This window comes from Sphaerobacter thermophilus DSM 20745, from assembly GCF_000024985.1.
Lineage (GTDB): Bacteria > Chloroflexota > Chloroflexia > Thermomicrobiales > Thermomicrobiaceae > Sphaerobacter > Sphaerobacter thermophilus.
The window spans coordinates 54,539-285,224 of the sequence record NC_013523.1 but is presented as its reverse complement, the minus strand read 5'-3'; the positions used below and the strand labels follow the sequence as shown (position 1 = coordinate 285,224).

General features: G+C 68.8%; 195 protein-coding genes and 2 pseudogenes (1 of these 197 only partly in view). 98 read left to right on the top strand and 99 right to left on the bottom strand.

What is annotated here, in order from left to right; translation table 11 throughout:
* Positions 1-3,095, bottom strand: the 5' portion of a protein-coding gene (gene smc / locus STHE_RS01250; protein ID WP_012870740.1) for a chromosome segregation protein SMC. 457 nt of this gene lie to the left of the window's left edge; only the first 3,095 of its 3,552 coding nucleotides appear in the window; the start codon lies at positions 3,093-3,095; the stop codon falls past the left edge of the window.
* A gap of 165 nt (positions 3,096-3,260) precedes the next feature.
* Between smc and STHE_RS01245 the strand changes: the two genes are divergently transcribed.
* The 3 genes from STHE_RS01245 to STHE_RS01235 all read left to right on the top strand — a co-directional run bounded on the left by STHE_RS01245 (position 3,261) and on the right by STHE_RS01235 (position 6,556).
* Positions 3,261-4,049 carry a sugar phosphate isomerase/epimerase family protein gene (locus tag STHE_RS01245; protein WP_012870739.1) on the top strand — a complete coding sequence of 263 codons (789 nt, stop codon included), beginning with the start codon at positions 3,261-3,263 and terminating at the stop codon, positions 4,047-4,049.
* 184 nt (positions 4,050-4,233) lie between these two features.
* A complete protein-coding gene (locus STHE_RS01240; RefSeq protein ID WP_012870738.1) occupies positions 4,234-5,103 on the top strand; it encodes an aromatic ring-opening dioxygenase subunit LigB in 870 nt (289 codons plus the stop codon).
* Between the two features lie 202 nt (positions 5,104-5,305).
* Complete coding sequence (locus STHE_RS01235) at positions 5,306-6,556, top strand: polysaccharide deacetylase family protein (RefSeq protein ID WP_169308168.1); 1,251 nt, start codon at positions 5,306-5,308, stop codon at positions 6,554-6,556.
* A gap of 33 nt (positions 6,557-6,589) precedes the next feature.
* Here STHE_RS01235 and STHE_RS01230 read toward each other — a convergent pair whose 3' ends face one another.
* The gene (locus tag STHE_RS01230) at positions 6,590-6,865 is read right to left on the bottom strand and encodes a hypothetical protein (protein WP_012870736.1); all 276 of its coding nucleotides are present in this window, start codon (positions 6,863-6,865) and stop codon (positions 6,590-6,592) included.
* Positions 6,866-7,242: 377 nt separating this feature from the next.
* Here STHE_RS01230 and aroF point away from each other — a divergent pair, with 377 nt between their 5' ends.
* Positions 7,243-8,271 (top strand): 3-deoxy-7-phosphoheptulonate synthase, encoded by a 1,029-nt coding sequence (aroF, locus tag STHE_RS01225; RefSeq protein WP_012870735.1) that lies wholly within the window; start codon positions 7,243-7,245, stop codon positions 8,269-8,271.
* Positions 8,272-8,462: 191 nt separating this feature from the next.
* On the opposite strand, the gene STHE_RS01220 is transcribed toward aroF, so the two are convergent.
* Complete coding sequence (locus tag STHE_RS01220; RefSeq protein ID WP_012870734.1) at positions 8,463-9,128, bottom strand: DUF3267 domain-containing protein; 666 nt, start codon at positions 9,126-9,128, stop codon at positions 8,463-8,465.
* Between the two features lie 8 nt (positions 9,129-9,136).
* Positions 9,137-10,090 carry a phosphotransferase family protein gene (locus STHE_RS01215; protein ID WP_012870733.1) on the bottom strand — a complete coding sequence of 318 codons (954 nt, stop codon included), beginning with the start codon at positions 10,088-10,090 and terminating at the stop codon, positions 9,137-9,139.
* Positions 10,091-10,258: 168 nt separating this feature from the next.
* Here STHE_RS01215 and STHE_RS01210 point away from each other — a divergent pair, with 168 nt between their 5' ends.
* The 9 genes from STHE_RS01210 (at position 10,259) to STHE_RS01170 (ending at position 18,236) form a co-directional block, all read left to right on the top strand.
* Positions 10,259-11,449, top strand: coding sequence for a glycosyltransferase (locus STHE_RS01210; RefSeq protein ID WP_012870732.1), 1,191 nt, complete (start codon positions 10,259-10,261; stop codon positions 11,447-11,449).
* 113 nt (positions 11,450-11,562) lie between these two features.
* Positions 11,563-12,933: a GAF domain-containing sensor histidine kinase gene (locus tag STHE_RS17660; protein WP_012870731.1), complete on the top strand. Its 1,371-nt coding sequence runs from the start codon at positions 11,563-11,565 to the stop codon at positions 12,931-12,933.
* Entirely contained in the window at positions 12,905-13,576 is a 672-nt protein-coding gene (locus tag STHE_RS01200) for a response regulator (RefSeq protein ID WP_012870730.1), read from the top strand. The genes STHE_RS17660 and STHE_RS01200 overlap by 29 nt, the downstream gene beginning before the upstream one ends.
* A 165-nt stretch (positions 13,577-13,741) precedes the next feature.
* Positions 13,742-14,401, top strand: a complete 660-nt coding sequence (locus tag STHE_RS01195) for an SCO family protein (RefSeq protein WP_041398692.1) — start codon at positions 13,742-13,744, stop codon at positions 14,399-14,401.
* A gap of 4 nt (positions 14,402-14,405) precedes the next feature.
* Complete coding sequence (locus tag STHE_RS01190; RefSeq protein ID WP_012870728.1) at positions 14,406-15,017, top strand: SCO family protein; 612 nt, start codon at positions 14,406-14,408, stop codon at positions 15,015-15,017.
* Between the two features lie 11 nt (positions 15,018-15,028).
* On the top strand, positions 15,029-15,610 hold the full coding sequence (locus STHE_RS17655) for a copper chaperone PCu(A)C (RefSeq protein ID WP_169308167.1): 582 nt from the start codon (positions 15,029-15,031) through the stop codon (positions 15,608-15,610).
* The gene (locus STHE_RS01180; RefSeq protein ID WP_012870726.1) at positions 15,607-16,068 is read left to right on the top strand and encodes a FixH family protein; all 462 of its coding nucleotides are present in this window, start codon (positions 15,607-15,609) and stop codon (positions 16,066-16,068) included. The genes STHE_RS17655 and STHE_RS01180 overlap by 4 nt, the downstream gene beginning before the upstream one ends.
* Positions 16,069-16,198: 130 nt before the next feature.
* Positions 16,199-17,656: a 4Fe-4S binding protein gene (locus STHE_RS01175; protein ID WP_012870725.1), complete on the top strand. Its 1,458-nt coding sequence runs from the start codon at positions 16,199-16,201 to the stop codon at positions 17,654-17,656.
* Between the two features lie 37 nt (positions 17,657-17,693).
* Positions 17,694-18,236, top strand: a complete 543-nt coding sequence (locus STHE_RS01170) for a FixH family protein (RefSeq protein ID WP_012870724.1) — start codon at positions 17,694-17,696, stop codon at positions 18,234-18,236.
* Positions 18,237-18,401: 165 nt separating this feature from the next.
* On the opposite strand, the gene STHE_RS01165 is transcribed toward STHE_RS01170, so the two are convergent.
* Positions 18,402-19,823: an Rv1352/Rv1906c domain-containing protein gene (locus STHE_RS01165; RefSeq protein WP_012870723.1), complete on the bottom strand. Its 1,422-nt coding sequence runs from the start codon at positions 19,821-19,823 to the stop codon at positions 18,402-18,404.
* 324 nt (positions 19,824-20,147) lie between these two features.
* On the opposite strand from STHE_RS01165, the gene STHE_RS01160 reads away from it, so the two are divergent.
* From STHE_RS01160 to STHE_RS01130, 7 genes are all read left to right on the top strand, one after another.
* Positions 20,148-21,077, top strand: coding sequence for an IclR family transcriptional regulator (locus STHE_RS01160; RefSeq protein WP_012870722.1), 930 nt, complete (start codon positions 20,148-20,150; stop codon positions 21,075-21,077).
* Positions 21,078-21,141: 64 nt separating this feature from the next.
* Positions 21,142-23,535, top strand: a complete 2,394-nt coding sequence (locus STHE_RS01155) for a xanthine dehydrogenase family protein molybdopterin-binding subunit (protein WP_012870721.1) — start codon at positions 21,142-21,144, stop codon at positions 23,533-23,535.
* On the top strand, positions 23,522-24,325 hold the full coding sequence (locus tag STHE_RS01150) for an N-acyl homoserine lactonase family protein (protein ID WP_012870720.1): 804 nt from the start codon (positions 23,522-23,524) through the stop codon (positions 24,323-24,325). The genes STHE_RS01155 and STHE_RS01150 overlap by 14 nt, the downstream gene beginning before the upstream one ends.
* A gap of 117 nt (positions 24,326-24,442) precedes the next feature.
* Positions 24,443-25,309, top strand: a complete 867-nt coding sequence (locus STHE_RS01145; RefSeq protein ID WP_012870719.1) for an FAD binding domain-containing protein — start codon at positions 24,443-24,445, stop codon at positions 25,307-25,309.
* Entirely contained in the window at positions 25,310-25,819 is a 510-nt protein-coding gene (locus tag STHE_RS01140) for a (2Fe-2S)-binding protein (RefSeq protein WP_012870718.1), read from the top strand. It abuts the gene before it with no gap.
* 89 nt (positions 25,820-25,908) lie between these two features.
* A complete protein-coding gene (locus tag STHE_RS01135) occupies positions 25,909-26,883 on the top strand; it encodes a thiamine pyrophosphate-dependent dehydrogenase E1 component subunit alpha (protein ID WP_012870717.1) in 975 nt (324 codons plus the stop codon).
* Positions 26,884-26,900: 17 nt separating this feature from the next.
* Entirely contained in the window at positions 26,901-27,881 is a 981-nt protein-coding gene (locus tag STHE_RS01130; RefSeq protein ID WP_012870716.1) for an alpha-ketoacid dehydrogenase subunit beta, read from the top strand.
* A 249-nt stretch (positions 27,882-28,130) separates the two neighbouring features.
* Here the strand turns inward: STHE_RS01130 and STHE_RS01125 are convergent, their stop codons facing one another.
* Both STHE_RS01125 and STHE_RS01120 read right to left on the bottom strand, forming a co-directional pair.
* A complete protein-coding gene (locus STHE_RS01125) occupies positions 28,131-30,041 on the bottom strand; it encodes an ATP-dependent nuclease (protein ID WP_012870715.1) in 1,911 nt (636 codons plus the stop codon).
* A gap of 176 nt (positions 30,042-30,217) precedes the next feature.
* Positions 30,218-33,505 carry a DNA polymerase III subunit alpha gene (locus STHE_RS01120; RefSeq protein ID WP_012870714.1) on the bottom strand — a complete coding sequence of 1,096 codons (3,288 nt, stop codon included), beginning with the start codon at positions 33,503-33,505 and terminating at the stop codon, positions 30,218-30,220.
* 68 nt (positions 33,506-33,573) lie between these two features.
* Between STHE_RS01120 and STHE_RS01115 the strand changes: the two genes are divergently transcribed.
* Positions 33,574-34,092, top strand: coding sequence for a GNAT family N-acetyltransferase (locus tag STHE_RS01115; RefSeq protein WP_012870713.1), 519 nt, complete (start codon positions 33,574-33,576; stop codon positions 34,090-34,092).
* Between the two features lie 533 nt (positions 34,093-34,625).
* Here the strand turns inward: STHE_RS01115 and STHE_RS01110 are convergent.
* The 14 genes from STHE_RS01110 to lysW form a co-directional block, all read right to left on the bottom strand.
* Positions 34,626-35,015, bottom strand: a complete 390-nt coding sequence (locus STHE_RS01110; RefSeq protein WP_012870712.1) for a HEPN domain-containing protein — start codon at positions 35,013-35,015, stop codon at positions 34,626-34,628.
* 11 nt (positions 35,016-35,026) lie between these two features.
* Positions 35,027-35,344, bottom strand: coding sequence for a hypothetical protein (locus STHE_RS01105; protein ID WP_012870711.1), 318 nt, complete (start codon positions 35,342-35,344; stop codon positions 35,027-35,029).
* A 208-nt stretch (positions 35,345-35,552) separates the two neighbouring features.
* Positions 35,553-35,882, bottom strand: coding sequence for a pyrimidine dimer DNA glycosylase/endonuclease V (locus tag STHE_RS01100; RefSeq protein ID WP_012870710.1), 330 nt, complete (start codon positions 35,880-35,882; stop codon positions 35,553-35,555).
* 110 nt (positions 35,883-35,992) lie between these two features.
* Positions 35,993-36,511 carry a DUF1648 domain-containing protein gene (locus STHE_RS01095; RefSeq protein WP_012870709.1) on the bottom strand — a complete coding sequence of 173 codons (519 nt, stop codon included), beginning with the start codon at positions 36,509-36,511 and terminating at the stop codon, positions 35,993-35,995.
* Positions 36,512-36,650: 139 nt separating this feature from the next.
* Positions 36,651-37,451, bottom strand: a complete 801-nt coding sequence (locus tag STHE_RS01090) for a DUF429 domain-containing protein (RefSeq protein ID WP_012870708.1) — start codon at positions 37,449-37,451, stop codon at positions 36,651-36,653.
* Between the two features lie 312 nt (positions 37,452-37,763).
* Positions 37,764-38,369, bottom strand: a complete 606-nt coding sequence (locus tag STHE_RS01085) for a DUF1326 domain-containing protein (protein WP_012870707.1) — start codon at positions 38,367-38,369, stop codon at positions 37,764-37,766.
* Positions 38,370-38,672: 303 nt separating this feature from the next.
* Positions 38,673-39,845 (bottom strand): aspartate aminotransferase family protein, encoded by a 1,173-nt coding sequence (locus tag STHE_RS01080; protein ID WP_012870706.1) that lies wholly within the window; start codon positions 39,843-39,845, stop codon positions 38,673-38,675.
* The gene (locus STHE_RS01075) at positions 39,842-40,678 is read right to left on the bottom strand and encodes a [LysW]-aminoadipate kinase (protein WP_012870705.1); all 837 of its coding nucleotides are present in this window, start codon (positions 40,676-40,678) and stop codon (positions 39,842-39,844) included. The genes STHE_RS01080 and STHE_RS01075 overlap by 4 nt, the downstream gene beginning before the upstream one ends.
* Before the next feature lie 113 nt (positions 40,679-40,791).
* Positions 40,792-41,418: a class I SAM-dependent methyltransferase gene (locus STHE_RS01070; protein WP_012870704.1), complete on the bottom strand. Its 627-nt coding sequence runs from the start codon at positions 41,416-41,418 to the stop codon at positions 40,792-40,794.
* Positions 41,419-41,508: 90 nt separating this feature from the next.
* Complete coding sequence (gene argC / locus STHE_RS01065; protein ID WP_012870703.1) at positions 41,509-42,558, bottom strand: N-acetyl-gamma-glutamyl-phosphate reductase; 1,050 nt, start codon at positions 42,556-42,558, stop codon at positions 41,509-41,511.
* Between the two features lie 120 nt (positions 42,559-42,678).
* The gene (gene lysX / locus STHE_RS01060) at positions 42,679-43,575 is read right to left on the bottom strand and encodes a lysine biosynthesis protein LysX (protein WP_012870702.1); all 897 of its coding nucleotides are present in this window, start codon (positions 43,573-43,575) and stop codon (positions 42,679-42,681) included.
* Positions 43,572-44,675, bottom strand: coding sequence for a [LysW]-lysine hydrolase (locus STHE_RS01055; RefSeq protein ID WP_012870701.1), 1,104 nt, complete (start codon positions 44,673-44,675; stop codon positions 43,572-43,574). The genes lysX and STHE_RS01055 overlap by 4 nt, the downstream gene beginning before the upstream one ends.
* A 78-nt stretch (positions 44,676-44,753) precedes the next feature.
* A complete protein-coding gene (locus STHE_RS01050; RefSeq protein ID WP_012870700.1) occupies positions 44,754-45,578 on the bottom strand; it encodes an ATP-grasp domain-containing protein in 825 nt (274 codons plus the stop codon).
* Positions 45,579-45,584: 6 nt separating this feature from the next.
* Positions 45,585-45,746, bottom strand: coding sequence for a lysine biosynthesis protein LysW (gene lysW, locus STHE_RS01045; RefSeq protein ID WP_012870699.1), 162 nt, complete (start codon positions 45,744-45,746; stop codon positions 45,585-45,587).
* A gap of 532 nt (positions 45,747-46,278) precedes the next feature.
* Between lysW and STHE_RS01040 the strand changes: the two genes are divergently transcribed.
* Positions 46,279-47,076 carry an SRPBCC family protein gene (locus tag STHE_RS01040; protein WP_012870698.1) on the top strand — a complete coding sequence of 266 codons (798 nt, stop codon included), beginning with the start codon at positions 46,279-46,281 and terminating at the stop codon, positions 47,074-47,076.
* A 94-nt stretch (positions 47,077-47,170) separates the two neighbouring features.
* Entirely contained in the window at positions 47,171-48,337 is a 1,167-nt protein-coding gene (locus STHE_RS01035) for a zinc-dependent alcohol dehydrogenase (protein WP_012870697.1), read from the top strand.
* On the opposite strand, the gene STHE_RS01030 is transcribed toward STHE_RS01035, so the two are convergent.
* Positions 48,334-48,837 carry an inorganic diphosphatase gene (locus STHE_RS01030; protein ID WP_012870696.1) on the bottom strand — a complete coding sequence of 168 codons (504 nt, stop codon included), beginning with the start codon at positions 48,835-48,837 and terminating at the stop codon, positions 48,334-48,336. The genes STHE_RS01035 and STHE_RS01030 overlap by 4 nt on opposite strands.
* A gap of 360 nt (positions 48,838-49,197) precedes the next feature.
* Here STHE_RS01030 and STHE_RS01025 point away from each other — a divergent pair, with 360 nt between their 5' ends.
* The 5 genes from STHE_RS01025 to STHE_RS01005 all read left to right on the top strand — a co-directional run bounded on the left by STHE_RS01025 (position 49,198) and on the right by STHE_RS01005 (position 56,836).
* Positions 49,198-50,604, top strand: a complete 1,407-nt coding sequence (locus tag STHE_RS01025; protein ID WP_012870695.1) for an aminomethyltransferase family protein — start codon at positions 49,198-49,200, stop codon at positions 50,602-50,604.
* A gap of 48 nt (positions 50,605-50,652) precedes the next feature.
* Positions 50,653-52,002, top strand: a complete 1,350-nt coding sequence (locus STHE_RS01020; RefSeq protein WP_012870694.1) for an ABC transporter substrate-binding protein — start codon at positions 50,653-50,655, stop codon at positions 52,000-52,002.
* A gap of 461 nt (positions 52,003-52,463) precedes the next feature.
* Positions 52,464-53,720 (top strand): argininosuccinate synthase, encoded by a 1,257-nt coding sequence (argG, locus tag STHE_RS01015; RefSeq protein ID WP_052295240.1) that lies wholly within the window; start codon positions 52,464-52,466, stop codon positions 53,718-53,720.
* 156 nt (positions 53,721-53,876) lie between these two features.
* Positions 53,877-55,247, top strand: a complete 1,371-nt coding sequence (argH, locus tag STHE_RS01010; RefSeq protein ID WP_012870692.1) for an argininosuccinate lyase — start codon at positions 53,877-53,879, stop codon at positions 55,245-55,247.
* Positions 55,248-55,744: 497 nt separating this feature from the next.
* Positions 55,745-56,836, top strand: coding sequence for a peptidoglycan DD-metalloendopeptidase family protein (locus STHE_RS01005; RefSeq protein WP_012870691.1), 1,092 nt, complete (start codon positions 55,745-55,747; stop codon positions 56,834-56,836).
* 397 nt (positions 56,837-57,233) lie between these two features.
* On the opposite strand, the gene STHE_RS17650 is transcribed toward STHE_RS01005, so the two are convergent.
* The 6 genes from STHE_RS17650 to STHE_RS00975 form a co-directional block, all read right to left on the bottom strand.
* The gene (locus STHE_RS17650; RefSeq protein WP_012870690.1) at positions 57,234-57,647 is read right to left on the bottom strand and encodes a cupredoxin domain-containing protein; all 414 of its coding nucleotides are present in this window, start codon (positions 57,645-57,647) and stop codon (positions 57,234-57,236) included.
* A 137-nt stretch (positions 57,648-57,784) separates the two neighbouring features.
* A complete protein-coding gene (locus STHE_RS00995; protein ID WP_012870689.1) occupies positions 57,785-58,753 on the bottom strand; it encodes a sialidase family protein in 969 nt (322 codons plus the stop codon).
* A gap of 187 nt (positions 58,754-58,940) precedes the next feature.
* Positions 58,941-59,738 (bottom strand): SDR family oxidoreductase, encoded by a 798-nt coding sequence (locus STHE_RS00990; RefSeq protein WP_012870688.1) that lies wholly within the window; start codon positions 59,736-59,738, stop codon positions 58,941-58,943.
* Positions 59,739-59,897: 159 nt separating this feature from the next.
* Entirely contained in the window at positions 59,898-60,569 is a 672-nt protein-coding gene (locus STHE_RS00985) for a response regulator transcription factor (protein ID WP_012870687.1), read from the bottom strand.
* The gene (locus STHE_RS00980; RefSeq protein ID WP_012870686.1) at positions 60,559-61,821 is read right to left on the bottom strand and encodes a GAF domain-containing sensor histidine kinase; all 1,263 of its coding nucleotides are present in this window, start codon (positions 61,819-61,821) and stop codon (positions 60,559-60,561) included. The genes STHE_RS00985 and STHE_RS00980 overlap by 11 nt, the downstream gene beginning before the upstream one ends.
* Positions 61,818-64,160 carry a sensor histidine kinase gene (locus STHE_RS00975; RefSeq protein ID WP_012870685.1) on the bottom strand — a complete coding sequence of 781 codons (2,343 nt, stop codon included), beginning with the start codon at positions 64,158-64,160 and terminating at the stop codon, positions 61,818-61,820. Before STHE_RS00975 ends, STHE_RS00980 begins: the two co-directional genes overlap by 4 nt.
* A 236-nt stretch (positions 64,161-64,396) precedes the next feature.
* On the opposite strand from STHE_RS00975, the gene STHE_RS00970 reads away from it, so the two are divergent.
* From STHE_RS00970 to STHE_RS00945, 6 genes are all read left to right on the top strand, one after another.
* Complete coding sequence (locus tag STHE_RS00970) at positions 64,397-65,203, top strand: MBL fold metallo-hydrolase (RefSeq protein WP_012870684.1); 807 nt, start codon at positions 64,397-64,399, stop codon at positions 65,201-65,203.
* Between the two features lie 70 nt (positions 65,204-65,273).
* Positions 65,274-66,227 carry an MBL fold metallo-hydrolase gene (locus STHE_RS00965; RefSeq protein ID WP_012870683.1) on the top strand — a complete coding sequence of 318 codons (954 nt, stop codon included), beginning with the start codon at positions 65,274-65,276 and terminating at the stop codon, positions 66,225-66,227.
* Positions 66,228-66,390: 163 nt separating this feature from the next.
* A complete protein-coding gene (locus tag STHE_RS17645) occupies positions 66,391-67,179 on the top strand; it encodes a PIN domain-containing protein (RefSeq protein WP_012870682.1) in 789 nt (262 codons plus the stop codon).
* 104 nt (positions 67,180-67,283) lie between these two features.
* Positions 67,284-67,895, top strand: coding sequence for an antibiotic biosynthesis monooxygenase family protein (locus STHE_RS00955; RefSeq protein ID WP_012870681.1), 612 nt, complete (start codon positions 67,284-67,286; stop codon positions 67,893-67,895).
* A gap of 134 nt (positions 67,896-68,029) precedes the next feature.
* Complete coding sequence (locus STHE_RS00950; RefSeq protein ID WP_012870680.1) at positions 68,030-68,875, top strand: M55 family metallopeptidase; 846 nt, start codon at positions 68,030-68,032, stop codon at positions 68,873-68,875.
* 320 nt (positions 68,876-69,195) lie between these two features.
* Positions 69,196-69,828, top strand: a complete 633-nt coding sequence (locus STHE_RS00945) for a hypothetical protein (RefSeq protein ID WP_012870679.1) — start codon at positions 69,196-69,198, stop codon at positions 69,826-69,828.
* Positions 69,829-69,832: 4 nt separating this feature from the next.
* Here the strand turns inward: STHE_RS00945 and STHE_RS00940 are convergent, their stop codons facing one another.
* The 9 genes from STHE_RS00940 to STHE_RS00900 form a co-directional block, all read right to left on the bottom strand.
* Positions 69,833-70,684, bottom strand: coding sequence for an oxygenase MpaB family protein (locus STHE_RS00940; RefSeq protein ID WP_012870678.1), 852 nt, complete (start codon positions 70,682-70,684; stop codon positions 69,833-69,835).
* Positions 70,685-70,696: 12 nt separating this feature from the next.
* On the bottom strand, positions 70,697-71,863 hold the full coding sequence (gene solA / locus STHE_RS00935; protein WP_012870677.1) for an N-methyl-L-tryptophan oxidase: 1,167 nt from the start codon (positions 71,861-71,863) through the stop codon (positions 70,697-70,699).
* Positions 71,864-72,065: 202 nt separating this feature from the next.
* Positions 72,066-73,340, bottom strand: a complete 1,275-nt coding sequence (locus tag STHE_RS00930) for an NAD(P)/FAD-dependent oxidoreductase (protein ID WP_012870676.1) — start codon at positions 73,338-73,340, stop codon at positions 72,066-72,068.
* A gap of 145 nt (positions 73,341-73,485) precedes the next feature.
* A complete protein-coding gene (locus tag STHE_RS00925) occupies positions 73,486-75,744 on the bottom strand; it encodes an MMPL family transporter (RefSeq protein WP_012870675.1) in 2,259 nt (752 codons plus the stop codon).
* 218 nt (positions 75,745-75,962) lie between these two features.
* Positions 75,963-77,204: a Zn-dependent hydrolase gene (locus STHE_RS00920; RefSeq protein ID WP_012870674.1), complete on the bottom strand. Its 1,242-nt coding sequence runs from the start codon at positions 77,202-77,204 to the stop codon at positions 75,963-75,965.
* A 129-nt stretch (positions 77,205-77,333) separates the two neighbouring features.
* Entirely contained in the window at positions 77,334-78,164 is an 831-nt protein-coding gene (locus tag STHE_RS00915) for an ABC transporter permease (RefSeq protein WP_012870673.1), read from the bottom strand.
* Entirely contained in the window at positions 78,157-79,092 is a 936-nt protein-coding gene (locus STHE_RS00910; protein WP_012870672.1) for an ABC transporter ATP-binding protein, read from the bottom strand. Before STHE_RS00910 ends, STHE_RS00915 begins: the two co-directional genes overlap by 8 nt.
* 75 nt (positions 79,093-79,167) lie before the next feature.
* Complete coding sequence (locus tag STHE_RS00905) at positions 79,168-79,590, bottom strand: DUF6220 domain-containing protein (protein ID WP_012870671.1); 423 nt, start codon at positions 79,588-79,590, stop codon at positions 79,168-79,170.
* A 45-nt stretch (positions 79,591-79,635) separates the two neighbouring features.
* Positions 79,636-79,899, bottom strand: coding sequence for an SHOCT domain-containing protein (locus STHE_RS00900; protein ID WP_012870670.1), 264 nt, complete (start codon positions 79,897-79,899; stop codon positions 79,636-79,638).
* Positions 79,900-80,209: 310 nt separating this feature from the next.
* Between STHE_RS00900 and STHE_RS00895 the strand changes: the two genes are divergently transcribed.
* From STHE_RS00895 to STHE_RS00885, 3 genes are read left to right on the top strand one after another with little or no spacing between them, the layout of a single operon-like run.
* Positions 80,210-80,905, top strand: coding sequence for a response regulator transcription factor (locus STHE_RS00895; RefSeq protein WP_012870669.1), 696 nt, complete (start codon positions 80,210-80,212; stop codon positions 80,903-80,905).
* The gene (locus STHE_RS17640; protein ID WP_012870668.1) at positions 80,902-82,335 is read left to right on the top strand and encodes a sensor histidine kinase; all 1,434 of its coding nucleotides are present in this window, start codon (positions 80,902-80,904) and stop codon (positions 82,333-82,335) included. Before STHE_RS00895 ends, STHE_RS17640 begins: the two co-directional genes overlap by 4 nt.
* Before the next feature lie 53 nt (positions 82,336-82,388).
* On the top strand, positions 82,389-82,721 hold the full coding sequence (locus STHE_RS00885) for a hypothetical protein (RefSeq protein WP_041398682.1): 333 nt from the start codon (positions 82,389-82,391) through the stop codon (positions 82,719-82,721).
* 140 nt (positions 82,722-82,861) lie between these two features.
* Here STHE_RS00885 and STHE_RS00880 read toward each other — a convergent pair whose 3' ends face one another.
* Positions 82,862-84,838, bottom strand: a complete 1,977-nt coding sequence (locus tag STHE_RS00880) for an AAA family ATPase (RefSeq protein ID WP_012870666.1) — start codon at positions 84,836-84,838, stop codon at positions 82,862-82,864.
* Between the two features lie 92 nt (positions 84,839-84,930).
* On the opposite strand from STHE_RS00880, the gene STHE_RS00875 reads away from it, so the two are divergent.
* Positions 84,931-85,686, top strand: coding sequence for an alpha/beta fold hydrolase (locus STHE_RS00875; protein ID WP_012870665.1), 756 nt, complete (start codon positions 84,931-84,933; stop codon positions 85,684-85,686).
* 10 nt (positions 85,687-85,696) lie between these two features.
* Here STHE_RS00875 and STHE_RS00870 read toward each other — a convergent pair whose 3' ends face one another.
* Entirely contained in the window at positions 85,697-86,161 is a 465-nt protein-coding gene (locus STHE_RS00870; RefSeq protein WP_012870664.1) for a DoxX family protein, read from the bottom strand.
* A 260-nt stretch (positions 86,162-86,421) separates the two neighbouring features.
* Here STHE_RS00870 and STHE_RS00865 point away from each other — a divergent pair, with 260 nt between their 5' ends.
* Both STHE_RS00865 and STHE_RS00860 read left to right on the top strand, forming a co-directional pair.
* Positions 86,422-87,405 carry a daunorubicin resistance protein DrrA family ABC transporter ATP-binding protein gene (locus STHE_RS00865; protein ID WP_012870663.1) on the top strand — a complete coding sequence of 328 codons (984 nt, stop codon included), beginning with the start codon at positions 86,422-86,424 and terminating at the stop codon, positions 87,403-87,405.
* Positions 87,405-88,175: an ABC transporter permease gene (locus tag STHE_RS00860; RefSeq protein ID WP_012870662.1), complete on the top strand. Its 771-nt coding sequence runs from the start codon at positions 87,405-87,407 to the stop codon at positions 88,173-88,175. Before STHE_RS00865 ends, STHE_RS00860 begins: the two co-directional genes overlap by 1 nt.
* A gap of 117 nt (positions 88,176-88,292) precedes the next feature.
* On the opposite strand, the gene STHE_RS00855 is transcribed toward STHE_RS00860, so the two are convergent.
* From STHE_RS00855 to STHE_RS00845, 3 genes are all read right to left on the bottom strand, one after another.
* Positions 88,293-88,961: a hypothetical protein gene (locus STHE_RS00855; RefSeq protein ID WP_012870661.1), complete on the bottom strand. Its 669-nt coding sequence runs from the start codon at positions 88,959-88,961 to the stop codon at positions 88,293-88,295.
* 58 nt (positions 88,962-89,019) lie between these two features.
* On the bottom strand, positions 89,020-89,202 hold the full coding sequence (locus STHE_RS00850; protein WP_012870660.1) for a hypothetical protein: 183 nt from the start codon (positions 89,200-89,202) through the stop codon (positions 89,020-89,022).
* A gap of 75 nt (positions 89,203-89,277) precedes the next feature.
* Positions 89,278-89,535, bottom strand: a complete 258-nt coding sequence (locus STHE_RS00845; protein ID WP_012870659.1) for a hypothetical protein — start codon at positions 89,533-89,535, stop codon at positions 89,278-89,280.
* 177 nt (positions 89,536-89,712) lie between these two features.
* On the opposite strand from STHE_RS00845, the gene STHE_RS00840 reads away from it, so the two are divergent.
* Both STHE_RS00840 and STHE_RS00835 read left to right on the top strand, forming a co-directional pair.
* Positions 89,713-90,195 (top strand): J domain-containing protein, encoded by a 483-nt coding sequence (locus tag STHE_RS00840; RefSeq protein WP_012870658.1) that lies wholly within the window; start codon positions 89,713-89,715, stop codon positions 90,193-90,195.
* Between the two features lie 300 nt (positions 90,196-90,495).
* Positions 90,496-91,725 (top strand): NAD(P)/FAD-dependent oxidoreductase, encoded by a 1,230-nt coding sequence (locus tag STHE_RS00835; protein ID WP_012870657.1) that lies wholly within the window; start codon positions 90,496-90,498, stop codon positions 91,723-91,725.
* 482 nt (positions 91,726-92,207) lie between these two features.
* Here STHE_RS00835 and mnmE read toward each other — a convergent pair whose 3' ends face one another.
* The 7 genes from mnmE to rpmH all read right to left on the bottom strand — a co-directional run bounded on the left by mnmE (position 92,208) and on the right by rpmH (position 97,327).
* On the bottom strand, positions 92,208-93,608 hold the full coding sequence (mnmE, locus tag STHE_RS00830; RefSeq protein WP_012870656.1) for a tRNA uridine-5-carboxymethylaminomethyl(34) synthesis GTPase MnmE: 1,401 nt from the start codon (positions 93,606-93,608) through the stop codon (positions 92,208-92,210).
* 37 nt (positions 93,609-93,645) lie between these two features.
* Positions 93,646-94,542, bottom strand: coding sequence for a PfkB family carbohydrate kinase (locus STHE_RS00825; RefSeq protein ID WP_012870655.1), 897 nt, complete (start codon positions 94,540-94,542; stop codon positions 93,646-93,648).
* A 136-nt stretch (positions 94,543-94,678) separates the two neighbouring features.
* On the bottom strand, positions 94,679-95,428 hold the full coding sequence (gene jag / locus STHE_RS00820) for an RNA-binding cell elongation regulator Jag/EloR (protein WP_012870654.1): 750 nt from the start codon (positions 95,426-95,428) through the stop codon (positions 94,679-94,681).
* A 57-nt stretch (positions 95,429-95,485) separates the two neighbouring features.
* Positions 95,486-96,484, bottom strand: a complete 999-nt coding sequence (locus tag STHE_RS00815; protein ID WP_012870653.1) for a YidC/Oxa1 family membrane protein insertase — start codon at positions 96,482-96,484, stop codon at positions 95,486-95,488.
* A gap of 71 nt (positions 96,485-96,555) precedes the next feature.
* Complete coding sequence (gene yidD, locus STHE_RS00810) at positions 96,556-96,765, bottom strand: membrane protein insertion efficiency factor YidD (protein ID WP_012870652.1); 210 nt, start codon at positions 96,763-96,765, stop codon at positions 96,556-96,558.
* Positions 96,762-97,151: a ribonuclease P protein component gene (rnpA, locus tag STHE_RS17635; RefSeq protein WP_012870651.1), complete on the bottom strand. Its 390-nt coding sequence runs from the start codon at positions 97,149-97,151 to the stop codon at positions 96,762-96,764. The genes yidD and rnpA overlap by 4 nt, the downstream gene beginning before the upstream one ends.
* 11 nt (positions 97,152-97,162) lie before the next feature.
* Positions 97,163-97,327 carry a 50S ribosomal protein L34 gene (gene rpmH / locus STHE_RS00800; protein ID WP_012870650.1) on the bottom strand — a complete coding sequence of 55 codons (165 nt, stop codon included), beginning with the start codon at positions 97,325-97,327 and terminating at the stop codon, positions 97,163-97,165.
* 177 nt (positions 97,328-97,504) lie between these two features.
* Here rpmH and STHE_RS00795 point away from each other — a divergent pair, with 177 nt between their 5' ends.
* Positions 97,505-99,622, top strand: coding sequence for a S8 family peptidase (locus tag STHE_RS00795; protein ID WP_012870649.1), 2,118 nt, complete (start codon positions 97,505-97,507; stop codon positions 99,620-99,622).
* A gap of 517 nt (positions 99,623-100,139) precedes the next feature.
* A complete protein-coding gene (locus tag STHE_RS00790; RefSeq protein WP_012870648.1) occupies positions 100,140-101,423 on the top strand; it encodes an MFS transporter in 1,284 nt (427 codons plus the stop codon).
* 418 nt (positions 101,424-101,841) lie between these two features.
* Here the strand turns inward: STHE_RS00790 and STHE_RS00785 are convergent.
* A pseudogene (locus STHE_RS00785) lies at positions 101,842-102,762 on the bottom strand (transposase).
* Between the two features lie 289 nt (positions 102,763-103,051).
* On the opposite strand from STHE_RS00785, the gene STHE_RS00780 reads away from it, so the two are divergent.
* Complete coding sequence (locus tag STHE_RS00780; RefSeq protein WP_012870646.1) at positions 103,052-107,398, top strand: bifunctional RecB family nuclease/DEAD/DEAH box helicase; 4,347 nt, start codon at positions 103,052-103,054, stop codon at positions 107,396-107,398.
* Positions 107,399-107,594: 196 nt separating this feature from the next.
* On the opposite strand, the gene STHE_RS00775 is transcribed toward STHE_RS00780, so the two are convergent.
* The gene (locus tag STHE_RS00775; RefSeq protein ID WP_012870645.1) at positions 107,595-108,767 is read right to left on the bottom strand and encodes an NAD(P)/FAD-dependent oxidoreductase; all 1,173 of its coding nucleotides are present in this window, start codon (positions 108,765-108,767) and stop codon (positions 107,595-107,597) included.
* Between the two features lie 219 nt (positions 108,768-108,986).
* Positions 108,987-110,108: an aromatic ring-hydroxylating oxygenase subunit alpha gene (locus tag STHE_RS00770; RefSeq protein ID WP_012870644.1), complete on the bottom strand. Its 1,122-nt coding sequence runs from the start codon at positions 110,106-110,108 to the stop codon at positions 108,987-108,989.
* A gap of 333 nt (positions 110,109-110,441) precedes the next feature.
* Between STHE_RS00770 and STHE_RS00765 the strand changes: the two genes are divergently transcribed.
* From STHE_RS00765 to STHE_RS00745, 5 genes are all read left to right on the top strand, one after another.
* Entirely contained in the window at positions 110,442-111,920 is a 1,479-nt protein-coding gene (locus tag STHE_RS00765) for a GAF domain-containing sensor histidine kinase (RefSeq protein ID WP_012870643.1), read from the top strand.
* Positions 111,901-112,551, top strand: coding sequence for a response regulator (locus STHE_RS00760; RefSeq protein ID WP_012870642.1), 651 nt, complete (start codon positions 111,901-111,903; stop codon positions 112,549-112,551). Before STHE_RS00765 ends, STHE_RS00760 begins: the two co-directional genes overlap by 20 nt.
* A gap of 610 nt (positions 112,552-113,161) precedes the next feature.
* Complete coding sequence (locus tag STHE_RS00755) at positions 113,162-113,776, top strand: DoxX family membrane protein (protein WP_012870641.1); 615 nt, start codon at positions 113,162-113,164, stop codon at positions 113,774-113,776.
* A 61-nt stretch (positions 113,777-113,837) separates the two neighbouring features.
* Positions 113,838-114,941, top strand: a complete 1,104-nt coding sequence (gene nirK / locus STHE_RS00750) for a copper-containing nitrite reductase (protein ID WP_012870640.1) — start codon at positions 113,838-113,840, stop codon at positions 114,939-114,941.
* Between the two features lie 121 nt (positions 114,942-115,062).
* Positions 115,063-116,106 carry a multicopper oxidase family protein gene (locus tag STHE_RS00745; RefSeq protein WP_012870639.1) on the top strand — a complete coding sequence of 348 codons (1,044 nt, stop codon included), beginning with the start codon at positions 115,063-115,065 and terminating at the stop codon, positions 116,104-116,106.
* A gap of 550 nt (positions 116,107-116,656) precedes the next feature.
* On the opposite strand, the gene STHE_RS00740 is transcribed toward STHE_RS00745, so the two are convergent.
* Genes STHE_RS00740 through STHE_RS00730 form a run of 3 tightly spaced genes read right to left on the bottom strand, consistent with a single transcriptional unit; the run spans position 116,657 to position 119,741 of the window.
* On the bottom strand, positions 116,657-117,226 hold the full coding sequence (locus STHE_RS00740) for a flavin reductase family protein (RefSeq protein WP_012870638.1): 570 nt from the start codon (positions 117,224-117,226) through the stop codon (positions 116,657-116,659).
* A 40-nt stretch (positions 117,227-117,266) separates the two neighbouring features.
* Entirely contained in the window at positions 117,267-118,436 is a 1,170-nt protein-coding gene (locus STHE_RS00735; protein WP_012870637.1) for a glycosyltransferase, read from the bottom strand.
* 12 nt (positions 118,437-118,448) lie between these two features.
* Positions 118,449-119,741, bottom strand: coding sequence for a glycosyltransferase family 4 protein (locus STHE_RS00730; protein WP_012870636.1), 1,293 nt, complete (start codon positions 119,739-119,741; stop codon positions 118,449-118,451).
* Between the two features lie 57 nt (positions 119,742-119,798).
* On the opposite strand from STHE_RS00730, the gene trxA reads away from it, so the two are divergent.
* On the top strand, positions 119,799-120,125 hold the full coding sequence (trxA, locus tag STHE_RS00725) for a thioredoxin (RefSeq protein ID WP_012870635.1): 327 nt from the start codon (positions 119,799-119,801) through the stop codon (positions 120,123-120,125).
* Positions 120,126-120,215: 90 nt separating this feature from the next.
* On the opposite strand, the gene STHE_RS00720 is transcribed toward trxA, so the two are convergent.
* The 6 genes from STHE_RS00720 to STHE_RS19500 form a co-directional block, all read right to left on the bottom strand.
* On the bottom strand, positions 120,216-120,965 hold the full coding sequence (locus STHE_RS00720; RefSeq protein WP_012870634.1) for a metallophosphoesterase family protein: 750 nt from the start codon (positions 120,963-120,965) through the stop codon (positions 120,216-120,218).
* Between the two features lie 166 nt (positions 120,966-121,131).
* Positions 121,132-121,860 (bottom strand): type 1 glutamine amidotransferase, encoded by a 729-nt coding sequence (locus STHE_RS00715; protein ID WP_012870633.1) that lies wholly within the window; start codon positions 121,858-121,860, stop codon positions 121,132-121,134.
* 143 nt (positions 121,861-122,003) lie between these two features.
* The gene (locus tag STHE_RS00710) at positions 122,004-123,389 is read right to left on the bottom strand and encodes a MurT ligase domain-containing protein (RefSeq protein WP_012870632.1); all 1,386 of its coding nucleotides are present in this window, start codon (positions 123,387-123,389) and stop codon (positions 122,004-122,006) included.
* Between the two features lie 28 nt (positions 123,390-123,417).
* Complete coding sequence (gene mreC, locus STHE_RS00705) at positions 123,418-124,236, bottom strand: rod shape-determining protein MreC (RefSeq protein ID WP_012870631.1); 819 nt, start codon at positions 124,234-124,236, stop codon at positions 123,418-123,420.
* Between the two features lie 88 nt (positions 124,237-124,324).
* Positions 124,325-125,386, bottom strand: a complete 1,062-nt coding sequence (locus tag STHE_RS00700) for a rod shape-determining protein (RefSeq protein ID WP_012870630.1) — start codon at positions 125,384-125,386, stop codon at positions 124,325-124,327.
* A 165-nt stretch (positions 125,387-125,551) separates the two neighbouring features.
* Positions 125,552-126,454: a M23 family metallopeptidase gene (locus STHE_RS19500; RefSeq protein ID WP_012870629.1), complete on the bottom strand. Its 903-nt coding sequence runs from the start codon at positions 126,452-126,454 to the stop codon at positions 125,552-125,554.
* A 643-nt stretch (positions 126,455-127,097) separates the two neighbouring features.
* Here STHE_RS19500 and STHE_RS00690 point away from each other — a divergent pair.
* From STHE_RS00690 to STHE_RS00680, 3 genes are all read left to right on the top strand, one after another.
* Positions 127,098-128,309 carry a metal-dependent hydrolase family protein gene (locus STHE_RS00690; RefSeq protein WP_012870628.1) on the top strand — a complete coding sequence of 404 codons (1,212 nt, stop codon included), beginning with the start codon at positions 127,098-127,100 and terminating at the stop codon, positions 128,307-128,309.
* A 336-nt stretch (positions 128,310-128,645) separates the two neighbouring features.
* Positions 128,646-129,608, top strand: a complete 963-nt coding sequence (locus STHE_RS00685; protein WP_012870627.1) for a diacylglycerol/lipid kinase family protein — start codon at positions 128,646-128,648, stop codon at positions 129,606-129,608.
* Between the two features lie 113 nt (positions 129,609-129,721).
* Positions 129,722-130,858, top strand: coding sequence for a class II aldolase/adducin family protein (locus tag STHE_RS00680; RefSeq protein WP_012870626.1), 1,137 nt, complete (start codon positions 129,722-129,724; stop codon positions 130,856-130,858).
* A gap of 143 nt (positions 130,859-131,001) precedes the next feature.
* On the opposite strand, the gene STHE_RS00675 is transcribed toward STHE_RS00680, so the two are convergent.
* Together STHE_RS00675 and STHE_RS00670 are read right to left on the bottom strand one after the other, a co-directional pair.
* Positions 131,002-132,396 (bottom strand): S8 family peptidase, encoded by a 1,395-nt coding sequence (locus STHE_RS00675; protein ID WP_012870625.1) that lies wholly within the window; start codon positions 132,394-132,396, stop codon positions 131,002-131,004.
* 706 nt (positions 132,397-133,102) lie between these two features.
* The gene (locus STHE_RS00670) at positions 133,103-134,329 is read right to left on the bottom strand and encodes a zinc-dependent alcohol dehydrogenase (protein WP_012870624.1); all 1,227 of its coding nucleotides are present in this window, start codon (positions 134,327-134,329) and stop codon (positions 133,103-133,105) included.
* 232 nt (positions 134,330-134,561) lie between these two features.
* Between STHE_RS00670 and STHE_RS00665 the strand changes: the two genes are divergently transcribed.
* The 10 genes from STHE_RS00665 to STHE_RS00620 all read left to right on the top strand — a co-directional run bounded on the left by STHE_RS00665 (position 134,562) and on the right by STHE_RS00620 (position 148,126).
* Complete coding sequence (locus STHE_RS00665; protein WP_012870623.1) at positions 134,562-136,127, top strand: hypothetical protein; 1,566 nt, start codon at positions 134,562-134,564, stop codon at positions 136,125-136,127.
* Between the two features lie 122 nt (positions 136,128-136,249).
* Complete coding sequence (locus STHE_RS18935) at positions 136,250-138,052, top strand: hypothetical protein (protein WP_012870622.1); 1,803 nt, start codon at positions 136,250-136,252, stop codon at positions 138,050-138,052.
* Positions 138,053-138,184: 132 nt separating this feature from the next.
* Positions 138,185-138,937 (top strand): sortase, encoded by a 753-nt coding sequence (locus STHE_RS00655; protein WP_012870621.1) that lies wholly within the window; start codon positions 138,185-138,187, stop codon positions 138,935-138,937.
* 279 nt (positions 138,938-139,216) lie between these two features.
* Positions 139,217-139,540 (top strand): hypothetical protein, encoded by a 324-nt coding sequence (locus STHE_RS00650; RefSeq protein ID WP_148219856.1) that lies wholly within the window; start codon positions 139,217-139,219, stop codon positions 139,538-139,540.
* A 94-nt stretch (positions 139,541-139,634) separates the two neighbouring features.
* Positions 139,635-141,692, top strand: coding sequence for a thioredoxin domain-containing protein (locus tag STHE_RS00645; protein ID WP_012870618.1), 2,058 nt, complete (start codon positions 139,635-139,637; stop codon positions 141,690-141,692).
* Between the two features lie 507 nt (positions 141,693-142,199).
* Entirely contained in the window at positions 142,200-143,411 is a 1,212-nt protein-coding gene (locus STHE_RS00640) for a M20 family metallopeptidase (RefSeq protein ID WP_012870617.1), read from the top strand.
* A 321-nt stretch (positions 143,412-143,732) separates the two neighbouring features.
* The gene (locus tag STHE_RS00635; RefSeq protein ID WP_012870616.1) at positions 143,733-144,938 is read left to right on the top strand and encodes an EAL and HDOD domain-containing protein; all 1,206 of its coding nucleotides are present in this window, start codon (positions 143,733-143,735) and stop codon (positions 144,936-144,938) included.
* A gap of 145 nt (positions 144,939-145,083) precedes the next feature.
* Complete coding sequence (locus STHE_RS00630) at positions 145,084-146,055, top strand: DedA family protein (protein ID WP_041398673.1); 972 nt, start codon at positions 145,084-145,086, stop codon at positions 146,053-146,055.
* 154 nt (positions 146,056-146,209) lie between these two features.
* The gene (locus STHE_RS00625; protein WP_012870614.1) at positions 146,210-146,827 is read left to right on the top strand and encodes a thioredoxin family protein; all 618 of its coding nucleotides are present in this window, start codon (positions 146,210-146,212) and stop codon (positions 146,825-146,827) included.
* A gap of 276 nt (positions 146,828-147,103) precedes the next feature.
* On the top strand, positions 147,104-148,126 hold the full coding sequence (locus tag STHE_RS00620; RefSeq protein ID WP_012870613.1) for a D-cysteine desulfhydrase family protein: 1,023 nt from the start codon (positions 147,104-147,106) through the stop codon (positions 148,124-148,126).
* 157 nt (positions 148,127-148,283) lie between these two features.
* Here the strand turns inward: STHE_RS00620 and STHE_RS00615 are convergent, their stop codons facing one another.
* Complete coding sequence (locus STHE_RS00615) at positions 148,284-148,541, bottom strand: DUF433 domain-containing protein (RefSeq protein WP_148219855.1); 258 nt, start codon at positions 148,539-148,541, stop codon at positions 148,284-148,286.
* 434 nt (positions 148,542-148,975) lie between these two features.
* Here STHE_RS00615 and STHE_RS00610 point away from each other — a divergent pair, with 434 nt between their 5' ends.
* Positions 148,976-150,223 (top strand): MFS transporter, encoded by a 1,248-nt coding sequence (locus STHE_RS00610; RefSeq protein WP_012870611.1) that lies wholly within the window; start codon positions 148,976-148,978, stop codon positions 150,221-150,223.
* 244 nt (positions 150,224-150,467) lie between these two features.
* Here STHE_RS00610 and STHE_RS00605 read toward each other — a convergent pair whose 3' ends face one another.
* Entirely contained in the window at positions 150,468-151,271 is an 804-nt protein-coding gene (locus STHE_RS00605; protein ID WP_012870610.1) for a type 1 glutamine amidotransferase family protein, read from the bottom strand.
* Positions 151,272-151,378: 107 nt separating this feature from the next.
* Here STHE_RS00605 and STHE_RS00600 point away from each other — a divergent pair, with 107 nt between their 5' ends.
* The 6 genes from STHE_RS00600 to STHE_RS00575 all read left to right on the top strand — a co-directional run bounded on the left by STHE_RS00600 (position 151,379) and on the right by STHE_RS00575 (position 157,252).
* Positions 151,379-151,888: a DNA-3-methyladenine glycosylase I gene (locus STHE_RS00600; protein WP_012870609.1), complete on the top strand. Its 510-nt coding sequence runs from the start codon at positions 151,379-151,381 to the stop codon at positions 151,886-151,888.
* A 155-nt stretch (positions 151,889-152,043) separates the two neighbouring features.
* Positions 152,044-152,475 (top strand): TadE/TadG family type IV pilus assembly protein, encoded by a 432-nt coding sequence (locus STHE_RS17620; RefSeq protein WP_012870608.1) that lies wholly within the window; start codon positions 152,044-152,046, stop codon positions 152,473-152,475.
* Positions 152,476-152,477: 2 nt separating this feature from the next.
* Positions 152,478-152,924: a TadE/TadG family type IV pilus assembly protein gene (locus STHE_RS00590; protein WP_083775988.1), complete on the top strand. Its 447-nt coding sequence runs from the start codon at positions 152,478-152,480 to the stop codon at positions 152,922-152,924.
* A 15-nt stretch (positions 152,925-152,939) separates the two neighbouring features.
* Positions 152,940-154,736, top strand: a complete 1,797-nt coding sequence (locus STHE_RS00585; protein ID WP_012870606.1) for a pilus assembly protein TadG-related protein — start codon at positions 152,940-152,942, stop codon at positions 154,734-154,736.
* A 128-nt stretch (positions 154,737-154,864) separates the two neighbouring features.
* Positions 154,865-155,896, top strand: a complete 1,032-nt coding sequence (locus STHE_RS00580; protein WP_012870605.1) for a serine/threonine-protein kinase — start codon at positions 154,865-154,867, stop codon at positions 155,894-155,896.
* A gap of 432 nt (positions 155,897-156,328) precedes the next feature.
* Complete coding sequence (locus STHE_RS00575) at positions 156,329-157,252, top strand: IS982 family transposase (RefSeq protein WP_012870543.1); 924 nt, start codon at positions 156,329-156,331, stop codon at positions 157,250-157,252.
* 212 nt (positions 157,253-157,464) lie between these two features.
* Here the strand turns inward: STHE_RS00575 and STHE_RS00570 are convergent, their stop codons facing one another.
* Positions 157,465-158,343, bottom strand: coding sequence for a Rieske (2Fe-2S) protein (locus STHE_RS00570; RefSeq protein WP_012870604.1), 879 nt, complete (start codon positions 158,341-158,343; stop codon positions 157,465-157,467).
* A 338-nt stretch (positions 158,344-158,681) separates the two neighbouring features.
* On the opposite strand from STHE_RS00570, the gene STHE_RS00565 reads away from it, so the two are divergent.
* On the top strand, positions 158,682-159,737 hold the full coding sequence (locus STHE_RS00565) for a dienelactone hydrolase family protein (RefSeq protein WP_012870603.1): 1,056 nt from the start codon (positions 158,682-158,684) through the stop codon (positions 159,735-159,737).
* 76 nt (positions 159,738-159,813) lie between these two features.
* On the opposite strand, the gene STHE_RS00560 is transcribed toward STHE_RS00565, so the two are convergent.
* The 6 genes from STHE_RS00560 to STHE_RS00535 form a co-directional block, all read right to left on the bottom strand.
* On the bottom strand, positions 159,814-160,560 hold the full coding sequence (locus STHE_RS00560; RefSeq protein WP_012870602.1) for a cytochrome c biogenesis CcdA family protein: 747 nt from the start codon (positions 160,558-160,560) through the stop codon (positions 159,814-159,816).
* A gap of 55 nt (positions 160,561-160,615) precedes the next feature.
* Positions 160,616-160,858, bottom strand: coding sequence for a Zn-ribbon domain-containing OB-fold protein (locus STHE_RS00555; RefSeq protein ID WP_012870601.1), 243 nt, complete (start codon positions 160,856-160,858; stop codon positions 160,616-160,618).
* Complete coding sequence (locus STHE_RS00550) at positions 160,858-162,018, bottom strand: thiolase domain-containing protein (RefSeq protein WP_012870600.1); 1,161 nt, start codon at positions 162,016-162,018, stop codon at positions 160,858-160,860. Before STHE_RS00550 ends, STHE_RS00555 begins: the two co-directional genes overlap by 1 nt.
* A 129-nt stretch (positions 162,019-162,147) precedes the next feature.
* Positions 162,148-162,702: a DinB family protein gene (locus STHE_RS00545; protein ID WP_012870599.1), complete on the bottom strand. Its 555-nt coding sequence runs from the start codon at positions 162,700-162,702 to the stop codon at positions 162,148-162,150.
* 56 nt (positions 162,703-162,758) lie between these two features.
* A complete protein-coding gene (locus tag STHE_RS00540; RefSeq protein WP_012870598.1) occupies positions 162,759-163,250 on the bottom strand; it encodes a DinB family protein in 492 nt (163 codons plus the stop codon).
* Between the two features lie 112 nt (positions 163,251-163,362).
* Complete coding sequence (locus STHE_RS00535; RefSeq protein WP_012870597.1) at positions 163,363-164,037, bottom strand: dienelactone hydrolase family protein; 675 nt, start codon at positions 164,035-164,037, stop codon at positions 163,363-163,365.
* 210 nt (positions 164,038-164,247) lie between these two features.
* Here STHE_RS00535 and STHE_RS00530 point away from each other — a divergent pair, with 210 nt between their 5' ends.
* Positions 164,248-165,228, top strand: coding sequence for an amidohydrolase family protein (locus tag STHE_RS00530; protein ID WP_012870596.1), 981 nt, complete (start codon positions 164,248-164,250; stop codon positions 165,226-165,228).
* Between the two features lie 26 nt (positions 165,229-165,254).
* Here STHE_RS00530 and STHE_RS00525 read toward each other — a convergent pair whose 3' ends face one another.
* Positions 165,255-165,752 carry a MarR family winged helix-turn-helix transcriptional regulator gene (locus STHE_RS00525; protein ID WP_012870595.1) on the bottom strand — a complete coding sequence of 166 codons (498 nt, stop codon included), beginning with the start codon at positions 165,750-165,752 and terminating at the stop codon, positions 165,255-165,257.
* Positions 165,753-165,966: 214 nt separating this feature from the next.
* Between STHE_RS00525 and STHE_RS00520 the strand changes: the two genes are divergently transcribed.
* The gene (locus STHE_RS00520) at positions 165,967-166,710 is read left to right on the top strand and encodes a DUF998 domain-containing protein (protein WP_012870594.1); all 744 of its coding nucleotides are present in this window, start codon (positions 165,967-165,969) and stop codon (positions 166,708-166,710) included.
* On the top strand, positions 166,707-167,186 hold the full coding sequence (locus STHE_RS00515) for an SRPBCC family protein (RefSeq protein WP_012870593.1): 480 nt from the start codon (positions 166,707-166,709) through the stop codon (positions 167,184-167,186). Before STHE_RS00520 ends, STHE_RS00515 begins: the two co-directional genes overlap by 4 nt.
* Positions 167,187-167,198: 12 nt before the next feature.
* Here the strand turns inward: STHE_RS00515 and STHE_RS00510 are convergent, their stop codons facing one another.
* The 4 genes from STHE_RS00510 to STHE_RS00495 all read right to left on the bottom strand — a co-directional run bounded on the left by STHE_RS00510 (position 167,199) and on the right by STHE_RS00495 (position 173,582).
* On the bottom strand, positions 167,199-168,203 hold the full coding sequence (locus STHE_RS00510) for a WD40/YVTN/BNR-like repeat-containing protein (protein ID WP_012870592.1): 1,005 nt from the start codon (positions 168,201-168,203) through the stop codon (positions 167,199-167,201).
* Positions 168,204-168,684: 481 nt separating this feature from the next.
* On the bottom strand, positions 168,685-171,873 hold the full coding sequence (locus STHE_RS00505; RefSeq protein WP_012870591.1) for an AAA family ATPase: 3,189 nt from the start codon (positions 171,871-171,873) through the stop codon (positions 168,685-168,687).
* Complete coding sequence (locus STHE_RS00500) at positions 171,870-173,093, bottom strand: metallophosphoesterase family protein (protein ID WP_012870590.1); 1,224 nt, start codon at positions 173,091-173,093, stop codon at positions 171,870-171,872. The genes STHE_RS00505 and STHE_RS00500 overlap by 4 nt, the downstream gene beginning before the upstream one ends.
* A gap of 162 nt (positions 173,094-173,255) precedes the next feature.
* Positions 173,256-173,582 carry a hypothetical protein gene (locus STHE_RS00495; protein ID WP_012870589.1) on the bottom strand — a complete coding sequence of 109 codons (327 nt, stop codon included), beginning with the start codon at positions 173,580-173,582 and terminating at the stop codon, positions 173,256-173,258.
* 189 nt (positions 173,583-173,771) lie between these two features.
* Here STHE_RS00495 and STHE_RS00490 point away from each other — a divergent pair, with 189 nt between their 5' ends.
* Complete coding sequence (locus STHE_RS00490) at positions 173,772-174,695, top strand: LLM class flavin-dependent oxidoreductase (protein WP_012870588.1); 924 nt, start codon at positions 173,772-173,774, stop codon at positions 174,693-174,695.
* Positions 174,696-174,762: 67 nt separating this feature from the next.
* Here the strand turns inward: STHE_RS00490 and STHE_RS00485 are convergent, their stop codons facing one another.
* Positions 174,763-176,910 carry a molybdopterin-containing oxidoreductase family protein gene (locus STHE_RS00485; protein WP_012870587.1) on the bottom strand — a complete coding sequence of 716 codons (2,148 nt, stop codon included), beginning with the start codon at positions 176,908-176,910 and terminating at the stop codon, positions 174,763-174,765.
* A gap of 224 nt (positions 176,911-177,134) precedes the next feature.
* On the opposite strand from STHE_RS00485, the gene STHE_RS00480 reads away from it, so the two are divergent.
* The 3 genes from STHE_RS00480 (at position 177,135) to STHE_RS00470 (ending at position 180,194) form a co-directional block, all read left to right on the top strand.
* Positions 177,135-177,344 (top strand): helix-turn-helix domain-containing protein, encoded by a 210-nt coding sequence (locus STHE_RS00480; RefSeq protein WP_012870586.1) that lies wholly within the window; start codon positions 177,135-177,137, stop codon positions 177,342-177,344.
* Between the two features lie 293 nt (positions 177,345-177,637).
* Positions 177,638-178,531, top strand: coding sequence for a DoxX family membrane protein (locus STHE_RS00475; protein ID WP_012870585.1), 894 nt, complete (start codon positions 177,638-177,640; stop codon positions 178,529-178,531).
* 250 nt (positions 178,532-178,781) lie between these two features.
* A complete protein-coding gene (locus tag STHE_RS00470) occupies positions 178,782-180,194 on the top strand; it encodes a M28 family peptidase (RefSeq protein WP_012870584.1) in 1,413 nt (470 codons plus the stop codon).
* Positions 180,195-180,352: 158 nt separating this feature from the next.
* On the opposite strand, the gene STHE_RS00465 is transcribed toward STHE_RS00470, so the two are convergent.
* The 9 genes from STHE_RS00465 to STHE_RS00425 all read right to left on the bottom strand — a co-directional run bounded on the left by STHE_RS00465 (position 180,353) and on the right by STHE_RS00425 (position 193,421).
* Positions 180,353-182,644, bottom strand: a complete 2,292-nt coding sequence (locus tag STHE_RS00465) for a zf-HC2 domain-containing protein (protein WP_012870583.1) — start codon at positions 182,642-182,644, stop codon at positions 180,353-180,355.
* Positions 182,645-183,220 (bottom strand): RNA polymerase sigma factor, encoded by a 576-nt coding sequence (locus STHE_RS00460; protein WP_012870582.1) that lies wholly within the window; start codon positions 183,218-183,220, stop codon positions 182,645-182,647.
* Positions 183,221-183,646: 426 nt separating this feature from the next.
* A complete protein-coding gene (gene lon / locus STHE_RS00455; protein ID WP_012870581.1) occupies positions 183,647-186,094 on the bottom strand; it encodes an endopeptidase La in 2,448 nt (815 codons plus the stop codon).
* 392 nt (positions 186,095-186,486) lie between these two features.
* Positions 186,487-187,707, bottom strand: coding sequence for an MFS transporter (locus STHE_RS00450; RefSeq protein ID WP_012870580.1), 1,221 nt, complete (start codon positions 187,705-187,707; stop codon positions 186,487-186,489).
* A gap of 49 nt (positions 187,708-187,756) precedes the next feature.
* Positions 187,757-188,248, bottom strand: coding sequence for an acyl-CoA thioesterase (locus STHE_RS00445; RefSeq protein WP_012870579.1), 492 nt, complete (start codon positions 188,246-188,248; stop codon positions 187,757-187,759).
* 741 nt (positions 188,249-188,989) lie between these two features.
* Positions 188,990-190,234, bottom strand: a complete 1,245-nt coding sequence (locus STHE_RS00440; RefSeq protein WP_012870578.1) for an MFS transporter — start codon at positions 190,232-190,234, stop codon at positions 188,990-188,992.
* A gap of 177 nt (positions 190,235-190,411) precedes the next feature.
* On the bottom strand, positions 190,412-190,810 hold the full coding sequence (locus STHE_RS00435) for a TraR/DksA family transcriptional regulator (protein WP_012870577.1): 399 nt from the start codon (positions 190,808-190,810) through the stop codon (positions 190,412-190,414).
* Between the two features lie 188 nt (positions 190,811-190,998).
* Entirely contained in the window at positions 190,999-192,372 is a 1,374-nt protein-coding gene (locus STHE_RS00430) for a dipeptidase (RefSeq protein WP_012870576.1), read from the bottom strand.
* A gap of 143 nt (positions 192,373-192,515) precedes the next feature.
* Positions 192,516-193,421: a dihydrodipicolinate synthase family protein gene (locus STHE_RS00425; protein WP_012870575.1), complete on the bottom strand. Its 906-nt coding sequence runs from the start codon at positions 193,419-193,421 to the stop codon at positions 192,516-192,518.
* Between the two features lie 167 nt (positions 193,422-193,588).
* On the opposite strand from STHE_RS00425, the gene STHE_RS00420 reads away from it, so the two are divergent.
* Both STHE_RS00420 and STHE_RS18930 read left to right on the top strand, forming a co-directional pair.
* On the top strand, positions 193,589-194,110 hold the full coding sequence (locus STHE_RS00420; RefSeq protein ID WP_012870574.1) for a hypothetical protein: 522 nt from the start codon (positions 193,589-193,591) through the stop codon (positions 194,108-194,110).
* Between the two features lie 518 nt (positions 194,111-194,628).
* A complete protein-coding gene (locus tag STHE_RS18930; RefSeq protein ID WP_012870573.1) occupies positions 194,629-194,802 on the top strand; it encodes a hypothetical protein in 174 nt (57 codons plus the stop codon).
* A 127-nt stretch (positions 194,803-194,929) separates the two neighbouring features.
* Here STHE_RS18930 and STHE_RS00415 read toward each other — a convergent pair whose 3' ends face one another.
* The gene (locus STHE_RS00415; RefSeq protein ID WP_012870572.1) at positions 194,930-195,376 is read right to left on the bottom strand and encodes a CoA-binding protein; all 447 of its coding nucleotides are present in this window, start codon (positions 195,374-195,376) and stop codon (positions 194,930-194,932) included.
* A 266-nt stretch (positions 195,377-195,642) separates the two neighbouring features.
* Here STHE_RS00415 and STHE_RS00410 point away from each other — a divergent pair, with 266 nt between their 5' ends.
* The 4 genes from STHE_RS00410 to STHE_RS00395 all read left to right on the top strand — a co-directional run bounded on the left by STHE_RS00410 (position 195,643) and on the right by STHE_RS00395 (position 201,983).
* Positions 195,643-197,667: a DNA gyrase/topoisomerase IV subunit B gene (locus STHE_RS00410; RefSeq protein WP_012870571.1), complete on the top strand. Its 2,025-nt coding sequence runs from the start codon at positions 195,643-195,645 to the stop codon at positions 197,665-197,667.
* A gap of 317 nt (positions 197,668-197,984) precedes the next feature.
* The gene (gene tnpA / locus STHE_RS00405) at positions 197,985-198,419 is read left to right on the top strand and encodes an IS200/IS605 family transposase (RefSeq protein ID WP_012870570.1); all 435 of its coding nucleotides are present in this window, start codon (positions 197,985-197,987) and stop codon (positions 198,417-198,419) included.
* A gap of 221 nt (positions 198,420-198,640) precedes the next feature.
* A complete protein-coding gene (locus STHE_RS00400) occupies positions 198,641-201,082 on the top strand; it encodes a DNA gyrase/topoisomerase IV subunit A (RefSeq protein WP_012870569.1) in 2,442 nt (813 codons plus the stop codon).
* 76 nt (positions 201,083-201,158) lie between these two features.
* The gene (locus STHE_RS00395) at positions 201,159-201,983 is read left to right on the top strand and encodes a ZIP family metal transporter (RefSeq protein ID WP_012870568.1); all 825 of its coding nucleotides are present in this window, start codon (positions 201,159-201,161) and stop codon (positions 201,981-201,983) included.
* 363 nt (positions 201,984-202,346) lie between these two features.
* Here the strand turns inward: STHE_RS00395 and STHE_RS00390 are convergent, their stop codons facing one another.
* On the bottom strand, positions 202,347-203,162 hold the full coding sequence (locus STHE_RS00390) for a histidinol-phosphatase HisJ family protein (RefSeq protein WP_169308165.1): 816 nt from the start codon (positions 203,160-203,162) through the stop codon (positions 202,347-202,349).
* A 343-nt stretch (positions 203,163-203,505) separates the two neighbouring features.
* On the opposite strand from STHE_RS00390, the gene STHE_RS00385 reads away from it, so the two are divergent.
* Positions 203,506-205,095: an MFS transporter gene (locus STHE_RS00385; RefSeq protein ID WP_012870566.1), complete on the top strand. Its 1,590-nt coding sequence runs from the start codon at positions 203,506-203,508 to the stop codon at positions 205,093-205,095.
* A 248-nt stretch (positions 205,096-205,343) separates the two neighbouring features.
* Positions 205,344-205,691: a YrdB family protein gene (locus STHE_RS00380; RefSeq protein ID WP_012870565.1), complete on the top strand. Its 348-nt coding sequence runs from the start codon at positions 205,344-205,346 to the stop codon at positions 205,689-205,691.
* Positions 205,692-205,707: 16 nt separating this feature from the next.
* Here the strand turns inward: STHE_RS00380 and STHE_RS00375 are convergent, their stop codons facing one another.
* Together STHE_RS00375 and STHE_RS18925 are read right to left on the bottom strand one after the other, a co-directional pair.
* Positions 205,708-205,983: a hypothetical protein gene (locus tag STHE_RS00375; protein WP_041398663.1), complete on the bottom strand. Its 276-nt coding sequence runs from the start codon at positions 205,981-205,983 to the stop codon at positions 205,708-205,710.
* On the bottom strand, positions 205,970-206,128 hold the full coding sequence (locus STHE_RS18925; protein ID WP_169308164.1) for a hypothetical protein: 159 nt from the start codon (positions 206,126-206,128) through the stop codon (positions 205,970-205,972). Before STHE_RS18925 ends, STHE_RS00375 begins: the two co-directional genes overlap by 14 nt.
* Before the next feature lie 986 nt (positions 206,129-207,114).
* Between STHE_RS18925 and STHE_RS00365 the strand changes: the two genes are divergently transcribed.
* Both STHE_RS00365 and STHE_RS00360 read left to right on the top strand, forming a co-directional pair.
* Positions 207,115-207,600: an SRPBCC family protein gene (locus tag STHE_RS00365; protein WP_012870563.1), complete on the top strand. Its 486-nt coding sequence runs from the start codon at positions 207,115-207,117 to the stop codon at positions 207,598-207,600.
* Positions 207,601-207,626: 26 nt separating this feature from the next.
* On the top strand, positions 207,627-209,144 hold the full coding sequence (locus STHE_RS00360) for a S41 family peptidase (protein WP_012870562.1): 1,518 nt from the start codon (positions 207,627-207,629) through the stop codon (positions 209,142-209,144).
* Between the two features lie 26 nt (positions 209,145-209,170).
* On the opposite strand, the gene STHE_RS00355 is transcribed toward STHE_RS00360, so the two are convergent.
* The 3 genes from STHE_RS00355 to STHE_RS00345 form a co-directional block, all read right to left on the bottom strand.
* Complete coding sequence (locus STHE_RS00355; RefSeq protein WP_012870561.1) at positions 209,171-209,566, bottom strand: RidA family protein; 396 nt, start codon at positions 209,564-209,566, stop codon at positions 209,171-209,173.
* A gap of 226 nt (positions 209,567-209,792) precedes the next feature.
* On the bottom strand, positions 209,793-212,717 hold the full coding sequence (locus STHE_RS00350) for an AAA family ATPase (protein ID WP_052295238.1): 2,925 nt from the start codon (positions 212,715-212,717) through the stop codon (positions 209,793-209,795).
* A 278-nt stretch (positions 212,718-212,995) separates the two neighbouring features.
* Positions 212,996-217,201 carry an Ig-like domain repeat protein gene (locus tag STHE_RS00345; RefSeq protein ID WP_012870559.1) on the bottom strand — a complete coding sequence of 1,402 codons (4,206 nt, stop codon included), beginning with the start codon at positions 217,199-217,201 and terminating at the stop codon, positions 212,996-212,998.
* A gap of 205 nt (positions 217,202-217,406) precedes the next feature.
* On the opposite strand from STHE_RS00345, the gene STHE_RS00340 reads away from it, so the two are divergent.
* Positions 217,407-218,255, top strand: a complete 849-nt coding sequence (locus STHE_RS00340; RefSeq protein WP_012870558.1) for a fumarate hydratase — start codon at positions 217,407-217,409, stop codon at positions 218,253-218,255.
* A gap of 224 nt (positions 218,256-218,479) precedes the next feature.
* On the top strand, positions 218,480-219,070 hold the full coding sequence (locus tag STHE_RS00335) for a nitroreductase family protein (protein ID WP_012870557.1): 591 nt from the start codon (positions 218,480-218,482) through the stop codon (positions 219,068-219,070).
* Between the two features lie 117 nt (positions 219,071-219,187).
* Here the strand turns inward: STHE_RS00335 and STHE_RS00330 are convergent, their stop codons facing one another.
* Both STHE_RS00330 and STHE_RS00325 read right to left on the bottom strand, forming a co-directional pair.
* Positions 219,188-220,036: a sulfite exporter TauE/SafE family protein gene (locus STHE_RS00330; RefSeq protein ID WP_012870556.1), complete on the bottom strand. Its 849-nt coding sequence runs from the start codon at positions 220,034-220,036 to the stop codon at positions 219,188-219,190.
* A 2-nt stretch (positions 220,037-220,038) separates the two neighbouring features.
* Positions 220,039-220,464, bottom strand: coding sequence for a DUF1634 domain-containing protein (locus STHE_RS00325; RefSeq protein WP_041398657.1), 426 nt, complete (start codon positions 220,462-220,464; stop codon positions 220,039-220,041).
* A gap of 226 nt (positions 220,465-220,690) precedes the next feature.
* Here STHE_RS00325 and STHE_RS00320 point away from each other — a divergent pair, with 226 nt between their 5' ends.
* From STHE_RS00320 to STHE_RS00310, 3 genes and pseudogenes are all read left to right on the top strand, one after another.
* Entirely contained in the window at positions 220,691-220,948 is a 258-nt protein-coding gene (locus STHE_RS00320; protein WP_012870553.1) for a GlsB/YeaQ/YmgE family stress response membrane protein, read from the top strand.
* 241 nt (positions 220,949-221,189) lie between these two features.
* Positions 221,190-222,112 (top strand): annotated as a pseudogene (locus STHE_RS00315) (transposase).
* A gap of 589 nt (positions 222,113-222,701) precedes the next feature.
* Entirely contained in the window at positions 222,702-223,841 is a 1,140-nt protein-coding gene (locus tag STHE_RS00310) for a universal stress protein (RefSeq protein ID WP_012870551.1), read from the top strand.
* Between the two features lie 94 nt (positions 223,842-223,935).
* Here the strand turns inward: STHE_RS00310 and STHE_RS00305 are convergent, their stop codons facing one another.
* The 3 genes from STHE_RS00305 to STHE_RS00295 all read right to left on the bottom strand — a co-directional run bounded on the left by STHE_RS00305 (position 223,936) and on the right by STHE_RS00295 (position 225,345).
* A complete protein-coding gene (locus STHE_RS00305; protein ID WP_012870550.1) occupies positions 223,936-224,385 on the bottom strand; it encodes a hypothetical protein in 450 nt (149 codons plus the stop codon).
* Positions 224,386-224,476: 91 nt separating this feature from the next.
* The gene (locus STHE_RS00300) at positions 224,477-224,833 is read right to left on the bottom strand and encodes a DUF488 domain-containing protein (protein WP_012870549.1); all 357 of its coding nucleotides are present in this window, start codon (positions 224,831-224,833) and stop codon (positions 224,477-224,479) included.
* Positions 224,830-225,345: a CpXC domain-containing protein gene (locus STHE_RS00295; RefSeq protein WP_012870548.1), complete on the bottom strand. Its 516-nt coding sequence runs from the start codon at positions 225,343-225,345 to the stop codon at positions 224,830-224,832. The genes STHE_RS00300 and STHE_RS00295 overlap by 4 nt, the downstream gene beginning before the upstream one ends.
* Before the next feature lie 591 nt (positions 225,346-225,936).
* Between STHE_RS00295 and STHE_RS00290 the strand changes: the two genes are divergently transcribed.
* From STHE_RS00290 to STHE_RS00275, 4 genes are read left to right on the top strand one after another with little or no spacing between them, the layout of a single operon-like run.
* Positions 225,937-227,643 carry an ABC transporter substrate-binding protein gene (locus STHE_RS00290; protein WP_012870547.1) on the top strand — a complete coding sequence of 569 codons (1,707 nt, stop codon included), beginning with the start codon at positions 225,937-225,939 and terminating at the stop codon, positions 227,641-227,643.
* A 15-nt stretch (positions 227,644-227,658) separates the two neighbouring features.
* Positions 227,659-228,576 carry an ABC transporter permease gene (locus STHE_RS00285; RefSeq protein WP_012870546.1) on the top strand — a complete coding sequence of 306 codons (918 nt, stop codon included), beginning with the start codon at positions 227,659-227,661 and terminating at the stop codon, positions 228,574-228,576.
* Complete coding sequence (locus tag STHE_RS00280; protein ID WP_012870545.1) at positions 228,573-229,451, top strand: ABC transporter permease; 879 nt, start codon at positions 228,573-228,575, stop codon at positions 229,449-229,451. The genes STHE_RS00285 and STHE_RS00280 overlap by 4 nt, the downstream gene beginning before the upstream one ends.
* Before the next feature lie 26 nt (positions 229,452-229,477).
* On the top strand, positions 229,478-230,665 hold the full coding sequence (locus STHE_RS00275; protein WP_012870544.1) for a M24 family metallopeptidase: 1,188 nt from the start codon (positions 229,478-229,480) through the stop codon (positions 230,663-230,665).
* Positions 230,666-230,686 lie beyond the last annotated feature (21 nt).

The window sequence follows — 230,686 nt, the reverse complement described above, 5'->3', positions numbered from 1 at the left end:
TCCTCGGCCATCGAGCGGGAAAGCTCGGCCAGGAGCGCCCGCAAGGCCTCACCCGCGGCGTGCACGTCATCGAGCTGGCCGCGGAGGAAGGTGTAGCGCTCCGCCTCGCGCTCGTACTGCTCGATCGCATCCTCGCCGACCAGCCCGATGCGGCGCAGGCGCTCCCGCAGCCGGTCCACCTCTCGCTGGAGGGTGTCCGGGTCGGTGTCGTCGAGGTCGACGGCGTCGAGGGCGGCGTCGATGTCCACCTCCTCGCCCAGGTCATGGGCGGCGCGCTCGCGGAGGAGATTGACCTCGTCCCGACGGCGCTCCAACTCCAGTGTCGCGCGGTCCCGCTCTCGCTCGGCGTCGCGTACCCGCTGCTCGGCGCCGGCGACCGCCTCGCGGGCGGCACGCTCGGCCGCGGCAGCGTCCTCCCGCGCGGCGCGCGCGGGGCCGAGCTGCTCCTCGGCTGCGGCCAGGAGCGCCGCGATCCGCTCCCGCTCGGCAGTGAGGGATTCGACCTCGGCGTCGAGCGCGGCGATCGCGGTCGCGATCTCGCCGGCGCGGCGCTCGGCCTCGGCGATGGCAGCGGCCACCCGCTGCTGCTCGGACTCCAGCCGCTGCTGCTGCGCGATCAGCCCGCGGCGGCGCTCCACCAGGCCGGCCAGGGCCGAGCGTTCGTCTTGCAACCGGGCATCGGGGCCTGCCGTCTCCGCCTCACGCAGGGCGGCCAGGAGCCGCTCCCGCTCCGCGGCCGCCGCCTGCCGGCGCGCCGCGGCCTCCTGCCCGGCGCGCTCGGCCTCCTGCCGGTCCGCATCCAGCCGCGCCAGCCGCTCGGCGACGCCGGCATGGCGCTGCTCCTCTTCGGTCGCGGCGCGCGCTTCGTCGTCCCGGAGTCGCTGCTGGCGCGCGAGAGCCGCCTCCGCCGCGCGGCCGGCCTCGCGGGCGGCGGCGATGTCGTGGTCCAGCGCGTCGCGCTCGGCGCGGAGCCGGTCCACCTCGGCGGCACGCGCCTCCACCTCCGCTCGAGCGGCGTCCAGCTCGCGCTCCAGCTTGCGGCACTCCACCGGGAGGTCGCGCAGCTCCCGCTCGCGGGCAAGGGTGCCGCTCTCCTTGACCCGTGCGCCGCCGGTCACCGCGCCGCTGCTGCGGGTGATCTCCCCGCCGAGGGTCACCACGCTCCAGCCCGGCGGCAGCGCGCGGAGGATGGCGCGGGTTGCGGTCAGGTCGTCGGTGACCACGACCCGGCCGAGCAGCCCGGTCACGACCTGCTCGACGCGCGGGTCGTAGTCGATCAGGTCGACGGCGAGGCCGCGGACGCCGGGGTGGTCGAGCTGCGGCGCGCGAACCGAGCTGCCGCGGACGGTGTCCAGCGGCTGGAAGGTGGCGCGCCCGGCCTGGGTGCGCTTGAGATGCTCGATGGCCCGCTCCGCGTCGCGCCAGCGCTCCACTACGATATCCTGCAGGTGGCCGCCAAGTGCGGCTTCCATAGCCGCTTCCAGTTCCGGCGGGACGATGAGGAGGGAGGCCAGGGTGCCGATGATGCCCTGGAGGTGCCCGGCGCGAGCGGCGTCGAGCACGGCGCGCGTCCCGGCGTAGAGGCCCGCCCCGCTGTCCCGCAGCCGGGTGAGCGCCTCGAGCCGGGTGGTGCGCTCGACCAGGCGCCGCTCGACGGCTTTCATGGCACGCTCCGCCTCGTCGCGCGCGGCGGCGGCCGCACTCAGGGCTGCCTCCAGGCGCTCGCGCTCGGCAGCCAGCTCCGCCAATCGCTCCCGGGCCTCGTCGCGAGCCTTGGTGGCTGCCGCGGCCTGCGCCTCCAACTCGGCGAGGCGCGCCGCGCGGGCGCGCTGCTCGCGCTCGAGCCGCTCCCTTGTGGCGAGCAGGTCGCGCTCCTGCTGATCGAGCAGATCCCGGCGCGACGCAGCCGCGAGAGCGGCCCGCTCGGCTTCGGTAATGGCCTGCTCTGCCTGCCGCAGCGCGGCGGCTAGCCGCTCGCGCTCGGCGCGCGCGGCCGCGTCCGCCTCGGCGAGCCGGGCGATGGCGGCTTCCCGCTCGGCGATCTCTGCGTCGATTTCCTGGAGCGCGTCGCTCGCCTCCTGGGCCTCCTGCGCGGCGGCTTCGGCTTCACCGCGGAGGCGCGCCGCCTCCTGCTCCAGGTCATCGCGTCGCCGTACCTGCGCGGCGCGGCGCTCGGCGGCGAGCGCGCGGCGGTGCTCGATCTCCCGCTCCTCGGCACGCAGGCGGGCGGTCTCGGCAGCCAGACGCTCGACCTCAGCGCGCTGTGCCGCCCCCCGCTGCTCAATGTCAGCCAGGGCAGTCTGCGCCGCTGCGTGGGCCGCCACGGCGGCCTCGACCGCCTGGGCGGCGGCAGCCTCCGCCGCTTCGGCGGCCTGGAGACGCTGTCGCGCGCCCTGCCACTGGTGGGCGTAGAGCCGCAGCAGCGCGGCCTTGAGCCGTTCGCGCACCTCACCCGACTCCCGCGCCTGCCGCGCGGCGCGCTCCAGGCTGCGCAGACGCGGCTCGATCTCGGCCAGCAGATCCTCCAGCCGGGTGCTGTTGGCCTCCGTCTCGGCGAGATGGCGCTGAGCCTCGGCCTGCTTCAACCGCAGCCCGGTGATGCCGGCCGCGTGCTCGAACAACCCGCGCCGCTCCTCCGGCCGCTGGCTCAGAACGGCGTCGACCAGCCCCTGGCCGATGACGGTGTACGCCTGCCCGAGCGAGGCGGTCACCTGGAGCACGTCCTTCAGACGGACGCGCGCGCCGTTGATGAAGTACTGGTTCTCACCGCTCCGGTAGGCGCGGCGGGTGATGGTGATCTCGCTGAACGGGAGGGGGAGATCCCCCGACTCGTTGTCGAGGGTGAGGCTGACCTCGGCCATGCCGAGCGGCGCCCGGGCCGCGCTCCCGGCGAAGATAACATCCTCGGTGCGGCGTCCCCGCAGGCTGGCATAGCTCTGCTCGCCCAGCGCCCAGCGCACCGCCTCAGCGATGTTCGACTTGCCGGAGCCGTTGGGGCCGATGATCGCCGTGATGCCCGGATCGAAGACGAACGTCGTCGGCGTGGCAAAGCTCTTGAAGCCATGCAGTTCGAGGCGCTTCAGCCGCGTCGGCATGCCTGTCCCGTCGTCGCGTCGGTATGTCGTGGATGGAGCCGGGGTTCCGGTGCCGCGCGGCCGAGTCGTCGGCCACCGTCGAAGCCGCGAGGCACGGGGCCGAATGCTACCATCTGTCCGGACACCCGGCAACTGCGCGGGGCGGGACAACTGTGAGGGACGGGCATGCTGATCGGCGCGTCCACCGGGACGCTCTACCCACACCAGCACACCGAGGAAGCCGTCGAGACGCTGGCGCGCCTGGGGTTTCCCACCATCGAGGTGGTGCTGCAGACCGCGGGCGAGTACGAGCCCGGGTTCGTCCGTGATCTGGCGGCTCGGGTCCGAGCGGGTGGGACGGCCGTTGCCTCGGTGCATACTTTCACCGCCCTGCACCCACTGTTCGATCCCTACCCGCGACGGCGCGAGGAGGGACGCCGCGCGCTCCTGCGCGCCATCGACGCGGCCGTCACGCTCGGCGCACGCGTCCTCATCTGGCATGGCCCCACCCGCCGCGAACTCCCCGAGGGCATCACGTCCGAGCGGCTGCGCGCGGTCCTCGCGGACCTGGGCGAGGAGGCCGCCGGGACCGGTGTCACGCTGTCGCTGGAGAACGTGAGCTGGTGCCTGGTGCGGGACGCTTCGAGCGTCCGGGTGGTGCGCGGCTGGGGAGTGCCGGTCGGGTTCACCTTCGACCCGTTCCAGGCCGCCGAGGCGGGGGTCGATGGAGGAGAGCTGATCGACGCCATGCGCGGCGCGCTGGTCAACGTCCACCTGAGCGACCACGCACCCGGCGGGCGCCGACACCTGCCGGTCGGGGAAGGGACTATCGACTGGCAGGCCCTGTTCGCCCGGCTCCGCGCCATCGGCTACACCGGGCCGCTGATCCTCGAAGGGAACTGCGAGGGGGATCTCAGCCGCCTGATTCGCAGCCGCCAGGTCGTAGCCGAGCTTCTGGAGAATTACCTCAGATAACCTGGGGGACGGCCCTCACCCCCGGTGCTCGCGTAATAGGTCCCCTCTCCCAACGTTGGGAAAGGGGCCGGGGGCGAGGGCCGCTCCTGGAAAGGCCGTTGACGCCTGCGGGTGACACACCAATACTGGCGGTGCTGCGATAGCTGGAGCCACAGCACACGACTACTTGAAGGAGGGCACGTCTATGGCCGGGTTGGTCTTCGCTGCGGTGCTGCCGCACGGGTTCCCGATCATCCCCGATCTGAGCGACGACGCCGAGGGCGCGCTCGCCACGCGCGCGGCGATGGAGGAGGCGGGGCGCCGCTGCGCCGCTGCACAACCCGATGTCATCGTGGTCGCCACTCCCCACGGCACAAGGGTGGACGGCGCGATCTGCCTGGCGTCGGTCGCCCGTGGCGCCGGGACGCTACGCTGGGAGGGGCGGCAGATCGAGATGAACATCCCGGTCGACGGCCCGATGACCGACCTCATCGCCGAGCGCGCCCGTGCGCGTGACATCCCGATCGCGATGGCGGGCTTCGCCGGCAACCGCCGGTACCAGAGCTGCATCCCCCTCGACTGGGGCACCATCACTCCACTCTGGTTCCTGGGCCACGGTCGCAACATGGTCGGACACGGCGACGTCCTGGCGCCCGCGCCGGAGGACATCGGCCCCCCGGCCGTGATCGCCACGCCGTCGCGCCTGCTGCCGCGGGAGACGATGATCGATTTCGGCGTAGCCATCGCCGAAGCCGCCGCGCAGAGCGGCCGACGGGTGGCGTTCGTCGCGTCGTGTGACTGGGCCCACACCCACAAGGAGAGCGGGCCGTACGGCTTCCACCCGGACGCGGCCGAGGTTGACGCCAAGGTGGTCGCCGCGCTGAAGGACAACGACCCCGGCCGGTTGATCTCGCTGACCGAGGAAGAGGTACAGAACGCCGCCATTGACGGCCTGTGGCAGACGCTGATGCTGGCCGGTGCCATGGCCCATACCCCGATGCGCGGCGAGGTCCTCTCCTATGAAGCACCGTCGTACTACAGCATGATCGTCGCGACGTTCACCCCGGAGTCGTAGCATGCTCGCCGGGATGACCGGCACCCCCTCATTCACATCCGGGGGAAGAGCACCGGCAGCGGTCGCCGCCCACATCGCGGTGGCGGCCGCTGTCCACTTCGTAAGTGTGCGCCACAGAGGGAAAGACAAACCCAGTGGCATAGGACTAGCTTAATTATTCGCCAAGAGGATGATACGCGGGAAGCATGATTGGGGTGAGGAAATGAGTCTGCACAGGGCGGTACCCCGGCGAGTCAGTTGCGCCAGCCTGGTCACGGCGCTGATCCTGGCGCTCGTGGCCATGGGACTCCCGGCACAGCAGGCACTTGCCGCCCCCAGCGACGTGCAGACGATCTATCGGTTCCCAACTGATGAGCCAGTGATCGCTCTCACCTTCGATTGTGGCTCCGATATCGGCTACACGGTGCAGATCCTCGACACCGCCAAGGAGAAGGACGTGCGCCTCACGTTCGGGATGACCGGCGCCTGGGCACAGGCCAACCCGGATCTGGTCCGGCGCATGGTTGACGAGGGCCACCAGCTCATCAACCACTCCTGGGACCACCCCGAATTCACCGTCATCGGTTCAGCCCAGCGCGCCGATCAGCTCCGGCGGACTGAGGATGTGGTGCGATCCCTGACCGGCTACGAGATGCGGCCCTACTTCCGCCCGCCCTACGGTTCCATGAACGACAGCGTGCTCGCGGATCTGGCAGCCAACGGCTACACCTACAACATCATGTGGTCGGTCGATACCCGCGGCTGGCAGGGCCGCTCGATCGAGGCGATCACCCATGAAACCCTCGCCGGTGCCGCTCCTGGGGCGATCGTGCTGATGCACGTCGGCGCCACCTCACTGGACGGCCTGGCGCTGGGCGGGATCATCGACCAGCTCCGTGCGCGGGGCTACCGCTTCGCCACCATCGAGGAGTTCGTCACCGGGCGCATCGGCCCGACCGTCCGCTACTTCCCCGAGACCGGCCACTGGGTCGGCCACGGGTTCCTCTCCTACTGGCAGCGATTCGGTGGGCTAAGGATCTTCGGCTACCCGATCAGCGAGGAGTTCGTCGAGAACGGCGTGACCGTCCAGTACTTCGAGCGGGCCCGCTTTGAGTGGCATCCCGGCGCCGCGCCGGAGCGCTACGATGTGCTGCTCGGGCACCTCGGCCGCGAGGTGGCAGCCGGACGCGCAGGAGAAGCCCCGTTCCAGCCGGTCCAGGGCGGGGACGACGCCAACTGCACCTTCTATCCCCAGACCGGTCACCGCCTCTGCTTCGGATTCCGCGACTACTGGAGGGTCAACGGTGGCCTAGCGATCTTCGGCTACCCGATCAGCGAGGAGTTCGTGGAGAACGGGGTCACCGTCCAATACTTCGAGCGACAACGCTTCGAGTACCATCCTGAAGCCCCGCCCTCCTGGCGGGTCATGGGCGGACTGCTTGGCCGTCAGGTGCTGACGATGCAGCCGCGCTAGGAGTCACGGGGGTGGCTCTTCCCGGGCCGCCCCTCACTCCGCCTGGGTGCGGCGCACAGCGAATCCGATGGCCCCGCCGGCGACGAGACCAACCGCGATAGCGACGAGGACGAGAGCAGCCTTCCCAAGCGCGGTTTCCGGCGCGCCGTCCCCCATCACGCCACTGAGCACAAGGGACGCGGACGCGGCGCAGAGTGCCGTGGCCACAAACAGCCACACCAGGGGCTGCGGATATCCGGCCCGACCTGTCTCGTTGCGGGCTGCCTGGCCCGTCTCCTCCGGCTGATTCGATCGGAGATCGTGACCCATGGCTCACCAACCTTCCGAGCCAATACTTTGCGTCTCTGCAACCATCCTACGCCATGGCTCTCCGACCTGCTACTGGCCGTTCGGCCAGGAGCATGTGAATTTCTACACCAATGCTTGACAGAGGCAGAGAGATAGGCTACGATGGCCACACTATGGATACGCGGACTGACTGCGACCAACACCGATACGAGTACCAGGACTGGTACTACTTTTACTTTACCCCTCCGGCGTTGCTGGTGGGGCAATCGGTGTTGATCCGGTAGCCGCGTAACCACCAAGCAACGTCGGAGGGGAGCAGAGGTAATCACCTCTGCTTTTTTGTTTGTCGGAATCCGGGCGCGGATGGCGGTGAGCTCGGGCGGAAGGGAACGCGGGCGATGATCGTACGGATGCAGCAGGGCGCTGATACGGAAGCGGCCAGATCGGTTGCAGAACACTTGCGGTCGAGGGGCTTCGAGGTCCACCTGATCGCCTCGAGCGGCGCGCCGGTCATCGGTGTCAACGGCCGGCAGATCCCGGAAGACCTCGGCCCGACCCTCTGCAGCCTGCCGGGCGTCGCGGATGTTCTCGATTCGCCCCGCCCCTACCGGCTGGCGGCGCGCGAGGCGCGCCCGTCCGGGACCGTCGTGCAGGTCGGGAACGTCCGCATCGGCGGGCCGGAGCCGGTCATCATCGCCGGGCCGTGTACCGTCGAGAGCCGCGAGCAGATGCTGCGGGCCGCGGAGGCGGTTCGGGCAGCGGGTGCGGTGATGCTCCGCGGCGGCGCGTTCAAGCCCCGCACGTCCCCCTACAGCTTCCAGGGGCTCGGCGAGGAGGGCCTGCGCCTGCTCGCTGAGGCCGGTGCCGCCACCGGCATGCCGGTCGTCAGCGAGGTGATGGAGCCGGATCAGGTCGAGCTCGTCGCCGAGTACGCCGATGTCCTCCAGATCGGCAGCCGCAACATGGCGAACTTTCCGCTCCTCAAGCGCGTCGCCCGCGTCAATCGCCCCGTCCTCCTCAAGCGCGGCTTCGCCGCCACCATCGAGGAGTGGCTGCTCTCGGCCGAGTACATCCTGGCCGGCGGCAACGACCGCGTCATCCTCTGCGAACGCGGTATCCGCAGCTTCGACCCCTCCACCCGCTTCACCCTTGACCTGAACGCGGTCCCGCTCATCCGCCAGCTCAGCCACCTGCCGATCATCGTCGACCCCAGCCACGGCACCGGGCGCCGTGACCTGGTGGCCTCGATGGCCCTGGCTGGCATCGCCGCGGGAGCCCATGGCCTGATCATCGAAGCCGTACCCGATCCTGACGACGCCCTGTGTGACGGTCCGCAGTCGATCACGCCCGACACACTGGCCTCCATCGCCGCCCGGGCCCGGGCCATCCACTCGGCCCTCACGCCGGAGCTGGCCGTCACTGCCTGACCACGCCTACCAGGTCTACTCCTCCTCGTGTCCCGTTCGAGCGCCGCCCCCACGGCGCTCGAACGTTTCCGGGACCGTCGAGCGGGCCGGCTCCAAAGATGCCCGGGGCCCCGGGTGCGTAGTCCGAGGTTTTGGCTGGACTTCTTGGCTTTGGGATGCCAGATATAGCCGGCGCTGGGCTGGACCGCGGCTCAGGCTTCAGCGCCGACCTGAGACGGCGCTTCCTCGGGCACCAGTGCGGCAAACCCGTCCGCGAGGTCGTAGAGGCGCGCATTGGGCGGGACGTCGCGCAGGCGCCAGGTCATCCAGAGGTCCCCGATCGCCCCCGCGGCGTTCACGACCACGACGAACAGAATCAACTCGGTATGCTCCGGCCACACGGCTACGGCGGCGATCCCCGCGAACGAGATGACGATGAGCGGAGCCAAAGCGACCGCGGCATAGCCCGAACGCCCGACCGATTCGCGAAAGGTCGTGTAGGCGAACCCGGCACCGACCCCGAAGCTCGGGCGTGCACCAAGGAGGAGCGCCACGATGCCGTGCACGGCTTCGTGCACCAACGGCACTCCTACTACCACCAGGAGCAGTCCCACCACGAAGGACGGGAGGGTGAAGACGATCGTGTACTCGGATCGCCTGCTGACCATTGCGGCGATCCACGAGAAGAAGATGAACCACACCGGCAGTGAAAGGCAGCCGAGCACGTTCGCGCGGACCAGCGGTACTTGTTCCCACACCGCCAGCCGGTAGCCCGGCACCACCGGCGGCTCGCGGCGTGGCGGGTCTCCGATGGAGAACCAGATGGGCGGAATTGGGGAGCGCTCTTTGCGGTCGGGGCTCGATCCTTCGCTCGTCATGCCACCACTCACGTTCGCCACGGTACCTGGCCACCACCAGCCATCGCCCGCTGCATCGCTGCCAGAGCGTCCGGCGCGGATGGATCCCCCGCTTCGACCGCGTCCAGGGCACGGTCCAGGAGCAGGGCGACCGTCGAGAACGGCAGATTCATCAGATAGCGCGGCGACTCCTGGAGGTAGAACCCGAGCAGCGCCTGCATGAACAACTCAGCCGTGTCCACCGGCAGACCCAGCCCGCCAAGGTCGACCGCCAGCGTAGCGACGTCTTCGGACGCGTCGGCCACCCGCGCCGCGCTCCATCCGACAATGCCGCTGACCTCGTCATCGACGAGCAGCACATTCGCCAGCCGGAAATCGCCATGGCACAGGCACACTGATACTTCCACCGGGCGGCGGAGGTCAAGCCACGCGAGCGCCGCTGAGAACGGCGAGCGCGCACCAGCAGGGAGGGCCGCGATGCGCTCCTCCCATCGCTCCCAGCGAGCCTGGACCTGGTCGTCCACCACGTCCTCCGGCAACGCCTCGGGGGCGGCCAGCCACGGGGCTACCTGCGTCCACTGCAGGGCATGGATCTCCGCCAGCGCCCGCGCCACGGTGAAGGCGAGCGCACTCACCTCCCAACGCATCCCCGCGGCCCGCAGCACCTCGTCAGCCGGGCGGCCTGGCAGGTGCTCCATGATGAGGACCGGTGAGTCGGGATCACCCTCGACCAGACGCGGCACGGACACGTTCGTCTCGGCCAGCGCTGCGAGGATCCGTCGCTCTGCCCCGGCCTCGTCCGGCTTGGCGGCGAACCACGCTGCCTGCTGTTCCCCGCCCGCCAGCCAGGTCACTTCGACCGCCAGCAGCGACCCGGACCCACCCTCGGCCTGCGGCTCAACGGCGCGCGCCTCGACCTGCACCGCGTCCGGATGCCGACGCCGCACCGCCTCCACCACTGCGGCCACGACCTGCTCCGACACGTGCGCCTCCTCTCCGCCGCTCGCGCGGCTGCCACCGAGGATACACCCACGGCGCGACATCGATCCCCGTGGAGCCCGACCGGGCGGCGGATGTGACCTGCTATCATCCCTGCCGGGTCGCGCCCGGGGCTAGGGCCGGGCGGCAACGAACCTCGGAGCGTGCCGAGCATGCGCATCCTCTTCCTGACACCATACCTGCCCGACCCGCCCGACTTCGGCGGCGCGGCGCGGATGTTCCACCTGATCCAGGAGGTAGCCGCGCGCCACGAGGTGGTGGTCCTCAGCCTCGCCGGCCCCGGCGAGACGCCGCCCGGTTGTCTCCCGGCGCGGATCGTGCCGGTGCCGGTGCCGCTGACCGCTCGCCAGCCGCCGGGCGGGCGCAAACGCCTGGGGCAGGTCCGCTCGCTCCTCTCCCGCCGCTCGTTCCAGCACGCCCTCTACCATCATCCGGCGATGCAGCGCACCCTCGATCGGCTGACGCGCGATGAGCGGTTCGACCTGATCCAGATCGAGTTCTCGCAGATGGGCGGCTACCGGGTGCCGCCTGGTGTGCCGGTCGTGCTCGACGTCCATAACGTGGAGTACGACGTGCTGCGGCAGGCCGCCGTGCAGGGATCCCTGCCACGCCGGATCTTCAATCAGATCGAGTACCGCAAGTTCCGCCGCGAAGAGGTCGCTGCCTGGCAACGCGCCACGGCCTGCGTCGCCACGTCGGCCGCCGATGCCGCCGTGGTGCGGGCCGCCACCGGCCGTGAGGTGGCAGTCGTCCCCAACGGTGTCGACCTCGACCGCTTCCCTCGCTTCCCGCTCGACCAGGCCGACCCGACCGCGCTCGTCTTCGTCGGCGCAATGCGCTACCGGCCGAACGCCGACGCAGCCCGCTGGTTCGTCGAGCACGTCTTCCCGCGCGTCCGCGCTGCGCTGCCGACCGCGACCTTCACCATCGTCGGCGCCGACCCGCCGCCCGACGTCCTGGCGCTCGGCACTGTGCCCGGCGTCTACGTCACCGGCACGGTTCCCGACGTCCGTCCCTGGGTCGAACGCGCCGGGACGGTCGTCGTCCCGCTGCGGGCCGGGGGCGGGACCCGGCTGAAGATCCTGGAAGCCTTCGCCATGGGCCGCCCGGTCGTCTCCACCCGCCTCGGCGCCGCCGGGATCGACGCCAAGGACGGCGAGCACCTCCTGCTGGCCGACACACCGGACGCCATCGCCGCCGCCATCACCCGCCTCGCGGCCGACGCGACCCTCCGGCAGGCCCTGGCCGACCGTGCCTACGCCCTCGTGCGCGAGCGCTACCAGTGGCGCGCCATCGCGGCCGAACTGGATGCGGTGTACGCCCGCCTCTGCACGAAAGGGTGAACGCTGACATCCTACGCGGCAAGAGCTGGCCAACATGCCGCCCGCCGACGGCGTTGGAGGACATTTCCTATAATGAAGAGCGGTGGCAGCGAGCGACGGAGCAGGGAAGCGACATGGCACGCAGCAACACGGGTGAGCGACAGGGCGGAGCGGCAACAGCCCGCGGCGACGGGCCGGTGCCGCTGGAGCCCACACCGCCGTTCGCCCGCAGGCTGCGGCTGCTGAAGTGGATCACCGTCGTCGTCCCTGGCGTCTTCATCTTCGTCTTGGAAAGCACGCGGCACCAGGTGGTCGAGCCGTTCCTGCGGGAGCACGGCGCGACCGGACGGTTGCCGGCAATCCCGCTCGACATCGGAAACCTGATTGTCGGATTGCTGGCCTTCGGGCTCGCGTTCGGCTTCAGCCACCTCGTCTTCGGGGTGATCGAGCACATGCAACGCCGGCTGCTGCGCCGCAACGCGGAGCTGGCGGCGCTCAACGCCGTGGCTGCGTCCGCCGGGGCGTCGCTCCGGGTCGGGGACATCGTCGCCCAGGCGGAGGAGACTCTCCAGCGGCTCTTCCCGGCAGATTCCGTCCGCATCGACCTGACGGAGCCGGTCGTCGCCGGCACTGGGGATGTGCCGGATGACGGGACGAGCCTGGCAGCGGGGGAGATGCGCGTGCCGCTCCAGGCCCGCGGCCACCGCCACGGGACGCTGCGGCTGACGCGCTCCCGGGGCGAGTTCTCCAGGGCAGATCAGCGCCTGCTGCGGGCCATCGGCGACACGCTGGGGATGGCGATCGAGAACGCGCGCCTCCACCAGCAGGTGCACGAGGCGGCAGTCGTCGAGGAGCGCGGCCGGATCGCGCGGGAGATGCACGACGGCGTGGCGCAGATGCTCGCCTACGTCCTGGTCAAGCTGGGCACGGTCGATGGCCTGCTCGCCGCGGGTGCGGCGGACACCGCCCGCGCGGAGATCGAGACGATGCGCCAGGCGGCCGAGAGCGCCTACACCGATGTGCGGGAGCAGATCCTGGGGCTGCGGCTGGTAACCGACGGCGCGCCCGGCCTGGCGGCCTGGCTGCGCACGTACCTCGACGACTTCGCCGAGCAGACCGACCTGGATGTCACGCTCGAGATCGACGACCTGCCGCCCGGGGCGCTGCCTCGCGCCTCCGAGTTGCAGGTCATTCGTATCGCGCAGGAGGCGCTGAGCAACGTGCGCAAGCACGCCGACGCGCGCAGCGTCCGCGTTCGCTGCACCGTCGAGGAGGGAGACCTGATCCTCACCGTGGCCGACGACGGGCGGGGCTTCGATCCGTCATCGGCCAACCGTCAGGGCCACCACTTCGGCCTGCTCACCATGCGGGAGCGTGCGGAGAGCCTGGGTGGCACGCTCCAGATCGAAAGCCAGCCCGGGAGCGGGACGCGGATCACACTCCGCGCGCCGCTCCCGACGACAGGGGTGTCTCATCGTGTCGCAGATCTCGCTGCTGCTGGTTGACGACCATGCCCTTTTCCGTGAGGGGCTGGCCAGCTTGCTTTCGTACCAGCCGGACTTCACCGTCGTCGGCGAGGCGGCGAGCGGCGAGGAGGCCGTCGAGCGCGCGCGGGAACTGGTGCCCGACGTCGTGCTGATGGATATCGACCTCCCCGGCATCGACGGCATCGAGGCAACGCGCCGGATCAAGCGCCAGTTGCCCGAGGTGCGCGTTGTGATGCTCACCGTCTACGACGACCACGAACGGCTCTTCCAGTCGATCAAGGCCGGGGCCCAGGGGTACCTGATCAAGAACATCCGCTCCGCTGAGCTCCTGGATCAGCTCCGCGGGCTGGCGCGCGGGGAAGCGGCGATCAGCCGCCGCATGGCCGCGCGCATCCTGGAGGAGTTCGCCCGCCTGGAGCGCCAGGCGGAGATCCTCGAGCCGGACGGCGGGCTCTCCCCGCGCGAGGTCGAGGTGCTGGAGCTGGTCGCGCTGCGGCTGTCGAACAAGGAGATCGCCGCGCGCCTCTCGATCAGCGAGCACACGGTCAAGAACCACCTGAAGAACATCCTCGCCAAGCTGCAGCTCTCCAGCCGTCGCCAGGCAGCGGCCTACGCTGTGGCACACGGTCTGATCCCCCCGCCGAAGGCCAGAGATGAGTAGGATTCGACTCGTGCAGCACCCGTATGACCCTCTTTTGACCCTTCTGGCCCGCAAGGGGCTATCGGTTCCCCGCTGCGCGCGCCGTACAGTTATGGGTAGCGGGCCGGCGGGCGAGTGGCCCTGCGCGCGGGGACGCAGTGGCTCGCGCGGGGTCGCGGTAGGTTGATGAAGCGGACGACCATTCTCTACGGATCTATCCTGGCGGTGACGGTGGTGATCGTCGCCCTGGCGTCGTTGCGCCCGATCCGCGTGCTCCCGCGTATCGCGCCGGCGCCGGGTTTCGCCCTGACCGATCAGGACGGCAACCGGCTCACCAGCGATGACCTGCGCGGGTCGATCGTCCTCTTCGACTTCACCTACCTGTCGTGCCAGGAGCCGTGCAACCGCACCACCGCCACCATGCGCGAGGTCCAGGAACAGCTCGCTGCCGAACCGGAGGATGACCCACCGGTCCGCCTCGTGACCATCTCCTTCGACCCGGAGCGCGATTCGGTCGAGGCGCTCAAGGCAGCCGCTGAAGCTGCGGGTGCCGATCCGACTCGCTGGACCTTCGCCACGGGCGACCCGGACCTGATGAAGTTGATCGTCGGGCGCGGGTTCAATGTGTTCTACGAGCAGAAACCCGATGGCTCCTTCCGCTTCGACCCGACGCTGGTGCTTGTCGACGGCTGGGGCGTGGTGCGCGCCGAGTACCGGGTCGGCCCGCCGCGCGCAGAGCACATCGTGAACGATATTCGCATCGTCGCCAACGAGGCCCGCAAGAGTCGCGGCCCGGCCCGCCTGGCCTACGAGGCGACCCATCTATTCGTCTGCCGGACGAGGTGATGCCGTGAGACGCTGGATCATCCTGACCGTTGCCGCGCTGGTGCTGGTGGGAGGTGCCACGGCCGGCGCGTTCGCGGCCGGCTGGCTCCCCTTCGGTGGGGGCAGCCTGCACGGATCGGCGATCGACCCGCCGCTGCCGATCGTCGACGCGCCCCTGATCGGCGCCGATGGGAGCGAGGTGCGGCTCGCCGACTTCCGCGGCAAGGTCGTGGTCCTCTACTTCGGCTACACCTACTGCCCCGATGTCTGCCCGACCACGCTCGCCAACGTGGCCCGCGCTCTGAAGGAACTCGGCAAGCGCGCCGAGGACGTGCAGGTCGTGATGATCACGGTCGATCCCGACCGCGACACGCCGGAGATCACCCAGGAGTACGTCAGCCGCTTCGACCCATCCTTCGTCGGGCTCGGCGGGGACGTCGAGCGCATCCGCGAGGTGGCGACCGGCATGGGCGTCTACTTCGAGAAGCAGGAGCGCGGCAGCGCGGGCGGCTATCTGGTGGACCACACCGCCACGGTGCTCGTCCTCGACCGCAACGGCGACCTCCGCCTGATGCTCCCGTACGGCTTGACCGGGGAGCAAATTGCGAACGATTTGCGTTGGGCGCTGAAGCAATGATGTTGAGCCAGGTGACGACTGAGAAGGAGTGGATGGTGACGCACGGGAAGGGCTGGTGGCCACGAGCGCGACGGGCTCCCGGCCTGGTCTTGCTGATCGTACTGGCCCTGGTGGCGTTGACAGCCTGCGGAGGGTCCGAAGAGGCCGAGGCCGGCGGGCTCCGGCTGGACGAGCCCTGGGCGCGGCCCGGCCTGGCATCTCCTGGCCAGTCAACGATGTCCCACGATGAGACGGACGAGGCTACCGACGACAACAGCGCCCACGGGGGTCATGGCGGCGGCACCAGCGCGATCTTCCTGACGATCAGCAACCCCGGCAACGAGGACGACCGCCTGGTGGCGGCGACCACCGACGTAGCCGAGGTGGTGGAGATCCACCGCAGCACTATCGACGCGAGCGGCGTCATGCGGATGGGGCCGATCGACGGGGTGACCATCCCCGCGGGCGGCAAAGCGGAGCTGAAGCCCGGCGCGGAGCACATCATGCTGATCGGTCTCACACGTGACCTGGAGGTGGGGGATCGTTTCTCGGCCACGCTGCAGTTCGAACGCGCCGGAGAGATGACGATCGAGGTGGAGGTACGAGAGCCATGAGGCAGTTCAGCCGCGGGCTGGTCCTGCTCGCGGTTGTGGCGGTCCTGACGGTCGGCGTGGCCTGCGGGCGCAGCGCCTCGTCAGAGGCGCCCTCGAACTACCAGGTAACGCTCGCAGTCGAACCGTCACCCGCCGCCGTGGGCCCGGCGACCGTGACCGTGACGATCCGTGATCAGGACAACGCGCCGGTGACGGGCGCCACGGTGGAGGTCGAGGGGAACATGAGCCACGCCGGAATGAAGCCCGTCTTCGCCGACGCGCACCACCAGGGTGACGGCCAGTACGTGACCGAGGGGTTCGAGTTCACCATGGGCGGCGATTGGATCCTCACCGCCCGCGTGACGCTCGCCGACGGCACCTCCTTCGAGCACAGCGAGGATCTCCCCGGCGTCCACGGGGATGACAAGCACAACGGGGACCACGGCGACCACGACGACCACGAGGACGCGGGGCATTGAGTCATGCGTCATGCGTCACGCGTCCCCCTCACCCCCGGCCCCGCTCGAACGGAGCCCACCAAGGGAGAGGGGAGAACTACGGAACAGGGAACACGTATCACGCAACACGCATGACGCCTAAGGATCTCCGATGGCTACGCTGACACGAACCGCAGCACGACCCCGCTTCGATCTGCTCCGGGTGCCGGTGCTGGGGCGCTTCCTGCGCTGGCGGCACGCTCGAACGGCCGTGCAGGTGCCGATGCTCCTGCTCAGCCTGGCGATCCTGTACGACGGCTTTTTCGGCCCCACGCTGGCGCCGAAGAACCTGGCGGGGGTCCTGCCCTGGGTCCACTGGCGGGGATTCGTCGTCCTCGCCCTGCTGGTCGCGGGCAACCTCTTCTGCTTTGCCTGCCCCTTCATGCTCCCGCGCCGGCTGGCGAAGCGGCTGCTCCCCGCGAGCCGCGCCTGGCCGAGCTGGTTGCCCGGCAAGTGGCTCGCGGTCGGCGTCCTCGTCGTCTTCTTCTGGGCCTATGAGGCGTTCTCGCTCTGGAGCAGCCCGCTCCTGACCGCCTGGGTCGCGCTGACCTACTTCGTCGCCGCCTTCGTGATCGACGGGTTCTTCAAAGGCGCCGCCTTCTGCAAGCACGTCTGCCCGATCGGGCAGTTCCACTTCGTCAACGCCATGGCCTCACCGCTCGAGGTGAGCGTCCGTGACCCGAATACCTGCGCCACCTGCACCACCAAGGACTGCATCAGCGGTCGCACCGGACCGGATGGGCGGATCACGCAGAATGGCTGTGAGCTCTGGCTGTTCCAGCAGCGCAAGGTCGGGAACATCGACTGCACCTTCTGCCTCGACTGCGTGCAGGCCTGCCCATACGACAACGTCGGCGTCCTCCGCCGCCACCCGAGCCGCGAGTTCCGGCTCGACGTGCAGCGCTCCGGCGTCGGCCGACCCGCGCAGCGGACCGACCTCGCCGCGCTGGTGCTGGTGCTGGTCTTCGGCGCCTTCCTCAACGCCTTCGGCATGGTCGAGCCGGTCTACCGCCTCGAGGCGTGGATGGCGGGCCTGTTCGGGCTCACGTCCCGCCCGGCACTCCTCGCCCTGATGTTCGGGCTCTTCCTCGGCATCGTGCCGCTGCTCCTCCTGGCCGGAGCAGCGCTCGCGACGCGCCGGCTCACCGGGGATCGCGGCTCGCTCGTCGGGACGGCCGTGCGCTTCAGCTACGCGCTGGTCCCGCTCGGCTTCGGCATGTGGCTGGCCCACTACGGCTTCCACTTCCTCGTCGGCGCGCTGACGATTGTCCCGGTGACGCAGAGCTTCATGGCTGACATGGGCCTGCCGATCCTCGGCACGCCCCGCTGGGACCTGGCGGCGCTGGTGCCCGTCGAGTGGACCGACCCGATCGAGGCGGCCTTCCTCATCGGTGGACTGCTCGGTTCCCTTTGGGCCGTGCGCCGCGTGGCCGGCGACCACTACCGCGGCCGCCGCCAGACCCGCGCAGCCGCACTCCCGTGGGTGGTCCTCTGCTTCCTCCTCTCCGCGCTCGGGCTGTGGCTGATGTCGCTCCCGATGGAGATGCGCGGTACCATGCTGGCCGGCTGATAGCGGCGAGACGAGCGGCGAGGAAGGGATCTCCTGCATGATCAACCGGCGACTGGTGGCACTGGCGCTGCTGGCGTGCCTTGCAGCGCTCCTCCCGATGTCCACGCTGGCGAACGGGGGCCAGGTCCGCATCGACCGGCAACGGGTCGGCCCCTATGACCTGACCGTGACCTCGAGCCCATCGCCACTGCGGGTCGGGCTGGTGGACATCAGCGTGCTCCTCCAGCGGCCGGAGACCGACGAGTTCGTGCTCGATGCGCGCCTCCTGGTCACGGCGGAACCGCTCGACGGCGGCGAAACCATCGAACAACCGGCGACGCAAGATCAGGCGACCGAACCGAACTACTACGCCGCCGAGTTCGAGATCCCCAGCGAGGGCACCTGGCGCTTCACCGTGCTCGTCGACGGGCCCGACGGGCAGGGGCAGGCCAGCTTCGAGGCGGACGTCGCGGGAGAGAGCATCTTCCAGCGGGCCGGCTGGGTCATCTGGGTCATCGCTGGCATCCTCGGCGCCGTCGTCCTCTGGTGGCTCTTCGCAGCTCGCGGTGATGACGAGGACGAGGACGAGGTCCTTGGCTAGTGCAGAGAACGTCATACGTCATGCGTCATACGTCACCCATAAACCCATAATGAAATGAGTAGTGCTCCCCTCTCCCCTGGTGGGCTCCGTCCGAGAGGGATCGGGGATGAGGGGGACGCATGACGCATCACGCATGACGGAACACGGAACACGCAACACGCATCTCTAGTCCCCGATCCTCGTCCATATCCCGCAGCGGGAGGCGCTGAAGCCGACATCGGTCGGTGCGATTCGCACGATCTGCGGAGCGTTGCTGAACTCGTTGGCGATAATGTCGTCGAACTCGCCACTGAAGCCTCGCAGCCGCTCCCAGTAGCAGAACCCTGTCGAGTCGCTGTTCCGCCAGAGGCCGGGCGCGATGTCCCGTCCAACCCGGTACATCCCATCACCGAACGGCGCTGTCGGGCTGCTCGTGAGCGGCGTATCGTCCGGCACCCAGCGGCCGCAGCGCCGTGAGACGAAGCCGGCATCCGTCGGGGCGATCGTGACGATCTGACGCGCATCGGAGAATCCGTTGGCGATGATGTCGTTGAGCTCGCCGGTGAAGCCGCTGAGGCGCTCCCAGTAGCAGAACTGAGACGAGTCGGTGTTGCGGTAGGTGCCGGGCGCGATGTCGATGCCGACCCGATAGGTGCCATCCGGGAAACTCAACGGGCCGGGGTCGGGTTGCTCCGACGGCTCGTGGCCGGGCGGCGGGCCCGGGTCCGGGTCGGGCGCGCCGATCTGCCCGTAGCGCCAGCGGTAGTAGTGCTGCCCGACGTTGCCCGCCTCGACCTTCCAGCCCTCAGGGTTTTCCGGCGTGTAGGTCAGGACCCGCCGCTCGAATACCTGCGCCAGCACCAGCTTCGGCACCCCGCCGACGCGAACCGTCGTCCAGTACGCCTCGGTTAGCGGGTAGCCCGTGATGTAGAAGGGGTTCTCCGCCAGCTGGTCATGCACGTACTGACCATCGCGGTAGACCAGCCCCGCGCTGTGCATGAACTCCCAGAAGACAGAGGCAACCGTGTGCCCGGTCGGCGCCCCGACGGCGACCGCACGGACGTTGAACCGCGCCAGTGCCGGGTCGACTCCGACATTACCCGCGCGATCCACCGTCGCGGTGATCCGCCACCCGTCCGGCATCGGCGCGGCGGCCATCAGCGGGTTGAACGTGGCATAGGTCGGGCCAGTCGGGTCGTCCGGGTCACCCGCGACGTTCACCTCAGCCGGGACGAGCGTGCGGAACTCCCGGTCCCCGACCTGCATCTCTCCGGTGATCAGCTCCCGCGCCAGCAGCCCGTTAGTGACGTACCAGAGCGCGCTTGGGTCCGCCGCGGGGTCGTAGATCTCCATGCGCGACTTGTCGAAGTACTGTACCTGCCGCTTTCCGCCCGGCGCCTGGGCGTATTCCTCGTACAAGACCGGGCTGAACGGCTCCGGCCCCCACATCCAGGTGCGGCTCACCCGGAGCGTCGCTACCGGCAAGTCGGTGCGCTCCCAGGTGCGCCGAAAGGCGTCATGGCCGATCGGCTCGGCCGCCGCCGGCATCACCGGTAGCAGCGCGACGGCCAGGACGAGCACGATGATCCGCGTGACTGAGCGCATCATCCTCCTCTCCTCCGTGCCCCTAGAGCGACAGATAAGCGATTATCGCCTAATGGCAATGATGCCGTCCAGCGCGCAGGAACTCGTCTCGAACCATCGTAGGCGCCCACAGGGAAGGCAGTGGGGCCCGCAGCGGATGGTTGCCCACGGTTGTGTTCCCTGACCTCGCGCGGCAGCCCGACTCCGACCGGCTTGACTTGAGGCCCGACACCGTATACGCTTTCGCGCACCTCGCTACGACTTTTTCCGGATATTTGAAAATCCATGTCGTTTATCTTGACTCACTCTCTCCCCCTCACTACGCTGGAGCGCGAAAGGATCAGCGCCATGGACAACGTGAACGTCAGCGGCGTACCTGCGAATCAGCGGCAGGATGGGATACTCGTTACCCTCCAGCGGGGACTGCGCCTGTTGGAAGCCGTCGCCGAGGGCAACGGTGAGGCGACCGCCAAGTCCCTCAGCTATCGCCTCGGGATCAAGCTGGGCACCTGCTACCACCTGCTCCGGACGATGGAGTCGGAGAACTACATCGTGCGGCTCCCGGGTGGCCGGTTCGGTCTCGGGAGCCGCGTGGCGTTCCTGCAGGACAGCCTGCGGAGCATGCTGGCGCCGTCCCCCGAGCTGTTGAACATCCTGGCACGACTGCGGGAGGAGGTGGACGAGACCACCTACCTCACCGGCTGGTACGGTGACGACATCGTCCTCCAGCGCTACCTGGAAGGCTCGCGCGCGCTCCACGTCCGGAGCCTGGAGATCGGCTACCGGGGCTATGCTCACGCGCGCGCCTCCGGGAAAGCGATCCTGGCCTTCCTACCCGAGAGCCAGGTGCGCGACTACTTCGCCTGGCGCGGGCTGCCCCGGCGAACAGCGGCGACCATCACCACGCTCGATACCCTGCTTGACCACCTGCGCATGACAGCCCGGCGCGGCTGGGCGGTCGATCACGAGGAGTTCTCCGAAGGGGTCGTCTGCATCGCGTCGCCGTTCTTCGACCGAAGCGCATTCCCCGTCGGCTCGTACACCGTTGCGATCCCGGCGGTGCGTTATGCCGAGTCGGGCAAGGCTCTCGTGCGGGCGGTGGTCGGTGCCGCCCGTGAGGCATCACGCCTCCTGGGATGCCCCGAGTCGCACCCGCCGCCCTCGCCGTTGTTCGCTGCCGAGGCGGACACAGCCTCGGCGCCGCGCGATGGATCGCGGGCGGGCAGCGGGCGACGGAGTGCGACTGCGGCTGTTCCGAGACGCAATCGTCGATCGTGACCCGCCGTGATGACCGTGCGTGCGAGGTCGTCACGTTGCTGACCGACCGATTGGAGGCGGACGCATGGTAACCACCACCAAGTGGCTCGGTGCGAGCGTCAAGCGGAAGGAGGACCCGAAGTTCCTGACGGGCCACGCCCGCTACACCGACGATCTCGAGCCGGCCGGCACACTGCACCTCGCCATGGCACGGAGTCCGTACGCCCACGCACGGATCCGGCGCATCGACACCCGCGCGGCGCGCGACCTCCCCGGCGTCGCCGCGGTCTTCACCGGGGAGGATCTACGCCAGGTGTGGGGACCGCTCGCGCGGACCATCGACATCCTGACCAAGGTCCCAACGCTCTACGCTGTCGCCGTCGACAAGGTGCGCTACGTGGGTGAGCCGGTAGCGGTGGTGGCGGCGGTGGATCGCTACGTGGCCGAGGACGCGGTCGATCTGATCGAGGTGGAATACGAGGAACTCCCGCCCGTCGTCACGATCGAGGACGCGCTCGCCCCAACGGCGCTGCTGTATGAGGACTGGGACAACAACATCCAGTTGGACTGGTCCAACAGCATCGGCAACGTGGAACGCGCGTTCGCCGAGGCGACGCACGTCTTCGAGGAGACCATCACCCACAGCCGCTACACCGGAACCCCGATGGAGACGCGGAGTTGCCTGGCCGACTACAACCCGGCGACCGGGATGCTTCACGTCACCTGCTCGACCCAGGCGCCGCATCAGGTGCGCACGCTCCTGGCCCAGACGCTCCAGATGCCGGAGCAGAACATCCGGGTCATCGCGCCCGACGTCGGCGGGGGATACGGAACGAAGTTGCAGGCCGATGTGGAGGTCATCCCCTGCGCCGTCTCCCTTTTGCTCGGCCGGCCGGTGAAGTGGACCGAGGACCGGACCGAGAACCTTCTGACCGGGGTGCAGTCGCGCGACTACACCTGCACCATGAGGGTCGCGCTGGACGCCGACTACCGCATCCTGGGTCTGGATGTCAGCCTGACCGGGAACATCGGCGTCGACGGCACGTGCCACGCCGCGGGCACGCCCTCGCTGCTGGTCGCCGGTGCCTACTTCCCCGGCCCCTACAAGGTGCCCGCGTACCGGGTGCAGACCATCGGGGTAGTCACCAACAAGGCTCCCTACGGCGCCTACCGAGGGTACGGCAAAGATGTCGCCAACTACCCGATGGAGCGCATGATGCAGATCATGGCGCAGCGGCTTGGCATCGCGCCCGATGAGCTTCGCCGCCGCAACTTCATCCGTAAGGAAGAGTTCCCCTACCAGCAGATCTCCGGCCCCCTGTACGACAGCGGCGACTACGACCGGCTCATGGACATGGCCCTGGAGATGATCGACGCGCCGGCGCTGCGGCAGCGGCAGGCGGAGTTGCGCGCCGAAGGGAAGTACCTGGGCATCGGCATCGCGGCCATGCTCGAGCCCTCAGGCGCGGCGGTCTTCAACGGCATCTTCAACGGCTACCAGCCGGCGACGGTGCGGATGACGCCAGAAGGCGGCATCCAGGTGCTTACCAGTCATCAGAACATCGGCCAGGGCGTCGAGACGACGCTGGCACAGGTCGCGGCCGACGTGCTCGGCGTCTCGGTCGATGATGTTCGCCTGGTCTTCGGGGATACCGACGCCACCCCGTACGGGCTCGGCCCATGGTCGTCACGGGGTGCGACGTTCGTCGTCTCGGCCGTGCACGAGGCCGCGGGGGTCCTCCGCGACAAGCTACGCAAGATCGCCGGTCACCTGCTCGAAGTGGACCCCGAAGACGTGGAGCTCGTCGGCGGTCGGGCCCAGGTCAAGGGGAGCCCGGACCGCGCCATCGCGCTCAAGGACATTGGCAACCGGGTTCACCTCTGGCCCGGCCCCTACGGCACCCTGCCCGAGGGAGTCGATGCCAACCTCGAGGGCACTTACACCTGGACGAGCAGCGTGGTGCGCTGGGTGCCCGACGAGCACGGCACGTTCAACCTGTACACGACCCATCCGACCGGAGTCTTCATCGCGGTGGTCTCCGTGGATGTAGACACCGGCTTCGTCCAGGTCGATCGCTTCGTCGTCGCGCACGATGCCGGCACCATCATCAACCCCATGATCGCGGAGGGGCAGGTCGTCGGCGGCGTGGCTCAGGGCATCGGTGGCGCGCTGCTCGAGGAGTTGCGCTACGACGCGAACGGCCAACTCCTCAACACCGACTTCAGCAGCTACCTCTGCCCCACGGCGATGGAGATCCCGGACATCGAAGTAGCCCACATCGAGAACCCATCCCCCTTCACGCCACTCGGCACGAAGGGCATGGGCGAGGGCGGCACGATCCCGTCGCCCGCGGCGGTGGCGAACGCGGTGGAGGACGCCCTGGCGCCGTTCGGCGTCCGCGTGGGCGACCTGCCGCTCACACCGGAGCGCGTGTACGGGTGGATCCAGGAAGCGCGGGCGCGCGATGGCGGCAACTAACTGGACTATCTACCCCTTGCTGCTCGGCGAGGCGGACGTCTCGCGGATCCTCGACGCCTTCTGGTCGCTGAGCCGGGAGAAGGACGTCGTGACCGTGCCGATCCTCGCCTGGCTGCTCATCCCCGACGGCGAGGCGCGACCGATTCTGGTCGATACCGGCTTCAGCGACGCCGAGCGGGCCATGTCGATTCAGCGGCTTGGCCCGCACCGCAGCCGGCCCGAGTGGACCCTGGAGGCCCAACTGGCCCTCCACGGCCTCACTGTGGCGGACATCGAGACGGTCATCCTGACCCACCTGCACTACGACCACGCTGGTGGCTGCGTGGCACTGCCACAGGCGCGCTTCGTCGTGCAGCGGAGCGAACTGCAGGCAGCGGCCGCCACCATCGTTTCCCGGCAGCTCGACTTCGGAGGCGGGGCTGTCTTCTACGACCGCCGGGATGTCGCATTGCTGGTCGACACGTTCTGGCCGCGCGTTGACCTCCTGGAGGGAGACGCCGAGGTCGCGCCCGGTGTGCGCTGCGTGCTCTTTGCGAATACCCACACCCCGGGGAGTCAGGCCGTCTACGTCCAGACCGCCGGTGGGACGGCGGTCATCCTGGGCGATATCGCTCGCAATGTGGAGTTGAACATCAACCAGGGGATTCCGCCCGGGCTGTACTACGACCTCGAAGCGACGCGGCGTGCCATGGCCCGCATCCGCGCGGACGCCGACTTCCCGCTCCCCACCCACGACTACGACATCTTCCACCGCTGGGCAGATGGGCTGCCGGCCCGGGCAGGGAGGTGACGATGGTGGTTCGAGGCATCAAACGCGTGGCGCTCCAGATCTGCGATCTCGACGAGGCGATGGCTCAGCTCGCGCAACTCCTGGAGACGACGTGCCAGCGGTAAGGAGGAGAGCACCATGAAGCCCGCTCCATTCGCCTACGCGGTTGCCTCGAGCGTCGACGAGGCGATCCACACGCTGCAGCAGTATGGGCCGGACGCGCGACCGCTCGCGGGCGGGCAAAGCCTGATACCAGCCATGAACATGCGCCTGGCTCGCCCGGCCTATCTCGTCGATATCAACCGCGTTGCTGAATTGCGCTATATCCGCGAGACGCCGGACGGGCTCGCCATCGGGGCACTCACGCGGCACCGCCAGGTCGAGCGCTCAGAGGTGGTGCAGCGCGCGAACCCGCTCTTGCAGGAGGCCGCACGGCAGATCGGACACTTCCAGATCAGGACGCGGGGCACCATCGGCGGGAGCCTCGCCCACAACGACCCCAACGCGGAGTATGTGGTCGTCGCCCGCCTGCTGGAGGCCGAGATCGTCGCCACCGGCCCAGGCGGCCAGCGGGTGATCCCGGCCCGCGACTTCTTCGTTGGGTACCTGGCCACGACCCTCGCGCCCGATGAGCTGATCACGGAGGTTCGCATCCCCAGGCTCAACGGGAAGGGCGCTGCCTTCGTCAAGCTGGCGCGGCGCCACGGGGACTTCGCGATGATCTCCGCGGCGGCCACCATGGAGCTCAACCCGGATGGAACGATCAAGGACGCACGGGTGGCCCTCGGCAACGTCGGCGGAGGCATCCCGTACCTGGCCGCGATCGACATGACCGGCCAGAGCCCGACGCCCGACCTGCTGGCCGACATTGCCCTCGGCATCGCCTCCAACGTCCAGCCAGACCCAGACGGCACCGTGGACGTGAGCTACAAGAAGCACCTGGCCGGCGTCGTGGCTCGGCGGGCCATGGAGACGGCTCTGGCACGTGCGAAGGGAGAGATCTAGGTGAGCGCGGAAGTGACGACCCGGCAACGGATCTCGGTCACGGTCAACGGCGTCACGCACGAGCGCGATGTCGACGTGCGGCGGCTGCTCGCCGACTTCCTTCGATATGACCTGGGCCTGACGGGTACGCACGTCGGCTGCGAGCAGGGCGTCTGCGGCGCCTGCACCGTTCTACTGGACGGCGAGGCCGTGCGCTCCTGCATCACCATGGCAGTCCAGGCAGACGGCTGCTCCATTACCACGATCGAGGGGCTGGCTCCGGGGCCGGGCGAGCTCCACCCGATCCAGCAGGCGTTCTGGGAGCACCACGGCCTGCAATGCGGCTTCTGCACCCCCGGGTTCGTGATCTCCGCATACGCCTTCTTGCAGGACAATCCCCGGCCCAGTCGCGACGAGATTCGGGAGGCGCTGTCCGGCAATCTCTGCCGCTGCACCGGCTACAAGAACATCGTCGACGCGGTTGAGGCGGTCGCGGAGGCAATGGCTGCCACCGCCCGCACCGGCGACTGACGATCAGCTCCCGAGCCACGTCTGCGGCCGCCGCACCCCGGTTGCCGGGAGATGGCCGCCGGACGTGTCGGAGGAGTAGGAGAGCAGGGATGTCAAGCGAGACGCGAGCAGAGCGACTGCTGGACTTCTACCGCCGCATGCTCCAGCTACGGCGGTTCGAGGAGCGCTCCATCGAGCTGTATCAGCAGGGACTGATGGGCGGCTCGCTGCACGTCGGCATTGGCCAGGAAGCGGTGGCCGTCGGAGTCTGCGCCGCGCTCCGTCCCGACGACTACATGACGAACACCTACCGGGGGCGCCCCCAGTTCCTGGCCAAGGGTGCCGACCCGGGCAGGACGATGGCCGAGCTGCTGGGCCGGCGCGATGGCTACTGCCGAGGCAAGGGGGGGCCGATGCACGTCACCGCCGTGGAGCTGGGGTGCCTCGGCGCGAACGCTATCGTGGGCGCGGGCGTGCCGATCGCTGTCGGCGCCGCGCTCTCGGCCAAGATGCAGGGGAGCGATCGCGTCGCGGTCACATTCTTCGGGGAGGGAGCGACGAACCAGGGTGCCTGGCATGAGGCGATGAACCTGGCCGCCGTCTGGCAAGCACCGGTCGTGCTGGTGCTCGAGAACAACCAGTACGCCGAGATGACCCCCATCCGGCGCACGGTGCGGATCGAGCGTCTGGCGGATCGGGCAACGGCCTACGGCATCCCCGCGGTGATCGTCGATGGGATGGACGTCGAGGCGGTCCATGCGGCGGCGGTGGTAGCCGTCGCGCGTGCCCGGAGCGGCGGCGGCCCAACCCTGATCGAGGCCCAGACCTATCGCTTCAAGGGTCACATGATCGGCGACTCCGAGGTCTACCGGACCCGTGAGGAGGTGACGGAGTGGATGGCGCGCGACCCGCTCCGGCTGAGTCGGCAGAAGCTCATCGAGCTGGGCGTCGCTGAGGACGCGCTGGATCGCGCCGAGCGCGAGGTCGAGCGCTGGATCGAAGAGGCGGTGGCGTTCGCCCTGGCAAGCCCCGAGCCGACGGTTGAGTCGGCGTTCGAGGATGTGTGGGTGTCACCGAGCAGCTAAGGGGCGGGCAGGAGATCATGCGTGAGATCACCTATGCAGACGCGCTGAACGAGGCGCTCCGGGAGGAGATGGAGCGGGATCCGCGGATCGTCCTGCTCGGCGAGGATATCGGTGAGTACGGTGGGGTCTTCAAGGTGACCCGCGGACTCCTGGACACGTTCGGCCCCGATCGGGTGCGGGACACGCCTATCTCCGAGACCGGCTTCATCGGCGCGGCGATCGGCATGGCGATGACCGGGATGCGACCGGTCGTCGAGGTGATGTGGGTCGATTTCACCCTGGTCGCCATGGATCAGATCCTCAACCAGGCAGCGAAGCTGCGCTACATGTCGGGCGGGCAAGCCCGGGTCCCCCTCGTGATCCGCACGCAGCAGGGGGGTGGACGCGGCAACGGTGCCCAGCACTCGCAATCGCTCGAGGTGCTGTTCGCCCACATCCCCGGGCTGAAGGTCGTCCTCCCCGCTACCCCGCGAGACGCGAAGGGGCTGCTCAAGTTCGCCCTGCGCCAGGACGACCCGACCGTCTTCCTGGAGCACAAGATGCTCTACTTCACGCGCGGCGAGGTTCCGGATGAGGAGTATGTGATTCCCTTCGGCCAGGCCGAGGTCGTTGTACCCGGGTCCGACATCACCATCGTGTCCTGGTCGCGCTCGCTGCTGCGGGCGGTCGAGGCGGCTCAGGCGCTGCGCGACGACGGCATCGCGGCGGAGGTCATCGACCTGCGCACCCTGGTCCCGCTCGACATGGAGACGATCTACCGCTCGGTCCGCAAGACCAACCGGCTGGTGGTGGTCCACGAGGCGCACCGGAGCTTCGGGCCGGGCGCGGAGATCGCGGCGCGGGTCCAGGAGGAGCTCTTTACCGAACTCGACGCACCAGTCACCCGCATCGCCACGCCGGATATTCCGATCCCCTACAGCCGCGCGGTCGAGGCGGCGATCCTTCCGTCAACGCAGACCATCATCGAAGCGGTGCGCAGTACCCTCGCCCGCGTTTGAGCCCTGACGAAGAGAGCGCACCGCCTGCCGGTACCGGTTGAGTGTCTGGCGCCCTCAGCCGGTACCGGCCCCCTCCAACACCAGACCTCCCTTACCGGAAGTCGTGCGAGACGGGAGCGAGCCGGCGGTCGGGCTTGCGCTCGGGGAAGATGGGGCCGGCCTCGTGGACAGATGGCGACAGCGCCGGAGCGAAGGCCCGGCGCGCCGCGCTGTGGCGTCGCCGTAGTTGGCACGCCGCTGGTCTCTGCTTTACATCAGCGTCTCATTGATTCGCTGAAAGAGTTGCTCGAACCTATCCAGAGTTGCGGGCCGTAGTTTGGAACACAACTTGTCACGGTTGCGCAAGAGATAGTCCGCCGGAAGGCGATGATCAAAGTCACGGCCAAGGGCCTGCTCTACACGCTTCACGATCCGGTCACCCGGTGGAAGATCCTTAAGGGTGATCGTCGTCGCAAAGGCACCGTTGACGAGTTCCAAGTAGTCTTCGGGATCAAAGAGATCCTCGATGTCAGCGTACTTAGATCCGGTCACCGATCCAATGGTGATGAGTCGCTGGTCCTCGAGAAGGCCCCGCTGGGCCATTTCGAGCAGGCGTTGCATCCCTTGGGCACCCGAATCGGCTACGACAGTAACATCGAGATGTGGACCGACGAGAGCCACAAACGCTGGGATATTGGTTGCACCACCAGCGGGAAGAATTCGCCAGCGCTCATCCAGCCCCGCACGCCCCTGTGAGCGTAGATGCTCGCTAATAAGCGTCAAGTACGTGAAGTCCGACGTTCCCTCTACCACAAGGTTGTCCGGCCCAACGAATAGGCTCTGCGCGATGTCGTAACCGATAGCTGCCTGAAGAGGGAAGAGACTGTCGCGGTCTAAGCCTAAGACATCCGCCGATACAACAGCGCCCCTATCCGCCCCCTTGTCCTCCACGATACGAACTCGTTCAAGCCGCCCCATCTGGACCATGAATGGTGAGTGCGTGGTATAGAGCACTTGAACCTTTGGCGCCAAGCGCTCCTCGATGAAGCGGAGGAAGTCGTGCTGAGCGCGTCCGTGGAGGCCGAGCGCTGGTTCATCCAGGAGCACGATCACTTTCTCATCACTATGTTCAAACTCACTGAACGCGGCAAAGAAGGAGAAGAACCACTGAAATCCAGACGAACGTTGCCCGAAGTTATTGGTATAGCCGTAACGCCGATCGTGAACGCGAACATCGAGGTAGCGAGCAACGACAGGGGATCCTTTCGGTCCGTGTCTTACCACCTTATCGAGATCCAGGTTCACACTCAACTCTCGATTTTGTTTCCAGTACTGAAAGACTTGTCTAGTTAGGTGGTTGGAAACGGCCTCCAACTCGGCCTTGCGAATCTCGTAGTTGTCGTCGCGAAGCGCGTTCAAGTCAGTACCCGCTAGCTTCAGCAGTGCGCGCGCCGTCTGCTTGGAGCTTGAGTTTGGGTGGCCATTGTCGGACTTGGCAAGGTCGGCGAGATCGATGCGCCCTTCGAGAATACTGTACTCGCTGAAGTAGAAAAACAAAGGCATCCGGTGACGCAGAAGGTCTGCCACTGCGTCGTGCACTGTTCGGCCGGATCCTGGTACCTTGGAGATCTCCTCCTTGATGCGACGGAGATCGGATTTCTCCTCCTCAGACAGGTCGTCCACATTACTCAGCTGCGCGAGCTTGGTTAGCAAGGCGTCGAAGTCGTGACAACTCCTCAAGCGTTTGCGCGTGGCACTGCCAACGTTGAGCCGGTTCAGCGTGTTTGTTACGATTGCCTGCTCATTTGCGTGGCACTTAGCCACGACTGCACCGCTATAGGTCTTGGAGACCTCAAAGGTAGACCCAGAGAGGACTTCAGGGCCGAAGCGGTCTTCAACAGCACGCAAGTCATCTTGTTCTAGTTCGAATGAAGCAGTAATAGGCACCACCGCGTCGACGACACCTCGCTTGCGATCATCAGCCCAAATCCAGCGAGGGTAGTGCTCGCTTTGATCGAACGCGGCCGGATAAGCGGGATTCAGCATGTACAATGCCTCAAGAAGTGCACTCTTGCCTGATTCATTCTTACCGACGAGGCACGTAATGTCAGGCTGAACTTCTACAGTAGTGGAATCAATGATGTTACGGAAATACTGAACACGGAAGCTCGTAAGGCGCATTTGCGGGTCCTCCCAGCGACCGTTCGTGCTAGTTGAGCATTCTCGATCACAAGACATGCTACCAGATATCGCGATGGGATGTCGGGAGACAGTCTGCGTGCTTCGGGCGAAGTATTTAGAGGCCACAGGCAGATGGAGGAATCTGTGATCGTTATCGTAGCAGACTCTCACCTCCCTTACCGGAAGTCGTGCGAGACGGGAGCGAGCCGGCGGTCGGGCTTGCGCTCGGGGAAGATGGGGCCGGCCTCGTGGACAGATGGCGACGGCGCCGGAGCGAAGGCCCGGCGCGCCGCGTCGAGCGTGTGCAGGCGGTGGGCGACGAGGTTGATCGTCCCGTCGCGCCGCTGCAGACGCCCCTCGACCACCAGGAACGGCTCGCCCCGCACCAGCAGCCGCTGCTCCTCGTAGAGCGCCGGGTAGATGATGACGTTCACCAGACCTCGCTCGTCCTCCAGCAACAGGAAGGTGATCCCCTTGGCCGTCCCCGGGCGCTGGCGGCAGACGACCAACCCCGCGACCCGCACCTCGGTCCCGTCGGGAATCTCCGCCAGATCGACTGTGGAGACGATCGCCTCCGGCAGGTGCGGGCGGAGGAGTCCAAGCGGGTGGTAGCGGGGCGAGAGGCCCAGCGTGTCGTAGTCCGCCGCCATCTGCTCCCAGGCGCTCATCGGCCGCAGTTCCACCATGTCCTGCTCCACCGGCAGCGCCAGCGGGAGCTGCTTCCCGGCAGCCCCGTTCTTCCCGAATCCTCGCGCCGGGATGAACAGGCCGAGTTGCCAGAGCGCCTCCCGGCGCCCCAAGCCGAAGCCATCGAACGCGCCGACCACGATCAGATTCTCGACCGCCTCCCGCGCCAGCGGCACTCGGCGGACGAAGTCGGCCAGCGAGCGGTAGGGGCCGTTTGCCTCCCGTTCCCGCTCGATCAGCAGCGCGGCATCCTCGCCGATCCCCTGGACATAGCCGAAGCCGATGCGCACGGCGTTCCCCTCGACGGTGCAGCGCGCGCCGCTCTGGTTCACGTCGGGCGGGAGGATACGCACGCCGTGCCGCTTGGCGTCGTTGACGATCACGTGGGGCGGGTAGAACCCCATCGGCTGGTTATTGAACAGCGCACAGGTGAACTCGGTCGGGTAGTAGCACCGCAGCCAGGCCGACTGGTAGGCGAGCACGGCGAACGCCGCCGAGTGGCTCTTGGGGAAACCATACTCGGCGAAGCCCAGCAACTTGCGGAACACCTCCTTGGCGACCTCCAGGCGCACCCCCCGCGCCAGCGCCCCATCCCGGAACTGGCGCCAGAAGTGGAGCATCGCCTCGCGCGAGCGCTTGCGGCTCATGGCCCGGCGCAGTGCCTCGGCCTGCCCGGCGGTGAACCCGGCCAGCACCATCGCCACCTCCAGCACCTGCTCCTGGTAGAGGATCACCCCTAGCGTCTCCTCCAGCACCGGCTCCAGCGACGGGTGGTCGTAGCGGATCGGTGCCCGGGGGTTGCGCATCCGCCGCTGGCGGTTCTGCACGTAGGGATTGACCGCCTTGCCGACGATCGGGCCGGGACGGACGATCGCCACCTGGACGATCAGGTCCTCCAGCGAGCGCGGCTGGGTGCGCGGCAGCATCTGGATCTGCGCCCGGCTCTCGATCTGGAACACGCCGATGGTGTCCCCGGCGCAGATCATGTCGTAGACCGCCGGGTCGGCGAAGTCGATCCGCGAGAGATCCACCGGCGGCTTGCCCGAGCGGACGATCAACTCCAGGCACTCCTCGACCAGCGAGAGCATCCCCAGCGCCAGGAAGTCGATCTTGATGAAGCGGGCGTCGTCGCAGGAGTCCTTGTCCCACTGGCAGAGGTAGCGCCCCGGCATGGCGGCCGGCTGGATCGGCACCAGCTCCACCAGCGGCGAAGAGGAAACGATCATCCCGCCGACGTGCTGGGTGACGTGGCGGGGGAAGCCGGCCAGCTCCTCAGCCAGCTCCACCAGATAGCGCAGCGGTGGCGCGTCCCGCCGCGCGGCGAACTCCGGGATACGCGCCAGCTCCTCCCCCAGATCCTTCGCCGAGCGCGCCTCGCTCAGCTTGGCGATCTTGTCGATGTCGGGCTGGGGAAGGCCGAGCGCCTTGCCGATGTCGCGCACCGCGCTGCGCAGCTTGTACGTGGAGAACGCGCAGACGAGCGCGGCATGCTCCGGGCCGTACACCTCGTAGACCCGCTCGATCAGCCGCTCGCGGATGTCGCGCGGGAAGTCGAGGTCGATGTCCGGCACCGAGCGCAGATCCTCGTTGAGGAAGCGACCGAGGAAGAGCCCGTGCGCCAGCGGGTCGACGTGCGACAGGCCGATCAGGTAGCAGACGATCGAGCTGACCGACGAACCGCGCCCTCGCCCGGGCGGCAGGTTCCCGCCCGCACGCGGCGTGTCCGTCCCACGCACCTCGGCCGCCACCTCCTGCGCCAGCAGCAACAGGTCGCGGTAGAGCAGGAAGAAGCCGGCCAGCCGGTGCCGGGCGATCAGCCGTAACTCCTCCGCCAGCCGTGCCTCAGCCGCCGCGCGCCGCTCCGGCTCCGGGTAGCGCTCGGCCAGCGCCTCCCGGCAGATCCGCGCCAGCAGGTCGTCGGGCGTCTCCCCCGGCGCCGTCGGGTAGTCGGGGAAGCGATAGGCGAGATCCCGCGTCAGATCGAACCCGGCGCAGCGCTCGGCGATCTCCAGCGTCGCCTCCAGCGCCGCCGGGTAGCGGTCGAAGAGTACGGCGACCTCCTCGGCGGCACGCAGGTAGAACTCCGCGTTGGCCCGCCGCGCCCGGTGCGCCCCGTCGAGCGTCGTCCGCTCGCGGATCGCCACCAGCACATCCTGCAGGCGGTGCCGCTCCGGCCGGTGGTAGTGGACATTCCCCGTCGCGGCGTAGCGCAGGCCCAGGCGTTCCGCTAGCTCCACCAGCAGCCGGACACGCCGGGTATCGCCGTAGACCAGGTTCTGCTGCAGCTCAACGACGACATTCTCCGCCCCGAACCACTCCACGTACCGCCGCAGCAGCCCCTCCGCCCCGGCCAGATCTCCGGCATCCACCAGCCGCGCCAGCGCCCCCTGCCGGCAGCCGGTGAGCAGGATCAACCCCTCGGCGTGCCGGGGCAGCAGGTCGGGATCGAGCCGGGGCACGCGGTCCTCCCCTGCATGGTGCGCGGCCGTGATCAGGCGACAGAGGTTCCCGTAACCGGTCACCGACTCCGCCAGCAGCGTCAGGTGCGAGCCGTCGGCCAGGGTCAGCTCGGCGCCGGTGATCGGCTGGATGTCCGCCGCACGCGCCAACTGGGCGAACTCCATCGCGCCGTGGAGGCCATCGTGGTCGGTGATAGCCAGCGCCCGATAGCCAAGCTCCGAGGCACGCGCAATGATCTCCTCCGGCAACGAGGCGCCGTCGAGGAACGAGTACGCGGTGTGGAGGTGCAACTCCACATAGCGATGTTCACGTCCCATGGCATCCTTCCCAGAGGGCGATCAAGACGTTCCAACAGTCGAGCAGTCGAGAAGAGAGGGTGGGGGCGATGACAACGATCCGGGCCGAGACACCGGCCGACGCCGAGGCGATCTCCGAGGTCAACCGGCTCGCGTTCGGCCGCGAGAACGAGGCGCGGCTGGTCGAGGCGATCCGCGACACACCGGGGTTCATCCCGGGGCTCTCACTCGTCGCCGAGCGCGACGGCCGTGTCGTCGGCCACATCCTCTTCAGCCGGATCGCGATCCGCACCGACAAGGGGCAGGAGGTTCCGGCACTGGCCCTCGCGCCGGTCGCCGTGCTACCGGAGTACCAGGGTCAGGGAATCGGCTCCACACTGATCCGCGCCGGGCTCGACCGTGCCCGCGCCCTCGGCCACCGGATCGTGGTCGTAGTCGGCCACCCCGACTACTACCCCCGCTTCGGCTTCACCTCAGCCCGGGCGCAAGGGCTGGAAGCCCCCTTCCCGGTCTCCGACCCCGCCTTCATGGCCCTCGCCCTCACGCCCGGCGCGCTCGATGGCGTTCACGGGCTCGTGGTCTATCCGGAGGCGTTTGAGGGGGTGTGATACCGGCGCAGCCATGGTGGTACGTGGGCGGCACGGCCCCGAAATGATGCCGTTTGGCGAACTCGATGAGGCTACGGCGGTGATCCGTGCCCGGGAGACCCCCGGGCGCACGACCAAGAGCCCGGTAGAGCGGGCTGAGAACGTTGGTGAAGAGTATTGGTGTGGTGAGGAAGCGCATCGTCTTCGGCACGTGCCCGGGGCTAAAGCCACCGGGCTGATACAGAAAAGCCCACTAAAGGGGCTGGAACGATATTCGTCCCTAGTCCCTTTAGTGGACTTCTCCTTGTTAGCCCGGCGGCTTTAGCCCCGGGCCCCGACCACGGCGCGGGATCCTCGCACCACCCATCCCGCGTCCCGACGATTGCGCGGAACCAACGCTGGCGCGGGATGATTCCGCGCCATACCAAAGCGGCGGCCGGAGCCGCCGCACTCCAAAGCCGGCTTCAGCCGGCTTCCCTTGTTAGTCCGGGGGTTTACCCCCGGGCACGCATCACCGCCGTCGCCCCAATCAACGCATCACACTCCAGAGCTGATTAGGGGATAAGCCCTAACTCCCTGCGGATATGCTGTGCAATCCCGTCCACATCGTTGCGGAGGACGTCAATAACATCATCACGTGTGAGACGAAAGCCAGGCTCGTATCGCGCCTTATATGCGTAGTCAAGCAGCAGGGTGTATGAGGATGCGATAGGACGCAGTTCAGCCGTCAGGTTGACCAAGCGGGACCGATCCTGATGACTCTTTGGCTCGTAGTCCAGCCGCTCCCAGAGGAATGCGTTCACGTAGTGAACGGCAGCGTAGAAACCGACTACGACCGACCACTCGGTTGGCGAAGGCTGGATGTTAGTGATCTGAGCTAGTTGCCAGGCAATATCGCGGTTACGGTCGGCGGTGGCGAGATGCTGAACAGTCCGCTTCTTCACCGCCACCGCACCTAGTGCAAAGGAACTGACTCCGCGTCTTGCGGAATGATGGTTTCCAAATCCATTGCCTCATAGAGTCTCGGATTGATGAGGTGAAGCCGGATGGCTGCCTCAGGGAACTGCTCGTACAGGTGTGACACAGTGCCGTAGAGGTGTCGCTCGATCGAGCGGTCGATCGGCTCCGTCAGCAGCCATAGTTCGACCCAACCGCAATGCTGGCGAACCCAGAACTGCTGTACCGCTGGCTCATCCTGTATTAAGGCAGCAAACGCGCGGCCAATGCGTTGCACGGGGATTTCATTGTCAAGTCCCACGCTGGTCTGCCTCATCCTAGTGCGTCCTGCCTTTGCTTCTCACAGGATCGTTGCAAGATCAGAGCCAGCCGTAGCCGCTCGTCACGCTGCGCATCCAAGTCATCATCTATGCTTCATCAGTCTAGCAGCACAGGCACGTACTGAGAATATCGGATACACCACTGGTATCGATAGCCGATAACAGGTTGCGGAGCCTGTCCTCACAGCCCCTCGCTGGCACCCGCTACACCCCACACCCGCACCCCTTCTCGCGGAGGAGGCGGCGCTGTTCCTCGGGAGTGTCGACGTACTCGGTCTGGACAGCGGCGCCGGTAGCGAGAGCGGCGGGGAGGGGGCTGCGGTGTTGGTAGCCGCGACGCTGCATCTCGGCAACAAGTTGGTCGTGCCGCAGGAAGAGGGCTTTGAGCTTGCCACGCCAGCGGCGCGTCTCCGGGTGGTTGGCGAATCCCGGCTTCCCCTCCGTCAGGACCGACCAGAGTGCGTGCAACTCACGGTGCTCGCCGAGGAGATGCTGGCGACAGAGGCACTCGGGCGGGAGATCCCAGATGCGCATGGGTGCGTCCTATCGAACCGCCGTCAGCGGACTGTTGTGGCGAAGACCGCGCGATGGGCTGCTGCGTGCCCGCGCGCCCCGGGCCGGCGCCGAGCGTTCAGCCGCCGGACTTACGCCTTCCGCGCCGAGACCCAGAAGTAGATACCGAGCGTGCCGAACAAGACGATGAGCATGACCGGCAGAAAAACGACGCCGATGCCCGTCGACTCCCCCTGCGCCGTCCGGACGATGCTCCACTCGAGGAATGCGAAGAGCCAGACCAGCTCCGCCTTCAGCCAGGTCATCAGCGTGCGCGCCAATCGGTACTGCCGCGGCGCGTTCTCCTCGGTGATCACCCGGGGATAGTTGAAGATGTGCGGGAACCGATTCAGGATCGTTAGCCCGGCATAGAGCGCCATCATCACGAGCGGCGGGAAGAGGACAGACGTCTTAGACCCCCAGGAGTCCGGCTCCCCGGTCACGCCAAAGTGCGTCGGAACCCGGTCGGGCAGGTCGGGCCAGGCATACAGCAGGATGGCAACGGTGACGATGATGCCGATCAGGGCCAGCAACTCCCCCACGATCTCGAACGACGATCGCGGCAGGTCGAGCACCGGTCGCTGTTCTCGCTTCGAGGACGTCGCAGTCATACCGCTCCTTGTGGTAGGTGCTTCGTGTTGCGTGTTCCGTGTTGCGTGCTCCGTAGAGCGCAGGCTGTACCGCCAGCTTCCCTCAACGCTGGAATCATTATATAGAGTCCAATACGGAACACGAAGCACGCAACACGCTTTACACATACACCCGGCCTTCGCGCACGTACCGGCCATCGCGCGGCCCGGGAAACGCCGGGTCGGTGATGGCCCGGAAGGCCGCGACTGCGGCGAGCAGGCTGTCGAGCGCGTCACCGCCAGCGTCGTCGAGCGCAGCGCGCCGGACCTTGTCTGGCACGGCAACCCGCTCCACACACGCGAGCGCCTCCAGGATCCGGGCCCGGCCGGCGCGGCGCGCCTCACCCCGTCCTTTGTAGGGAGCATAGCGGCCGTCCCGTTTGAGCGTCGACGCCGGACAGACCTCCAGCAGCCAGGCACGCCCCGGCAACGCAGGCTGCATCGGGACGACGCAGGCGACCCCGGCGGCCACCAGCGGGGCCAGCAGGTCGCGGATGCCGGTGTAGGTCTGCCGGTAGATCCGGAGATTGTACGGAGAGAACGGGGTTGCCGCCTCGATGTCGGTCAACCGGCGCAACTCTCGCCCACCGGCCGCGGCGACACAGGCGCGGCGGAAGGTATCGGCGTCGGGGTACCGCCGGGCGAACCCGCGCGCGAACGACTCCCAGCCTCCCTCGGGGACCAGCGCTGCCGGTAGCCCGAAGGGAAAATCGAGCCCGACGGCTGCGTTGGGTTCTGCCGTGATGAGCCGTCGTAGCGCCGCCAGCGCCGGTTCCCGCGCAGCCTCTCCGCCCGGCAGGTCCGCCGCCCGGTAGCACGCCTCGATCCGAAGGGTACCGTCCACGATTGCGCCGCGCGCGATCCAGATCCGCTGCCCGGCGTCCCTCGCCCCGCTGAAGTCGACCCCGTAAACGCGACGCACCGTCCCATCCCAGCCAGGAGCACACCCGCGCGGCCGAATCGGCCGTCGAAGCGCGAGCAGCCTCTACCTATACGAACACCAAATCAGAACACATTTTCTACTCTGACTGCCTGTCACGCTTCTCCACGGCCGAACCGGCCGACGCGAGCCTCCGACCCACCGCGACCAGGGCGATCGACCAGCCGTGCGGCACTCAGGATCGAGCCCCTGCCCGAGCTGGCAGGGACTAGCCGCATCTGAAGAGATTGTGCCTGACCAGCGCACCGCTCCAGGACACACTGCTGCCCGGGTTCGGGAACCCGGGCAGCGCGGTTACGCTTTGAAGTGGAAGTAGCCCTGGATGGCGTTGTGCCCCCGCAGATTCACGTCCGGCAGGCCGTAATCGCGCGACGACTCGCGTCGGTAGTGCTCGGCCTTGGCGACGAACGCGGGGGAACCGGGGATCGTGGAGAAGATGCTCTCGTTCAGAGTCGTCACCTCGCCGGTGGGGCCGCGGTACGGCTCCATCGTCGCTTCGGCCATCGAGCCGATGGTCAGCGTGCCTTTCCCGCCCTCCACCGTGAAGGTGATCGGCGCCCGCTGCCACAGGATCTCGCCATAGAGCCCGGCCACATCCGCCAGCGGCCCGCCAAGCTCGCCCGACCACGCCCGCATGAGCACCTCTGCCTGCTCCGGCGTAGCGGCGTCGTCGATGAAGAACACGCCGTGGATGTTGCCCTCCAGGATGTTACCGGGGATGTGATCAATCTCGGCCACCGTCAGCCCCGAGACGTCCACGCCCTCGATCGTGCCCCGGTCGATGTGGTAGGCCTGCATCGAGTCGCAGGTCCCGTTGTCCGGGTCCTCGCCGATCCAGCATGGGCAGAGGACGTTGCAGTCACAGACTTCGAGCAGCCGGCCTTCAAGCTCGTACGCCATGGCTCGCCCTCCCGTTGACACGACAGTTTGCCGCGGTCCTCACTGGTCGACGACATCGCGTCCCGGCGAATGCCTGGCGCGAGCCGTGATCGGGACTTGGGGATACGATTTCGGCGCTTTTCCGCATTTTTCGCGCCATGATTGCGCTCTTTCGGCCAGGAACATTCGGGAGATGTACTCACTCTGATGACCGATGATCAAGGGTCATCGATGTCTCCCTGGGCTGACCACGCGGTGAGACGAGCCAAAGCAAACACCCGCTCTCGCAATGAGAGCGGGTGCGCGGTTTCGTGTCGAGGGAATCTACCCCAGCGCCTCGGCGAACACCGCTACCGCCGTGTCCACCTGCTCGCGGGTCAGGAGCAGCGGCGGGAGGAAGCGAACGGTGAGGCTCCCGGCCATGAGGGCCAGCACGCCGCGCTCCTGCATGGCGCGCACGACCGGCGTCGCCCGGCCCTTCAGCTCCACGCCGATCATCAACCCCTGGCCGCGCACCTCGCGGACCTTGGGGTGCGCCAGGGCCCGGAGTTGCTCGATGAAGTAGGCCCCGACCTCGGCGCTGTGCGCCAGCCAGCCCTCGGACTCCAGCGCCTCGAGCGTCGCCAGCCCCGCGGCGGCGGCCAGCGGGTTACCGCCGAAGGTGGTGCCGTGCACCCCGCCTTCCAGCGCCCCGGCAACCTCAGCCGTCATCAGCGTGGCCCCGATCGGCACGCCGTTGGCGAGCCCCTTGGAGAGGGCCATCAGGTCGGGCGTCACTCCAGCGTGCTGGCAGGCGAACCAGGTGCCGGTGCGGAAGCCGGTCTGGATCTCGTCGAAGATCACAAGCGCGCCGGCCGCGTGGGCGATCTCCCGGGCGCGGGCCAGATAACCAGGCGGCGCCGGGTGGATGCCGCCCTCACCCTGGATCGGCTCCAGCACCACGGCGGCCGTGGTCTCGTCAACCGCCTCAGCCAGCGCCTCGGCGTCGCCGTAGGTGACGTGAGTCGCTTCGGCGAGCGCCCCGGCGAAGGGATCGCGGTACTTCTTGTCGGCCGTGGCCGCCAGCGCGCCGAGGGTCCGACCGTGGTAACCACGCTTGGCGGCAACCACCTTGGTGCGGCCGGTGGCGACATAGGCGAACTTCAGCGCCGCCTCGATCGCCTCGGTGCCGGAGTTGGAGAGGAAGGCGTGGGTCAGCCCGGCCGGGGCGATGCTGAGCAACTTCTGGAGGAACGCGGAGCGCACGTCATTGGAGAACGACTGGTGGCAACTGACCAGTGTGGCGGCCTGCCGCTGGATCGCCTCGGTGACCTTCGGGTGGGCATGGCCGAGGATGTTGACGCCGTAGTTGCTCACCAGATCGAGGTACCGAGTGCCGTCGGCATCCCAGAGGTAGACCCCCTCGCCGCGCACCAGCGCAATGTCGCGCTTCGCGTACAGCGGCGGCTGGAGGTCCTTGTCTTTTCGGACGATGTCGATGTTCAGCGCCTGACTCATGCCTCGGCTCCAATCGGCGCGCTCGCCATCACGACGGTCCCCTCGCCCGCCAGGGCGCGCCGCACCGGCTGCGGAACCCGCGCGTCGGCGAAGATGACCCGTCCGATCCCGGCGGCAACGGCGTCCACACCCGCCTGCACCTTCTTCTTCATGCGCCCCCCGGCCGCTTCCATGGCGGCCTCGACGCTGGCCGGATCGCTCACGTCTATCTGCCGCACCAGCGAGTCCGGGTCGTTGAGGTCGCGAAGCAGCCCGGCGGTGTTGGAGAGGATCACCAGTGCGTCGGCACCGAGCGCGAGGCCCAGCCGCAGGGTCAGCTTGTCTCCGTCGACGTTGATCGCCTCCCCGGCATCGGACAGCGCAGGCGGCGTCAGCACCGGGAGGTAGCCGTTGTCGAGCAGCAGGTCGATCAGCCGGGTGTCGATCCGGGTGATGCTGCCGGCGTAGTCTCCGCGCAGCACTTTCGGCTTGCCGTCCTCGATGGCACGCAGGGTGTCCTTGCGCGGGCCGCGGGCGATGCCCCCGTCGAGCGCGCTCAGGCCGACCGCGTTGACGCCGCGCGCCTGCAACCCCTCCACCAACCGCTTGTTGACCAGTCCGGCATAGACCGCCAGCATCAGGTCCATCGTCTCGGCATCGGTGAAACGGCTGACCTGCCCGGTCTTGGAGTAGACGAGGCGCGGCTCACGCCCCATGGCGCGTGTCCACTCGTCCATCGTTGCGTTCGCGCCGTGGACGAACACGACTCGCTCGGTCTTCGAAAGTTCCGCCAGGTCGTCGAGCGTCGGCCCGGGATCGATCCCCGCGCTCCCACCCAGCTTGACGATCAGCATCGGTCCCTCCGTTGTCGTACGTCATGCGTCACGCGTTATGCGTCATGCTCCCCTCTCCCTGGTAGGAGAGGGCCGGGGGTGAGGGGGACGCATCACGCATGACGTATGACGCATCACCCCTCCTTCACCAGATGCAGCGTGTAGCCGAGCCGGGTGCGCCACTCCTGCCAGGGCCGGAACCCGGCGACCGCCGCCAACGCCCGCACGTGATCGGCACGCTGGTAGTGCGGATCGGGGAAGCCCTCGCTCACCGAGAGGATGCCACCGGGCTTCAGCGCGGCGTGCAGGTCGCGCAGCACCGCGAGTTGATCCGGTGTCTCGCCGAGCACGGCGACCAGGAGCGCCCGGTCGAAGCTCTCCGGCTCCAGCGCGCCGTCCCCCAGCGCGGCCTGCACGGTGCGGATGTTGGTCACCCCCTCGGCGGCCGCCCGCTGCTCCAGCTTAGCGAGCATCTCGGGCTGGATGTCGAGCGCCACGACCTCGCCGTTGGGTGCGACCCGCCGCGCCGCCGGGATCGTCAGGCGGCCCGTGCCGGCACCGGCGTCGAGCACGCGCATTCCCGGTCGCAGGTCAAGCCGGTCGAGGATGACATCGGCCCGCGCGTGCTCAAACTGCGGCAGGCTGAGCACCCACGACAGCCGTGCCGAGAATGGCGCGGGCGCCTCCCGCTGCCGCCGCCACCAGACCACCGCGGCTGCCACCGCCCCGATCGCACCGATAATGGTGAGGAAACGTCGCATCTGGGGTCTTCCCCCTCACCCCTTCCCCTCTCCCACCAGGGGAGAGGGAAGGGGCGCCGAATACGCAATACGCAGTACGCGACACGCATCCTAGATCGGATGCAACCCCGGGAACTCCAGCCCGGCCGTCTCGTCGAAGCCGCAGCGGATGTTCATCGCCTGCACCGCCTGCCCGGCCGCGCCCTTCATCAGGTTGTCGATCGCAGCCATGACGACCAGCCGCTTGCCGTCCGCATCCAGCTCCCAGCCGATGTCGCAGTAGTTCGTGCCGGAGAGGATCTTCGGCTCCGGGTAGCGGTGGATGCCGCTCGCTTCCTTCACCAGGCGGATGAACGGCTCCTGGCCGTACATGCCCCGGTAGATCTTCCACAGATCCTTGTCCGCCAGCGGCTCCTTGAGGAAGACGTGGGAGGTCGCCAGGATGCCGCGCACCGCCTCGACACTGGTCACGGTGAAGTGTACGTTCGGCGCCACTCCGTCGACGGCCAGCTCCTGAAGGATCTCGGCGCTGTGCCGGTGCCCGGTCGGCTTGAAGGAGCGGATGATCCCGGCGCGCTCCGGGTGGTGGCTGGAGAGGGTCACCTCGGCCCCCGCGCCGGAGGACCCGGTCTTGGCTTCGATCACGACCGGCATGGACGGATCGACCACCCCGGCCCGGAACAGCGGCGCCAGCCCCAGGATGGCCGCCGTCGCGGTGCAGCCCGGCCCGGCGATGTAGCGGGCGGTGCGGATCTCCTCCCGGTGCAGCTCCGGCATGCCGTAGACCGTGTCAGGGATCATCTCCGGGAACGGGTGGCTCCAGCCGTACCAGCGCTCGTAGGCGGCTGGATCGCGCAACCGGAAGTCGGCGCTCAGGTCAACTACGATCGAGCCGCGCTCCAGCAGGTCCTTCACCTGGGGTGCGGTCGCCCCGTGCGGCAGCGCGGAGAAGAGGACGTCGACCCGCTCCAGCTTCTCCGGCGGGATGAACTTCAGTTGCGTCCGCTTGCGCAGGTTCGGGTGCACGGTGTGGACGAACTTCCCGGCCCGGGAGCGCGAGGTGACCTGCGTCACCTCCACCTCCGGGTGCCCCAGCAGCAGCCGGAGCAGCTCCCCACCGGCGTAACCCGACCCACCAAGGATGGCGACTGAGAGAGTCATGGGTGTCCTTTCTGGGTCATGCGTCATGCGTCATGCGTCCCCCTCACCCCCCGGCCCCTCTCCCCTGGTGGGAGAGGGGCCGGGGGGTGAGGGGGACGCATGACGCATGACGCAACACTCTCACGCCCCCGGCATCACGTACGCCGCCTCGTAGGCGGCTCGCTCGGCACGGGCGATGACATAGTCGACGATCGCCCCGGCGATGTCCTTCTCCGTCGTCCGCATCAATCCCTTGAACTCGGCACCGGTGTTGACCTCGATCACCTGCAGCCCGGTGGGTGTTTCCACCAGATCAATCCCGGCGATCTCGGTGCCGATCGCCCGCGCGGCGCGGAAGGAGATGTCGGCGATCTCCGGCGTGATCGGGCAGGGCAGCGACACGGCGCCGCGCGCCACGTTCGTCACCCAGTGCTCGGCCGCGCGGTAGGACGCCGCCACGATCTCATCGCCGACGACGAAGATCCGGAGGTCCCGTCCCGGCTTTTCGACGTACTCCTGGATGTAAAAGACGCCGTGCTGGTAGTGGCCGAGCACCCGCTTGTGTTCCAGCAGCGTCCGCGCTGCCTGCGGCGAGTTCACCTTCGCCAGCAGCCGCCCCCAGGAGCCGATCACCGGCTTGATCACAGCCGGGTAGCCGATCTGCTCCAACCCGGCCAGTGCCGAGTCGATGTCGAAGGCGACGACGGTGCGTAGCGTCGGCACCCCGGCCGCCGCGAGCGCCAGCGTCGTCGCGACTTTGTCGTCCGCCAAGTTCGAGGCCCGGCTGGAGTTGACCGTCGGGATACCGAGGGCGTCGAAAATCTGCATCGCGACCGCCGCCCGGCCGTGGGCCATGCCGCGGTCGAGCACGATGTCGAGCTCCACCCCGCAAGGGCTACCGGGAGAGGTCAGATCGAGCACCAGCTTCCGGTCGTGCAACCGGACCGGCTCGATGCCACGTTTGGCGAATGCCGCTAGCAGCAGTTTCTCTTCCTCCCGCACGTGGGAGAACAGCATCCCAATCCGCGGCCGGTTCACCGCTCACCTCCCCAGCGGCCGCTGTGAATCTGCGCCGCCACTCGCTCGATCGCCGTCGTCAGAATCGCCGTCGCTCGCTCCAAATCCGCCAGCGGCACATGCTCCTCTGGCGTGTGGTCGAGCCGCGAATCGCCCGGACCGTATGCCACGATCGGGCAGCCCCAGGCCGGGCCAACCAGGTTCATGTCGGACGTGCCCGTCTTCAACTTGAGGCGTGGGGTGCCGCCGTGCGCCCGCACCGCGGCGAGGAAGGCCGCGACGATCGGCTGGCGCTTGTCGGTCTGAAAAGCCGGCGCATTGACAGTAGCCGTCACCTCCCCCTCGCTGGCCAGCGAGGTCGCGACTGCGATCGCCTCCTCGGGCGAGAGGGCGGGAGGCAGCCGCAGGCCGATCCGCGCCACGGCCTCCCCGTAGAGCCCGTCGGAGGAGGAGTTCAGCGCGTTGAGCTTGGGTTCGACCCGGTGGAACGCGTGGTCGATCCCGACGCTCCACTCGGCGCACCAGGTCCGCAGCCGGTACCAGAAGTCCGCCGCCAGTTCGGCTGCCGTGGCCTCCGGCCCGGCCGAGTGCGACATCGGCACGGTAACCCGGTACTCGAGCGCGACCGAGCCCCGGTAGCCCAGCACGACGCCGTCCCAGCCACTCGGCTCGCCGATGACGACCGCGTCCGGCGCCTCGCGGGTCGCGATCAGGTGGCGTGCCCCACGGGAGGACATGACCTCCTCCTCGACCGCGCCGACGACGGTGAGCCGCACCCCCGGCGGCAGCTTCGCCCGCGCCCCGGCGACGACGAAGGTCGCCAACGGCCCCTTGGCATCGACCGCCCCCCGGCCGTAGAGCACGCCGTCGACGACCTGCACCGGCACCTCGCCGGGCACGGTGTCGATGTGGCCCAGAAGCATGATCTCCCGCGGTCCCTCTCCGCGGGTGCCGACCGCGTTGCCGGCGCCGTCCGGTTCGGCCTGGTAGCCGAGCGCTGCCATCTGCTGGCACAGCCACTCGACCGCGGGAGCCTCGGCGCCGGAGGGACTAGGGATGCTTACCAGCCCGCGCAGCAGGTCGGCGGTTGTCATACTCATCGGGCTGATCGACTCCAGCACCGGAACTCCCTCTCCTCCCTTGCCCGCCCCGTCTCGCCTCCTCTCCTAACACGTAGAAGAGGGGATGGGGGTGAGGGCCTATCCCAACACGAAATCAGCGATCATTCCTGCCACGTCGACGCCCCGCCCGCTCAGCGAGCGGAAATCGACCAGGTTGGCCACGCCAACCACCACCGGCCCGTCGCCGGTCTCGACGACCTCCACCGCGTAGGTGCCGGTGCCGAGCCGCTCGATGATCCGTTCGGCCAGGGCCGTCAGCGGGGCCGGATCCCCGGTGTACGCCTCATACGTCGCGTCACGACCGGGCCGCCAGCCGCCGTGGGTCCGCTGCTCGATCCCCGCGAGCGACCGACCGGCGACGACCAGCCGGACCGACTGCCCGGCCCGGGCCGGGATGAACTGCTGCACCAGCACCGCGCGCTCGCCGCCGAGCATGATCCGGTGCTCGACGATCGCCTCGGCCGCATCCTGGTCCTCGACCAGCGCCACCGGGAAACCGGGATCCACCGTCAGCGACTTGAGAACGACCGGATAGCCGATCTCCGCGATAGCGGCGAAGATCGCCTCCTCGCCGAAGCAGACGCGAGTCTCCGGCACCGGGATGTCCGCCAGGATCAGGTGGCGCAGCAGCGCCATGCGGTCGGCCAGGAGCCGGGCGGTGGCTGCCCGGTTCACCACCGGGGTGCCGCCGGACGCCAGCAGCGCCGCCAGCACCGCCCGTTCGGCCGTGGCTTCGCCGCGGTCGAGCGCCGCGACAAAGTCGCCCGCGCTCGGCGCAGCGGGAGACAGGGCCAACTTGGCGGGCTGCACCAGCACCGCCTCGTGCCCCCGGGCCGCGAACGCCTCGATCAGCAGGCGTTCCTCAACACGTAGCCGGTCGGCAAGCAGGGCAACCCGCGCCACGACCGGCTACTCTCCCCAGTCTTCTTCTTCGGCCGGAGCCAGCCCCAGCGTCAGCGGCGAGGTCTCCAGCACCTCCAGCTCGACGCCGCAGTCAGGGCACTGCACGATCTCGCCCTGCTCCACGTTCTCCAGCCCCAATCCGGCACCGCATTCCGGGCACTCACCCATCGGACGATCCTCCCTCGATCACGCTCTCCCCGGTCCACTCCGTGGGGCGCGCCAGCCGGGGACACCAGCGCACCCACCCTCTCCGATCCGGCTCCGCCTGCGCCCGGTGCACCGGACGCGCTGCTCGGAACAACAAAAACGGCGGTGACCGTTGCCGCTCACCGCCGCTGGCGCTTCACCGGATTGTGTGCCTGACTTATTGGCACCCTCCGCCGACGCCGAGACACGCGGGAGCATGGCAGCACCTAGGGGCGGGGATGCCGGCAGGGCCAAAAACGACGGAAGCGCCGAACCGGCGCACTGCCACGCAGTCCGCCGCGATCGCTTTCTTCTGTCGGGCCCAAACGCTCTCCACCGTGCCTGTCTCCCACGAACAGACGTCAGCGGGAGACATCCTACCACCTCTTGCGGAAAAAGGGAAGAGCAAGCCCGCTCCGCTCCCGGCACGTCACCTGCTGATGCCCATCCCACACCCCGCCGACGGCATCCGACGGGGCCGGCACGCGAAGCGCCGCGGGAGGGAGCGCGAACCATGACCGAACAGCAACAGCCGGCAGGCAATGGGCGCCAGACACCCGGGTCCGAGATGGGCGTCCCATCGTGGCTGCCGCCGGTCATCGTCGGGGTGCTCGCACTCGGAATCCTGCGGCGGCGCACGCTGCGGCGACTCCTGGCGACCGGGGCGGCCGCGGCCGTCGCCTACCGGGTCGCCGACCAGAGCGGGCTCGTGACCCGGCTCCGGTTCGGGCGTGGCCCAACCCCGCTCACCGTCACGCGGTCGGTCACCATCGCGCGACCACGGCAGGAGGTCTACGCCTTCTGGCGCGACTTCACCAACCTCCCCCGCTTCATGCACGACCTCGAGTCGGTGGAGGTGACCGGGGAGCGGACGAGCCGCTGGGTCGCGCGCGGGCCACGCGGGAGCCAGCGCGCCTGGGACGTGGAGGTGACCGAGGATCGGCCGGGCGAGGTCATCGCCTGGCAGTCGGTCGAAGGCGCACCCGTCTGGTCCCGCGGCACCGTGCGCTTCCACGACGCGCCAGGGGGAAACGGCACGGAAGTCCACCTCACCCTGGCGACGCTGTCGGCCGGCACGTTCGGGCTCCTCAGCGGACCTCCGCCTGCCCAGCAGGTGCAGGAAGACCTGCGCCGTGCTAAGCAGCTCATCGAGACGGGCAATATCACCACCACCGAGGGCCAGCCCACCGGCCCCGGTGGCGGCACGCAGCAGGTGGAACGCATCGCCAGCATCCTGCGCCGCATCGCCGCAGCCGTCGAACGAGCACGTGACCGCCGCTCACCCGGCGAGACGACGACGGCAACGCCCTGAGCACGCGCCCGGGAGCACCGGCATCGCCCCGGCCGCCGCGCTCGCCTCACACCAGGAGCCGGCACGGCGCCGGCGCTCCGGAAAGGACCGGCCCATGAAAGCAGTCTGCTGGTACGGCACGCACGACGTGCGCGTGGAGACGGTGCCCGACCCGGCGATCCTCAACCCGCAGGACGCCATCATCCGGGTGTCGGCCACCGCGATCTGCGGCTCCGACCTGCACCTGTACGATGGCTACATCCCGGACATGGAGGCCGGCGACATCCTCGGCCACGAGTTCATGGGCGAGGTGGTCGAGGTCGGGCGCGAGGTCAAGACCCTCAAGCCCGGCGACCGCGTGGTCGTCCCCTTCACCATCTCCTGCGGCCGGTGCGACTACTGCCAGCGCGGCCTCTGGTCGCTGTGCGACAACTCGAACCCAAACGCCTGGATGGCTGAGGCACTCTACGGCTTTTCCGGCGGCGGGTACTACGGCTACTCGCACCTCTTCGGCGGCTACGCGGGCGGGCAGGCCGAGTACGTCCGCGTGCCGTTCGCCGACGCCGGCCCGATTACCGTGCCGGACGGGCTGAGCGACGAGCAGGTCCTCTTCCTGTCCGACGTCTTCCCCACCGGGTACATGGCCGCCGAACAGGCGGAGATCAAGCCGGGCGACGTGGTCGCGATCTGGGGCTGTGGCCCGGTCGGGCAGTTCGCCATTCGCAGCGCCTACCTGCTCGGCGCCGACGAGGTCATCGCCATCGACCGCATCCCGGAGCGCCTGCGCATGGCCGAAGCTGGGGGAGCACGGAGACTCAACTACGAAGACACCGACGTCGTCGAGGCCCTAAAGGAGTTGACCGGCGGCCGCGGCCCCGACGCCTGCATCGACGCCGTCGGCATGGAGGCGCACGGCGTCGGCCCGGCGGCCTGGTTCGACCGGGCCGAACAGGCGGTTCGCCTAGAGACGGACCGGCCGACCGCCTTGCGCCAGGTGATCCAAGCGTGCCGGAAGGGCGGGACCGTCTCGGTGCCCGGAGTCTACGGCGGGTTCATCGACAAGTTCCCGATGGGAGCGATCTTCAGCAAGGGACTGACCCTGCGCGCCGGCCAGACCCACGTCCAGGCGTACCTCCGCCCCCTCCTCGAGCGCATCGCGAACGGCGACATCGACCCGAGCTTCATCGTCACCCATCGCCTGTCGCTGGAGGAGGCGCCGGAGGCCTACCGCACCTTCCAGCAGAAGGAGGACGGCTGCATCAAGGTGGTGCTGAGCGCCTAGCTCCGGATGCTGGATCGATAGGTGCGCTGGGCCGCCTCGATCACGCCCCACGCCTCCTCCACCGGATGCCAGCCCAGCACCTCGGTGTGCTTCGGCTCCAGCAGCTTGTAGGTCGCGAAGAAGGTCTCAATCTCGCGCAGCCAGTGGGGATCCAGGTCTTCCAGCGTGCGCGTGCTCGCGAATCGCGGGTCGACCGCCGGCACGGCGAGCACCTTGAAGTCGCTCCCCTTCTCGTCCTCCATGTCGAGGCCGCCGATCGGCCGGGCCTCAACCAGGCACCCCGGGAAGGTCGGCTCGTAGGTCACGACCAGAATATCCAGGTGGTCGCCGTCGGGAGCGAGCGTGTCCGGGATGAACCCGTAGTCGGTCGGGTAATGGACCGAGGTGTAGAGCACCCGGTCCAGGCGGATTCGCCCGGCCTTCTCATCGAACTCATACTTATTCCGGCTGCCCGCCGGAATCTCGATGAGCGCGTCCACCGTTCGGCTCACAGGCTCCATGTGCCGAGCACTCCTTTCGCACCGGCCAGAACCATCCATGCGCGGCCGGGCTCAGCCTGCCCCGCCGACCCGGCAATCCTACCCCGCGCAGGACTGCCGCGTGGCGCGGTCCGAAGTGGTCCGTGAGAAGATCCCGCTCACCGTCATCCACACCCGTGGCCGGTGGTGTGATGGTTCCGGTGTCGTGGCACGTGCCCGCGCAACTAACTCGTCAAACGCCGGTAACTCCCGGGGCCCATGCCGACCGCTTCATCCGATTCGCCGCCGCCTTCGGCATCAGAAACAGGCACCGTTGACGACTCTAACCGCCATTGCTAGCCCACATTAGACGGCAACGCACAACTCACGGAGGTGATCACAATGGTCGAACAGGCGCGAACGAGCCTGCAGCAGTTGATTGACTCTGTGCCCAACATCGTTGACCACCTCTACAACCAGAAGATGACGCTGCTCGGGACCTTCCCCGACCTCCCGCCCGAATTCACCAACTGGCGTGACGAGCAGCACTCGTGGCGCCACTCGGTTGCCCTGTTCGACCAGTCCTATCACATGACCAACCTCTACCTGAGCGGGCCGGACATCATCCCGCTCCTCGAGCGCGTAGGCGTCAACACGGTCAAGAACTTCACGGCGGGCCGTGCCAAGCAACTGGTCGCGTGCAGCCCCGAAGGCTATGTCATTGGTGACGGTATCCTCTTCTACCTCACGGACGGGCGCGTCAAACTGGTATCGCGGCCGGGGATCAACAACTGGCTGCACTTCCATGCCGAGACGGGCGGCTTCGACGTGACGGTCGAGAACGATGTCTGGTCGGTCGCCGACCCCACCCGACCGCGGACGGTCTACCGCTACGAGGTGCAAGGCCCCAATGCACCCGCGCTGCTCGAAGAGCTGAACGGCGGGCCCTTGCCGCCGGTCAAGTACTTCCGGATCGGCGAGATGACGATCGCCGGTCGGCGCGTGTACTTCCTCCGCCACGGCATGGCAGGCACCCCGGGAGCTGAGCTGTTCGGGCCGTGGGAGGATGGCCCGGCGGTGAAGGCTGCCATCATCGAGGCTGGACAGCGGCACGGGCTCCGTCAGGTCGGATCGAAGGCCTACATCACCAGCGGCATCGAGGGGGTGGGCTGGATCCCGTCTCCGGTGCCCGCCGTCTACACGAGTCCTGAGCTACGCGCCTATCGTGAGTGGCTGCCAGCGACGACCGAAGAGGCGACGGGGTCACTGGGCGGCAGCTTCTACTCCTCGAACATCGAAGACTACTACTTCACGCCGTGGGACCTCGGCTACGGGCATCTGATCGCCTTCGACCACGACTTCATCGGCCGCGAAGCGCTGGAGGCACGCGTCAACGACAAGCACCGCGTCAAGGTGACGCTGGTCTGGAACGGTGAGGATGTGACGCGGGCGATCGGGACGATGTTCCAGCGACCCGCCGGGGAGCGGGCAAAGTTCATCGACTGGCCCATCCCCCGCTACGCCCTCTGGCAGTACGACGCGGTGTGCAACGACCGGGGCGACGTCATCGGTGTGTCCACCACCTGCGGCTACATCTCCAACGCGACGGCGATCCTGTCCCTCGCCGCTGTCGATCCGGAGTACAGCCAGCCCGGCACCCAGGTGACGCTCCTCTGGGGTGAGCCGCGTGGCGGTTCCGAAAAGCCGACGGTCGAGCGGCACACCCAGACTGAGATCCGCGCCACGGTCGCCCCGGTTCCCTACGCCGACCTTGCCCGGGACTACCTCGGGTCGGAGCGTGGGCACTAGGGGTCGGTGAGTTCGCGCCGCGAGCCAGGCGCGAGTAAGGAGCCACGCATGGAGCGATTGATACGCCGGAGGGACTTCCTCCGTCTCACTGGCGGTGCGTTGGGCCTGTCAGCGCTGCTCACAGCATGTGGTGGAGAAGATTCGACCCCAACTCCGGCCGACAGCGGGAGCCCCTCACCGCCCCCCGCCGCATCCGGCGGCACTTCCGACGGGAGTGCCGCCAGCCCGATCACCAGCCCGACAACGGCCGGCGCGGCCACCCCCGCCTCGAGCGCCAGCGGCGAGCCGATCCGCATCGGCGTGCTGCTGACGCTGTCCGGCCCACAGGGCGTCAACGGCGAGGGCAACCTGCGGGGATTGACCCTGGCTCTCGATCAGGCCGGCATGCAGTTCGGTGGGCGGCCCGTCGAGTTGATCATCGAGGACTCGGCCGGGCAACCGGAGCAGGCGATCACCAAGACCCGGCAACTCATCGAGCGGGATCGGGTGCACCTTATCGCCGGGATCACGCTGAGCAACGAGGCTGCCGCCGTTCGCGACATCCTGGTTCAGGCCGAAATGCCGACCATCGTCACCAACGCCGGACTGCAAGCGTTGACCCGCGACCCGGCGATGCGGAGCCCCTACCTCTTCCGGGTTTCCTTCGCCAATGGTCAGTACGACGCCCCAGCGGCCGATTACGCCTATGAAACGCTGGGCTACCGGCGCATGGTCCTGCACGCGGCCGACTACGCCGCAGGGCACGAGGAGATGGCGGCCTTCCGCAGCCGGTTCGAACAGGCCGGCGGCGAGATCGTCGACGAAGTGGTCGCCCCGATCGGGACGCAAGACTTCGGGCCCTACCTGCAGCGGATCGAGCAGGCGGCGGCGGAGGCGGATGCCGTCTTCGCCTTCCACGGTACGAGCACTGACGCCATCCGCTTCCTCGTGCAGTACCAGGAGTTCGGGCTCAAGGACTCCATCCCGCTCATCCCCTCCGGTGCCGACGTGGACCAGTCAATCCTCCCCGAGATCGGCGATGCCGCGCTGGGGTTGGTGAGCGGGACGCTCTACACGGCGTACAACGACACGCCCGAGAGCCAGGAATTCGTCGAGGCGTTCACGGCCAGACACGAAGGGATACTCCCGGGGCTGGTCGACTACGCCGGCTACATCGGTGGGCGTGTCATCGCCGAAGCCCTCACGGCTATCGACGGGGAGGTCGAAAACAAAGAAGCGCTGCTCGAGGCGTTGAAGGCGGTGGAGTTCACCGGTCCGGCCGGGAACTTCCGCTTCCACCCGGAGTCCCAGGGGCCGGTCACCACCATCCTCCTCTGCCGCGTCGAGCAGTTGGATGATGGGACCTACGCGAACATCGTGGTCGATCGCATCCCGGACTTCGACGACCTGTCGTTCTAAGGCCGCTCGGGGAACCATGGGATCCGGTGGCTGGATAGCGGCGCATCACGCCAGCGCGCCACCGGGTCCCACCCCACCCGCCGCCGCGTCTTGACGGCTCCCCACCGGACTGCTAGACTCGGCCCTACCGCATAATACCCGTGTGGCACTCTGGCCGCCGGGATCTGCGAGAGGCGATCGATATGGCACAGCACCGTTCGCTCTGGAGGACCAGGACCCGCTGAGTTTCGTCAGCGTCGGTCGCGCCTGCTCGGGCGCATACTGGTCTGGAGCGTTATACGGTGCGTGGCATCGCCATCTTGTTCTCCCCACTCTCGATATCCCTTCCATCCCGGCATCCCTCGCCGTGGTGCTTCCCCGCGTCGCGTGCACGGCGCGACCGGCATAGGTGCATGCCGTTCGCCACGACCACGCATCCATGTCGAATGCCGAGACGCGTTTAGCACGAAGGGAACACCACGATGACGACGACCAACGCCTTGCTGGAAACCGCACTGGCCAAGATCGAGAGCACTCCCGTACCCACGGTGAAAAAGATCGCTGTCGCCTACTCCGGCGGGCTCGATTCCACCCTCTGCATCGTCCTGGCCCGCGAGAAATACGGCGCCGAGGTGGTGCCCATCACCGTCGATGTCGGCCAGGGCGAGGGCGAGATCGCTGAGAGCTTCGCCAAAGCGGACGTGCTCGGCATTACCCCCTTGCTGATCGACGCCCGCGCCGAGTTCGCTGAGGAGTGGCTCACCCGCGCCATCCGCGCCAACTCCGACTACGAGGGCTACCCCGTCTCCACCTCGATGACCCGCCAGCTCATCGCCGCCAAAGTCGCGGAGAAGGCCCTGGAGCTGGGGTGCGACGCGGTCATGGAGGGCTCAACCGGCCGCGGCAACGACCAGTACCGCATGCACAACGTCTTCAAACTCTTCGCCCCGCAGCTCACCGTCCTGGTGCCGGTGCGCGACTTCGACCTGACACGCACCGAGGAGATGGCCCTCTGCGAGCACTACGGAGTGCCGGTCACCGAGATCATCGCCGGGGGCGACGACAAGACCCTCTGGTGCCGCTCGATCGCCAGCGGTGGGATCGGGCTCGATACCACGCTGCCGGACGACATCTGGATGTGGTACGTCCCGCCCCACAAGGCGCCCAACTCGCCGACCACGATCACCCTCACCTTCGAGAACGGCCTGCCCGTCGCGCTCGACGGCACCTCGATGCCGCTGCCGGACCTCATCGCGGCGCTGAACGAGATCGGCGGGGCCAACGGCATTGGGAAGATCGACATCTTCGAAGACGGCATCATGGATCTGAAGTCCCGCGAGATCTATGAAGCGCCGGGTGCGAAGATCATCCTGGCCGTCCACCGCGACATCGAGAGCGCCGTGCTGACCAAGCAGGAGCTCCAGTTCAAGAAGCTAGTCGAACAGACCTGGGCCTCGATGGTCTACCACGGCGAGTGGTTCCACCCGCTGCGCAGCGCGTTGGACGCCTTCATCGCCGAGACGCAGCACGTCGTGCGCGGCACCTGGACGGTCTCGCTCTACAAGGGCACCATCGAGATCGTCAAGCGGGACACCCCGGCCTCCCTGTTCCGCCCGGAGATCCGCTCGATCGCCAGCAGCGGGTTCAACCAGCAACTCTGCGGTCCGGCCGCGCTGATCCGCGGCCTGCCGTTCGAAGTGCTGGCCCTGCGCCAGCAGACGCTCGCGGCGGAGGGGTAGAAACGCCGAGGGCCCCTCACCCCCCGGCCCCCTCTCCCACAAGGGGCGAGGGGGAGACCAAGAGCTACGCACCGCGTACCCGTTCCCCCTCTCCCCTTTGTGGGAGAGGGGGTTAGGGGGTGAGGGGTTCTCACCCGCACCACGAAAGGACACCGCATGGCCACCAAGCTCTGGGACAAGGGGTACGACCTCAATCCCGAGATCGAGGCGTTCGAGGTCGGGGATGATGTCGTCTACGACAACCGGCTGATCCTGGCCGACGTCCTCGGGTCGATCGCTCACGCGGCCGGGCTGACGAAGGTCGGCCTGCTGACCCGCGACGAGTTCGCCGCGCTCCGCTCCGCGCTGGCCGCCATCGCAGAGGAAGCGGCCGCCGGGACATTTCGGGTCGAGCCGGGTGACGAGGATGTCCACACCAAGATCGAGCACGCGCTGACCGCCCGCACCGGAGAGCCGGGCAAGAAGATCCACACCGCCCGCTCTCGCAACGATCAGGTGATCGTGGATCTCCGGCTCTTCCTGAAGCAGGAGGCCCCGCGCGTCGAGCGGGCGATCCTCGACTGTGCCGACGCGCTTCTTTCCCTGGCCGAGCGCCACCGGCTGACGCCCATGCCCGGGTACACCCACATGCAGCGCGCCATGCTCTCATCGGTCGGGGTCTGGGCCGGGGCCTACCTTGAAGCGCTGCTCGACGACCTCACGCTCCTCGACGCGGCGCTCGACCTGAACGATCAGTGCCCCCTCGGCTCGGCCGCGAGCTACGGCGTACCGTTCCCGATCGACCGGCGCTACGTGTCAGACCTCCTCGGCTTCCGCGCCCCACAGCGCAACGTACTCTACGCCCAGAACGCACGCGGCAAGTTCGAAGCGGCGGTCGTGCAGGCGCTCAGCCAGGTCATGCTCGACCTCTCCAAACTGGCACAGGACATCCTGCTCTTCACCACCGCCGAGTTCGGCTTCTTTACCATCGGCGCGGAGTTCACCACCGGCAGCAGCATCATGCCGCAGAAGAAGAATCTGGGCGCGATGGAGATGCTGCGCGCTAAGGGGAGCGTCATGCTCGCCTACCAGCAGCAGATCATGACCGTGCTCGCCGGGCTCCCCTCCGGCTACAACATGGACTATCAGGAAACCAAGCGCCCCTTCATCGACGCGCTCGACCTCACTGCCCGCGCCGCCCGCGTCGCCGCGCTCACCGTGCGCAACCTGGAGCCGAACGAGCAGGCCCTGCTGGCTGCCTGCACCCCCGACCTGTTCGCCACTGACGCCGCCTACGAGCTCGTGGCCGAGGGTGTCCCCTTCCGCGACGCCTATCGCCGGGTCGGCACCGCCCTCGAGACCGTCCCGCCGATGGATCCCCATGAGCAGCTTGCGAAGCGCACCCATCTGGGCACGGCCGGCGACCTCGGGCTGGAGGAGAGCGCCCGCCAGATCGCCGCCCGCCGGGAGCGCGCTGCAGCCCGTGCTGCCGCATTCGAGGCAATGGCCGAGCGCCTCCTGGCCGGACCTATCCCCGGTCTCGACTGATCTCTGCCTCTAAGTCCATGCCCCGGCCGGAGAGCGGCGAGACCGGCACAGTCGCTCTCCGGCAATCCACCTCTTCGGCACATTCCTGAACGTTCAGCAGCCGATCGCGTGAGGAGGTTGACTCGGAGGCGACGCATTGTTATGCTCTGGCCACGGATTACACTCGTTGCCACTGGCCGGGGTATGCGTGGGGACAGCGCCCGGCCGAGAACGTGGCGACGGGGAAACCGGGGAAAGGGAAGGGATTGATCATGCCTCGCCGCCTCGATGAGAGGCCGGGCGCTCATGCGTCCGAGTCCGTTCAAAGCAGACCTCTTGCTCCGCAACCACAACCGCGCTTCGGTTGGCGTCCCGACTGGGAGACGCCTCAGGCACACACGACACCGCACACGACGCACACCGCACCGCACACTCGCGTCGCGGTAGCGCCGCTCGACGACGACCCGCTTGAGCGGTGGCTGCGCGAACCCGAGTACTGGGTACCGCCGGCGCCGAGCATGGCTGATCTGGCAGCCTACCGTCGGGGTCGCCGCGCGCAGTCGGCACTGGTGGCCGCCGCGGTCGCCGCGGTGGCGACCGCCGGTGTCGTCGGTGGTGCGTCAGCCGCCACCGCTCGTACAACCTCCGAAAACACCGACCAGTTCCCGATCATCAACGCCGCCACGGTCAGCCAGGCCGCGACCAGTGAGCACACCGGCGAGTTCACCGGCGTGGGTGGTCCGGGTGCCGGGCTCACGCATGTCGTGGAGCCGGGGGATACGCTCTTCAAGATCGCCCAGCGCTACGGCGTGCCCCTCCACGAGGTCATCGCGGCCAACGACTTCCCCAACCCCGACCTCATCTACCCGGGGCAGCACGTCAACATCCCCGGTGAGGACGCCGAGGGCGGGGTCGGCGGTGGCCTGACCGTCGAGGTGAAACCCGGCGACACGGTGTTCCTCCTCGCCCAGCGCTACGGCGTGTCGATGGAGAGCATCATCGCCGCGAACAAGCTGGCCAATCCGCACCTGATCTATCCGGGCGACGTGCTGACCATCCCCGGCGCGAGCGCGCCGGCCGAGGAGCCCGCACACGAGGCCGCGCCAGCCCAGGAGCCCGCACAGGAGGCCGCGCCGGCCCAGGAGGCCCCGGCGCCGCAACCCGCGCAGGCCGAGCCGGAGCCGGCCCCCGCGGCGCAGCAGTCGAGCACCGGGTTCATCTGGCCTGCTCGTGGCACCATCACCCAGCGGTTCGGCCCGAGCCGACTCTGGCTGGAGCCGGCCTACCAGGGCTATGCCCACTTCCACCAGGGACTCGACATCGCCAACGTTGCCGGCACGCCCATCGCCGCCGCCGCCAGCGGCACCGTGACCTTCGCCGGCTGGCACGGCTCCGGTTACGGCTTCATGGTGCAGATCGACCACGGCAACGGGCTGTCGACCCTGTACGCCCACATGGCGTCGCAGCCGTGGGTCAGCGTCGGGCAGTGGGTCGAGCAGGGCCAGCACATCGGCCCGATCGGGAGCACCGGCGCCTCGACCGGCCCGCACCTCCACTTCGCCGTCCAGCGGAACGGCGTCTGGGAGAACCCGGAACACTACCTCCCGTAGCAAGCACAGCGGAGCGCCGGCCTTGGGCCGGCGCTCCTGCTCATCCGGACTCCCCCCTCAGTAGCTCCGCAACTCCCGCGGGCGAGCCACCACGGCCCCGCTCATGAATACAGGTCGACACGCTGGCATGTCATCCTGAGCCATCCTGCGCGCTCAGGATGACACGAAAACGAACACAGCGGTGACACGAAAAAACGCAGCCTGACACGACAACACGCGCAGGATACAACGCAAACAAGCGATCACCCGCATTCGGTATCAGCGCCTGCGTGCGCCCCGGCTCACGACGCCCCACGCTGCAGGTGTCCCCGTACCGAGTACGCCTCACGCAGGCACAGAAAACCGGGTGGGCACGCGCCCACCCGGTGGTTGATCGAGGTCGCGTTGCGATCCGGGACTAGCCCGTGACCTTCAGCGTGCCCTCCATGCCGGACTCGCGGTGGCCGGCGACGGTGCACCAGATCTCGTACTCGCCCGGCTCGTTGATCGTCACGGTGAACGTGGCCGACTCGCCCGGGCCGACCAGTTCCGAGGTCTGCGGGTTGCCCGGGATCTCGATGTGCATGTCGTGGTCGACGGTGCCGTCGTTGACCAGGTTGAACGTGATCTCACCGGTCTGGGCCTCGATGGTAGCAGGCTCGAACTTGAACTCGGTCATGTTGACCGTGATCGCCCCGGCCGGCGCGCCGTCGCCGCCGCCGTTGCCCCCGTTGTCGTCTCCACCTCCACATGCCGCCAGAGCGAGCATCAGCAGCGCCGCTGCTGCCACCAGCACCGTCACTCTAGCGATGCCGCGGGACCATACCTTCACAAGAGCCTCCCTTCTCTGACCCGACCTCTACCGGGCCAGAATCATACCTCTCGCCAGGTTGGGTTCCGGGCCCTATGCCCGGATAACTATAACCTGAACTCGCTCCAATTGCAGCCTCAATGCCACAAATTCGGGGATTACGCCCCAGCTTCGCCCCACGTCCGGCCGCCGTCGCTGCTCCAGTAGAAGTAACCCTCCTGATCGACCACGGCCACCTGCTCCGGCCCGTCGGCGCTGACGGCAACCGCCATCACCACCCCTTCGGGCGTCAGCGGCAGCCGTTCCCAGGTTCCGTCCGCCGAGCGGACCCAGACGCCATCGTCGGTGCCGGCATAGAGCACGCCCGGAGTGGTGATGCTCGCCGCGAGCGACATGATCATCGCGCCGGGGCCGGGGACAATCTCCCACGTCTTGCCACCGTCGCGGCTCTCGGCGACCACGTCGTCGACGGCCGCGTAGACATGCAGCGGGTCGTCCGGCGCGACCGCCAGCGGCAACATCCCCGCCACGTCGCCCGGCGGCAGCGGGATTTGTTCCCAGGTCAGCCCGCCATCCGCGCTGGTGAACAGCGCGAACACCCCGACGGCGAAGGTGTAGAGCCGGAGCGGGTCCGACGGGGCGACGGCGAAGCCGTGCAGGTCGTAGTCGAGCAGGTTCGTGGCCGGCTGCTCCCAGGTGGCACCTCCGTCGCGGCTGAAGACGAACAGACCGTGGCCCGCCAGATAGCGATGCCGTGGGTCGCTCACGGGGATACCGAGTTGCATCACGTCGACATCGCGCACCACCGTATCCTGCCACGTCTTGCCACCATCCCGGCTCATCTTCATCCCCTGATGGTGGCCGAAGTACAGGGTTTGCGAGTCGGTCGGATCGAACGCCAGAGAGTGGAAGTCGAGCGTATCGAACCGGTAGAGCGCGACACTGTCGCCGCGACCAGCGAACCACCACGCCGCTCCGGCGATCACTAAGAGCAGAACCGCTGCCACCGCGCTCCAGCGGAGCCAGCGCTGCCCCTGCGTGTTCGCGCGGCGTCCCGCCGCCTGACGCCGCGCCGCACGCGCCACGGTCCCCGTTGCCTGGCCAGTGCGTCCTTCTCGCTTGGACATCCGGGTATCCGACTCCCTCCTCCCAGCAGGCCGACACCGCCCGGCGGCGCTGGCCCGCAGACCGGCGCGAATCATAGCATCCCGCCCGCATCAACACCCCGCCCAAACGGGTGGGGTCGGGACAGGGGGTGCTGTCTCCAGTTTGCCACACCTCAGGGGTGCCGGCATCATGCCGGCTGTTGCGCGGCTACGGCCCGCCGCCCGTGGAGTTGAGGACCTGGCCGGTAACCCAGCGGGCATCGTCGGTCGCCAGCCAGGCGATCAGGCGGGCGGCGTCGTCCGGCTGACCCCAGCGTCCCATCGGCTCCCGGGCCAGCACGGCGGCGTACGTCTCCGGATCGGCGTAACCGGTGTCGGTCGCGCCGGGATTCACGGTGTTGACGGTGATGCCCCGCGGGGCGAGGTGCGCCGCCAGGCTTTGGGTGAGCTGATGGAGCGCACCCTTCGAGGCGATGTAGGCCAGCTCGCCGGGCATCGGGCCAAGGTGCTGCCCGGAGGTCATCAGGATGACGCGGCCTCCCGGCCGGGAATCGTCGTGCCGGGCGGCCCATGCCTGCACTAGCAACAGCGTCGCACGCACGTTGACCTGGAAGTGCTGATCGATCTGCTCGGCGGTCAGATCCTCCAGCCCGCCCATGCGGCTGTAGGCATGGTTGGCGACCAGGATGTCGACGTGGCCGAGGGCGTCGAACGCAGCCGCGACGACGCGCTCTGGAGCTGCGGGATCGGTGAAGTCCGCCGAGACGTGCTCGATGCGCCGCCCGGTCCCGCGCAGGTCGCTGAGGACCGCATCAATCCCGCCGGGGTCGGCACCCCAGGGACTCGCGGCGTCGTACGGAACCCAGGACTGGACACAGAGGTCGGCGCCGAGCTGGGCCAGGCGCATCGCGATGGCGTAGCCGATCCCGGCCCTGCGGCTGACGCCGGTAACAAGGGCCACGCGCCCGGCCAGGGGATTCGGCCGCCCGATCGCCAGTGGCTCCATGGGCAGCTCCTCTCATTAACCCGAAGAGCACGGGCGTCCGAGTCCGACCCCCGCGACCGGAGGAACGCCGGGATCGTGCCGGCTTGTGTTCTCTGGTTGTGCGGGGAACGACGGGGCCGGGCAAGGACGCCCGCGCTCCTGCGGGCAGGGCAGCGGCGGTCAGGAATTCTCCGTCGGCTTGGGGACCAGCCCCTGGGAAATGGCGAACAGCACCGCCTGCGTCCGGTCGCGTACGCCGATCTTCTGGAAGAGCGCCGAGAGGTTGTTCTTGACCGTGCTCTCGGCGAGCTGGAGTTGTTCGGCGATCTGCCGGTTGTTGTAGCCGTTGGCGAGCAGGCGAAGCAGCGTCAACTCCCGCTGCGTGAGCTGCTGGCGAGTGTTCGTCGGGGTCTTGGTGAGCAGTCGCTGGTACTCCCGCATCAGCGCCGGGGCCAGGGCAGGGTCGATGGTCGATCCGCCGCTGGCGGCCACGTGGATCGCCTCGATGACCTCCTCCGACCGGCTGTTCTTGAGCAGGTAGCTCTTCGCACCGGCCCGGATCGCGTGGATGGCATACTCGTCGTCCTGGTACATCGTCAGGACCACGACCGCCGTCCGCGGATAGTGCTTGACGATGAACTCAGTCGCCCGTATCCCATCCATCCGCGGCATGTTGATATCCATCAACACCACGTCGGGATCGAGATTGGCGACCAGCTCGATAGCCTGCTGCCCATCGGCCGCCTCCCCGACGATCTCCACGGACGGCACCGTCTCGAGTAACTGGCGGAGCCCCTCACGGAAGAGATCGTGGTCGTCGGCCACCACGACGCGAACCCGCTCACCGCTCACTGAGACCCTCCTCCTGGCGCTCTGCCCACTGACGCAGAGGGATGACCGCTTGGACTCGCGTCCCCCGACCGGACGACGAGACAATCTCCAAGGAGCCGCCCATATCTTCCGCCAGCTCACGCATCTGCTCTAAGCCGAAGTGCCCCTCGGACGGCTCCGGCCCGCGCTCCATGCCCACACCGTCGTCAGCCACCAACACGTGCAGGTCGTCCGCTTGCCGCTGTACCTCGACGCGCACGCTTGCCGCGTTGGCATGCTTCCGGATGTTCTGCAGCGCCTCACGCACGATCCCCACCACCGCGCGCTCGACCTCCGGCGCCAGCCGCACGCCGCTCAACTCGTCCAGAGCGAGCGCGACTTCGGGCTGCGACGTCTCCGTCGCCACCATGCGCGACGCCAGTTCACGGAGCTGGCCGGTGAGGCCACGGGCCGGCGGACGCGGCCGGCGCAGGTCGCCGATCGTCTCGCGCAGCGCGGCAATCGAGCGGTTGATCTGCTCGGTGATCTGCAGCGCCTCGTCCTGCGCCCGCGCCGGATCCTGGGGGATGATGCGCGCCATCATCTCCAGCTTGAGCCGGAGGTAGGCGAGATCCTGAACGATCCCATCGTGCAGCTCGCGGCCGATCCGGCGGCGCTCCTGCTCGACCGCCTCCTGGGTCTCAGCCGCCTGGTCCAGATCAGCCACGCGCTGGCGGAGCACGATGGTCTGCATACACTGGGCCGTAATTGCCGCGATCGCGGCGAGAACTACCACATCCTCCGGGGCGTAGGGGAAGATGTCGCCGTCCCGACGCTCGACCGCCAGTGCCCCGATCAACTCCTCGCCGATCAGCATCGGCACGACAAGGCAGGAACTGAAGCCGGGCGGGACGAACGGCCGCGCGAACTCGGCCGCCGAATGCCCCAGCCGATGGGCCGCGATCCAGCGCTGGTGGACGAGCGCCCCGAGCTCATCGCCCGACAGCGGCGACACCTCGGCCTGGCTGGCCCGCCACTGGCGCACCAATACGAGTGTGCCCCGCGCGTCCCGCTGGTAGATCCAGGCCGCGATGGTGCCGGGGACGCGCGCCAGCATCGTGGATGCCTGCTCGAACAGCTCGGGGATCGTCGAAGCCTCGAGCAACCGCGCCTGCAACTCGAACGGGTAGACCAGCCCGGCTCCGGCGGACGGCCGTAGCGGTGCGACGGTGGCGCGCACGGCCGGCGCCTGAGCAGTGGTGCTAGTGGGATGAACCGGTTGCTTGAGAGTCACGCACTACTCCGTTGCGGTAGAACGATCTGGATCGTCGAGCCCCCACCGTTGCGGCTGGCGAGCCGGACCTGCCCCCCAGCCAGCGCCGCGCGCTCCTGCAGCGTGAGCAGGTTCACCCGCGCATCCGACGGCTGCTGATTGCCGACCGCCGCGCCGATCAGCACCGGCTCGGCCAGGTCCGTCGGCTCCATCGCCTGCCCGTCGTCGGCGATGGTGATGACCACCTTGCCCTCGCGCTCCCGGATGCGCACCACCACCCGGCTCACGCCGGGACGCTGCCGCACATGCTCCAGCGCCTCCTGGACCATCCGGTAGACAATCGTCTCCTGCTCGCTCTCCAGCCGGTCGGCCATCTCGATGTCCAGGGTGGCGCGGATCCCGGTCTCCTGCTCGATCTGCGAGAAGTACTCCTGGATGGCGGGACCAAGCCCCAAGATGTCAAGCGTCGACGGGCGAATCTGGAAGATCAGCCGGCGCAGCCGGTCGATGTTCTCCGCCAGGTTCTCCCGCACGCCCAGCAGCTCCTCGCGCGTCTCCTCGGGTGGCATCTCCGTCACGCGCCGACTGGTGAGATCGATGCGGTAGAGACAGCTCGCCAGGCCCTGGAGCGTGTCGTTGTGGATGTCGTCGACGAGCATCTTGCGCTCCTGCTCCTGGCGACTCAGCATTTGGTCAAGCAGGTAGCCGCGCAGCTCCCCACGCTGCTGGACCATCATATAGAGCCGCGCGTTCTCGATGGCCACCGCCGTCTGCATCCCAACCGTCACCAACAGGTTCACATCGTGGTGCGTATAGGCACCCCGCGCGTCGCTCTGGGCCGAGAGGACGCCGATCGCTCGCTGTCCCACCCGGAGCGGCACGGCGATCATCGACTGGCCGGTGGACACATCCGGCAGCGGCGGGAACCAGACGGTCCGATCCTTCGGGTGGCGAGCGTTCACCACCACCCGCCGCTGCTCCTTGACGACCCAGCTCAGCGGGTCGTGGCCGAGCGGCACGGTCACCGTCTCCGGCGCCAGTTGCTGGTCCACCGCATAGCGGTACTCCAGCGAGGCACCGTCGGGCAGCAACAAGCCGAGGCAGAACCGCTGGGCGTCGATGACCGAGCTGACGTGGTGGTGGAGCTGGCGGAACAGCCCGTCGAGGTCGCTGAGTGTGGCCAGATCGAGCCCGATCTCGTTCAACAGCGCCAGGCTCTCCGAGGTCCGCTTGACATCCTCGTAGAGCAGCGCGTTCTCCAGCACCACGGACGCCTGCTCGGCGGTGTTGCGGACGATGATCAGCTCCTGCTCGGTCACGCGGTGGTCGGGCCGGGTGTAGTCGAGCATGAGTGCGCCGAGCACGCGGTCTTCGCGCCCACGCAGCGGCACCAGAATCGCCGAGCGGATGCCGAGCGCCCGGCTCGTCTCCGCCGGGAGCACCGGGCTCCGCTGCGCATCCTCGATCACCACCGGGTCCGGACCTGCCAGTGCCTCGGTCAGGCTGGGGAGGCGTGCTGCAGAGAACAGCGCCGCCTTGAGCGCGTCCATCAGATGCGACTCCAGCCCGCTGACCGCAACCGGGGTGAACTCCCGCTTGGGCTCCTGCCAGAGCAGGCCGTAGCACCGGTCGCACCCGGTGATCCCCCGGATCGACTCCACCATGCTCTGCAGCGTCTCGGCCGCGGTGGAGAGGTACTGGATGGACTGCTGGAACTCGTAGCTGGCCTCCAGCACGGCGAGCCGCTCGCGGTCCTCCCCGGCCGGGGAGCCGGCAACGGCGCTGGCGATCAGGCCCGCGAGCACGGTCCCGGCCGCGCGGTCATCGACGCTGAACGGTACGTCCTCGACGCGCCCGAGGTCGAGCCGGCCTACCAGCCGGCCCCGGTGGTGGAGCGGCAGCACCAGCAGGTGGATGATGCGCAGCTCCGCCATCTCGTTGAACTCCGCCGACGTCATCAGCGGCGGCTTGCCACCGCGGAGATCGAATGCGGCCAGCGAGCCAGGCCAGAGCGCGCGAAAGGGCTCGGTAACCACCGAGAACGACCCCAGCAGCCCGGCCACCCGGTGGGGCGCGACCCCGTGGACCCCGGAGACGACCAGCCCCTCCCCGTCCAGGTTGGTCAACCGCACCAGCGCCAGATCGGCCTCCAGTGCCACCACCGACTGCTCGGCCAGCGCGGCCATCAGGTCCGGCAGTGGCAGGTCGGCCTTCATCTTGGCCGACACCTCTTGCAGCGCCGCGAGGAAGGTTGTCACCCGCGCGTCGTCAGCAGCCGACCGCGCGGGTGTGGAGCCACCGCGAAGCCGTCGTACCAGGCTGGGGATGAAACCGGAACGCAGCACGCTATCCTTACTCATGGTAAGCTGTCTGCTCCCTCCGGGGTGCCGGCGTCACGACATCCTGTCGCCGTGACCGCTCGGGGGCGCCTGTACGGTAGGAGCGTAATGTCCCACCTCGGATGATAGCGGACGGCGCTTTCGATGGCTCGCGAGGAGTACGCCCATTAGTACCGTCTTTTCCGGCCGTTCATCCAGGTGCCTGTGATGTTCGTACAGGAGCGCGCCGGTCGATCGCACAGCGGGAGTCGGGATTCATGCACGACGAGTGGGAGCAGCAGTCCTTCGGAACCGTGGAGTTGACATTCCTCGGGACGGGAACCTCCAACGGCATCCCGATCATCGGCTGCTCCTGTCCGGTCTGCACGTCGGACGACCCCCGCGATCGGCGCAGCCGTACTTCCGCCGTCGTGCGCTTCCACGGCTATCACGTCCTGATCGACACGGCGACGGAGCTACGGCTGCAGGCCCTAGCCGTCGGGTTGCGGCGGGTCGATGCGGTCCTCTTCACCCACGCCCACGCCGACCACGTCGGCGGCTTCGACGACCTGCGCCGCTTCAATGAGCTCGCCCAGCGCCACCTGCCGGTCTACGCGCACGTCGACACCGCCGCCACCCTGCGCGAGCGCTTCGCCTATGCCTTCGTCGACCAGTTCCCGTTCTACGGGGGGAAGCCCGACCTGACGCTCCACGAGTTTACCGGAGGATTCTCCCTGTTCGGGCATCGTATCCAGCCGATTCCGGTCTGGCACGGCCGCTGGCTGGTACACGGCTTCCGCTTCGGCCCGCTCGTCTACGTCACCGACGCGAAGACCATCCCCCCGGCCTCGCTCGAGATAATGCGCGGCGCCGACATCCTGGTCATCAACGCGCTGCGCCATCGGCCACACCCGACCCATCTGAGCATCGACGAGGCACTGGCGGTCATCGAGGAGGTGGCGCCGCGCCGCGCCTACCTGGTCCACATGACGCACGACGTGTCGCACGCCGCCACCAGCGCGCTCCTCCCGCCGCACGTCGAGCTGGCGTACGACGGGCTGACCGTCCGAACCGGGGACGAATGAGCGCCCGACACCCGTCTGCTACCATAGGCCGCAGCGATCCGGTGTGGCGTTCAGTGACCGGGAGGAATCGATGTCCGACGCGACGGTACAGCAGCTTGGCCCCGGGCTCTGGGTCATCGACCACCACTTCCTCGGCGTCCCGGGAGTCATTGCTTCCTACCTGCTGGCCGGTGACGACGGCCTGACGCTGATCGAGACGGGCGCGACGAGCACCCTCGAGACGCTGCTGGCCGGTATCCGAGCCGCCGGCTTCACCCCGGACCAGATCACCCAGATCGCCGTCACACACATCCACCTGGACCACGCCGGAGCATCCGGCGTGCTGCTGCGGCAGATCCCGCACGCGCAACTCCTGGTGCACCCCAACGGGGCACAGCACATGATCGACCCCTCGCGGCTGCTCGCCAGCGCCGCCCGCCTCTACGGCGACGACATGGACCGCCTCTGGGGCGAGGTGATCCCGGTCCCGGCCGACCGCGTGCGGGTGCTGCAGGACGGCGAGACGTTCCGCGCCGGTGGGCGGGAGCTGACGGCGCTCGACACGCCCGGCCACGCCAACCACCACTTCGCCTACTACGACGCAGCCAATGGCGACGTCTTCACCGGCGACGTCGGCGGTGTCCGGCTCGACCGCGCGCCCTACGTCCGGCCCCCAACGGTGCCGCCGGAGTTCGACCCCGCCGCCTGGCGCGCCAGCATCGCCCGGCTGCGAGCCCTGCGCCCGCGCCGCCTGCTGCCAACCCACTTCGGGGCCTACGACGATCCCGACTGGCACCTCGACGATCTGCTCTACCGGCTCGGCGAGTGGGTCGGCTGGGCCGAGGCGCGCCTGACGGACGGCGCGGACCAGGAGGCCGCCCTGGCTGAACTGCGCGAGCGCGGCGACGCCGAGATCATGGCACTCGACGGCGGGGCCGACCTGCTGAAGCCGTACGAAATCGCCACCGCCTACGCTGTCTCGCTCGCCGGCCTTGCCCGCTACGTCCGAAAGCGCCGCGAAGCGCAGGCGCAGTCCCAGGCGTAGGCGCCTGTTCGCTCCGGTCACTACGATTGCCCTGCCTGCCCACCGCGCCGTCACGCTCAGCCGGGTCGGCACTGGCCGGTGGCGTCTGTGGCGTATACTGTCCGTACCATCAGCAGGCGGCGACGATCAGCCCGGTGGACCGACCCGGTGGGGAGGACGTGACATGAGCCGACCGCGAGGCAGCGACGGACAAGCCACACCGCCGTCCCGCTCATTCGACCCGCGGCCGCACCTGCGGCGCATCCGCGTGCGCGGCCAGGAGGCGGAATATCTCGACGTGAAGTGGCGGCTCGCATGGCTGCGCACCGAGCATCCAGATGCCCGGATCACCACCGAGCATGTCACGCTGAGCGATTCGCTGGCGGTCTTCCGCGCGCTGGTCGAGATCCCGGGCGGTGGCGCCGCCACCGGCTACGGCAGCGAGACGCGCGACGACTGGGAGGACTTCATCGAGAAGGCCGAAACCAAGGCCATCGGCCGCGCGCTGGCCGCGCTGGGCTACGGCACCCAGTTCGCCCTCGACTTCGACCTGGAGGAGGACTCGACCGGTAGCCCGCAGCCGCTGGCCGACGCCCCGGTCGAGCACCAACCCCCGGCCACGCCCACCGAGCCGTCGCGCCGCCCGCGGCCACGTCTCGTGCCGCCACCCGAGACCGTCCAACCCCAGCCGGAGGCAACGCGCACGACCGAGCCGCCCGCACCGGCACCAGCACCCGCGCCCGAACCGGAGCCGGCCTCGGAACCCGCCCGCACCCGCGAGCCTTCCCCGGAGCCGGGACGACCTGACCGCAACTGGACGAGCTTCTGGACGGAAGTTCGCCGCCTTGGGTACAAGAACAAGGCGGAGCTGGAGCAGTTCCTGGGGCGCAGCATCGACACCGCCAGCACCCCGCCCGACGAAATCTGGGCCGAGCTCATGGCCCACCGCCGCCGGCGGGGCCTGGAGGAGTGATGCGTGATGCGTCCTTCTCCTCTCCCCTGGTGGGAGAGTGGGACGGGGGTGAGGGGGACGGATGACGCATGACGGATGACGTATGACGTCCCCGGAGGTCGCCGATGTACGCCCGCATGATGCAGGCACTGATCAAGCCGGATATGCTCGACACCGCCGCCGCGATCAGCCGGGACGGCGTGCTCCCCGCGGCGCACCAGCAGCCGGGCTTCAAGGGCCTGATCGTGCTGACCGACCCCGCGACAGCCAAGATGGTCACCATCACCCTCTGGACCACGGAAGCGATGATGCGCGCGGGCGAGGCGAGCGACTACCTGGAACAGCAGCTCGCCCGCATGGCATCGGCGCTGGCCGCGCCGCCGACGCAAGAGGCGCTCGCAGTCCGCGCCCTGGAGGCCGCGCATCCCAACGCGATGCAGGCGCGCCTGCTCTCGTACCAGGTCAACCCGCTGCTCCTCGACGACTTCGTGGGGACCTTCCGCGACGAAGTTCTTCCCGCCGCGCGCCGCGAGCGCGGCTTCGGCACCGGCCTGCTGCTGATCAACCCCACCGCTGCCCGCGCCATCTCCCTCACACTCTGGGACAGCGAGGCCGACCTCGAGGGTGGCCAGATCAGCGGCGACCTCCGTGCCCGCCTCTCGCACCTCTCCCGCCTCCTCATCAACCCCCCGGTGCGCGAGACCTTCCACGTGGATGTACTTGAGATCCTGCCGTGAGATGTGATACGTCACCCGTCATGCGTCATACGTCATTCTCCCTTCTCCCCTGGTGAGCTCCGTCCGAGAGGGGCCGGGTGAGGGGACGATTGACGCACGACGAGTGACGTCTGACGTTTGACGAAGGAGGACCAATGCGAGTTCTGATCTCGGCCGATATGGAGGGGACCGCCGGAGTGGCGATCTGGGAACAAGTCACGCCGCCCGACCTGGCGCGCCGTCCGGCGCCGGCCGAGTACGAGTGGGCGCGCACGCTCATGGTCAACGAGGTGAACGCCGCGATTCAGGGTGCCCGCGCCGCCGGGGCAACCGAGGTGATCGTCAACGACTCCCACGACGGCATGCGCAACCTGCGGCCCGGCGACCTCAGCCCCGACGCCTGGCTCATCTCCGGCAACCGCAAGCCGTTCGGCATGATGTGCGGCATCGACCAGGGGATCGACGCGGTGATGTTCACCGGCTACCACGCACGCGCCGGGACCCCGAACGGCGTCCTGGCCCATACCTGGACACTCTGGGTGCGCGACGTGCGCTTCGGCGACACCCCGGTCGGAGAGTACGGGTTGAACGCCGCGGTGGCCGGGCACTTCGGTGTGCCGGTCGTCATGGTCGCGGGCGACGAGATGGCGGTCCGGCAGACTCAGGAACTCCTGGGCGACGAGGTGGTCGGCGTGATCGTCAAGTACGGCGTTGGGACCACGTCGGCCCGGCACATGCACCCATCCCGCGCCTGTCAGGCCATCGCCGAGGGCGCAGCCGAGGGACTGCGCCGCAAGGACCGCATCCGCCCCTACACGCCGAACTATCCGCTGCCGGTGACGATCACGCTTGACAACGCCGAGGCGGTCGACCTGGCGCTGCTTGTCCCCGGCACCGAACGCGTGGGCGACACCTCGCTCCAGTACATCGCCGAAGACGGCGTGGACTTGATCCGGCGCTGGCAACTCATCATCGCTGCCGCCTCCGGCGCCGCGCGCTAGGCGCGCAACCGGAGCGGAGCATCTCCCTGAATCGGCGTCCATTGCCATCGTGTACTGGGAGCACGGCCCGGTCGCCTCGGGCCGTGCTCCCATGCACGCCGTAACCGCAATAGCCGATCACAGGCACAACTGTCTTGCTTCGGGATCTTGTGGCTCCGCACGCCCGGTATGCTATCGTGCACGCTGGGACCCCGGCTGGAGCGAACGTCGGCCCCGCCGCACGGCGCGCCCGCCGTGCCGGTCAGGTTTGTCGTGCGACCGGAGAAGGAGAGGATGTGACGCGCGACCAGTGCCAGCGTGCGTGAACAACGTTTCTGGTCTTGCTCCTTGCGACCGACCTGCTGTTCATCGGCCTGCACAGCCTCCACGTCTTCACTCGTTTCCTGCCCGATATGTACTTCAACATCGCCTACGACCGCGGCGCGGCCGAGCCCTTCCAGGTTGCCAAGGAATACTGGATCGCGCTGCTGATGATCTGGCTGGCCTGGTCGCGCTTCTCGGTGTCATACCTCTCCTGGGCGGTCGTCTTCGGGTACATCGCATTCGATGACCTGATTATGGTGCACGAGAAGCTGGGGGAGCGTATCGCCCACGAGCGCGGTTTCACCGCAATGTTCGGCCTACGCGACATCGACTTCGGCGAGATGACGGTCTACGCCCTGGCGGCGGCGGTCCTGCTCCCACTGCTCGCGCTCGCCTATGCCCGGGGCAATGCCGCCTTCCGAAGGATGAGCCGCCACCTCGTCGGGTTCCTGGTGCTGTTCGCCTTCTTCGGCGGCGTGGTCGATATGGTGCATATCCTGATCACACATCCCACGGTCAACGAGATCGTCGGCATGGTGGAGGATGGCGGGGAGATGCTGACCATAACCGCCACTGCGGGCTACGTGCTCCGGGAGGTTCTCCTGGTGAAGGTCGAGCCGGCCGCGGCCGACGTACAGCCCCAGCCCTGATCGCTCAGCCGGTAACCGGGCGAGAAGCTCCCACAGGCCGCGCCTGCCGGGCGACGGTCCAGAGGCGAAGCTGGGCCGGGACCAGTGGCAGGGCGTGACGGGTTCCCCAGCCCAGGAGGCGCAGCGCCCGCTCGTCCCGCTCCGTCCAGCGCAACCCGTATCCATCACGGATCGCGGGTGGCAACGTCCCGATGGTCACCAGCCGGGTCACCATTCCACCCGGGCGCAGTGGGAGCGGCGCGTCGGGCCAAAGGATCTGCTTGCTGAGGCGGCGCGCGGTGTCCGTTACGTAGATCGTGCCGCTAGCGAGCATCTCCTGCAGGTAAGCGTCGACCTCGGCGCGGCTGCGGGGGAAGTAGCCCTCCGGCGCCCCGAGCACCGACTCCATCACATGCGCCCCGAAGCAGTAGATGTCCTCTTCCTCCGGGGTCAGCGGCGCGACGAAGCGCCGGTAGGTCAGGAGGAACGAGTCGAGCAGGGTGGCGTGGACCCAGCGGAGCAGTTCGGGATCGTGCGCCGAGTAGGGCGTCCCCGCCGGGAAAGCCGGGGTACCCTCGCGGAGCGTGCCCTGGACTCGATCGTGGGTCGCGTTGATGCGGCGCGCCGCGCGCGGCGCGTCCGGGGTCTCAAAGGTCAGGGCCAGCATGGCATCGAGCGTCCGCCGCAGCCGGTGCAAGCCACCGTAGCGCTCGCGGTGGAAGCGACTGTGGTCGTCGACCCCGGCAGCGACCAACGGATGAGCTAGCTGCATCAGGATCGCGCGTCCCCAGCCGAGCAGCAGCACTCGCTCGGCGTTGACACGCCGCACGACGCGGGCTGCATCGTCGAGCGAGACGGAGGCCGTGTGCGCGGTCATCGCGTGTCCGTTCTAGGCCGACGGGGCTGGTCGTTCGGCGTTGGCGAAGCGGTCGAGCCGGAACAGGCCGATGTCGTGGCGCGTCGTCCCCTCGCGCGACAGGTCGGCCAGGATCTCCCCAACAACGCTGCAGAACTTGTACCCGTGGCCGGAGAAGCCGGCCGCGACGGTGACCTGCGGGTAGTCGGGGTGGTGATCGATGATGAAGTGCTCGTCCGGGCTGTTGGTGAACATGCAGGCCTTGAGGGCCGTGGTCGGCCCGGCGGCGTCGGGGAAGTAGCGCTCCGCGGCGCTGCGCAGCACTTCCTCGTCACGCGGGGTGAATGCCTCGCGGTCCATGGTGTTGGGATCGACCACCTCTCCGAGGTGGTGATAGAGGCCGAATTTGAACCCCGGGATGCCGTAGACGGGGAAGCCGTAGAAGTGCCCCTCCGGAACCTCCATGTTGAAGACCGGGAAGCGCTCCGGGGTGAAGAGTTCCGGCCGGCGCGGCTGCATCCAGATCAGAACCTGCCGCTCGGGCACGGCCAGCCCCTGCAGCTCCTTGACGAGCCGGCTGGCCCAGGCACCGGCCGTGAGCACCAGCCGTTCGGCCTCGTACGTTCCGCGCGCGGTGCGGACCCGCACCGCGCCGCCCGGCAGAGCCTCCCACGCCGTTACCGGTTCCCGGCCATGCACCTCGGCGCCGTGCGCCGCCGCGGCCATCACGTGCGCCACGATGCACTGCTCGGAGCGAAGGAAGCCGCCCTCCGGCTGGAACACGGCCTGGATGTCGTCCGGGAGGCAATAACCGGGGAAGCGCCGGTGGAGTTCGGCAGCGGAGAGGACCTCGTGCGGCAGGTCGTGCTCGGCACAGGAGCGGAGCGCCCCCGGCACGACCGTGCCGTCCTCGGGACCGGCGTCGATCGAGCCGGTAATGATGAGCAGCGGTTCCCCGGCGCGGGTTTCCAGCTCACGCCACAGCTCATAGGCGCGCCGGAGGAGTGGCACGTAGGACGGGTGCTCGAAGTAGGCGAGGCGAATGATGCGGGTGACCCCGTGGGAGGAGCCCATCGCGTGGGGAATGTCGAACTGCTCCAACCCCAGCACCCGGTCACCGCGCCGGGCGAGGTGATAGAGCGCGGCACTGCCCATGCCGCCCAGCCCCACGACGATCGAGTCGTACCGCTGCGCTGCCATCACTCGCCTCCCTCACGCGTGTTACCAGACCGACGCCGTGGTCCGGACCTGGGGCCATAGCCGGCAGGCTGTATACGGGAAATCCACGAAAGGGACTGGAACGCGAACGTATCTCCAGCCCCTTTCGTGGCTGTTCATCAGCCCGGCGGCTCTCACCCCGGGCGCGGCTCCGCCCGGCAGTGTCTCCGCAGGCTATCCCGTCCTACGACAGGCGGCCGGCCAGCCGCCCGGTGAACGACTGGTCGAACCGGACCGGGTTGAACGGCGTCAGGTCCACCGGCGACTTGCCGGTCGTCATGTACTCCGCAATCGTTACCGCGGTCGACGGCCCGAGCGAGATGCCCATCATGGCGTGGCCGCTGGCAACGAACAGGTTGTCGTACTGCGGCACCGACCCCAACGCCAGCAACCCGTCCGGCATCATCGGGCGCATGCCGACCCACGAGGTCTGCGCCGTGCCCTGGTCCCAGCCGGAGATGTAGCGGTTGGCGCCGCGCCGCAGCGCATCGACGCGCGGCGTGTCGAGGATGGTGTTGAGGCCGGACAGCTCCATCGTCCCGGCGATGCGGAGCGCGCCTTTGTACGGACTCACCGCGACTCGCACATCGACCAGGTAGAGCGGGTGCTGCAGACTCACCTTGGAGTTCTGCACCGTCACGTTGTAGCCCTTGCCGGCCGTCATCGGGATGCGCACCCCCGCCTTCGCCGCCACCCGGCCGGTCCAGGCGCCCGCCGCGATCAGGACCTGATCCGCCTCAAACGAGCCGACGCGCGTCTCGACCGCGGTGATCTGCCGCCCACGCCGCCGGAAGCCGGTCACCTCAACGCCGGGGCGCAGCTCCACCCCGTTCGCCTGGAGCCAGGCCACGGCACCGCGCATCAGCGACTCCGGCCGGATGTGCCGGTCTTCCTTGACCCAGACGGCGGCCTCGAGCGGGCCGGAGATGCCGGGCTCGAACTCGCGCAACTCCTTGGGCGAGAGGATGGTCGGCGAGTCGTAGCCGTAGTCGCGCATGGCCTCGACATCGTCCACGATGTGCTTGACGCTCTCCTGCTTCAGGCAGACGAAGAGCATGCCGGCCTTGTGCATCTCGAAGTCCATGTGCTCCGAGAGCTTATCGAAGAGCTCGAAGGTGTGCCGGCCGAGTTCGGCGGTGGCGTGCAGGCCCGCCTCGTAGTCGCGGGGGTTGCAGTGGCGCCAGAACTCGAACAGCCAGGGAGCCAGGCGCGGCACAGCGCTGGGGCGGATATACAGCGGGCTATCGCGGCTCAGCATCCAACGGAGTGAGGTCCCGACCAGGCCAGGCGCCGGTACCGGACCAGAAAGCGAGGGCGTGATCCAGCCCGCGTTACCGGTCGAGCACGCCGCTCCGAAGTCACCCTGGTCCAGAAGGGTGACCGAAACCCCGCGCCGCGCCAACTCGTAGGCGCTGAGCAGGCCGATCACCCCACCCCCAACGATGACTGCCTTGCTCACGATACGTTACTCCCCTCTGCGGCTCTTTCCGGCGCAGGACAACACCCGCCGGACGTGTCCCTCAGCGCCCGGCAGGGCCAGCGCCACACTGATCAGGAAATGTATCAGACCTCGGGGGATTGTGGCGTGGGTGTCCCAGACCACGTTAGCGCGCTGCCTGCTCCAACGGCTCGGGCGCCGCCTCGCCGACCCCAAGGCGGTCCTGCAGGCGCCGGAGCCAGGACGGAGCCCACCAGTTGATCGACCCCATGACCCGCATCGTGGCCGGGACCAGCAGCGCTCGCACGATCGTCGCGTCGATGAAGATGGCCAGCGCCATGCCCACGCCCAGCGACTGCAGGATCAGCAGCCGGTCGACCACCGCCGCCCCGAAGACGGTGATCATGACGATCGCCGCACTGGTGATCACCCGGCCGGTGCGCTCCAGCCCGACGGCCACAGCCCGCGTGTTGTTGCGGTCTTTCTCATACTCTTCCTGCATCCGCGACAGCATCAGAACCTCGTAGTCCATCGACAGCCCAAACAGGATGCAGAACATCATGACCGGCACCATCGGGACGATGTAGCCGGTCGGTTCGAAGCCGAGCAGGCCGCTGAGATGCCCGTCCTGGAAGACCCAGACGAGCGCGCCGAACGAAGCGGTGATCGAGAGCGCGGCCATCACGATCGCCTTGAACGGCAGGAAGAGCGAGCCGAGCAGCAGGCAGAGCACCACATAGGTAGCGACCGCGATGAACCCGAGCGCGTAGGGGATGCGCTCGACGATGCTGTCCACCATATCGGCATTGACCGCACTGGCCCCGCCGACCAGCATCTCCAGGCCGCCGGTCTCGGACGCACCGAAGTCGCGCAGGCGGTACACCAGATCCTTGGCCTCCTGGCTCTCGGGTGCGGCCGCCGCGTCGACGCGCAGGCGGGCACCCGTGGGGTTCAGGAGCCCATACGCCCGCCCCGCGACCGCCGGATCGCTCGACTGGAGCACGGCGGCCAACTCCTCCGGACCGGACGCGGTGCCATTGGGCGTCAGATCGAAGATGCTCTCCACCGACTCCACGCCGGGGAGCGCGGCCACGCGCTCGACCGTCTGGGCCAGAGCCGCGATGTTTTCCGGATCGGTCATCTGCCCCGAACCGGGGTAGAGCAGCACCTCGATCGGCGACACCTCCGGGAAAGCGAACTCGGTACGGAGCGTGTCGTAGGCCACGCGCGTCTCGTCATCAGGCGGGAGTGTGTCCATTCCGGGCGTGCCGAAGTTGACGTTGAGGAAGGGCACCCCGGCCAGGATCAGCACCGCGAGCACCGGCACCAGGACCATGAACGGCCGGCGCATCACCATCCCGGCCAGTCGGCCCCATAGGCCCTCAGCCTGCCCGTGGTCAGCCGCCATCCCCCGCACCGCCAGCCGATCGATCCGCGGGCCGAGCAAGCTCAACAACGCCGGGAGGAAGGTCAGCGCATAGAAGACCGCGAGGGCGACGACCAACGAGCCGCCGATGCCGAGGGAGCGCAGCGCGTACATGGGGAAGATCGTGAGAGCGATGAGCCCGACCGCGACGATCATGCCCGAGAAGAAGACCGCCTTCCCGGCCGAGGCAAGCGTGATCGCCAACGCATCCGGCGTATCCCGACGGCTCAACTCCTCCCGGAAACGGCTGACGATGAAGAGCGAGTAGTCGATGCTGACCGCCAGCCCGAGGATGGTGGCGATGTTGAGCACGTAGACGCTCGTTTCGGTCAGGTGCGCCATCACGGAGATCGCGCCGAGCGCCGCCGGGATCGACAAGATGCCTACTAGCAGAGGCAGCCCGGCGGCGACCAGTGAGCCGAAGACGAGCACGAGCACGACCAGCGTGATCGGCAGCGAGACGATCTCCTGCCGCCGCAGATCATTCTGGGCCTGCGTCGTGAACGACTGATAAGCCGCGTCCCACCCGCCCCAGATGTGATCGAGCGTCGGGGTCTGCACCAGGCGGCGGTACTCCTCGAGGTCCTCGCCCGCGTTCCCCTGGCGCGTGCTGCTGTTGATCAGCACGTAGGTCTTGCGACCGTCCGCGGAGATGAACTGCTCTGACCCGGTATTGGCGTAGCCGACGATGCTGATGATCTCGGGGCGATCAGCCAGCGGCGCGATTGCCTGCTGCACCTCGGCCTGGAAGGCCGGATCGGTCGCCTGGAGGGTGTCCGACGAGAAGATGATCCAGAAGACGGAACCCCCTTCACCGAAGTGGTCTCCGAGGTTCCGCGCGACGACCGATGACTCCGCAGCGGGATCCTCCCAGCCCTCGGCCGAGAGACGGTCGAGGCCGCTGGGGATCAGCGGCACCATCAACAGGAGCAGAACCAGCGAGAGGAGCATGACCGCCACACGGTGCCGCGCCACAAAGTATCCCCAGCGGAGGAACATCCCGACCACTCACTCCCTACGGAGGCAATACCGTTGTCAGCACTGTGCGCCCGCGGAACGTCACTCGCTGCCCCGTGCCACCTGGGGCGAAGCGGGGGGCGGGCTGGCCTCCCCGCTGAGCGCCGGGCAACCGTTGCACGTGCGACGCCACCAACGGGCGGCTCAGCGCGCGGCGGCGGTTCTCCTGGATTTCAATTCCGTCAGCGCCGCGCCCTCTTTCAGTATGCCAACCGGTGGAGCGCCGCGGCGAGAACCTGGATACCCGCGGCGGCGTGCTCAGGTGCGGTGTACTCGGCCGGTGTGTGGCTGCGGCCATCCTTGCTCTGCACGAAGATCATCGCCACCTTGGCGATCTCGGCCATGCGCTGGGTGTCGTGCACCGCCCCGCTCGGCATCGTCATCGTCGGGATACCCTGCTCCGCTGCCACTTCCTCCAGCAGACGCACGAGGTCAGGATCCGCCGGGCAGGGCGGCAGGTCGGCCGTGATCTCCCATGACACATTCAGTCCCCGCCGCTCGGCCACCTCGCGGAGCAGTGCCTCGTGGGCCGCGTAGAGCCGATCACGCTGCGCAGGGTCGGCGTGGCGCGCGTCGATGGTGAAGGTGACGCGCTCGGGCACGATGGCCGGGAAGTTCGGCTCGACCAGCATACGGCCGACGGTGGTGACGGCGGGCCGGCCCATCTGCAGCGCGGTGCCGATGACACCCGAGATCATCTCGGCCGCCCCCGCCATCGGGTCGCGCCGCAGGTCCATCGGCATCGCCCCGGCATGGTCGGAGCGGCCGTCAACCCGGACCACGTAGTGCCGGATGCTCGGCAGGCCGTTCACGATCGCCACCGGCAGACCCGCCTGCTCCAGGATCGGCCCCTGCTCGACGTGCAGCTCGATCCAGGTCTCGATGTCGTTCCGTCGCGCCTCAGGGATGCGGGCCGGGTCGAGCCCCACCGCGCGCATCGCCTCCGCCATCGTCTCGCCGCCGTAGCCGCGCATGTTTTCCGCATCCTCAGGCGTGCTCCGGCCGGTGATGGCCCGCGAACCCCAGAACGCGGCCGACGGGAAGCGGCTCGACTCCTCCTCACAGAGCGAGACGACCTCAATCGTGCGCCGCGGGCGCCCGTAGCGCTCGCGCACCGCCCGCACGGCCAGGATGCCGGCGATGACACCCAGTGCGCCGTCGTAGCGCCCGCCGGGGTTCTGCGAGTCGATGTGAGAGCCGGTCGCGATCGACGGTCCGCCTTCGGTCCCCTCCAACCGCCCCCAGACGTTGCCGACCGCGTCGCGGCGCACCTCCATCCCGGCCTCCTCGCACCAGCGGGCGACGAGGTCCTGTGCCGCCACCCACTCCGGCGAGTAGACCAGTCGGCGCACACCGGTCCCGTCACCACCGTGCTGGGCCAGCTCCAGCACGTACCGCTCGACCTCCGCCGGATCGATCCAGAGCCGCTCCTGCGTCGCCATCGCCGCACCTCCCCCAGGGATGTCCCGGTCCGACTGCCGCAACAACACGCCACCATGATAACGCCAGAACAGCACCGCGCCCCGGTCCGATCTGGACCGGGGCGCGGTACAGCGACGCGGGGACTTATGTCATGTCACGTCGCGGCGGTACAGGAGCAACGCCGAGATACCACCGAAGAGCACGATGTATCCGGCAATGACCACCAGTGCCTGCCAGGGATCGACAAACGGACCGCTGAACGCACCTGGGCCGCCCGCATCGGAGCTCTGCCCGGTGAGCGGCGCCACCAGGGAATAGGCGTTGGTGCGCAGGAACGCCAGCGACAGATCGTGCAGAAGCGCGATGCTGTTGCCGAAGCCGCTGACCAGCCCCTCCACGACCAGGCCGTACATGATGCCGAGCCCGAGAGCCAGCGCCGTGCCGCGCGACAGGACGGCCAGCAGCACGCCAAGCAGGGTCCAGAGCGCCAGAATCAGCCAGCCGGCACCCATGCCGCGCAGGATCTCCCCGGCCGACGGCCAGGAAATCGCCGCGCCCTCCCAGAGGGCCACCCCGACGCTGAAGAGCGCGCCCGCCGCGTAGACAGCGACGGTGGCGACGACCAGGGCGATCGCCAGCGCACCCAGCTTGGCCAGCAGCCAGCGTATCCGCCCCGGCCGCTGCATCAGGGTCGTCTTCAGCGTGGCCCACCCGTACTCACTGCCGAACACCAGCACACCCAGAATCAGCCCGAGGATGCCGATATAGAACGGAAAGCCCGAGGCCAGCGTCGCGACGAAGCCCTCCGGGAGCAGCGCCGAGAGTTCGGTGCGGAACCCTGGAGCGCCCGAGTCACTCACGTAGGCGTAGTACGGCAGCACGTAGGCGAAGAAGAGCGTCAGCAGCACGGCGATCGCCAGCAAGATCCAGTTCGCCGCGCGGCGCCGCAGCAGCAACAGTTCGGCCGATAGACTACCCACGGTAGGTATCCCCCTCCACATCGCCCGCTTGCTCCGCCTGGACGAGGTCAAAGTAGACCTCTTCCAGCGAGGTGCGGGCCGGGGTCAGTTCGGTGACTTCCACGTCGGCGCTGACGAGCTGGCGGTTGAGCTCCCCAGCCCGCTGCAAGTCCATCGTCAGGACCAGCTTCCCGTCGTCAGCGATCAGACGCTCGACGTAGGGGAGCGACTCCACCATCCGGCGCGCCCGATCGATCGGCGTCGCCCGCAGGTGCAGTTCCGGCTGACCGCGCAGCTCGTCGAGCGTGCCCTCGGCCACCAACCGGCCGCGCCGGATGATCCCGATCCGGTCACAGATCTGCTCGACCTCGGTCATCAGGTGGCTGGACAGGAACACGGTGCGCTCCCCCTGCGTCAACTGGCGCACGAAGTCGCGCATCTCGGCGATCCCTTCGGGGTCGAGGCCGCTGGTCGGCTCGTCCAGGATCAGCAGCTCCGGGTCCTTGAGCAGGGCGGCCGCCAGGCCGAGCCGCTGCTTCATCCCCATCGAGTAGGTGCCGAATGGATCGCCCGCACGGTCGGCCAGGCCCACCTGCTCCAGAACCGCATCGAGCCGCTTCTCCGGCACCCCGGCGTGGCGAGCCATGACCCGCAGGTTGTCCCGTCCGCTCAGAAACGGATAGAACCCCGGGGCCTCGATCATCGCGCCGACGCGCGCCAGCGAGTCAGGCGAGCCGGGGGGCTTGCCCAGCACGCGAGCCTGCCCGGCGCTCGGCCGGATGAGGCCGACCAGCATCCGCATCGTGGTCGTCTTTCCGGCGCCGTTCGGGCCGACGAAGCCGTAGACCTCCCCGCGCCGCACACGCAGCGTCACCCCGTCGACTGCCAGGATGTGCTCGCTGTAGCGCTTGGTCAGGCCATCGGTCTCGATTGCAAAGTCCATCGTCATGGCCGTCCAGTTCTCCTTCCGTGCCCCCGCCGTGACGATCACGGCGAGGGGCCCGAGTCGATGATTAGCTCGGCATCAGGCGCCGTGCTCCGACCCTGCCGACGTGGTCGTGAGCACGGGTGTGCGCCGCCGTGCCGCAATCGCGGCTCCGGAGGCGCGTCCGGTCGCAGCCGCGACTCCGACCAGTGCAGTAGCGTTAAGCACATGGAAGGCCGCGATGTAGGGCAGGCCCACGCGCAGGCTCGGTAGTGCCATCTGCACGATGTAGAGCCCAAGCAAGAGCATCGTCAGGCCAATCCCACGCCGGCCGATGCGACCCGCGAGCGCGAGGATCGGCAGCACCAGGATCGGTAGGCCCAGGAGGTTCCCCCACGCGCGGTGCAAGTCGTAGCTCACTGCACCGAAGGACCCACCGCCTGCGAGGTAGATCTGGAGCAGGATGCCTACCACGGTGAACCACGCGACGATCTGGTGCGCTCGCGCGAGTGCCATCTGCATCGTTGATCCCCCTTCTCCTAGAGCGGTCAGCGCCGCCACCACGACTTACTGAAGCTGCTCCAACCGCTCTCGGTACTCCTCGGCCGACAGTTCACCGCGGGCGAACCGCTCCGCCAGGATCCCACGCGCCCGGTCGTTGGCCGTCGGCTCCGCCGGCCGCGTGCGACGCACGATCAGCCAGACCACCGTCGCCGCCAGGGCAACCCAGAACAGCAGCATGAGCGGACCAAAGATCCACCACGGCCCGCCCGGGCCCCAGCCGCCGCCCACCGAAGCCAGCACCGGCACCGCGAGTACGATCTCGTTCATTACGTCCCTCCAAGTCGTCCATCCGCGCCGCGGATCGCGCCGGCGTCCGCCACGCCTATCCATTGGGCCGTGGCAACGTCGCTCCCCACGAAGCCGGGTTCTTGCGCCGTCAGGGCGTGCGTCGCTGCCCATCCCCGATGTTAGGGTGGCGAGGTCAACACCCCGTTCACGCAACCCTCAACAAACGCTCAACGGTCGGTTACGACATCCTCCAGACCGGGCTGCTGCCCTGGTGTGATGCGGATCGGATTGGCGATACTTAGCACCGAGCAGCCGTGATCCGGTGTGCGTTGCTGGATGGGGTTCGTCGATGGAGCGACCGACAACCGTGCTGATCGTGGACGACGAGGAGGACATCGTCGCCCTGATGCGCGACTTCCTGGAGGCCGAGGGCTATGCGGTCCTGGCGGCCTACGACGGCCCGACCGCGCTTCGCACGCTGGAGCACGAGCCGGTTGACTGTGTCCTGCTCGACGTGATGATGCCGGGCCCGTCCGGCTATGACGTGCTGCGGCGCATCCGCGAGAACCGGGATGTGCCGGTCCTCTTCCTCACCGCCCGACAGGAGGACCATGACAAGATCCGCGGTCTGGGACTCGGCGCCGACGATTTCATCGTCAAGTCCGCTACACCCGGCGAAGTCGTCGCCCGCATCAAGGCAGTCCTCCGCCGCTACCGGCGCGGCGAGCCAGCACCCCGCGCCGTCCTCGACTTCGGCCGGCTCGTGATCGACGTGCAGGCGCACGAGGTCCGCGTCGATGGCAAGCCGGTGCAACTGACAGCGCGCGAGTTCGAGTTGCTCCAGCTCTTCGCCGAGCACCCACGCCAGGTCTTCACCCGCGAGCAGCTCTTCCAGCGGCTCTGGGGCGAGTTCGGCGACCGGCATACCGTCACCGTGCACATCGGGCGACTGCGGGAGAAGATCGAGGAAGACCCGGCCAACCCGCGCTACATCGTGACGGTCTGGGGCGTTGGCTATCGCTTCGACGGGGAGGCCCGCCCATGAGCGCGTCCAAACGCCGCCCGATCCTGCCGCTCCGGCGCTGGCTGGCGCTGGCGCTCGCCACCACCTTCTTCGTTCCGGTCGTGATCACCGGCATCGTCGTCTACCACGTGCTGGGCGGCCCGCTGGAACCCCTGTCGACCGCGACGGAGCAGATCGGCCGGGGCACGACGCGCTGGCACGACCCTGCCTGGCAGGACGCGACCCGGTCGGACCTGGCGGCTATGGGGATCGACTTCGTCCTGGTCGAGGACGGCCGCGAGGTCTACCGCAGTACTCCCGACCCCCTTGCCGGAGACGGCGGGCAGGTCCGGGAGCGCTGGGTGGAGCGCGTGGCCTACCCCGGCACGCCCAGACGGGTGGCATACATCTACTCAGACTCCGGGGTGGGCTGGAACGGCCAGGACGGCGGACCACCCGAGGCCCGCTTCCTGGCCGTGCCAATCGTCGGGTTGATCAGCCTGCTGCTGACGCTTGCCGGGATCGGCTGGTTCCTCGGGCGCACCGTCGTCCGCCCGCTGGCCGCCACCAGCCAGGCGGCCCGGCAGGTCGCGGCCGGTGACCTCGACGTTCGGCTCCCGTCCTCGCGCGTCCGCGAAGTGGCCGAGGTCAACGCCGCCTTTGAGTCGATGAGCGCCGAGTTGCGCGCCTCGCTCCGACAGCAGGCGGAGTTCGAGCACGAGCGCCGACTCTTCATCGGCGCAGTCGTACACGACCTGCGAACCCCCCTCTTCGCCCTCCGCGGCTACCTGGAGGGGCTGGAAAAAGGGCTCGACGACACGCCGGAGAAGCGCGCACGCTACATCGCCGTCGCCCAGGAGAAGGCCGCCACGCTCGAGCGCCTGATCGGGGATCTCTTCGACTTCACCCGGCTGGAATACCTGGAACAGACCCCGAACCCGGAGCCGCTCGACCTCGGCGCGCTCCTGGACCGGCTGGTGGAAGGATTCCGACCGCAGGCCGACACCAAGGGGGTGCAGCTCACGCTGACCATCCCGCCCGAGCCCTGCTGGGTCCAGGGCGACACCCACCTCCTGACCCGCGCCCTGAGCAACCTGCTGGACAACGCGCTGCGCTACACCCCGAGTGGCGGCCAGGTGCGCGTGGCCTGCCGTACCGAGCCGAGCGGGGTGATCTTCACCATCGCCGACACCGGGCCGGGCATCCCGGCTCACGACCTGCCGAACCTCTTCGCCCCGCTCTACCGCGGCGAGACATCGCGCAACCGGCGCACCGGCGGCGCCGGGCTCGGCCTCACCATCGCCCGCCGCATCCTGCTGGCACACGGTGGGGACCTCTCGGCCGGCAACGGTCAGGCCGGCGGCGCCGTCTTCACCGGCCGCCTCCCGCACCCTACGCGCGACCCGCGCCAACCCACCGCGCCCGTCACCCTCGCCACCTCACCCGGCGACAGCGCGGCCACGGACGGGTAGTGCGTGGTCCGTGCCTGGGTGGGTGGTGTCTGACCGCCCGACGGGCCCCGCGCGTGCGGGAGTATCGGCGTCGGCAGCAGGTCGAGGCCGTCTCCCAGGACGGCACGACTCGCGGCTGGAATCTCGAGGCGAGCACGCGGACCGCGCGCAACCGACTCAACCGCCTGCCGCTGGCGCTGTTCCTGGCCCTGTGGTGGAGCCATCTGCGCGGGCAGCAGGTAGTGCGACGGGGGGAGCGGCGGCGCCTCGACCGCACCGACCGGCGGGATTGCAGCCTGGTGCGCCTGGGCCGACGCTGGATGACCTGGCTGCTGGACCACCAGCGGCTGCCGCCCCTCCCCTTTCGGTACCACCACCAGCAGTGGACCTGTCGCTGGCGCTACTGAAACTGTCCGGGAGAGAAGGGGTAAACCCCCGGGCACGCACCACCGCCGTTGACCCATCGTCTCCATCCGACTCCGTGAGCCCTGGCCCGAAACCAGCGGCGTGGACTGGACCAATTCGCCCGATTACATCACGCCTGCACCTATCCATACAGACACGCGCTGATGGCGGTGGGGATGCTGGCGAGGCCGGTGATGGCGGCGTAGCGGCCGTCGCCGAGCGCGGCCAGCTCGCGGCAGGCGGTGGCGGATTGCTCGGAGCGGCCGGTTGAGATCACGTGGAGGGTCGGGAAGGCGGCGGCGTAGGCGTCCGGCGGCGGTCCGGCCGTGCGGAGACCGTCGCTGAAGAGGAGGCCGACGCGCTCCTGTGTGCTGGCGCGGGACAGTTCGTCCAGGCCGACGCGCAGGCCGAGCGCCAGGTTGGTAAGCCCACGCCCGGGAAGGGACAGTACCCGGTCGATCAGGTGGTCGAGGTCGACCGGCTCGTCCAGCCGTTTGAGTACTGCCGCGTCGCGCCAGAAGGCGATGACGGCGAAGGGGTCCGGATCGACCCGAACGGCGACGGCGGCCAACGCCAGCGCGGCCTCGTAGATGGCGGCGCCTTGCATCGAGCCGGAGACGTCGAGCATCAGTGCGTAGGCACGCTTTCGCGGTCGGCGCTCGATCACCACCAGGTCCTCGTCGGTCACCTCCGGCTGTTCGAGCACCCGCTCCAGCGAGCGGTCGAGATCCAGCTCGGCCGCCTCGCCCCGGTAGGGAGTGCTGGTGAGGCGTCCGGGGCCGGGGTGTTGGTCCAGGTCGCGCTGGGCCATGCGCACGAGCACGTCGCGGGCGATGCGGTCGACCAGTGCGCGGTGGTCGGCGTGACCGGCGAGGTGGTGGACCTCGCCCAGGATCTCGCGCGGCAGCGGCGGGCCGTCGGCGAGGGAGGTCTCGAGCGCGGTCCGCACCCCGGGCAAGCGGCGGAGCGCGCGGGTGACGTGCGGGTGGCGCTCGGCGAAAGCGCGAACGGCCCGCTGGCTGGCGGATCGCCGGGCTGCGGCGTCCAGGGCCTCGTCGCCGAGGTAGACGCGCCCGCTGCCGGTGGTGTTGACGTGGCTCGGGGCGACGGGGTGGTCCGGCGGCCGGCTGGTGGCTCGGCCGGTGCCGCTGCCGCGCCCGGCACCCGGGCGGATGGAAGACTCGTGGTCTGCGGGGCGGCGGCCGGGCCCGCCTGGGTCGGGATATCGGGGCGCCTCCGGCTGGCCGTCCAGGACCGCAAGCACGATCTCTTCGACGATGCTGTCGGCACTCCGACGGGACGACTCGCGCACCGCGACCTTGATCGCCAGCGCGGTGCGCGCGGCGGCGACGAGGAGCTGGCGGGAGGTGACATCGTCCGGCGCGGGGCTGATCCGCACGCCGCGGAGCCCGGCGAGCTGCCCCGCCACCAGCACGAAGTCGATCGCGCCGCGGACCGACGCCCCCATGCGCAGATCGGGGTGCCGGCGCGTGCGCTGGACGACCTCGACCGCGACATCGACCAGCCAGCCGCCGGGTGTGCCGGTGCGGCGGGCGACGATCTCCCGCTCCTCCTCGGCCGATTGGTAGTCAAGGTGGACCCGGCAGAGGCGGTCGGCCACCGCGCCCGACAGGCGGTTCGTCCCGATGTTGTCGAAGGGGTTCATGGCGGCGACGAGGCGGAACGCGGGCGCGGCGCGCACGACGCCCAGGCGGGGGATGCTCAACTCGCGCTCGGCCATGGCAGTCAGCAGCGTGTTGAGCGTGTCCTCCGGCACCCGGTTGAACTCCTCGATGTAGAAGATGCCGCCGTCGCGCATAGCGAGGGGTAGGGGGCCGTAGATGAAGCCCTCCGGGGTGTAGCCCTCCTGGAGCACGCGGACCGGGCTGTGGTGGCCCAGGATCTTGGCCGGAGTGAGGTCGGCATGTCCCTCGACGAAGTAGAAGGGGACCTCCGCGGCCGCGCAGATGGCGCGTAGCAGGGTCGACTTGGTCGTGCCGGGCGGGCCTTCGAGGAGGACATCGCGCCCTGTCCCGAGGGCGGCGAGGATCAACTGCGCCTCTGTCCGGCGCCCGACCAGGTCGCGCTCGATGGTAGCGTAGATGCGGCGGATGTCCATGTTGCTCCTTGCCCTACCCGGACCGCAACGCGCGTGCCGGGCATGCCGATGGCGGGGTGGGTGATAGGATGCGGCCGGGAAGGAGCAGGGCGATGCCGTACGTGGATCTCGACGGGCTGCGGATGTACTACGCCGAGCACGGGCGGCCCGACGGCCCGCCGCTCGTGCTGCTGCACGCCTTCATGGCGACCGGTGAACAGTGGCGCCGGCAGATCGACACCTTCGGCGCGCGCTACCGGCTGATCGTGCCGGATCTCCGCGGGCACGGGCGCACCGGCAACCCCGGCGGTCTGGCGGCGATGAACCACCGGCAGTTTGCCCGGGATGTAGTCGGGCTCTGCGGCGCGCTGGGGATCGACCGAGCGGCCTTCGCTGGGATCAGCACCGGGGCGATGTTGCTGCTCAGCCTGGCACTCGATGCGCCGGACCTCCCCCAGGCCCTCGTCCTCGCGGGCGGCACTCTCCGCTACGACGACGAGCTACGCCGCTGGTGGCGCACGATGACGCCCGAATCGGTCACCCCCTCGATCGAGCGTGCCCGTGCAATGCACACCGCGATGGGACCCGAGCACTGGCGCCTGGTGGCCGAAGCCTGGATCGCGCTGAGTGACCATGCGCACGAGGAGGACTTCCCGGAGCCGTCGGAGATCAGCGAAATCCGGGTGCCGACGCTGATCGTGCATGGCGACCGGGACCGGTACTTCCCCGTGGCGATCCCCGTCGAACTCTACAGGCTGCTGCCCGACGCGGAGCTGTGCATCCTCCCGAACACCGGGCACTTCCCGCAGGCCGACCGTCCGGCGTGGTTCAGCGACATCGTGCTCGACTTCCTCGCGCGGCGGGGCTGAGGCGACCGGCTCACTGTCCCCTGCGGGCGATGGTCAGGCGCCAACCCCGGGCCGCCTTCCGTTCCTGCCGTTGCTCAAACAGCAGCTCGTCGAGGGAGCCGGAGCCGCCGCCCATCAGCGCCAGGCTGAGGAACCCAGCCAGGAGCGCCAGGTCGTACTCGTAGCCCGGCACCAGCCCCTTGGTCCACTTCATCCTGAAGACGATGAAGAGGAACTGCCCGGCGAAGAGGAGGGCGATCGGGCGTGTGAAGAGCCCGGCGAGGAGGGCGAGCCCGCCGAAGAACTCCAGGCCGCTGACGAAGCGGGCAACCCGCTCCGGCGCGGGGACGCCCATCGATTCCAACGCTCCAGGGAGCTGATCCTTCGGTTGTTCGAACACCTTCTGGTGCCCGTGGGCCACCATGATGATCCCGAGGATGATCCGCAGCGGGATCGGCGCCAGGGTTGCCGACCGCTGGACGAGAGACGGACTCATGAGCGCACCCCTTCCAGTTTCGACGCAGGCCGCTGCGGCCCTTCTGCAATCCGGTGGCCACCACCGGCCGCGCCGGTCTTGGGCTATTCCGGAAAAATCTGAATTAATAACTTGACAACGGCACAAAATGCCGCTACGCTGGGCAGCGGATGGGCAGCTTGTGGTAGAATTCGTCTTTTCCGGCGTGGAAGGACCGTGGCGCGCGAGCCGATTGCGTGGTGGTGATCCGCGGCAGGGCCGGAAGATGAAGGGACGATACCGTGGACGCAATCGTGGCGGAGCACCTGAGCAAGACCTATCCCAAGGGCGTCCGCGCGGTCGAGGATGTCTCGTTCCGGGTGGAACCAGGGGAGATCTTCGGTCTGCTCGGGCCGAACGGCGCGGGCAAGACGACGACGGTGCGCATGCTGGCCACCCTGACCAAGCCGGATGGCGGCACCGGCAGCGTGGCCGGGCACGACATCCTGCGAGACCCGGCGGGGGTCCGTCGGGCGCTCGGATATATGGCGCAGGCCTCGGGCGTCGACAAGCACGCCACCGGGCGGGAGAACCTCACGCTCCAGGCCCAACTGCACCGCGTCCCACGCAGTGAGATCCGCAAACGGGTCGACCACGTTCTGGAGTGGGTGGGACTGGCCGACGCAGCCGACCGGATGGTCCGGACCTACTCTGGCGGGATGAAGCGCCGGCTCGACATCGCGCTCGGGCTGGTGCATGAGCCGGAGGTGCTCTTCCTCGACGAGCCGACCACGGGACTCGACCCCGAGACGCGCGCGGCGCTGTGGGAAGACCTGCTCCGGCTGAAGCACGAGCGCCGCCTGGCGGTGCTTTTGACCACCCACTACCTGGACGAAGCTGACCGCCTGTGCGACCGGCTCGCGATCGTCGACCGCGGACGGGTGGTCGCCGAGGGGACCCCGGCTGAACTGAAGGCCGCGATCCGCGGCGACCGCGTGACGCTGGAAGTGGAGCAGCGGACTGCGGAGGCGGCCGCGGTCTTGGCGCCGCTCGACGGTGTGCTCGACGTCGTGCCCAATGGCCGGGAGGTGGTTGCTCGCGTGCTGCACGGGGCCACGGCCATCCCGCAGTTGGTCACGGTGCTGGAGCGGGCAGGGATCACCGTCCAGTCGGTGGCGCTGCACCGCCCCTCATTGGACGACGTGTATCTCCACCATACCGGTCACCGGATGATCTCGGACAACCTGGCCCCGGAGATGGTCGGGCAGGGGGAGGAGCGGCGCTGATGGGCTTCGTGATGGACACACTGTACCTGTTGAAGCGGCACACGCTCGCGACGGTGCGCATCCCGATCTGGGTCTTCATGTCGCTGGTGTCGCCGCTGATCTGGCTGGTGCTCTACGGACAGCTCTTCCGGCGGATCGTCGAGCTGCCGGGCTTCGGGAGCGGCTCCTACATCCAGTTCCTGACGCCCGGAGTCGTCGTCATGCTGGCGTTGTTTAGCGCGGCCTGGGGCGGAATGGGGACGCTCCAGGACCTGACCGACGGCGTGATGGACCGGATGCTCGTGACCCCGGTGAGCCGCGCGGCGTTGATCGCCTCGCGCGTGCTCCACACCGCGCTGACGGTGGCGGTGCAGGCGGCCATCATCCTGGTGGTCGGGCTGGTGATGGGCGCGCGGGTGCCGGGCGGCATCCTCGGCGCCGTCTCGGTGCTCGGGGTGTCAGCCCTACTGGCGGCCGGGATCTCGGCATTGTCGAACGGGCTGGCCCTGATCACCCGGCGTGAGGAAACGCTGATCGCGGTAGTGAACTTCTTCGCCACCCCGCTCGTCTTCCTGTCGTCCGCCTTCATCGCCACGGCGCTGATGCCGGGCTGGATCCGCGCCATCGCCCGGGCCAACCCGGTCAACTGGGCGGTGCAGGGCGCGCGCAACGCCATGGAGGCCGCAGACTGGGGCGCGGTGGCGAGCTACGGCCTGCTGCTGACCGCCTTCACGATCGCCTGCGTGCTCTTTGCGACCCAGGCGTTCCGGCTGTACCGCCGGGCGATGTGAGGAGTTTCGCGTGTTTCGTGTTTCGTGTTGCGTATTGAGCAGTCTGTAACCCGTACTGTGTGTGGCGGGCCCGCACTACGTACCACGGAACACGCAACACGGAACACGCAATACGTACTATCCGTCCCGCAGGACGTTGTTGACGCGCTCTAAGGCGACTTCGAGGCGCGTGCGCTCGCGGACGACGACGCGCTGGACCTCCAGATCCCAACCCGGCGCGCGGCGCACGGCGGCCAGGAGCGCGAGGTAGCCGGTGAGGGTATGGATCGCCTCGGCCAGCACTTCGGCCGAGAGGCGGTCGTCCGGGAGTGTTTCGGGGAGGAAGCCCACCGATCGGTCGGTGGCGCTGGCACGGAGCAGCTTTGCTTGCCGGCAGAGCGCGGCGAGTCGCCCCGGGCGTGGCCAGCGCCGGCGGTCGGTGACGGGGGCGGCCAGGGCCTCGGCGGCGATGCGGCGGAACTCCCGTGCCAGGCGGAGACGTCGCTCCGGCGCGGTCTGCGCGCGCTCGATATCGAGCAGCGCCTGCCACTCGGCGGGCCGGCTGTGCCGGCGTGTCTCACGGTCCAACGACGGAAGCGCTTCCGCCTGCCCCGCCGCGCGGGCGATGGTGATAGTGCCGACGGCTGCGACCAGGGTGAGGGTCAGGGGGACGATCGGGGCCAGATCGAGAAGGGCGGCAATCCCCGCGGCCAGGAGCGCGACGGCAGCAAACAGACCCGCGCCGAGCGCGGGCACCGCACGAGGGCGCGCCGGGGAATGGATGCGCGGCTTGGGTCGGTTCTGCATCGTCGTCTCGCCTCCCGGCCTGGCTCTTATTGTAGCAGCCGGCGGAGTGGCCGACGGCTTATCGCTCGTCGTCCGTCCCCGCGGCAAATGGGCCGGCCGGGCGCGCGTCGGTGACGCGGAGGAGCTCCTCCGCGGCGCGGACGGCGCGGCGGCGCTCCCACCAGGTCCAGGGCGCAGGGCGGCCGGTGAGCCGCCACCAGAGGTCGGCGAGCCGTGTCGTCCAGGGCACCCGTGCGCGCATGAGCAACCCTCCGTCGTCCCCATACCACCTGCGGATCGCGGCGGCATGCCCGCGGGTCGCTGCGGCGGACTCGGCTCAGAAGGATGGCTCCAGCGACTCGGCCACGACGGCACGCCATGTCTCTGGACGCCCGCCGTGCTGGGCGCGCAGGAGCCGTACGCACTCTGTGACGACCTCGTCGGCCGTGGCGGCCTGGCAGAGCATGACCGTCTCGCTCCCTGTAGTTCCCCGCGAGTCCCTGACCAGTGCCCAGATCGAGCCCTGAGTTCCCGGGAACTCCTGGATGACGAGATCGGTTCCATCGCCCTGAGGGTGGCGGAACCGCTCACGCATGATGTCATCTCCGATCTGAGGATGGGCCGGGTGGACTGCGTCGTGAGCCGGCGCAGCCGGCACCCTCATCCTTGCAGAACGAGTGCCACGCCCGGGAGCGTGGGAACGGTGTCCGCGATACAATCTGACAACAGCGCTCCGGTGGTGGGGTGCACGCCGTGAGGAGACCGCGCAGGCATGGCCGGACCCAGGGTGCGGTTCGACCCCGACATCAACTACTATCAGGTGCTCAACGTCCCGTACACGGCGACGCGGGCGGAGATCACTCGTGCCTATCGCACCCTGATGCGTTCGGCACATCCCGACCGGGCCCGCACCGAGATGGAGCGGAAGAAGGCGGAGGAGCGGGCCAAACTCCTCAACGCCGCCTACGCTGTCCTCGGCAAGCCGGAGGTGCGCCGCGAGTACGACGCCGCCATCCGCCAGCGCGCGGTCTCCGACGCGCTGATGCAGCGCTACACCGGCAACATGCCGGGCCGTCCCTCCCCCTTCATGACCCGGGAGCCGGTGTCGCCGCAGGCGCGGCGTGCCCAGCAGCGGGCCAGCCGCTCGGCGCTGCTGCACTTCCTGCTGATTACGGTCCTCTTCCTGGCCGCCATCGTCGTCGTGGTGCTGCTGGTGAGCCTCCTGCCCCAGGCGGTGCAGGCGCTGGTGGGGTGAGCGATCGCGGCCTGGCGATCCCGACCCCGTGGGAAGACGCATCGCGACTGACGCCGTTGCGGTCACTGGACAAGCGTCGCGAGGATGGCGCGGGCGGGGTCACAGGCGCCCACGCATCAGATGCAGCGCGATGCGCGGCGGCATCGCACGTGCCTGTGGATCTGGCCATGTCGCGGTACGATCAGCGGCGCGACATGCGCCGTGGGCAGCGCGGCGATTCCCGAATATGCGATCATGGGGTGACTGGGTGCGGCGTGCCCGAGTGGTGTGCCTGATCTGGTGAAGGAGAGGGATGCGACCGTGGATGGGGAGGAGAGAGGGGCGATTCCCAGCGAGGCAGAGGTAGTGGTCATCGGGGCCGGAGTGACCGGCTGCTCGGTCGCCTACCAGCTCGCCATGCGCGGCAAGCAGGTCGTGGTGCTCGACAAGCGCGGCATCTGCTCCGGCGCCTCGGGCCGCAACGGCGGGTTGACCGGCGCCGGGTCGTCGTTGCACTCGGCGGCGGGCCGTGCCGTCTACGCCCTGACCCGCGAGAACCTGCGAATGCTGCAGGAAGACCTGGCGCGGGAGCTGGACGACGACTTCTCCCTGCGCCTGCCTGGCACGCTCGATATCGCCACCACCGAGGAGCAGTACAAGCACCTGGAGGAGAGTGTCCGGCGTCAGCAGGAGCACGGGATCGACGTGGAACTGCTGGACCCCCAAGAGGTGCGGGAGCTGGTCCCGGTGGTGTCGGATAACATCCTCGGCGCGAAGCTCGCGCGCGGGCACGGACATCTCTGGCCGTTCCAGCTCGTCCACGCGCTGGCCCGTGGCGCGCGCCACTACGGGGCGCGCTTCGTCACGCACACGCCGGTCACGCGCATCCTGACAAGCGGCGGTGCGGTCGCTGGGGTGGAGACGACCGCCGGGACGATCACGACCGGGACCGTGGTCGTGGCCGCCAACGCCTGGACGCCCCAACTCCTGCCCGACCTGCCACAGGGGGCGCTGGTGCCGGCGCGGGGGCAGATCCTCGTGACGCAGCCGGTGCCGCCGGTCCTGCCGCATCCGTTCGGGACCAACTTCGATAAGGAGTACGGGCGGCAGACGCCGACGGGGCAGATCCTCTGCGGCGGCTTCCGCCGGCTGGACGAGAACGAGGGGCTGGGGCTCTACGCCGAGCAGACGACACCGCCGGTGCTCGGGGGGATCGCCCGGTGCCTGACGTCCCTCTTCCCGAGACTTGGCCCGCTGCGGGTGGTGCGCGCCTGGGCCGGGATCATGGGCTTCACCGCCGACGGCCTGCCCCTCATCGGCCCCTACGGGGACACGAAAGGACTGTATGTGGCCGCAGGCTTCAACGGCGGCGGGTTCTCCTGGGCCGTGGCGACCGGGAAGGCCCTGGCGCAGTTGATCGTCCAGGGGATCAGCGCCTTCGACCTCACGCCGTTCGACCCGAACCGCTTCGCCCGCGCCGGGGTGTCGTGGGAGAACCCCTTCACCGCCGGGGAGCGCAACAACCCGCGCGGGGTGATCTCCGGGGCGTGAGCAAGGCGGCTGGTTGTTATGTGAGGCACGCGCCCGGGGGTGAACCCCCGGGCTGACAAGGCGAAGCCCGCTAAAGCGGGCTGGGGGGATTGGGCTCAGACCCCGGTGATATGGTGTCCGCCGGTTGGTTCGGGCCCGGGGATAAATCCCCGGGCTGAATAGGGAAAGCCCACTAAAGGGGCTCCTCTGACCCGCGCCTCGACTGACGCGATCCGGCCTCCCACCGGACACCGTGTCCCTAGTCCCTTCAGTGGACTTCGCCGTGTCAGCCCGGGGATTTATCCCCGGGCACATGCCGGGCACCGGGTACTCCACGCCAGAGTGGCGGCCTTCATCGATCCCCGCCGGCTTCAGCCGGCTTTCATTGTGAGCCCGGGAGTTCACTCCCGGGCTCATGCCACGGCGCGGGATCCTTCGCGCCACCTGCCTTGGGTACTGCCGACATGCTACGCGGCTCCCGGCTACCGCGATCCAGGTCGGTGCTACTTCCCGATACAGAAGCGGGCGAAGATCTCGTCGAGGATGGTCTCGCTGACCTGCTCGCCGGTGATCTCGCCGACGGCGAGGAGAGCGTCGCGCACGTCCACCGCAACCAGGTCCAGCGGGATCTCAGCGTCCAGCGCGGCGCGGGCCTGCCGGATGCTCTCCAGGGCGCGGGTGAGGGCTTGCTGCTGGCGCAGCGTCACCAGCGCCGGCGCGGCCCCTTCGGCGGCTCTGGCGATGAGCGCCTCGGCCAGAGTTGCTTCGAGCTGGGCGATCCCCTCGCCGGTGCGGGTTGAGACCTCCACCACCGGAGCGCCGGGGAGGAGGGCGCGGATCTCGTCGTGGTCGTGGCGATCCGGCAGGTCGCGTTTGTTGAGGACGAGGACCAGCCGGTCGTGGCCGTCGGAGGCGACGCGGCGCTGCAGCAGCTCGGCCACGCGGAAGTCGTCGGGAGTGGGTGGCATGCTGCCGTCGAGGACGAAGATAGCCAACCCGGCGGTGTCCAGCGCGCGGCGCGAGCGGTCTATCCCCATGCGCTCGATGATGTCCTCGGTGTCGGCGATCCCGGCGGTGTCGATCAGCGTGGCGGGGATGCCCTGAAGGTTGATCGACTCCGCGATCACGTCGCGGGTCGTCCCGGCGATATCGGTCACGATCGCGCGCTCGGCGCGGAGCAACGTGTTCAGGAGGCTCGACTTGCCGACGTTGGGGCGGCCGACGATCGCGATCTGTACCCCCTCGCGGTAGAGGAGGCCGAGCCGGGCACCGGCGACGACCTCGTCGAGCGCCGCCTCGGCTCGGGCGAGAGTCCCGGTGAGGTCGAGCGGCGGGACTTCGTCCTCCGGGAAGTCGGCCGAGGCGTCGAGGTAGGCGAGGGCCTCGATCAGCGCCTCGCGGGCCGGGCCGAGCCGCCCCACCATGCGGCCGCGCAGTTCGCCAACGGCCAGGTCCAGCGAGTCGGGGGTCCGGGCGGAGACGACCGCCATGACCGCCTCGGCCTGGGCCAGGTCGATCCGGCCGTTGAGGAAGGCGCGCAGCGTGAACTCGCCGGGCTCGGCCTGGCGAGCGCCGGCCGCCAGCGTCAGTCGCAGTACTTCGCGGACGACTAGCGGGCCGCCGTGGCAGGAAATCTCGACCACGTCCTCGCGGGTGTAGCTCCGCGGTGCCGCCATGCGGGCCAGGAGCACCTCGTCGACCACGCGTTCGTCGCGGGGATCGACAACGTAGCCGTAGTAGAGGCGGTGGGATTCGAGCTGGGCGACGTCGACCGGGCGCAGGCTCCGACCGCGACGGAAGATGCGGCTGGCGATCTGGTCGGCGTCGGGGCCGCTGATGCGGACGATCCCGATACCCCCCTCACCGAGGGGGGTGGCGATGGCGCTGATGGTGTCGGCGTACATTGTGATGGCGGTTCCTCGGTGATGGTATGGGTGGTCCTCAACGGCGACGTGGCCGGGCGGGGCGCCGCTCGGCTCGGGCCAAGAACTCCTGTACCGCCTCGCGGGTCGGTACGGCATCCGGGCCGTGGCCCTGCACGCGTAACGCCGCCGCGGCCGCTGCCATACGGGCTGCGACGGTGGTCGGCTCGTGCTCGGCGCGCAGGAGGAAGAGGGTGGCCGCGAAGACATCCCCGGCGCCGATGTCCTCGACCGTCGGCACCGGATAGGCAGGCACGTCGATCACCCGGCCGCGGTCGACCACCTGGGCACCCTCCGCGCCGCGGGTGACGACGGCGATCCCCCGCGCGCCAACCGTGTTCAGCGCATCGCGCGCCAGGGTGTGCTCCTCGGAGTTGACAACGATCGCGTCGAGGCGACCAAGGATCTCATCGGGCAGGCGCAGCGGCTGGAGCGACACCCGGTGCTGTCGGCTGGTCTGCCACTGGCGCATCCAGCCCTGGGGCGTCGCGCCGAAGTAATCGGGACTGAGCCGGCCAGCCTGGCGGGCGTCGATCTCCTGGGCGACCGGGGCCAGGTGGATGACACCGGCCGAGCGCCAGGCGGGCGGCAAGCCGGTGAGGTCGATCGGACCGGCCCAGGAGTGGACCGTCTGCTGGCGGCGACCGGCGACGATGACGTTGGTGAAGACGGTCGGTGCGGCGGCCGCCTGGACGATAATGTCGATCTCCGCGGCGAAGCGGGCGAGGGCTTCGGTGATCTCGGGACCGTGCTGGGTGAAGTTGCCCCGGGTCAGGATGGCCGCGCGCAGCCCGAAGCGTGCCGCGGTCAGCGCCGCGTAGAGGGCGGTGCCTCCCAGGCTGACGGAGCCGTTCGGGTTCCGGTCGACGGTCACGTGACCTATGGCGAGGTAGTCGGGCGTCTGCTGGGCGGCCATGCGTCCATCCATCTGTCAGGCGTCAGGAGCGCCGTGAGTGTGCCGGATCGTGTCTCTCTTGCCACGCAGCGACGCGAGCGTGGGAGCCGGCACGGGACCGGTGCTCCCGCTACGGCGCTGCTGCGTGGCGGGGATCCTATTTCGGGTAGACCGTGACGCGCCGGAGAGCCCCCTCGCCGCTGCTGGAGGTGGTCACCTCCGGGTCGTCGCGCAGGGCCACATGGACCACGCGACGCTCGTTGGCGGGCATCGGCTCGAGCGAGATCGGCCGTCCGTTGCGGGCGACCTGCCGGGCCACCCGCCGGGCCAGGTTGATGAGGGACTCCTCGCGTCGGGACCGGTAGCCCTCGATGTCCAGAATGACGCGTGTCCAGGTGTCGAGGCGCTTATTGACCAGGACGTTGATCAGGTACTGAAGCTGCGCCAGGTTCTCGCCCCGCCGGCCGATCAACATTCCCAGGTCGCGGCCGTGGACATCGATGAAGACCGTGGGAGGCTCGTCCGGGCCGATCGGGATTAGCGAGGGGTTGTCGACCGCCATCACGGTGCACTGGAAACCCATGGCGCTCAGGAGTCCGTGCACGATGGACTTGACCACCTGCTCCGTCTCGGCGTCGACACGCGGAGCGCTGGCAGGCTCCGGGTAGGGACGGCTCACTGGGCGGACACCAGGGCTGGGGCGCGTCGTCGCCCCACCCCCCTTGCCCCGGCCGCGCGACGGGGCGCCGTCTTTCGCAGTCACGCGGACGAGGGCCTCCCCATCCTCCTCGTCCGACGAGTCCATCAAGATCTCGATGTGAACCTGGTCGCGCGTGCGGCCCAACTGTTCCAGGGCCAGTCGTACAGCTTCATCGACCGAGCGGGCCTGGATTTCAACGCTCCGCATCCGGATTCGGTCCATGCTCTGCCCGACACCTTTCTCCTCCTGGGTCCCGGTCCGGGGTCAATCACCTTCCGCCGATCGGTCGCGCTTCGACGGACGGGACTTGCGAGGCACCAGATCGGGACGCGGGGTCCGGGGCGGGCGCGCCGCTGCCCCGGCGCGCTGCTTCGTCGTCCGCGCGCTCCCGGCAGCCGTCGGTGTGGAGACAGGCTCCTCTTCGTTCTGCACGGGGCGCACCGCGCCGGCACGCTTGGCGGACTCCGCCATCTGCTCTTGAAGGCGCCCATTCAGGCGGGCGAACCAGCTATTCTTGGCCTGCTCCCGGGCCGCGGCCCGCTTGGCCGGGTCCTGGTAGCCCAGGCGGCGGTGCTCCGGCAGCTCAGGCAGGAACGGCAGCCAGTCGCGCATCGACCCCCAGCCGGTGATGAACCACTGCTGGATGACGCTGTAGAGCGCCGATACCGTCCAGTAAAGGACTAGCCCCGAGGGGAACTTCACGCCGAAGGCGACCACCATCAGCGGCATGAACGTCATCATGGTGTTCATCATCCGCTGCTGCGGGTCGGTGATCTTCCCCTGACCGGCGGGGCGCGTCATCTTGGTCTGCACCAACTGGAAGAGCCCAGCCATGACCGGCAGGATATAATGCGGGTCGGTGCTCGCGAGACTCGGCAGCCACATGAAGCCTTCGCCCCAGGTGCCGGTCCCGGCCTGGGACAAGCTGCGGATGGCCTCGTAGAGACCGAACAAGATCGGCAGCTGCAGGAGCATTGGCAGACAGCCTGCGGCAGGGTTGATGCCGTGCTCCTGGTAGAGCTTCATGGTCTCCTGCGAGAGCCGCTGGCGGTCCTTGCCGTACTTCTTTTGCAGCTCCTTGAGCTTGGGCTGGATCTCTTGCATCGCGGAGGTGGAGCGCACCGCCTTGACCGTCAAGGGCAGGAGCAGCGTCTTGATGAGAATGGTAAAGATAATCACCGAGAGTCCCGCGCTCCCGGTGTAGTCCGCGATGTAGCCCAGGCCGAGTTCGATCAGGCCGACGAACTCTCTCCAGAGTGGCAAGTGAGAATCCTCCTAAAGAGACCGAAGCTCACGCGCAGAGTCGCGAACGGGCAGGCTCACCGGCGATCAACTCACTCGACCGGATCGTAGCCGCCGCGTGAGAATGGGTTGCAGCGCAGGATCCGCCAAGCCGTCATCCATCCACCCTTGATGATACCGTACTTGTCGATGGCCTGGTACCCGTACTCGGAGCAGGATGGATAGAAGCGGCAGCTAGCGGGGAGCCCCGGTGAGATGACGCGCTGGTAGAAACGGATGCTCCAAAGCGCGAGTTTCTTCATTCGGGTGTGCCTCGGGTGCCAGATGCCGGCGGTGCGGGTGCTGCCGTCTGCAGCTTAGCCCGCGCCGTCAGAGTAGCGATCGCATCGAATACCTGATGATACGTCACGTCCGGGGACGCCACGGCGCCGCGGGCAATGAACACTATATCGTACCCCTGGCGCAGGCGAGGGTGCAAGTGCCGAACCGCCTCGCGCATCCAGCGTTTGACGCGGTTGCGCGCCGTGGCCTTGCCGATCCTCCGACCAACGGCGAAGCCGTACCGGTTGTGCTCGAGGTCATTGGGCAGGACCGCCATGACCACCAGCGGCGTGGCCCAGGAGCGGCCCTGCTTGCGTACGCGCTCAAACTCGAACGGTCGACGGAGGCGTAGCGCCCGCGCGATCATGATCCGTCGAATCAGCGCTGGGTCGGCTTCTTCTCGTCCGCCACCGTCAGCTTCCAGCGCCCCTTCTGCCGCCGTGCCGCCAGCACCGCCCGGCCTCCGCGCGTTCGCATCCGGCGGAGGAAGCCATGCTTGCGCTTGCGGGGGATGCGCCGTGGCTGGTACGTCCTCTTCGGCACCCTCGCTACCTTTCAGCTGATGGCCAGGTCGTTGACACGCTGACAACAAAATGACCTTGCGTGCCACGCGCTGCGCGCGGCCGCAACGGCCGCGGCCATTATACGTTTCAGTTGCAGGAGGTGTCAATTCGGACCGCCCGCGCCGCAGCGGCGGTCCGCCGGGAGGGGGGAACCGGATTGGCTGGGGGACATCGCACGGCGCTCGGCTCGGCCGCGGAACGCGGCCGGCGGGCACAACAGCCGCGCAGCGCACGCGCGCTCGTCCTCGCGCTGGTGCTCTGGCTGGCCCTGGGCGCGCTCCCCGGGCTGGCGCCGTTGCCAGCCGCCGCGGACGAGGCGTCTCCCGGCGCGGTCCTGGTCTCCCTCACGCCGGAGTTCGGTGCGGTCCCGGAGGGTATCACTGAGCTGCTCGGGGCGCCCGCAGCGGTGGTCCCGCTCGGTCCGGCGGGACTGTACCGGGTTGACTTGCCTCTAGGGATCGACCCGGACGCGGCGGCGGCCCAGCTCGCCACCGCACCGGGCGTGCGCTACGCCGAGCCGGACCGTCCGATTGCTGCCCCGCTGTCACCGGCCGCGCTCCTTGAGAATGGGGACACCCCGGGTGACTGGGGTCTGTGGCGCGTCGGCGCTCCCGACGCGTGGCGGGTAACCGACGGTGCGCCGGTCATCGTGGCCGTCCTCGACACCGGGGTCAGCCCCGATCATCCCGATCTCGCCGGCCGCGTCCTCCCAGGCTGGAACTTCGTCGATGGGAACGCCGACGCGCGTGACGACGCCGGGCACGGCACCTTCGTGGCCGGGATCATCGCCGGACGAGCGGGCGGCGGTGCGCCGGGCGTAGCGCCCGGTGCCCAGATCTTGCCGGTCAAGATCCTCAACCGCGACGCGGTCGGTTCCACTGCGAACTTCGTCGCCGGCATCGTCTACGCCGTCGATCACGGAGCGCAGGTCATCAATATCAGCGCCAACGGCATCATGGACTCCCGCGCGCTCTTCGACGCGCTGCGCTACGCGGAGGAGCGCGGGGTCGTCGTCGTGGCCTCGGTCGGCAACGAGCCGAATGGCCGCTGGAACTACCCGGCGGCGGTGCCGACGGTGCTCGCGGTGGGCGCCAGCACACCGGAGGACCAGGTCGCGTCCTTCTCCGCCTACGGTGCGTTCGTCGACCTTGTTGCACCGGGCGTCGACGTGACCAGCACCTGGTGGAGCCCTGAGGGTGGCAATGGCTACCTGACGGCTGGGGGCACGTCGGCGTCGGCGCCCTTCGTCTCCGGCGCGGCCGCGCTGCTGCTGGCCGTGCGTCCCGACCTCTCCCCAGCCGCTGTGCGCCAGATCCTCCTGGAGTCGGCGCAGGCAACCGGCCCGGACGGCATCGACGCGTTCAGCGGCTACGGTCGGCTGGATGTAGGGCTGGCGGTCCGGATGGCGATGTCAACCGCGTACGCGGCGCAGGGCCAGGTTTCGGTCGTGGATGACACGGACGGGCCGCGGCTGCGCTTCACCGCTGATGGCTTCGCGCCGGGCGAGCCGGCCACGGTCTGGCTCACCCCTCAGGACGGGCCGCGCCGGGTCTGGCGCGACCTCGCCGCCGATGCGGGCGGCGTCCTCACGGTCGATCTTGGACCTCGCCACCGGTTGCCGGAGGGCCCCTGGACGGTCACGGCCGCCGGTGAGTTCGGGACGCGGGTCAGCGCGACCTACATCCTTACCCTGGAGCCGATCCACCCGGCCTTCGTTCCCATCCCCGCTTTCGATCCCCAGCCGGATCGGGTCAACTTCCCGGAGACGGGCCACTCGCTGGCGTATGGCTTCAAGCGCTACTGGGAGGAGCGCGGCGGGTTGGCCGCCTTCGGGTTCCCGATCTCCGAGGAGTTCGCCGAGCGCGACCCGGTGACCGGGGTCGTGCACACGGTGCAGTACTTCGAGCGGGCGCGGTTTGAATACCATCCCGAGCTTGCCGGGACGCCCTTCGAGGTGTCGCTGGGCCGGGTCGGCGTGGAGGTCGCGCCGCAGGCATTCCCGACCGCCCCGGCCGAGGCTGCGTCCGACACGCGGCGCTACTTCCCTGAGACAGAGCACACTCTGAGCGGGCCGTTCCTGGAGCGCTGGGAGGCCGGCGGCGGGCTCGCCATGTTCGGCTTCCCGATCAGCGAGCCGTTCGAAGCGGGTGGCCGACTGGTGCAGTACTTCGAGCGCGCACGCTTCGAAATATCCCCACTGGGCGAATCTGGCGCTGATGTCCAGCTCGGCCGCCTCGGCGTCGACCTCGCGCGGAAGCTCGGCTATCTGCGCTGAGAAGCGAGGTGTCTCCTTATGAAGCTTGATGAAGCTTGACGAATTACCGTGCTACACCGGAGCTGCCCAGATGCCCGGTTGCCGTCATCCTGAGCGAAGCGAAGGATCTCCCCGGTGCGGGGCCGGTCTGACGCGAGATCTTTCGCTGCGCTCGGGATGACACGAGGGGGAGCAGGTTGCTGGCGGGTAGACCAAGCTAATTCGTCAACGTTCATTAGGAGCACGCACGGCGCATATCGGCTGACGGTGGCGGCGATTCGGGAGGAACATAGGGTGGCGCGCGTCCCGCACCCTGCGCAGGGATCGGCGTTTGTGGCTGCCGATTGGGGATGTCTCGGGGTTCACCCAGGCCGATACGAGCCTCTCTCCGCTTATTGGCAGCGTGACCGGTGCATCCTTCGATGCACGCTCTCCGTCAGGTCCGAGTTGTCTTCTTGCTTGTTCGGCGGCACAGGGGCGGTTATACTCCTCACCAAGCGTTGCCACGACACGCGGGGAGACCGCGCAGGGAGGGATCATGGGCCGGGCCGGCCACAGCTTCGGGCTCCTGCGTCGTAATCGGGACTTCGCCGCACTCTGGGGGGCCGAGCTGTTCTCGACGCTAGGCGACCGCGTGCACCGCGTGGCCCTCGCGGCGCTCGTCTACCGCCTGACGGGTTCCCTTACCGAGACCGGAATCGCCTTCGTCGCCACCGCACTGCCCGACCTCCTCTTCGGGCTGGCCGCCGGCAGCTTCGTCGACCGCTGGGACCGGCGCCGGGCGATGATCGTCAGCAACCTGCTGCGGGTCCCGGCGGTGGTGCTGATCCCCGTCGTGGCGCACATCCACCTCTGGCTGGTCTACCTCATTCTCTTCTGGGTGAACACGCTGGCGCTTGTGTTCCGTCCGGCCAAGACCGCCCTGTTGCCCTCGATCGTCAAGTCCGACGAACTGCACGCGGCCAACTCGCTCAACGGGATCATGGAGAACACCGCCGACGTGCTCGGCTATCCGCTGGGCGGCATCCTGGTCAGCACGGCGAGTGTCTGGTTCGGGTCGGAGCAAGGTCTGGCCGCTGCCTTCATCTTCGATGGGCTGATGTTCGTCGTGTCGGCGCTGTGCATCGCGTCAATCCGCCCCCGCGGGGCGCCGCCGGAGCGTGACGCGGTGACCAGCTCGATCTGGCACGACATGCGGGAGGGGGTCGCCTTCACCTGGCGGCAGCCGCTGGTGCGGGCCAACACGGCGGTCATGCTGCTCGGCCCGCTGACCCTTGGGGCGACCTTCCCGCTGCTGGTCGGCTACGCCTGGGAGGTGCTGGGCGGCGGTGAGTGGGAGTACTCGATGCTCGGGACCGGCATCAGCGTCGGCTCGATCCTGGCCGGGTTCTGGCTGACCAGCCTCTCGTCGGTGCGGACGGGGCTCTCCGTCGTCGTCGGCCTGGTGGTGATGGGGCTCGGGGTGATGGGCACGGCGATGGTGTCCCACCTGTGGCTAGCCGTCGCGCTCATGGCGATCAGCGGGATGGGGAGTATGATGGTGCTGGTGCCGAGCGTCACGCTGGTCCAGCGGCACACCCCGGATCGCCTGCTGGGCCGGGTCTTCGCCGTCCGCTCGACCCTGATCTTTGCGGCGATGATCATCACCAACGCTGTCGGTGGCGTCGCCGGTGAGCGGTTCGGGGTCCGGGAGTCGCTTTTCTTCTGTGGCTCCGCGCTCGTCGCCCTCGTGCTACTGGCCTCCGTGTTCCCCTCAGTGCGCGCCAGCGATACGCCTCCCATGCTGGCGGACGAACCCCAGGTCGCGATGGACGAGGCTTGACGCGCGAGGTGGTCCACCGGTTCCCATGGGGAGATCGGGGTCCGGATGCCCATTGTCGCGACAGGTGGTGTGACGGGTTCCCTCGCCATGGTGCGTGCCGGGGGCGAGTGCCGTGACCATCTTCGCGCCGTGCTCAGGGCCCGGGGGTGACCCCCGTGCTCACAAGGAAAAGCCGGCTAAAGCCGGCTGGGGCGGAGCAGTGCTTTCACCCAGGTGATGGGGTGCCCGCCGCCCAGTTCGTGCCCCGGGGGAAATCCCCGGGCTGACACGGCGAAGCCCACTGAAGGGGCTGGGGTCACGGCTCTCGGCAGGATGCCGGAACGGATACACCGGCATGTCGGCATCATAGCCCCTTCAGTGGGCTTACCCCTATTCAGCCCGCCGGCTTTAACGCTTGGTGTGAGTTGTGGCGCGGCGCCTAGCACGCGAGCAGGTCCGGCACCGCCAGCAGCGGCCGTCCCCGCTGCCGATTCAGCCAGCAGCAGAGATTGTGCAGCGCCACCCGGGCCGCCAGCCGCGCCTAGAAGCCCGCCAGGGTGTGCAGCCGCTCCCGCTCGAGGCCGAAGGTGTGCCGCAGCCGCCCGATGACCGTCTCCACGATCTGGCGATGGCGGGCCACCCAGCGGCGGACCGCCTTGGGCCAGCGCCGCCGACTGCCTCGCTGCGGAGTGGCCACCAGCGTCACCCCGTAGGTGGCCGCCAGGTGCGCCTCGTAGCCCTCACCGCCAAAGCCACTGTCGGCCAGCTCGATCCCGACCGGGCTGCCGACACTGGGCAGGCGGGGATCGGGGTGCGCGCGGGCAGCGATCAGGGTCTCGGCCAGGGGGCGCTCGTTGGTGCTGGCCGGGGCCACGCCCCAGCCGGTGATCGCCCCCTCCAGGCTGACCGCGGTCAGCACGCGGAAGCCGGCGAACCAGCCCAGGCGCAAGCTGAAGCCGATATTGGCCTCGCCCGCCAACCAGCCCCGCCCGCGGCGCTTGGCATTGCGCACCGGGGCCGGCGCCACATCGAGCACATCCACCGCCACTGGCCCCCGGCCAAGTTGGTCTGCCAGGTAGAGGGCGAACTGGGCCAGGGCGGCCTGATGCCGCCGCAGCAGGCGGTGGTCTTGGCTGCGATGCGGCAGGGTCGGGAAGGAGGGGCGCAGGTGCCGCTCGGCGTAGCGAGAGCAGTCCTGCTCACTGGAGAACGTCATCCACTGCCCGAAGATGGCCAGGGTCAGCACCTCGCTGCGGCTCAGGGCCGGCGCGGGGCCGGGCCGCGTCTCGGGCTCCAGCTCGGTCTGGCAGCAGGTGTCGACCAGGACGGGGACTGGGGTCAGGAAGGTGTCCACCGTCATCGGGAGCTCCGCTCGTGGCAGCGACGGAAGAACACGCTGGTATGGCGGTGGACACCTTCGCTGTCAAGGGATACGACATGCCCCCGACTAACTCACGCCAAGCGTTTTAGCCCCGGGCACATACTGCCGTGTCGGTCCCTCGCAGCACCTACGCCGGAGCACGGGCGGGCAACACCATCACACCCGGCCCTACCGGTGCTGTCGGTCACTTTGCTACCATTATGTAACCCACATCCCCGCAGGCATCGTCCTCGTGGCATCATGTCGGGTGGGTGAAGGGACGCGGATTGTGGCGAGTCAGGACAGGCCGGCCGCGGCGCCCGCGCCGGCCGCACCGCCGGGACCGGACGGCCGGCGGCTCATCGCGCCAACCGACCTGGCGCAGTTCATCCGGCTGGACCAGTGCCAGCGCTACCTGCGGCTCCGGCTGCACGAGCGCGTGGTCGGGTCCCGATTCATGCGCGACTACGACGTTATCCCCCAGTCGCTCCCGCCATTGCTCACCCGCTCCGGCCGCGCGTTCGAGCAGCGCGTTGAGGCGGCTATCGAGGCGACGACCCGCACGGTCCGGTTCGCCGCGCCGGAGGGAGCCAGCGACCGCGCGCCGGACAACGCGGCAGTGCTCGACATCATCCGTGATCTGCCGCCGGGCGAGGCCGTGGTGCTGTTCCAACCCCGACTGGCTGCCACCATCGGTGACTGGCACCTGCGCGGCGATGCCGACATCCTGCGACTCGCACGTGACGACGGCGGCAACCTCACCGCACTGATCGCCGACATCAAGAGTTCCACCGCCGCGCGGCTGGAGCACCGGTTACAGGTGGCCTGCTATGGCGAGATGCTGGGGGCGATCCTGGCCGAGGCCGGCATCGCCTGCGAGCGTTGTGACCTCGCAGTCCTCTACCGTGGCTCTCCCCACACCGAACGGGAGATGCGCGCCGAGGAGGCGGAGGAGCGTGCCCGCCAGCGCGAGGCGGCGCGGGACATCTTCGGCATCGACGACGCCTTCCTCGACATCATCCCAGACCCCGAGAGCTTCCGCGAAGCGGTCCATGACCTGGTGACCGGGCCGGAATCGCTGGCCCGGCGGGTCGCCGAAGCCGACTTCGCGGCGCTCCCGTTTCACTTGACCTACCGCTGCGATGGCTGCCTCTACAACGAGTTCTGCATGAAGTGGAGTGCGGAGCAGGACGACCTGTCGCTCCTGCCCCACCTGACGCCGTTCGACAAGACGGCCCTGCGCCGGGCCGGCATCGACCGCGTGCGCGATCTGGCGCTGCTCAAGCAGCCGGCGAACGGGGTCAACGGCGATCTCGTCCCGGGCGCGGGGAAGGAGGATCTGATCCGCCAGCTCGCAACCACCTGGCCGGTCGGGCCGCGGCTGGACGAGCTGGTCCACCGAGCGCGCCGCTATCGCCACTGGAAGGGCGAGCACATGCCGGCGCCCTCCGCCATCCCGAGCAAGGGCTACGGCTCGCTGCCCTACCGCGATGCCCAGCACAACCCGAACCTGGTCTGCGTCTACATCGACGCCCAGCACGACTACCTGCACGACCGCATCTACCTGCTCGGCGCGCGGGTCGTGGCGCACGAGGGCGGCGTCCCGGTTAGGACGAAGAACATCGTCCACCTCAGCGACGGACCGCCCGACAGCCCGGCCAAGGAGGAAGCGGTTTTCCTCCGCTGGATCCGCGACACCGTGCGCGCTATCGTGTCGCTTGCCGCACCGGACGAGACGGGCAGGCGCGAGGCACCGATCCATCTGATCTTCTACGACCGGCACGAGCAGCGGCTGCTCCTCGAAGGACTGGCGCGCCACTTCGAGGCGATCCTCGGGGCGACCCCGCTCTACGACTTCGTGACGCAGCTCGCCGCCTTCGACTCGCCCCTCGTCACCTTCCTGGACCAGGAGATCCGCGAGCTGAAGAACTACCCGATGGTGTGCCAGTCGCTCCACGCGGTTGCCGCCTACCTGAATTTCGATTGGAACAAGCCCGAGCCGTACCGGGAGATCTTCCGCGCCCGGCTGTTTGATTTCTGGGGCAAGCTGGACCGGGACGACGTCGACCCCGAGGCGCGAAGGCGCTGGTATTTCCGGCGCGCCCGCTTCGGCAGCGACATCCCGCTGGAATACGCATACGCCGCCTGGGGCGAGCTGCCCGAGCCGCCGGAGAAGGGCCGGGACGACTACGCACCGTACCGCGGCGTCACCCGGGATCTCCTGCTCGGATTCCAGGCCCGGCGCCTGGAGGCGATGGAGCACATCGCCGCCGACTTCCCCGGCAACAAGCAGACGACCAAGACCAGCTTCCACCTCCCCGACCTGGCGACGTTCGAGGAGAAAGCCCGCACGCTGGGCCAGGCGATGGAGGAGTTCGTCATCATCGAGCGGCACGTCCAGCTCGGTTCCTGGAAGGCAGCGCGGCTCGCCCCGCCCGAGCGGCGGGTCCTGGCCGGCGAGACGCTGCTGGTGCGCTACCGCGCCGATGACCAGTCGCCCGAGGTCCGCCACACGATGCGCGAGATCGAGCGGCGGCTGAAGCTCCGGCAGGAGTACGAGGAGGAGTACCGTCGCAAGAATCCGGACGCCACGCGGGTCAAGCTGACGAAAGAACAGCTCGAGGCGTGCAAGGTGGAGGAGCTGATCGACCGGCTGCCGGTGAGGCTCCGCGTCGAAATGGAGGGGGTCGACGGCGACCTCGATGAGGTCCTTGCGCTCTCGACGCTCAAGCCGGACGACAGCGTCATCGTCTGCCCGCGCTGGACGGTCGACTCGCGCCTGCCGGAGAATGAGCAGACGCCCTTCACGCCGACGCCGAAGCAGATGCTGTACCGAATGCGGGCCAGGATCCAGCGCATCACGGTCGAGCGCGACGACCAAGGCCGGGCTACGCAGGCATCCATCGACGTGGAGCTCGCCAATGCCTATGGCGGTAACTGGTCACGTGGGTTCGTCTTCCCCTCCTACCCCGAGCCGCTGCGGGACGGCGAGGTCTATACGCTCGACCCCGACCCGAACAACTGGAACGGGTACTACGCCCTGAAGGTCTCCGAGGGGCTGGCGCGCGGCGAACCGAACACGCTCTACGAGCGGCTGGTGGATCTCGACGGGGTGACGGTGGACTGGCCGGCGGCCGCGGCCGAGGGCCAGCGCCGCTTCCTGGCCGGGCTTGATGCTTTCCACGAAGCGGGGCACCTCCACCCCTTCGAGGAGAGCAAGCGCGCCTACATCGGCGACCACGGCGCCGACCCGGTGCTGCTGGTCCAGGGTCCACCGGGCACCGGCAAGAGCTACACCACCGGGTTTGCCGTGCTCGCCCGGCTGCAGGGCGCGCTCGCTGCCGGCCGCGACTGCCGCGTGCTGGTTTCCTGCAAGACCCACGCGGCGACCAGGGTCGCGCTGCAGCAGATCGCCGCGGCGCAGCGCCGCCTTGACCTCCTGGCCGGACGCGACCGAAACCTCTTCATGCGCTACTTCGACCCGCGCCTGCTGACGGTGCCGCTCTTCCAGATCCGGCTCCGTGAAGATGTCCCTGGGGCGATCCGTCTTGACGCCGAGAGAGGGAGTTGGGACCGACTGGCGGGTGAGCGCTGGTGCGTTGCGGCCGCGACACCCGGGGCAGTCTACCGTTTGGTGAGCAAGCGATGGGGCAGCCAGAGCCTCTTCGGCCACGACCTCTTCACCTGCCTGGTGCTCGACGAGGCCTCGCAGATGAGCCTGCCCGAGGCGGCCATGGCCGCGCTACCGCTCGCGCCGGACGGCCAGCTCATCGTCGTCGGCGACCACCGTCAGCTCCCGCCGATCGTGCACCACTCCTGGGATACCGAGCCGCGCCGAACCTTCCAGGAATTCCGCACCTATCAGTCGCTCTTCCTGGCGCTGCGTGAACTCAACCCGCCGATGATCAAGTTCAGCCAGAGCTTCCGGCTCCACGCCGACATGGCCGCGTTCCTCCGCCGTGAAGTCTACGAGCAGGACGGTATCCCCTACTTCTCGGAGAAACGCGACGTGCTGGAGCCGCGCCCGCACCCGGACCCGTTCGTCGCCGCGGTCCTGTCGCCCGAGCACCCGATGGTCGTGGTGGTCCACGACGAGGACACCAGCCAGGTGCGCAATCCGTTCGAGCAGGAACTCATCACCCCGATCCTGCAGGCTCTGGCCGACCCGGCGGTCTACAACCTGGACCCGGAGCGTGGGCTGGGTGTCGTCGTCCCGCACCGCGCCCAGCGCGCGGCGCTGCAGGACGCCCTCCCGGCGCTGAGCCGCATCGACCCCGACACCGGCGCGATCGCCCTCAGCGCCATCGACACCGTGGAGCGCTTCCAGGGCGGGGAGCGGACGGCCATCGTCGTCTCCGCCACCGAGAGCGACCGCGACTACCTCCTGACCGCTGGAGAGTTCCTGCTAGACCCGCGCCGCCTCACCGTCGCGCTGAGCCGGGCACAGCGCAAGATCATCCTCGTGGCCTCCCGCTCGGTCTTCGACCTCTTCAGCGCCGACGAGACGATCTTCGCCAACGCGCTTCTCTGGAAGCACCTCCTGCGCCGCACCTGCACCGTGAAGCTCTGGTCCGGCGAGCGCGCCGGGCACCGGGTGGAAGTGTGGGGTAACGCGAAGACGGCACCCGCTCCCTAGCTCCTTCTCTCAACTGCCGGGGAGGGGGAAGCGATCGCGTATTCCGTATTGCGCAAGTCAGCCCTTTCAGGAGCGAGAGAAGAGGCCATCGCACGACACGGAACACGGAACACGCAATACGCAACACCCAGTACGCGCCTGATCTCCCCCTCCCAACCCTGGGGAGGAGACCGGGGGTGGGGGCCGTCCGCCCCGTCTACTCCTCGGGGAACGGCAAGGCAATGGTGTCGCGGGACTTGCGCTCGCCTGTGAAGCGTGCGAGGCGGATCTCCTCGTCGGGCAGGCCCGCGGCGGTCCCCTCGTCGATGAACTCGGCCATGACCATGCCCAATGCGGGACCCCACATCATCCCGTGGCCGCCCGCCGCCAGGACGAAGAAGCCCTGGCGCGGCTCGTCGATGATCGGCAGGTGGTCCGGCGTGTAGTCGATCGAGGCGGCCCAGGCGCGAGAGATCGGTTTCCCGGCCAGCGACGGCCAGATCGCCTCCCACACCGGACGCGCTCGCTCGTGGTACTCCCAGTCGTAGGTGATCTGATAGCGCCCGCTCCGGTCGGCCCGCTCCTCCGGGTTGCTCATGCCGAGCAGCGCTCCCTGCTCCTCCGGCCGCACGTAGATCCCCTCGGACAGGGCGAACGAGAGGGGGAAACGCCCTGCCGGCTGCTGGTCGACCTCGGCGAAGGTGATGATCTGGTGGCGCGCCGCCGAGACGGGCACCTGCACGTCGAGCATCGCCCCGAGGTCACGCACGCCGCGCGGCCCGGCGGCATTCAGCACCCGCCCCGTCTCCAGCACGCCGCGCGTCGTGTGAACCCGGTAGCCGCTCCCGGCCGGCTCGATCTGCTCCACGGTGCATTCTTCGAACAGGTCGATCGCCTCCTCCCGGTGCACCGCGTAGGTGATGTTCCGCGCCACGATGGGTGGGTGCACGTAGCCGTCATTCGGCGTGTAGACCGCACCGCGGAAGCGGTCCCAGTCGACCATCGGGAAGCGGCGCTTGCCCTCGTCCGGATCGACCCACTCGTTCTCAACCCCACAGCGGCGCCGCAGTTCGAGCAGGTCGCGGAACGCCTTTTCTTCCTCCTCGGTCGAGGCCAGGATGTAGTAGCCGGTTTCGAAAAAGCCGCTCCCCAGCCCCAGCTCCTGGCCCAGCCGCTGGTACAACTCCAGCGACCAGTGGCCGAGCTTCACCGCCGTCTCCGAGCCGCCCTGCGCCCGGATCATCCCGGCCGACCGGCTGGTGGCACCAAACCCCGCCCAGTACCGCTCGCAGACCGCGATCCGGCCGAAGCCGCGCTTTGCCAGGTGGTACGCGGTCCACAGACCGAGATTCCCGCCCCCGACGATCACGATCTCGTAGGTCGTTGCCATCACTCACTCCCCGTCATACCAACCATGTCACCCTGCACCGTCGGCACCCAATACCTGTCATCCTCAGCCGAGCCGTTACCAACGTCCGAGCTTTGTCATCCTGAGCGAAGTGACGGATCTCGCGCGGGAGTGGCCACCCCACCCCCGAGATCCTTCGACTCGGACGGAGCCGCCGGACCCGGCTCCGCTCAGGGGGACAACGAACGCATGACCTTGACACTATCCCTCCAGGCATTCGAGCACGAAGTCGTTGAAGGCGCGGATGTGCGCCTCCAGCGGCACGTACAGCCCACCCGCCCGGTAGGCCCGCGAGGCCATGTTCTGCTGGCACAGCTCGCACATCTCCCAGTCCTGGCGGTTCACCAGATCGAAGAAGGCCACCGCATCCATCGGATCGAAGCCTGGCTCCGCCATCACCGCCGGGTCGAACAGCCAGTCGCACACCACCCGCGTCTGCGTCGGCCCCAACGGCTCCAACCGGTGGACCACCACATGGTCCGGCGTCAGGTTGACGAACACATTGGGCAGCAGCACGAAGCCGTAGTAGGTGCCCAGGTCCTGCTCGGCCAGCCCCGGCAGCGGTGGACGGGTCGTCTGCCCGCTCAGCGTCAGGGCCACTACCCCCTCAGCAAAGCGCGCCCCCACTCCCTGCTGGTAGGCCAGCCCCGCCTTGAAGCTGGGCACCGCCCGGCTTAGCTCCGGATGGGTCACCGCGCAGTGGTAGCACTCCATGAAGTTCTCCACCACCAGCTTCCAGTTGCAGGCCAGCTCATAGGTGATGGAGTGGCCCACCGCCAGCGTCGCCAGCCGGTAGCGCCCCACCGTGTCCAACTCCCCGAAGCGGCGCAGGATGGCCGGCTCAAGCTGCTCCGCCAGCGGCGGCGGGTCCTCCGCCAGGGACAGCCAAAGCAGCCCACCCCACTGATCGCAGGCTACCGGCAGCAGCCCGTGGGCATCCCGGTCGAAGGCATCGACATCGCGCAGGTTGGGCGCGCCCAGCAGGCGGCCATCCAGCCCGTAGCTCCAGGCGTGGTAGCGGCACTGGATGGCGCCGGCGACATGCCCGCAGGGCTCGGTGCAGAGCCGCGCCCCGCGGTGGCGGCAGACGTTGAGGAAGGCGCGCACCACCCCGTCGCGCCCCCGGACCACCAGCACGCTCTCGCCGGCCAGGTCGACCGTCAGGTAGTCGCCCGGTTGGGGGATGGCATCGGCGCGCCCAACGCAGACCCACAGGCGGCCGAAGAGGCGCTCCTGCTCCTGGCGGTAGATGTCGGGATCGTGGTAGTACCGGCCGGGCAACGTGGTCGCGAAGGGCGTCGCGGTCGAAGTGTCAGTCACCATCCGCCGCTCCTTTACCGAGCCGGCCCGCCCCGGTCAGGTCCCGCGGTGATCCATCGCTCACCGAGGCATGCCGCCGGTGGCGGCACGGTATCTGTTCCAATCGGATGCCTCGCATCCTAGCAGCGCACCCCACGCCGGTCAACGACTTCAGGAGCGCGGGCGTCTCGCTTGTCCTCCGCGCGTAACCCCCCTCTCCCAAAGTTGGGAAATGGGTCGGGGATGAGGACCGCTCTCACCGAGCGAGGCTCAACCCGACGCCCACGCTCCTCGCCTTTGGAATCGACGCGGCCTGCGGAAAATCCCTGGTAGAATCGTGGCAGGAGGGTCGCAGCGATGAACGGCGTATCCCGGCAGACGTGGTTGAGCATCAGCGGCACCCCGGAGTTGCGCCGCCTCAAGTGGGTTGCGATCCTGGCGCCGGTCGTCTTCCTCGCCGCGCTGGAGGCGATGCGGCACATCATCTACCCCAGCCTGTTCCACTCCTGGCCGGGCTACCTCCTGCTCGCCGGGATCGTCCTGATCGGTACCCTCTTCTTCGCCGAGGCAATCTTCAAGGTTATCGGCCGCATGCAGGCGAGCCTCGCCGAGCAGAACCAGGAGCTCCTGGCGCTGCACGAGGCCGGGCTCGCCATCACCAGCCAGCTCGACCTCCAAACCGTCCTGCAGAAGGTGGTCGACGAGGCGCGGGAACTCGTCGGTGCCCGCTACGGCGCCCTTACGCTCCTGAGCGAGGAGGGCTGGCCTGAGGCGTTCCTCACCTCCGGCCTCACTCCGGAGGAGCGCGAGCGCATCGGCCCGGAGCCGGTCGGCCACGGCATGCTCGGGGTCGTCATGAGCGACGGCGTCGTGCTCCGCATCCCGGACGTGACCAAGGATCCTCGCTCGTTCGGCTTCCCGCCACATCACCCGGTAATGCGCTCACTGCTGGCGGTACCGATCCGCTCGCACGGCCGCATTCTGGGCAGCCTCTACCTGACGGAAAAGGAGGGTGCGTCGGAGTTCGATGCCGCTGACCAGGCGCGGCTGGAGCGCTTCGCCACGCAGACGGCCCTGGCCATCGAGAACGCCCGCCTGCACCAGCGGGTGCAGGCGCTGGCCATCGCCGAGGAGCGTGAGCGGATCGCCCGTGAGATGCACGACAGCCTTGCCCAGGTGCTCGGCTACGTCAACACGAAGGCTCAGGCGGCCCAGGAACTCCTGCGCAACGGCCAGCAGGAGCGGGCGTCGGAGCAAATCGGCCAGCTCGCCCAGGCCGCACGCGACGCCTACGCCGACGTGCGCGAGAACATCCTCGGCCTGCGCACCTCTCTTGAGCGGGAGCGCGAGTTTCTCGAGACGCTGCAGGACTACCTCCAGCGCTGGCAAGACCAGAGCGGCATCCCCGTCGACTTCCGCACCACTCCGGCCGGCATCACCGACCTCAGGCTCTCGCCGCTCGCGGAGCTCCAACTACTGCGCATCATCCAGGAGGCTCTGGCCAATGTGCGTAAGCACTCCGGGGCCAGCCGCGCCACCGTCCACATTCACCGCTCCGCCGGCTGGATCGGAGCGACGGTCGAAGACAACGGTTCCGGTTTCGACCCGTCAACCATCGGCCGCAGCGCTTTCCCGCGCTTCGGCCTGGCCACCATGCGCGAGCGGGCACAGGCGGTCGGCGGAACCCTGGAGATTCGGTCGGCACCGGGGGAAGGAACGCGCGTCGCGGTGCGGTTGCCCGTGGGAGCGGCATTCGTCCCTGCTGATGTCCGGCCCGTCGAGTCCGTGAGCACGGCAGCGAGCAAGGGAGAGGTGGATGAGAGTCATAATCGCTGACGACCACGCCCTGTTCCGCGACGGCTTGCGCAGCCTGCTGGAGGCGCGCGGCGTCGAGGTCGTGGCCGAGGCGCGCAACGGCCGGGAGGCGGTCGAGCTGGCCCGGCAGCTCCGCCCGGACATCGTGCTCATGGACCTGACGATGCCGGTGATGGGCGGACTGGAAGCAACCCGGCTCATCAGCGCCGAGTTGCCCGACGTCAACGTCGTGGTTCTCACCGCCTCCGAAGATGACGCCGACCTGTTCGAAGCGGTCAAATCAGGGGCCGAGGGCTTCCTCCCCAAGAACCTGGAAGCCGAACAATTCTTCGACCTGCTTCAGGGCGTCACCGAGGGTCAACCGGCCCTCACTCCCGGACTGGCGCGCAAGGTGCTCAACGAGTTCGCCCGCCCAGCCGCCCCACGCCCGGAGCGAACCGCCGAGGAACTGACCGAGCGCGAGCGCGAGGTGCTGGAGCTCCTGGTGCAGGGCGTGACCTCGAACAAGGACCTCGCCGACCGCCTCTTCGTCAGCGAGAACACGGTCAAGTACCACCTCCGCAACATCCTCAACAAGCTCCACCTCCAGAACCGCGCCCAGGTCATCGCCTACGCCCTCCGCCACGGCCTCGTCGAGCCGCCGGAGGAGTAGGGGATGCAAGCTCCCGCCTGGTGGCCTTCGGCAGGTTGATCCAGTTAGGACGTACCGCGCTTGACGGGTACCAGCGGCCGGCCAGGGGGTGAGAGGCCCCGCCGCGGTGGCACGTGTCCGGGGGTTCACCCCCGGGCTGACAAGGAAAGCCGGCTGGGGAACAGCGCTCACCCCTCGGTAGTATGGTATCCACCATTCAGGTATGTGCCCGGGGACAAAAATCCCCGGGCACCCACCAGGCTGCGAGGATCTTCCCACCACTCGGTCGGCACACTGCCCTCAGCCGGCTCTAGCCGGCTTTCGTTGTCAACCCGGCGGCTTAGCCCCCGGCGAATCCCGCCACCCCAGCCTACGGATAGCTCCCCTCTCCCAAGGTTGGGAGATGGGCCAGGGGTGAGGGCCGTTCCCACGAGACGCCCACGCTCCGGACCCTTGCCTGACCTACCCCAATGGGTGGGCCCATCCCGCTTTCTCACCCACCAGGGTGGGGAAAAACCCACCCCTTCCGGTCACCCGTGAACTACCCCCCAGGTCGTGGGGCGATAGCCCCTCCCCGCCTAGCCTTGATGCCAGAAGGGCCGATACAGCGGCCCGGAGAGGCGCAAGGACAATGGCACGGCACGAGGCCACAATCCAGCTCCCCGAGACGGTCGTTGAGGACCCGGCCCTGGCGCGGACGCTGTTCAACGACGTCCGCCTCGGTTGGGTCTGGCTGGCCGTCCGCCTCTACGTGGGCTGGCAGGCCCTCGAGGCCGGCTGGGCCAAGCTCCAGAGCCCCGAGTGGATGAGCGGCGGCACCGCCCTGCGCGCCCATTGGGAGCGGGTGGTGGAGGCCAACCCGGCGCCCGGTTCCGGCTCCAACTGGTACCGGCACGTGCTCGGGTATCTGCTCGACACCGGCGGCTACACCTGGGCGGCCAAGGTGATCGCCATCGGCGAGACGTTCGTTGCGATCGCGCTGCTGCTCGGCCTGATGACCGGCGTGGCCGCCACGCTCTACTGCCTGGCCAGCATCAACGTGCTGATTGTCGGCGCCGGGCCGGTCGACCCGTTGCTGCCGGCGCTCGCCGTCGTCCTGGTTCTGGCCTGGAAGACGGCCGGCTGGATCGGGCTCGACCGCTGGCTGCTCCCGGTCCTGGGCACACCCTGGCGCCCCGGCCTGATCCGCCGGCGGGCGCGGGGCAGGGCGAGCGACCGGGAACCGGTTGGAGAGATTCCCCGCTGAGGTCGGCGGGACACACGAAGACATGACGTACACACCGGGACGTGACAGGAAGAAGGGTACGATGGCACGGATACATCTCAGCAAGCGAACACTGCGGATCGCCATCGCAGCGCTGAGCGTGGTGGTGCTGCTACTCGGCGCGGCCGCTTACGGGTTGCCCGGCATCTCGCAGCCGGCCGCCGACAGCCACGCCGGCCACGCGGCTGCTGCCGCCTCGGCGGTCGAGCCCGCCCCGGCGGACCTGGTGCGGATGCCCCAGCCGGAGGTTGCACCGCCGGTGGGCGACCGCGGGCCGCAACTGGTCAAGGTCGAGCTCGAAGCCAAGGAGATCGTGGCCGAGATCGACGATGGCGTCGCCTACAAGTTCTGGACCTTCAACGGCACCGTCCCCGGGCCGATGATCCGGGTGCGGGAGGGCGATACGGTTGAGCTGACGCTGAAGAACTCACTCGACTCGACGGCGCCGCACAACATCGACCTGCACGCGGTGACCGGCCCGGGCGGTGGGGCCGCGGCGACGACCGTCTCGCCCGGTAAGCAGGCCACCATCCAGTTCCTGGCGATGCACCCCGGCGTCTACGTCTACCACTGCGCGACGCCGCCGGTCGCCATGCACATCGCCAACGGCATGTACGGCCTGATCGTCGTGGAGCCCGAGGGCGGGCTGCCGCAGGTGGATCGCGAGTTCTACGTGATGCAGGGCGACTTCTACCTGAGCGGCGAGCGCGGCGAGAAGGGCCTGCACGGCTTCGACATGGAGCAGATGCTGGCCGAGAACCCCGACTACGTGGTCTTCAACGGCTCGGTCGGCGCGCTCACGGGCGACAACGCCCTCAAGGCCAAGACCGGCGAGACGGTGCGGATCTTCTTCGGGGTCGGCGGCCCGAACCTCACCTCGAGCTTCCACGTGATCGGTGAGGTCTTCGACCGGGTGGCGCCGGAGGGCGCGGCCGAGTGGGTCAGCCACGTCCAGACGACGATGGTGCCGGCCGGCGGTGCGACCATCGTGGAGTTCCAGGTCGAGGTGCCGGGCAACTACACGCTGGTGGATCACAGCCTGGGCCGGCTGGCCAAGGGCGCGGCCGGCGTCCTCCAGGTCGAAGGCCCGGACAACCCCGAGGTCTACACGGTCATCGAGCACGGTGATCAGAGCGGCGGCCACTAGCGCCGCCCACGGTGAAAGCGGGAGGGTGACCGCCCGGTCACCCTCCCGCAACCGCGCCCGGACGACTCGCCAACGGGCGCGGGACGGCAAACCCGGTAACGGGGAGTGGGAAGGAGAACCCATGATCGACCTGACGAATCGATTCTCGCGGCGGGGCTTCGTCGGCGCGCTGGGCGCGCTGGGGCTCGGCGCGACCGGCCTGACTCTGGCGAGCTGCAGCGAGGCCGAGACGTCCGCAGCGCGAGCCGCCGACGACCACATGGAGCACACCAGCAGCCCCGCCGCGACCCCCACGAAGGACTACGCGGAGATGGACAGCATGCACGAGGCAGGGGTCAAGGCGTTCCCAGCCGAGACCGAGGGCCTCGGCGGCCAACCGCTCTCCTATGAGCTGGACGGCGATGTCAAGGTCTTCCGGCTGACCTGCCAGAAAGTGCAGTGGGAGACCGAGCCCGGGCGAGTCGTCGAAGCCTGGGCCTACAACGGCGTGGTGCCGGGGCCGGAGATCCGGGTGACCGAAGGCGACAAGGTCCGCATCCACGTCACCAACGAACTGGACGAGAGCACGGCGGTCCACTGGCACGGCCTGATGGTCCCGAACAGCATGGACGGTGTGCCCTTCATCACCCAGCCGCCGATCCGGCCCGGTGAGACCTTCACGTACGAGTTCGTCGCGAAGCCCGCCGGATCGCACATGTACCACTCGCACCACAACGCGGCCGAGCAGGTGACGATGGGGTTGCTCGGTGCCTTCATCGTCGAGCCGAAGGACCCGTCTACCCGCCCGGCCTATGACGTCGAGTACACCCTGATCCTCAACGACGGCCCGCTCGGCTTCACCATCAACGGCAAGAGCTTCCCGGCCACCAAGCCGCTGGTAGCCAAGCGTGGTCAGAAGGTGCTCATCCGCTATATGAACGAGGGGCTGATGGCCCACCCGATGCACCTGCACGGGATGCCGCAACTCGTCGTCGCCAAGGACGGCTATCCCCAACCGCAGCCGTGGTACTGCGACACGATCAACGTGGCGCCGGGCGAGCGCTGGGACGTGATCGTGGACGCCACCGAGCCGGGCGTCTGGGCCTTCCACTGCCACATCCTGTCGCACGCCGAGTCCAACCACGGCATGTTCGGCATGGTGACCGCGCTCATCGTCGAGGAGTAGGCGGGGCGGGTGGTCCACGGGGCCCACCGCGTTAGCCGGTGCCCGGGACGAGCGCCGCCGCGCCGATAAGGAGGAAAGCCCACTGAAGGGGCTGTGGCGCCGACATGCAGACGTTCCCGGTTCGGCCTCCCGCCGGGGCGCTGCATCCGCAGCCCCTTCAGTGGGCTTCGCTTCCTCGCCCGACGGCTGATGACCGTGGAGGTGCTAACCTCATTCACCTGTCAACAGCCCGCTCGCTCATGGGTGTCCTCCTGAGCGAAGCGAAGGATCTCACGCGGGTGGTCGCTCCCGCGCGGGATCCTTCGCGTCCGTCGACCAGATCGGAGATTGGTAGCGAGAAGGTTCCCGCGTCATGGCACGTGCCTGGGGGTAAGCTCCCAGGCACGTGCCGGTTCCGAGCATCCTTCCGCCAGGGTGTGGCCCCTGCCGTGTCCCAGCCGGCTGAAGCCTGCTTCGCTCATCAGCCCGGGGCTTTCAGCCCCGGGCACCAACCACCGCACAGAGATCCAATCAGCACATCCCAAGCTATTTAGGAGAGGAGAGGGCGAGCCTACTCCTCTTCCTCTCCCAGGCGCGCGGTGTAGGTCTTGCCCAGCCCGGCGTACTGGTCAGCGGCGATGTGGTGGAGCAGCGGGGAGTCGGCGTCGATCAGCCAGCGGTCGGAGAAGAGCTCGTCGAGGGCTGAGACCGCGAGCACCTCGCCGACGAAGAGATCGTGGTCGGCGAGGGACAGGCGTTCGACCAGCCCGCACTCAATGTGGGCCACGCACTCCTCGACGAGCGGTGCTTCGACCTCGGCCGCGTCCGTGGGCGTCAGGCCCGCCGTGAGGAACTTGTCGCCATCGCGACCGGATTCGATACCGCAGCGGTGGACGGCGTTCAGCAGGTCGATCGTCGGAACGTTGAGGGCGAACGCCTCGCTGCGGCTGATGAACTCATGGGTGAGCCGGCCCGGGTGGATGGCAACGCCGATCCGGGGCGGGTCGAATCCCAGCGGCAGCAGCCAGCCGGCGGTCATGACGTTGTGCTGGGCACGGTAGAGCGAGGTGACCAGCACCAGCGGACCCGGTTCCAGGATACGTGCCGCCAGCCGCGGCTCCACCGCGCGCTTCTCTGCCACCGTCTCACCCTCCCTCCCCACACGGCTGTCCGGAGTACCGCTAGCGCGGTACGCGCTCGATGCCCTCCGTGTCCGGCACCCGTTCCCAGACCTGGCCGTCGCGCCCGACCGGCAGCAGCGACCGGTAGAGCCGGTAGTATCGCTCGGCGATCGCCCGCTGCGTGAAGTGATCCAGCACGCGCTGGCGCGCGCGCCGCGCCAGCGCCAGGCGCTTCTCCTCGTTGCTCAGGAGGTCGTCGAGGGCCGCCGCCAGCGCCGCCGCGTCACCCTCCGGCACGACCACCCCGGCGTCGCCGATCGTGCCCGGGATCTCGCCGGAGTCGGAGCCGACCACCGGCACCTGGCACGCCATCGCCTCGATGATGACGCGGCCGAACTGCTCCTTCCAGTTCCGCCGCGTGCGGGACGGGATCACCAGCACGTCGAGTTCGGCCAGCGCCTGGGGCATGTCGGCCGCCGGGACGGCGCCGCGGAACAGCACGCGGTCGCGCACGCCCAGCGCCCCCGCCTGCATCTCCAGGCGCGTCCGTTCCGTGCCGCTGCCGATGATGTGGAGTTGCGCGCGGTTGCGCAGCCGGGCGAAGGCGTCGATCAGCACGTCGACGCCCTTCTCCGGCACCAGCCGGCCGGCGTACCCGATCCGCGGCAGGTCGCGCGGGCGCGGATCGGATCGTGGTTGGAAGAGATCGGGGTCGACACCGAACTGCGGGATGACCTCGAGCCGTCCGCGATAGCCCTTGCGCCGCAATACCTCCGCAGCGTCGTTGATTCCCGCCACCGCCGCAGCGGCCATGCGGTAGTTGGCCAGCTCGAACAGGCGGAAGGGTGGCGGATAGCGGCGATAGAGGTTCTGCCAGGTGAAGAAGACCACGCGCGCGCCGACCATGCGGCCCAGCACCGACGCGTGGAAGGTCACCGTGTTGTACGGCTCCTCGTCGATGTGGAAGATGTCGGGGCGGAAGTCGCGCACGATCCGGCCGAGCCGTGGATAGAAATGAATATGGTGACGGCCGTTGAAGACCATCGGCAGCTCGACGAGGCGGTAGCCCTCGGTGTAGCGGCGCTCCAGGCGCAGCACCCCGACCCGCTCCTCGAGCCAGTACGGCGGCACGACCGCCATGAGTTCCACGCCGGGAAGCCGGGCCAGCTCTTCCAGCTTCTTCTGGTAGACGCCGGTCACCAGCGCCTTCGATAGCATGAGGATCTTCACCGTGGCCACCCTCTAGGCGGGAGCCGGCGTCGCGCTCGCCAGCACCGATCGGTAGACGGCTCGGGTCTGCTCAGCCGTCCGCTGCCATGAGAACGTCTCAGCCTGCTCCAGGGCGCGCCGCGCGAGGCTGCGGCGCAGGCGCTCGTCACGCATAACCGACACCATCGCCGCCGCCAGTCGCTCCGGCGTCGGGTCGACCAGCAGCCCGCCCTGGCCGACAACCTCGGGCAGGCTGGAGCGATTCGCCGCGATCACCGGCGTGCCGCAGGCCATTGCCTCCAGCGGCGACAGGCCAAACCCCTCGTAGAGGGAGGGGAAGACGTAGAGATCGGCAAGGTTGTAGAGCGCGACCTTCTCCTCGTCCGTAATCGAGCCGGTCAGGACGACCCGCTCCTCAACGCCGAGCCGGCGGATCACCGGCTCCAGCGGCGGGTAGAGCCGCTGGTTCCCGGAGTGCGCCCGCCCGGCGATGACGAGGCGTGTCTCCGGCGGCAGGTCGGGCAGAGCCTGGGCAAAGGCTTCGATCAACACGGGGACGTTCTTTCGCGCGTCGAGCCCACCCACATTGAAGATCACCGGCCCCGGCAGCCCGTAGCGGGCGCGCAACGCGGACGCCGTCTCCGGGTCGTCGCTCGGGCGAATCGCCGGATCAACCGCGAGCGGGATGACGTGGATCCGCTCTGACGGAATCCCGAGCCAGGCGGTGATGTCGCGCCGCGAGCAGTCGGAGTCGGTGATGATGGCATCGGCACGTCGCGCGACGGCACTGACCAGCCGGAGATACAGGCGCATCAGACGCCCCCCGCCGTACTCAGGGAAGATGAACGGGATGACATCGTGCACGGTGATCACAAGCGGGAGCCGGGTGAATCGCGGACCGGCGAAGTAGGGAACGTGCAGCAGCCTTGCTCCAGCCTGCCGCGCGCCGCGCAGCAACCCGCGCTGCTCCCACCAGAGTTTTTCGGCCTTGTCATGCCGCACCCAGGGCGGAATCGGCACGCGGATCGTGTCGGTCGTTCCCGCAGCGCCCCCACCGAGCTGCGGGTCGACCGGCATCGGCAGGTCCGGCCGGACCAACACCGTAGTCGGCTCGTCCGCAGTCGCGGCGAGCGCCTGCCACAAGTGCAAGGAATATTGACCACTTCCTGTGGTAGGCTGTTGGAGAAACCGGCCGTCGAGGGCCACCCGGCAGTGCGCGACGTCCATGTCGGGTCGGATTATACCAGAGCCCTCCCCGGCCGAAAGCGCCCGCGGAGCCGGGCAACTGGCCGCGCTGGTGGTGGAATAGATGGCCGTCCACCGCACGTTCTCATACCTAGACCCACGAGCTGGTGGGCACCCTGTGACGGAGGAGTTTCGCGCATGTCTAAGCCCGTAACGGTCAGCGATGCCACGTTCGATCAGGAAGTGCTCAAGTCCGATGTGCCTGTCCTGGTCGACTTCTGGGCCGTCTGGTGCGGACCGTGCCGCATGGTCGCACCGATCCTCGATGAAATCGCCGAAGAGAAGGCCGGCTCGCTGAAGGTCGCCAAGGTCAACGTCGATGAGAACGCACGCGTGGCCGCCCAGTTGGGCATCACCAGCATCCCGACGCTGATCCTGTACAAGGACGGCCAGCCGGTCGAGCGGATCATCGGCGCCCACCCGAAGCAGCGCCTGCTGCAGCAAATCGAAAAGCACCTGAGCTAGCCGGACCCCCGGCAAACCAGCGGGACCACCGGCGGTGGGCCGCCCAGCCCGCCGCCCCGGTTTCGCCTGCCCGTGCTCCTGATCCAGCAGCTAGCGGTTGGCCGGGCGAGCCGTGCGCAGGATCGCGGCGACGCCCTCAGCGTTCGGCACACCGCTGCGCAGTGTCGCCTCGATCGCCGCATCCACGTCGTACGCCACCCGGCGGAACTCGACCGACCAGCCGTCGGGTCCGCTGGTGAAGACAGCGTAGCCCGCGCGCTGGTCCCCATCGAACGGCAGGCCGACGGTGCCGACCGCCGCGATGAGCCGCCCGTCGAGGCGCCGCTGGTACTGCACATGGATGTGCCCGTAGCCGACGGCAGCAGTCCCGGCAGCGTCGAGCACCCGCGCCACCGCCTCCTCCGGCGCGTCCGGCGACAGCACGTCGTGGCTGCTCCAGGGTGTCGCGTGGACCACGGTAAGAGCTTCGCCGCGCTCGTCGGGCACCGTCAACGAGAGCGGGAGGCCGGCCAGGTACTCGACCTGCTCGGCCGTGAGGCGTTCGACCACCCAGCGGTCGATCTCGATCTGGGCCGGACCGTGCCGCTGGGCCTCTGTCGCGCCCGCCGGCCGGGCGCCGTCGGTCGCGACCTCGACGATGAACTCGTCGGTGTTGCCGCGCACCGCGCGGTAGCCGCGCTCACGGATGCGCTCCACGCACTCGGCTGGGAACGGACCGCCGAAGGCGAAGTCGCCGGCCATGATGACCTCATCGAACGGCCCGGTCGCGTCGATATCGGCCAGCACGGCGTCGAGCGCGTACAGGTTGCCGTGAGTATCCGAGATCACCGCCACCCGCATGGTGTACCTCCGTGTTGCGTATTGCGTCATGCGTCATACGTCACTCGTCATGCGTCGATCTTCCCCCTCACCCCCAGCCCCTCTCGGACGGAGCCCACCAGGGGAGAGGGGAGATATACGCAATACGGGTGACGGGTGACGCATGACGTATGACGTATGATGCCGCTCATCGCGTCCCGACCGCGCGCTGCACAGCTGCCGCACGAGCCGCGGCCTCGATGGTGTCGTCGAGCGGGGACAGGGTGACCTCCCCGTAGCGGCGGCGCAGTGCGGCGGCGATCAGGAAGTCGGCGATCGCCGGGTTCTTCGGCAGGAGCGCGCCGTGCAGGTAGCAGCCGATGGCGTTCCGGTAGCGGCAGCCTTCGGTGCCGTCCTCCCCGTTGTTCCCCCGGCCGACGCGCACGCGGCCCAGTGGCCGAGCCCCCGGACCGAGATAGGTCCGGCCGCTGTGGTTCTCGAAGCCCACCACCTCGCCGAACTCGTCGCTGTCGACCACGATGTTGCCGATGAAGCGCTCGTTCCCGGCGATGGTCCAGGCGTCGAACAGGCCGATCCCCGGCAACTCCGGCCCGTCATGCGGCCGGTAGAAACGACCGAGGAGCTGGTACCCGCCGCAGACGGCCAGGAGCGGCACGCCGGCCTCGACCTCGGCCCGCAGCACCTCACCCTTCGGCCCGCTGATGTCGGCGGCGACGGCAACCTGCTCCCGGTCTTGCCCGCCGCCCCAGAAGAAGAGGTCGTAGCGGCCGGCCTCCAGCGGCTCGCCCACGCCGAGCGTGACTACCTCGGCCTCAATACCCCGCCAGCGGCAGCGCTGCGCCAGCGCCAGCACATTGCCGCGGTCGCCGTAGATGTTCATGGTGCTGCCGTAGAGCCAGCAGATGGTGAGCTTCATATCTGCTCCGTAGGACGTAGTGTGTATCGCGTCTTGCGTGTTGCGTATTCCGTGTTCCGTGTTGCGTTTGAAACCCGCTGCTGTTGCCTACGTCTCGCGCCTTACGCAAGACGCATCACGGAGCACGGAACACACAACACGCCTCACTCCTCCCAGAACGCCTGCACCACGCCACGTGCCGCAAGGAGCTCGCGCAGGCGCAGCATGGCGGTGTAGGTCGGCAGGATGAAGCCGGTGCCGTCGGCCGGGAGGTCGTCCACGAAGGTGTCGAGCGCGTCCGGCAGGTCGCCCAGCGGCACCAGCCGCTCCTCGGGGATCCCGGCGTACTTGAGGCGCAGCGCCATGTCGTCCCCGCGGATACCTCCGGTGTAGAGCGGCACGGGCACGTCCAGCAGCCGCTCGGCGTCGACATCCCACAGCCAGGAGACGTCGCGCCCGTCGGCGTCCAGGTCGTTGATCAGGATCAGCGTCGGGGCCGCGCCGCCCATCTCCAGCATGCGCAGTACCTCGTTGAAGCCGACCGGGTTCTTGACCAGCACGATCACCAGCTTCCGGCCGCGGTAGGTGACCCGCTCGATCCGCCCGAAGGCGGAGCGGAAGCGCTCCAGCCCCTCGGTGACCGCCTCGGGACGAACGCCGAGGGTGAGCGCGGCGGCTGCGGCGGCCAGGGCGTTGTACGCGTTGTACAGCCCGGGCACCCCGGCGCGGACCGCGATCGGACCGTCCGCGGTGTGGAGCGTGAGCGTGAGCCCCTCCAGCCCGCAGAGCTGCACGTCGCGCGCCGCGACGTCGAGCGCGGGACGCTGGTACCCGCAAGCCGTGCAGGTGTAGTCGCCCAGGTGCGAGAGGAAGAGCCGCTCGTAGCGGAGTGGCGCGCCGCAGCGGCGGCAAACGGCGGCGTCGGCCGCGTGCGGCAGGTCTTCGAGCTGGTAGCGGCCGTCGGTCATGCCAAAGGTGCGGCGCGTCGCCGTGAGCCCTTCGGTGAGCGTCGCCAGGGCCGGGTCGTCGGCATTCACGACGACGGTCGCTTCCGCGGGCAGTGCCCGCAGCGTCTCGCCCCACCGGGTGGCGATGGTATCCAGCTCGCCGTAGCGGTCCAGTTGGTCGCGGAAGAGGTTCAGCAAGAGCACCAGGCGCGGGCGGGTGCGGCGCACCACCTCGGGGAAGGCCGCCTCGTCGGACTCGATCACGGCCACGTCGCCGCGCGGTCGTCCGGTAAGGGCCGACTGCTCGGCAAAGGCGGCGGTGATGCCGCGCACCAGGTTCGAGCCGGAGCGGTTGTGGATCACCCGTCGCCCGGACTGCGTCAGGATGCCGGCCAGCATGCGCGACGTGGTGGTCTTGCCGTTCGTGCCCGCCACCACGACGCAGCCCCCGTCCACCTGTCGCGCCAGTTTGTCGAGCACCGCCGGGTCGATCATGCTGGCGATCACACCGGGTGCGGCGGTCCCGCCGCCCCGGCCGAGCCGGCGAATGAGGAACGCGCTTGCCTTCCCGGCCATGACCGCCAGCGCGAGTCGCGGGTCCATCACTGTCCGTCCTTGTGTCATGACGAGCCTACTGCCCGTCGGCGGTGCCGAGAATCACCGTCAGGGTACTGAGCTGGCTGTAGTCGAGCATCGGGGCAAGGTCGGCGCTGACGGTGTCGGCCTGCACGTTCCGGTGGACCTGCGTCACCCGGCCGATCACCAGCCCCGCCGGGACGCGCGCCGTCTGGCCGGAGGTGACCACCAGGTCCCCCTCGGCCACGTCGGCGGCCGGGTCCAGGTAGCGCAGGGTCATGTGGCCACCCGACTGCCAGCGGCCGTAGACGATACCGTCGGCCCCGCTCCGCTGGATCAGCCCGCCGACCTGATACGAGGAGTCGATCGCCAGCGTCACCCGGGCGCGATCCGGCGCCACCTCGGTGACCTGGCCGACGAAGAAGTTCGGGCTGACGACGGCCATGCCGACCGCGACGCCGTCGTTGCTCCCCCGGTCGATCACGACATACTGCCGCGAACCCTCGGGGTCGCGACCGATCACAGTCGCCGGGAGTGTGCGCAACTCGGCGTGTGCCGTCTGGAAGCCGAGCTGTTCACGGAGCTGTACCACCTCCTGCTCGAGCTGGCGCAGCCGCACGTTCTCGGCCAGGAGTTGATCGCGCTCGGCAGTGACAGCGGCGAGTTGTCGCGCGAGCTCCGAATCGTCCGTGCCGAGATTGCCGATGGCCCGGCCGAGGCGGTTGAAGCTGTCATTGAGGGGGCCGAGAACCTGCTCGGCACCGGTGCGGATCGGGTCGAGCCGGTTGCGCTGGTCGAGCAGGATCAGGCCGCTGCTGGTCACGACGAAGAGCAGAATGAGGATAGCCGTCTGGCGGAGTGTCAGCGACAACATAGGCTACGTCTCTCGCGGCACACTGCCGGGAAGGCCCGGCGTGCCCGCTCCCCTCCCTATTCCGCCCGACGGACCGAATCCGAGCTCCTTACCGGCTCGGCCGGCGCAACTCCTGCCCGCCCGCGAGCGCCCGCTGGTAGAGGTGGAGCGCCTCCGCCACGCGGCCGGTACCCCGCGCCACGCAGGTCAACGGGTCGTCCGCGCGGTAGACCGGCATCCGCAACTCCGCCTGCAAACGCTTGTCGAGGCCCATCAGCAGCGCCCCGCCGCCCGCCAGCACGATGCCGCGCTCCATGATGTCCGCGATCAACTCGGGCGGCGTCTCCTCGACGCAGGTCTTGATCAGGTCGATGATCGTGTTGACCGGGCCGGAGATGGCGTCGCGGATCTCGACGCTGCTGACCTCGACCGCCTTTGGCAGACCGGTGAGCAGGTCGCGTCCGCGCAGCGTGACGCGCCGCTCTTCTTCAAGCGGGTAGGCCGAACCGGCAGCGATCTTGGCGTTCTCCGCCGTTCGCTCGCCGATCACCAGGTTGTGGTCTCGTCGGGCAAACTGGATGATCGCGTCGTCGATCTCGTCCCCCGCGACGCGAATCGAGTAGTTCACAACGATGCCACCGAGCGAGATGATCGCGACCTCGGTTGTGCCACCGCCGATGTCAACGATCATGCTGCCGACTGCCTCGTTGATCGGCAGGCCGGCCCCGATGGCGGCCGCCATCGGCTCCTCGATGGTGTACGCCTCGCGCGCGCCCGCGCTGAGCGCCGCGTCTTTCGCAGCGCGCTTCTCAACCTCGGTTACACCGCTGGGGATACCGATGACAACTCGCGGATGGGGGGCCATGAAGCGCTGCACGTGCACCTTGCGGATGAAGTAGTGCAGCATCATCTCGACGGTGTCGAAGTCGGCAATGACCCCGTCCTTCAGCGGGCGGACGGCCACGATAGTCTCCGGCGTCTTGCCGACCATCGCCTTCGCCTCGACCCCAACAGCGAGGGCGCGCCTTGTCTTCTTATCGACGGCGACGACCGACGGCTCGGAGATAACGATGCCCTTCCCGCGCACGTAGACGAGGGTGTTGGCAGTCCCGAGATCGATCCCGAGATCGCGGCTGAACAGGCCGAACAGCGCGCTGAGCGGTCGGATCATGCCGGATGGGACCTCCTACCCCCCTGTGCATCGGCAGTCGCCCCCGGCAGGAGCGGCCGCCCGTCGTCGCGCCCGGCACCGACGGTCCCCCGACCGTCCCCATCCGTGCCAGTACCAAGGCGGCCGGATTATACCATACGGTCGCGAGCAGCCCGGCACGGCGCGCTAGTGAAGGTACAGCGCCGGGTCCTGGTAGACCCCGTCGAGCTCGATGATGAAGTGCAAGTGCGGCCCTGTCGAGTAGCCGGTGCTGCCCATCGGGCCGATGTAGTCCCCCTGCGCGACCGGCTGCCCGACCGACACCGCGGGCTCCTCGGCCAGGTGGCCGTACCAGGTCACGAAGCCGTTGCCGTGGTCGATGCTGACGGCGTAGCCCAGGCCGTAGTCATTCCAGCCCGCGAAGGTGACCACCCCGCCGTCGGCCGCGTAGAGCGGCGTATAGATCTGGTTGGCGATGTCCCACCCGCTGTGGCCCTCGTGGAAGTACTGGGTGATGATGCCTTCGGTGGGCCAGATGAAGGACCCGGTCGCAACGCCCACCTCCGGTGCTTCGGGTGCCGGCGTGCCGGGCTCGATCGGCGTCGGCCCGTGCGGCGCAACGGCGACCCGCGACGGGATGGGCAGCGGCGCGGGTCGCGTCCCTCCGGGGATCATGACATCGCGCCCGACCACGAGCGGCGCCCCGGCGCTCAACCCGTTCGGGAGATAGTCGCGGATGGCGGAGGGCTCCACCCCGTAGGTCGCGGCCAGCGACTCGACGGTGTCGCCCTCGACGACCGTGTGCAGGATGCCGTCGGTCGGCGGCACCCGCAGCGACGTACCGGCCGGCAACTCGCTCTCGGCATCCATCAGATTGTTGGCGGCCAGCAGCGTCTCGACCGTGCGGCCGGTCTCCCGCGCCACGTCGGCCACCGTCTGCCCCTCGACCGTCATGTAGGTGGCGACCTCGAGTTGGGGCACCGTGACCGACACACCCGCAGCGCTCAGGTAGCCGCTCAGGCCAACCCCGCCAAACGCCGGGATGGAGAAATCCGGCCCGCCCGCGCTCGCGACTGAGGCATACCGCATCACATCGCTGCCGCCCGGCTAGCTTGGGACCGGGGCGCGGTTCCAGAATCCGCCCCCAGCCACCACCGCGACCGTGACGGCGAGCACCACTGCGTGCGTGAGCCGCGCGCTCAGTCGCGACCGGCGCGGCGTCACCTCTGGAGTGATCGGCAGAGCATCAGTGAAAGCGGGGAGCGGTGTTTCGGGGGTGGGATGACGGGGAGACTCCGGGGACCCGGACGTCTCCGGCGGTGTGGGCGGCGATGCGGCGGGGCTCGCGTCCCCGCCATTGCCGACGTCCTCCCACGGACGCCAGCCGAATCTCACAACGTCATGTGTCCCGGCGAGCGTCGACCCAGCACCATGCACCGGGTCGCGTCGCTGGTCTTCCCAGCGATCCCGCACCCTTCCCGGTTCCTCCCCCGATGTCGCGTGCGGTCGCCTGCGCCGGCATCTCCCCCCGAGCCGGCACGTCCCCCAGAATGCGACCGCACCAGCGCGGGGCCAGGATAGCAGCCGCTTTCCACGGCTGTCAACCCAGGAACCCGCGTACGTGCGCACCCTTGCGGCGGTGCGGTAGAGTGTGACCGGTCGCGGTCGGCGGCGGAACCGACCGATTCGACGCGGAATCCACGGGTAGGGAGCAGGCGAGGGAGAGACGACGGTGGCAGCAAACTACGTCATCCACGACGTGGCGATCTTCGACGGCGAGCGGCTCCTGGACGGCCGCCACACGGTGGTCATCGACGCCGGCCGCATCGCGGACATCCTGCCGGCGGGTGCGGTGCCGGCCAGCCTGCTGGGCGAGGCACGGAGCAGCGGACGGCTGGTCGCGGGGGATGGCCGCACGCTGCTCCCCGGGCTGATCGACCTGCACGTCCACCTGACCTGGAGCGCGGGCGCCGATCCGGTCGCGACCCTGGCGCTGGAGACGCCGGAGCAGACGTTGCTCCGGAGTGTGGGCCACGGGCTGGCGCAGCGCGACGCGGGTATCACCACGGTGCGCGACCTGGGCTCGCCTCACGACCTGGCGATCCGCCTGGCGGAAGCGGTCGCGGCCGGGTGGGTGCCCGGCCCGCGCATCGTCGCCTCCGGCCGCACCTTGATCATGACCGGCGGCCACGATCCCTTCTGGGGCCTTATGGTGGATGGCCCGGCCGAGGCGCTGAAGGGAGTTCGCACCCAGCTCTTCGCCGGAGCCCAGGTCATCAAGGTCTCCGCCACCGGCGGGGTCTATGGCCGCGCGGCCGGAGAGGCGGTTGACGACGTGGAGCTGCTGCCGGAGGAGCTGGCGATCATCACCCAGCAGGCCCACCGGCGTGGGGTGAAGGTCGCGGCGCACGCCATCGGTGAGGAGGGGATCACCAACTGCCTCGACGCCGGGGTCGATACCATCGAGCACGGCCACTTCCTGACCCGCGAGCAGGCCAGGCGCATGGCCGATGCGGGCACCATCCTGGTGCCGACGCTCTTCGTCTACCAGCAGGTCGCGGGCGCGGCCGGGGTGCCGGAGTACGCCAGCGCCAAGGCCCGGGCCATCGTCGAGCGTCACCGGGAAGCGGTCGCCATCGCGCGCGACGCCGGGGTGCGCATCGGCGCGGGGTCGGATGCCGGGTCCCCGGGCACCCCGCACCCGTCGCTGGTGGAAGAGATCGAGTGCCTGGTCGGGGCAGGGCTGCCGCCGACAGAAGCGCTCGCGGCGGCCACCAGCATCGCAGCCGAGGCTCTGGGTCTGGAGGGCGAGATCGGCCGGGTGCGCGCCGGGCTGGCGGCCGACCTGATCCTGGTCGAGGGAGACCCCACCACCAGCGTCGCCGCCCTGCGACACGTGACCCACGTCTGGCAGAGCGGCCGGCTCACCGTGCGGCCCATGTAGGGACGGCCGGCTGGGCGCCGGGGAGGGCAACGTCGCGCCGTGTTCCTGTTCCAGCATGGCGATGTGAAGATCCGGACGCCGTGGCGCGTGCCCGGGGGTAAACCCCCGGGCACCGACCGGCATTGGACACCCCGGCCGACGCAGACCCCGCCCCTTCCGCGGGAAGGGACATTCCCGATATACTCAGCCCGCGTCGTCCACCCGTCTCGAACGTGCACGTAGGGGCGGGTTCGGAGCCCGCGCGATCCGACCCGCGCCAGCACTCGAGGCGCCCGACTACGAGCCGGGCGGTAGACGCGTGCCGCCATTACACACATGCATACACGAGGGAGCCGGATGATCCAGGAGGTCGACGCCATCATCAACCCCGCCTCGGGGAACGGCCGCAACCGGCGGGTCTGGCCGGGCGTGGCTGGGCGCCTCCGCGCCCGGGGCATCACCGTCCGAGAACACCTGACGAGCGCCCCCGGCGACGCGACTCGCCTGGCACGCGACCTCGTCCTCGGCGGCGCGCGGGAGATCCTGGTGGCGGGCGGCGACGGCACGCTGAACGAGGTGGTCAACGGTCTCTTCGACGACGGCCGACCGCTCGCGCCCGACGTCGTCGTCTCCGTCGTCCCCTGCGGCACAGGGCGCGACTTCTCCCGCTCCCTCGGCATCCGCAACACCGACCATGCCCTGTCGGTTCTGACCGACGGGAAGGTCTACACGGTGGACGTCGGGCGGATCACCTATCAGGAGGACGGCGCCGCCCGCAACCGCTACTTCCTGAACGTGGCCGATGTCGGCCTCGGCGCGGAAACCGCCGCACTGCTCAACCGCTCGTCCAAGGCCCTCGGCCCGTTCCTTGCCTACTTCCTGGGCGCGGCACGGACGATCCTCACCTTCCGCGGCCACGTCGCGCGCGTCGTGGTCGACGGCCAGACGATATTCCACGGGCCGATCGGGATGGTGGTGCTTGCCAACGGCCGCTATCACGCGGGCGGCATGGACATGGCCCCGATGGCCTCGCTGACTGACGGGCTGTTCGAGGTGCTGGTGCTGCGGGAGGTCCCGCGCCGGATCCTGCTCGGGTCGCTCCTGCCGCGGGTTTACCGGGGGCGGCACATCGGGCACGCGGCGGTGCTCCACCTGACTGGCCGGGAGGTCATGGTCGAGGCAGAGGGTACATTGCTCTTCGAGTGCGACGGTGAGCAGCCTGGGGCGACCGATATCCGCGCCGTCGTCTTGCCCCGTTCCCTCCGTGTGCGAGCCGCAAACGACCTGACCATGCCGGTTGCGGCAACTTCGCGCCGTTGACCCGGGGCGCAGTATCTGCAAGAATCCCAGCGGGCGCCGCGACCGCGGCGCCGGGACGTCGCTCGTGGCGGACCCGATCCAGCCCGCGAGTGCAGGGAGTTGGTGACAATACCATGACTGTCGAAACCGGGTACTCTCTTCTGAACGCCAACCAGGCAGCCGCACCGGATTTCTCCGTGATCGGCGAGCTGCGGACCGAGACCCAGCGCTGGTTCGCCGAAGGGCTGAAGCGGGAACTGCTGCGCCGGGGCCACACCTACCACGAAAAGCCAGTCCCGGACATCCGGCTCGTGCTCAACGTCGTTGACCCGGACAACCCGCAGCCGTACCGGCGGAAGGCGCAGGCGACGTTCGTCACGGCCATCGTCGATCTGGACTACTACCCCGAGGACTTCATCCGGACCGGCTACCCGTACCTGGTTCGAGCGCTCTCGAACCTCGGTATCCTCCTGGCGCGGGGCGAGAACGGGCTGGAAGCCCACTTCCTGACCATGGAGCAAGGGCACTACGTCGTCACGTACACCCCGGGGGAGGATGACGAGTTCTTCGCCCGCATCTACGATCGCATCCAGCCGCTGGCCTCGTCGCAACTGGTGATCAACAACATCTTCAAGACCGACTTGGAAGAGGAACTCTGGAACGGCGACGAGATCACGCAGCAGCTCACCCGGGCCGGGCAGAAGCTGGACGCCATGAACCTCTTGCCGGCTCCGTTCCCGATCCACGAGATCCTCGGCCCGCGTGACCTGCGCCATGTGATGCGCCTCTACGGCATCGGCGGGCTCAGCTACGGCAACCTCAGTGCGCGCAAGGACGAGAAGCGTTTCTGGATGAGCGCCAGCGGTGTCGACAAGAGCAAGCTGGAGGTGATCGGGCGGGATATCCTGCTCGTCTCCGACTTCGACCCGGAGACGCCGGCCATGATCCTGAGCGTGCCACCCAACGTGCAGCCGCGCCGGGTCTCCGTCGACGCCATCGAGCACTGGATGATCTACCGCGAGCACCCGGAAGTCGGGGCCATCGTGCACGTCCACGCCTGGATGGACGGCATTCGCTCGACCGAGATCAACTACCCCTGCGGCACGATCCAGCTCGCGACCGCCGTGGCCGAGCTGGTCCGCCAGGAGCCGGACCCGAGCCGCGCCGTGATCGGGCTCAAGAACCACGGTGTGACGATCACCGGACACAGCCTGGACGAGATCTTCGAGCGCATCGAGGGCAAGATCATCCCCCAGGTGCCGATGTCGTAGCCGTCGAGCGGCACCACTGCCCGAGCGGCGTGGCAGGCACCGCGCCGACGGCCACGGGACACGCATGACGCATCGATCGAGCGAACACGGAACGGGCCGCCCTGGCTGGGCGGCCCGTCGTCATGCTGGGGTGGGCTCCGCGCCTAGCGGATCGCCCGCTCCGCGTTGACCCGGCCCTTGCCATAGAAGGGGTCGTTCCCGGGCTGGCCCAGGTCGTCCGCCGCGGCGCGCAGGTCGCGCTCCACATGCTGCGGCTTCATCGAGCCACCGTTCTGGCTGATGATCAGCGCCGCGACGCCGGAGACGTGCGGTGCGGCCATGCTGGTCCCGGCGGCCCAGCCGTAGCCGCCATCCTCAATCGTGCTGAAGACCAGATCGAACACCCAGCACGGGGCAAGGGCCCCGGCGACGAAGCACAACAGGCCGGACTCCTCGAGCGCGAAGTCGACGTTGCCGCCGGGAGCCGCGAAGTCGATCACCGAGCGGCCATAGTTGGTGTAGAACGCCGGAACGTCGAGGTCGGTCGACGGGTCGAGGGCCCAGCCGAGCGGCCCGGTGGCCGAGATCGAGAGGACATGTGGGGCATCCGACGGCACATGGAGGCCGTCCTTGTCCTTGTCGCCGTTGATGGCGTCGTTGCCGGCCGAGGCGATGATCGTAGTGCCCTGCTGGTACGCGTAGGTGGTAGCGCGCCCGAGCGCGGTCATCAACTCCTGCACCTCTCGGGCGCTGACGCAGCCCTCCTCATCACAGTAGCCGCTGCGGGCGAGCACGGCGCCGAGGCTCATGTTGATGATGTCGGCGTCGATGTTGGCGGCGTAGACGATCCCGGCGATGACCGCCTCGAACGTGCCGGTGCCTTCCGCATCCGACAGGACCTTCACCCCGACCAGCTCCGCCTCAGGGGCGATCCCGACCGCACCACTCCCGTCCGCCGCGGCCGCAATCGTGCCGGCGACGTGGGTCCCGTGGCTGAAGCCGGTGCCCGGGGTATGGGTCCAGTCCTCACCCGGGACGAACGAGATGCTCAACTCCTGGTTGACCTGCCCGGCAAGGTCGGGGTGGGAGGCGTCGATACCGGTGTCGAGCACTGCCACCCGGACCCCGGCGCCCCGTACGCCCTTGGCCCATGCCTCCTGTGCTTTGACCGCCGTGTGGCCCCACTGCAGCGCGAGGAACGGGTCGGTCACGCCGTCGGCTTCAATCGCGGCCGCCTCGGCGGCGCTCAGGGTGACCGGGGCCACCGGCTGCGTCCATCGGAGCTTCACGTTGGGGACGACCGAGCGCACCCCTCCGAGGCGCGCGGCCTTGGAAGCGAACCCGGCATCGGCGCTCTGGGCCACGAGGACGCCTACCTCCGGGATCGCGCGTGTGACCGTGCCGCCCTGGGACTCCACCTGGCTCGCGAGACCGGGCGGGATGTTGTTTCCCTGAGTGAGGATCAGATAGGAGCGAGCCGGACCTGCAGCGCTGGCCGGCAAGGCAAGCTGGCTCAGCGTGAGAGCAAGCAACACCGCGAGCGTGAGAATGCGTCGCATCGTGGGATCCTTCCCCTTCACCTGGCAGCAGCCCCCGCCACACGGCGGGGCGCTGCGACCTGAAGACCTGACCAACGGCACGACGGCACGGCGACAAGAGACGCCTGGTCCGTCGGCCGCTCCCCCACGGCTGGTCTCCGGCCACACCTCCTCTCCCGACCGACAGCGAACCGCATGACCGATCCGCTGCCAGCGCCACTCCCTGGCTCAGCCCCGTGCGGCTTCGCACGCCACCACGATCAGGTGCGAATGAATCTCGTCTCCCGCCACCCGCTCCCGCGCTGCTGTCATCCTGAGCGGAGCCGGCTGGTGCGGAGCGGCGGGCGGCGGAGCGAAGGATCTCGCCTCGGATCGGCCACGCGGCGGAGAAATCCTTCGCTGCGCCAGGGGCGGCTGGTCGCCGCCTCCGGCTCCACTCAGGATGACCGGGACACAAGCGCCTAGCCGAATCAGTGTAACTCGCATGGAACGAGTATCGCATCTTTCGTTCCATGTTTCGATGTTGCGTTGTAGTCGTATCCGCCCGTTCGGGCGAAGTGGCACGAGGCACCTCAGTCAGAGGCTTGCCAACGCTGCGACGTCGCACGGCGGGATGAGGTGGACTTGATAGTTCGATGGGGTTTTGTGTGCTGCGTGTCCCCTGCTCCGTGCCCTTGGAGATGAGGGACACAACACCGAACACGGAAGCCGGGACACGCAGGAGGCTTCAGTCGAACGCGAACACTGCCTTGATCACGCCGCTGCGGCCCTTGCGGGTGACGGTGTCCAGCGCCTCGCGGTAGTCCTCGAGCCGGAAGCGGTGGGTGACGAGCGGCGCCAGGTCGAGTTTCCCCTCGGCCATCAGACGCACCGTCAGCGCCATGGTCGAGATGCGCTCGCCGTTGATCTCTTCGATCGCGTAGCAGTAGGTGCCGCGGACGGTGATCTCCTTCATCCAGATGGTGGACCAGTCCACCCCGCTCGGCACCGCCGCCAGCCCCACCAGTACCAGCCTGCCGCCCGGGCCGGTCAGGCGTAGGCCGTCGTCGAGCGTCTCGTCCGACCCCACACAGTCGAAGACCAGGTCGGCACCGCCCCGCACGACGTGCTTGCCGATCACGGGCTTGTGCACGTCGCCGCCGGTCTCGCGGGCGACCGCGCGGTAGAGATCGACGCCGCGTGTCTCGCGCAGGATCACATCGGCCCCGTAGCGCGCGGCCATCTCCCGCTGGAGCGGGTGGCGCGCCGCGACGATGATCAGCGCGCGCGAGCCAATGGCGCGGATGGCGGCGATGGTGCAGAGGCCGAGCACCCCGGCACCCAGGATCAACACCGTCTGATCGTCCTCCGGCCGGTTGCGCAGGACGGCATGCAGCGCCCCGGCGAACGGCTCGGCCATCAGCGCGTTCTCATCGGAGACGCTATCCGGCACCGGGACGAGCTGTGACCGGTGGGCGACGAAGTTGGGGCTCCAGCTCCCGCCGGTGTCCCGGCAGAAACCGGTGAGCATCCCGGGGGCGATGGTCCCTTCGCGGAAGCGCAGGCAGAGGTTGCGATCACCTCGCGCGCAGGCCGGGCACAGGTCGCGGAAGCCGCGCACCTCGCAGCCGAGGACCGGATCGACCACGACCCGCTGCCCGACGGCGAACCCTTCGACGGCGCTCCCGATCTCCTCGATCGTGCCCACGTTCTCGTGGCCGAGCGTGAAGGGGAAGGACACGAACGGAGTGGTGGCGGTGCTGGTGTGGAGGAGGATCGTCCCCAGGTCGCTACCGCAGATGCCACCGTAGCGCGTCTTGACGCGCACCCACTCCGGGGTCGGCAGCCGGGGCGGCGGGACGTCTCGCAACTGCAAGCAGGCGAGGTCGCTCCAGAACACCTTCCGATAGCCTCGCCCGACGACCTTCGACAGCACATAGCGGGGAATGTTGTCGCTGAACTGCAGCGCCTGCACCGCACCCTCCTCTCCGGCCGCACCGGAGTGCCACCGCTCCAGCTCGGCTCAGTGTACGGGGATCCCACCGCGTCGTCCAAGACATTGCGCATCACGATGGCGTGTCTTCGGCACGGGGCGTACTGGTGCTTTCGTCCTGTGCCGATAGCCCATCTTTGCTATGTCAACCACGAGTCGGAGAGCGTATGATCGCCCCATCAATACCGTATCGTCAGGATTCGATACTGATACTGTGAGACTAACAGTTCGCATCGTCACCATACTCATCGCTCTCACAGCCGCCTTCGCTTTCAGTGAGGACGCGGAGGCCAGCGGGCTGCTCGGCGACCTCACCAACACCCTCACCGACGTGGTCGAGACTACCACGGGCGCGGTCACCGACATTGTGTCGACGGTGATCCCGGCGGCGGCGCCGGTGACGGATGCCGTCGACACAACGGTCGGCACAACGACTACCGGCGTGAACCAGACCGTCGGGAACCTGACCAACCCCTCGACCGTGCCGTCGGTGGTTGACGCGACCGTCAATACCGTGGAAGGAACGACGCAGGCCGTAGGCGACATCGTCGACGCGGCTGTCACGTCGCTCCAGCAGTCACCCGAGACACTCGTTCCGAACCTTCTCCAGCAAACCACGACCAGTGTCGAGCAAACGGCGCAGTCGGCGGCCAGCCTCGTCAACGCCGTCACCGAGCCGGTTGCGCCGCTCGTGGACATGACCGGCACCATCGTCGATACGACCGTCCCGCTGGTCGATGAGACGTTGACCACCGTTCCCTCCGACCTCATCGACACGGTTGGGAACACGCTGCCGGCGACCCAACCGGTGCTGGATCCGGTTCAGCAGATCCTGCCGTCAGAGCCGGTGCTGGCCCCGATCCTGGGTGGCACCGCCGACACCGTGAATACGGTGGTGAACGACGTGGTCGCCCCGATTACCGAACCCATCCTGGGGAACACGGTGCCGGTCTTGACTGATCCGATTCTCAACCCGGTAACCGATGCGCTGACGCCGCCGAACGGGTCGACGACGCCCGCGCCGGGTAACCCGGGCGCGCCGCTGCCCGATCCCGACAATCCGGGCACACCGGAGGCGCCGGTGCCGACGCCGGAGGAGCCGATTCCCTCGGTGCCGGGCGGTCCGGGTACTCCAATACCGGGCGTGCCGGGCGATCCCGCCGCGCCGGGTGCGCCCGCGTGGCCGGTCATTCCGGCTCAGCCAGGAAACCCTGTGCAACCGAGTCTGACACCGCCACATCGCACCGCGCCGATCGTGCCGGTGCCGGGCGACACCATCACGCAGCCCACCCCAAGCCCGCGAACGCCAGCACTGCCGACCGGTGGCGCGACGCCGGCGCCGGTCACGACCCGCCCGAGCACGGCGAATCCAGCCGACTTGGTCACGGCGAATCCAGCCGACCTGGGCGCGGCGTCGCCGACCACGACGGGCCAGTCGCTGGTCGTAGTCCCCTTCGAGGTGATGCGCGCGCATCCGGCGGCCAATCCGGTCGGTCCGCAGCAGCTCGACCGCATCCTGCGCGGCGCGCCCCCGTCGCCGGTGCCATCCACGCCGCTGCCGGCGAATGGCCCGACGGCTCCTGCGCCGGCGCCTACGTCACCGGTGAGCTCGTCGGCGTCCAGCAACAGCAGCGCGTCCGCCGGTGACTTCCAGGGCCCGCTGGCGGCCATCCTCCTGTTGACCATACTGAGCCTCATTGCGGGTCACAAAGCCCAACAGTGGGTTCGGAGCGGCATCCCCAGCGGCATCCTGCAAACCATCCCGACTCCTCCCGGCTAGACCGGTGCACCGCGTGGTGAATCGCGCCGTGTGATTCGCCATGCAGCCACTGCATCGGAACATGCCGACAGATCGCCCAGGCCACACAGCCAGGGAGATCTGGATACGAGGAGTACACCGACATGCGAACGTTCTTTGCCGGCCTCGGCATGGTCGTGGCCCTGGTCCTCGGCCTGCTGGTCGCGGACGCCATGACGGCCGAAACCGCGCAGGCTCAGGAAGGCTTGGGACTGGACCTGGACGCGACCATCGAGGCAGTAAACCAGACCGTTACCGCCGTCACGGACGGAACCGTCACGGTTGTCACGAATACCACTGAGTCGCTGGTGCAGGAGAACGCCGCCGGGAACACTGAGACCACCACCGCCGTGAACGGACTCACCGGCATGGCGATCAACACGCTCGACGGCGTTCTCGGCCAGACTGGCCAGAACACCGAGAACGCCATCACCGGGCTGGTCGACAACGTGGTCGACATCGTCGATGACGTCGTCGATCAGGTCGTCGGTGATGGGACGCCGACGATCGATGTGCCCGGCGTGATCACCGTCGCGCCGACCGTCGATCTCAGCACGAACCTGTCCGACCCGACGGCGGGCCCCATCGTCGACATCGACGTGTGCGGCACCGTGGACGTGCTCGGGGCTCAGGTGAGCGCTGACTGCACGCCGTCCGACGCTCCCGACGCGGGCCTGCTCGATAGCGACATCGATCTCAACATCGGCATCGATCTGCCGCTGGGGCCCAACTCGTCGAGCGTGAACGCCGATATCTGCCTCGACGTTGGAGCGCTGATCGACGGCACCGATAGCTGCACCGATCAGCCGGGCTCGGGGCTGCTCGATGGTACGGCCCAGGTCGGCCTCGATATCGATCTGCCGCTCGGTCCCGACTCGGAGCAGCCGGATGTGGACGCCGATCTGTGCCTCGATCTCGGGGCGCTGGTCAACGGCACCGACAACTGTGCCGACGAGCCAGGTTCGGGTCAGAGCGGGCTCATCGGCGCCGTCGTGGACCTCGACCTCGACACGAACATCGGGCTGGTCGACGGGCTACCGCCCATCGATCTGGACACTGACGTGTGCCTGGATGCCGTCGTCCTGGGCACCCAGGATGACCGCTGCGGCTCGGGTCCAGGCGGAGGTCTGCTCGACCTGGTCGTTGACGCCGGGATCGACGCCGGCGTTGGCGACATCGGTGTCGGCGCGGACGTCTGCCTGAACCTGGGGCTGCTCCCGACCGAGTCGGGGGACGGGTGCGTCACGCCGGACGACCCGGGCAACGGGGATGATCCTGGTAACGGGGATGACCCCGGGAATGGCGACGACCCGGGCAACGGGGATGACAACGGTGACGACCCGGGGAATGGCGACGACAATGGTGACGATCCGGGCAACGGGGACGACAACGGCGACGACCCGGGTAACGGCGACGACAATGGTGACGATCCGGGCAACGGGGACGACAACGGCGACGACCCCGGCAACGGAGACAACGGTGGCGACAACGGCACCGGCGATGACGATGAGCCGGGCGACGGCACCGACCCCGGCGCTGGGAATGGCTCCGACGATGACGGTACCGACGATGGTACTGGCGACAACGGGGATGGCGCCGGAGACGGTGACGGCAACGGCACCGGCGACGGCTCGGATGGCGACGGGACCGTCGGCCCCGGCACCGGCCATCACGGTGGCCCGGGTGGCCCCAGCACCGGCCGTGGTCGGGTGAGCCCCATCGCCCACGCCGCCCCGAAGGCGGACGTCGACGCTATCCCGAGCCTGCTGCCGGTGACAGGTCAGCCGGTCGTGGCGACGGCTGCGGAGACGCCGGTGAACTCCGGGATGAACCCTGGTTGGTGGCTCCTGTTCCTCGGCCTCCTCAGCATCGCTGGTGGGCTGCGTCTATCCCGACAGCCGCGGTAACCCCGGCAGGTGGGGAAGGTGCGCGTGCGCACCTTCCCCGACCTCACCCGGCGCCGCTCAACTCGTCTCCAGACGACAGTGAGCGGGCCAGTGACCGGTGGAGACCGGTGAAACGGCAGAGGGATACGAACCATGACGCAGGCACCTGAGGAACGGACACGCAACGGCGACACGCTTGCCCGGACGCTGCTCCGCAGGGCGCTCTTCGGGATCGGATGTGTCGCCCTGGCAGCGGCGATCTGGACGCTCGTCGAGCCCACCGCCGCGCCCGGAGCGACACAGACCCCGGAGGCCGACGTGACAGGCGCCGTCGCGTCGCAGTCCGGCAGCACCGACCCGGAGCCGGCCAACCGGGCACGCACCGACCTTCCCGCCACGGCGGACGGTGCGAGCCCGGTGGATCCGGAGGCTCGGCGTGCCGCTCCGACCCATCTGTCGATCCCCTCGGCGGCGATCGATGTCGGCATCGTGCCGGTCACGAGCCACGTCATCACCATCGATGGGCAGCCCGTCCTGGAGTGGGAGGTCGCCGAGTACGCGGCAGGCTACCATGACACGTCGGCCCGTCCGGGAGAGCCGGGCAACATCGTGATCGCCGGACACAGCGACTGGAAGGGTACGGTCTTCGGCACGTTGGACCAGGTCGCGCTCGGTGATCCGGTCCTGATCCGCACCGAGGACGGCACGGTGCACCGCTATCGGGTGACGGAGATCCACTACCGGAAGGAGCGTGGCGCCTCACTCGCCGAGCGGCTCGCGGCCGGCGCGTTCATCGGCCCAACCGAGGACGAGCGCGTGACGCTCGTCTCGTGCTGGCCGCCGCTCGTCAACGATCACCGGCTGATTGTCGTCGCACATCCGGAGGAGACCGCCATGACGCCGTAGACGCTCAACCGAGCACGACCAGCACGAATATCCACGCCGTCTCCCGCTGCGTCGTCACGCATGTCGTCGGTCCGGCTGACCTGAGCCGGAGCGAAGCGTAGGCGTCGACGCTGGGGCCATTCGCCGGATCGTTCCACGAGAGCTGAATCCGGTGCCGGATCAGCATGCCCCGCCGCAGTCCGGCACGGAATCTGCGCTCCTTGGCTATCGGTTGGCCGAATCGGTTCCCGCAGCGCCACCAGGTGGCACGGCCACCGGTGGTGCCGAGAAAGACGAGCCATGATGACGACAGCGGAGATCCTGACGGAGTGTTTGCGGGCCCGGGGCGGTGATACCGTCACCCTCACGGCCGACACCGACAGTGTGCAGATCGTTGCCGGCCGGCCCGGATCGGTCTGCTTCATGTTCCAGCGGGAAGTCTCCCCGGGCGTCCGCTTCACCCTGGCCGAGGGGTTCACCCTCGACGGCGTGGTGCAGTATACCCAACGCGCGCTCCCGGAGGGGCGAATCGCGGACATCATCGCGTGCCTCGCGGAGGGCGCAGCCTCCCCGCGCCCGCGCCCCATCGGCACCGACCTGCTGGAGGCGACGGGCGGTCTCTGATTCAGCCTGCCTGGAACCGTATCTGCTATGCTGGAGGAGCCGGGAGCGACGCCTCGGCTCCTCTGCTGTACCCCCTTCCTGACAGGAGACCGACATGGCCAACCGACTCCAGCACGAGACCAGCCCGTACCTGCTGCAACACGCGGACAACCCGGTCGACTGGTACCCGTGGGGCGAGGAGGCACTGGAGGCGGCCCGTACCCAGGACAAGCCGATCCTCCTGAGCATCGGCTACGCCGCCTGCCACTGGTGCCACGTCATGGAGCGCGAGTCGTTCGAGAACCCGGACATCGCCGCCCTGATGAACCAGCACTTCATCAACATCAAGGTGGATCGCGAGGAGCGCCCCGACCTGGACACCGTCTACATGGCGGCGGCGCAGATGATGACTGGCCAGGGCGGCTGGCCCCTGACGATCTTCCTCATGCCCGACGGCAAGCCGTTCTACGCCGGCACCTACTTCCCGCCTGAGGACCGCTCCGGCATGCCCGGCTTCCCTCGGGTGCTGCTGGCCGTGGCCGAAGCCTACCGGAACCGCCGCGCCGACCTGGAGCGGGCGGCCAACGACATCCAGGGCCACCTCACCGAGCACTTCCGCTGGTCGCTCCCCGAGACGGCGATCACCCCGGCTCTGCTCAACGAGGCCGCCAGCGGGCTCGCGCGCCAGTTCGACGAGGCGAACGGCGGCTTCGGCGGCGCGCCGAAGTTCCCACCACCCATGGCGCTCGAGTTCCTGCTGCGCTACCGCCTGCGCACCGGGTCCGACACCGCCCTGCGCATCGTGGAGCTGACGCTGGAGCGGATGGCGCGGGGCGGCATCCACGATCAGGTCGGCGGCGGCTTCCACCGCTACGCCGTGGACGCGACCTGGCTGGTGCCCCACTTCGAGAAGATGCTCTATGACAACGCGCTCCTGGCGCGCCTCTACACCCTCACCTACCAGGCAACCGGCCACCCCTTCTACGCCGCGACCGCCCTGGACACGATCGAGTACGTCCTCCGCGAGATGACCTCGCCTGACGGGGGCTTCTACTCCACCCAGGACGCCGACAGCGAGGGCGAGGAGGGCAAGTTCTACGTCTGGACGCCCGAGGAGCTGGAGGCGGTGCTCGGCCCGGAGCAGGCGCCGATTGTCGCCCGCTACTACGGCGTGCATCCCGGCGGCAACTTCGAGGGCAAGAGCATCCTCCACGTGCCGGAGGCGCCGGAATCCGTTGCCGCGGCCTTCGACCTGACGATCGACGAGTTGGTCGAGATCATCGGCCCGGCACGGGAGAAGCTCTACGCAGCGCGCGCCCAGCGCGTCTGGCCCGGCCGCGACGAGAAGATCCTGACCGACTGGAACGGCCTGATGCTCCGCGCGCTCGCCCAGGCAGCCATCGCCCTCGGCCGTTCGGACCTGCGCGACGCCGCCGTGCGCAACGCCACCTTCCTGCACACGCACCTCTACCGCGACGGCCGGCTGCTCCACAGTTATAAGGACGGCGAGGCGAAGATCACCGGCTACCTGGCGGACTACGCGTCCCTCATCGCCGGGCTGCTCGCGCTCTACGAGGCGACCTTCGACGTCCGCTGGATCGCCTGGGCGCGCGACCTGACCGACCGCGCCATCGCCGACTTCTGGGACAATGAGGGCGGCGCCTTCTTCGACACCTCGGCGGACGATGCACCGCTCGTGGCTCGGCCCAAGGACGCGTTCGACTCGGCGACCCCGAGCGGCAACTCGCTGATGGCCGAATCCCTGCTGCGGCTCGGACTGCTCCTGGGCGAAGACGATTATCGCCAGCGCGCCATGACCGTGCTGGAACGCTTCGCCGCGCTGGCGGCCAAGGCACCGACCGGCTTCGGCCAGCTCCTCTGCGCAGCCGACCTGGCACTCGCCGAGGCGCACGAGATCGCGCTCGTGGGCGATCCCCAGGTGCCGGCCATGGCCGAGATGCTGGCCGTGGTGCAGCAGCCCTACCTGCCGCATCAGGTCGTGGCCCTGCGCCACCCCGACCAGGACGGCGAGGACGAGGTCATCCCGCTGCTCGCCGGGCGCACCGCGCGCGACGGCCAGCCCACCGCCTACGTCTGCCGCAACTACGCCTGCCGTCAACCGGTCACCACCGCCCACGACCTCGCCGCCGAGCTTGGTATGGCGGTGGAATGACGGCCCTCACCCCCTGACCCCCTCTCCCAACCTTGGGAGAGGGGGAAGATCGTGCACGGTCAAGGCGATCACCCCCTCTCCCCTTGTGGGCTCCGTCCGAGAGGGGGCTTGGGGGTGAGGGGGATGCATGACGCATGACGTGTGACGTGTGACGTATGACGCAACACACACCACGCCCCACACGCACCTTCCCTTAACACGAGGAAGCGGCCGCCGCCAACGGCCGCTTCCTCGCTGAGGAGGAGAGGAATAGAACGGGGTTTGCGAAATCGGTGCCGGCCGGCGGTGGCACGTCGGAGCGAGAATGCCGCCGGACCGGCTGGGCCGGTCGCTGCCTGGCCCGGACGCTACGTCAATGCGCCGGCCCTACTGATTCATACGCATGTTCCATGCCCGGATCGGCCCTCTTGGCACCCCCTATTAGTAGTGCTATTTTCCCCCGAGCGGAAACAACCGAGAGGGGGCGGGACAGGCGCCAAACCGCCCCCAGGCGGACGGAGGGACGTCATGGCGGACCGTGAAGAACTGCGCCGGAAGGTGATCGAGGCCATCGATCAGCACCGCGACCGGATCCTGGAGGTCGCCGAGACGATCCGGGTGAACCCGGAGATCGGCTATCAGGAGTACAAGGCATCCGCCCTACTCGCCTCCAGCATCCGGGAGTTCGGCTACGAGGTGGAGAAGCCCGCGGGCGGCCTGGAAACCGCCTTCGTCGCGGCGCGCCACGGCCGGGGCGACGGGCCCGTCATCGCCGTCCTGGCCGAGTACGACGCGCTGCCCGGCATCGGCCACGGCTGCGGCCACAACCTGATCGCGGCCTCGGGGCTGGCGGCTGCTATCGGCCTCGGCGCCGTCATGGACCACCTCAACGGGATCTTCGAGGTGATTGGCACCCCGGCCGAAGAGGGCGGGGCCGGGAAGGTCCGCCTGGCCGAGGCCGGCATCTTCAACGATGTCGACGCCTCCCTCATGGTCCACCACGGCGGCGACCGCACCGACGCGCCGGTCGAGTGGCCGGAGGGCACCTGCCTCGCGGTCGCCCATGTCGACTTCGAGTACTTCGGCAAGCCCGCCCACGCCGCGGCCGACCCCTACAACGGCGCCAATGCTCTGAACGGCGTGATCAAGCTCTTCACCGGCATCGACGCCCTGCGCCAGCACATCCACATGGAGTCCCGCATCCACGGGATCATCACCCACGGCGGCGACGCCGCGAACGTGGTCCCCAAGTACGCCGCTGCCAAGTTCTACGTCCGCGCCGCCTCGCGCGCCTACCTGGAGGAACTGCTCGACAAGGTGAAGAAGATCGCCGAGGGCGCCGCACTGATGACCGGCACCGAGGTGAAGATCACCGAGCACGAGATCTGCTACGACATGCGCCCCAGCTACGTGATCGGCAAGCGCTACCGGGAGAACATGGAGGCCGTGGGCATGGAGATCAGCCCGCGCGATCCCGGCCGCGGCATGTACTCCACCGACTTCGGCAACATCAGCTACCTGATGCCCGCCGTCACCGGCAGCTTCGCCATCAGCAAAGAGCCGATCCCGGGCCACTCCCAGCAGGTGGTAGATGCCTCCGGGTCCGAGTTCGGGTACGAGCAGTTGATCAAGGTCTCCAAGGCCATGGCGCTGACCGCGCTCGATCTCTTCCTGGAGCCCGAGCTGCTGGCCGCGGCCAAGGAGGAGCATCGCAACTGGGACAAGCTCGCCGCCCAGTAGTTCACTGACCGGCGGTATTCCCGCCGCTCGGACGCATCATCGTTCCGCCCGGCCCCTGACTCCCACGGGGCCGGGCAAACCTCCGCCGACGCCGCCGTTCCCTGGGAACGCGCTCTCCGCGGCCAACCACGCGCAGACGCTCCTCCCCTACATGATCGACCCCACCCATCGGTCCTGATCTCTGGGTGTACGCTCTCTCCGATATTGCCCCGTTGTTAGCCCGCGGCATAGGATGGGATCTGGAGGAGCATCCTTCCTAATCGCCGGAGCCATCGCGTACATTCGCGGCGACTGGTGAGAGGTGGAGAAGGTCGAGGCGACATGACAGAGGTCCTCATCGGTCGGCAACCGATCTACGACCGCGATCTCCGCGTGTTCGGCTATGAGCTGCTCTTCCGCTCGGCCGAGCCCGGCCAGGCGACCATCGTCGATGGCGAGCGCGCCACCTCCGACGTGGTGCTCAACGCCCTGGTCGAGATCGGCCTCGACCGCCTGGTTGGCGACGCCCACGCCTTCATCAACCTGACGCACAACTTCGTCCTCGGCGGCTACCCCACGGCCCTCCCACCCGACCGGGTCGTGCTGGAGATTCTGGAGAGCGCGCCAGCGGACGACGATCTGGTGGGGGCTGTTCGCGGGCTGCGCGAAGCCGGGTACACCGTGGCGCTCGACGACTTCGACTTCCGTGACAGCCTCCGACCGCTGGTTGAGACGGCGACCATCGTCAAGCTGGATCTCCAGGCACTCGGACGGCCCGGGGTTGAGGCCAACGTGCGGCGCCTGCGGGGATACAACGTGCGCCTCCTGGCGGAGAAAGTCGAGACGCACGACGACCTGGCGTTCTGCCGCGAACTCGGGTTCGACTACTACCAGGGCTACTTCTTCTGCAAGCCGGACCTCGTCCGCGAGCGCCGGATACCGGGCAACCGGCTCGCGGTCTTGCTACTGCTGGCCAAGTTGCAAGACCCGGAAACCGACTTCTCCGAGCTGGAGGCCCTGATCGCGCAAGACGTCTCGCTCAGCTACAAGGTGCTGCGGCTGATCAACTCGGCATTCTACGCCCGCCCGACGAAGGTCGAGTCGATCCGCCAGGCGCTCATCCTCCTCGGTACCCGGCTCGTCGCCACCTGGGTGACATTGATCGCGATGGCGAGCGTGGAGGACAAGCCGACCGAGTTGATGACCACGGCAATGGTGCGCGGGCGCATGTGCGAGATGCTGGCTCGCGCGCAGCGCGTCCCCAACAAGGACATGTACTTCACCGCCGGGCTCTTCTCAGTGCTCGACGCGCTGCTCGACGCCCCGATGGCCGAAGTGCTGGAGCGGCTGCCGCTCTCGGATGAGTTGGAGCAGGCGCTGCTGGAGGGCACCGGGCCGCTGGGAGCGACCCTGCAAGCGGTCCTGGCGTACGAACGCGCCGAGTGGGACGCCATCGACCTGCCGGGCGTTGAGCCCCACGTCCTCGCGGCAGCCTACCTCGACGCCATCGCCTGGGCCCACGACATGCGCGCCGCCCTCACCTCCTGACCGTGTCCCTCCCCACCTGTCCGGACGGTCATTGCACGCGGCCCGATTCTCGCGTTAGACACAAGCAGGAGCGGCGCGACTGTCGCCCCGGCGCCGGATGCGTTATGCTTCAAACTACCACGGGTGTCGGCTGCGCGCCCCATGCGTGACCGGAGCGAGCAGGAGCACAACCATCGAAGAACTGATTCTCACCTACGGCATCGTGATCATGGCGCTCATCGTCTTCCTGGGCGAGCTTGGCATGCCGACCGGGGTGCCAATCGAGGTCGGTTTGCTCCTCGCCGGGGCGCTCGCGGTGCACAGCGTGCCGGAACTGATCTTCGCCGTCCTGCTGGTCACCGCGGCCGACGTGCTCGGTGGCGCCACACTCTACTTCGTCGCCCGCACCGGCGGGGTCCGGCTGCTCGACCGCATCCTGCGCCGCTTCGGCCGGCGCGGCGAAGAGACTGTCTCCCGCTGGCGGCAACGGCTGGGCGGTCGCGACGTGGGTGTCGTCGCCATCGGCCGCTCACTGCCACTGGTGCGGATGTACGTCTCGATCGGGTCGGGACTGCTGCGCTTCCGCCCCCGTGATTTCCTCATCGGCGGGATCCCTGGCGGCGCGATCTGGAGCGGTACCCCGATCGCGCTCGGCTACCTCTTCCGATCCGACGTCCACCGGCTCGTGACCGAGTACTCCAAGGTCTCGACCTGGGCCTTCGCGTCGATGCCGGCACTCAGCGCAACGATCGCGCTGGTGTGGTGGATCCGCCGGGGTCACAGCACCTGGGTGCGGCTGCAGCGCGGGCGGATGGTTCTGAGCGTGGTGATCGCAGGGGTAGCAGCAGTGTTCCTCGTCCGCACCATCGCCCTGCACGGCGCGGCGCTCAGCGCCGGGATGGCCGCCATCGGCCGGCCGCTGCTGACGCCGTGGGTACTCCTGCTCGCGGGTTTCGCCGCCGCGCTGCTCAACGTCGCGCTGAGCGACCTGATGGCCACTCTGCGCCGGCGCGAGGTACACGCCCCCTTCGTCCGACCCGTCACCGCCGAGCTTGCCACCACCGTACTCTGGGCATCGCTCGTGCTCGCCGTCGGCGCGATCATGTTCGGTATGCACATCCACTACCCGGTGCTGTAGACCACCAGGGCACGGAATATCCCGGCTCTCTTCATCGTTACCAATAGGTAAGCCCCGATGCGCCGTTCGCGGGAAGCGAAGCGTTGCCCTGCAGCGCTTTCGGGGTATGGTTATCGGTGGCCACAGTCGTACGCAGTGAAAGGGTTCAAGAGCTATGCCGGTTTCGCGAGAGCGGTTCGCCCAGGGCCTCACGGCCGACGAGTTCCAGGCCAGGATGACCCAGAACCAGGAACGCTACGAGGCCAACATCGCCGCGGCAGCCGCCATCATCACCGATGACGATCGCCGGGCATTCGGGGCGCGCCCACTCTCGATCGTCGCGATCGCCGAGGACTGGTGCACCGATGTGATCCACTTCCTCCCGGTAGTCGTCGCGCTTTCCCGTGAGATCCCCTCGATCGATCTGCGGATCTTCCTCCGCGACGAGAACCTGGACCTGATGGACCAGTACCTCAACCAGGGCAAGTACCGTTCGATTCCCGTCTTCGTCCTCTACGATGCCGACTGGAACGAGCTGGGGCACTTCATCGAGCGGCCTGCTGCGATGACCGAGGCAATGGCACGCGAGTCACGGCGCTTCGCCAGCGAGAATCCGGACCTGCCCGGCATCAACCGCAGCTACGAGAACATGCCCGAGGAGACGCGCAAGGCGGTGCGTGCGAACAGCGCCCGCTGGCGCTGGGAGACCATGGATCAGTGGAACCGCCTGTTCCTGGACGAGCTGCGCGCCATCGTCGAGGGCGGCGCCCGCGCCGAAGCGGCAGGCGAGTAGCACCGGCAGCGCGCTGGCGCTGCCCTGACATCCCGCCCCTGAGCCGGCCACACCGGGAACCACTTGCGACGTCGCCCACATCATCCTGATCGGCGCCGCCCGGGTCTGTGCGACCTGGGGGCCGCGGATGCGGTTCCATGGCTCGCGCGGAGCCGGGCGGCATGGTACAAGGAGCATCGGCATCTTGCCGACGCCAGGCGGGATGACACGGGGGACAGGTGGCTTGGGCCGCAGCACGCCGCACGGCCGCCGCCCACCAGAAAGGGATGGGAGACGATGTCGATCGGGACGATACCGCGGTTTCCGTTGGCGACGCTTCCCACGCCGTTGCACGAGGCCCACCGGCTCCGCGAGGCTCTGGGCGGACCCGAGCGCTGCCCACGCATTCTCATCAAGCGCGACGACCTGACCGGCCTCGCCCTCGGCGGCAACAAGGCGCGGAAGCTGGAGTTCCTGATCGCCGACGCCCTGCGCCAGGGGGCGACGGCGCTGATCACCACCGGCGCGGTGCAGTCGAACCACGCGCGGATGACCGCCGCCGCGGCACGGCTGGCCGGGCTACACTGCAGCCTGGTGCTGACCACCGGCGTGGAGGACCCGCCGATCCAGGGCAACCTCCTCCTCGACCACCTGCTGCAGGCCGAGGTGCATCTCGTCCCGGCCCCGCCGGACAAGGCGCTCGCGGTCGACGCCGCCGTGGATGAGACGATCGCGCGGGTCGCGGCCGATCTGGAATCGCGCGGTGAGCGGCCCTACGTGATCCCCGTCGGCGGCTCCAGCCCCGTCGGCGCGCTGGGCTACGTCGCGGGCACGCTGGAGCTGGTGGGCCAACTGGCCGCGGCCGGGGAAGCCCCGACCCGGCTCTACTACGCCAGTGGATCACGCGGGACCCAGGCAGGTCTGGTGCTAGGCGCCAAGATCTACAGCGCGCCCTATCAGGTGTACGGCATCGCCGTCAGTGGCGGCGGGGCGGACAAGGACGCGCGCGCCCTCCAGAACGCCACCGAAGCCGCGGCGATGCTCGGCATCGCATCTCCGGTCACCGAGGCAGATCTGATCACGGACGAGGGGTACATCGGCGAGGGTTACGGCATCCCCACGCCGGAGTGCCTGGAAGCCATCCGGCTGCTCGCGCAGACCGAGGCGATCTTCCTGGACCCGTCCTACACCGGCAAGGCGATGGCGGGGCTGATCGACCACGTGCGGCGGGGCATCATCAAGCCCGACGAGACCGTCGTCTTCCTCCACACCGGTGGCGTCCCGGCGATCTTCGCCCACGGCACGCGGCTGTTGGAGTGAGGGGGGACGGCCCTCACCCCCTGCCCCCCTCTCCCAACCTTAGGAGAGGGGGAAGGTGGAACGCGTTGCGTGATGCGTGTTCCGCCCCTCTCCCCTGGTGGGCTCCGTCCGAGAGGGGTTGGGGGTGAGGGGGACGCATGACGTATGACGCATGACGCTAGATCGCGGGCGGGAGGTGCACCCGCGAGATACGAGCGTCGATCGCGTCGCGGTGCTGCCAGTAGAAGTAGAGCGCGGCCAGGACCGACTCCTCCGGCACCTCGTAGTCCTCCGCCAGGTCCGCTATGCTGTCCCCCGAGGGGTCCATACTGGCGACCAGCCGCCAGACGGCCAGACCCGAGTCCCGCAGCCGTGCGTACTCCGGACCGAAGGCCGTTGTCTCCGGGTCGATGTGCCGCGCGATCAGCGTCTGCATGACGCTGATGTCGACGGAATGAGCGCTATTACCCGTGGCTTCTCCGTAGCCCCACTCCACGCTTCTGCCCTTCGTTTCTTCCCTACCCGCCCCGTCACATGCGTCGCGGCGCCCTGTGGCGCCGCCAGCGGCGAAGTTTACGTCAAGCCCTGCCCGGCGTCCACGTCCACATCGACGCGGGCCCGCCTAGGATACGCCCAACCCGCCGAGCCGTGAAGCCCGGCGGCGAAGCGAAGAGCCACGAGTTGGCGCCAGATCCGCCCCCGGTCGCTTCTATCAGCCTTGGACTGATAACCGCCAACGATCGCGTCCCACCCCAGGTATCGTCGGGAGCGAGCTATGGTATCGTAGCCGCGCGGGCGGGGTGCCCGTCTATCCCGCTGGGTAGCCGGATCGAGCGAGACACGCTCCGCGTGGGGAGCGAAGGGAAAAGCATGCGCCGCGTCTCGGACCTGGGGACATGGTACCGGCGGAACCGCATCCTGGTCTGGGTCTGTGCGGTCATCGCGGTCAATCAACTCGGCTTCGGCAGTATCGTGCCGGTGGTGCCCCTCTATGCCGAGTCGTTCGGCGTGTCCCACGGACTGATCGGGCTGACGATCGCGGTCTATGGGCTGGCGCGCTTCCTGGCCGCGGTGCCGGCCGGGCGGATCGCGGATGGACCGGGACGACGCTGGACACTGGCGCTCGGCGGCGCCGTCACCGTTGCCGGCAACCTGCTCTGCGCGCTGGCGCCGACCTACGCCTTGTTCCTGGCCGCGCGCTTCATCGCCGGGGCGGGCGCAGCCATGGTCCTCACCGGCGGGCAGATCATCCTGGCCGATGTCACCACCCCGGAGACACGCGGTCGCACCATGGCGATCTACCAGTCGGTGTTCCTCTTCGCCGTCGGAGTCGGTCCACTCCCAGGCGGGATGCTGGCTGAGTACGGCGGGCTCGACTTCCCCTTCTACGCCTACGCCGTGGTCGGCGGAGCCGTGGCGCTGCTGGCCCTGGCGCGCGTGCCGGAGACGAAGTCCCTGCGGTCGGGTGCGGTAGCGGGCAGCGCGGCTCGCCCGCCCTTCGCCCAGCAGGTCCGCCTCCTGGGGACCACGCCTGCCTTCCTGCTGGTGAGCCTTGTGGGTTTCGGCAACGCCTTCGCCCGCACCGGCGCGCTCTTCAACCTGGTTCCCACGCTGGCGCAAACGCGCATGGGCCTGTCGGAGACGCAGATCGGCGTCGGCTTGTCGCTGGTCAGCATCGTCGGACTGGTGATGGCGTACCCGTCGGGCATGCTGGTGGATCGCTTCGGTCGGAAGGTCGTGATCGTCCCGGCGACGCTGCTCAGCGCCGCGGCGCTTGCGCTCTTCTCGGTGTCGTCGGACTTTGCCTGGTATCTGGTGAGCAGCAGCGTCTGGGCACTGGCAAGCGGCGTGAGCGGCGCTGCGCCCGCAGCCTACGCCGCCGACGTGGCCCCAGCGGGGATGAACGCCGCAGCGATGGGCGCGTTCCGCATGCTGGCTGACGCCGGTTATGTGGTCGGGCCGGCACTGCTCGGCTGGACGGCCGACCTGTTCGGCACCAACGCTTCGCTCTACGGCACCGGCTTCCTCCTTGCCGCCTGCGGCCTCAGCTTCGCTCGCTTCGCCCCCGAGACCTACGCCCGCCGCGCCGCAGCGCGCGACGTCCGCGCCGGGACGTAGCGAGTAACCGCAGCCCTCACCCCCCAACCCCTCTCCCAAAGTTGGGAGAGGGGAGCCGTTTGCGAGCGGCTGGGGACGCTGGCCGCGGCGGGATGCCGGTTCGGCTCCGCCCGGACGTGGCCATCGCAGCCCCTTCAGTGGGCTTACCCCCTATGCAGCCCGGCCGCTCTAGCCCCGGGCACACATCACGGGGCGGGTACCTGCGCATGTCGTGTCACGGCGAGGCTGCCGCACGGCGGAGCGGTCACTCCGGCGCGCGGAGGAGGGTAAAGGGAAACGACTCGCCGGAGGCGAAGCGCTCCTCACGTGGGCCGCGGATCACACGGACGTGGCCCGCGCCGAGCACCTCGACCCGCTCGGTCGCGGGATCAAGGACGCAGGCCGTGTGCTCGTCGATCGCCAGGATGGTCGTCTCCGGGGGCAGCAGGCGGCGCAGGTAACGGAAACGCTCGGCACCCATGAAGCAGTGGCTTGTGTCCAGGTCACGGCCGCCTTCAGCGTTGTTCCAGTGCGGCACTACGGTCAGGTCCAACCCAAGGTGGCCGAAGAGGTCTAGCCCCGGCACCCAGTGCAGGTCCTCACCTGCTTTGTAGATCTCGTACACCGGCAACGCGTAGCGCCCGGCCGCGATGGCTGCGGCGCTGGCGAAGGAGAGAATCGCCCCCTCGGCCGCGCGGCGCTGCATCAGCGCCAGCGTGCGGGTGCCCGCGAGGTGTCGCACGGCGTATGTCGGGCTACCCGGTCCGGCGAAGATGTACGCGGCCCACTCCAGCGGCGCCACGATATCCGGCGCGTCCGGGTCGTAGACACCGCCCTTATGGCGGGCAGCGACGATGCGCACCTCAGGCCGGAACCCGCTCAGGTTGTGGCGGAAGAAGGCGCGAAGCTTGGCGGTGACATTCGCGACGTTCGGCTGGAACCCGGCAGGGGTCTCGACGATGGCGACGCGAACGGGGATTTCCAGACGCTCGAAAAGGTGCGCGTGGACCTGGCGGCCATGCTTCGACGTCTCGCCGGAGCCGAAGAGGACGATCGGGCCGTGGGGCATCGACTGCGCCTCCTGGGTGAGATTTCCGAGTTGGTCGGACCCCGGACGATACGTCTACGATACTATATGCGCGCGGCGACCGGATTACGGAGGACAAGGGAGATGCCATGTGGCCGGATGGACGGGTGCGCTGCGGCTGGGCCGCGGGGGACAGCCTGCTGGCGCGCTACCACGACCTGGAGTGGGGCGTCCCGCCGGGAGACGATGACGCGCACTTCGAGGCGCTGACGCTGGAGATCTTCCAGGCCGGGCTCTCCTGGCGTACCGTGCTATACAAGCGGGAAGGGTTCCGCCGCGCGTTCGCTCGCTTCAGCATCCCTGCGGTCGCAGCATTCACTCCGGACGACGTAGACCGCCTGCTCCTGGATACGAGCATCGTGCGGCACCGTACCAAGATCGAGGCGACGGTGCACAACGCCCGCGCGCTCCTGGCGCTGCAGGAGGAGGCGGGGTCCTTCGTCGCCTGGCTCGCCGGCCAGCCGGCCGATCCCGACGCCATCCACACCGCCCTCCGCCCACGTCTCGCCTTCTTCGGCCGGACCACCTGCGTCAGTTTCCTGGAAGCGATTGGGAAGATCCCTCCCGTCCACGACCCGGAGTGCTGGCGCGCCGGGTGACCCGGCGCGATGGTGCGGGTGGTACGCGAGTCGCTTCTTGATCGACCGATGGCCCTCGCTCGTTGGTACTTCTGAGTGTAGCTCCCGCAAAAATCCCTTCCATATGATGGTTTACGGGAGAGCGCCAGGCTCATGGCGCGTCTGGGAGGGAGTACATGCGGGATCCGCGTCACCGTTGCCCTCACCACCGCGGCCAATCCCTGGTCGAACTCGCGCTCATCCTGCCGCTCCTGTGTGTGATGCTGCTCGGCGCGGCGGACTTCGCACGCGCGCTGTCGGCCTACATCACGCTGGGCAACGTCGCCCGTGAGGGCGCGCACTACGGCTCGATGAGCCCGGCCAACGCCCAGGACCTTGCCGGCATCCGGGACGCCGCGCTCCAGGAGGCGGATAACGCCATATTCGGCGTGACCCCGACCATCATCGCGGAGGTGGGAAACGAGGTGTTTCGGGACCCCTCCAACACGCCGTTTCAGTACATCCGCGTCGAGGCGCGCTATGAGTTCCGCCCCCTGTTCGCTTTTCCGCCCTTCCGGAGCTTCACGATGTCCCGCGTCGTGCAGATGCGAGTCCTGCCGGGGTACTGACGATGTGGTGGCAGAGGAGGCGACAGCACCGCGCCGGGCAGGGGATGGTCGAGTTTGCAATCTCCTCCCTGGTCTTTTTCACCTTCATCTTCGGCATCATCGAGATGGGCTGGCTGCTCTTCACCCACCATCAGGTGACCTCCGCTGCCCGAGAGGGAGCACGCTACGCATCCGTGCACGGCACTATGTCGCAGGGGCTGAGGGACCCGGCCGAGATCGCCGCCTACACGATTGACCCGGACGCAGTCAAGGCGGCCATCCTGACGAAGACCACCCTAAGCAATCCCGATGCACTGTCCGTCACCGTCGACCGGCCGGACGGCGACCTCCAACCCAAGCACCGGGTCACGGTGGTGGTGTCATACCCGTATCGGCCGCTCGTCGGGTTCATCCTTCCCGCCCCCACACTGACGCTCCGCGCCAGCTCCACCATGATCGTGCACTACTGAGTGAGGGGGGAGCCGATGCCGACCACGTGCCAACACACCGCACACCGAGGGCAGATCCTGGTGATCTTCGCCGCCGCCACGGTGCTCCTGATCGCCTTTCTGGCCGCAGCAGTCGATGTCGGTTACCTGCTGTCCCAGCGCCGGGGCGTGCAGAACGCCGCCGACGCCGCCGCGCTGGCGGTGGCCCACGCGGTCCACTCCGGCGTGACCAATACCGCGACACTCGAGCAGATCGCGGCCTACTACGTCGAGGAGAACGGCTACGACGCCACCCCGGAGATCACCTTCAGCCCGGACATGAAGCAGGTGCGCGTCACCGTGAACGCCGAGGTTCCCAAGTTCTTCGTCGGCCTGGTCTATCCAGGTGACTGGAAGGTGGGTGCGCGCGCAGCGGCGTCACTGGAGCCGGTGCCCTTCGACGCCGCACTGCTGGCCCTCAACCCGTCGAGCGGCGGGATCAAGACCAGCGGCAACACCGGGATCGAAGTCACCGGCGGCAGCGTGATGTCGAACTACACGATTGAGACGTCCGGCTCGACCTCGATCATCGCCGACCAGCAGGTGAACGCGAATGATGGCTTCAGGGAGTCGGGGGCCAGCAGGATTGAAGGCGGTATGGGGACGAACCCCTACGCGCCGGAGGTGCCGGACCCGCTCAAGGACAAGATCCAGCCGCCGACGATGCCACCGTTCCCGAACAACCCGGTACCGAACGTCGGCGGGAGCCCCCAGCAGTGCATGGAGTACCCGCAGCCGTGGGGTGTGAACATCTACACCGTCCCGGCGGGCACCTACTCCGGCGGCGGCGGGAACTGCCTCACCATCCAGAACGTGCAGAGCGGGAACACGCTCGAGTTCGCGCACGGAAACTACCGGTTCAACAACGGAGCCGGGATCTCCATCGGTGGCGGCAATAACGGGCCGATCGTGCTGCGGGGCGGGAACTACACGTTCAACGGCGGCCCTGGGATCAGCGTCGGCGGCAGCACGCCAGATTTCCGGATGGAGCGGGGAAACTACGCGTTCCTCAACGGTGCACGCCTCAGCATCGGCGGCAGCGCCAACGGCAACGTGCTCGGCGGCGGCACCTTCTACTTCAGCGGCGCGGGAAGCGGGATCCTTCCCGGCGGCAGCAACAGCGTCACCCTCAACCCCGGCACCTACATCTTCGATGGGGGTCATGGCATGGTCTTCAGTGGCAGCTCGCACCTGACCTTCAACCCGGGTCACTACGAGTTCTGGTTCCGCAACGGTGCAAACCTCAGTTTCTCGGGAAGCTCGACAATCAGGCTGAACGGCGATGTCTACGTCAAGATGTATTTCTACGACGGCTCAAGCCTGCTCACGAGCGGCAGCACCCACTTCAACCTCCCCAGCGGGGAGTACTACTTCGGCGGTAATCCCCCGAGGGACACGTGCAAGCTGGAGAACTCAGGCAGCACCTGGATCGGCGGGCGGAATATCTTCCTCTTCTTCGGCCCGGGGTGCTACCTCCACACGTCGGGCAGCGCGGCCTTCGCGTTCACCGCGCCGACGACGAGCATCTACCCTGGCTACCATCCGGGCGTCTTCATGTACGCCCACCCCGACAACACCGAGACGTTCCAGTGGAACGGCACGACCTCGATGCTGAGTGAAGGAACCGTCTACCTGCCCTCGGCGAAGCTCACCATGGGCGGTGCGAGCAACGGCAAGGTGCTGCGCGGGCAGATCATCGTCAACTCGATGCAGACGGGCGGCAGCACACGGCTCGGCCTCGAGTACCAGCAGTACGTGGACACATCCATCCCTGCAGTTTTCCTCATCGAATGACGGCGAGCCGGCGCGGCTCGCCGTCACCCCGCCAGGCCGTCGCCGGTCGCCCGAACACGATGCGCACAATCCTCCTCGACCGTCCCAGCTATACTTGGGCCGGACGGCGGGAGAGGAGCGTACGCGCCGTGGTAGAGGCACCGGCATCCATCCTGGCCGGACGGTTCCGCTTAGTCCGCGTGGTGGGCAGCGGCGGCTTCGGCACCGTATGGCTCGCCACCGAGCGGGGCGAGCGGCGCGTCGCGGTGAAGATCCTCAACCGGGAGCACGCCGCCGACCCGGAACTGGTGGCCCGCTTCGAACGTGAAGCGCAGCTCGGCGGCAATGTCGACCACCCCAACGTAGTCCGCGTGCTCGGTCACGGCCGCCACGACGGTCGGCCCTTCATGGCGATGGAGTGGGTGGAGGGCCAGACCCTGCGCCGGGTCCTCGACCGCCGCGGCCCCCTGCCGCCGCACGAGGCGGCCACGATCGCCCGGCAGGTGCTCGCCGGTCTGGCCGAGATCCACCGCCGCGGCGTCCTCCTGCTCGACATCAAGCCGGGAAACATCATGATCGGCGGGACGGGTCCGACCGCCAAGATCGTGGACTTCGGCGCCGCCTGCCGCCTGGGTGAGCCCTACCTGTTCCGGGGAGATCAGGCGCTGGGCACCCCCGCGTACATGGCGCCCGAGCAGCGCGCGGGCGAAACGGTCGGCCCGGAGACGGACCTCTACGCCGTCGGGGTGGTCCTCTTCGAGATGCTGACCGGCCGCCTGCCGCGCGACGCGGACGATGACCTGGGACCGGCCGTTCCGCCGGACCTTGCCGCGGTCGTGCGCCGCGCGCTGGCCAGCGACCCGGCCGCGCGGTTCCGCTCGGCTGCAGCCATGGCCCGCGCCATCGAGCAGGCGGCACTTCCCCTGGCACCAATCGAGGACACCGATCAGCGCCCCGTCGTCCACCGCCCAGCGCCGCAACTCCGTCGCGCCCCGTCTCGCTGGCTGGAAGACCTGGACGCCGAACTGGCCAGCGCGATGCGCAGCGTCGAACGCCTCAGCGAGGGGTTCGACCGCGTCGCCAGCACCATCGGCGGCTGGGCGGGACTGGCCGCCGCCATCGTCATCGTGCTCCTCTTGCTGGTACTCATCCAGCGCGGCGTCGTCGGAGCCGGCCCGTGAGGCCGGGCGGGTCTGGCAGCGTGGTCGGTGTTCGGGGTGGGTGATTTGAAGGGTCCCCGTGGTGTGGCGCGTGCCCGGGGCTGAAGCCGCCGGGCTGACCACGAAAGCCGGCTGAAGCCGGCTGAGAGCAGTGAGCCGGCCGGGTGCTGCAAGGATCCCCACGCCGTGGCCTGTGCCCGGGGCGAACGCCACCGGGCTGACAAAGCGAAGCCCACTGAAGGGGCTGGGGACGCAGCGTCCGGTGAGAGGCCGGATCGGATTCGCCGGGGAGTGGCCATCGTAGCCCCTTCAGTGGGCTTACCCCATATCAGCCCGGCGGCTTTAACGCTTGGTGTGAGTTAGCCGGGGCATGCTGTGCCCTCTTGACACAGGAAGGTGCCCACTTCCATACGGGAGATAGCTCGTATCCGTCTCCCACGAAAGGAGCACCCGATGGATGTGGACACCTTCCTGATTACAGTCTATGTCCTGGTCGACACCTTCTGCCAGACCCACCTGCCCCCGGAGCCCCACCGCCCCGGCCCCGCGCCGGCCCTGAGCCGCAGCGAGGTCTTGACCCTGGCCATCTTCGGGCAGTGGATGAGGTTCTCCAGTGAGCAGGACTTCTACCGCTACGCCGAGCGCCACCTGCGCCCCTACTTCCCGACCCTGCCCCACCGCAGCCAATACAACCGGCTGCTGCGGCGGCATCAGGTCGCCCTGGCCCAGTTCGCCCTCTACCTGGCAGACCAACTTGGCCGGGGGCCAGTGGCGGTGGATGTGCTCGATGTGGCGCCGGCTCCGGTGCGCAACGCCAAGCGCCGCGGGCGGGGCTGGCTGGCCGGCGAGGCCAACATCGGCTTCAGCTTGCGCCTGGGCTGGTTTGCCGGCTTCCGCGTGCTGACCGCCGTCAGCCTGGAGGGGGCGATCACCGGCTGGGGCGTGGCCCCGGCCAGCACCAATGAGCGGTCCCTCGCCGAGACCCTGATTGCCTGTCGGGCCCACCCCGATCCCCGCCTGCCCAGTGTCGGCACGCCGGTGGCGACCTATCTGGCCGACAGTGGCTTTGCCGGCGAGGACTACAAGGCGCACCTGGCGGCCACCTATGGCGTGACGCTGGTGGCCACCCCGCAGCGGGGCAGTCGGCGGCGCTGGCCCAAGGCGGTCCGCCGCTGGGTGGCCCGCCATCGCCAGATCGTGGAGACGGTCGTTGGACGACTGCTGCACACCTTCGGCCTCGAGCGGGAGCGCCCGCACACCCTGGCGGGCTTCCAGGCGCGACTGGCGGCCAAGGTGGCGCTGCACAACCTCTGTTGCTGGCTGAATCGGCAGCAGGGGCGGCCGCTGCTGGCCGTGGCGAACCTGATCACCTGGTAGCCACGGCGCCCTAACTCACACCAAGCGTTTTAGCCCCGGGCACAGGCCGGGTAGTGAGCACCCAACGCCGAGATGTGAGTCCTCGTCCCCCAGCCGGCTTCAGCCGGCTTTCGTGGTCAGCCCGGCGGCTTCAGCCCCGGGCACGCGCCACCAGGCGAGGATCCTCACACCGCCCCTCACCACACCACATCGCATGAACCCGCCAGACAACATTACCGGGCTAGGCGTACCTCGATCTGGCCGTCCTTGACCCGCGTCTCGAACACCGGCTGCTCTATCGTCGCCGGGCCGTGGATGATGTGGCCGTTCTCGAACGCGAAGGTCGATCCGTGCCAGGGGCAGGTCACCGTGTTGTCGTCGTGCAGCTCGCCCTCGTGGAGCGGGCCGCCCAAGTGGCTGCACGTCGCGGCCAGGGCGTAGATCCGCTCGCCGCGCCGTAGGAGCACGACCGGCGTGCCCTGCGCGTCGACTCTTGTGAGCTGCCCCTCCGGGAGGTCTGCCTCGGCCATGACCGGCGTGAAGCGACGGGGCATGCCCTCGGTGCTCGCGTGGTTGACGGGCACCCGGTCGCGGTAGACGAGATCGCCCCCGAGGTACGCGGTGAAGAGCACCATGCTGTAACCCATCGAGGCGGTGACGACGCCTGCGCTGCGGGCGCCGTTGCGCCGGAGCAGCAGCGAGGTCGTGTAGAGCGCGGTCGCCCCGATGTTGAGCAGCCCGTGCACCAGACCCGTCCGGCGCGGCCGCCCCACCAGGTACTGCCAATCGGCCAAGCCCGTCAGAGCAGCGGGGACCGCAGCGGCAAGCCCGACGCCGATCGCGGCATCAGCTCCGGTGCCCAGTTCCTTGCGCCCGGTGGTGGCCTCCAGCACGTCCAGCACGGCGGCCGCCGTCCACGAGCCGATCGGCACGTCGGACAGCGCCGGGTGCAGCGGATGGCCCAGCCACACGCCGTTCAGGATGTCCTTGATCCGCATCCCGACCGGCCCAGCAGCCTGGAACGCCCCGGAGATCGCCCGCTGCAGCGCGCTGTCGATCGGCTTGAGCCACTCCTGCCGCCCCATCACGGTGATCGTACGGTCCATGACCATGGTGGAGACCTCCTCTTGCTGCCTGCTGCGATCTGCGGGTTGCGCGACGTGTGCCCCCGAAGTCGCACTGCCTGCTGCGTGATGCGAAATTGCAACCATTCCGCAGGAAGCAATCCTGGGGCCATCACAATACGGAACACGCAATACGCAACACGGAACGGGTCTGGTGCTTTCCGGATGTCGCACAACGTATGCCGCGCACGGCCGCCGAACGCAGCGACGGGCCGACCCCCGCGCGGTGGCACACGACGTGAAAGCGCAACGGTCCATCCGACACCCCGCTGTGAGGCCGGGCCGCATGCCCGTGCCGTAGCCGATCCGAGGAGAGGAGACTCGACGTGAACGACTTCCAGCGCTACCTCATCCACGAGTTCGTCGAGGACTACAAGGACGGCTATCTGTCTCGCCGGGACCTCATCCGGCGGGTGCTGCACATCACCGGCGGTGTCGCCTCCACGGCGTCGATCCTGGTTGCGCTCGGCTGTGGCCCCGGCTCGGCGGAGGAGGTCGCGACCGAGGTGTCGACGCTGGTGCCGACCTCGCCGGGGGCCAGCCCGACCGGCGCCGCCTCCCCTACGGCCGCCGCCAGCCCAGGGGCAAGTCCTGAGGCAAGCCCGGCAGCCAGCCCGGGAGCAACGCCAAGCGGAACCCCGATCGGCCGCAGCCCGCTCTCGGTGCCGGAGGACGACCCGTCGGTCCAGGCGGAGGACGTGTCCTTCCCGAGAGGGGATGCCACGGTGATGGCGTACCAGGCGCGGCCGAGCGACGCATCCGGGCCGCTCCCACTCATCCTGATCTGCCACGAGAACCGGGGACTCGTGGAGCACATCCGCGACGTCACCCGCCGCTTCGCCAAGGAGGGCTACCTCGCTTGTGCCCCCGACCTGCTGAGCCGAGAGGGCGGAACCGCCAACATCTCGGATCCGTCGCAGATCCCGGGCATCCTGTCCAATACCGACCCGGCGATCTACGTCGCCGATTTCCAGGCCGCGATCGACTACTTTGCACAGCAGCCCGATCTTGCCGACACCACGCGCGTGGGGATGACCGGGTACTGCTTCGGCGGCGGGATCACCTGGCGTGCGGCGACGCAGATCGCCGACCTGAGCGCGGCCGTGCCCTTCTACGGCCCGCCGCCACCGCTGGATCAGGTGCCGAACATCCAGGCGGCGGTCCTCGGGGTGTATTCGTCCGACCCGAACGACTTCGCCAACAACGGGCGCGACGAACTCGAGCAGGCGCTGCAAGCGGCCGGCGTGACCTACGAGATCAAGGTCTACCCGGACACGCAGCACGCCTTCCACAACGACACCGGGCCGCGCTGGAACCCGGAGCAGGCAGAGGCAGCCTGGAACGACACCCTCGCCTGGTTCGAGCAATACGTGCGGGGGTAGCGAAGCAAATCAATCCTCCCCTCTCCCCTCGTGGGAGAGGGGGTCACGGAGTCAGGGGGTGAGGGAAACCAATCCCTTACCCGAACAGTTGGTCGGACCAGTAGAAGACGATCCAGAACCCGGCCAGGAGGACGAGCACCGCCGCGGCCGAGTGGACGTAGGGCATGGCCCGACGCAGCAGCCCGACCAGCCCCGCCTTGAACAGGCTGAGGGTCACCGTGAGGCTGACGATAATGGTGGCCATCCCGAGGGAGTAGAGGATGAACCGCGTCAACCCCTGCACCGGCCCGGCACCGGTCAGGGCGCCGCCAACTGCCACCAGGAACACCGGCAGGGTGCAGCCGAGCGAGGCGATACCGTAGGCCAGGCCGAAGAGGAAGAACCCACGGATCGAGCGCTGGGGCGAGGTTGACAGCGAGGCCGCGATCCGCTCGAACGTCGCGGGAGAGACGGTCCGGCCCAGGAGGAGCAGGAAGCCCAGCACGATCATCACGACGCCCATGAGCGCTCCCAGCCAGGGCATGGCGTTGACGAGCGCGTAGCCTCCGGCGGAGATGATCAACCCCACCGCGGCGAAGAGGAGGACGAAGCCGGACGAGACGGTGCCCCCCACCAGGACCGCCCGGCCCAGGCGGCGCAGCACGTTCGGCTGCGCGGCAGGTCCGTCATCGACGCCGAGGTAGAGTGAGAGGTAGGCCGGAAGCATGGCGAAGCCACACGGGTTGACCGCTGCGAGCATCCCGGCACCGAAGGCATAGCCGAGCGGCAGCATCGAGGCCAACCCCGACAACCAGACGACCGCCATCTCTTGGAACTGCGTCAACGACCTCCTCCGTCACCCTGGATCGGGAGCGCCGGCAGGGCACCGGCGCCCCTGCTCACGCCAGCCGGAAGACCGGGCCCCGCTCGTCGTCGTGGTCGTGCGCCACCGCGGCGCCGATGCGCAGGCCGTCGCTGTCGACGGCGTCCGCAATCCGGGCCAGCAACCGGTTACCGTCCGGCGTCTCGATGATCGCCAGCGCGTAGGGCGCCTCATCCGCGAACTCCGGCGTCGGAACATAGATAACCGTGTAGCTCACGATGCGGCCCGTCGTACCCGCCGCCGTCCCTGCCTGCACCATTACTCCGGCCTCCCCAGAATGGTCACCACGCAGGTCGCGCCCGAACCGCCGACGTTGTGCGTCAGCGCCAGCTCAGCGCCATCCACCTGCCGATCTCCGGCCTCGCCACGAAGCTGGAACGTCGCCTCGGCGATCTGGCTCACACCGGTCGCGCCGACCGGGTGCCCCTTGGCCTTCAGCCCGCCGCTTGGGTTGACGGGGATGCGCCCGTCGCGCGCGGTCGCGCCCGCTTTGGCCGCGTCGCCACCCTCGCCCGGCTTGAAGAAGCCCAGATCCTCGGTGGCGATGATCTCGGCGATGGTAAAGCAGTCGTGAACCTCGGCGAGGCTGATGTCCTCCGGGGAGACGCCGGCCATCCGATAGGCCCGTTCGGCCGCCTTGCGTGCGGCCGGGAGCGTGGTGAGGTCGGCGTGATGGTGCAGCGCGAGCGAGTCCGACGCCTGGCCGAACCCGAGCACGCGCACGCCCGGGCGGCGGAACTGCCCGGCCACGTCTGCAGCAGCCAGCACGAGCGCGGCGGCGCCGTCGGAGATCGGCGAGCAGTCGTAGAGCGTCAGCGGGTCCGCGACCATCGCTGAGCGGGCGATGTCCTCCGGGCCGATCTCCTTGTGGAACTGCGCGTAGGGGTTCCCCATGGCGTTGCGGTGGTTCTTGATCGCCACCGCGTCCAGAATGTCGCGGGTCTTGCCGTAGCGGTCGAAGTAGGCGCGGGCCATGAGCGCGTAGGCACCGGGGAAGGTAAGCCCGACCTTGCTCTCCTGCTCCCAGTCGGCCGCCTCGGCCAGGATCGAGGTCACTTCGGAGGTCGGGGTCGCCGTCATCTTCTCAGCGCCGACCACCAGGACCACGTCTGCCGCCCCGGCGGCGATCGCGAAGATGGCGTTGAGGAACGCGGTCGAGCCCGAGGCGCAGGCGTTCTCCGTGCGCGTGCTCGGGACGTTCTGCAGCCCCAGCTCGCTGGCGATCAAGGGCGCGGCGTGCTCCTGGCGGATGAAGGTTCCCGGCGAGAAGGTCCCCAGGAAGAACGCTTCGATCTGCTCCGGGGACGCACCTGCGTCCGCCATCGCTTCGCGGCCTGCCTGAGCGGCCAGCTCGCGGTAGCTCAACTCCGACTTTCCGAACTTCGTCTCGGCCGCGCCGACAATCACGACCTCACGCATGGCATACCCCCCTCTGCGCATTCGCGCGCCGGTCCAGCGCCGAAGCTAGAACCAAGTATCGCACATTGGACAGAGGGAGGTGGGCGTGGCGGCCGGTAGGACGAGCCGCACCGGGATGGGGCGCTGCCGTCAACCCGGCGGGTCGTGCCCGACGCGCCCGTCGATCGACTCTCGGATCAGGTCGGCATGGCCGTTGTGCCGCGCGTACTCCTCGATCAGGTTGAGCAGGATGAAGCGCAGGCTCGGATGCTCACCATGCTCGTTGGTGACCCCGATCCCCGGCCGCTCCAGACCCCCTTCGGCCAACGCCGCCGCGAATAACTCCCGGGAACGGGCCACGGCGTCCCGCCAGAGGGCATAGAGCTCTTCGGGGGAATCCTCAGCGGCGCTGCGCCAGTCCCAGTCGTGCTCGGCCTTCCAGTCCACCTTATCCCACGGCGGGCTCGGCGGCCGCCCATAGAGCCACACGGAAGACATGCCGTCTTCGAAGCGCGCCATGTGCTTCAGCATCCCGCCCAGGGTCATCGGAGACGGGCCGAGCGTCGCCCGCAGTCCTGCCGCGTCCAGTCCTTCGACCTTCCAGGCGAAGGTCGCCCGCTGGCGCTCCAGGTAGCCCAGGAGCATGGCGGCCTCGTCGCCCGCGACCGGAGGTTTTGGACTGCGTTGCTCTTTCGTTTCGGCCACTGGCGTACCACCTTTCTGCTTGTCTGCTTGCGTGGTGCCGGAAGCGCGTCCCGGCCTCAGCGGGGAGCCCCGTCGTGCTGTGTCTCGTGTTCCCAGAGCAGGGGGTCGATTTCGGGCAGGTCCGGCACCCCGAGGCGCTGGAGGATATGCAGCGCTTCGCCGCGGTGCTCCACATTGTGGTAGGGAACGTGGAGGATCGTGCCGCCGAGCGTCGTGGACAGCCCGAAGTGATCGCGGTAGGTGTCGTCCAGGCGCCCCTCGTCGCGTGCCTGGCGGGCGACGGCTGCGAACGCCGCGTGGGCTCGCTCGTGGCGCGCGATGAGCCCGTCCAGGGAGCGGTCACTCCGGTCCATGTTGGGGCGCTGCCCGGCCATCATGGCACCCCAGGCCTCGATGTTGAAGATCATGTGCTCGAGCGTGTTCCGGAGTGTTCGGTGCCCGATATCGAACTCCTGGTCGAGTTGCGCGTCCGTCAGGCCGCGGCACGTCTCCAGGACCTGTGTCGTCGCCCAGTGGTCGTGCTCCAACAGCCGGTCGATCAGATCCATCGCGTGTCCTCCTTCTTGCGTGTTTGCCTGCACGCCAGAGGGCAGGCGGCCGTTGGAGCACCATCACGGCACTCATCCGGGGGCCAGCAACGCGGATCACCGGACGGCGCGCTCACGCGAGCCGCGCCTTCAGGAAGGCCAGCGTGCGCTCCCAGACCAGGGCGGCCGCGTCGGCGTCGTACGCATCCGGCCGGTCGGGCTCGGCGAACCAGTGGCCTGTTCCGGGGTAGACGTGGAAGGTCACCTCACGGCCCGCGGAACGGATCGCCCCCTCGAGCGCTTGAACGGCCTCCGGTGGCTCGAAGTCGTCCCGCTCCGCGAAGTGCCCGAGGTAGGCAGCGCGGGCCTGACGGAAATCGGCCTCGCCGGTGCTGTAGACCGTCACGACGGCGCTGACGGCGTCGGGCCGGGCCTGCGAAAGGCGCAGCGCCCAGAAGCCGCCCGATGAGAAGCCGATGACACCCATCTGATCACCGGTCGTCGCCGGCAACTGCTGCAGGCCCTCCGCCGCGGCGAGCACGACCGCATCCGTCTCCTCGAGCGCATCAAAGAGCGCCCCCGCCAGCGCCTCCGCCTCGCCAATGGACGCGGTCGTCGCGCCATCGGGATACAGGCTCGGCGCCAGCGCAACGAAGCCGTTCGCAGCCAGCCGATCGCAGGCATCGGCGAAACTCGGTGTCAGGCCCCACCAGGCATGCAGCACCAGCACACCGGGGCCCGTGCCGGAGGGCGGCACCGCGAGATACGTACGATTGCCCCCTGGCCCGTTGTTTAGCCACTCGCCCATATCCGCCTCCGTACGTACATCGAACAGGTGTTCTCCCAGCATAGCGGAGGCGGTGGAATTTGGCAAGGGGGTCAGACGTGGCGATCGTGGGTCAGCGTTACCTGACCCGACGATCGCTGCAACCCCGTGCGCAACCGGGCAATCCGCGTTATGCTGGCGCCACCGGACAAACCGCGGTTCCGCAGCCATGCGTGAGGAGGAGGAATCCCCGTGCGCATCGACGCTCATGCCCACGCGCAGCCCCCGGAATACCTCGACGCGCTGCTCGCCTCCGGTCGCTACGAGTCGGTCCGCGACGCGGAGGGACGCATCGTGGTCCGCGAGCGCGGGTCCCGCTTTCTGACCATCACCCCGCAGATGCACCACCCGGAGCAACGGGTGGCGGAGATGGACGAGGCTGGGATCGACATGCAGATCCTGTCGGTCACGACGCCGCAGGTCTACTTCCTGCAGGGCCAGGCGGCGGTCGATCTGGCACGGCGCTGCAACGACTATCTCGCCGACATCGTGCGGAGCTACCCGACGCGTTTCCGGGCGCTCGCCAGTGTGCCGCTGACCGCCGACCCCGACGCAGCAGTCCGCGAGTTCGTCCGCTGCCTCGACGATCTGGGCATGGTGGGGGCAATCATCGGCTCGAACATCGACGGCCGCCCGATCGACGACCCCGCCTTCGACGCCTTCTACGCCGAGGCCGACCGCCGGGCCACGACGCTCTTCATCCACCCGATGGTTCCGGCCGGGATCGAGGTCATGAACCCGTACGCGCTGGCCCCGCTGGTCGGGTTCATGTTCGACACCACCCTGGCGGTCTCGCGCCTCATCTTCTCGGGGTTCTTCGAGCGCTACCCGCGCGTCAAGGTGCTCGTCGGGCACCTCGGGGCGGCGGTGCCCTACCTCGCAGGGCGACTCGACATCGGCTGGCGCTCCTACTCGGACTGCCAGGGGATCCCCCACCCGCCGACCGAATACATCCGCCGCCTCTACCTCGACACCGTCTCGTTCCATGCGCCGGCGCTGCGCTGTGCGCTGGAGACGGTAGGCCCGGACCGAATCGTTTTCGGCTCCGACTACCCGCACGTCATCGGCGATGTCGGCGGAGCAATTGCCAGCATCCAGCAGGCACTGCCGGCCACAACGCACGACGGGGTGCTCGGGCACACCGCGGCCGAGCTGTTCGGCGTCTCGGCCTAGCCCGCCCCACGCCGCCACTGGGGGCGTTACCCGTCGGTCGATCCGTCAGGCGCCGTTGCTCGCAGCCGGGCGATGTGCTCACGGACGGCGGCGTTGACGCGTCCGAAGAAGTCCGCGAGGAGCGAGAGTTCCTCCTCGCTGTAGCGTGCATACAGTTCGGTCAGGTCCCGCTCAAGAGGAGCGTAGAGCGGGTCCATGTCGCGTGCCAGCCGCTCGCCGATCGGGACGACGAGCACGCTGCGCCGGTCGCGTGGGTTCGGCTCGCGCCGGACGTAGCCGGCTCGCTCCAGCCGGTCGATCAGGCGGGTGAGCGCCCCGGTCGTCAGGCCGCTGAGTTCTGCCAGCTCGCCGGCCGTGCGCGCTCCGCCACGGCTGAGGATGTCCAGCACTTCAACATCCCGCGCATGCAGCCCCAGCCGGTCGGCGACCACCTGGCTGAGAAGCACCGCCTGCGTGCCGATCGTGCCCAACTCCCGGTCGAGCACATTGGCCAGCCGAGCACGCTCGTCGCCACCACTTGACATCACCGCACTCTCCTGCTAATCTCTGCACAGTGCAGATACTTTCTTGCGCAGCCATATGTCCGAGCAGTACGATACCAGACCGCCCGGCGGGTGATACCAGATGCAGAGAGACGCGTGCGCCGATGTCATCCCGAGCGGAGCCGGGCCCGTCCGAAGCAAAGGATGCCACGAGAACGAGGGATCACCCGCAGGTGGTGTAAGAGGAGAAGCGGTGATGGGAAGCAAGCTCAAACCCCGTGTCGGGGCCGTGGAGACGCCACCCACACGGGTGCTCACCGGCGACCAGGCGCGGCGCTCCTTGCGGGGATCGACGTGGTACCTGCTGGCGTGCGTTGTCGTCGGCCCACCCCTGTTCGTGCTCACCGTGCTGATCGAGGGTGCCACCCGCACGGGCTACAGTCCGTGGCGCCACGCCATCAGCCAGCTCAGCCTGGGCTCCCAGGGTTGGTTGAATATCACCGCGTTGATTGCCTTCGGACTCCTCACGCTCGGCTTCGCCCGCGGACTGGGGCGGGTGCTCCACGCCGGACCGGGCTCGCGCTGGCTACCGCGGCTCATCGCCGTCTTCGGGCTGAGCCTCATCCTCGCGGGCATCGTGGTGACCGATCCCGGCCTCGGCTACCCGCCAGGGAGCGAGCCGACCTACACCCTGCAGGGTCTGGTCCACTCGGTCGCCGGGCTCGTCCTCTTCGGCTCGTTGAGCGCAGCCTGCCTCGTTCTGGGACGGAGCGTCGCTGGTGATCCCCGCTGGGCGGGCTGGGCACGCTACTCGCTGGTCACCGCGATCGTGGTGGCGGTGTTCTTCATCGCCACCGGCGTAACAACCGCCCTGGACCAGAACGAAATCCTCTCCCCGGCGCCGAGCGGCCTGCTCCAGCGCGTATCCCTCTTCAGTGGCCTTGCCTGGATTCTGCTGCTCGCCGTACGGCTCATGCGAGGGAAAGGCTGGCTGCAATGAACGGACAACGTCAGGCACGGTGGATCGTGAGCGGGATCGTGGAAGCGCCGGTGGAGGCCGTCGCGGACGTCCTCTGCGCAATCCAGGCAGGCCCGGCCAGCGACCACAACGGGATCGTGCTCGCCACCGAGGGCCTGGCCGCGTACGGGGAGATCGTCATCTCCGGCGGGCCTCGGCACTTCACCGCAACAGTCGGCAAGCCGCCGGTGACGAGCGTGGAGGTGGACGTCGACCGGCAACATCGGCGCGTCGCCGTCCAGGGCCATTTCTGGTACCGGGGCATCTACACGGTCGAGCCGCATGAGCGGGGCAGCCAGATCGTGTACCGCGTCGAGAACATCGCGCGTGGCCCGGTGGGCCGGCTCGTCCCACTGTGGCAGTGGCGGTTCGACCGAGACATGCGGGAGCGCCTCGCCCGGCTGCTCCAGGCGATGGGCGCTGTCCTCGGCTCCGCCGCGTATCCCACGGCCTCGTAAGCCGACCGCGGCCTACTCCGGCGCGGCGACGAGTGCGAGCAGAGCCGAGAGCGACACGTCGAGCCGCCGCCAGGAATCGCCCCGGTCCGCGCTGTGGTAGATCTGCCCGTCCTGCATCCCGGCATAGACCTCGCCGGGGCGGTCAAGTGGGGCGAGCAGAGCATAGGGCATGACCGAGAGCGGGTTCGGCAGCCCGCCGTCGAGCGCCTCCCAGGGTCCGTCACCGCGCCGCCGGTAGATGAACGCCTCCGCGTTCCCGCGCCGGTCGTGGGCGTGGCGGGCGCTGAAGGTCGCCGAGACGTACCAGAGGTCGGGATCGGCCGGGTCGACCGCCAGCCCCCAAACGTAGTGGCGGTCCATCCCCTCGTCCACCGGACGCCAGGTCACACCCGCGTCATCGCTGTAGGCCACGCCGCCGCCGGCCGCCTCGTAGACCCGCTCCGGCGCCGTCGGGTGCGTCAGGATGGCGTGCGCGTCGTGGTAGGAGCCGGGCTTGCGGTCCTCCCAGGTCCGGCCACCGTCGGTGGTGCGCATCACACCGCCCAGCTCGATCCCGGCGAAGAGCAGGTCTGGGTCAGACCAGGACGGCGCGATCCAGCGCACGTGCGAGGTCCAGGGACGAGGCGGGAAGGACCAGGTCGGCGCGCTGGGGAGATCCCGGAGCGCGGGCATCTCCTGCCAGGTCTCGCCGTCATCCTCGCTGCGGAAGAGCGCGCTCGGCTCGGTCCCGGCGAGGACGACGGAGAGGCCGTCGTGCCGGTCGGACGGGCTGATGGCCACGGAGAGCACGCGCGGGTGGGGTAGCGCCGCGGCCGGCTCCCAGTGCTCGCCCCCGTCGCGGGTGCGGAAAAGCCCCTGGTCGAAGGTCCCGACGTAGAGGCGGCGCGGATCATGGGGGTCCATCGCGAGGCACATGGCACCGACCCCGGACAGGACGGTCCTCGCCTCCCAGCGGTCACCGTCACTCGATGTCAGGCGGATCACGTCGTCGCCGGTCGTGGCAAAGAGAGTAGGCATCACCGACACTCCTCTGCTCGGCCGCGAACCGCGGCCCGGTTGTGGGTACGCTTCCCGGCAGTCTGGGCTGGAGCGGGGGCTATGTCAAGGCGGGAGGCGGGCAGCCGACTGGGTAGTGCCAAGGTTCTCACGTCGTGGCACGTGCCCGCGGCTCAAGCCGCCGGGCTAGGAAGCGAAGCCCACTGAAGGGGGTGGGGACGCGGCGTCCGGTGGGAGGCCGGATCGGATACGCCCACATGTCGGCATCACAGCCCTTCAGTGGGCTTTCCACTATTCAGCCCGGCAGCTTGAGCCCCGGACACCTACCGGACGGCGGGCACTCAACGCCAGGGTGACACTTCTGTTCCACCCCAGCCCGCTTCAGCGGGCTTTCGTTGTCAGCCCGGGGGTTCACCCCCGGGCACGGGCCACGCTCGGGTCCCTATTCGTTGACCTCCATGCCTCCTGGGAGCTGCCTCACCATGCGAGCTCGCGCCGTTCCCTACCCCGCCGTCAATCCAGAGGGAACGGGGCGGATCTCGCCGCCGTAGCGGGACATGAGGTACTGGCCGCTGGTGGGGGCTACCTCGCGGATCAGGTCCGCGGTCTCCGGGTGACAGGTGAAGAGGAGCACCTGGTGCTGCTTGGCGACGGCCGCCAGCGCCTCGGCCACAACGCGGGCACGCTCGGGGTCGAAGTTGACCAGGATGTCGTCCATCACCAGCGGCAGGGCGACCGCTCGCCGGGCGAACTCCGCCGCGAGCCCGAGGCGGATACAGAGATACAGTTGTTCGGCCGTGCCCCGGCTCAGGGTGTCGAGCGCGCGGGCGCGCCCGTCCCGGTCGAGGACGACGAGGTGGCGGTCACGCTGGAGGAGTCCCGTGTACTGCCCGCCGGTGATGTCGTGGAACAGCCGTGACGCGTAGGCCAGCACTGCGGGCTGCCGCTCGCGCTCGTAGCGCGCCAGCGTCTCCTCGATCAACCCCACAGCCAGCCCCGCGACGCGCCAGGCGCGCACGGCCTCGGCATACTCCTGGAGCAACCCGGCATGCTCCAGCTCGAGGTCGGCGATCTCGGTCGATTTCTCGAGCTGCCGCCGGGCCAACTCTGCCTCGCGGCGAGCGGCGATGGCCCGATCGCGCGCCTCGGTGGCCGCCAGCATGGCCCGACCGGCGTCCTCGGCCGCGCGCTGCCAGCGGTCGACCGCACCGGTTGCCAGCTCCTCGCGCATCAGCGCGGCCGCGGGGCCGTCGCCGATCTGCTCGGCGATCCGCTGGTCGCACTCCCGGACCACCGCGGCCAGCTCCTCGCGGCGGCGGGCGATGTCGAGCCGGCGGTAGAAATCGGCCTCGTTCGTGGCGCCCACCTCAGCCAGGAGAGCGGCCCACCGGTCGCGCAGGCCGTCGCGGTCGCGCTGGGCGGCTACCAGACGGGATCGCAGGCGCCCCAGGGTCTCTTCGACCGCCGCGCGCTCGCGTCGAATCTCCCGGTCGCGCTCGACGCGCTCCCGCAGCTTCTCGATCGCGGTAGCCAGCTCGAGCCCCCGAGCATCGGCCGGCAGACCAACGGCACCCAGCGCCTCCCCCGCGCGGCGCTCAAAGGCGACGACGAACTGGGTGATCTGCCGGGCCTCCCGCTCGGCCGCTTCCACCTCACGCAGCGCCTCGCGGCCCTGCCCGATCGACTCGAAGAAGTCGAGCACCCCGCGCGGCGTCAGTTCGGCCGGCACACCCTCTCGCCGCTTCCAGTCGTCCCACGCACCCTGGGCGCGGTCACGCTCGGCGGTGGCGTCGCGGACGGCCGCGTCGGCCTGCTCACTCGCCGTTTCCGCATCGCGCAGCCGCGTCTCGGCAGCCTCGATGTCCAGGTGCCTGCGCAGTCGTTCATCCTGCGCCGCGCGCATCCGTGCGACCCGCTCAGCCGCGGCCTCCACCGCCGCCTCATCAGGCGGGGTCGACAGCTCGAGCACCTTCGCGTCGGCCTCGATCGCCGCATCGATCGCACGCAGCCGGGCCTGATAGGCGTCGAGATCTCCCTGGATACGCTGCTGCTGCTCGCTGAAAGTCTCCTTGACCGCGCCGTCGAGCGTGACCCCCTCCGACGCACGCCGCCCGGCGACAAGGGCGGCAACGGCCGCCAGCACCGCGGCCAGGGCGAGGAGCGGTGAGACATCGCTATCGCTCACCAGCGCGGCCAGCCCACCAAGCGCCAGGGCCAGGCCCCAGAGCCCGAGCCGGACCCAGTTCGGCGAGATCGCGCTCGAAGTCGGCTCGGCGCGCTCGCGCAGCGACTCGATCTGCTGCAGCGTTTCGGTCGCCGCCTGGATACGTGCCTGCACACTCGCCCGCTCGGCGACGGCGGTCCGCACGCGGCGGACGGCCGCATCGAGCCGGTCTACCTCGTCCGCGTCGGGTGCGGGCGGGGCGGTCTCCAGCTCCCGGCGCAGCGCGTCCAGCGCTGCCGCGGCCTGCTCGCGCTGTTCGGCGGCGTGCCGGGCCACGGCCTGGGCGCGCATCACCGCCGCCTCGGCCTGCTCCAGCGCCTCGGCGAAGGAGCGGACCTCCTCTCGCTTGGACAGCGAGCGGTCGAACCCGGCCAGGCGCGCGCGGTCCCAGCCGGAACCGAGGTCGCGCAGGTGGTCATTCAGCGCCTGCTGTGCTCGGCGGAGCCGTGCCGTCACCTCCGGGACCGCGACAAGGCGGTCGCGATAGAGCGGCAGCGTCTCGTAGAGCTGAACGACCTCCTCGCTGACCGCCGCAAGCGCGTCGTCGGGCGTGAGCATCTGCCGGCGCGCCTCGGCTGCGTCCACCTCGGCTGCGATCTCCGCCACCTGCCGTTCCGCGGCGTCGATCGCCGCACGCAGCTCGCTGAGCCGGGCCTCGGCCCGCTCGGGTATGGTCCCGACCGGCTCCAGTCGCTCCAGCTCTCCGGCGGCGTCCCGGCGTCGATACCAGATCGGCCAGAGTTCTTCGAGCTTGCGATAGCGAGCCTGCGCAGCACGGTGCTCTTCGATCTCGCGGCCGAGCCGCTCGACCTCGGCCGCGCACGCCGCCTCATAGCGCAGCGCCTCAGCGTACCCGGCCGCGACGTGGCGGGCCTCCCGCAGCCGCCGCTCCACCTCCTCCAGCCGGGCCCGCAGCTCGTTGATGCGGCCATCTCCGTGCGGCGCAAGCAGCGCCTCCTGCCGGGAACGGAGCCGGGCGACGGCCGCGCGCGTGGAGCGCCCGGCGCCGGTGATCCCCGCCGAGAAGATCCGGTCGTGCATCCCCTCGGCATCGAGCGTGGCGAAGTCCTGCAACTCGGCGAGGCTGAAGGCAAAGACCGTCTGAAACAGCCGGTGGTCGGCACCGCCGAGCAGCCGGGCCAGGTCCGTTTCGTCGCCGTGGCCCCCGCCGGGCAGCGTCACCAGCGCCCCCGGCCCCAGATCCGCGCTGCGCTCGACCACGTACTCCCCGTCCGGCCCGATGAGCACCAGGCGCCCGCCGTGGCGCCCACCGCGAAGGGGCGGATAGGCGCGCTCGCGGACGGCGTCGCTGGGGAAGCCAAAGAGCATCTGCCGGATGAACGCCAGCAGCGTCGTCTTGCCCGCCTCGTTCGGACCGAGGAAGACGGTCAGTCCCGGGGGCACGTCCCGGACCTGGATATCGTGGAAGACGCCGAACCCGTCGATGTGCCAGCCCGCGATCCTCATGGCCTGTCCCGCTCCTCCAGCAGATCGACGGCCAGCGCCGCAGCGTCGCCGAGGAGGTCGGCTACGTCAGCCGCATCCGGGATCCCGGAGGAATGGTCGAGCGCCCCATCCGGTGGCACGGTTAGGCGGTCCGCAAACACCTCACGCAACCGCGCGGGGTCGGCAGCCAGCTCCTCCGCCAGCCGCAGCACCTCGGCGGCAAAGTCGCTCCGCCCGCGCGCCGCCGCCACCGCACCCGCCGGGCGGGTCACGTCGCGCAGCGTCGCCCACCACACGAACGGCGACCCGTCCCACCTCTGAGCGCGCAGATCCCGGAGGAGCGCGGCCGCCCCGCCATCGGCCAGGAGCGACCTACGGGCAGCGCCATCCCCGTGAAGCGCGACGTGGAGGATCAGCCCCGACACGGGGTGCTGCGCACGGAGCGCGGCGGCGCGCAGCAGCAAGTCCTCCCGCAGCGCCGCAAGATCCGGCACGCCGGCAATGTCGAGCGTGAGGGAGAGAATCCGCACCGGCGCCAGCGACACGAACTCGGGCGGACCGACCACGTCGTCCTCGACCGGGACGACCATGGCACCCTTGGGCCCCAGCTCCTCCGGCTGGGGTCCACGGCCCTGCATCGTGCCGGGGTAGACTCGCCACGGGGATCCGTCGCCCAGGATCTGGGCGGCGTGCTCGCCACCGAGCGCCCAGTAGTCCATGCCCGCCGTGGGCGGCTCATCTGGCGCGCCGAGGACGTGGAGCAACCCCACATGGATGCCGGGCGCATCGACCCGGTCAAATCCCTGGGTTCCCTGCCACGACGACCCGCTGGCGCCGTAGATGGTGGCGAGCCGCTGGCCGTCCCGGACGACGGGCACCGGCGCGGTCGCCCCAGGCGCGAACCAGGTCACGTTCGGCGGCCACTCGCGGATCGCGGCCCAATCACCGGGCTGCTCACGCTCGCTCGCGACCAGGAAGACGTGAATGCCCCGGTTAGCCAGCCGCTCCAGACCGTGGCGGAAGCGCACCTGTGCCCGCAGGCCCAGCTCCGGCCCGTCGTAGATCCCGCCCGCGAGCAGGACAAAGGCGGCGCCCCGCTCGATCGCCAGGCCCACCAGGTTGTCGAACGCAATGAGGGACGCATCCCGCAGCAGCGGCCGGATCTCCGGCGGCACCATCCCAAGGCCGGTAAACGGCGTATCGAGGTGCAGATCCGCGGCGTGGACAAAGCAGAAGCGCATCACGCCCCCTGCAAATCGACGAGCCGGCAACGCCCACAGCTACCCGAGCGGGTCGGTCGGCGCCGAGACGGGTCACGTCCGGTCCGGCGGCCATTACCGCTGCGCATGGCTCCGGGATGAGGGTTATTGTCTGCGCCGCGGCGACAGGGCACAAGCCTGCGGTCAGTCATCGGACGGCCGGGATCGCCGCCAGACGACGCGCCACCCATCGCCCAGGGCGTCCGCCCCGCCCATCCACGCGGCCAGGCCCGCGAGCGAGGGAAGCAGCGGCGGATGGCGCTGCCAGTACTGCCCCGCACGATACGGCGCCCCGGCCATGGCCGTCACCACCGCCAGAGCCTGAATCTCCGGCATCCCCCGCGACCGAGCCGCGAGGCCACAACCGGCGGCGGCCTCATTGCCGCCCGCAAACTCGAGGAACGCCTCGGCCTGCGCCACGGACACGCCGTATCTTCGCGCGAGCCGCAGCGCCGCGTTCGGGTCGATCATGGATCCTCGCTCTCCTGTCGCTCCAGCGCACCCATCCGTGAACCGACCAGATGGCGGCTCTCCGAGTATACCGCCGGGTTCGGGCCTGCCCATAGCGGCACGGATTGACAGCAACCCGCGCGTACGTTTCGCTATCGTAGCCGGGCACGCGCACCGCGCCGTACACAGCCGTTGGAGGGAGCATCGACCATGCGCTTCGGGATCCATGTCGGCCAGCAGAACTGTGGGATCGACGAGCTGCGCCGGCTCTGGACATACGCCGACCAGAACGGTTTCATCTGGGTCTCCGTCTGGGATCATTTCTACTGCCGCACCGACCCCGCCGCGCCGCACTTCGAAGCAGTGCCGCTCATGGCCGCGATGGCCTGCGAGACGCGCTCGATCCGTATCGGCTGCCTCGTCTTCGCTGCCGCCTTCCGCAACCCGGGACTCTTGGCCAAGTCGATGGTAACGATCGACCACCTGAGTGGCGGGCGCGCCGAAGTCGGGCTCGGCGCCGGCTGGCACGAGCCGGAGTATCGCGCCTACGGCTACCCCTTCCCGCCCATCCGGGATCGCATGGACCACCTGGAGGAGAGCGCGCGGGCCATGACCGGGCTCTTGACCCAGGAGACGACCGACCTGGACGGCCGCTACGTCCAGCTCAACAACGCCTACGCCAACCCCAAGCCGGTGCGCGGCCGCCTGCCGCTCTGGATCGGCGGGACCGGCGAGCGCCGCACCCTGCGGATCGCCGCCCGCTACGCCGACGGCTGGAACGCCGCCTATGTCGGACCGGAGGAGTACCAGCGGAAATCCACCGTGCTGGACCAGTGGTGTGAGAAAGAGGGGCGCGACCCGGCCACGATCGAGCGCTCGGTCAACGTCGGGTTCTACATGGGCGCGACCGCCGCGGCGGCGCCCGCCGCGATCGAGAAGATGCACGCCCAGCTTCAGGAGGAGGCCGTCGCCCGTGCCGACGGTCAACTGACCGGCGGACCGGCCGAAGCCATCGCCCGCCTGGGCGCCTACCGCGACGCGGGCGCGGAGTGGGTTAACCTCGTGATCCGTCCCCCGGTCGACTGGGACGCCCTCCAGGCCTTCGTCGAGGAGGTCATGCCCGCGCTGGCGTGAGGTGTCAAGAGACACCGGATCAGGAGCGCCGGTAACGTGCCGGCGCTCCTGCCGTGCAACGACCCGATCAGCTCTCCCCGGCCGGCGCAGCGGCGGGGTGAACCGTCGCATCGCTCGCGGCAGTGGCTGCCGGGCGGATCTCGACCAGGTTGCTATGGAAGGTGCTCTGCCCGGCCAGGTCCGCCAGCGCGGCGGAGGTCGTGTTGTTGATGTTCCGGCCTTCGGGTGAGTGGATGCCCCAGAACCCCTTCGGGGAGACCGCTACACCGGGCGGCACGTCGTCGGTCACCACCGCGCGCAGGCGGCACCAGCCGCGCGCGTTCTCAACCACGACATCGTCCCCGTCGGCGATGCCGCGCGCCGCCGCATCCTCCGGGTTGATCTCGACGTAGGGTGTCCCCTCCAACGCTGCCAGCTTCGGCACATTCGCCAGGCTGCTGGAGACGAAGTGGTGCGCCGCACCGGAGATCAGCACCAACCGCCGGTCGGACGGGTCGTCCCAGGCGCGGTCCGCAAACTCGGCTGGCGGGGTCCAGTCGGGCAACGGGTCGAGCCCCTCGGCCGCCAGCGCGTCGCAGCGTAGCTCCAGCTTGCCGGAGGGCGTCGGGAAGCGGCCGTCGGCGAACGGCACCAGGTTCGCGACCTCGGCCCCGATCGGCACGGTCCCCTCGCGCTGCAGGCGCTCCAGCGTGATCCCCTCCAGCCACGGATTGCGGGCACGGGTGGCGTCGAGGATCTCGGCGATGACCTCGTCGGCGGACTGCTTCAGCCACGGTTCGTCGTAACCCATCGCTGCCGCCAGCAGGCGCATCACGTCCCAGTCGCTCTTCGCCTCCCCCAGCGGCGGGATCGCCGCGTGGTTGTACTGCAGGAATCGGTGACCGTACCCCTTGTGGAGGTCGACATGCTCCAACTGGCTCGTAGCCGGAAGGACAATGTCGGCGTACTGCGCCGTGTCGGTCATGAACAACTCGTGGACGACGGTGAAGAGGTCCTCGCGCTGCAGCCCGGCCAGGATCGCGCCACGGTCGGGTGTCGACGCCGCCGGGTTGGCGCAGAAGACGTAGAGCGCCATGATCGGCGGGTCGGTGACCTCTCCCTGCAGCGCCGCGCCGAGCCGGTTCATGTTGACAATGCGCGGAACCGGCGGGCACTCCGACGCATGTGAGACGGCCTCGCCGTCCCAGGACACATAGTCGCTGGTGCTGTAGAACAGCCCGCCGCCCCGGAGCCCCACCTGCCCGGCGACGGCCGGGAGGCAGGCCAGCGCCCGCGAGGTCTGTCCGCCGTTCCCGTGGCGCTGCACACCGTCGGAAAACTTCAGCATCGCGGGCTTGGTCGTCGCAAAGTCGCGCGCCAGCTCGATGATCTGCTCGGCCGGCAGCCCGGTGATGGCCGCGACCCGCTCCGGCGGGTACTCTGCCACACGGTCGCGCAGGTCACGCCAGCCGACCGTGTGCGCCTCCAGCCACGCCTCGTCGTGCAGTCCGTCCCGGAAGATGACGTGCATCATCCCCAGCGCCAGCGCTCCGTCGGTCGCGGGGCGCGGCCGTAGGTGCAGATCGGCCGAACGTGCCGTCCGCGTGCGTCGCGGGTCGATCACGACCACGCGCGTGCCCTTCCGCTGGGCGCGGCGCAGGAACGGCATGAAGTGCGGGCTTGTGGAGGCCGGATTGTGTCCCCAAATCAGGATCAGCTTGCTGTGCTCGACGTCAGCCATGGCCGGCGCCCAGCGGGCCCCGTAGGTCATCTGGATCGCCGTCTCAGCCGCCGCGCCACAGATCGACCGCTCCAGGCCGCTTGCGCCCATGCGGTACCAGAGCCGCGTCGCCGTCACCGAGTTCTGCACCAGCCCCAGCGTGCCGCTGTAGGAGTAGGGCAGGATCGCCGCAGCGCCATACTCGGCGATGATCGCCTTCCAACGTGACGTGATCTCCGCGATCGCCTCATCCCAGGAGATCCGCTCCCACTGGCCGGACCCCTTCGGCCCGACGCGCCGCAGGGGGTACAGCAGCCGGTCCGGGTGATAGACCCGATCGAGATAGGGGCGGACCTTGGCACAGAGCCACCCCTGAGTGATCGGGTGCTCCGGGTCAGCCTGGAAGAGGATGGCACGGCCATCTCGGACGGTCGTCAACGTGGCGCAGGTATCCGGGCAGTCGTGCGGGCATGCCCCGCGAACCACGAGAGCCCGGTCGTCTGTCGTGGCCGGCATAGCAGCCTCCAAACCCTGAGCGCGGCACCCCTCACGCCGCTGCGGAACGGACATAGAAGCAGTCTACACCAACTATCCGGGAGCGCGAATGGCTGACGGAGCCTTGACCGGCTCCCGAAACGGCCCCGCGACCACGAACGGCGCCGATGCTCCGAGTGGCGATGGCGTGCGTTCTGCGACGGTGTTGGTGTCGCACTCAGATCTCGCCGGAATCGAGGAGCCCGATGGCTGTCCGCGATCACCCGACCCCCGAGGAGTTGCTCCGCCGCACCTACTACAGCCCGGAGGAACTGGCCGAACTGCTCGAGATGAGTCCCTATTTCATCCGCGAGGAGGCGCGCCAGCGGCGTCTCAAAGCGGTCACGGTCGACCACAACGTCCTCTACATCCGCCGCGACGATGTTCTCGACTGGCTCCACCGTATCTCCCGCTAGTCGAACGGGCTTATCCGTGGAGCGGCGTCCCGTCCTGTCGGGAGACACGCCGGACAGGGCGGGCATCCGTGCGTGAACCGTGAACGTTGAGAGCAACCGTGCGCGCCGGTCCACTGCACGGCGCGGCGACCCATCCTGGGAGCCTGAGGGACGCGAGCCGACTGTTACGTGATTGGTACGCCCCGCAGGACCCCGTCGCCCGAGTGTAACGGCCTCCTGGCTATCTTCCAGAGCAGAAGATGAGCGCAGTGGGAGGGGATGGGTCCTCCCCGAGCTCGCAAGGAGGGGCATCAATGGACGGTGTGCGCTACATGACGCTGGAGGGCTGGCTGCTGGCTGCCGGCCTGGCCGTCGTGCTGGGGCTGGGTGCCAGCTATCTGCTCGACCGCCGCCTCCCCGTGGGCCGCACCCTGGGGCTGATCGGACTGGCCTTCCTCGGGGTCTTCGGCGGCTCGGAGCTGTTCGGCCCGCTTGAGGGCGAGCAGGCCCTGAGCGAGCTGGGGCCCGCGCTGGGCGACTTCTACCTGCTGACCGGCCTGCTGGGAGGGCTGGTGCTCATGGCGCTGGCTGTGGCTACCGGGCGCCGCGCCGCCGCCGGGCAGCCGACCGATGTGGCCCAGCAGGGCATCAGCGACCCGCCGGTGGCCCGCTGGCTGTTTGCCGACCTGCGCTCGGCGCCGCTGTGGTTCGGGCTGCGGCTCTACCTGGGCTATGAGTGGCTGGCGGCCGGCTGGCACAAGGTGACCGATCCCGCCTGGATGGACGGGGGCACGGCGCTGGCGGCCTTCTGGGAGCGGGTGGTGGCCGTGCCCGAGCAGGGGCGCCCGCCGATCACCTACGGCTGGTATCGGGACTTTCTGAGCTTCATGCTGGAGCACGAGTGGTATCCCTGGTTTGCCCCGCTGGTGGCGGTGGGCGAGACGCTGATCGGGCTGGGGCTGATCCTGGGGGCCTTCGTGGGGATTGCGGCCTTCTTTGGCACGCTGCTGAACTTCAACTTCATGCTGGCGGGGACGGCCAGCACCAACCCGGTGCTGTTTGGGCTGGGGGTGTTCCTGGTGCTGGCCTGGAAGGTGGCCGGCTGGTGGGGGCTGGACCGGGTGCTGCTGCCGGCGCTGGGGGCCCCCTGGCGGCCGGGGGCGCTGTTCCGGGCGGCGCGCGGGCCGAAGGCACCGACGCCGGCCTGAGACGACGCTACCTCCTCCCCCTCTCCACCGGTGCAGGCCCTGGGAGCACTCCCAGGGCCTGTTGCATGGGGGGCGTGGTGCGTGCTGCGTGGTGCGTGACCCCTCACCCCCAGCCCCTCTCGAACGGAGCCCACCAGGGGTGAGGGGAGCACAACGGAACACACACCACGCATGACACACCACTTCCACCCGCCAGAACGATGCTAGAATGCCCCCACTGTCGAACGGTTTGCCCACGGAGGGGGGTTCTATGGTCGACGAGCGCCTGCGCGCGATGGATCGTCACATCCTGGGCGAGATCTGGACCTCGGACGAGGCCTGGCGCAATCTCGCCTACCTCTGCGACGACATCGGCCACCGCTTCGCCGGCAGCGAGAGCGAGCGCGCCGGGGCGGAGTTCCTCGCGGCCAAGATGCGGGAGTACGGCCTCGAGCGGGTGCGACTCGAGGAGTTCCCGATGGCGAGCTGGGAGCGAGGCGAGTGCAGCCTGCGCCTGACCGCGCCCGTGGAACGGGAGTTCTCGGCCATCGCCATGCCCTACTGCCCGACGGCCGACATCGAGGCCGAGGTGATCGACGTTGGCGAGGGCGAACTGCCCGACTTCGAGCGGCTGGGCGCGCAGATCGCCGGGAAGATCGTGCTCACCGACGCTGAGACCAACCGGCCGGGCGAGCGCAAGAGCCACCGGACCGACAAGTTCATGTGGGCGATCGAACGGGGCGCCGTCGCCGTTGTCTTCATGAACCAGAACCCCGGCCTGCTCCGCATCACCGGCAGCCTCACCGGCCGCAACCCACGGGGCGACGCGCCGGAGGACCGTGAGGCGCCGATCCCAGGCATCGGTATCAGCTACGAGGCCGGCAAAGCGATCCGCCGTCTGGCCGAGCGGGGCACGCCGCGACTGCACATCCGCACCACCAACCGCACCTTCCAGTCGACCTCCTACAACGTGATCGGCGAGGTGACGGGTAGCGAGTACCCGAACGAGGTTGTGCTGATCGGCGGGCACTATGACGGCCACGACGTGGCCCAGGGCGCCGGTGACGACGGTGCCGGGACCATCACCGGGCTCGAAGCCGGGCGGGCGCTGGCCGGGCTGAAGGGCCAGCTCAAGCGCACCGTGCGCATCATCTGCTTCGGGTCGGAGGAGGTCGGTCTCCTCGGCGCCTGGTACCACGCCGCGCAGTGCGCCGCGCAGGACACGGAGCGCCTCCGCTTCGTGATGAACCTCGACGGCGCCGGCCGCGGCACGGGCGGGCAGGAGCAACTGGTGATCTCGTCGCTGCCGGAGCTGGTGCCCTACTTCGAGCGGCTGGGCCGGGAGATGGCCTATTCCTTCGCCATTCGGAACGAACTGAACTCCCACTCCGACCACTTCCCGTTCGCGATCCGCGGCATCCCGAACGGGACTCTGAACAGCCGGGACGCGACGGCCGGGATGATCGGCCGCGGCTGGGGCCACACCGAGGCGGACACCCTGGACAAGGTGCATCTGCGGGGCTTGCAGTCGGCGGCCGCGCTGGTGGCGCGCCTGGCAGTGCGGCTGGCCCAGGACGACGAGTTCCCTGGCCGGCAGCGCACGGTCGATGAAGTGCGCGAGCAACTGCGCGAGGCCGGCATCCTCGAGCGCCAGGAGCAGGCGGGCCATTTCCCGCCGGCATAGGGTGGGGTTTACCCCTCACCCCCAACCCCCTCTCCCACAAGGGGAGAGGGGGCTGTTTTTTCAGGAGCGCAGGCGTCGGACACAGTCGCGCCCGGCTCCGTACATGGCTCCCCTCTCCCAACGTTGGGAGAGGGGTCGGGGGTGAGGGCCGGGTGATCCTAGTTCGTCGTCCAGTCGAGTTGGATGTAGGCGCCGTACTTGATGTCCTCGGCCAGCTTGACTGGTTCGTCGTGGATCGAGGGATACCAGGTCAGGCCCGGCTCATCGATCACGTGCGCGACGAAGCCGGCACCATCCGGGGTCCAGCGCAGGACGTCCACCGGCCCGACGCCGATGACCGCCCGCCAGGCATCGCTGCCGTCGGCGTTCATCAGCCAGAGGTCTGCCGGGGTGTAGACCGTCGAGTCCTCGTGGACGACGAAGGCCAGGCGCCCGTCGGGCAGCCAGTGGAGGGCGTCGATCGCCCGCTGCGGACCCTCACGCAGGGCGGCGGGCGTGATTGCCGTCTCGGCGCCGTCGGAAAGCCGCAGGCGGAAGATGCCGTTGTAGGTGCTGTAGGCCAGTTCCGTCCCGCCGGGCGACCAGGCGTACGAGAGCACCTCGCGCGGCAGTTGGTGCTTGACCGGCTCAATCGTCTCATTTGGGCCGCCGACCGTGGCGACGAACGGGCGGAACCCGGCGGCGATCTGCGACACCTCGTAACGCAGCGTGTAGCCGCGCGGCGCCCAGCTCACGCCGTGGATCGTCTGCGCCTCCGGAATCTCGACCGCGTGGACCTGGGTGAGGTTCCGGCCGTCGGTGTTGCTGACCCAGAGCGACTGGCGATCGACCGGAACGTAGGCGATGCGCGTGCCGTCGGGGGAGACGACGTACTCCGTCACCGCGCGGCCGTCGGGCATGGTCGCCTTCCGGAGCGCCCCGCCGTCGAGCGGGGCGAGGTACACCGCCGGGTCGTCGGCAAACCGGACCGCGACCTGCTTGCCGCCGGGCACCAGCCAGAAGGCATCGAGGTCGGCGTTGCCCTGCGCGACCACGCGCGGCGCATCGCCGCTGGCCGGCTGCACCCAGAGACCGAGCACGCCGTCCGGCGTCACGCCGGCGAAGTAGAGATCGGCCGGGAAGGTCGGCGCGGTCGGCACCGGCGTCGGGGTCGGCGTCGGCACCGGCGTCTGCGTGGGCACCGGTGTCGGAGTCGGCTGCGGGGCAACCGGTTCACCGCTCGGGTTGGCGAGGTCGATCGTCAGCGTCCACGGTCCGGTGGCCACAGTGTTATCACCCGCCGATGGAGCTGAAACCGGAACCCAGGCCAGTGTCAGCGTGAGTGTTCCCTCGCGCGGGAGGCCGAGGAGCCGGACGTCGATGCCGGACCCGTCCTGGTCACGCTCCTCCTCCCGGATATCCACCACCGGAACCGGCGAGCCGTCCACCGTTGCCGTGACCTGCGGCGATGAGGCACCCTGCTCGACAGATCGCAGCGTGGCCTGATCGACATCAACCAGGCTCGTGCTAAGCCGAACGATGCTCACCGCTGCGCCCGGCGTCAACCGCTCTGCTGCGACCCCGACCCCGCCGTCGGTCACCTTTGCCGTGGTCGACGCAACAGGCGGCAGGGCACTGAGCGGGGAAAGGTCGACGTCGACGAACGTGTTCAACGTCTGCCCCCGGTCCGAGGTGAAGCGAACCTCAACAGTGCCGGACTCCGCATCGATGGCGGGGAACGCGTAATAGTTCGTCGCCGTCGCTGTCGACGGATCATTCAGCCCACCGAGGGGGATTGAACCGCCCGTATAGAGCTGATGCAGTTCGCGGCCCTGCTGATCCACAAGCGTGATCGTGCCGCTCGACTGTTCAACCGGCGCGGTGAACTCGACGATGGTGATCGTGCGATCCACGGCCAGCCTGGTGAGCGTGACCGCGTGCCCGTCCATGTCGATCTTTGCGTCGATCGGGAAGACAAGGCCCCCCTGATCGAGGGCGTCCATGATCTCCTCGAAGCGCGGGTCAATCGCCGGGGCTGGCTGGAACGCCCCCCGAAGCGTGCTGACATCCGCTGTGGCCTCGCCCAGGGTCGCGGCACCGACCGCAGCGGTGGCCGTCGGGTCGCCGCCCGACCGGGTCGCCATGCCGCGCAGCGCAAGCGCACCGACGGTGACCAGCGCCAGCAGCGCCACGAGCGCTGTGCCGGCCGCCAGCTTGTGCCCGCCGGCCACCAGCGCGCCCCAGAAGCCGCGCCGCACCGGCTGCTCGGCCCACGGGCGATGCTCGATCGGCAGCCGCGGCGCGGTGCGCAGGTAGCGGGCCAGATCGTAGAGGTCCTGACGGTACTGGCGTTCGATGCGCTGACAGGCGGGGCAGACCGCGAGATGCGCCTGAACCTCCGCCGCCTCTCGCGGGGGCAAATGCCCGTCGATCAGCGCCGGAAGCGCGCTTCGGACGTGTCGGCACTCCACCTATCGGCCCTCCGCTGTGTCGTCTGCGTCGTCCGGATCGTCCCGGTGATAGGCCCGGCGGAACGCCTCGCGCGCGCGGGAGAGGCGGGTCCGGGCTGCGCCGGGCGAGCAGCCGAGCTGCTCGGCGATCTCCTGCCCCGAGAAGCCGGCCGCCCGCAGGAGCAGGCAGGCGCGGTCCTTGGGATCCAGTTGCTCCAGTGCCTCCTGAACGGCGCTGTTGGTCACGACCCAGTCGCTGTGGCTATCCACGCTCGGGTCGTAGCCGCTTTCCGTCAGGCGCGAGAGGGGGATCCATCCGATCAACCGCTTGCGGCGGAAGTAGGACAGGGCGTGGTTGGTGGCGATACGGTACAGCCAGCCGGAGAGGTTGGTGATCGGCGTCGAGGGCAGCGCCCGGTACGCCGAAAGGAACGTCTCCTGGGTCAGGTCGCGCGCGAGCTCGACATCTCCGACCATGCCGTAGAGATACCGGGCGATCGGAGCCTCATAGGAGGCCACGATCGACTCGAACGCCAGGGCATCCGACGCCGTTGCCTGCTCGACTCCCTGTTGCCCGTCCACCAGTCCCCGTTCCACGCGATGCCCCCTTCTTGCTCATGAGATGGTCGGGGGCACGCAAATGTTACAGCGCGGCAGCGCCGGTTGGCGCGGCACGCATCGGCACGCGAGGGCCTCTACTCAACTAAACGTCCCGGACGCGAGCAGCGGATCAATCCGGCGGCCATCATGGCGGACATCCCACTCCGCGCGAACCAGGCAGGAGAGATCCGTCCTCTCGCACCCCGCCCAGCGTCCGCCCCGTTCAGACGGAACCCACCAGGGGGGAAGGAGAAACGGATTCCTCCACGCGCACGACGCTGGGCAGCTTGACACGTGGAGCGCCGGTATCCTGGCTGACTCCCGGCGGAATGGCAAGAGGGAAAGTGCCGCCGCGACGCCGGGCAGGAAAAGGCGCGGGCCGCGCGGTCCCTTGTGTGCCGCACAGCCCGCGCCCGAGGTCCGTTATGCCCCAGCGACGGCGTCTTGAACGGGTAGGTCCGTGAGGCTCCCAACGTCCGGCTGGGTCGTGCTCTCGTTCAGCCGCTTCTCCAGCGTCGGGTCGATATCCGCCTTCGCTGCGCCGAAGTCGATGGCCTCGGCGATCACCTGGTCCATGTTCTCGACCCAGATGAACTCCATATCAGCCGCGATCTGCTCCGGCACGGTCACCAGGTCGCGCCGGTTGTCCTCCGGGGCGATCAGGCGCCGGATGCCGACGCGGTGGGCGGCGATGGTCTTCTCCTTGAGGCCGCCGATGGGCAGCACGCGGCCGCGCAGGGTGATCTCGCCGGTCATGGCGATATCCGACCGCACCGGGTGCTTGGTCAGCGCCGAGATCAGGGCGGTGGCCATGGTAATCCCGGCCGAGGGACCGTCCTTGGGGATGGCGCCCTCGGGCAGGTGGATATGCAGGTCGTGCTTCTCCTGGAAGTCGGGCTCGATCCCCAGCGCGTCGGCGCGCGAGCGCGCATAGCTGAGCGCGGCGCGCGCTGACTCCTGCATCACGTCACCGGCCCGGCCGGTGATCGTCAGCGAGCCGCGACCGGGCATCACCGCGACTTCGACCGGGATCAGCTCCCCGCCGACTTCGGTCGTGCCCAGGCCGATGGCCACGCCGACCTGGCTCTCGCCGATCTTCGGATCGAAGCCGTACCGCTCCGGCCCGAGGTAGTCCTCCAGCCGCGCCAGGGTCAGCCGCACCCGCTTGGTCCGGCCCTTGACGACCACGTCGCGCGCCACCTTGCGGCAGATGCTGGCGATCTGGCGCTCCAGGTTGCGTACGCCCGCCTCGCGGGTGTAGCCGCGGATGATCCGCATCCAGACCTTCTGCGGGATCTCGATCTGGTCGGGCGCCAGCCCGTGCGCATCCAACTGCTTCGGCAGCAGGTGCCGGCGGCCGATCTCGATCTTCTCGTGCTCCGTGTAGCCGCTGATCTCGATGATTTCCATCCGGTCCCGCAGCGGCTTGGGGATGGCATACAGCGAGTTGGCCGTGGCGATGAACATGACCTTGGACAGGTCGTACGGCACGTCCAGGTAGTGGTCGTTGAAGGCGTGGTTCTGCTCGGGGTCCAGCACCTCCAGCATCGCCGCGGCCGGGTCGCCCCGGTAGTCGGACGCCATCTTGTCGATCTCGTCGAGGACGATGACCGGGTTGATGGTCCCCGCCGTCTTCATCGCGCCGATGATCCGGCCCGGGAAGGCGCCGATGTAGGTCCGCCGGTGACCGCGGATCTCGGCCTCGTCGCGCACGCCGCCCAGGCTGACGCGCACCAGCTTGCGGCCCATTGCGGTCGCGATCGACCGGCCGAGGCTGGTCTTACCGACTCCCGGCGGGCCGACCAGGCAGAGGATCTGGGCACCGATCGCGCCCCGTCCCTGGGTCAGCTTGCGCACGGCCAGGAACTCGATGATGCGCTCCTTAACGTGATCGAGGCCGAAGTGGTCGGCGTTGAGCACCTGCTCGGCGTGGTCGAGGTCGAGGTTGTCCTCGGTCATCTCGGTCCAGGGCAGGGCCAGGAGCGTGTCGATGTAGTTGCGCACGACCGTGCCCTCGGCGGAGACGGTCGGCATGCGCTCCAGACGTGAGACTTCGCGCAGCAGCTTCTCTTCGACATCCTGCGGCAGCTTGCGCGCGCGGATCTTTTCGCGCAGCGCCTCCATCTCATTGCCGCCCTCGCCCGAGAGCTCGTCGTGGATCGCCTTGAGCTGCTCGCGCAGGAAGTACTCCCGCTGGTTCTTGTCGATCTGCTCCCGCACCCGCTCCTTGATGCGCTGCTCCAGCGACGCCAGGTCGAGGTCGGTCGCGAGCTGCACCGCCAGCATCTCCAGCCGGTTGAGCGGGTCGAGGTTCTCCAGGAACGACTGGCGCTGGCTCGCGTCCCGAATCAACTGCGTGGTCAGCAGGTCTGCCAGGTGGGAGGGGTCATTGAGCCCCCGCACCATCTCCATGACATCGCTGGAGAAGGTGTTCTTGGCTTCCTGGTGCTGGCGGGCCAGGTCCCGAACGTAGTGGACCAGGGCCTGGGCCTCGGGGGTCAGAGTCACCCGCTCCACCGCCGGCTCGGCCCGGACGGTGTAGAACGGGCGCGGTCCATCGAACTGCAGGATCTCAACCCGTGAGAGCCCTTCCAGCGCCACCTGGATATTGCCGCCCTGCTGATGCTCGATCGAGACGATCTCGGCCAGGGTCCCGATCTGATACAGGTCGTCCGGGCGCGGATCGTCGACCGAAGCGTCCCGGTGCGCCACCACCACGATCCGGCGGTCGCGGCTCATGGCCTCCTCCACCGCCTGGATCGAGCGCGTTCTGCCGACGAGGAGGGTGACCACGTTGCGCGGGAAGATCACCACGTTCTTGAGCGGCAGCAGTGGGTAGCGCACCGAGTACATGTCGTAGCGGCTGACCATAGATGAAGTCCTCTTCCACCAGGTTTGTTCGAGTGTGGGCAGTCCGGCGGGGGCGCCAAGAGCGCCGGGGCCAAAGCTCCGGCAAGGGACAGCGCGCCTCAAACCGGTTCTGCGATATCGCTATCCTACCACGCTCGTCCCCGGGAAGACACCCGGACTTGTTCATTATGTCACGAAGTTGAAACGGGTGCCACCGGCCGATCCCCCATCGGCCGCCCCCGGCACCCACAGTGTACGTGACCGGGAGACACAAACCCAGTCTGCAGGGCGACCCGAAAGCCCGCTTCTCCGACTCGGCCGGTCGTCTCCACGTCAAGCATCAGTGCTCTCAATCTAGAACGTACGATACCCCGATCGGTGACTGAATGGCATCAATGGCGCGGCAAGAGCGATCACGCGCGTTTGGCCGGTCGGGCCAGACCGGTCCGACCCGCCGCGCGTGCCTGGTGCGTCTCGCGAACGAAGAAGGTCAAGGTTCCGGCGGCGAGCAGGCCCAGCCCCGCGGTAGCTCCGGCGGTGAGCGCCAGGCCGATCAGGTTGGCAAGCTGCCCCACGGCCAGCGGCGCGATCGCTTGTCCGGTATCCCCGATGAAGCGCCAGATGCCGAGGAACTCCCCCGTGCGCCCCGGGGGCGCGAGATCGGCGCCAAGCGTCATCATCGTGCCGGAGCCAATCCCATTGCCGAAACCGAGCAGCAGCGCGGCGGCCATCAGGGTCCAGTACGTCTCGGTGAAGGGAACGAGCGCCATGCCGAGGCCCATGATGGTGAAGGACGGCACCGCCGCCGCCTTGCGCCCGAAGCGGTCCATCACGATCCCGGCCGGCACGAAGAGGAGTACATCGACCAGCGACGAGGCACTCACGATCTGACCGACCTGAAAGTCGTCGAGCCCGAGGGAGTTGGCATAGAGCGGGATGACGATCTGCCGCGAGGCCCGGATCATCTGCCCGAAGATCTGAGCCGTCCCCGCGGCGACGACGTTCCGGTGGTTCCCGGCTACCGCCTCGCGCAGCACGGAGAGGTCCAAGCCATGCCGGGAAGCCGGGGCGGTTCCAGGCAGATCACGGACGAAGACGACCGCGAGCACGAACGCCATCCCGGCCAGCGCCCCGGACACGATCAGCGCCGTCGGCAGGCCGTACAGCTTGCCGATCAGACCTCCGACGGCGGGCCCGGTGAAGTGGCCAAGCCGGTTGATCCCCCCGAAGACCGAGATGACCCGTCCGCGCGCCGCCGGGGGGACTGCCTGCGTGATGAAGGCATGGCGGGAGAGGCCCCAGAACGCAGTTCCCACGCCGGCGAGGAAGCGAAGGATGATCAACGCCGGGATCGCCTCGGCAAGTCCGAGCGCGGTCGTGGCGGCCGCAAACACGCCAGCCCCCAGGAGCATCGCGCGTCGGTAGCCGATGCGGGGCAGCAGCAACCCAGTCGGCATATCGAAGAGCGTGGTGCCGATCCAGGCGGCGGCGACGACCACACCAGCCAGGCCATAGTCGCCGCCAAGGCGCGTGGCGTAGACCGGGAGCACTGGAATCATGACGCCCTGGCCGAAGGACAGGAGCAGGGTGGGGATATAGACCGACAGGACCAACCGGCGGTGCTCCGACGTCATCGACGCTGGGTTCCCTTTCCCTGCGCGCGGCCCGGCCCCCCGCAGGCTGTCATCCTAACCGGCGAGCGCGGCGGGCCTCCGCCTCTTCCCAGCGACGCCGCTCCTCCTCAGTCTGGACCAGGAGCGGCGGCACCGGCGTCGGCCGGCCCTCATCGTCCAGCGCGACGTAGACAAGGTAGGCCGTGGAGGTACGCGTGATCCGCCCGGTCGGCACGTGCTCCGCCTCGACGACCACCTCGACCTCCATGCTGGTGCGGCCGGTCCAAGTGAGGCGAGCGTGGAGCATGACCAGGTCGCCGACGTAGACCGGGTGGAGGAACGTCATGGAGTCCATCATCACCGTGACGACGCGCCGCTGAGCATGGCGCGCTGCGGCGATGCCACCCGCGGTGTCCACAAGCTTCATGATCGTGCCGCCGTGCACATTCCCGGCCGGGTTGGCATCGGTTAGCAGCATGAGCTGCGCCAGGGTCGTCTCGCTGTCACTGACCGGTCGGGGTGACAGATTCGGCTGGTCGGGGCGGTGCTCCGTCGTCGTCATAGCTCCTCAGCCTAGCCTGACCATGCCCCACGGGGCAAGGGTGAAGCGGGAAGAGCGTCATGCGTTGTCCTTGGGGACACCCGGCCTGTTCACATGGCTTGTCGATGGGAGAGAGGCGTGGACCAATCGCCGCTTTCAGCGGCTCAGTATTTGTGACAGCACTAACAGCAAAACGGTGTGGCATCGAAAGGAAGTTGGAGTGTTCGCGGGTTATGCTGAAGTCGACCCGATCACTCCCCTTCCCTGGCGCTCGACGCCGCGGCCACCAGCGTAGTCGGGCGGATTCCCTCCCCGTACAGGCGCCCGGTGTCCTCCTCGCGGCGACACCTGGGCGCCCCCTTGGTTGGAAAAGGTCCGCGTGCGCGGCGCCCGCGAGAGAACGTCAGGCTGACAATACCTGCTCTTACGCCTCCGTCCACGTCTGAGACGGGTGATCGAAGGAACCCAACGCCGTGGCATGCGGCCGGGGACGATGCAGTTTGACGAATTACTGTGTTACACCGGAGCCGCCCTAATGCTGTCATCCTGAGCGGAGCCGGCCGGCGCCGGAGCGGCGGCCGGCGGAAGCGAAGGATGACAGCATCGCGGGAGCGGCTTGCTAACGGGTAGACCACGTTGTTTCGCCAAACTCCATGACCCCCGGGCCCTGACCACGGCACGAGGCCCCTTACACCACCCGTCCTGGCCCCATCCCACGGCGCACGGACATCACCCGGAGCCGACACGAATCCGGCTGCGCGGTCAGACGGAGGCGCGCTCCTCGGTGCGGGCGCGGTCCTTCGCCGGCTGGCGTGCCGGGATGAGCACCGTCACCGTGGCGAGGACCAGGAAGAGCGCCAGGCCCCAGAAGACCAGCGTCGGCTCGCCGCGGTTGAGCACCTCGCCGAGGATGGGCGGGGAGATGATGCCGCCGACGCTGAAGCCGACGGAGACGAAGGCAAAGCTTTGACCGGCGGCTCCCTCCGGCGAGGACTCACGCACCAGCTTGTCCCGACTCGGCATGATGATCCCCTGCAGCCCACCCGCCAGGGCGAACACCGGCAGCAACAACCAGACCGGGATCGGCACCGCGGCGACCAGGAGCATCAGGAGCGTGCTCGCGGTGAAGCTGATTGCGATGACCCGCCCGTAGCTGCGGATGCGATCGGCCAGCACACCGCCGGCCAGCACCCCGATGGCGAGGGTGACCAGGAAGGCCGTGAGCATCCCGTTGGCCGTCTCGAGCGAGACGCCGTACCGCTCGGTCAGGGTCGACGGGAGGAACGACTGCAACCCAGCGGTGAACATCGAGGTGAACACGAAGAAGCCGAACAGGAGGAGGAACGGCCGGCTCAGCATGAAGCGGAAACTCGCCCCCTTGCGTGACGCCCCCTCCGCCCCCGGAGACGGCGCGGGACGGACCGGCGCAGGTACCCGGAGCCAGAGCGCGACCGCCGCCGCGATGATGATGCCCAGTAGCCCGGCGACGGCCAGCGCTACCTGCCAGTTGAAGGCCCGGGTGATCCCCGCGATGGCCAGCGGCGCGGCGGCGCTCCCGGCGAAGCCGGTGAAGGTGTGCAGGCTGTACGGCTTCCCCGCGCGCTCCGCGCTGAAGAGCGCGGAAAGGATGGCGTAGTCAGCCGGGTGGAAGACAGCCTGCCCTACTCCGGCGCAGAGCGCCAGCACGAGGAGAACGCTGTAGTTCGGCGCCAGCGCCGAGAGACCGATACCGGCGCCGTTTACCAGCAGGCCAAAGACGAGGATCGGCTTGGGGCCATGGCGGTCAGCCAGGTAGCCGAATGGGACCTGGAAGATCGCGCTCGTGACGCTGTAGAGCGTCATCAGGAAGCCGAGTTGCAGATAGTTGACCTGGAAGACCACCGCGAGGATCGGGAACAGGGATGGCAGGGTGATCAACCAGAAGTGGCTCATGAAGTGGCCGGCGCTGATCAGCACCAGCGCCGTCCCCGCGCGGGAGGCCGCGGGGTGGGCGATCGGACTGGACATCGGTCGCTGCCTCTCCGTCCGGCCACGGCCCGCGCCGCCGGCCGAGATGCACCGACCGAGTGTACGCCATTCTGCTCCAAGGCGCGAAGGGATACCGGTATCTACCCCTGGCTCCGCGTCCCCTAGAGACAGCCACGTCGGGCTGGAACGCGGGCGTCCACGTTCCCGGCACGAGCGTTAGGCGCCGGTGCGGTACTCGAAGTGCGTCTGACAGCGCAGGCAGCGCGTGGCGGTGGGGAGCGCCTTGAGCCGGGCCGGGTCGATCATCTCACCGCAGTCGATGCAGACGCCGTAGGTCCCACGCTCCAGGCGATCCAGCGCCGCGTCAACCTCAGCCAGTTCCGCGTCGATCCGGGCAAGGGCACCGACGGTGGTCTGGGCTTCCAGCAAGTCGGAGGCGGCATCGGCGATATGCGTGGCGATGGTGCCTTCGTCTCCCTGGCTGACGGTCATCGCCGCCAGCGACTCCTCCACCTCGGCGCGATGGCGTAGCAAGTCCTCACGCAGCCGCATGAGCCGACCGCGTGCTGTGGTCATCACCTCACGGTATGCGCCGGTTCTGACCGTCACGGCCATTGCCCTCCCTCCAATCATTCCTCTCGGCTTGGGGACGTCGCCCCGCCCTTTCACTTACCGCAATTGTCCGCGGGGCAGCGGCGAGGGCACACAACAGATCACCAGCCGTCGCGACAATGTCGTGACAAAGCGGAGGGAGGGGCGGTCGAGACGGTTCGTTGACCGTCTCGACCGCGAGGAACGCGCTACTACTTCGCGAGCGCGGTCAGGTAGGCGCAGTAGGCACGGCGGCCGCGGCGCATGCTCTCCAGCCGCATCGACTCGTTGGGCGCGTGGACGTTGCCGTCCGGCGTGCCGAAGGCGAAGAAGACCATATCGGCACCCAGCTCGCGTTGGAAGATCTCGGCGACCGGGATCGTGCCGCCCTGTCGGGCGATGACCGGCGGCTTGCCGAAGATCTGCTCCAGCACCTCCATCGCCGTCTTGAGCGCCGGGTGGTCCCGGCGGATGCCGAACGGGCGGGCGGAGCCGGGGAAGCGCTCGACGGTCGCCGTGGCCCAGGGCGGGCAGTGCTTCTCGACGTGCCGCTCGATCAGCGTCAGGATCTCCTCCGGGTCCTGATCGGCGACCAGGCGGCAGGTGATCTTGAAGTGGCCCTCGGCCGGGGTGACCGTCTTGACCCCCTCGCCCTGGAACCCGCTCCAGATGCCGTTGATGTCGAGCGTGGGGCGGGCCGCCACGCGCTCACCCGGGCTGTAGCCGGGCTCGCCCCAGAGGGCAGGCGCGCCCACCTTCTCCCAATAGGGGCCGGCGCTGGCCTGCGCGGCCGCCAGTTCGGCGCGCTCCTCCTCGCTCAACTCCCGCACCCGGTCGTAGAAGCCCTCGACCGCGACGCGCCCGTCGGGCGTGTGGAACGACGCGGCCAGGTGGGCGGTGACCTGTGCCGCGTTGGGCACAGCAGCGCCGAACATCCCGGAGTGCAGGTCGGTGTCGGCAGTACGCACGTTCACCTGGCAGGCCGCAATCCCCTTGGCGGTGAGCGTCACCCCCGGCTGATCGAGCGAGGGCTGCCCGCCGTCGGCGCTGATGATGAAGTCGCAGGCGAGCTTCTCCCGGTGGTTGGGCATGAAGGCGGGCAGGCTGGGGCTGCCGATCTCCTCCTCGCCCTCGAAGAAGAACTTGAGGTTGATCGGCGGGCGGCCCTGGGTGCGCACCAGCGCCTCGACGCCCTGCAGCGCCACCATCACGTTGCCCTTGTCGTCCGACGCGCCGCGGGCGTAGAGCTTGTCCTCTCGCACCTGCGGCTCGAACGGCGGCGAGGTCCAGAGGTCGAGCGGGTCAGGCGGCTGGACGTCGTAGTGGCCGTAGATCATCGCGGTCGGCTGGGCGTCATCGACGTGCCAAGCACCGAAGACGACCGGGTTCCGCTCGGTCGGCAGCAACTCGACCTGCGGCACGCCGATGCGGCGCAGGTAGTCCGCCAGCCATTCGGCCGCACGGCGCACGTCACCCTGGTGCTCCGGGAGGGCGCTGACACTCGGGATGCGCAAGAACTCCTGGATCGCCTCCAGGTGTTCCTGCTCGCGCTCCTCCAGGTAACGGTCGCACTCAGCCAGAGACATCAGGTCTCCTTTCGTGTTGCGTGTTGCGTATTCCGTGTTGCGTAGTGCCACAAGCCCCGGCCCTCTTCGATCGGAGCCCGCCCGGGAGGACGGAACACGAAACACGCAACACGCAGTACACAATACGAGTTACGCAGTTCTCTCTACGCCTCAATCACACCCAGCGCCACCAACCGGCTGCGCAGCTCCGCCGTCTCCTCGTCGGTGAGCGCGGGGATGGGCCGGGTCATATGCGGGCCACAGATACCCTTCAGGGCGAGCGCGGCCTTGAACGCGGCCGGGAAGACCCCGATGCGGCAGGCATCGGTGACGGCCGCGACCAGCCCCTGCAACGACTGCGCGGTGGCAAAGTCCCCCTCGCGCATCGCCTTGAAGATCCCCGCCTCGGCCTCCGGCACGACGTTCACCGTGGCGCCAATGATCCCGTCGCCGCCCGCGAACAGCGCGCTGGCCAGCAGGTTGTCGGAGCCAGTCAGCACCGTGAAGTCGGGGTGATTCGCCACCGCCCGGACCACCGCGGTGAAGTAGCCGAAATCGCCGCTGCTGTCCTTGATGCCGATGATGTTCGGGTGCTCAGCCAGGCGCGCGACCGCCTCCACCGCGATCGGCACCTTGGTGAGCCGCGGGATGTTGTAGAGGATGATCGGGATCGGGCTCGCCTCGGCGACGTACTGGAAGTAGTCGATCACCGCGGCGGTATTCAACGGGAAGTAGAATGGGGGCGGCACCAGCGCCCCGACCGCGCCGCTCCCGTCCGCGGCCTTCAGGTCGGCGACGATATCGTCCACCACCGTGCCGGCCGCACCGGTGAAGATGGTCCCGCGGCCTCCCGCCGCCTCCGTCACCGTGGCCAGCACCTCCTGCCGCTGCGCGCGGGTCAGGCCGTTGCACTCGCCCGTCGACCCCAGGATCGACAGCCCATCGATCCCGGCGTCGAGCAACGCGTTCACCAGGCGGCCCACACCGTCACGGTCCACCTTCCCGTCCGGCGTCAGCGGCGTCGCCATCGCCGCGTAGACGCCGGGGTAGCGTGCCGTCCGCTCACTCATCGGTACCGTGCTCCCTCGTATCCAGCTTGTCGGGGGCAACCCCGCCTTGCTACCGTGGCGGCATCGTAGCACAGCAGACGCGAACTCGGAGCGCGAGCGTGGGGAACGTGTAGAATCGGACATCCTGAGAGACGCCCATCGGTGCGGAGTGCGGATGGAGCAAGCAGATGACAGCGGGAGTGCAGGGAAGCGGCGCGACGCCCGCCGGAGATGCGGGTGCTGAGGCGCCGGTGGTAACGGAGCGGCGCCAGACACTCACGGTCGCCATGCGCCGGGAGATCCTGGCCGACCTCGCGCGGGAGATCGGCGCCGGCGCGACGGTCGAGGGCGACCGGATGATGCTGGACGCCGGGCAGGGCGTCGCCCTCGAAGGGCACGTCGAGCCGGACGGCACGATCGCCCTCACCTGGTGGATGACCGCCACCGCGCCGCAGGGGCATCCCCGCTGGCGGGACGTGGCGGCCGAGATCACCCGCGAGGGCGAGGCGATCTACACCTCGGCACTGGGCGGCGGCTTCCTCGTCGAGGTCACGCAGCAGAGCGCGACTGCCCGCGAGGCGGCCCGGCTGGCCCGCAGCCCCAAGCCGGTCGAGCGCGTCCGCGAGCTCATCGCCACCTTCCCCGAGCGCGTCGCCGCGCTCCCACCCGAGCCGGTGCCGGAGTACCTGCTGCCGGAGGAGCAGGGGTAGCGGTTGGCGCATCGGGGCTGACAACAACACTCCCCTCGGCATCTGACAAGTTGAGCGGGTCTACGGCCGCGACACTTGCCCGGGGCTCATGGAGTTTGACGAATTACCTAGATGTGCACGGTCGGCCCGTGCCCGGGGTGGGTGGTGAGAAGGTCGCCGCGTCGTGGCCCGTGCCCGGGGTGGGTGGTGAAAAGGTCGCCGCGTCGTGGCCCGTGCCCGGGGCTAAAGCCGCCGGGCTGACAAGGGGTAAGCCCACTGAAGGGGCTATGATGGCTGCACCCAGGCGGATCCAGTCCGGCATCCTGCTGGGCTCCCGTCCCAGTCCCTTCAGTGGGCTTTGATTTTCAGCCCGGTGGCTTTAGCCCCGGGCACAGGCCGATCGCGTACATCCATGTATTTCGTCAAACTCCATGCACCCCGGGCCCGTGCCGACCGCATAGACCAGGGGCTAGCACCAGCAAGGCGCGTAGACTCAAGCGTGGACCATACTCAATCAGAGCCAATCAGGGAGGGTCGAGATGCAGGGAATCGAGCAACCCGGTGGCTATGCGGTGGGTTGGTTCACACTAGCGCTGATCAATGCGGGCCTGGCGCAGGGAAAGAACCGAAGCGGCGGTGCCTGGTTCCTCATCTCCGTGCTCCTCGGCCCAATCGCCACCTTCCTGATAGTCGTTTTGCCACGGCCTGAGTAAGAGACAAGCGACAGACATCTCGCCCGCCGCATCGCGCAGGAGCGAACTATGGAAATGCTCCCATGCCAGCCTGCGCGCAGCGTATCAGCGCTCGGCGGCCCTCACGGATTGGCCTATGACGACGAGATCACCCATGCGATCGCTTCCAGCGCTGGTGCTCGATGGCGGTGCAGCGGTCGACGATGACGGTGAGGCCGCCCTGCTCGGCGATGGCGATTGCCTCGGGGTTGATGATGTCGAGCTGGAGCCAGAACACTTTGGCTCCTACCGCGACGGCTTCGCGGGCGATGTCCGGCGTCGCCTCTGGACGGCGGAAGACATCGACCACGTCGATCGGCTCCGGGACGTCCAGCAGCGAGGGGTAGGCCCGCTCACCCAGCACCTCCTGCTCGGCCGGGTTCACCGGGATGATGAGGTAGCCCTGGCGCTGCAGGTAGGCGGCTACCCCGTAGCTCGGCCGGTTCGGCTTTGACGAGAGCCCGACGATCGCGATCGTGCGCGCAGTGCGCAGGATCTCGTCGATCGTCGCAGGGTCCTGGTAGCGGCTGAGATCGACCGCTTCCTCATAGGCCATACGTTCGCGCGCTCCTCTCCGAGCCGTAGTCGGCTCCCAGGACATGCTAGCAGGCCCCAGACCACCGGGAAAGGCGGGACCCATTTCGCCTTCCAGTCACACCCGCGACGGCGAAAGGTGCGTACGTTCGCGCAATTGGGGTTGGCAGGGCTTGCATCGATACGCTATAATTGTCACGGAATCGAACATCAGTTCTGATCAAGCACGACTGTGGGGGCCTATTGCGGCCACGGACCAGAAACTAAGAGACAGGCCGGGGAGCGGATATGGCTGAGGCGAAAACGACACGACGCACACGCTCGGGGGCGGCACGGACCGCGGCGCCTGCCGCAGCGGCGGAGCGTACGGAGCGCGCCGGGCGCGGCTACAGCGGTGCCGACATCCGCGTGCTCGAAGGGATCGAGGCGATCCGCACCCGCCCCGGCATGTACATCGGCTCCACCGGCACGACCGGCCTGCACCACCTGATCTGGGAGGCGCTCGACAACGCCACCGACGAGGCCATCGCCGGGTACGGCAAGAACATCTGGGTCGAGATCGACCGGGACGGCTGGGTCACGGTGCGGGACGAGGCCCGCGGCATCCCGTTCGACCCGAAGGAGATCAACGGCAAGACGCTCCCGACGGCCACGGTCATCATGACGGTGCCCCACTCCGGCGGCAAGTTCGAGCAGGGGGCGTACAAGACCGCCGGCGGCCTGCACGGCGTCGGCGCCACCGTCATCAACGCGCTGTCGGAGCGGCTGGAACTGACCATCTGGCGCGACGGCCAGCAGTTCTTCCAGACCTTCACGCGCGGCGTGCCCGGTAAGCACACCATCACCCCCTGCGACCCGAAGCGCACCGGCACCCAGCTCCGCTGGCTGTTCGACCGTGAGATCTTCGCCGACCCGGCCGTGGGCTACCAGCGGGATGTGGTCGAGAGCCGCCTGCGCGCCGCCGCGTACCTCAACCGCGGCATCGCCTACCACCTGCGCATCTGGGACGACGACGCCGGGGAGATGGTCGAGCAGACCTTCCACTCCGAGCGGGGCCTCGTCGACTATGTCGAGGAACTCCGCCCGCGCGACAAGGAGAGTCAGCCGCTCTTCAAGGAGGTCGTAGCCATCGCCGAGACGCGTGACGATGTCGTGATCGAGGTGGCGGTGCAGCCGAACCGGGGCGAGCGCACCCGCGTGGTCTCCTTCGCTAACGGTGTGCGCACCATCGAGGGCGGCACGCACGAGAGCGGCTTCCAGGCGGCGCTGACCAAGGTGCTCAACGACCAGGCGATCCGGCTGGGCGTCACCAAGAAGCGGGAGTTCGACGCCGACCTGATCCGCGAGGGCCTGGTCGCGATCGTCTCCGTCAAGCTGACCAACCCGCAGTTCGAGGGGCAGACGAAGAATCGGCTGACCAACAGCGGGGTCGACGGGATCGTCCGCTCGGTCGTGGGCGACGCGCTGACCCGCTGGATGGAGGCGAACGAGTCCGCGGCGCGGGAGTGGGTGCGCACGCTGGAGCAGCGGCGCAAGGCGCGCGACGCGGCCAAGGCGGCGGCCCGGCTCGTCATGACCGGCAAGAGCCGCCGCAACGGCGCCCTGCTGGACGCGGCGATCTCCGACAAGTTCATCCCGTGCAACACCAAGGACCCGGAGCGCGCGGAACTGTACCTCGTCGAGGGTGACAGTGCGGGCGGCTCGGCCAGCCAGGGGCGCTTCTCCGACTTCCAGGCGATCCTGAAGCTCAGTGGCAAGCCGCTGAACGTGGCTCGCGCCAACATCGAGCGGGTCGCCAAGAACGAGGAGATCCGCACCCTCTTGCAGGTGATCGGCACCGGCTCGCGTCAGGCGTTCGACATCTCCCGGCTGCGGTTCCACAAGATCATCATCATGACCGACGCCGACGTGGACGGCATGCACATCCAGGCGCTGCTGCTCACACTCTTCCTCCAGGAACTGCCGCAGTTGATCGAGCGCGGGCACATCTACCTCGCGGCGCCGCCGCTCTACTCGGTGCGCCAGAACGGCAAGGTGACCTGGCTGCGCGACGACGAGGCGCTGCGCGAGTGGATGAAGGGCCGCAAGGGTCCGTTCGAGCTGAAGCGCTACAAGGGCCTGGGCGAGATGAACCCGCGGGAGCTGCGCGAGACGACGATGGACCCGGAACGCCGCCGCCTGCGCCGGGTCACGCTTGAGGACGCGGCCCTAGCCGAGCGCATGGTCTACGAACTGATGGAGGACACCAACGCCGAGGGGCGCCGCACCTTCCTCGCGCAGCGTGCGCGGAAGTACCAGGAGATTGATGTGTAGGCGCGGCGGGCGTGGTGCGAGGGTTAGGCGCTGTCGTACCGGTGCGGGTGCACAGGCGGGTGATCCGAAGATTCTCACGCCGCGACCAGAGTCCGGTCTACAGCGCACCGGCCGGGTGGTGCGAGGAACCAGCGGTGTGGTGTGTGCCCAGTTATGGGATGTAGCGACCGGGTGGTGTACGGATCCAGGACCGTGGCGCGTGCCCGGGGGTAAACCCCCGGGCTGACAAGGCGAAGCCCACTGAAGGGGCTGGGGTTCGCGGGCTTCGTGCCGTGGCCGACGGGGCGAGCATCGGTGATCGCGAAAGGGACGACGCAATGTCGCGCTGGCGTCTGTTCTATCACCTCGTCTGGACCACCAGGGATCGCCAGCCGTTCATCACGCCCGAGTGGGAAGCGCGCGTGCACGCACGATTGCGGGAGGCGGCCGAGCGTCACGGGATTATGGTTCACGCAGTCGGCGGCACTGACGATCACGTTCACCTCGCGGTTTCGATTCCGCCGACCCTGCCGGTAGCCACGGCAATCCAGCGGATCAAGGGAGCGAGTTCGCGGATGATCAACGAGGAGTTCGGTGACGGGTTCGGGTGGCAGGCCGAATACAGCGTCGATTCGTTCGCGGAGCGGCACCTCCCGCGTGTCGTCGCGTACATCGTGGATCAACGCCGCCATCACGCAGAGGGGACGCTGTGGCCGACGATCGAGGAGCTACCAAGACCGCAGATCCCCAACGCCAGTGGCCGGCACCGGTGAACCCAGCCCCTTCAGTGGGCTTCGCCTTGTCAGCCCGGCGGCTTTAGCCCCGGGCCCCGACCGCGGCGATGGGTCCGTTGACCGCCTGGTGAGCGCACGACATGACCGGGCCAAAACCACCGCGCCGGATCCGTCGACCACCGGGCCCACGCGCAAGATGCCCGAGCCAGGGGCCGCACAACATGGGCGACATCGACCGTACGACCGAAGGACACGACCGAATGGCAACAACTGTCTACACCAACGGGCATGAGGAGACGATCGAAACCGAAGAGTTCTCGACCCTGTTCGAGGACGCCTTCGTCCAGTACGCCCTGGCGGTCGTCACCAGTCGCGCCCTGCCGGACGCCCGCGACGGGCTCAAGCCGGTGCAGCGGCGCATCCTCTGGTGCATGTACGAGAACGGGCACCGCTCCAACCGCCCGACCGTCAAGAGCGCGTCGGTCGTGGGCGATGTGCTGAAGTCGTACCACCCGCACGGCGACAGCGCCGTCTACGACGCCGCCGTGCGCATGGCGCAGGACTTCACCATGCGCTACCCGCTGATCGAGGGGCAGGGCAACTTCGGCTCGATCGACGGCGACGCCGCCGCGGCCTACCGCTACACCGAGATGCGCCTCTCGCCGATCGGTGAGCTGCTCCTGCGCGACATCGAGCAGGAGACGGTCCCCTTCGAGCAGACCTACCTGCAGATGCCGAACGTGGTGCAGCCGGTCTACCTGCCGGCTCGCATCCCGCCGATCTGCAATCCCTCCTCCGGCATCGCGGTCGGCCTCTCCACCGACATCCCGCCGCACAACCTGCGGGAGGCCATCCGCGCCGCGATCGCGCTGCTCGACAATCCGGAGATGACCGTCGATGAGTTGATGAAGATCCTGCCGGGCCCGGACTTCCCGACCGGCGGCCGGATCATCGGAACCGACGGCATCCGCGCCTACCTGGAGAGCGGCAAGGGGCGACTGGTCATCCGGGGCGAGGTGCGCCTGGAGGAGGAGTTGCGCCAGCGGAATCTGGTCGTGACCGAGATCCCGCCCATCTCCCGGTCGCGGCTGGTCCGCTCGATCATCAACGCCGTCAACGACGGCAAGGTGACCGGCGTGACGGATGTGCGCAACGAGTCGGACGACGAGAAGGGCACGCGCATCGTCGTCGAGTTGGAGCGGAGCGCGACGCCCGAGGTTGTGCTCAACCAGCTCTACCGCTTCACCGACCTGCAGACGGCCGTCAACGTCAACATGGTCTTCCTCTTCGGCGATCCGGGCCAGCCGGCCCGCCAGCCGCGGCGCACCGGCATGCTCGACCTGCTGCGGTACTGGAACCGGCACCAGATCGATGTCATCACCCGGCGGGCTGAGTATCAACTCCGCAAGGCACAGGAGCGGTTGCACGTCGTCGAGGGGCTGATCATCGGCGCCGCGCATGCGGACGAGATCGTGCGGATCTTCCAGAAGGCGCGCGACCGGAACGTCGCCAAGGAGAAGATCAAGGTCAAGTACAACCTGACCGATATCCAGGCGGACGTGATCGCCAACATGACGCTGGCGCAGGTCACTCGACTCGACGCGGCCAAGTACGCCGAGGAGAAGAAGGAGCTCACCAAACGCATCAAGGAGCTCCAGGCACTGCTGGCCAGCGAGGCGAAGAAGGTGGCGCTGCTCAAGGAGGAGTTGACCGCCATCGCCCAGGAGCACGGCGATGACCGGCGCACCCGCATCGACCGCGAGGGCCAAGAGGAGATCGCCTCCGTCGCCAGCCTGATCGAGGAGCGGCCGATCCTGATCGTCGCCAGCCAGAGCGGGCGGGTCAAGGCGCTGCCGGAGAACGCGTTCAAGCGGGCCCGCGCCGGGCGGACGGCGCGGGGCGAGGGGCTGGCCGCCATCGTCCCGGCTTCGACGCTCGACTACCTGCTGGTGCTGACGCGCGGCGGGCGGGTCTACCTGAGCCGCGGGCACGAGGTGCCGGCCGGCACGCGGGCGTCCAGCGGCGAGCCGGCGCAGAAGGTCTTCGGCCTCAAGCCGGACGAGGCACTCGCCACGATCCTCCCGGTGAACGAGCTGACCGAGGACCGCTACGTGGTCTGGTTCACCGCCAACGGCAAGGTCAAGAAGACGTCGCTCGCTGAGTACCGCACCATCACCAGCGCCGGGCTCAACGACCTGCGCCTGCTGGGCGACGACCGCGTCGTCGCCGCGACGCTCTCCGAAAGTGGCGGCGAGTACCTGGTGATCGCCAGCAACGGGCAGGCGCTCCGCTTCGCCGACGACGAGGTGCGCGCCACCGGCCGCGACGGCCAGGGGGTGAACGCCATCGCGCTGAAGGCCGGGGCCGAGGTGGTCACTGCGCTGGCGATCCCGCCCAAGAGCGACGGCGACGTGCTGGTCGTCACAGCGCAGGGCATGGGCAAGCGGACGGCGCTCAAGGACTTCCCGGCCAGACGCCGAGCGACGGCGGGCGTGGCGGCCATCACACTGGCGAAGGGTGATCGGATCGCCGGAGCGGCGCTGGTCACCCCGGACGACGACGTGGTGCTCGGCGCAGCCGGGGGCCAGGCCCTCCAGGTGACGGTCAAGGACTTGCGACGCCAGGGCCGGGCGACCAAGGGCTCGCGTCTGCTCGAGGTCGCCAAGAACGACCACGTCGCGACCATCGCCCGGGTCGGATAACGGTCCACACACGGCGGGTGCGAACCACCCGCCACTGTGTGTCGAGCGACGCGAGCACGCGGGGGACACAGTCCGAATGTCCGAGTGGTTCCAGGCGCAGAACGCGGTGGTTCAGGCCATCCTGGGCGGCGGGCTCACCTGGTTCATCACCGCGCTCGGCGCCAGCCTGGTCTTCTTCACGCGGCGCATGTCCCAGCCGCTGCTCGATGCGATGCTGGGCTTCGCCGCCGGGGTCATGATCGCGGCCAGCGTCTGGTCGCTCCTGTTGCCCGCGATCGAGCTGGCGGAAGAGGCAGGTCGGCCCGGTTGGATGCCGGCGGCGATCGGCTTCCTCCTCGGCGCGGCCTTCCTCCGCCTGGCCGACTTCCTTCTGCCGCACCTCCACCTGGACCAGCCGGCGAGCAAGGCCGAGGGGCTCCACACCACCTGGCGACGCACCACGCTCCTGGTATTGGCGATCACGTTACACAACATCCCGGAGGGACTGGCGGTCGGCGTCGCCTTTGGCGCGGCGGCCGAGGCCATGATCACCGGAGATGCCGGACCGACCCTGGCGTCCGCCATCGCACTGACCATCGGCATCGCGCTGCAGAACCTGCCGGAAGGCATCGCGGTCGCCATGCCCCTGCGCCGGGAGGGGGTCCGGCCGCTGAAAGCCTTCTGGTACGGGCAACTGTCGGCCGCGGTCGAGCCGATCGCCGCCGCGATCGGGGCCGCGGCGGTGCTCGTGATCACGCCGATCCTTCCCTACGCCCTGGCCTTCGCGGCCGGCGCCATGATCTTCGTGGTGGTGGAGGAACTGATCCCCGAGTCGCAGCGCGGCAGCCACGCCGACCTGGCTACCAGCGGCACCATCGTGGGCTTCATCATCATGATGATCCTCGACGTTGCGCTCGGGTAGGTACGACGCGGGAGCGCAGGCGTCTCTGGAGTGCGGCGGCCACAGCGGCCGCTCTCCCACGCGGCGGCCGCAACCGTCGCTCCCGACCGAGAGGGACGACAATCGCGCTCGCGGCCGGCGATCCGGACCTGAGAGTGCCATCCTGTAAGTCCACGTTTACGCGGAGCCGTCCGCGGCGGGAGCCGCGGGCGGCGGAGTCGAAGGATCTCTCTCGTACGTGGTGGCTCCGACGCGAGATCCTTCGCTTCGCTCACGATGACAGGATTGGCAACACCGGATCGTCCGCTCCTACACGGAGATAACGCACCGGCCACAGCCAGCGAGGGACCGCCGGCTGCGGCCGTCACACGCGATCCCTCACTCCTACGGCAAGGGGACGAAGCGAGGCTGGCGGCGCTCGAAGGTGGTGAGGTGGGTGAAGCCGGCGGCACGGGCGAGCGCGACGGCCTCATCCAGCGCGTAGCCGATGTGCTCGGCGCGGTGGCCGTCGGAGCCGATGGTCAGGATCTCGCCCCCCATCTCCCGGTACCAGCGCAGTGCTTCCGGTCCCGGCGAGGGCACCCCGGCGCGGCGGGTCGTGCCGGTGTTGATCTCGATGCCGATGCCGCGCTCGATGCAGACGCGGAGCACGGCGCGGATCTCCTCCTCGTACTCCCGCTCGTCGAACGGCCCGTGGACGGCGACGCCGTATCGCTTCGGGACATCCAGGTGCCCCAGCACGTCGAAGTCGCCCACCTTCGCCAGTTCCAGCAACTCGGCGAAGTAGGCAGTGTATGCCTCCCGGGCGGTGCGTCCCTCAAAGTAGCGACGGGTCATCAGGAACTCGTCGCCCACGTAGTGGAGCGAGCCGATCACGAAATCGAAGGGGTGGCCGTTGAGGAGCTGGTCGACCTCGGCGGGGTAGCGGTGCGCCTCGCCGATCTCGACCCCGGCGCGGAGCGTCAGCCGGCCGTCGTACCGCTCCCGGCAGCGCTCAAGCTCGGCGAAGAACGCGGCGGGTTGGAAGTACCCGCAGCCGTCGTCACCGGGGACGAAGTCGGCGTGGTCGGTGGTGCACACCTCCGGGATGCCGCGCGCGATCGCCTCATCGCAGACCGTGTCCAGCGGCAGGCGGCCGTCGAACGAGAAGAGCGTGTGGACATGGTAGTCGTGTGGAATCGCGGCGTGTGCCACCGCCACCTCCCTTGTCCTCAGTGCCCCGGTGATCGTGCCTGCCGTCCCAGGCGGCCACCGTATGCCCCGACAGCCACGCGATGCCCGTCACCCTGCGCGGGGCCGACGACGCAGGATACCAGGGATGGTGCGGGCACGCAGCATGGCGTCCGCCGGCGCTCCGTGTCCACCCATCCCGTTGACTCTACCATGTGACAGGTCCAGCCCGGCTAATGGACATCCGCTCGCCTGTCCGGTGAGACAGGACGGACGGGGAGAGCAAGACAGTGTAGAGCAGCGGGTCCCGACCGTATCGTTTGCCCCGTTGATGCCGGTAATGTGGAGCGAGGCACCGGAAGGGACCCCACACATGAGCGAGCTGACACAGCGGACGTATGAGCGTCGATGGTGGACGCTGGCGGTCCTCTCGCTGGCACTCGCGGTCATCAGCCTCGACAACATGATCCTCAACGTCGCGCTGCCGACGCTGGTGCGCGACCTGAACGCGACGTCCAGCCAACTGCAGTGGATCGTCGACTCCTACGTCCTGGTCTTCGCCGGGTTGCTCTTGACGGCGGGAGCGCTAGGCGACCGCTTCGGCCGCAAGCTGGCGCTGATGGTCGGTCTCGGCGTCTTCGGCGCCTTCTCGGCGCTGGCCGCGATGAGCGGCACGGCGAACCAGTTGATCACCACGCGGGCGCTGATGGGCATCGGCGGCGCGCTGATCATGCCGTCCACGCTGTCGATCCTGACGAACGTCTTCCCGCCGGCGGAACGGGCGAAGGCCATCGGCATCTGGGCCGCGGTCAACGGGCTGTCGATCCCGCTGGGGCCGGTGCTCGGCGGCTGGCTGCTGGAGCACTACTCGTGGGGATCGATCTTCCTGATCAATCTCCCGGTCGTCGTCGTCAGCCTGATCGCCGCCACGATCCTGGTGCCGGAGTCGCGGGACGCGAAGGCGCTGCCGCTCGACCCGGTCGGCGCGGTGCTGTCGATCGCCGGGCTGGCCGCACTGCTCTACGCGATCATCGAGGCACCGTCGGCGGGCTGGACCAGTGGCACGACCATCGCCTGGTTCGCCGTGGCCGCCGTGGCGCTGGGCGCCTTCATCCTCTGGGAACGGCGCGTGCCCTACCCGATGTTCGACACCCGGCTCTTCAAGAACCCGCGCTTCAGCGCGGCGAGCCTGTCGGTCACGATGGTCTTCTTCGGGTTGTTCGGCGCGACCTTCTTCCTGACCCAGCACATGCAGTTCGTGCTCGGGTTCGACACGTTGCAGACGGGCGTTCGGATGATCCCGGTCGCCGTCGGGGTCGGCATCGCGGCGCCACTTAGCGCGCGGTTGACCGCCCGCTTCGGCTCCAAGGTCATGGTCGCCGCCGGGCTCACCGTCGTGGCACTCGGGCTCGGCCTCATGTCGACCGCGACCGTCGAGAGCGGCTACGGCCTGGTTGCGACGTGCATGATCGTGGCCGGTGCCGGGATGGGGTTGGCCATGACCCCGGCGACCGACGCGGTCATGGGCGCGGTGCCGAAGGACAACGCCGGGGTCGGCTCGGCAGTGAACGACACCACTCGCCAGGTGGGCGGCGCGCTGGGCGTGGCGGTGCTCGGCAGCCTGCTGGCGACGAACTACAGCGACGCCATGCGCGGCCCGGCCAGCACCCTGCCGCCGGAGGTCACCGCCGTGACCCGCGACTCGGTCGGCGCCGCCCTCGAGGTCGCCGCCCAGCTCCCCGATCCGGCCGCAGCGCTGGCCCTGGTGAACGCGGCGCGAATCGCCTTCATCGACGCCATGGGCACGACGCTCGTGATCGGCGCGGGCGTGACACTCGTCGGGGCAGCGATCGCCCTCCTCTTCCTCCCGGCACGGGCCGCGAACGAAGAGGCCACGCCGGAGCCGGTCCAAGCCGCGGACGAGGTCGAGGCGCCTGAGGAAGAGCCAGTCCTCACCCTCTAGCCACGAACCCATCCACTCCTCCCCCACTCCTCCCCGGCCCCTCCCCCGGAGCCAGGCGCTCTCGGGGGAGGGGCTCCCATGTTTAGGGCATGTCCCCGGACGAAGGGGCGACGGCATGTGGTTCCGCCCTCACCCCCGTCCCCTCTCCCACCTGGGAGAGGGGGTCAGGGGGTGAGGGCTGAAGACGCGGTTGCGGGCCAGCGTCGTGCGGTGCGAGGTCGTGTCCTGCATCGAGAGAGGAACGCTGCATGCCGATCGTCCAGTCCGCCAACCTCGCGCTGCGCTTCCTGCTGGAGCTGTGCGCCTTGGCCGCGCTGGCCTACTGGGGCTTCCAGACCGGCGAGGGGACAATCACTCGGTGGGCGCTCGGCATCGGCGCACCCCTGCTGGCCGCCATCGTCTGGGGCACGTTCGTCGCTCCAAAGGCGGCCGTGACGGTGAGCAGCCCGGTCCGCCTGGGCCTGGAGCTGCTGGTCTTCGGCGCGGCCGTCGCCGCCCTCTTCGCCGCCGGGCGCCCCGGCCTCGCGATCGCGCTTGGCGTGGTCTACGCCATCAACCGGGTGCTGGTGGCCGTCTGGGGACAGCAGACGCGGTAGCGTCCCCCGGGCGGGCCTACTCCGCCGAGGCCAGGGGCGCGGCCTTGAGCGATACGGCCGGGACCGGCATGGACGTCGGCGGGTTGCCGCTCAGGGCTTCGGCAACCGCGCGGCGGATCTCCGCGATCGTGCGCGCGGCGTGCTGGTTGTAGCGGGCGGCGAAGGGGACCACCGTGTCGTCGTCCCGCACCTGCCAGAAGCCCTGCCCCACGCCCGTGAGAAAGTAGGTCGGCTCCTCAGCGTCGGGCACCGGAGCGGTCAAGAACAGCAACACCCGATCACCCGCCGCCATCGGAACCGTGTCGTAGCTGACCTGCGTGCAGCCGCTGCTCGACCTGCACGACGTAGTCGGTGTAGATGGGACGGTAGTTGCTGTACCCCGGGTTGAGGCCGTCACCCCAGACCGGCGGCAGGATCTCGACGACCGTACCGACCACGATCTGGTGGGACGCCCAGGCCAGCTCGCCGAGCGTCCCGATTTGGGGATGGCTCCCCCACCGCTGACGTTGCAGCTCGCGGCCAGGTCGACGGTCGGTGTCGGGTGAGCCGCCACCGGGCTCGAGATCGAGTCGCCTGCCTGTGCCGGTGGCTGGGTCGACGCGGCACCGGTGATCTCGCCACACCCGCCAAGGAGGACCGTCGCCATCAACTCCACGGCGCAGCGCCTGGCCCTTGCGGTCCTCGGAGAGCCCGCGCCGGCGAGGAGAGCCGCGAGGATTCCGGGCAGGTCGCGCACCACGGGCACCCTACTCATGCGCAGTTGAGCGGTGAGTACATTGTGCATCTCATGCCTAGTGTACGCAATATGAGAGGCGTCAACGCCGCACGACCCACCATGTTGCGCGTGCGGCCACCGTCGCCCGTCGCCAGTCAGCCCAGCAGCTCCTGGGCCTCTGCAAGAAGCTCCCACTGGCGCTGCCAGTCCGTGCCGTAGAGGCTGGCGACGAGGTGGGTGATGGAAGGATCGTCACGCCGTGGCGTGTGCCCGGGGCGAAAGCCGCCGGGCTGACAAGCAAAGCCGGCTAAGGACGAGGAGCCGACCGGGTGGTGGGGGGATCCCAACGCCGCGGAATGTGCCCGGGGCTCAAGCCACCGGGCTAAGAAACAAAGCCCACTGAAGGGGCTGGGGACGCTGGGTCCGGTCGGTGGCCGGTTCCAATGCGCCGGGATGTCGCCATCACAGCCCCTTCAGTGGGCTTTCCCATTTTCAGCCCGGCGGCTTGAGCCCCGGGCACACGCCACGGCGTGGGATCCTTCCCGCGACTCACCCCGGACACAGGCCGACCGCGGACACCCATCTCATTCGTCAAACTCCAGGGAGGCGATAGCCCGCCTCGACGAGTCGGACTTGCTATGATGGGCCGCTATGAGCCGATCGACGATACCGCCGGGTGGCAACGCTCGGCAGAAGGGGGACGGGGCCATGACCGTGGACGATCTCCGGCTCACCCACATCCCGGACGTGACGGCGGGGATGCTCATTCGCAGGCCGGCCTGCGAGGTGTTCCAGGCGTTTGCCGACCCGGCCGTCACGACCCGGTTCTGGTTCACCAAGAGCACCGGCATGATGAAGCCCGGCGCGGTCCTACGCTGGGACTGGGAGATGTTCGGTGTCTCGGCCCAGGTCCGGGTCCAGGAGGTCGAGGAGAACCGCCGGATACGCTTCACGTGGGATGACGAGAACCCCACGACGGTTGAGTTCCGCTTCGTCCCCTGGCGGGAGGAGGCCACCTACGTGCAGGTTACGGAGAGTGGGTTCAGCGGGAGCGGAGATGAGGTCGTGGCCCGCGTCGCGGACGCCACCGGCGGCTACTACCAGGTGCTATGCGCGGCCAAGGCGCTGCTCGAGCACGGCGTGGTCCTGTCCGTGGTGCTGGACCACGCCCCGCCGGAGGGACTCGAGCTCTGAGGGACGTGTCCGTGGGAGGCGGATGGATGAGCCAGAGAGGTAGCGGCGCTCGGCGGTTGTTCCCAGGTGCGAGCGAGATCTGCGTCGTGCTGCCTCGGGATGGCGCGGCGCTGGGCCCGCATGGCGAGCGGGCGCTCGCGGGGTTCCGTGAGCTCCTCTACCGGGAGCGGGCCGAGATCGAGGCCGAGTGCGGCGTGCCGGCGCGATTCGTCGATACCGACCCCGGAGACGGACCGCGCTGGCTGATCGGCCCCGCCGCCTGCAACCCGGCCATCAGCACCTATCCCCGCCGCGGCGAGGGGCAGGCCGGGGTCTGGTTGGACCGCGAGCGGGAGGTGCTCATCACCGACGCGCCCGACCTCTTCGGCGTTATCGAGGCGATCTCGCTGATCCGCACCCTCGTCATGACCGGGCAGGACGCCGTCTTCGTCAGCGAGTGCCGGGATCTCGACGAGGCGGTCGAGCGGATCACACGCGAGGTCGGCTGGACCTACCCGTCGTTCGCGCTGCGCGGCCTCGACTGGGAAGCGATCTGCGCACGGCACCGCGAGGAAGTGGCGCGGGCCAGCGACCCGCTGGCGGCGATGCAGACCTGGCTCGCCGAGCTGCAGGATGCGCACACCTGGGTCAAGCCGAGCCCGGCGCCGGTGCCGCTGCCCTACGAGGTGTGGGTGGAGGGCGACACCGCCGTCTTCACCCGCGTGCCGCAGGGCACCGCCGCCTGGGATGCCGGAGTGCGCCCGGGTGACGTGCTGCTCGACGAGGACACGGCGGGCTGGTGGGCTCGGACCGGGTCCACGCCACACGCCAAGCCTCTCATGACCGGCTACCGGCTGCTCTCGACGCCGGTCGGGGTTGAGCGGACGTTGGCAGCGCGGCGGGCGGACGGGCAGCGCGTGGAGTGGCGGGAAGTCGGCAGCATCGACCCGCCGTATCCGCTGGTGACCTGGACCCGCCTGCCCTCCGGGAGCGGCTACCTGCGGATCGAGGCGTGGCGGGCAGACCGGGACGTGGACGCGGCCATCGACGCGGCCTTCGCCGACCTCGCCGGCACGGATCGGCTCATCGTCGATCTCCGCGGCAACGGCGGCGGCAACCTCGCGCTCGCGCTCTCGTTCCGCGACCGCTTCCTGCACGAGCCCACCCTGCTCGGCTCGATCCGGTTCTCGACGGGACCGGGCGAACTGTCCCCGCCCGCGCCGATCACCGGTGAGCCGGCCGACGAGCGCCGCCGCTGGCACGGCGCGGTGCGCTTTCTGACCGACCCGATGACCTACTCAGCCAGTGAGGACGCCCTCCTGGGGCTCCAGGGCCTGCCGCACGTGCGCGTCGTCGGCGAACCGAGCGGCGGGGGAAGCGGACGACCACGGATGCTGCGGCTGCTCCCCGGGATGACCCTGACGGTGAGCACCGCGCTCACCTACGACCGGCACGGGCGCTGCATCGAGGGCGCCGGCATCCCGGTCGACCACTATGTCGTGCCCGACCGATTCTCCCACGGCGCGGAGGACACGGTGCTCCTGGCCGCCGATCGGACGTGGTGAGCCAGCCGCGTGGCTCCCCACGGGCCTTACGCGGCGGCCGTGGCCTCGATCTCCACGAGCATCTCCGGGTACGCCAGGCGCTGGACGCCGAGCAGTGTCATGGCCGTGCGACAGCCGGCCTGGTTCAGGCGGCCCAGGACTTCATCCCACACGCCGAGCAACCCGTCCATATCGGTCGTGTACAGGGTGAGCCGCACGACGTCGGCGAGCGTAAAGCCCGCCTGGCCCAGGACGACCTCCAGGTTGTCGAACGCCTGTCGAACCTGAGCCCGGATGTCGCCCTCGTGCAGTGTGCGGCCAGTCTCATCTGCGGCCCCCTGCCCGGCGCAGATGAGCCAGCGCTGTGGGCTGCGGATCTCATTGGCCTGCACGAAGCCGAACGCGTCCTGCCAGGTCCACGGATTGATGGTCTGCCGGTCCATGGTCACGCCTCCCTCGGTCAGCCTGTTGGCAGCTATGGACGAGGCACATCGGTTCGCGGGATCGGCCGAAGACTCCGGCTGCACTGGCCAGGTCGCAATGGCGCTGCCAGCGATGGGACGCGGATGGCTGGCGGGTGCGCGGGTCGCGACCCGCTCGCACGGGCGCGGCACTGCGCCCACGTCGTCGTCGAGAGAAGCCGGGACAACGATGCGCGCCGGTCGGCCGCTAGGGGTGGGCGGCGTGGCCGGAGCCTGCCAACGCGTCCAGCGCCTGTTCGACGGCCTGGACATCGGTGACCGCGCCGAGTCGCCGGAAGATGACCAGGGCTTGCCCCAGCCGTGCGCTCGCCTGCTCAGGCTCCGCCCGGAGCGTGTGCAGCCGGCCGTGTTCCTGGAGGAGGAGCGCTTCGTCGTAGGGGAGCCCGAGCTCCTGCGCGATGGACACTCCCTGCTCCAGGGCATCGACCGCGCTCTCCCACCGCCGCTCATGGGCCGCCAGCCGTGCCTCGTGGAGTAGGACGGCGGGGAGGCGAGCGCGAGAGCGGGACGCGCTGGCCCGCTGCCGGGCAGCAGCAAGCACCTCCGCAGCACGCGTCGTGTCTCCCAGCTCCACGAGCGCCCAGGCGTAGACGAGCGGAGCCCGGAGGCTTCCGGCAGCACGCACGCGCTCGAGGGCCGGTTCCAGGCGCGCGATGGCCTCCGCCGGCCGGCCGTCGCGCATCGCCTGCCAGGCCAGCGTCTGGCGTGCCTCGACGATCCCCGGCAGGTGCTCGTAGCGGGTAGCCATCGCCAGCGCCTCGTTCACGTGCCGGAGGCCCGCGTCGCGCTCCCCTTGCAGCAGCAGGATGCGGCCCAGCGCGTGCAGGGGATAGAACCCCCCGGGCCGGGGGCCGAGGAAGCGGTTGTCCACCTCCGCGCGCTCCGCCTCCGCCCGCGCCTCGCACCAGCGGCCGCGAGTGACGAGCAGGGCGCTCAACCGGACGCGCGCGAACGTGGCCATCGCGATGAGCTCAGCGTCCTCGGCGATGTCCAGGGCCCGGCGAAGGTGCCGCTCGCCCTGGTCGAAGTCATCGACCGAGAGCAGCGCAACACCCTGGTGGTAGACGGCGAGCGCACGGAGGAGCGGATCGCCCAGCCGCTCCGCCATCGCTGCCGCATCCTCGAAGGCCCGGCGTTCCTCGTCGACGCGGTCGACCCGGCCCAGCGCGATGCCGTGACCGATCGTCGCGACGATGAGCGCCGGGAGATTCTCGGACGCTCGAGCACTCGCCATGGCCGACGCCGCCGCGTCCAGCGCGTCGCGCAGGCGACCGGTGTGGAAGTAGAGCGCGCAGAGCGCATTGTAGAGATCGGCCAGGATCCCCGACGGTGGGGCTTCGTGATGGGTCGCGTCGAGCGAGCGCCACACCGGCAGCAGCCGGTCGAGCCCCTCCGACGCGCGCCCGCCGAACGCGTAGGCCTGACCGCTCCGGGCGAGCAGCGCGACGGAGCGATCCCGATCACCGAGACGCGCAGCGATCTCGCCGGCCCGCTCCAGTGGCTCCACGGCGGCCTGAAAGCGCCCGATGCGGTACAGCACATGGCCGAGCCTGTCCAGCGCCTCAAGCTCCGCCTGCTCGTCGCCGATCTCCCGCGCCAGGTCCGCCGCGGTCCGGTACTGCGTCTCGGCGTTGGCGTGGGCGAACAGCGCGGCCGCACGATCGCCCGCCCGGAGCGACCAGATCACGGCCCGCTCCGGATCGCCGCCCTGCAGAAAGTGCTGGGCGATCTCCGCCGGGCCGCTTGTGTGCTGCCACTCAGGGAGGGACTCCAGGGCCTCGGCGATGCGGCGGTGTAGCAAGCGGCGCCGCGCGGTCGAGAGTTCTTGCTCGATCGTGTCGCGGATCAGGTCGTGGGAGAATCGGTAGACGCCGTCCGCATCCTCCTGCAGCAGACGGGCGGCAGCCGCCGCCTCGAGCGCCTCGATCACCGTCTCCTCGGATTGCCCGGACACCCGGGTCAGCAGCGCAGGTCCGACCGGTCGACCCACGACGGCGACCACCGCGAGCAACTCCCGCGCCGGCTCGGGCAGCGCCAGGACACGCTGGCGGATCACCTGGGCCACGGTCCACGGCAGCTCCAGGCTGGGCACCGGCTCGTCGCGCCCCAGCACATCCTCGACGTAGCTGACCAGGAAGAAGGGCACGCCGCCCGCACGCCGGAGGATCGCCGGCACTAGGGCGTGCCGCTGCTCGTCCTCCGCGGGGAGCAACTGCGTCACGAGCTGCGTGGCCTCCGCCTCCGCGAGCGGATCGAGCGTCAGCACGCGGACCAGTGAAGCACGGGCAAGGTCGGCAATGACGTCTCCGAGCGGCGCACCTGCAGGCGTCTCGGAGTCGCGGTAGGCACCGATGATCCGGAGTGTCGCGCTGCCGGCGGTGAGGGCGAGCGACCGCAGCAGGTCGAGCGCGTCGGGTGCGGCCCAGTGCAGGTCGTCGAGGATGAGCAGGGTGCCGCGTTCACCGCCCACGGCGTGGAGATAATCGGTGACGGCCCGGAAGAGGAGGTGGCGCGCCTGCTCGGGCCGGAGTAGGGCAGCGTCCTGGCCGTTGCCGACGGGCGATCCGGCATCTTCCCCGTCGAACCCCGGTAGGAGTCGGCCAAGCCGCTCAGCGTACAGCCGCGCCTCGGCCCGGTCGGGGGGCGCCGGCTGCGCCATGGCGGTCACGAGCGCGTCAGTGAGCGGGGCAAACGGATCCAGCGTGCGGGGCTGGCAGCCCCCACGAACCACGTGCCAGCCGGCCTCCCCGGCCAGTGCGTCAGCTTCGTTCAGAAGGCGGGTCTTCCCGATACCGGGCTCACCGGCGAGGAGGAGGACCGGCGGACCGAGCCCCGCCAGCAGGCGCCGCAGCTCGGCCTGCTCCCGCTCACGCCCGGCCAGCGGGCGAGTCGCCGTCTTCTGCTTGTCCTCGTCGGGATGTTCGAGCGCTTCCCGCAGCGCGGCAATCTCCGCCTCACCGAGGCCGAGGGGCTGGACCAGTCGATCGAGCGTGGCCGCAGAAAGGCGGCGTTGCCCGCGCTCCAGCTTGCTGATGTAGTCGACACTGTAGTCGGTTCGCTCAGCCAGTTGTTCCTGCGTGAGCCCGGCCAGCCGGCGATAGCGCCGCAGCAACTCTCCGCGGGTCGGACGCCCTCTGATACCTTGTGTCTCTTCGTACGCGTACACGACCCGGCGTGTCCCCCGCTGCCGTCCCCAGCGCGCCGGCGAACCCCCATCGAGGCGGCGAGACGTTCGTATCGCATAACTCGTTGCGTACCATAGCCTGACTCACAATGTCAAGTGGCGCATTCGGTCATTCCAGACATAAGCGACTGCTCGTTTTCGTGACGCTGGTGCATCTTCCCGCGTCTACCCGCTGTGGGTACTCATCGGACGATCTGAGAGAGGCGCTATCGGGGCCAGCCGAAGCCCCGCGCCCACGCCATCTGCTGCAACCGCGCAAACAGCGCCTGCACCAGCCGCGCCACCTGCCCCACCAGGTCGTCCCGCACCGTCGGCAGCAGATGCCCCAGGCACGTCTCCCCGTGCGCGTCGCTGTTACTCCCATCCGGGCAGATCGTGTTGCCCCACGTCACCCCGCTCAGCCGTGCCGCCCCCAGCAGCGCCCCCGACAGATCCGCATCCCGCAGATCCGCCCCCCGCAGGTCCGCCCGCAGCAGCACCGCCCGCACCAGCACCGCCCCGCGCAGATTCGCCCCCGCCAGGTTGGCCTGCTGCATCCAGGCCCCCGTCAGATCCACCCCCACCAGCGTGGCCCCCGGCAACTGCGCCCCCCGCAGATCCAGCCCGCCCTGGAACGTGGGATAGCCCCGAAGGTCGGTGTTGACGTACTGGGTCAGGGCGGCCGAGGTGCCGGCGGTGACATTGGCATCGCCCACGTAGACCGCTGTGATGTCGTGCGTGCCCACGGGGAGGCTATCGGTGGTCAGGCTGGCGGTGGCCACCCCGGCCTCCGCGCGCAGCGGCACCGTGTCCAGCGGGAGCGCACCCGCATAGAAGGTGACCGTGCCGGTCGGCACCCCCGCCCCGGGCGGCAGCACCGTCACCGTGGCGGTCAGCGTCACCGGCTCCCCCACGGTCACCACGGGGCGGTCCGTCACGAGACTGACCTGCGCGGCCGCCTGCTGCACGGTATGGGTGAATGCCGGCGCCTCACTCGGTGCATAGGTGGCATCGCCGCTGTAGGCGGCGCCGATGGGGTGCGCGCCGACACCCAGCCCCGCGGTGGTGCAGGTGGCCGTCCGCGTGGTCGGGTCCAGCGGTTGACTCTCGCAGCCGGGGATAGCTGTCCCCCCATCGGTGAAGGCTACCGTCCCGCTCGGCGCGGTGGCGCCCTGGGACGTGACTGCGAGGGTGGCGGTGAACGTGACCGCCTGGCCCCAGACCGAGGGGTTCGGTTGCGCGGTCAGTCCCAGGCTGGTCGCGATCTGGTTGACCGTATGCGTCAGCGTGTCGGAGCTTCCGTCGTAGTAGTCGTGCCCGCTGTACGACGCCGTGATGCTGTGCTCGCCGAGGCTCAGCCCCGCCGTCTCGCAGGTCGCGGTCCCCTCGGCCGTCAGCGCCACCGCCGCGCAGCCGGGGATAGTGGTGTCTCCGTCGGTGAAGGCGACCGTCCCGCCGGTGGGTACCGGCGACACCGCCGCGGTGAACGTGACCTCCTGCTCCACCATCGAGGGGTTGGGGTCGGCCGTCAGCGTGAGGCTGGTCTGGACCGAGTTCACCGTGTGGATCAGCGTGCCCGAGCTGGCCTCATAAACATCGTGCCCGCTGTACCAGGCGCTGATGGTATGGGGCGCCACGGTGGTCGGAGTCACCGTACAGGTCGCGGTCCCGTCGCCCGCCAGCGGCACGTCCATGCAGCCGGAGATGAACGCACTGCCGTCCCGGAAGGTGACCGTCCCACCGGTCGGCACCGGCGACACCGTGGCGGTGTAGGTGACCGGCTGGCCCGCCACCGAGGGGTTGGGGTCGGCAGTGACCGACGTCGTCGTTGGCTGCAGCACTGTCTCGGTGATCGTCGCCGTATCCGTCGTGCCGGACGGGTACTCGACCGTGACCGTCACGGTGTAATGGCCCGGCCGGCCGTATGTGTGGGACAGTTCGAACGCCGTATGGTAGCCGTCCTCCATCTTCGTGGGCGAGAGGAACACGATCCCGTTACATTGGGGGCACGGAGGAGCCATATTGGTGGCCACGTTCGACACTCCGTCGCCCCAGTCGACCGTCAGCGCCAGCACGTCGTGCGGGCCGGCGTGCTGGATCCAACCCTTCACGACGGTCGCCGTCCCCAGCGGCACCTTCACGTTGTTGAAGAATCCGGGGGCACATGGCAGGAAGTCGGAGCACGGGGTGAGGAGGTGCACTTCGGCCGGTACCGCCGTCACGTTGACCTTGAAATCCGTTGTTGCCCGTCGGCCCTCTGAGTCGGTCACCTCCAGTCGGATCTCAAACTCACCACTAGTGGGGAACACGTACTTCGCAGGATTCCCCGTGACAGTGACCGTGTGTCCACCACACACCAACGAGCCGTCCACGATGGTGCAGTGCAACCCATCGTCCAGCGGCTTGTCCTTGATCACCCACCGGTACGTGAGCTCGGCACCAACCGGCGACGTCGCCTGCGCGCGGAGCTCGACCTCCTGTCCCTGGACGGGGTTCGCCGGGGAGAGGCTGATCGAGGCGGGGTCGATGACCGGGACCGGCGGAGGCACGACTCTGGCCTCGTACTCGTTCCCGTCGCGGTCGATATAGCGGATGCTGTCGGAGACCGCGCAGGTCCCGTCCTGGTCGCACGTCTCCGCGTTGAGCGACGCGCCGCTGTCCCCGGCCAGCGACACGAACTTGTACGCGCCCTGCGCGTCCCGGACCAGCCAGGCGTACTGCGCCTTATCATCCCAGTCGGTGTACATGATGCGGAGCGATTGGATCTCCTGGCTCGCCTCCTCGTCGTTGGTCACCACCGACAGCGTGTTGCCTTCGGAATCGGTCACCGTCTGGATGAACCAGACCCCTTTGAGGCGTGCCGTCGTCGTCCACTCGGTGGTCTTGTTGTACCAGGTGATCGTGTTCTGGAGAGTCTCTTGCCCGCCGTTCACGCTCACCATGAACAACGGATCGGTTTGGGCGTTGGCCGGCGGCGGGGGTGGAGGGTTGAGGCAGGTCGGTTTGTTAGGCAACAGAAACCTGTTGTCGCAGGCCCCGGTGATCATCGGTAAGGGCAAGGTGGCCTGCACGAAGAGGCTGTAGAGTTCGCCGACTTCATCCTTATCATCCAGCATCGATCGGATGTCGTACGACTTGGTCGGCGCCTCGACAATCAACGTGTGGATCTTGCCGGGTAACTGCTCAATGGTGACGAGGTCAATCAGGTGGATGGTCGTGACGACGACGAAGAGGATCACCGCGGCCACGATGGCACCCACGCCCGCGGCGCTCACCGCCCCGGCGTTGGCCGCGGCGACGGCAGCGGAGTTCGTCGCGGGCGACCCGATAGCGGCCAGCGTGGCTGACGACAAACCGCTGACCCACCCGGCATGGGGAAAAACCGCGAGCTGGAATGCCGTCCCGGCCAGGACCGGCGCCAGCGTGACGCCGAGCGTCCCAGCGGCCACCATCCCCACGGTCACGGTACCGAGTCCGACCACGAGGGCGATGTCGCGGAAGGTCATGGCGAACTCGGGGTTATTGATGGCCTCGTAGTTGGCGCGGGCCTCCCCCCATTTCACGAACTGGTCGTATTCCGGCACGGGGGGCGGGGTGCCGATGATGCCGCCGATGCCGCCTCCCGGCTGAACGCAGTCGGCCGGCATGACGCTGTTCGTCCCCCGGAAGATGTTCCCCTGATACTCCGTCTGGTAGGGAGCCGGCGACCGGTAGACGCAGTAGCCGGCCTGGGCCTGGGCCTGCGCTTGCCGCAGGGTCAAGCCGACACACGACCCGCCATTGCACATGCCGTAGTTCAGCGGAGGAAGTTCCAGGTAGTTCTTCAGATCCTGCTTTTCATTCGTCGCATCCTGGCCCGCCGCGACCGCGTCATAGTACTGAGTCACGAGATAGTCCAGGTATGCCGGGTCGTATCCGGCCCACTTCACGTACTCCTGACCCGCGTACCGGGCCTGCTGCATGCGCTTTTGACGGACGAGGCCGGTGAGCCAGTCGACGGCTGCTTGTTGTTCTGGGGTACGCTCGTTGGCCTCGGTCTTGATCGCCTCGACCACCAGGGCCCACAGCTCGGCGAGCGCATCGTTCCGCGCCCAGGACTTGACGGCCCAGGCGTCGGATGCGGGCAGACCGTGGCTCGTCAGGACGTTCTGAATGGCCTTCTCCTGCATCGACGCCCATGGCCCGCTTCTGATAAGCGGCGGAGATGGATCGGCAGCACGCACCGAGGCCACTTGAAGGTTCGGCCCCAGCGCCATCACGGCGACCAGGAACAGGATCAGCCCCCTCGAGGCGAACCGCTTGCGGCGCCGCGGGCCCGGTTCATGCAGTCCCGCGCCGCGCACCGTCGTGCGGCCGGCAGGGGAGCCAGGACGCACCCCGCCGTGGAACAGCGCCGCAATCACCGCACGAGCAATGGCAAAGACGCCTTTCATGGGCATGCTCCTCTATCGCCATGATGACGAGAGTCACTACACGTAATCTGGTCGGGCGCGGACACGATGTCCACAGACAAACCCGGACAAACAACCCGGACAAACCGGAGATCGGCGCGGTATCGGGTCACGAACCCGAACCGTCGGCGCTGGAGTACAATCCGGCCATGCCCTGACCGACCGGAGGCGGACGGAGGCCGGTGAGATGCGCGAGATCCACGTCGACCGGATCGCGGAGGCGGTGCGCGAAGCCTGCCTGGAGGCGAACTACGTCGCCGGGGAGGATGTGCGCCGGGCCTTCACGGTGGCACGGAAGCGGGAGGTCTCGCCCCTGGGCCAGCAGGTGCTGGAGCAGATTCTGGAGAACATGGCCATCGCCGAGGCGGACCGAGTGCCGATGTGCCAGGACACCGGCACCGTGGTCGTCTTCGCCGAGGTCGGCCAGGATGTCCACCTCGTCGGCGGCGGATTCGAGGAGGCGATCAACCGAGGCGTCCACGAGGCGTACCACGTGGGGTACCTGCGCAAGTCGATGGTCGAGCGCCCCTTCACCGCGCGGCGCAACACGCGGGACAACACGCCGGCCATCATCCACACCCGCCTGGTGCCGGGCGATCGGGTGCGGCTGGCGATCCTGGCGAAGGGGGGCGGCGCGGAGAACATGAGCCGGCTGGCGATGCTCACCCCGGCCCACGGGCGCGAGGGGATCGTGCGCTTCGTGCTGGAGACGGTGCAGCTCGCCGGGCCGAACGCCTGCCCACCGGTGGTCGTCGGCGTCGGAATCGGCGCGACGTTCGACCGGGTGGCAACACTGGCCAAACAGGCGCTCCTGCGCGAGATCGGCAGCGAGAATCTAGACCCGGAGGAAGCGGAGCTGGAGGCGGAGCTGCTGGCAGCGATCAACCGGCTGGGCATCGGCCCGCACGGCTTCGGTGGCCGCATCACCGCGCTGGCCGTGCACGTCGTGTCTGCCCCTTGCCACATCGCCAGCCTGCCGGTCGCGGTCAACCTCCAATGCGGCCCAGCCGCGCGCCACCGGGAGGTGGAGATCTAACCGTATTGCGTGTTGCGTGTTGCGTACTGCGTGTTCCGTGATGCGTCATACGTCATGCGTGATGCGTCCCCCTCACCCCCGCCCCTCTCGGACGGAGCCCACCAGGGGGGAGGGGAGTAGGACGGAAGACGCAACACGCAACACGCACTACGCTATAGGGCTGACGCATGACGTATGACGCATGACGCATCACCCATAACGCACGCACAGGGAAGGGATGGCGGATGGAGTTCGCGGAGGTCGTGCGCAAACGGCGGATGGTGCGGCACTTCAAGCCGGACCCGATCGACCCGGCCGTGGTGAACCGGATGCTGGACCTCGCCCGGCGGGTGCCGAGCGCGGGCTACACTCAGGGGCAATCGTTCGTGGTCGTGACCGACCCGGAGACGCGGCGGGAGATCGGCAAGCTCTGCGGGGAGGATGGGTACGTCGCACACTTCGGCCACCGCTGGATCTCCGAGGCACCGGTCCAGGTCATCCCCTGCGTTAGCGAGGCCGCCTACCACGCGCGCTACCAGGAGCCGGACAAGCTGCGCCCCGACGGCACCGAGATCGAGTGGCCGGTGCCCTTCTGGTTCATGGACATCGGCATGTCGGTGATGACGCTGCTCCTGGCGGTGGTCGACGAGGGGCTGGCGGCGGGCTACGCCGGTATCCCCGAGACGGCGGCGCTTCGGGACCTGCTCGGCATCCCGCCGGAGGTGACGCCGGTCGGGGTCATCCCGATCGGCTACCCGGCGCCGGATGTCCCCTCGCCCTCACTCAAGCGCGGCCGCAAGCCGCTCGAAGACGTGGTCCACTGGGAGCGGTGGTGAGGAACGTGATGCGTCATGCGTCATACGCACCCGTGGTGCTCCCCTCTCCCCCGGTGGGCTCCGTCCGAGAGGGGCTGGGGGTGAGGGTGACGCATCACGCATGACGTATGACGCACCTCACCTCGCCCCGGGGACGTTGATGCCGAGGGCTTGCAGGAAAACGGTGGTGGCGAGATAGAAGAGGATAACCATCAGGATGCGCACCAGCAGCACGCCACGGGCGCGGCGGGCAAGACGCGCGCCCGACTGCGCACCGAGCATCATCCCGAGCACCGCCGGGATCGCCACTGCCGGATCGATCAGGTCGTTCAGGTAGTAGATCAGCGCGCTCGCGACGACGGTCGGCCCGACCATGAAGGTGCTCGTCGCCGTGGCGGCCTTCACCGGGACCTGCATGATGGCGTTCATCGCCGGCACCTGCACAGCGCCGCCGCCGATGCCGAGCATCCCTGAGATCATCCCGGCGCCGGCGCTGATACTCATCCCGGGCCCAAGCCGCCGGGGCGTGTAGCAGACCTCAGTGCCGCCGTCGATGGCGCGATCGTAGTAGCTCGCGGTCAGCCCCAGCGGGTCGTGCTCTGCCGGCGGCGGTGATGGCCGCGCCCCCCGGCGGGCCATCACGATGATCATGCCGAACAGCGAGACGGCATAGACGATCCGCAGCGCATTCGGCGAGCTGTGCACCGCGAGCAGACCGCCGACGATCGAACCGACGGTCGTCGGCACCAGCATCAACAGCGCGAGCCGGACGTTCGGCATCCCGTCGCGCAGGTAGACCGACGCCCCGGCCGCGGAGTTGACAACGACGCTCACCCCGCTCGCAGCAATCGCTGTCTTAAGGGGGATGCCGAAGAAGACCGAGAGGATCGGGACCACGAAGACGCCGCCACCCAGCCCGACCAGCGAGCCGAGCACGCCGGCTCCGGCCGCCGTCAGCAGGATCCCCAACTCGGTCAGCAGGTCCACCCCTACGCTCCCCGTGTCACCAGCGCGATCACCACGCTGAGCACCAGAATCGTCAGCACGAGCCCGGCGGCAGCGGCGTAGAACCGGTCACGCTGCCGCAGGCATCCGTAAGCGAGGGAGATGAGGCCGTAGACGGGGGCGAGGAGGATCGTGAGGAACCCGAGGCTGACGATGGCTGGCGCGTCGAGCGCGAGGAGCCGCTCCGGCAGTTCGGACGGCGGCACGGTCGCGCGCGGCAGATCGCCAACCTGTACCAGGCTGACGACGGTGCCGACGATCAGGAATACCATCCCGATCAGGGTAACGATCCGCAGGCCACTGGCGAGGCGCAGCCGCAGCTCCGGCGCGATCGCCGGTCGCGTCATTGCCACCGGCTCACCGGCTGTGTCGCTCTGCCCCTGCTCTGCTCCAGTCACGAGCAGGTCCACCCCTCCTCAGCACGCTGGTCCGCCCACCCTGGTCATGATGACCGAACGAACTCTAGCACGTGGGCACAGTCCTGGCACGCTCATTGCATTTTGAACTGTAGGAACTGTGCGTCAAGACCCGCGCCCGGTTTTCCCGGGGTGTCGAGGTTATCGCGTGCCGTTTCCCCGTCGCGGAGCATGAACGCCCTGGATTGGGCGTCATGCGGAGTAGAGAGGATCATCCCGCATGAGTATCATCGCGTGGATCGTTATCGGGGCGCTGGCAGGCTGGATCGCCAGCATGATCGTGGGTACGAACGCCCAGATGGGCTGGCTGACGAACATCATCGTCGGCGTCATCGGCGCGTTCGTGGGCGGGCTTATCTACGGCCTCGTTACCGGCGCGGACTTCACCGCCGGCTTCAACATCGGCACGCTGATCGTGGCGGTTATTGGGGCCATCATCCTCCTGTTTGTCTATCGCGCCATTACCAGTCGAGCCTGACCCCTTTTCCCACGCTCGTCGGCGACGACCCCGGGAGCATCCTCCCGGGGTCGTTGTATGAGCCGGGCAATTCCGGGAGAGACGGCGGAGTGGTGGGATGGTTCCAGGGTCGTGGTCGGGGCCCGGGGCTAAAACGCTTGGTGTGAGTTAGCCGGGGCATGCTGTGCCCTCTTGACACAGGAAGGTGCCCACTTCCATACGGGAGATAGCTCGTATCCGTCTCCCACGAAAGGAGCACCCGATGGATGTGGACACCTTCCTGATTACAGTCTATGTCCTGGTCGACACCTTCTGCCAGACCCACCTGCCCCCGGAGCCCCACCGCCCCGGCCCCGCGCCGGCCCTGAGCCGCAGCGAGGTCTTGACCCTGGCCATCTTCGGGCAGTGGATGAGGTTCTCCAGTGAGCAGGACTTCTACCGCTACGCCGAGCGCCACCTGCGCCCCTACTTCCCGACCCTGCCCCACCGCAGCCAAGACCAACGGCTGCTGCGGCGGCACCAGGCCGCCCTGTCCCAGTTCGCCCTGTATCTGGCCGAGCAGCTCGGACGGGGTCCCGTCGTCTGTGACGTCCTCGATGTGGCCCCGGCCCCGGTGCGCAACGCCAAGCGGCGGGGGCGGGGCTGGCTGGCGGGGATAGCGGACATCGGTCGCAGTCTGCGCCTGTGCTGGTTCGCGGGCTTCCGCGTGCTGACCACCGTCAGCCTGGAGGGCGTGATCACCGGCTGGGGCGTGGCCCTGGCCAGCACCACCGAGCGGTCCCTGGCCGAGACGCTGATAGCCGTCCGCGCCCAGCCCGATCCGCGTCTGCCCCGTGTCGGCACACCCGTCGCCACCTATCTGGCGGACAGTGGCTTTGCCGGCGCGGACGTTGAGGCCCATCTGGCGGCCACCTCTGGGGTGCGGCTGGTGGCCACCCCGCCGCGGGGCAGTCGGCGGGGTGGCCCACGGCCGTACGGCGCTGGGTGGCCCGCCATCGCCAGATCGTGGAGACGGTCATCGGGCGGCTGCTGCACACCTTCGGCCTCGAGCGGGAGCGCCCGCACACCCTGGCGGGCTTCCAGGCGCGACTGGCGGCCAAGGTGGCGCTGCACAACCTCTGTTGCTGGCTGAATCGGCAGCAGGGGCGGCCGCTGCTGGCCGTGGCGAACCTGATCACCTGGTAGCCACGGCGCCCTAACTCACACCAAGCGTTAAAGCCGCCGGGCTGACAAGGCGAAGCCGGCTAGAGCCGGCTGGGACATTGCCGTCAGACCCAGTTGACATGGTGTCCTTCGTCGGTACCACGCGCCCGGGGGTAAACCCCCGGGCTGATTAGGGGAAAGCCCACTGAAGGGGCTCCCTTTCCCCAACCGGGAGCGGGGCTGATCCGGCATCCCGCTGGGTCGAGCGTCCCTAGCCCCTTTAGTGGGCTTTTCGTTGTCAGCCCGGGAGTTTACTCCCGGGCACCTCACCGGAACGTGAACACCGTCACACCGGGATGTGTGCCCTGCTCCACCCCAGTCCGCTTTAGCGGGCTTTCATTGTGAGCCCGGGGGTTCACCCCCGGGCACGTGCCACGACCCTGGAACCCGTGCGCCACTCGTCCAGCTCCATCAGCCCGCTTGCCCTTTGTCCCTGCTATGATCTGGCACATTTCTGCGACAATTCCGCGCGTCAATGCAGCGACATGGCCACTGACATGCGGTAGCCTGGGGGCGATGCCGCTGGTCGCGTGGCACGAGCGGCCGAGCGTTCTCGGGAGGGCTGGTAGAGATGAGCAAGACGATCGTCGTCCCCCTAGTTGCGCCGCATCTGGACGTCAACAAGGTGTCGCAACAGGCGTTGCCCATCGCCCGCGCTCTCATGGCCCGGACCGACGCGCTGGTGACGCTGGTGTCGGTTATCGAAGTGCCGCGCGAGTACGCCGCGTTGGTGGGCGCACTGGGCCTCGAGTCCTCCGTGCAGCAGGATTGGATCGAGGAGCGGCGTGAGTTCCTGGAGCAGATCGCCCGCACGTTCCCCGAGGGACGCGCGACGGTCGTGGTGCGCGTCGGCGACCCGGCGTCGGAGCTGCTGGATCTGGCGCGGGATATCGACGATCCGGTCGTGGTGATGACCAGCCACGTTCGGACGGGGCTGCAGCGGGCGCTACTCGGTAGTGTCACCTACCGGGTGGTCCATGAGTCGGAGTGGCCGACGATCGTCGTACCAGCCAGCAGCGAGGTCAGCGGCGCGGAGACCGCACGGCTCCAGCGGATTCTTGTCCCGCTGGACGGCTCGAGCTTCTGCGAGCAGGCGCTTGAGCGGATGCTGGCGGTGCTCGGGACGGAGGGACTCGAACTGCACCTCCTCCACGTGATCGAACCACCAGCCCTCCACCCGGACTTCACGGCGCTGGAATACATGTCGGAGGCTCGCGATTGGGCGATCGAGTACCTGGCGGGCGTCACCGAGCGTCTGAGCAGCCGCGGGATCACCGCCGTGGCAGAGGTGCGGACGGGGCGCATCGCGGAGGAGATTCAGCGCGCGGCGCGGGATATCGGAGCCGACATGATCGCGATGGCGACGCACTCGCGCCGCGGGCTGCAGCGGGTCGTCTTCGGCTCGGTGGCACAGCGAGTCCTGAGCGAGTCGCATGTCCCGCTCTTCCTGCACCGCCCGATGGAAGCCGTGCAGGTCGAGGCAGCGCGTCCGGCGGAAGCGACGGCTGCCCCATCCCAGCCGCGGCTCGTGAGCGAGGTCATGAGCCCGCCGGTGATGGCCGTGCGCGAGGGAGCAACGCTGGAGGAGGCGGAGCGGCTGATGCGCGAGCACGGCACCGACATGCTCCCGGTCGTGGATTGGCGCTCGCGGCTCGTCGGTGTCATCCGCAGGAGCGATCTGCCCGACAAGCGAACCAAGGCATCCGAGTAGCACCCCGCGGCCGGATCCCTTCCCGGGGCAGCAACAGTGAGGGCGAGCACATAGCTCGCCCTAGCGGGGTCTGCTCATCTCATGCGGAGGACAGTCAGTTCCCGCCGTCGCGCGGGCGGGTGCCAGGCAGGCCATCCGGCAGGCTCAGCGGGAACCGACGGGAGGCGGCCAGGCCGAGCATCGCCAGCGCGGCGAGCATCGCCGCGCGGAGGCCCAGGCGCCCCGCCCGGCGACGACGGCGCGATGGTTGGAGGACCTCCGGCGATACCGACCAGGAGCTGGCAGTGCGCACGACCACACGGCGGACGAACGGCGCCGCCAGATCGATCTCCACCTCGGATACGTCCACGCCGCTCGCCCCGGGAGGTGTCTGGTGGGAGTTGCCGCGCCGCCCCACGCGCTCGGCTGCCAGCCGTACCAAGTCGGGCGCGACCTCCGAGGCAGCAGCGCCCAGCGGCGATCGGAGCCAGCGACGCAGGCGCCCGCCGGCCGATACCGGCTCGATCTCAACCCGCGACGGCAGTGCCGGTAGATTTCGGCTCATGCGGTCCTCCTAACTCCGCCTGTCCCCACGCCACCCGGCGACTCGGTAGGATGCTAACCTCGCTGCAACGTTGTCGCAAACCAGTGGCCGCTCAGGCGACGTGCTCCTCAATGTAGCGTTTGAGGGCGGCCGCCTGGTTGTGTTCCTCATCGCGCGCGCCGTAAACCAGGGTCACCGTGCCGTTGCGCGCCTGTTCCACGAGTTGCTGCAATGCGGCCTGCTTGCCGGGATCGCTCAACTCCTGCGCGTATCGCTCCTGGAACTCCTGCCAGCGCTCGAGGTCGTGGTTGAACCACTTGCACAGCTCGGCGCTCGGCGCCAGGTCGCGCTCCCAGCGGTCGAGCGCCAGCGCCTCACGGGACTTGCCCCGCGGCCAGAAGCGATCAACCAGCACGCGGACGCCGTCGTCCGGGCTGGGGGGATCATAGGCACGCTTGAGTCGGATCATGCGTGGTTATCCTCCGTGGTCGAACTGCCGGATTCGCCCGCGGGCTCCTCCGGTGGAGCGTCCTGCTCGGAAGCGGGTTTGGCGCCCGCCTTCCGCGCGTCCCACTCCCGCTTGGCGGCCGCGACTGCCTCTTCGCCGCCCAGGTACTTGTCAATCATCTCCTGGAAGCCGAAGACGACGTCGACCCGCACGTCATGTGACGCGTACGCCTGGACGAGGTCTTCGTACCGCTGCCAGTACCAGTCCTCACCGCCGCCCGCCCGGATCTCCCATTCCGGTCGGACCTGCACGACGAGGTTCTGCTCAGGGTCGTAGTAGTCAAATATGAAGTCAACCGCCTGCTCGCGCTTGCAGACCGGGCAGCGGCTGCGATGCATGGTGCCGAGGAGGATGCCGAGCCGGGCATCGGGATCCGTCCCGACGTTGACGTACCGAGCGACGGGTACTTCCCAGGTGGCCCGGCAGTGGGGGCAGCGGATATCGACTGACGCGTACTGTGTCTGCAGCACCATCCAACCCTCACCGGCATCGTCGAGCGGGATCCGTTGACGCCCAATTATATATGCCGGGAGATGCGCGATCGGCTGGATGTTCTGACCGGATAGGAGAGACGGAATCGGCTGGATGACAGAAACAGGCCGTACCGAGAGGGGTCGTTCATTGACACACATGCCTCCCGATTGCTAACATGCGGCCTGATATGTGACTCGTTGTCTTGGGTTGGGGTAGCGAACGCCGCTATCTCACTCGCCAGGGATTGCCGGATCTTTCATCTACCACCTCCACCCACTTCGCCCAGGCAAGAGTCGGCCACGAAGGGAGAGGCGTGGACCGGATTGCTGATCAGGGTGCCGGCACAAAGCGACGCGAATCGCACACCATCCCGAGTGACACCACGGTGATAGCATTCAAGAGAGCACGAACTGGGGCTCGCCGGCCGTAGCGCGGCACCGGGCCCTGGGTTGGGCTGCGGAAGAAACCGGCGTAGGAAGCTGCGCCGCCAGACTTCCGGGGGCGATGGCTGACCACGCAACGGTGCGCGGTACAGGAAGAGGAGGACGTCTCGCACGTCCTTGACTCATTCGAGGAGGAGGAAGGACTCCATGTCGAGCCCTCGCGACTTCAATGGGATCGTCTACGACCTGCTCACCGGTCGGACGAGCCGCCGCGAGTTCATCAAGCGCGCCGCGGCGCTCGGGCTGAGCGCCAGCGCAATCGCGGCGATCCTGGCAGCGTGCGGCGGCGGCAGCGACGACGAGGCGACCACCCCGGCCGGTGGGTCTGGCACGGGTGGCAGCGCACAGACGCCGACCGGCTCCGGGACTCCGACCGGGGATGGCTCGTCGGGCAGCGGCGGCAGCGGCGGCACGCTTGATCGCCTGGTCATCGCGCTCGGCGCCGACGCCCGGACCCTGATCCCCAACACGGTCGTCGACGCCACGACCAACTGGCAGATCGAGAACATCTTCGACCCGGTGCTGCGGCGCGACCCGAACAACGACTTCCGCGTCGGCCCCTGGCTGGGTGAATTGACCTCGATCGACGACCTCACCTGGGAGATCAAGATCGTCCGCGACGACATCAAGTTCCACAACGGTGAGCCGTTCGACGCCGAGTCGATCAAGGTCTCGCTTGAGTACGCGCTGAACCCCGACAACAACAGCCACTACCTGGAGCGCTACCAGCCCATCACCAACATCGAGGTGGTCGACCCGATGACGGTGCGGCTCACCACCTCCGAGCCGTACCCGATCCTGCCGACCCGCCTGGCGGACCTCTACCCGATCCCGCCGAAGTACCTGGAGGAGAAGGGCATCGAGTACGTCTCCCAGAACCCGGTGGGGACGGGACCCTTCAAGTTCAAGGAGTGGGTGCGGGACGAGTACCTGCTCCTCGAGCGGAACCCGGACTACTGGCGCGGCCCGGTGGCGGTGGAGACGCTCGAGTTCCGCTACATCCCGGAGTTCTCCTCGCGGCTGTCGGCGCTGCTGGCGGGTGAGGTGGACATCATCAAGGACGTCCCGGTCGATGCGATCGAGCGCGTCAACAGCAGCGGCATCGCCCGGGCGGAGGAGATCCCCTCGTCGCGCATCAACTACGTGGCGCTGGTCAACAACCGCGAGGGCAGCATCATGGCTGACAAGCGGGTGCGCCAGGCGATCAACTACGGCGTGAACGTCGATGCCATCATCGACGGGGTGTTCCAGGGCCACGCGACCCGCATGGCCGGCGCGCTGTCCAAGATCAACCCGCAGGTCGATCCGAGCATCCAGCCCTACCCGTACGACCCGGAGAAGGCCAAGCAACTGCTGGAGGAGGCCGGGATCCAGCCGGGGACCGAGATCATCTTCGACTCGCCCCAGGGGCGCTACCCGATGGACACCGACGCGGCGCAGGCGATCGCGGCGGAACTGGAGCAGCTCGGCTTCCGCGTCACGGTCCAGTACAACGAGTGGGGCACCCACCTCGACAAGATCGTGAACCGCCGCACCGGCGACATCTTCTACCTCGGCTGGGGCCCGGCGCTCGACGCCGAGGGGACGCTGCGCTACCTGTTCGTGGGCGACTCGACCTACAGCGGCTACACCAACCCGGAGGTCGAGGCGGTCATCGCGGAGGCGTCGCAGACCGTCGACCCCGAGAAGGCGCAGGAACTGTGGAACCAGGTGCAGCAGATGGTCTGGGAGGACGCCGGCTGGCTCTTCCTGTGGCAGCAGCACGACATCTATGGTGTCTCCAATCGCGTTGATTGGACGCCGCGCGTCGACGAGTCGCTGTTCATGGGTGGTGCCAAGCCGCGCGAGAGCTAGTCGCGAGGCGGGGACATGCAGCGCTTCATCATCAGACGACTGTTCCACGGCGTCATCGTCGTCTTCCTGGCCGTCACGGCGGTGTTCTTCATGCTCCGCCTGACGGGCGACCCCGTCCTGCTGTTCGCGCCGATGGACACCTCCGCCAAGGATCTCGACGAGATCCGCGAGCGGCTGGGGTTCAACGACCCGTTGTGGGTCCAGTACGGCCGCTACATGCGGGACGCACTCCAAGGCGACTTCGGCGAGTCAACGCGCCTGCATCGCCCCGCGCTTGAGGTCGTGCTGGAGCGGATGCCGGCCACGATGGAGCTGGGGATGACCGCTCTGGTCATCTCGCTGGTGGTCGGCATCCCACTCGGCGTGCTGGCAGCGGTGCGCCACGGATCGGTCTGGGACCGGCTCGCGGGACTGCTGGCGGTGATCGGGCAGGCCGTGCCGAACTTCTGGCTCGGCCTGCTCCTCATCCTTCTGTTCGCGGTCGCGCTCCACTGGCTCCCGACCAGTGGTCGGGGGAGCTGGCAACAGCTCATCATGCCGGCGACAGCCCTGGCCGCGGCCAGTATCGCCCGCTACGCCCGGCTGGCCCGCTCGACGATGCTCGACGTGCTGCGGCAAGACTACATCCGCACCGCGCACGCCAAAGGTCTGGCCGGCCACACGGTCCTGTGGCGGCACGCCTTCAAGAACGCCAGCATCTCGCTGATCACGACCACGGGGCTCGAGATCGGGCGCCTCCTGGGCGGTGCCGTCGTCATCGAGCAAATCTTTGCCTGGCCCGGCATCGGCCGGGTGACGGTGCAGGCCCTGCTGAACCGCGACTTCGCGGTCGTCACGGCGGCGGTGGTGCTGTTCGCCGTCATCTACACGGTGGCGAACCTCCTGACTGACATCGCCTACGCATGGGTGAACCCGCAGGTGCGACTATCATGACGACAGCACAAGCGCTCCCGCGCGCCGCGACGCGCGGCAAGTGGACCCGCTTCCGAAGCTCACTCTTCCAGGACTACTGGGCGCTGGCCGCCGTAGCCTTCCTTGCCCTGGTCGTCCTGGCGGCGATCGCAGCACCGCTGCTGGTATCGGGCGACGTCAACAAGCCGGACTACGGCGTGCGCCTCAAGCCGCCCCTCACCGCGGGTCACCCGCTGGGGACCGATCAGCTCGGACGGGACGTGTTCGACCGGCTCATCCTCGGCTCGCGGATCTCCGTGACGGTCGGCTTCGCCTCCGTCGTCATCGCCGGGGTCATCGGGACACTGATCGGGGTCATCGCGGCCTACTACGGCGGCTGGATCGACAGCGTCCTGATGCGCCTGGCCGACGTGCAGCTCTCGTTCCCGTTCATCCTGCTGGCGCTGGTGATCAACGCGATCATCGGCCTGGGCCTGCGCAACATCATCATCACGCTGGTGATCGCCGGCTGGGTCGAGTATGCCCGCATCGCCCGCGGGGAGATCCTCGCCCTCCGCGAACGCGAGTTCGTCGAAGCCGCCCGGGTCGTGGGGGCCGGGAACGGGCGAATCATGCTGCGCCACCTTCTCCCGAACATCGTGACGCCAATCATCGTGATCAGCACGCTCCAGGTGGCGCGTTTCATCGTGGCCGAGGCGAGCATCAGCTTCCTCGGCTTCGGCGTGCAGCCGCCCACCCCCGCCTGGGGGAGCATGATCAGTGAGGGCATGGAGTACATCTTCGCGGCCTGGTGGCTCGTCACCATCCCAGGGCTGGCCCTCGCCCTCGTCGCGCTCGCCGTCAACATCGCGGGAGACTGGTTGCGCGACGTGCTTGATCCGCGTTTGAAAGTCTGATTCGGCAGAGGAAGGAGCTCTCCTCCATGGTCTTCGTACCGCAGCGCGTCTTCGAGGACCGCCACCGCCTGATCCGCGAGTATCTCGCGGAGGAGGGCCTCGAGGCGCTGATCGTGTCGGAGCCGAACAACTTCTACATGTTGTCCGGCTTCCACCTGGACGTCGAGCCCTGGGAGCGTCCAGTCGCGCTGGTCATCCCGCGCGAGGCCGAGCCGTTCCTGGTCATGAACGAACTCTCCACCAACCACCTCCGCATGGCCGAGGAGCGGGGAACCCTCTTCATCCGTGACTACGGGATCTACCTGGAGCACCCGCGCTCGTTCCCGCGCACCTACACGCGCGACTACTGGGCGCACCTCCTGGCGGACAAGCTCCGCGCGCGGGGAATCAAGCGCGGGCGGTTCGGCGTCGAGGGCAGCGGCCCGGCCGCGCTCAAGGCGGTCATGCCCGACGTGGAGTTCGTCGACGTCTGGCCGCGGCTGATTCGGATGCGTGAGGACAAGTACCCCGAAGAGCTGGACATCATGCGGAAGTGCGCCGAGCTGACCGACTGGGCGCAGGACCGCTACATGGAACTGGTCAAGCCGGGCGAACTGGTCGCCGCATTCGACCTCCGCATCGCCGCGCTGATGGCAGAGGAAGCGGCTCGCCGCTACCCGGACGCCCGCTTCGAGGCGAAGGTCTTCTCCCTGAGCGGGCCGGCCTCCGCCGCGCCGCACGGGACCGGCGCCGACTGCGGCGCGCGCTTCGAGAAGGGGCACGGCGTCGTCAACATCATCGTCGGCCGGCTGGCCGGGCTGGTGGTCGAGAACGAGCGGACCCTGTTCCTTGGGGAGCCGACCGACCTGCAGCGCCGGGCCTTCGAGGCCGCGCGGGAGGCCTGCGAGGCGGCTGCGGCGCAGATGGTGGCCGGCAACACCGTCGCCAACGCCGACGCCGCAGCGCAGCGAGTCTACGAGGAGGCTGGCTTCGGCGAGTACATCAACCACCGGACCGGGCACGGCATGGGGATTAAGGGCCACGGCTACCCGGAGGACATGGCGTTCAACTACCGGGCCTTCCGGGAGAACGAGGTCTACTCCTGTGAGCCGGGCATCTACATCTACGGCGTCGGCGGCTTCCGCCACGACGACACCGTGATCGTCGGCAAGGAGAAGCCGGAGGTCATCACCAAGCGCTCCAAGCGCCTGGAAGACCAGATCGTCCCGGTCTAGGCAGCACGTCTCTGCCAACCC

Coding starts and splice junctions, on each gene's coding strand:
- STHE_RS01245 (WP_012870739.1), top strand. CDS start 3,261: ATGCTGATCGGCGCGTCCACCGGGACGCTCTACCCACACCAGCACACC.
- STHE_RS01240 (WP_012870738.1), top strand. CDS start 4,234: ATGGCCGGGTTGGTCTTCGCTGCGGTGCTGCCGCACGGGTTCCCGATC.
- STHE_RS01235 (WP_169308168.1), top strand. CDS start 5,306: ATGAGTCTGCACAGGGCGGTACCCCGGCGAGTCAGTTGCGCCAGCCTG.
- STHE_RS01230 (WP_012870736.1), bottom strand. CDS start 6,865: ATGGGTCACGATCTCCGATCGAATCAGCCGGAGGAGACGGGCCAGGCA.
- aroF (WP_012870735.1), top strand. CDS start 7,243: ATGATCGTACGGATGCAGCAGGGCGCTGATACGGAAGCGGCCAGATCG.
- STHE_RS01220 (WP_012870734.1), bottom strand. CDS start 9,128: ATGACGAGCGAAGGATCGAGCCCCGACCGCAAAGAGCGCTCCCCAATT.
- STHE_RS01210 (WP_012870732.1), top strand. CDS start 10,259: ATGCGCATCCTCTTCCTGACACCATACCTGCCCGACCCGCCCGACTTC.
- STHE_RS17660 (WP_012870731.1), top strand. CDS start 11,563: ATGGCACGCAGCAACACGGGTGAGCGACAGGGCGGAGCGGCAACAGCC.
- STHE_RS01195 (WP_041398692.1), top strand. CDS start 13,742: ATGAAGCGGACGACCATTCTCTACGGATCTATCCTGGCGGTGACGGTG.
- STHE_RS01180 (WP_012870726.1), top strand. CDS start 15,607: ATGAGGCAGTTCAGCCGCGGGCTGGTCCTGCTCGCGGTTGTGGCGGTC.
- STHE_RS01175 (WP_012870725.1), top strand. CDS start 16,199: ATGGCTACGCTGACACGAACCGCAGCACGACCCCGCTTCGATCTGCTC.
- STHE_RS01170 (WP_012870724.1), top strand. CDS start 17,694: ATGATCAACCGGCGACTGGTGGCACTGGCGCTGCTGGCGTGCCTTGCA.
- STHE_RS01165 (WP_012870723.1), bottom strand. CDS start 19,823: ATGATGCGCTCAGTCACGCGGATCATCGTGCTCGTCCTGGCCGTCGCG.
- STHE_RS01160 (WP_012870722.1), top strand. CDS start 20,148: ATGGACAACGTGAACGTCAGCGGCGTACCTGCGAATCAGCGGCAGGAT.
- STHE_RS01155 (WP_012870721.1), top strand. CDS start 21,142: ATGGTAACCACCACCAAGTGGCTCGGTGCGAGCGTCAAGCGGAAGGAG.
- STHE_RS01150 (WP_012870720.1), top strand. CDS start 23,522: ATGGCGGCAACTAACTGGACTATCTACCCCTTGCTGCTCGGCGAGGCG.
- STHE_RS01145 (WP_012870719.1), top strand. CDS start 24,443: ATGAAGCCCGCTCCATTCGCCTACGCGGTTGCCTCGAGCGTCGACGAG.
- STHE_RS01135 (WP_012870717.1), top strand. CDS start 25,909: ATGTCAAGCGAGACGCGAGCAGAGCGACTGCTGGACTTCTACCGCCGC.
- STHE_RS01130 (WP_012870716.1), top strand. CDS start 26,901: ATGCGTGAGATCACCTATGCAGACGCGCTGAACGAGGCGCTCCGGGAG.
- STHE_RS01125 (WP_012870715.1), bottom strand. CDS start 30,041: ATGCGCCTTACGAGCTTCCGTGTTCAGTATTTCCGTAACATCATTGAT.
- STHE_RS01120 (WP_012870714.1), bottom strand. CDS start 33,505: ATGGGACGTGAACATCGCTATGTGGAGTTGCACCTCCACACCGCGTAC.
- STHE_RS01115 (WP_012870713.1), top strand. CDS start 33,574: ATGACAACGATCCGGGCCGAGACACCGGCCGACGCCGAGGCGATCTCC.
- STHE_RS01105 (WP_012870711.1), bottom strand. CDS start 35,344: ATGAGGCAGACCAGCGTGGGACTTGACAATGAAATCCCCGTGCAACGC.
- STHE_RS01100 (WP_012870710.1), bottom strand. CDS start 35,882: ATGCGCATCTGGGATCTCCCGCCCGAGTGCCTCTGTCGCCAGCATCTC.
- STHE_RS01095 (WP_012870709.1), bottom strand. CDS start 36,511: ATGACTGCGACGTCCTCGAAGCGAGAACAGCGACCGGTGCTCGACCTG.
- STHE_RS01085 (WP_012870707.1), bottom strand. CDS start 38,369: ATGGCGTACGAGCTTGAAGGCCGGCTGCTCGAAGTCTGTGACTGCAAC.
- STHE_RS01080 (WP_012870706.1), bottom strand. CDS start 39,845: ATGAGTCAGGCGCTGAACATCGACATCGTCCGAAAAGACAAGGACCTC.
- STHE_RS01075 (WP_012870705.1), bottom strand. CDS start 40,678: ATGCTGATCGTCAAGCTGGGTGGGAGCGCGGGGATCGATCCCGGGCCG.
- STHE_RS01070 (WP_012870704.1), bottom strand. CDS start 41,418: ATGCGACGTTTCCTCACCATTATCGGTGCGATCGGGGCGGTGGCAGCC.
- argC (WP_012870703.1), bottom strand. CDS start 42,558: ATGACTCTCTCAGTCGCCATCCTTGGTGGGTCGGGTTACGCCGGTGGG.
- lysW (WP_012870699.1), bottom strand. CDS start 45,746: ATGGGTGAGTGCCCGGAATGCGGTGCCGGATTGGGGCTGGAGAACGTG.
- STHE_RS01040 (WP_012870698.1), top strand. CDS start 46,279: ATGACCGAACAGCAACAGCCGGCAGGCAATGGGCGCCAGACACCCGGG.
- STHE_RS01035 (WP_012870697.1), top strand. CDS start 47,171: ATGAAAGCAGTCTGCTGGTACGGCACGCACGACGTGCGCGTGGAGACG.
- STHE_RS01030 (WP_012870696.1), bottom strand. CDS start 48,837: ATGGAGCCTGTGAGCCGAACGGTGGACGCGCTCATCGAGATTCCGGCG.
- STHE_RS01025 (WP_012870695.1), top strand. CDS start 49,198: ATGGTCGAACAGGCGCGAACGAGCCTGCAGCAGTTGATTGACTCTGTG.
- STHE_RS01020 (WP_012870694.1), top strand. CDS start 50,653: ATGGAGCGATTGATACGCCGGAGGGACTTCCTCCGTCTCACTGGCGGT.
- argG (WP_052295240.1), top strand. CDS start 52,464: ATGACGACGACCAACGCCTTGCTGGAAACCGCACTGGCCAAGATCGAG.
- argH (WP_012870692.1), top strand. CDS start 53,877: ATGGCCACCAAGCTCTGGGACAAGGGGTACGACCTCAATCCCGAGATC.
- STHE_RS01005 (WP_012870691.1), top strand. CDS start 55,745: ATGGCTGATCTGGCAGCCTACCGTCGGGGTCGCCGCGCGCAGTCGGCA.
- STHE_RS00995 (WP_012870689.1), bottom strand. CDS start 58,753: ATGTCCAAGCGAGAAGGACGCACTGGCCAGGCAACGGGGACCGTGGCG.
- STHE_RS00990 (WP_012870688.1), bottom strand. CDS start 59,738: ATGGAGCCACTGGCGATCGGGCGGCCGAATCCCCTGGCCGGGCGCGTG.
- STHE_RS00975 (WP_012870685.1), bottom strand. CDS start 64,160: ATGAGTAAGGATAGCGTGCTGCGTTCCGGTTTCATCCCCAGCCTGGTA.
- STHE_RS00970 (WP_012870684.1), top strand. CDS start 64,397: ATGCACGACGAGTGGGAGCAGCAGTCCTTCGGAACCGTGGAGTTGACA.
- STHE_RS00965 (WP_012870683.1), top strand. CDS start 65,274: ATGTCCGACGCGACGGTACAGCAGCTTGGCCCCGGGCTCTGGGTCATC.
- STHE_RS17645 (WP_012870682.1), top strand. CDS start 66,391: ATGAGCCGACCGCGAGGCAGCGACGGACAAGCCACACCGCCGTCCCGC.
- STHE_RS00955 (WP_012870681.1), top strand. CDS start 67,284: ATGTACGCCCGCATGATGCAGGCACTGATCAAGCCGGATATGCTCGAC.
- STHE_RS00950 (WP_012870680.1), top strand. CDS start 68,030: ATGCGAGTTCTGATCTCGGCCGATATGGAGGGGACCGCCGGAGTGGCG.
- STHE_RS00940 (WP_012870678.1), bottom strand. CDS start 70,684: ATGACCGCGCACACGGCCTCCGTCTCGCTCGACGATGCAGCCCGCGTC.
- solA (WP_012870677.1), bottom strand. CDS start 71,863: ATGGCAGCGCAGCGGTACGACTCGATCGTCGTGGGGCTGGGCGGCATG.
- STHE_RS00925 (WP_012870675.1), bottom strand. CDS start 75,744: ATGTTCCTCCGCTGGGGATACTTTGTGGCGCGGCACCGTGTGGCGGTC.
- STHE_RS00920 (WP_012870674.1), bottom strand. CDS start 77,204: ATGGCGACGCAGGAGCGGCTCTGGATCGATCCGGCGGAGGTCGAGCGG.
- STHE_RS00910 (WP_012870672.1), bottom strand. CDS start 79,092: ATGACGATGGACTTTGCAATCGAGACCGATGGCCTGACCAAGCGCTAC.
- STHE_RS00905 (WP_012870671.1), bottom strand. CDS start 79,590: ATGCAGATGGCACTCGCGCGAGCGCACCAGATCGTCGCGTGGTTCACC.
- STHE_RS00900 (WP_012870670.1), bottom strand. CDS start 79,899: ATGAACGAGATCGTACTCGCGGTGCCGGTGCTGGCTTCGGTGGGCGGC.
- STHE_RS00895 (WP_012870669.1), top strand. CDS start 80,210: ATGGAGCGACCGACAACCGTGCTGATCGTGGACGACGAGGAGGACATC.
- STHE_RS17640 (WP_012870668.1), top strand. CDS start 80,902: ATGAGCGCGTCCAAACGCCGCCCGATCCTGCCGCTCCGGCGCTGGCTG.
- STHE_RS00880 (WP_012870666.1), bottom strand. CDS start 84,838: ATGGACATCCGCCGCATCTACGCTACCATCGAGCGCGACCTGGTCGGG.
- STHE_RS00875 (WP_012870665.1), top strand. CDS start 84,931: ATGCCGTACGTGGATCTCGACGGGCTGCGGATGTACTACGCCGAGCAC.
- STHE_RS00870 (WP_012870664.1), bottom strand. CDS start 86,161: ATGAGTCCGTCTCTCGTCCAGCGGTCGGCAACCCTGGCGCCGATCCCG.
- STHE_RS00860 (WP_012870662.1), top strand. CDS start 87,405: ATGGGCTTCGTGATGGACACACTGTACCTGTTGAAGCGGCACACGCTC.
- STHE_RS00855 (WP_012870661.1), bottom strand. CDS start 88,961: ATGCAGAACCGACCCAAGCCGCGCATCCATTCCCCGGCGCGCCCTCGT.
- STHE_RS00850 (WP_012870660.1), bottom strand. CDS start 89,202: ATGCGCGCACGGGTGCCCTGGACGACACGGCTCGCCGACCTCTGGTGG.
- STHE_RS00845 (WP_012870659.1), bottom strand. CDS start 89,535: ATGCGTGAGCGGTTCCGCCACCCTCAGGGCGATGGAACCGATCTCGTC.
- STHE_RS00840 (WP_012870658.1), top strand. CDS start 89,713: ATGGCCGGACCCAGGGTGCGGTTCGACCCCGACATCAACTACTATCAG.
- mnmE (WP_012870656.1), bottom strand. CDS start 93,608: ATGTACGCCGACACCATCAGCGCCATCGCCACCCCCCTCGGTGAGGGG.
- STHE_RS00825 (WP_012870655.1), bottom strand. CDS start 94,542: ATGGCCGCCCAGCAGACGCCCGACTACCTCGCCATAGGTCACGTGACC.
- jag (WP_012870654.1), bottom strand. CDS start 95,428: ATGCGGAGCGTTGAAATCCAGGCCCGCTCGGTCGATGAAGCTGTACGA.
- yidD (WP_012870652.1), bottom strand. CDS start 96,765: ATGAAGAAACTCGCGCTTTGGAGCATCCGTTTCTACCAGCGCGTCATC.
- rnpA (WP_012870651.1), bottom strand. CDS start 97,151: ATGATCGCGCGGGCGCTACGCCTCCGTCGACCGTTCGAGTTTGAGCGC.
- STHE_RS00790 (WP_012870648.1), top strand. CDS start 100,140: ATGGGCCGGGCCGGCCACAGCTTCGGGCTCCTGCGTCGTAATCGGGAC.
- STHE_RS00775 (WP_012870645.1), bottom strand. CDS start 108,767: ATGGCAACGACCTACGAGATCGTGATCGTCGGGGGCGGGAATCTCGGT.
- STHE_RS00770 (WP_012870644.1), bottom strand. CDS start 110,108: ATGGTGACTGACACTTCGACCGCGACGCCCTTCGCGACCACGTTGCCC.
- STHE_RS00765 (WP_012870643.1), top strand. CDS start 110,442: ATGAACGGCGTATCCCGGCAGACGTGGTTGAGCATCAGCGGCACCCCG.
- STHE_RS00760 (WP_012870642.1), top strand. CDS start 111,901: ATGAGAGTCATAATCGCTGACGACCACGCCCTGTTCCGCGACGGCTTG.
- STHE_RS00755 (WP_012870641.1), top strand. CDS start 113,162: ATGGCACGGCACGAGGCCACAATCCAGCTCCCCGAGACGGTCGTTGAG.
- nirK (WP_012870640.1), top strand. CDS start 113,838: ATGGCACGGATACATCTCAGCAAGCGAACACTGCGGATCGCCATCGCA.
- STHE_RS00745 (WP_012870639.1), top strand. CDS start 115,063: ATGATCGACCTGACGAATCGATTCTCGCGGCGGGGCTTCGTCGGCGCG.
- trxA (WP_012870635.1), top strand. CDS start 119,799: ATGTCTAAGCCCGTAACGGTCAGCGATGCCACGTTCGATCAGGAAGTG.
- STHE_RS00720 (WP_012870634.1), bottom strand. CDS start 120,965: ATGCGGGTGGCGGTGATCTCGGATACTCACGGCAACCTGTACGCGCTC.
- STHE_RS00715 (WP_012870633.1), bottom strand. CDS start 121,860: ATGAAGCTCACCATCTGCTGGCTCTACGGCAGCACCATGAACATCTAC.
- STHE_RS00710 (WP_012870632.1), bottom strand. CDS start 123,389: ATGGACCCGCGACTCGCGCTGGCGGTCATGGCCGGGAAGGCAAGCGCG.
- mreC (WP_012870631.1), bottom strand. CDS start 124,236: ATGTTGTCGCTGACACTCCGCCAGACGGCTATCCTCATTCTGCTCTTC.
- STHE_RS00700 (WP_012870630.1), bottom strand. CDS start 125,386: ATGATCCGACCGCTCAGCGCGCTGTTCGGCCTGTTCAGCCGCGATCTC.
- STHE_RS19500 (WP_012870629.1), bottom strand. CDS start 126,454: ATGCGGTATGCCTCAGTCGCGAGCGCGGGCGGGCCGGATTTCTCCATC.
- STHE_RS00685 (WP_012870627.1), top strand. CDS start 128,646: ATGATCCAGGAGGTCGACGCCATCATCAACCCCGCCTCGGGGAACGGC.
- STHE_RS00680 (WP_012870626.1), top strand. CDS start 129,722: ATGACTGTCGAAACCGGGTACTCTCTTCTGAACGCCAACCAGGCAGCC.
- STHE_RS00675 (WP_012870625.1), bottom strand. CDS start 132,396: ATGCGACGCATTCTCACGCTCGCGGTGTTGCTTGCTCTCACGCTGAGC.
- STHE_RS18935 (WP_012870622.1), top strand. CDS start 136,250: ATGCGAACGTTCTTTGCCGGCCTCGGCATGGTCGTGGCCCTGGTCCTC.
- STHE_RS00655 (WP_012870621.1), top strand. CDS start 138,185: ATGACGCAGGCACCTGAGGAACGGACACGCAACGGCGACACGCTTGCC.
- STHE_RS00650 (WP_148219856.1), top strand. CDS start 139,217: ATGATGACGACAGCGGAGATCCTGACGGAGTGTTTGCGGGCCCGGGGC.
- STHE_RS00645 (WP_012870618.1), top strand. CDS start 139,635: ATGGCCAACCGACTCCAGCACGAGACCAGCCCGTACCTGCTGCAACAC.
- STHE_RS00640 (WP_012870617.1), top strand. CDS start 142,200: ATGGCGGACCGTGAAGAACTGCGCCGGAAGGTGATCGAGGCCATCGAT.
- STHE_RS00635 (WP_012870616.1), top strand. CDS start 143,733: ATGACAGAGGTCCTCATCGGTCGGCAACCGATCTACGACCGCGATCTC.
- STHE_RS00625 (WP_012870614.1), top strand. CDS start 146,210: ATGCCGGTTTCGCGAGAGCGGTTCGCCCAGGGCCTCACGGCCGACGAG.
- STHE_RS00620 (WP_012870613.1), top strand. CDS start 147,104: ATGTCGATCGGGACGATACCGCGGTTTCCGTTGGCGACGCTTCCCACG.
- STHE_RS00615 (WP_148219855.1), bottom strand. CDS start 148,541: ATGCAGACGCTGATCGCGCGGCACATCGACCCGGAGACAACGGCCTTC.
- STHE_RS00610 (WP_012870611.1), top strand. CDS start 148,976: ATGCGCCGCGTCTCGGACCTGGGGACATGGTACCGGCGGAACCGCATC.
- STHE_RS00605 (WP_012870610.1), bottom strand. CDS start 151,271: ATGCCCCACGGCCCGATCGTCCTCTTCGGCTCCGGCGAGACGTCGAAG.
- STHE_RS00600 (WP_012870609.1), top strand. CDS start 151,379: ATGTGGCCGGATGGACGGGTGCGCTGCGGCTGGGCCGCGGGGGACAGC.
- STHE_RS17620 (WP_012870608.1), top strand. CDS start 152,044: ATGCGGGATCCGCGTCACCGTTGCCCTCACCACCGCGGCCAATCCCTG.
- STHE_RS00590 (WP_083775988.1), top strand. CDS start 152,478: ATGTGGTGGCAGAGGAGGCGACAGCACCGCGCCGGGCAGGGGATGGTC.
- STHE_RS00585 (WP_012870606.1), top strand. CDS start 152,940: ATGCCGACCACGTGCCAACACACCGCACACCGAGGGCAGATCCTGGTG.
- STHE_RS00575 (WP_012870543.1), top strand. CDS start 156,329: ATGGATGTGGACACCTTCCTGATTACAGTCTATGTCCTGGTCGACACC.
- STHE_RS00570 (WP_012870604.1), bottom strand. CDS start 158,343: ATGGTCATGGACCGTACGATCACCGTGATGGGGCGGCAGGAGTGGCTC.
- STHE_RS00555 (WP_012870601.1), bottom strand. CDS start 160,858: ATGGTGCAGGCAGGGACGGCGGCGGGTACGACGGGCCGCATCGTGAGC.
- STHE_RS00550 (WP_012870600.1), bottom strand. CDS start 162,018: ATGCGTGAGGTCGTGATTGTCGGCGCGGCCGAGACGAAGTTCGGAAAG.
- STHE_RS00540 (WP_012870598.1), bottom strand. CDS start 163,250: ATGGATCTGATCGACCGGCTGTTGGAGCACGACCACTGGGCGACGACA.
- STHE_RS00535 (WP_012870597.1), bottom strand. CDS start 164,037: ATGGGCGAGTGGCTAAACAACGGGCCAGGGGGCAATCGTACGTATCTC.
- STHE_RS00525 (WP_012870595.1), bottom strand. CDS start 165,752: ATGTCAAGTGGTGGCGACGAGCGTGCTCGGCTGGCCAATGTGCTCGAC.
- STHE_RS00520 (WP_012870594.1), top strand. CDS start 165,967: ATGGGAAGCAAGCTCAAACCCCGTGTCGGGGCCGTGGAGACGCCACCC.
- STHE_RS00515 (WP_012870593.1), top strand. CDS start 166,707: ATGAACGGACAACGTCAGGCACGGTGGATCGTGAGCGGGATCGTGGAA.
- STHE_RS00510 (WP_012870592.1), bottom strand. CDS start 168,203: ATGCCTACTCTCTTTGCCACGACCGGCGACGACGTGATCCGCCTGACA.
- STHE_RS00505 (WP_012870591.1), bottom strand. CDS start 171,873: ATGAGGATCGCGGGCTGGCACATCGACGGGTTCGGCGTCTTCCACGAT.
- STHE_RS00500 (WP_012870590.1), bottom strand. CDS start 173,093: ATGCGCTTCTGCTTTGTCCACGCCGCGGATCTGCACCTCGATACGCCG.
- STHE_RS00495 (WP_012870589.1), bottom strand. CDS start 173,582: ATGATCGACCCGAACGCGGCGCTGCGGCTCGCGCGAAGATACGGCGTG.
- STHE_RS00490 (WP_012870588.1), top strand. CDS start 173,772: ATGCGCTTCGGGATCCATGTCGGCCAGCAGAACTGTGGGATCGACGAG.
- STHE_RS00485 (WP_012870587.1), bottom strand. CDS start 176,910: ATGCCGGCCACGACAGACGACCGGGCTCTCGTGGTTCGCGGGGCATGC.
- STHE_RS00480 (WP_012870586.1), top strand. CDS start 177,135: ATGGCTGTCCGCGATCACCCGACCCCCGAGGAGTTGCTCCGCCGCACC.
- STHE_RS00475 (WP_012870585.1), top strand. CDS start 177,638: ATGGACGGTGTGCGCTACATGACGCTGGAGGGCTGGCTGCTGGCTGCC.
- STHE_RS00470 (WP_012870584.1), top strand. CDS start 178,782: ATGGTCGACGAGCGCCTGCGCGCGATGGATCGTCACATCCTGGGCGAG.
- lon (WP_012870581.1), bottom strand. CDS start 186,094: ATGGTCAGCCGCTACGACATGTACTCGGTGCGCTACCCACTGCTGCCG.
- STHE_RS00450 (WP_012870580.1), bottom strand. CDS start 187,707: ATGACGTCGGAGCACCGCCGGTTGGTCCTGTCGGTCTATATCCCCACC.
- STHE_RS00445 (WP_012870579.1), bottom strand. CDS start 188,248: ATGACGACGACGGAGCACCGCCCCGACCAGCCGAATCTGTCACCCCGA.
- STHE_RS00440 (WP_012870578.1), bottom strand. CDS start 190,234: ATGTCCAGTCCGATCGCCCACCCCGCGGCCTCCCGCGCGGGGACGGCG.
- STHE_RS00435 (WP_012870577.1), bottom strand. CDS start 190,810: ATGGCCGTGACGGTCAGAACCGGCGCATACCGTGAGGTGATGACCACA.
- STHE_RS00430 (WP_012870576.1), bottom strand. CDS start 192,372: ATGTCTCTGGCTGAGTGCGACCGTTACCTGGAGGAGCGCGAGCAGGAA.
- STHE_RS00425 (WP_012870575.1), bottom strand. CDS start 193,421: ATGAGTGAGCGGACGGCACGCTACCCCGGCGTCTACGCGGCGATGGCG.
- STHE_RS00420 (WP_012870574.1), top strand. CDS start 193,589: ATGACAGCGGGAGTGCAGGGAAGCGGCGCGACGCCCGCCGGAGATGCG.
- STHE_RS18930 (WP_012870573.1), top strand. CDS start 194,629: ATGCAGGGAATCGAGCAACCCGGTGGCTATGCGGTGGGTTGGTTCACA.
- STHE_RS00415 (WP_012870572.1), bottom strand. CDS start 195,376: ATGGCCTATGAGGAAGCGGTCGATCTCAGCCGCTACCAGGACCCTGCG.
- STHE_RS00410 (WP_012870571.1), top strand. CDS start 195,643: ATGGCTGAGGCGAAAACGACACGACGCACACGCTCGGGGGCGGCACGG.
- tnpA (WP_012870570.1), top strand. CDS start 197,985: ATGTCGCGCTGGCGTCTGTTCTATCACCTCGTCTGGACCACCAGGGAT.
- STHE_RS00400 (WP_012870569.1), top strand. CDS start 198,641: ATGGCAACAACTGTCTACACCAACGGGCATGAGGAGACGATCGAAACC.
- STHE_RS00395 (WP_012870568.1), top strand. CDS start 201,159: ATGTCCGAGTGGTTCCAGGCGCAGAACGCGGTGGTTCAGGCCATCCTG.
- STHE_RS00385 (WP_012870566.1), top strand. CDS start 203,506: ATGAGCGAGCTGACACAGCGGACGTATGAGCGTCGATGGTGGACGCTG.
- STHE_RS00380 (WP_012870565.1), top strand. CDS start 205,344: ATGCCGATCGTCCAGTCCGCCAACCTCGCGCTGCGCTTCCTGCTGGAG.
- STHE_RS00375 (WP_041398663.1), bottom strand. CDS start 205,983: ATGGCGGCGGGTGATCGGGTGTTGCTGTTCTTGACCGCTCCGGTGCCC.
- STHE_RS00365 (WP_012870563.1), top strand. CDS start 207,115: ATGACCGTGGACGATCTCCGGCTCACCCACATCCCGGACGTGACGGCG.
- STHE_RS00360 (WP_012870562.1), top strand. CDS start 207,627: ATGAGCCAGAGAGGTAGCGGCGCTCGGCGGTTGTTCCCAGGTGCGAGC.
- STHE_RS00355 (WP_012870561.1), bottom strand. CDS start 209,566: ATGGACCGGCAGACCATCAATCCGTGGACCTGGCAGGACGCGTTCGGC.
- STHE_RS00345 (WP_012870559.1), bottom strand. CDS start 217,201: ATGAAAGGCGTCTTTGCCATTGCTCGTGCGGTGATTGCGGCGCTGTTC.
- STHE_RS00340 (WP_012870558.1), top strand. CDS start 217,407: ATGCGCGAGATCCACGTCGACCGGATCGCGGAGGCGGTGCGCGAAGCC.
- STHE_RS00335 (WP_012870557.1), top strand. CDS start 218,480: ATGGAGTTCGCGGAGGTCGTGCGCAAACGGCGGATGGTGCGGCACTTC.
- STHE_RS00320 (WP_012870553.1), top strand. CDS start 220,691: ATGAGTATCATCGCGTGGATCGTTATCGGGGCGCTGGCAGGCTGGATC.
- STHE_RS00310 (WP_012870551.1), top strand. CDS start 222,702: ATGAGCAAGACGATCGTCGTCCCCCTAGTTGCGCCGCATCTGGACGTC.
- STHE_RS00305 (WP_012870550.1), bottom strand. CDS start 224,385: ATGAGCCGAAATCTACCGGCACTGCCGTCGCGGGTTGAGATCGAGCCG.
- STHE_RS00300 (WP_012870549.1), bottom strand. CDS start 224,833: ATGATCCGACTCAAGCGTGCCTATGATCCCCCCAGCCCGGACGACGGC.
- STHE_RS00295 (WP_012870548.1), bottom strand. CDS start 225,345: ATGGTGCTGCAGACACAGTACGCGTCAGTCGATATCCGCTGCCCCCAC.
- STHE_RS00290 (WP_012870547.1), top strand. CDS start 225,937: ATGTCGAGCCCTCGCGACTTCAATGGGATCGTCTACGACCTGCTCACC.
- STHE_RS00285 (WP_012870546.1), top strand. CDS start 227,659: ATGCAGCGCTTCATCATCAGACGACTGTTCCACGGCGTCATCGTCGTC.
- STHE_RS00280 (WP_012870545.1), top strand. CDS start 228,573: ATGACGACAGCACAAGCGCTCCCGCGCGCCGCGACGCGCGGCAAGTGG.
- STHE_RS00275 (WP_012870544.1), top strand. CDS start 229,478: ATGGTCTTCGTACCGCAGCGCGTCTTCGAGGACCGCCACCGCCTGATC.